Consider the following 223,953-nt stretch of genomic DNA (forward strand, 5'->3'; position numbering starts at 1 on the left):
ACCGAATTCGGCCAATCGGCTCCCGCCAGGTCTGCGTCGATCAGCTGCAGTCGGTCACCGAAACGCGTCGACGACTGGCGGGCGAGCTCCAGCAGCATCGGGTCGTAATCGATCCCCACAACGCTCGCATGCTCGAACTTTTCGAGAATCCGGGCGCTCAGTGAACCCGGCCCGCAGGCCAGGTCGACAACCGTGAACGGGGCGTGCGCGTGCTGCAATTCGAGGACGTCGAGAATCACGTCGAAGCGCTTCTCACGGTCGGCGATGTATGCCGCCTGCTGGTCGTCCCACCGACGCACCAGTTCACTGATCTGCGCGGACATCTAGACCACACCCAACTGGCGCAGCCCGTCGGAGAGCTGTTCGATGCCACCGACATTGCGGATCGAGGGATCCATCGTCGTTCCTTCGAGGATGATGTAACGCTTGTTCTTCACTGCGGTGAGCTTGCTGGCGACCGGGTCCGATTCGAGGAACGCGATCTTGTCTGCGGCACTGTCGCCGTCTCCACCGCGGTCGAGATCTGCGAGCACCAGCACGGTCGGGTCTCGATCGAGGACACTCTCCCAACCGATTTCGGGCCAGTACTGCTTGTTGTCGTCGAAGGCGTTCTTCGCACCCACCGCGTCGGTCATGATTCCCGGTGCACCGCAGCACCCGGCGAAGTACGGAGTCTTCGTGGCTGCGTACCACCACGCCAGCGTCACGTTCTCAGCTCCCAGTGCCGCCGTGGCGGTGGCTGCGCGATCCTTCAAACTCTCGGTGAGCTCGACACCTTTGTTCTTGACATCGAACAGTGTTGCCACGTCGTCGATTTCGTCGTACAAGTCGTCGAGCGTGAGGGCCTTGCTCTGCTCGGCATCCTGACCGGTGCACTCGCTGGGTGACTGATATGTCGCGACACCGAGGTCGGTGAACTTGATCCGGTCGGCGATTCCCTCCGAGGTGAACGTGTAGTTGAACGTCGTGTAGACCATGTCCGGTTCGCGTTCGAGGACACTTTCGAATGACGGGAACTCGGTGTCGAACGCCTGGACCTGACCACGCGCCTCGCGCAGTTCGGGGAGGACATCGTCATCGCTCATGGCGTACCCGGCCATCCGGTCCTGCACTCCCAGCGCGAACAGCATCTCTGCTGCAGGTTGATTTACCGCGATTGCCCGTTCGATCGGTCGCTCCACCGTGACGTCTCGGCCACAGTTCTGGACTGTCACGCGCGATTGTTCGGAAGAGTTGGATTGTCGGGCAGCACTGTCGTCGGAGGAGCAGGCAACCAACGACGCGCTCAACAGGGCAGCGACGGCGGCGGCGGGTAGGCGAAGTCTGGACAGACGCATGGAATCTCGTTCTCGCAGGGGCTCGTTCGCGGAGCCCGTTACCGTGTGAACAGGCGCCTGTTGACCCCTGCTGCCAGCCGGTATTCGGACTCGAGATCGCTCCACCCGAGCGCCTTCCCAGATTCTCATCCAGTGGCGTAAGCCCGGGCGGTCACCCTCACCGCTGCGCGTCAGTTCCGGATTCACACCGGATTCCCTGACCCCCTGTGTGGAGGTCCGCTGGCACAGAGGAACTTATCACCGCAGTGCACCGCCGGTCAGGTCGGCTGGTGTGAGGCAATCAGATCTCGATGGCCAGGTCGTCGATGTCGGTGAGGGTTCCGCCGTCGGCGAGGATGCGCTCGTAGTTCTCGCGTCGACGGAGGTCGATTTCGGTGTTGCTGACGCCCTCCTTCCAATATCCGAATATCGCGACGTCGTTTTTGTCGAGTCCGACGGTCGATCGAAAGTGCTTCCGGATTGCGCGCATCTCGTTGCGTTCACCGGCGCCCCACACGACGTAGCTCGCGGGATTGGCGAGCTCGCGTGCTCGTACCGCCAGTGGGCCGTCGGGCTCGGCCGGATCTGCGCTCACGCGGTGAAGCTCCAGGCCGGGGAGGGCGGGCAGTTCGGCGAAGGCGACCTCGTCATCTGTTGTGACCCAGCCGATTCCGACGACGTCGGTAGGTAACTGCTCGATGATCGAGTGCAATGCGGGTATTGCGGTGCCGTCCAGAAAAAGTGCGATACGTCGACCAGGAACATCAGGGATCAAGAAGTGTGGCCGCGGACCGGTGAGGCCGAAGGTGTCACCGACGGCCAACGCTGCTGCCCACCTCATCATCGGACTGGTCTGTCCGTGCAGGACCACATCGACGACGATCGATCCGCTCGCTGAATCGTAGGAACGCACCGTGTACACGCGCGAAGCGTCGTCGAAGGCCGGCCCGAGATTCATGCGTACGGTCACATTCGGGCGTGACCAGGTCGGATCGTCGGTCGACTCCGTCAAACGAGCCGTGATCCGCAGCAGGTGATCGCTCGGTCGCTCCAGTGCTTCGACGATCGCGAGAACGTCGTTGAGTCCGCGATTGTGGTCAGCGGTCCGTAGGACGGTCGTCGGGGGAGTTGTTGTGCGCGAGGCGTCTGCATGTGTCATCGACTGTGCTCCTGGATCGGGTTTTCGGGATGCCGCCAGGTTAGTGCTACCTAAGTCGAGCGAGTTGTCCAGAAGTGACATCTGATTACCTGAATGATTCGGGTCTCGAAACGACGCGGTTGAGCGAGTGGTGCCGGCGCTGCTACCGTGCCTGTGATGTCCATACGCCGCTGTTCTCTCGCTTCCGGCCGTGCACTGCGCACGGCCCGATTCGGCGTAGCGACTTTCCGACGTGGGCGTAAGGCGATCGACCGCCGCCCGTCCGGTCTTGTCTGGATCGAAAGAGCCTTGGCCGCACCGGCCGGATCCGTCTGACATTCGCCACTTCGGCGAGCATTGCCTCGCCGAGATTTCGCAGTGCCACACCTGTTGCAGTGCTGCGCATTTCCCGTACCTGAGATTTCTCGCGGGTGAGTTGTGAGTGTCGGCGCCACCGAGCCTGGAATGCCAGCCAACTCGTTTTCGTGAAAGGTACACAGCAATGAATCGTTTCGAAGGTCGTCGTATTCTCGTCACCGGCGCAGGATCTGGAATCGGGCAGGCCACCGCGCTGCGGTTGCTCGCCGAAGGTGGCCGCGTGGTCGCTGCCGACATCTCCGAGCAGGGTTTGGCGAACACCCGGAAATCGGCAGAACATGCTTCGACGGAGGATCGCCTCGACACCCTCGTCGTCGATATCGGTGACGAGGGTTCCGTCATCAGGGTTGTGGGTCAGGCGATTTCGTCCCTCGGGGGATTGGACGTACTGGTCAACGCCGCCGGGATACTGCGTGGTGGGCACACCCACGAGACCTCGCTGGACCTGTGGAATCAGGTGCTCTCCGTGAATTTGACGGGCACTTTCCTCGTTACCCGCCAGGCACTGCCGGCTCTCCTTGCCACCGGCAACGCAGTCGTGGTGAATTTCAGTTCCACCTCCGCTGCCTTCGCGCACCCGTACATGGCCGCGTATGCCGCAAGTAAGGGAGGAATCCAGTCCTTCACTCACGCACTGGCTCTCGAATACGGCAAGCAGGGTCTGCGTGCCGTCGCGGTGGCTCCGGGCAGTGTGAAGAGCGGGATCACCGACACTACGGCGTCGTACTTGCCGGAAGACACCGACTGGTCGCTCTTCGGCAAGTTGTCACCGATTCTGAGCACTGATCTGGAGTCCGGTGGTGCCCCCATGGCCGGGCCGGAAAGTGTTGCGGGAGTTATCGCGATGTTGGCATCCGACGATGGTGCCTTCATCACTGGCACGGAGATCCGGATCGACGGCGGCACGCACGCCTGATTCTGCGTCCGTCTGACGGCCCGCACAGGCAGGCCGTCAGACGCGAGCCGTCATTCTCGCGAGCGAGTGATGGCGGGGACGACGTAGGACTGATCGAGCACGGCGGGCGAAGGTTCGTACATTCTCAGTACCGGTCGGAAATCCCCGCGCGGTGCGGGCAGCCAGTTTGCCTTCGCCGTGGGATCTTTCGGCTCCTCGTAGCTGATCGTGATCGTCAACGCACCGTCGGCGTCGTGGACGATTCCTGGAGTGCGGTCGCCGATCGAGTATCGGTCGACGGGGTTCGCCACGAGGAAGAAGTCCGGCACCGAGTACATCGTCAGCGACCAGAAGGCGCTCACCGGCGGAGTGGGGTCGAGTCTTATTGTGTAGGTGTGAGTTCCGTTCAACTGCTCGCCCTGATCGTCGACGTAGGTCATTATGTACGCCGCTTCGTAAGGGTGGTTGCCCCACAGCCCGCCCTTGGCAGCCGCGGCGCGTTCGACGATGCGCAACTTGGGATCGGCGATCTTGAATTGTGGATCGTCGATTGTGCCGACCTCGAAGTAGTCGAGGTTGTAGTCGAAGGCGTGGAATGTGAGCTTCCATCCGTTGACTTCGGGGCTGGAGCCTTTCGTGAGGGCCTCGAGCAGGTTCTTCTCACCGATCGTCAATCCGTCAGCCAACGCGGCTGCCCCGTCGGCAGAGAGTGAAGCGGCAGAGCGTGAGCTATAGGGAGAGGCCCCGGGCTCGTCGATTCCGATCGGGGAGAAGGAATCCTGGAGTTCTCGATCGCGTGGGGCCGGCGGAAACGCCTGTGACCAGATGCGGAGTTTCTCGAGGAACAGGAGGTCCTGGCTTACCCCGGGTTCGGGCACTGGGAGACCCGCCGAGTTTCCGGTGGAGTCGACGACGGTCAGCGTGGTGGCGTCCTGCAAGGCGTGCACCGCAGGGAGGTCGTCGTCGCCACCGCATGCCCAGCGGCCCACGATCGACGCAATGTTCGTGGGAAATCTGATCACCGTGGTCTGGTCCGCCGGGGTTCCCGTCCAGGTGGGTGGGACGAGAAGGAAGTCTCCGCTCTTCGTGCCGGTGGCCCGATGCCCGACGTAAGCGAAATTGTTTGTCCAGGCGTCCACGAACTGGAGGACGTAGTAACGGCCATCGGTATCGGGGACGTGCAGCGCAACGGGGCCGACAGAGAGGTCGATCTGCGCCATGGAGTACACGGTGTCGTTGTTGATCGTGACGAAAGTGTCTGCCGGCCCGGCCAGTGTGCGGGCGTGGCTGAAGGTGTTGAAAGGTGCGGCGGGGTTCGCTCCGACACCGTTGTGAACATACCGATGGACCTGGTCGAGATTGAAAACGAGGGGAAATCCGTAGATATACGCCTGAGCTGCAAGCTCGGTGCGACTGGTGTCTGTCATCTCTGCCCTCTCGTCGTGCACGTCGGTTCGAAGTCCACCCTGCGGGAACCCTGCCGTCGGGGCATCACCCGCCGAGGGTGACGACGGTAGAGGGAGAAGACATGTCGGATCAGGAGAGTGCGGCATTGGTCGCTGTCGCAGACGAGTGGAACGTCGCGATGTGCTCGAACGACGCCGAACGGATCGGCGATTTCATGGCAGACGACTGGGTGATCGTCTCGGAATCCGGAGTGTCGACCAAAGCGGAGTTCCTGGGTTTCGTGGCCTCGGGCGACCTGACTCATTCGGCGATGGACCGCGTCGGGAGCGCTCGCGTGCGTTTCTTCGGTGACGTCGCACTGTTCACCACGCGGATCGTCAATACCGCGCACTACGGCGGCAGACAATACGACGCCGACGAGTGGACCACCGACGTGTTCGCGCGGCGAGACGGTCGTCGGTGCTGCGTGTTGAGCCACATCACGCCGGCGGTCGAGGCGAAGATCGAGGACGTGGAACTATGACGTAGAGATAAGAGAAAGGCTGATGTTTTAACGGTGACACTATTGGGTAGTAATACGAGTTTCGCATTTATGAATGTATTTATCGGATTTATCGATTGTGAAGTTTCTGTAGTAGCGTCAGTTGAGTAGATCATTTTGATACGCATACCGGATGAGGTTCTCACATGATTGTTCTCGGCATTATTCTGGCGTTGATCGGCTTTTTCACGGGGTTGAGCATTCTGACCACCGTCGGCATCATCTTGGTCGTCGTAGGTGCAGTTTTGTCCATCCTCGGTGCTACCGGGCGCGCAGTGGGCGGACGAAAAGTCTGGTATTGATCAATACTGCGCGAGTAGCTGAAAAAGCGGTACCCGATCTCTTCGGAGATCGGGTACCGCTTTTTGTGCTCCAACTGGTTTTCGGTCTCTCTACCCCAAATTATCGATCTGAGCGGCATCGGGTAAACATGAAGGATGCTTTCTCGAGACCATGACGAAGAGAAATCTGCCGAGCGATTCAGATTCCCTCGCAGATGGAATCAGGTTGACGAATCGCGCCGCGGTTTGGTGTTGGCGTGGGTGGCCTTCACGTTGACGTTCGGCGGAGCACGTCTGGTGACGTGGTTGATCCAGATCGACACCAGGGACGTCGGCGACATCAGCGCCGGTGGCACTCATCTGCATCACTATCTATGGGGAATTCTGCTGTTGGCCGGGGTGGCGATCTTCGGACTCGTAGACCGAAGCCCTCGCGCAAGAACATGGATGGGCATCGCGTTGGGCATCGCACTCGGGCTCATCGTCGACGAGGCTGCGTTACTGATCACTCTCGACGACGTCTACTGGCAGAGCGACGGTTGGCCCAGCATCGCCATCGCTGTGTCGATCATCGGAGTGGTAGGAACCGGTCTCGCGCTGACCCGAAGCGGAGCGGAGAAGCCTCGAGGTTGATCCGGCCGCGGCACGGGTACTCACTCCCGTGCCGGGAAGTCGCGCGGATCGTGAGGTGGCTTGAATGGATCCCAGTTCCGCGGACACCTCACCGGATTCCGACAGTGAAGTCAAAGCTGCAGATCCGATGGCGGAAGCCGAACGTGAAGCCGCAGCATTGGCGACGCCCGTCCGGCCGCTGGGCGAACCGGGGCCGAGGTTCGATCGTCGTTCACCGTTCTTCATCGGTCTGAGCGCGGCGGCCGGTGTTGCCGTGACGTACGCGGTGATCGAAGTGCTCCTGGCGGCGCGAGGCATGCTGATCCTGATCGTGGTCGCGCTGTTTCTCGCGGTGGGCATCGAACCGATGATCGTCTGGCTTGAGCGGAGACATTTCCGACGCTGGATCGCAGTCACCGTGGTACTCCTCGGAATTGCAGTGATGTTGGCGCTGTTTCTGGTTGCTGCGATCACCCCGCTGGTCGAGCAGGGACGTCAGTTCGCATCACACGCTCCCGAACTTCTGACACACATTCGTGACCGGTATCCGATCGTCAGCGACCTCGACGAGAAGTATCACCTCGAGGAGCACCTCACCACCCAACTGGACGGTTCGGGGTCTGCGCTCGCGACGGGTTTGCTCGGAGCGGGGCGGGCGGTGTTCAGCGCAGTCGCCGACGCTGGAATCGTTGCTGTACTGACGACGTACTTCTTGATCGACTACCCACGAATCCGCACGAATCTGTATCGGCTGGTGCCACATTCGCGGCGGCCACGAGCAATCGCCATCGGTGATCAGATACTGGCAGGTGTGGGTGGGTACGTCCTCGGCAATGTTCTGATCTCCGTGATCACCGCAGTGTGCACCTTCGCGTGGTTGTTGATCTTCGACGTGCCGTATCCGTTGATCCTGGCGCTGCTGGTCGCTCTGCTCGATCTGATCCCGATAGTCGGTTCCACGATCGCAGGGGTTGTCGTCGCCCTGGTCTCCCTGACAGTCTCTGTCCCAACGGCATTGGCGACAGTCGCGTTCTTCATTGCGTTACGACTGCTCGAGGACTACCTGCTCGTTCCGAAGATCATCGGGAAGACGGTGGCGGTCCCGGCACTGGTGACCGTTGTCGCGGTTCTGTTGGGTGGAGCGTTGCTCGGTATTGTCGGTGCGTTGCTGGCGATTCCGGTCGCTGCGGCCTTGCTGCTGCTTGCAAGGGAGACGCTCTTCCCGCGCCTCGACGCTTCTTGACCGGCTTCTATCGGACGCTTCGCGCGCGACGCCGAGAACCAGGATTCGGCTTGGGGCACATCCGAGTCGGGATGGTTTCTCCCTCGGCGGTGATACGGAATACCGAGACTTTCTCGCTACAACCGTGATTCAGATCGACCGCGTATGCGATTGCGGCGCGATCCGAGACGAAATCTTCCATCACCGTTGTACCGTCCGGTAGTTCGATTCTGTAGTTTTCCATGACTTACACAACCTTCTTTCGCTAAGACGATCCTACCCGGCTCGAGAAGTGGCAAACCCGTGGAACACAACGTGCGACAGTCGTCTTCGTGCCTTGCCGGTGCAATGTTTCGACACCTCGCCTGCTGGGTAGTGAGAGTCGGTCAGCCCGCTCATGCGGTACGTATCGAACCACGGAGGATCCGCGCAATGAGCGCAGTATCGAAAGCGATGTACAAGCCACTCTCACTGGCGACCAGCGTCCTGGGCGGCATCTTGGCCGGCGCTGTCTTCCAGCAGGTGTGGAAGCGCATCGGTGACGACAAGAATGCGCCCGAGCCCAAAGACTTGAGCAGGTCGAGCAAGGAAGTCCTGATCGCCGCAGCCCTGCAGGGAGCCATCTTCGCTGTTGTGCGAGCCGCAGTGGATCGTGCGGGGGCAAAGGGCTACCGGGCCCTTGCTCATGAAGATCCTCGGTAGGGACGCCCGGTTCGGTTCGAGTTCAGTCGACGACGGCCGCGATTGCCTCGATCTCGACCAGTTGATCGTCGTAACCGAGAACGGTCACACCCATCAGAGTGCTCGGGGCGTCGTGATCACCGAACGCGTCGCGGACTACCTCCCACGCCGCAACCAGGTCGGCTTGATTGCTCGACGCCACCAGGACGCGGGTGTTGATCACGTCGGTGATGGACGCGCCCGCGTCCGAGAGAGCTGTTCTCAGGTTGTCGACGGCCTTGGCTGCCTGTCCTGCGTAGTCACCGATGGCGGCAGTGGAGCCGTCCTCGTTCAACGGGCAGGATCCGGCCAGGAAGATCAGTCGTGCATCGGCGGGAGCCGTTGCTGCATAGGCATATTCAGCCACCGAAGAGAGTGACGTGGAACGGATCAGAGTTACCGACTTCGACATTATTTCCCCAAGGAATAGTAAAGTTTTGCAGCGAGTCTTTCACAGCACGCCAGGGGTTGCCAATTCATCGTCGGACCCATCCCTTCAGTCGGCAGCTACGAATGACTGCCAATGAGCCGAGAAGAAGAGCACACAGCACCTGTCGACGAGTGGCTGACGACCAAACAGGTTGCAGCACTGTTCCACGTCGACAGGACCACGGTGTCCAGATGGGCGAGGGAGGGCAAAGTCGGCACTCTGAGAACGCTTGGCGGGCATCGGAGGTACCGGCGATCGGAGATCGAGACGTTGCTGCGTAACCGCTCGACGACGCTCGATCACCAATAACCTTCGGCACGAAACAGACAGGTCGCCGAGCATGATGAGGGCTCGGCGACCTGTCTGGTCAGCAGGAAGTAATCAGGCCTTGGGGACGCGGACGATGAGTGCGTCGCCTTGTCCGCCGCCGCCGCAGAGTGCGGCTGCGCCGATGCCGCCGCCGCGGCGTTGCAGTTCGAGGGCGAGGTGCAGGGCGATGCGGGCGCCGGACATGCCGAGGGGGTGGCCGACGGCGATGGCGCCGCCGTTGACGTTGACCTTGGCGGGGTCGAGGCCGAGTTCGCGGGTGGAGGCGATCCCGACGGCGGCGAATGCTTCGTTGATTTCGACGAGGTCGAGGTCGGTGGGGTCGATGCCTTCCTTCGCGCAGGCCTTGGCGATGGCCCGGGCGGGTTGGGACTGGAGGGTGGAGTCGGGTCCGGCGACGACGCCGTGGGCGCCGATTTCCGCGATCCAGGTCAGGCCGAGTTCTTCGGCTTTGGTTTTGCTCATCACCACGACGGCGGCGGCGCCGTCGGAGATCGGGGAGGCGGAGCCGGCGGTGATGGTGCCGTCCTTGCTGAACGCGGGACGCAGTTTGCCGAGGGATTCGGTGGTGGTGTCGGCGCGGATGCCTTCGTCCTGGGCGAAGACGATGGGCTCGCCCTTGCGTTGGGGGATGGAGACGGGGACGACTTCGTTGTCGAAGAGGCCGTCTTTCCAGGCGCGGGCCGCGTTCTGGTGTGAGGCGGCGGCGAAGGCGTCCTGCTCGGCGCGGGTGATGTGGGCGGTTTCTTGTTGGTTGACTTGTTCGGTGAGCAGGCCCATGGCCTGGTCGGTGAAGATGTCGTGGAGGCCGTCGTAGGCCATGTGGTCGCGGAGGGTGACGTCGCCGTATTTGAAGCCTTCGCGGCTTTTTTCGAGCATGTGGGGTGCGCGGGACATCGATTCCTGCCCGCCGGCGACGACGATGTCGAATTCGCCGGCGCGGATGAGTTGGTCGGCGAGGGCGATGGCGTCGATGCCGGAGAGGCACACTTTGTTGATGCTCAGGGCGGGGACGTTCATGGGGATGCCGGCGGCGACGGCGGCTTGGCGGGCGGGCATCTGGCCGGCGCCGGCGGTGAGGACCTGTCCCATGATGACGTAGTCGACTTGTTCGGGTGCGACTGAGGACTTGTCGAGGGCGCCTTTGATGGCGATGCCGCCGAGGTCGGACCCGGAGAGGTCTTTCAACGATCCGAGGAGTCGACCCATCGGGGTACGAGCTCCCGCAACAATCACAGTGGTCGTGTCGGTCATGCCAGTTCAACTTTCAGTTCGGTGCCGGTTGCGGCGACTACGTCTTCGACGCTGACATCGGGGGCGAGTTCACGCAGGACGAGTGGACCTTCTTCGCTCACGTCGATGACGGCGAGGTTGGTGATGATCCGATTCACCACGCCCTGGCCGGTCAGGGGCAGGGTGCACGCGTCGACGATCTTGGGGTTGCCGTCGCGGTCGTTGTGCTCCATGACGACGATGACACGCCGGGCACCGTGGACGAGGTCCATTGCGCCGCCCATGCCCTTGACCATCTTGCCGGGGACCATCCAGTTTGCGAGGTCACCCGTCTTCGACACCTGCATACCGCCGAGGACTGCGGTGTCGATGTGGCCGCCGCGGATCATCCCGAACGAGAGGGCCGAATCAAAATATGCCGCACCGGGGTTGACGGTCACGGTCTCTTTGCCGGCGTTGATGAGGTCAGGATCGACGTTGTCCTCGGTGGGATACGGTCCGGTGCCGAGAATTCCGTTCTCCGAGTGCAGGACCACACGAACGTCCGAGCCCAGGTATCCGGGAATCAGTGTGGGAAGGCCGATTCCGAGATTGACGTACTCCCCGTCGATCATCTCTGCAGCCGCCCGCGCTGCCATCTGCTGGCGCGTCCAACCCGTCACTGTCACTGGTGCGGTCATCGTGAGGTTCCTTCCGAAGCGCTGACGGTTCGCTTTTCGATTCGCTTGTTCTGAGGGCCGGTGTGGACTACGCGCTGGACGAAGACCCCAGGTAGATGCACCGATGCCGGGTCGATTTCACCGGGCTCGACCAGACGTTCCACCTGCGCGATGGTGACCCGTCCCGCCATCGCGGCGAGCGGGTTGAAGTTCATCGCGGTCTTGTCGAACACGAGGTTGCCGTCGGTGTCTCCGAGAACAGCGTGCACGAGTGCGTAGTCGGCGTTGATCGCCTCTTCCATTACGTAACGCTTGGTTCCGAAGACACGAGTCTCCTTCGGAGGCGATGCAATAGCGATCGAGCCGTCGGCGTCGTAGCGCCATGGCATTCCGCCGTCGGAGATGGGGCTACCCACTCCGGCCGGTGTGAAGAATGCGGGGATTCCGGTTCCGCCGGCGCGCAGACGCTCGGCGAGCGTTCCCTGCGGCGTCAGTTCCACTTCGAGTTCGCCGGCCAGGTACTGCCGGGCGAACTCCTTGTTCTCGCCGACGTACGACGCGGTCACTCGTCGGATACGGCCGGCGCTCAGCAAGATTCCGAGACCGTGATCGTCGACGCCGCAGTTGTTGGAGAACACCTCGAGGTGGGTTGCACTCGTAGCTGCGATCGCGTCGATCAACACGTCGGGGATGCCGCACAAGCCGAATCCGCCGACGGCCAGCGTTGCGCCGTCGACGATGTCGGCGACCGCCTCCGCTGCGGACTCGTACACCTTTGCTGTCATGTTCTCTCCCTGCCAAGCGTTCATTGAGTAGACACTCACTCACTTCGATATCCAGTGAACTATCTCCAGTTCACAGGTTCAAGGAATCTCGAACATCAACCGAGAACTGATCGACTACTGATCGTCTGAAGGAATTTCGTTCATTGAATGGACGCTAGGATGGCTGCATGCCAACTCACGGGCAATCGCCGGCCGTGGTCGCGCGGGTGGCTGCACTTCTGCGAGCCCTCGGCGCGTCCGAACCAACGGGCACTTCCACCACGGAATTGGGCAAGGTCACCGGCCTCGCTCGGCCCACTGCGCACCGACTGCTCACGTCCCTGGCTGCCGAAGGACTGGTCGACCGTGACGCACGAACCGGTCGGTGGTCTCTCGGCCCGGAGTTGTACCTCCTGGGGGCGGCGGCCGGAAATCGGTACGACATCACCGACCGGGCTCGCGACGTCGTCGACGAACTTGCCCGGGTCACGGGGGAGAGCGCCTTCCTGTCGGCACGCCGAGGTGACGAGACCGTCTGCATCCTGAGTCAGGAAGGCAGTTTTCCACTGCGATCTCACGTGCTGCACGAGGGGAAGCGATTCCCGTTGGGGGTCGCGTCGGCGGGGCTTGCCATCTTGAGCCATCTACCGACGCGGGACGTCGACGACTATTTCGCCCGAGTGAATCTGGAATCGGAATGGGGTGAGATCCACAGTGAGGCATCACTCCGTGAGCGAATCGAGTCGACGCGTGTCACCGGGTACGCGGTCAATCCAGCCCTCATCGTCGAGGGAAGCTGGGGGATGGGTGCCGCGGTGTTCGATCGCAACGGTCGCCCGGCCTGGGCGCTGAGCCTGACCGGAGTGGAAACACGCTTCCGGCCCGCGCGTCATGCCGAGTTGGGAACGCTACTCCTCGAGTATGCTCATACGTTGTCGAACCGACTGAAAACACATGCAGTGAACTAGCTTTCGATAAACACGCTTTAGGCAGGAGCGTTCTTTACCTTCGTGCGCACGTGTGCCTTCTCGCCTTGCGGGCCGAACAGGTGCAAGATCTCCACCACCTGTTCATCGGCAGGCCCGAACCAATGGGGCTCGGCAGTGTCGAACTCCGCGACTTCCCCGGGGTGCAGGACAACCTCGTTCGCCCCCAGGATGAGACGCAGATCCCCGGCGAGGACGTAGAGCCATTCGTAGCCGGCGTGGGTGACGAGCTTCGGTGGACGCGGACCGATCACCTGCTTGAAGACCTGCACGCGGCCGGGATAGCGCGTCAACGGAACGACGGCACTGCCGTTCTTGCGTCGGCTCGGGGTGAGATGGACCCGAGGATCGCCCGTAGCGGGGGCGCCGACGAGTTGGTCCAGCGCGACCCGGTGCGCTCGGGCAAGCGGCAACAACAGATCGAGGGTGGGACGACGCTTACCCGATTCGAGGCGTGAGAGTGCGCTGACGGAGACGCCGGTGGCCTCGGACAGCGCCTCGAGAGTCAATCCGCGATCGCGTCGAAGCGTGCGCAGCCTCGGTCCGATATCGGTGATCAACTGCTCGAATTCAGCATCCATGCTGTCCATCTTTGCAGTTTCCGCAAAATTCTTACCGACTTCGGACTCTGGAGAGCAACGATCCTTTCGACAGTCGAGTACGGCAGAGCACTTCGAGAGATGGAGTCCGACCATGAAACCTTCGAGCGGGATCGAACCGCAAGTGATCGGACTTGATGCACGGCGGCGATGGGGCATCCTGGCGATCTGCTGCACGAGCCTGTTCGTCGTCGGGTTGGACACGACCATCGTCAACGTAGCCCTGCCGACGATCGGTGAGGGATTTCGCGTCGGAACCCGTGGTCTGGAATGGGTCGTCAACGCGTACACACTCGTCCTGGCCAGCTTGCTGATCTCGTCCGGAGCGGTGGCCGATCGATTCGGCAGGAGACGAGTCTTTCAGATCGGGCTTGTCGTTTTCGGGGTGGCGTCGATTGCCTGCGCACTCGCTCCGTCCGTGGAGGTGCTGATCGCGGCGCGGATCGTCCAAGGCGTCGGTGGGTCGATGCTCAGTCCGGTTGCCTTGGCGATCGTGGTCAACGTGATGACCGACCCGAAGGAGCGGGCCAAGGCGATCGGGGTGTGGGCCGCGGTCTTCGGCCTGAGTATGGCGGCAGGGCCGATCGTCGGCGGTGTGCTCATCGAAAGTTTCGGCTGGCGATCGGTTTTCTGGATCAACGTGCCGGTGATCTTGGCCGTGCTCGCCCTGACTGCTGTGTTTGTACCGGAGTCCCGAGCGCAGCAGTCGCGACGTCTCGACCTTCCCGGTCAGTTGCTACTGGTGATTCTTGTCGGCGGGGCGGTCGCCCTTCTGATCGAGGGTCCGCGAATCGGATGGTTCTCTGCCGCGGCGACGGCAGGGTATGTCGTTGTTGCTGCAGCGTTGGCCGCATTCATCCGCGTCGAATCACGCAAGCGCGAGCCACTGATGGATCTGGCACTCTTTCGCCGCAGAACGTTCTCGTCGGCTGTGGTCGGCGCTGTCGTGGTGTTCGTGGCGTTGAACGCGACGCTACTGCTCGGCACGTTCTACTTGCAGCACTCCCGCGGAATGAGTCCGGCACTGGCCGGCGCGATCACCCTTCCGATGGCTGTTGCGGCAACGGTCTGCGCGCCGTTGTCCGGAATACTCGTCGGACGCTTCGGCCCGCGGCGGCCGCTACTCATTGCTGGTAGCTTCACGACACTCGGCGGGCTGTGCCTGGTCTCGCTCGACAACAACACGGCGATTCCGATGCTCTTGGCCGCTTACCTGTTCCTCGGTATCGGATTCGGATTCTCGAATGCCCCGATCACCAACACCGCCGTCAACGGGTTGCCGAGATCGCAGGCGGGGCTTGCTGGTGGAATAACCTCCAGTGCACGCCAATTCGGTGCTGCTCTCGGTGTTGCGCTGGCCGGTGGCATCATCGGCGGCAGTGCATCGGTGGATGTCGCGCAGGCATCGAGGTCGGGATGGATCCTGGTTGCCGGATGTGGGATCGCGGTCCTGGTAATTGCACTCGCATCTCGGAATTCCGAGGAACTCCCCGGCTGATCACCTCGCGTGTTCGTGGGAGCTTCACCCTGCGCGGGTGATTCCAAGCGCGTGCCCAACCGATACAGATGATGGGGTATCAGATCGTCGTATCCGAGCGGGGAGTGCCATGTGCCAGACACCTAAGGACGCAACACCGGCCACAGTCACGGCGAATCGCGAGGCAGTCGCACGGTATGCCATGGACGACCGGCAGGATTTTGCCGACGCGGATCGAGGATTGATCGCTCCGTTGCCGGGCAAGGTTGTCGCCGATGACGGGCATACGGTCTTCGATCCCGATGCGATGGCATACCTCGGTGACGATGTTGCCGCGCCGGAGACAGTCAATCCGAGCCTGTGGCGTCAAGGACAACTGATGCGCCGAGGTGGTCTGTATCAGGTGACGGATCGCCTTTACCAGGTACGGAACAACGACCTGGCAAATTTGACGGTTGTCGAAGGTGGCGAGGGACTGATCGTCATCGACTGTATGGCGGGGGTCGAATCGGCGCGCCAGGGTATGAAGATGATTCGTGAGCACGTCAGCGATAAGCCAGTTTCGGCGATCATCTACACGCACACCCACATCGACCACTACGGCGGAGTCAAAGGGATCGTCGATCTGGACGACGTGACGTCCGGGCGAGTTCCGATCATCGCACCGGGCACGATCGCGTCGTTCGACAAGTTCGCGATCGGGGAAAACGTCGTCGCCGGAAATGCCATGGCGAGACGGTCCTTCTACGCCTTCGGTGGATTGCTCGATCTCGATGCCAAAGGGATGGTTACCTGCGGCATCGGCACGATCAGCACGAAAGGTCCACTTGTCTCGTATATTTCCCCCACTGACAGCATCACGGAGACCGGAACGAAGCGTGAGATAGCCGGTCTGGAATTCGAGTTCCTCTACGCGCCGGATACCGAGGCCCCGGAGGAAATGCACATCTGGATCCCCGAACTCGCCGCGCTGACCTGTGCGGAGAACGCCAATCATTCGCTCCACAACATCCAGACCTTAAGAGGTGCGCGCACTCGCGACGCTCGGAACTTCGCGCGGTATCTGGACGAGACTCTCGAACGGTGGGGAGACGACGCGACTGTTCACTACGGACCGCACACGTGGCCGGTGTGGGGTAACGAGAACCTGGTGCCGTTCATCGAATCGCAAAGGGACACTTACAAGTACATTCACGACCAGGCACTCCGTCTCGCGAACAAGGGGTACACGCCGCTCGAAGCTGCCGAGGTGATCGAACTACCGGACGAACTCGGGCGCAAGTGGTACAACCGCGGATATCACGGCACTTTGCACCACGACGTTCGCGCCGTGTACACCAAGGAACTGGGAATGTGGGACGGCGATCCGGTGTCGCTTCATCCGCATCCGCCGGTCGAATCGGCGAAGAGGTTCGTCGATCTCCTTGGCGCGCAGAAGATCCTGGACGAGGGCAAGCGCGCATTCGACGCCGCGGACTACCGATGGGCGGCAGAGATCCTGCACAAGTTGGTGTTCGCGCAACCGGAGAACACCGAAGCGAGGAATCTGCAAGCCGACGTCTACGAGCAGATGGGTTATCAAGCCGAGGGGCCGCAGTGGCGTGGGATCTATCTCTCGGCCGCCCTGGAGCTCCGTGAAGGCGCCCAGCCCGCCCCCTATGTCACCGCGAGCCAGGACAGTGTCCTCGCGATGCCCATCGACATCCTCTTCGACTTCGTTGCAATACATCTCATCGGCGACAAGGCCACCGACGCGGAACTGCGGATCGATTTCGTGTTCACCGATCGCGGCGACGAGGCATGGACTGCGTGGGTCAAGCGCGGCGTCCTCAATGCACGTAAGGGCGCGTCACCGAACACACAACTGACGGTCTCGGGCCCGAAGGCGGCACTCGTGGGAGCGCTTCTGCAACCGGGCGCGGCCGCCGAACTGGCCAAGGCCGGGAAGATTTCGCTCGACGGAGACGAATCAGCGCTCGAGACGCTGGGAGGGTTGCTCGATACCTTCGATCCCAGTTTCAATATCGTCACGCCGTAACGAAGGGATAGTTTTCGATGTGTACACGCTTGGTCTACTTGGGGCCCAACGACACTGTGATGACTGCTCGATCGATGGATTGGAAGGTCGATCTCGGAACAAACCTCTGGGCTTTCCCGCGCGGCATGACCAGAGGGGGCTGCGCAGGTCCGAACTCGATACAGTGGACGTCGAAATACGGAAGTGTTGTCGCGACGGCCTACGACATGTGCACGACCGACGGGGTCAACGAGGCTGGACTGTCTGCCAATCTCTTGTGGTTGGTCGAGTCCGAGTACCCGACGTATGACGGTTCGACCCCGGGATTGTCGATCGCGGCGTGGGCGCAATACGTCCTGGATCGCTTTGCGACAGTTCAGGAAGCGGTCGAAGTGCTCGCGTCGGAACCGTTCACGGTAGTGACCGCTGCCGTTCCCGGCGAAGACCGCCTCGCAACGCTGCACATGTCGCTCTCGGACGCCGGGGGAGACAGCGCGATCATCGAGTACGTCGGTGGACGCCCGACGATTCATCACAGCCGTGAGTACCAGGTGATGACCAATTCGCCGATCTTCGATCAGCAACTCGCCGTCAACGAGTACTGGAAGCAGATCAACGGAACCGTCATGCTGCCCGGAACCAACCGTGCCGCTGACAGATTCGCGCGGGCATCGTTCTATGTGGATGCGATACCGCAGACGGACGATCCGCGGGCGGCGTTGGCATCCACCTTCAGCGTTATTCGGAATGTGTCGGTGCCCCTCGGTATTTCGACTCCCGACGAGCCCAACATTTCATCGACCCGTTGGCGTACGGTCGTCGATCACAAACGCACGCTCTATTTCTTCGAGTCGGCAATGACGCCCAATACCTTCTGGGTGGACGTGGCGTCGATGGATCTCGCGGAAGGGACACCCGTCCGAAAGCTCGGACTCGGACCGAACGAGAGCACCGTCTATTCCGGTGACTCCACTGACCAGTTCGAACGGGCGGAGGCATTCACGTTCGCGGGAGCATAAGGCTTCGGGGCGTAGTAAAAATCCAATCGTGAAACTTCTTGACATTTCTACTCCGTTCAGATGAAACTTTGTTGCATATTCGGGTTTCGTCAACGGAGGACGGCATGGGCATCACAGTCCAGACACGGAATGATGGTGCGCAGCTCAAACGGCGCAGGGCGCTCGTCGCCGGCTCCGTCGGAAATTTCATCGAGTGGTACGAGTTCGGTGTGTACGGGTTCTTCGCGACGATCATCGCGTCGAACTTCTTCAGCGCCGACGGCTCCGGCGACCTCGAAAGCCTGATCAAGACCTACGCGTCGTTTGCGCTGGCCTTCTTCTTCCGCCCAGTGGGGGCCGCGCTGTTCGGTCGACTCGGTGACCGCATCGGCCGACGCCCCACCTTGGTGATCGTTCTTCTGCTGATGTCGGGTGCGACGACCCTGATCGGTGTGCTCCCCACCTACGAGAGCGTCGGAATTCTGGCACCGCTTCTCTTGACGGTCCTTCGAATTCTGCAGGGATTGTCGGCCGGTGGTGAGTTCGGCGGTGCAGTGTCGGTGATGACCGAGTTCGCTCCGCCCGGACGACGTGGGCTGTACGGCTCGTGGCAGTCGTTCACCGTCGCACTCGGACTGCTCGCCGGTGCGGGTATCGCAGCACTCCTCGCCACTGTCCTCGACCCGGGACAGCTCGGTGACTGGGGCTGGCGCATTCCGTTCCTCCTTGCACTTCCGATGGGTCTGGTTGCTCTATGGCTCAGGCTCCGCCTCGAAGAAACGCCGTCGTTCGAGCGTGCTCGATCAGTCCAGTCCGAACCGACAGCTGATGCGCCGGCGCCGGTAGTGCAGCCGACTGTCGGAGAGACAGCCAAGGCGATTCTGCTCGGAATCGGGCGGTTGATGGGGTGGTCTGCTGCCGGTTACACGTTCCTCGTCGTGATGCCGACTTATCTTCAGAGTTCACTCAACGCGACTTTCCATCAGGCACTTGTTGCTTCCGTGCTCGCCAATGCGGGCTTCGCGGTGACCATTCCGATCGCGGGTGGACTCAGCGATCGCATCGGACGACGCGCGGTCATGCTCACCGGCACCGTGATAATTCTGGTCTTGGCTCTGCCGCTGCTCAACGTCCTGCAGAACGAGCAGACGTCTTTGACAGCCAAGGGATTTGCAGTGTTTGCCGCCGGCGCCGCAGTGGGACTTGTTGCCGGACCCGGACCCGCCATGCTCTCCGAGATGTTCCCCACCTCGGTTCGGTACACCGGATTGGGACTCGCATACTCCCTGTCCAACGCGGTCTTTTCGGGCTGCGCCGGTTTGATCATCACGTGGCTGATCAAGGAAACTTCCAATCTCGATATTCCGGCCTACTTCGTGATGGCAACGTGCGCCGTCAGTGCGATCGCCTTGAGTACCTTGCGAGGAAATGCCCACAAGCGGGCACTCGTCGACTGACCGCAGCTTTTCCGAATGCCGAAACGATCCGAGTAAGGGATATTTCATGAGAGTCATCGGCCTGATGTCCGGTACTTCGTACGACGCTATCGATGCTGCCGCAGCAGACATCCGGATCGACGGGGACACTCTTGTGCTCACCCCACTGGGCATGGTCAGCGAACCGTATTCCGGTGAGTTGCGGGCTGCGGTGGCGGCTGCGGTACCGCCGGCGTCCACCACTGTCGGTCAGATCTGCCAACTCGACACCGAGATCGGACAGGCATTTGCGGCCGTGGCTGCGCGGGCGAACGAGGAACTGTGCGGTGGCAGTGCGGAATTGATCTCCTCACATGGTCAGACGATGTTCCACTGGGTCGAAGGAGCGCAAGTAAAGGGCACTCTTCAGCTCGGGCAGCCGGCCTGGATAGCCGAGAAGACCGGATGCACGGTCGTGTCGGACCTGCGCTCTCGCGACGTGGCGACGGGTGGTCAGGGTGCACCACTGGTCAGTGCGTTCGACGTATTGTGGCTCAACGGAAGAACTTCGGGTTCCGTCGCGCTCAATCTCGGTGGCATCGCGAACGTCACTGCTCCGGGAGGCGCTCCGACATCGACGGCAGATGGTGCCGCAGTACCGATTGCCTTCGACACCGGCCCCGCAAATGCGCTGATCGACGCTGCGGTAGGCGAATTCACTGCCGGGGAGCAGTGGTTCGATCTCGGTGGGGCTCTGGGCGCAGCGGGCACACCGAACGTCGATCTGCTGGCACAACTACTGAGCGAACCGTATTACGCGCGGCCCGCTCCCAAGAGCACGGGCAAGGAACTGTTCCATCGGGACTATCTACTCGCCGCTCTGCGTGGCTACGAGTCCTTGTCTCTGGCCGACATCGTCGCGACACTGACTGCACTGACCGCCCGGACCGTCGCCGATTCCGTCAAAGCGCTGGCGGCTACCGAAGTGGTGGTGTCAGGCGGTGGCACCAAGAACCCGACGTTGATGGCGATGCTTCGTGACGAACTGGGCGACATCGCGCTTGTCTCTTCGGACGAGCTCGGCGTCACCTCCGATATCAAGGAAGCATTGGCTTTCGCGGTTCTCGGCTATCTCACCGCACACGGATTGCCCGGCAGCATCGCTTCGTGCACCGGTGCGCGTCACGCCAGTGTGCTCGGATCTCTGACGCCAGGAAGCCGTGGGCTGCCTAGAATCACATCGGTGCCGTCAGCTCCGAAAACGATGCGAATCGAGGCGTTATGACTTTGGACCGGAGTGCTCCGGCGTCCGTCGACCTGCTTGCTCGTATTCGTGCATCACTGAGCAGCCTCTCGCCTGCCGAGCTGCGGATCGCCGAAATCATCGAAGCCGACCCCAGTCTGGCCTCCACCCTGACGGTCAACGACCTCGCCGAACGAGCGTCGACAAGCACGGCGACAGTGGTCCGCACAGCCAAACGACTCGGTTTCGAGGGTTATCCACAGCTTCGTCTCGCGCTGGCGGCGATCAGCGGGTCCGGTACAGAGAACACGATCCCGCTCGGTGTGGACATCGTTGCTGCCGACTCGGCCGGTGAGGTGATGGCCAAGCTCGCCGAGTTCGAATCCGAACAACTCAAGGGCACGGCGCAATTGACAGATCCTGCTGCGCTCGAAGAAGTTGTGTCCCGGATTCGATCCGCCCGCCGCGTCGAGGTCTACGGCATCGGCGCCTCTGGCATCGTCGCGCAAGACCTCACGTTGAAGCTCTCTCGCATCGACGTCAACTGCCGGGTTCATCTCGACCGAGACGCGGCCATGGTCAGCGCCAGCTTGCTCGGACCGGACGACATCGCAGTGGGGATCTCACATTCGGGTGAGACTTCGGATGTCGTGGAACCACTTGCCCTTGCCCGTCGAACCGGGGCGTCGACGGCTGCGATCACCGGAGGGGCACGATCGACGCTCGCCGTGCAGTCACATCACGTTCTGCTCACTGCCGGTAGAGAATTCGGTTTCCGATCGGCTGCGATGGCAAGCCGCACCGGTCAGCTGTTGGTAGTCGACACAATTTTTGCGATGGTGGCGCACTCGCTGCCCAGCGCACTCTCTGCTCTGCAACGAAGCCATGATGCCATTGCTTCGAAGCGGCACTGACGAGGAGTCGTCGCTGTGAGTACTGACGAGGAGTCGTCGCTGTGAATACTGACGAGGAGTCGTCGTAATGAATATCGATCGAGGAGGACTCGCCACAATGCAATTGGAAATGCTCTCCACCGAGAGACCCAACCCTCTGACCCGCGATCTCGATGTCATGTCGGTGTCGGGTCTGCTGACGGTGATGAATCAACAGGACGCAATCGTGGCCGGCGCGGTGGCAGCGGTACTACCCGCCATCGAAGCCGCAGTCGACTTGATCGTCGCGGCCCGAGCACAAGGTGGTCGACTGATCTACCTGGGAGCGGGGACAAGTGGGCGTCTGGGAGTTCTCGACGCGGTGGAATGCCCTCCGACGTTCGGGACCGATCCGGGCGAGGTGATCGGCATCATCGCCGGTGGCCCTGGAGCGTTTCTGAACGCCGTCGAGGGGGCAGAGGACGATCCGCGAGCGGCTGGGGTCGATCTCGACGCAATCTCGTTGAACGCCAACGACGTCGTGGTGGGTCTGGCTGCCAGCGGTCGTACCCCCTACGTCATCGGGGGACTCGATCACGCCCGCGAACTCGGCGCTGCAACAGTGGCAGTCTCGTGCAACCGGAACGCGGCAATGAGTTCTCACGCCGGCGTGGCCATCGAAGTGGAGACCGGCCCCGAAATCCTCACCGGATCGACGAGGCTCAAGGCCGGAACTGCGCAGAAGATGGTGTGCAACATGCTCTCCACGGCGAGTATGGTTCGCTCCGGGAAGGCATTCCACAATCTGATGGTCGATCTTCGGCCGACCAATGCCAAGCTTGTCGATCGTGCGAACCGGATCGTCGCGGCAGCCACCGGAGTCGATACCGAGATCGCTGCGGAGACCATCGACAATGCCGATGGTCATGTGAAGGCAGCGGTCGTCATGTTGTTGGCCGAATGCGACTTCGCCGAAGCAACCGAACTGTTGGACCGCGCTTCGGGTTCGGTACGTGAGGCCATCGTCGGAGCCGGCAAGAGCAGTGAGGAAGTCTGAATGGAAATCGTCATAGTTCCCAGTCCGGAGGACGGCGGGCGAATCGCTGCAGATATCGTTTGTGGCGCAATCGAAAACGGAGCGCGGACGCTCGGCCTCGCGACCGGATCGTCACCGCTGCACACGTATCGAGAGCTGATCAAGAGGCATCGAGAATCGGGAGTGTCGTTCGCGGCGATGAGCGCGTATCTTCTCGACGAGTATGTAGGTCTCACGTCCGATCAGCCGCAGTCCTACGCGCACACCATCCGCACGGAACTCGTGGATCACCTCGACATCGACAATGCGCGAGTGTTCAGCCCCGACGGCGGGGCCGCGGATCCCAGTGACGCTGCCCGGCGTTACGATGCTGCCATCGCCGAAAACGGTCCCATCGACGTGCAGATCCTCGGCATCGGCCTGAACGGACACATCGGTTTCAACGAGCCCTCCTCCTCGCTTGCATCGCGCACCCGAGTGAAGACCTTGACCGAGAGGACCCGCGCCGACAATGCACGGTTCTTCGCAGACCCAGCCGACGTACCGCATCATGTGATCACGCAAGGGCTCGGAACCATCAGTGATGCACGGCATCTCGTCCTGATCGCGGACGGCGCCCGCAAAGCGCCCGCCGTCCGGGCCGCGGTCGAAGGTCCGGTCTCGGCATTCTGCCCGGCGTCGGTGCTGCAGCTGCATCCACACGTGACCGTCATAGTCGACGAGGCAGCTGCCGGCGAACTCCAACTAGCGGACTTCTACCGCTACACAACCGAGCACAAGCCTGCAGAGCAGGGTTACTGAAAAGCGGGCTGCTGAAAGCGGACTTGATCTCCAGCGCAGTTGAGGTCCTAGCCTCGGGGGATGATCAACGCCAGAGGTCCAGCGGTATCCCCGCCTGCGGCGCCCCGATTCTTCTCACCACCGCTCAGTGTCGCGATCGTCGGAGCGGGGCCGGCGGGAATCCACGCCGCCGGCGCTCTCGCCGAACTTGCGCCCGGCACCAAGACAGACGTGTTCGAGCGTCTACCGACGCCGTACGGACTGGTGCGCTACGGTCTCGTACCAGGGCACCCCGAATCCGAAAAGTTCGCCCATTCTCTGCACACCACGCTGGTCGCCAGTGACTTCCGGCTGTTCTGCAACGTGGAGATCGGAAAGGACCTTTCAGTCGGTGACCTACGTTCTTCCTACGATGCTGTGATCATCGCAACCGGTGCGCCGCGGGATGCACCTCTCGACATTCCCGGCGTCGAGCTTCCAGGTTCTTTCGGTGGCGCCGAGTTTGTCGGTTGGTACAACGATCACCCGGACAGCTCGCCGCAGTGGCCGCTGAACGCGGAATCGGTCGCAGTGATCGGAGGTGGCAACGTCGCACTCGACGTCACCCGTATGCTCCTCGCCGAGGCGCAATCGCTGCAGGCCACGGACGTCTCCGACCAAGTTCGGGAAGGGATCGCCGGCAGTCGAGTTCGCGAAGTACACATCTTTGTCCGGCGCGGACCAGCCGACGCTCGCTTCTCCCCGAACGAGTTGCGCGCTCTCGGTGAACTGCCCGGAGTCGATGTTGTCGTCGATTCTGTCGATGTCGTACCGGACCGGCATGTCGAGCGGATGACCAAACAGTTGGCGCACACCCGACTGGCAGTCGAGACACTCCGTAGTTTCGCGGACACTGCGCCTGCCGACCGAACTGCCCAGCGTCGAGTTCACCTGCACTTCTACCGACAGCCGGCGCAGATTCTCGGCAGCGGGAAAGTCGAAGCACTCCGCGTCGAGCGGACAGACCCGGACGGATATGGTCACGTCACCGCTTCGGGTATCTGTACCGACTATCCGGTTCAAGCTGTGTACCGGGCAATCGGATTTCTCGGGACGCCACTTGCCGGGGTGCCTTTCGATCACCGACGCGGCAATGTTGCGCACCAGGGCGGCGCAGCGGTCGACGAGAGCGGCTCGCCGATCGCAGGTTTGTTCGTGACGGGCTGGATGAAGCGAGGTGCCGCCGGGCTGATCGGTGCGGCTCGGCCTGATGCACGCCAAACCGTCGAAACCTTGCTGCGACAGTTGGATTCGGCATACGAGCGTCGAGCCGGCCATGGCCGGCTCGCGGAGGTCCTCGGGGCCGGCAGAGTGGTGCCCGTCGATTGGGATGGATGGCTTCGCATCGATGCCGCCGAACGTGCCCTCGGTGTGAAGCATGGGCGTGATCGGATCAAAATCAAAGAGCGCGACGAACTCGTTCGCATCGGCACGGAGTCGGCAGTTCACGCCGAATAGATTCGCTGGGGTCTGGAGTACCACCGGGGTTACGCTGAAGTGAGTCACTCCGATTCATTGTGATCGAGGTGCGGAACAGAAGTGTCATGAATGAACGTGGTGCGCAGGCCAGTGACGCGACAATCGCGAGCGGGCCCCTGACCGAACGGGGCACCGTCACCGAGTTGCGCCTCTCAACGCTGCGGGTGGTGCGTGACGGCCAGAACGGTGCAGACGGTCTCGGCCGCCTTGTGGCGGATTGGGAGGAGGGGCGAACCCCGTCCGACCTGAGCGATTATCTGCCTGATCCAGTCAAGATTCGTCGGGCGGCGCTGATCGAACTGGTCGGAATCGACATGGAGTACCGCTGGCTGAAAAATGATTGCCCGAAACGGCTCACGGATTACTGTGCCGAGTATCCCGAATTACTCGAAGAACCATTACCGGCCGAGCTCCTGTACGAGGAGTTCCGGCTGCGGAAGCAGGGTGGGGAGGACGTCGCAGCAGCCGAGTACCTCAGCGAGTTTCCCTTGCAGGCAGAGAGTTTCGAGCAGATGTTCGACCGTGATTCGATGGCCGGTCGCGAAGACGTGATGATGTTGGGGCTCTCGGGTTTCGACGAGTTCGAAATCGGGCAGCACCTGGACGATTTCGAACTGGTGTTGGAACTCGGGCACGGCGCATTCGCCCGCGTGTTCCTCGCTCGGCAACTCTCGATGCAGCGGTGGGTTGCGTTGAAAATCTCGCGCAACGTCGGAGTCGAGCCACAGACTCTCGCCCAGCTCGACCATCCCAACATCGTCCGGGTCTTCGATCAACGGCTGCTCGAGGAACGCGCACTGCGAGTCCTTTTCATGGAATACGTGCCGGGTGGGACCCTGCTCGACGTGGTCAAACTTGTCCGCGTGACACCGCAGGCGCAGCGGTCCGGACAACTACTTCTCGACGCCATCGACAAGACCCTGGCGACGAAGGGAGAGATGAAGCCCAGCGAGACGAGCCTGAGGAGCGAGATCGCTGCGATGTCGTGGCCGGAGACCGTGGCCTGGATCGGGATGCGACTGGCCGATGCCCTCGAGTATGCGCGTGAGCACGGCGTATTACATCGGGACATCAAGCCGGCGAATGTCCTCCTCAGCGTCGAAGGCATCCCCAAGCTCGCCGACTTCAACGTCAGCTCGAGCGAGGAGGTCTCGACCGAGGACGCTGCATGTTTTGTCGGAGGCTCGCTTGCCTACATGTCTCCGGAGCAATTGGAGGCCTGTGCGGTGGGGGCGCCTGGCACACTCGACACCCGTAGCGACATCTATGCACTGGGCGTGATGTTGTGGGAACTCCTCACCGGGAGTAGGCCTTTCACGGACGACGGTACGGGGGAGAGCCCACCGTCGCCCAAGAAGGCGCTCGAGGCCCGCCGGCGCGGGGTGGATCCCGCAGCCGAGGCACGGCTACCAGACGACTGTCCGCCGGCGCTGCGCCGAGTTCTGGTCAAGTCTCTCTCGCCGGAGAGAGACGGAAGGTGGTCTGGCGGCCGAAAGCTGGCTCGTCAGTTCGCTCTGTGTCTGGACCGGTCTGCTCGCAATCTGGTGGACCCACCGGAAGGGAGTCCACGTTCGACGTTGTGGAAGTGGGCGCTGCCGATAGTGCTTGCCGCGATCGGAATTCCGAATCTTCTTGCGGCGGGCTACAACTACTACTACAACAAGATGCTGATCATCTCGGGTCTCTCGCCGCAGGCTCAGCAGCATCTCGAGCAGGTTCATCTGGTCATCGGGGTGGCTGCGTTCTCTCTCGGTGCCGCAGCGATCCTGTATTGGTGTCGGCTTGCACTCACCGTGCCTCACGGACTGCGCAACGGTCAGACGTACAGCGCGGAGGTCTTGAACAAAGCGCGTACCGCGACGCTGAATGTCGGACATCGCGCGGTGGTGATCGCATTCGGTCTGTGGGTTCTGGCCGGTATCGCATATCCGGTCGCATTGCAGATTGCCGCCGGCGGAATTCCGCAGCGAGCCTACGTGCACCTGATGTCGTCGCTGGCGGTGTGCGGCGCCGTCGCAGTCGCGTATCCGTTCTTCATCCTGACGTACTACTCGGTTCGATGTCTGTATCCGATCTTGTTGTCACACGGCGAGTTACGAAGCGACGACGGACGCGATATTCGCTCGTTGGGTCGGAGCAGCACGCGTTACCTCGCAGTCGCGGCGTCGGTTCCCCTGGTGGGAATCGCGGGGCTCAGTTTTGTCGGTTCGGGTGCCGGTGAGGAACTCAACGCAACAGTCCGTGCGCTGTGTTTGGGCGGTATCGCCGGATTCATCGTTGTGTATCAACTGTTTCGACGGATCGAAAGTGACCTCCGAGCACTGCTGCGCGTCGTGTCTCTCGAGGTGTCGGCGTCTCCGTAAGTGCCGAACAACCGTATTCGAGTCGGCCTATGTGGAAGTGCTCTTGCGTGGTCGGCTGCGACGAACTGCTTTGGTGCGAGGCGGAGACTTCTCTTCCGATTCTTCCTGAGGGTCGTCGCGCCAGTGAATCTCGATTTCTATCTCGACTTCGTTGCCGTCGACTTCGATCTCGAGTTCCCACCGAACCTGTTCCGGAACACTGATTTCGATCGAGTCCCCACCCGACCCCAGCTCCACTTCCGATCCACTGGCGAGGGCTTGGCCGAGGGCGATGAGTCGGTCGGCGACTTCCTGCCGTGAGAGTTCTGACTTCCTCTTGATCTCCAGTTTGGGCACGAGCACTCCTGACCTCGGCGGATTCTCCCTATCACGGTAGTTGGACGAAGGGGAGATTGTCGGAGTTTGTGGAACCACACAGCAGGACGCGTCGACGCGCAACAAACCTGAAGGCGGTGTGGGGACGCCAGAAACAGCGAGGAATCCGGCTCACTTCCAGCACGGACGAATCGGTCGGGAGGGCCCTGTCAGCGATGATTTTCGCGAAAGTCTGGGTTCAGTCCAGAAGATTGCGCAATAGTGGAAAGGTGCCTTCGACGCCGGATTATGCAGCCCAACTGCGTAACGCTGAGCTTCGCGTGACTCGTCCCAGAGTCACGGTGCTCGAGGTTGTGCATGCACGCCCACACGCAGCCACCGAGACTGTCTTCGATGCTGTGCGGGCTGTTCTGCCGGGGGTGTCGCGGCAGGCGGTCTACGACGTGTTGCACGCTCTCACCGACGCCGGGCTGATACGGCGGATCCAACCGTCCGGATCGGTGGCGCTGTACGAGTCACGCGTCGGCGACAACCATCATCACGTCGTCTGCCGGTCCTGTGGGGTCGTTGCAGATGTCGACTGCGCAGTCGGAGAGGCACCGTGTTTGACGCCGTCGGCGCACAACGGTTTCGTTCTCGACGAAGCCGAGGTCATTTACTGGGGCCTGTGTCCCGACTGCTCGACAACTCAGAGTTTGCGATCACAAACGTGATCGAAGTCCGTTCTACTCGCTCATGGAGGGATTACCGTGTCCGATAGTTGCCCGGTTGCTCACGACGGAAACACCGAGAGCACCAGCGAAAGTGAAAACCCCGCAATCCCGTCTCCGACGCCTACCGGGAATCGTCCGAGAACAAACAGCGACTGGTGGCCGAATCAGCCGGATCTCTCTGTCTTGCATTCACATTCGTCGAAGTCGAATCCGATGGGTGCCGACTTCGATTACGCCCAGGAATTCGCCAAGCTCGATGTCGAGGCGCTAAAGCGCGACGTCATCGCGTTGATGACGGCGTCGCAGGATTGGTGGCCGGCCGACTACGGGCACTACGGCGGACTCTTCGTGCGTATGAGCTGGCATGCTGCCGGCACCTATCGCATTGCAGACGGCCGCGGCGGTGGCGGCCAAGGTGCTCAGCGTTTCGCCCCGCTCAACAGTTGGCCGGACAACGCCAGCCTCGACAAGGCCCGGCGCCTGCTTTGGCCCGTGAAGCAGAAGTACGGAAAGCAGGTTTCCTGGGCCGACCTGCTGGTGTTCGCGGGCAACTGCGCCCTGGAGTCGATGGGGTTCAAGACCTTCGGCTTCGGATTCGGCCGAGAAGACATCTGGGAGCCCGAGGAGATCTACTGGGGTCCCGAGGACACCTGGCTCGGCGACGAGCGTTACAGCGGAGACCGTGAGCTGTCCGGACCGCTCGGAGCCGTGCAGATGGGCCTGATCTACGTCAATCCCGAAGGACCCAACGGGCAACCGGATCCGGTAGCGGCCGCCCGCGACATCCGAGAAACGTTCGCCCGCATGGCGATGAACGACGTGGAGACAGCTGCGCTGATCGCCGGCGGTCACACCTTCGGCAAGACGCACGGAGCCGGACCGGCCGACCTCGTCGGACCGGAACCGGAAGGTGCTCCCATCGAGCAGCAGGGACTGGGCTGGAAGAGTGCCTTCGGCACGGGTGTGGGTAAGGACGCGATCACCAGTGGTCTCGAAGTCGTGTGGACTCCCACTCCGACGAAGTGGGACAACACCTTCTTGGAGATTCTGTACGGCTACGACTGGGAGCTGACCAAGAGTCCGGCGGGTGCGTGGCAGTGGATTCCGAAGGACGGCGCGGGGGCGGGCACCATCCCGGATCCGTTCGATTCGTCGGCCGGACGCACCCCGACGATGCTGACGACCGACCTGTCCCTACGCCTGGATCCGACGTACGAGAAGATCACCCGGCGCTGGCTCGATCATCCGGAAGAATTCGCCGAAGAGTTCGCCAAGGCTTGGTACAAGCTCCTTCACCGTGACATGGGACCGGTCACGCGCTACCTGGGACCTTGGGTTCCCGAGCCGCAGCTGTGGCAGGACCCGGTTCCCTCGGCCGATGATCAACTGATCGGGGACGCAGACATCGCGATCCTCAAGAGTCGACTTCTCGACTCCGGGCTGTCCATTTCGCAGTTGGTATCGACGGCGTGGGCGTCTGCCGCGAGCTTCCGCAGCACGGACATGCGCGGCGGCGCCAACGGTGCGCGAATCCGACTGGAGCCGCAGAAGAATTGGGAAGTCAACGAGCCTGCAGCTCTCTCCGCGGTGCTTCAGACTCTCGAGCGTGTTCAGCAGGACTTCAACCAGGCTGGTGGAGCAAAGGTTTCTCTCGCCGACCTGATCGTTCTGGGTGGTACAGCGGCCGTCGAACAGGCTGCGAAGAACGCCGGACAGGACATCACGGTCTCGTTCACGCCGGGCCGAACGGATGCAACGCAGGAGCAGACAGACGTCGACTCGTTCGAGGTACTCGAACCCCGGGCCGACGGATTCCGGAACTACCTCAAGGGAGGCGAGAAGATTCCGGCAGAGATTCTGTTGGTCGACCGCGCGTACATGCTGTCGCTGACCCCGCCCGAGGTGACAGTGCTGGTCGGCGGACTTCGCGCGCTGAACGCGAACTTCGGCAATACCCGTCACGGCGTGTTCACCGATCGTCCCGAGACGTTGACCAACGATTTCTTCGTCAACCTTCTCGACATGGGTACCGAGTGGAAGCCGTCGAAGACGGACGAAAACGTATACGACGGCGTTGATCGCGTGACGGGCGATCCGAAGTACACGGCAACTGCGGTCGATCTCGTTTTCGGATCGAATTCGCAACTGCGTGCACTCGCCGAGGTGTACGCCAGCGCAGACGCCAAGCAGAAGTTCGCCGAAGACTTCGCCGCAGCCTGGACCAAGGTGATGGACCTCGACCGGTTCGACGTGAACTGATCCAGCAGATCGTCGACGACGCCCCGCGAGCTTGTTCTCGCGGGGCGCCGTCATTTCACGCGCACGATAGCGTGGTCGTGTGGCCGATCAATTTGCGCTGGTACCAGCGGTGTACGTGATGTTCTGTCGAAGCAACCCGGTACAACGGCGCGAGGTGCTGCTGCAATTGCGCGAGGGCACGGGATTCATGGACGGATACTGGGCTCACGCTGCTGCGGGCCACGTCGAACTGGGGGAGTCGGCGATCGACGCTGCCGTTCGGGAGGCTGCGGAAGAACTTGGTGTCGAGTTGCTTTCCTCGGAACTGAAGCCGCTGACCGTGTTGCATCGCCGCCACGCGGACGGGAGCGAACCGGTGGATCATCGAGTGGACTTCTTCTACGAATGCCGCACGTGGTCGGGTGAACCACGCCGGATGGAGCCGTTGAAATCTGCAGATCTGCGGTGGTGGCCGGTTGACGAACTCCCGGAGAAGTTGGTCGACCACGAGCGTTTCGTAATCGAAGCCCATCACTCCGGTCAGCTCGCACCCATCCACAGTTACGGCTTCTGACCGGGTGACGATCTGATTCAGGCTTCGCTGGCAACGATGACCGGGCAGTGTGCTTTTCGAATCATCGCACTGCTCGTGGTGCCGAGAGCGGTGTCGTCGAACGAGCCTCGCCCACGCCGACCCACGACGAGAAGCCGTGCCTCGGTGGAGAGTTGTTCAAGAATGGCAACCGAGGGGCCGTCGAACTCGATCTGACGGATCGCGACGCCAGGGTAGAGCGTGGCCCAACCCGACAGTTGCCACGTCAGCGGCGTCGAGTGCTGGGGCGAGTGCCCGGATGCGACGTCTCGACGCAGTTCGGCCTCTGGCGGCGCTGCGTGCACGACGACCAGTTCGGTGTTCGCTGCCTCTGCTTCCTTGAATGCGATGGCCAGAGCGCTTTCGCTGTAGGCGCTTCCGTCCAAACCGACGACAACCGGCAAGGCTGCCGCAGCGCTGCTTTCACGCGGTGTTCCGACTCTTGCGAACGAACATGTCGGTCCAGGTGCGGCGGGATCGTCCTGTGTTGCGACGATCAAGGCGGCCTCGGACGTCAACGCGGTGAGGATTGCGGTGTTCTCCCCGGAGATCAGATCGGTCCGGATCCGAAGATCTGGCGACACCGACTCGGCGATCTGAATGGCCTCCATGAACAGGCCGGTCGGCGATGCCGAGGTGTTCAGATCGGCGCTCGGAGCTACGAAAACGATTCGCATCCAGAGACCGTGGCGATGTGCGAACTCAGCCGCCCACGTGATCACGTCGGGGCGCACCGGGGATCCGTCGATGCACACGACCACCGCTCCGTCCGCGGACCACTCCGAGGTGATGAGATCAGTCGATAGTTCGGGCTTCATCGTGAACTCCTCGAGCTGTGTCTGTTGAATGCGAACTAGCTTGCAGGACAGTGCCGAACAGCAATCCTGCGACGATTATCGAGCACGCGGCAGTCGTCAGGGGCAACCACACGAGCGTCGTGACAGCGAACATGAGCACGAGCAACGGGGCGAGGAGATGGCCGGGTTTCGCTCGGCGTTCGTGGTGCTGCTTTTCTGCCCAGGCTCGGTGCTTCGTGCCGTCATTCATGTTGTTTCACCTCAGTTCTCACGTCGGAAACCGACTTGTGACCAAGCAGTCCGACATGCGCCTCGTCGCGCATTCTTTCGACCATGTGGGGGTAGTGCAGTTCGAATGCCGGCCGCTCACTGCGGATTCGGGGGAGTTCGGTGAAGTTGTGTCGCGGTGGTGGGCAGGACGTCGCCCATTCGAGCGAGTTTCCGAAGCCCCAAGGATCGTCGACGGTCACAATTCGGCCGTACCGGTAGCTCTTGAAAACGTTCCAGATGAACGGAATCGTCGAGGCTCCGAGCACAAACGCGCCGATGGTCGAGATCGTGTTGAGAAGAGTGAAATTGTCCGACGGCAGGTAGTCCGCGTACCGCCGAGGCATGCCCTGGGCGCCGAGCCAATGCTGGACGAGAAATGTTGCGTGAAAGCCGATCAGGGTCAACCAGAAATGGATCTTGGCGAGCTTCTCGTCCAACATCCGGCCGGTCATTTTCGGGAACCAGAAGTAGATTCCGGCGTATGTCGCGAACGCGATTGTCCCGAAGAGGACGTAATGGAAATGCGCGACAACAAAGTACGAGTCGGTGACATGAAAGTCCAAGGGCGGGCTGGCAAGGATGACGCCGGAGAGTCCGCCGAACAGGAATGTGACCAGGAAGCCGACGGAGAACAGCATGGGCGATTCGAAAGTCAACTGCCCCTTCCACATGGTGCCGATCCAGTTGAAGAACTTGACTCCGGTGGGAACTGCGATCAGGAAGGTCATGAACGAGAAGTAGGGGAGGAGAACGGCGCCGGTTGCGTACATGTGGTGAGCCCACACAGCGATCGACAGTGCAGCAATTCCCAATGTTGCATAGACCAATCCGGTGTATCCGAAGATCGGCTTGCGGCTGAAGACGGGGAAGATCTCCGAGACTATGCCGAAGAACGGCAGCGCCAGAATGTAGACCTCGGGATGTCCGAAGAACCAGAACAGGTGCTGCCACAACATGACTCCACCGGTGGCGGGGTCGAACAGGTGCGCTCCCAGGTGCCGGTCCACCCACAGTCCGATCAAGGCAGCAGCGAGCAGCGGAAAAACGAGGAGGATCAGCATGCTGGCGACCAGCGCATTCCACGTGAAGATCGGCATGCGGAACATCGTCATACCCGGGGCGCGCAGGCAGACGATCGTCGAAACGATGTTGACTGCGCCGAGGATGGTGCCGACCCCACCGAGAGCGAGACCGATGATCCACAGGTCGGCGCCCATGCCGGGGGAGTGGAGTTCGCTGGTGAGCGGTACGTAGGCGGTCCAGCCGAAATCTGCCGCACCACCAGGTGTTACGAATCCGGCGGACGCGATCAGGCCGCCGAAGAGATAGAGCCAGTAGCTGAAGGCGTTGAGTCGCGGGAAACACACGTCCGGCGACCCGATCTGCAGTGGCATGAGGTAGTTGGCGAATCCGAAGAACACCGGGGTCGCGTACAGCAGGAGCATGATCGTGCCGTGCATGGTGAACAACTGGTTGTACTGCTCGTTGGACAGGAATTGCATTCCCGGAACGGTCAATTCCATGCGCATGAGTAGTGCCATCAGTCCGCCGATCAAGAAGAAGGCAAACGATGTCACGATGTACATCAGACCGATCATCTTGTGATCGGTGGTCCTGAGGATCTCGACCAGTTTCGAACCCTTCGGAGCGGTTCGGGGAATTGCATCGGCGGGAGAATCGACCTCACCGACCGGCCGGGGCGCGAGATCAACCACGACGGCCGCCTACGCACATCGACGTGACGAAAGACCGAGAATGCCTGGGACTGTGGAACATAACGCAATGATCGTGGCGACCGGGAACTCGGACGAGGGGAAAAGGTCCCTAGGATCGGAACAGAGGCATGGCGTAGATCACGTGGTCCGGTACGGTCGAGAGAGTTGTCTTCACGAGCGGAAAGAAAGCGAGATGGTCATGGCATGTCGTATCAGTGAACTGGTGCTCGGTTGCCGGGAACCCGAGGTGCTGGGCCGGTTCTGGTGCGAGGTCCTGGACTTCGTCGTGCTCGATCGAATGGACGACGGTTCGTTGGAGATCGGCCCACGCGAAGGGTTCGGCGGTCCGCAGCCGACGATCATCCTCAGTCGCAGAGACGAACCGGAGAAGGGTAAGCCCCGCCTGCATATCGACGTCAACGCCACCGATCGCGATCAGGAGGCCGAACTGGAACGCCTGTTGAGTCTTGGTGCGCGGCCGGCCGACATCGGCCAGACAGGGCACGAACAATGGCATGTCCTGGCCGATCCGGAAGGTAACGAGTTCTGCCTGCTCAAGGCCCAACTGGATCCGCTCTGACGCTCAACGATGCTGGATCGGCAACGGACTTCGCCTGGGGCTCAGTGGAACACGCCACACCAGTTCGGTGACACCGTTCTCACTGGTGATGTTGCTCGAGCCTCCGCACTGACGAGCGCGGGTCGCCAGGTTGTCGAGACCGTGGATTCTGGTTGCCTGGTCGATTCCCACACCGTCGTCGACGATGCTGATGACAAGCTCCTCGGTGGCCCGGATGGTGACGTCGATGGCATCGGCATGTGCATGCCGCAGAGCGTTGCTCAAGCCCTCGCGCACAACGGCTTCGGCGTGCGGGGCAAGTCGAGACGGGACGGAACTGTCGATGGTTCCCTCGAAAGTGACGCTGGGAGTGATCGACGAGTGGCCGGACAGACCGTTGACGGCATCGAGTAGTCGCCGCCGCAGGCTTGTGGGAGTAGACATCTCGCTCGTATGGAGGTCGAAGACTGCGGTGCGGATTTCACGGACTGTTCGATCGAGTTGATCGACAGAGGTGTCCAATACGGTTCGAACGGTGTCCTCGTCGCCTGGACGTTGCAGCACCCCCTGCAAACTCAACCCGGTGGCGAACAGCTGTTGGATGACGTGGTCATGGAGATCCCGCGCGATTCGGTCGCGATCTTCGAGGACGTCGACCAGTCTTTCTTTCCGTTGCTGTTCTGCGAATTCGACAGTGACAGAAGCGATGTCTGCCATCGCCGTCAGTTGCTCGATCTCGTCCACTCCCCACGGGCGGTTGCTGCGGCGTGACGCGAAGAGAACACCGCCGCCGAACGAGGTCCCGGAGAGGGGGAGTGCGACCACTGATTCGTCGCCGGAAACGTTCAGTGCCGGAACGGAACTGCCATGTGGTGCAGAGATCGGCCGCCGGCTCCGCGCAGCGTCGTCGATCACGGTCCCGGACAGATCGACGGCTGATCCGGTCGCGGGGACAGGCTGGGAATCAGCAGCATCGGCGACGTGGACTACCGGCTCTCTGCCGAGGTCGTAGCGAACGACGCACACAAGATTTCCATCCGTGAGGTGCCGCGTCGTCCGAACCAGTTCCGCCAGCGTCTCGTCGCGGGATCCGCCGCTGAGCAGACGTGCATTGACGGCTGCGACGGCCTTGAGCCAGGCTTCTCGCGTCCGGGATTCCTCGAACAGACGCGCATTGTCGATGGCGATGCTCGCAGCATTTGCCAGAATCTGGAGTACAGCCTCGTCGCGGTCGTCGAATGCAGTCCGTTCCGAGCTGTCCGCGAGGTAGATGCTGCCGAACACCTCGCCCCTGACGAAGATCGGAACACCGAGAAACGTGTCCATCGGCGGGTGATTGGTCGGAAACCCTGTCGAGCACGGATGCGAGGAGATTCGGTCGGTTCGAACCGGGCACGGTTCTCGAACGACCAGGCCCAGCAGGCCGTGTCCTTCGGGAAGATGCCCGATCTTGGCAACCTGCCCTTGAGTCAAACCGGAGTGGATGAATCGGGACAAGCGTCCGTCGGGGGATTTCACGCCGAGCGCGCCGTAGTCCGCTTCGAGGAGATGTCGCGCGACGTCGACTATCTGTTGCAGGGTTTCGTCGAGCTGGAGTGTGGACCCGACGGTCAACACGGCACTGAGCAGTTTGGGAATTGCAGTCGGGTTTAGAGCAGTCAGCTCCGCGCTTCCGGCGATGTCGCCGAAAAGGCTGAGCATGAGCGCGTCGCGGCTACCTGGCATGGTGCGTGCCCGTGGTGGCGGAAAAGGGCGAGCCGGACGGCGTCAGCAGGTGAGTGGTCGCCTGGCCCGAAGGATCCGGGTGCGAAGTGCCCGCACGAAGCTTTGTCGCCAGAACTGCGGCCTGCGTTCGACGTTCGAGACCCAGTTTCTCGAGGATGCGTGAGACGTAGTTCTTGACTGTTTTCTCCGAGAGTTCTGCGTGCGAGCTGATCTCTCGATTGCTCAGTCCCTTGCCGATCAACTCGAAGATCAAGAGCTCCTGATCGGTCAACAGGGCTGCCGCAGTACCCGACTCCTGTTCGGACCGGATGCGCCGGACCAAACCGATCACCGCCTGGGTGTTCAACAGCGACTTGCCGGTAGCAACCGTGCGGATCGCCGACACCAGGTCGTGGCCGCGGATGTTCTTGAGGACGAATCCTCGTGCGCCGGCGATCAGGGCGTCGAGTAGTGCGTCGTCGTCGGAGTACGACGTGAGCATCAAAGTGGCGGCGCTCGGGTAGGTCGACGCCAGTTCTCGGCACAGTTCCACACCGTTACCGTCGGGAAGTCTGACGTCCATGACAACCACGTCGGGTCGGCATTCGGGTATTCCGGCCGAGGCTTCGCGAACACACGACGCCTCGCCAACAACGTTGAATCCCGATACCTGGTTCAACAGGTCTGCCAATCCACGACGGACGATCTCGTGGTCGTCGACCAGATAGATGCCGATCGTCACGGTGGTCACCTCTTCCAGCTCACGCCTGCCGTCGATGTTACCGGACGGTAATGTCCCGACAGGATCGGGTTGTCCGACCGATGGTCGACAAAAAACCCGCGTCGAAGGGTGCGAGACCGAGTCTCGATTGCACAGAGTCAAAGGTCCCGACCGTCACGAGATCTGAATCACCCAGATCTCGTGAGGCGGTGGGTGTGAGCTGAATGTGATTGCACCGGTGGCTGTTCGATCCGCTCAGTCGACGGGAGCGAGTTCGACGGAGACGTAGACACCCTTGCCTTTTCGGTGTGCGAGTGCCTCGCCGGGGCGATCGATACCGTCCAGTTGGAGAACGATCGGACCTTGTTCCGGGTAGAAATTGCGCCACCAACTCTTCTTGTCTGGCATGGCAACGCCGATCGTCACATGGTCGCCTTTTCGTTTGTAGGACACGGGCGCGCTGAAGGTGCGACCGGACTTGCGTCCGACGTAGGTGATGACGGTCATGGAACGGCCCAGTAGTTTGCCTACGATCGGAGCGCCGATCAGTGGTTGGACCACTACGTTCACGGCGGCGGATACACGTTGGAAAGTGTTCACGAGAAGCCCTTTCACGACGAATGCTGCACGAATTCGAATCCTGCACGGAAATGGTGCGTGCAGTAGTTCTATCCTGCTCGACCGGGAATGTCGCGTGGGCAGAAATTGGTACAAACCGGTGTGCCGAAGCGAGTAGCGTGGGGTACGTCGAGGGTCATTCGAATATGCGCGGTCAAGCCATGTCGTCCTCGACGCCAACCCGGTCTGTGGTCGAACGGCCGAGAACTGGAGCGCCTGTATGGCGTCGAACCCGTCCGATGTGTCGAATGCACGAGGGCAATCCGAGTCGACTGACGAGGATCAGAAAACACCGTCGATCTGCCCGGCGTGTCAGCACAGTATGGAATCCCATGATCCGCTCGGGGTTCGCTTCTGCGCAGTGACTGCCGACCGCGGTCTCGATCGAAAGTGCATCTGCGCTGCCGATCGTGAGGAAATTCAGCACTACTCGCGATACTGATCCGCCTGGGCATCACGTCAATTCATACGCCAAGATTCGACTGTCACCTCGACGACACTGCCCGCGCCACTGAACGCGCCGCGGGTGAACCGCACTGAGTGACAGATTCACCCTCGTTGCGACCACTTGCCGCGCAGAAGCATCAGTGCGGTAAGGGTGAGGCCCCATCCGATCGTGGACAGTGCGACGCCCACGCCTGCCTGTCCGGTGACATCAGTACTGGCGTCGATGCTGAATGCTGTGGTGAATCCTGCAGCAGTGCCGGCAGCGGCCGTCATACCGCCCGCCTTCATCCATCGCGAGCAATGGGCGGAACCGAAACACGCCAGAATCACTGTCAGTCCACAGGCGACGACCTGCCAGGTGGGGAACTGTGTCGGGGCAGGCAGGCCGGGGCCGCGGAATCCGCCTTTGTAGTCGGCTGACCAGCTGAGCCAGCCCACGCAAGACAGAAAGCCCAGTGCAAAGGCCAACAGGCCGGTGCTCCACAGTCCGAGTGAGCCCGATCCCGTGTGCCCGCCGCCGAGGGCGGTCGTGGAGTGCTCCAGGCCAGTTCGTTCCGAACGCCAGATTGTCCAGATGATGCTCGCGCCGATAGTTGCGGGCACGCCGACGAAGATGAATGCAATCCAGAGAAACTGCGGCCAGGAGAACTCGAGATCGACAGTCATGGTCGGAGTATGCGCGTACTTCGAATCATGTGCGCCCATCTGTCAATCTGGCGAGTTGCGGGTCAACCTTCCTCGACCTTCTCCACATGTGTACTTGTAGGGTCCAGGTCGATATTCCGTGTGTTGATCAGTCGAAGCCTGGGAACCGGATCGCCCGTGGTGTCGTCGATCAAGATCGAGTGTGGCTCACCGTCATCGAAGGCGTGGCGCTCTCCCCACTGTCGCAGGCTAATGATCACGATGAACAGATCCATACCGCGTTCGGTCAGGATGTACTCGTTGCGGGTACCTTGCGCGTTCGGTTGGACTTCGAAGATTCCCTGCTCGACAAGGACTTTGAGCCTGTCTGTGAGAATGTTCTTTGCGATGCCCAGGTTTCGTTGAAACTGACTGAATCTCGATGACCCGTCGAAGGCGTCACGCACGATCAGCAGCGACCATCTGTCGCCGATGATGTCGGCCGCTCGGGCCGTCGGGCAGTGCGGGTCTGTCCATTGTGCGCGATCCGGCATCGAGTTCCTCATTGGTTGCGTTTTGAAACTGTATTGACGTAACCTCCAAATGGTATCAAAACGCAACCAAGTTGAGGTGGAAGTGACTGCACGTCATGCTGTCGAGAACGCGCGGGGCAAGTTGAAAATGTCTCGCGGACTTCGCCTGTTGCTCGCAGTGCTCTGCGGGGTCTCGGTAGCCAACATCTACTACGCACAGCCGCTCCTCGGGCAAATAGGCTCGGATCTTTCCATTCCTCCGGCCGGCCTCGGTTTCGTAGTCGCACTCGCCCAACTCGGTTATGTGGTGGGGTTGATCGTGTTGGTGCCATTGAGCGATCTCGTGAATCGAAAGAAATTGATCGCAATCCAGATCGTCGCTGCTGCAACGGGAACGATGTTTGTTGCTCTGGCCACCACGAATCTGCAGCTGTTGATCGGGATGGCGGTCGCAGGCACGTTCTCGGTAGTTGTTCAAGTCATAGTTGCCTATGCTGCGGCAATCAGTGACCCGGACGAGCGGGGCGCAAACATCGGTGTCATCACCAGCGGCGTTGTCGTCGGCATCATCCTCGCTCGGACTGTCGCCGGCGCAGTTGCGGATCTGGCAGGCTGGCGGGCGGTCTACGCGGGATCCACTTTCATTTCGGTACTGGTCGCGGCCGTCGCGCTGACGATGCTGCCGAAAGATCCTCGTTTGCAACACGATAGGCGTTCGTACGTGCGTGCAATGGGGTCTGTCGTGACGTTGACGCTTACGAACCGACTGTTTCGCACCCGGGCCCTGATCGCCTTGTTCCTTTTCGCGTCCTTTGGTGCTTTGTGGAGCGGAATGGCCCTGCCGTTGAGTGAGGAACCATGGCGGTTGTCGACCACACAGATCGGGCTCTTCGGAATCGCAGGATTGGTTGGAGCATTGGGCGCGGTCGGTGCCGGTCGGTGGGCCGATCAAGGCAAAGCGCAACGCGTCACCGGGGCGTCGTTGGTCGTTCTCTTGCTGTCGTGGGTATTCAACGCGCAGGCGACGCACTCGCTGGTGTTACTCGTAGTCGGTGTTGTTGCGTTGGACTTCGCCGTGCAGGCTGTTCATGTCACGAGCCAGAATCTGATCGTCGCGAACACACCGGAATCGTCGGGGCAGATCATCGGTAGTTACATGGTGTTCTATTCGTTGGGCAGCGCGGCTGGGGCGGTTTCCACCACTATGGTTTTCGACGCGGCAGGGTGGGGCGCTGCAAGTATTCTCGGCGGCGCCTACGCGTTTGCAGCCTTGATCGCATGGACGATCGATCGATTGCGGACCCGCAACACTCTAGGGAGTTGGGAGCCACGTCCTGGCCGCGACGACCAAGGCGTTCACACCGATGGTCAGGGTCGGCTCGATCACGGGAGCGTAGTGCGGAGAGTGGTTCGACGGCACGGTTCGCAAAGCCGGATCAGTCATGTCACCTGTCGTGAACAGTGAAGGGTCGGTACCGCCCAACAGCCAGTACGACAGTGGCGCACCGGCACTGGTCGCGAGAATGCCGACGTCTTCACTACCTGCTCCCGCTCCGGGATCGAGAATCTTGTTCGTCCCCAACCATTCGGCAAACGCATCGAGTGTCTTGTCCAGCGCTGCCGGATCATTGACGACGATCGGAAAGTGCTCCGTCTCGGTGATGGTCGGTGAGGTGGGTGCACCGGCGGTGGCCGCTTCGCCCCGGACGATGCGGTCGACGCTGTCCAGGATGCGCTGACGCACACCTGCGTCGTAGCTGCGGATGTTGAGTTGCAGTTCTGCTTCGCCGGGAATGACGTTGGCGGCATCTCCAGCATGGATGGAGCCGACGGTGAGGACAGCTGTGGCAGTACTCGGGACCTCGCGTGAGATGACAGTTTGCAAACGCAACACGGTTTCGGCTGCCATGACCACGGGATCGACCGAGTTCTCCGGCATAGATCCGTGGGCGCCCTTTCCGACCAGTCTCACACGAAGTGAGTCCGATCCCGCATACGAGGGGCCGGCGTGCCCGGCGATCGTGCCTGCCGGTAGCGGCGATACATGTTGTCCGAGAACGATGTCGGGCCTCGGGAATCGCTCGAACAGTCCGTCGTCGACCATGGCTTGCGCACCCGCGCCAAGTTCCTCAGCCGGTTGGAAGACGAGGACAAGAGTGCCAGACCAGGTCGTCGTATCCTGAGAGAGGATCCGGGCCGCACCGAGTAAGCAGGTCGTATGCAGGTCATGGCCGCACGCGTGGCTGACCGAGACGGTCTTTCCCTGATCGTCGGTCGTTGTTACGGTACTGGCGTAGTCCAATCCGGTTTCTTCCCGAACCGGGAGGGCGTCCATATCCGCACGCAGCAGCGCTGTGGGGCCCACTCCGTTCTTCAGGACTCCGACGACTCCGGTAGTCCCGACATCGGTGGTGGTGTCGAATCCAAGTGCTGTTAAATGTCTTTCCACCAGACTGGATGTTCGTTGCTCGTGAAACCCCAGTTCCGGATGGCTGTGGAGGTCCTTGTACAGGTCGATCAAATCCAGATCCACGGCGATCGTTTCGTGCACTGACGAGGTCATGAGTGTCCTCTCGGTAGCGTCTTTTCAGGCTAACCGGGATGACGGGTCGGTAAACAGGACCTTAGGTCCAACGGTGCCGGTGATGCGGAGTCTGGTGCTACGGCACGTAGAACGATGTGACACCTGGGGTGATGATGGATCCGGCCACGGACAGCACGGCAACAGCGACTTGACCGGTCCCGGTCTGCACGATCGCCTCTGCTGGGACTCCGTTGAGACCGTCCGAGAGCCGAGCCGAGCCGGAGGCCCCGGTCGAAAGGTTCAGCCAGCGCACTTCGGACGAGAGCAGGCATCCCCACCGGCCTTCCTTGCCTCCGGTGATCGTCACCGTGCCGGGTTGTTCACCGACGACAGCTACGCAGCGGACGGCCGGCGCGTCGAAGCTGCCGTTCGGGTTGCCGTACGGCGCAGGGTTGACCTGGAATGGAATGGTCACCGCGGCGGATGCGAGCGCTACCGACGTCAGAGTAGAAGCGATCACGACGGATGTGCAGACGCTCAGTCGGCGAACGAGATTCATCACGGAGGCCTCCAGCCATGTCCAGGTGATTTGCTTGTCTTCCCCGACGTAACGTTTTGGTCGTAGCTTCCCTTCTTGCATCGCCGCATTGAAGACGACAGCCTCACCGTATCCGGTTGCACAGGAGAATTCAGGTACTCGTCGCTATTCGCTACATGTGGCGGCCTCAGATGCCGTCCGTCGAACCGCCTCTGCCGTCGTCGAAGCACGTACTACGGCAACCGGTGTTCCGGCTGCGGGATCGAAACTCCAGTCCTGCCGATAGGACTGGAGTAGATCTGGATCTGTGATCATCGCACCTGGCGACAATCGCTGGGCGAGCGTGTTCAAAGCGTCGACACTACCATGATCTGGTTTCAGCCTTCCGCTCCGAGATGTGAAACTCATTGTGTCCAAGGCATGTCCGTGGACCCGAGAGTTGAAAGTCAGTATCTCGAGTGCGGTTGAGATCCACCGAATATGGCGTACGTCATATGTTGCTGAGGTCGGTCAGTACCTGATCGAAGGCGCCGGTACGTCCAGGTGTCACTACCTTCTGAAACAGTGTCAGGACACATTCGTCAAGGGCGTCCGTTGCCGTGAGGGTTCTTCTGGCGACGGTGCTTCTACCGGACCATCGGCCACGTTCCATGTGTGCCAATGCGATTCCGTCACGCCGGGCTGTTGCCTTTCGGCCCGATGAATGAACGAAGAGGTATGTTCTGCCCGCGATATCGACTTCGCACAGCTTGTTCTTGCGGCGCATGGCCTTGGGCTTCTGGTCGATCAGGGTCCCGATCGTTCCGTCGGACAATCGAAGTGATGCAGGTCGGCCTTTACGGAATGTGAGCCTGGATCGATCCTGCTCGGCTGTTGACGATTTCCTCTTCCGCCCGCCGGCAACGCTCTCCGATCCGTCGTCGGATGCGGGAATCAGTTCGCCTTGAACGTTCCCCGACGGATCGAATATCGATACGGCCGAACCACCTTCGGCGAGGTTGACGAACCAGCCGGTCTCTGTAGGGGTGTTCCATTTCATGTAGATGATTATTCTTCATCAGTGCCGAGGAACATCAGCCGACAGCCCGAGACGAGGATCGCGGTCAGGATTCGACAGTCACCTCGACGACGCCATCGTCGCCGTTGAAACGAACCGCCGGCCAGTACCCGTCCATGAAATGCAAACCGCACGAGTCTGTCAGACGTTGACAATCGCTTCGACGGCCAGACGGTGAAGAGCCTGGTGCTGCTCGAAGACGTGGCGTAGGCGGGGAAGCATGCCGCGTGCAAGGGTGCCGAGCGTTTCGTCGACGATGCCGAAGCTGGGATTTGTCCTCACGTGAGCAGCGCAGACATCGAAGAAGGCAAGCCGCGATTCTGCTGGGGCGGGCACAACGCCCGAACCGTGGCAGGAGCCGTTCTTCGCCAATCCACTCGCAATGTCCCGCTGACTGGGCATCCGGAACCTTCTGCGCCGCGACTGCCTTAGCGTTCTACGTCGATAACCACGTGAAGGGATTTGTTCAATGGCGAAGAATCAGGCACCCCCCGCGACACAAGCCAAGGACATCGTTGTCGATCTACTGGTGATCGGGTCCGGTACCGGCATGGCTGCCGCCCTCACCGCGAACGAGCTCGGCTTGTCCACGCTGATCGTGGAGAAGACGCAGTACGTTGGCGGTTCGACGGCGCGGTCCGGTGGAGCGTTCTGGATGCCTGCCAACCCGATCTTGGCGAAAGCCGGTGCGGGCGACACCGTTGAGCGCGCGAAGACATACGTGCGTTCGGTGGTCGGTGATACTGCCCCTGCCCAACGTGGGGAGGCATTCGTCGACAACGGTGCGGCCACCGTCGACATGCTTTACCGCACGACGCCCATGAAGTTCTTCTGGGCCAAGGAATACTCCGATTACCACCCCGAACTGCCGGGAGGTAGCGCCGCCGGACGTACCTGCGAGTGCCTGCCGTTCGACGCGTCGGTACTCGGCGCGGAACGCGGTCGCCTGCGGCCCGGTTTGATGGAAGCCGGACTGCCGATGCCGGTGACAGGTGCGGACTACAAGTGGATGAACCTGATGGTGAAGAAGCCGAGCAAGGCTTTCCCTCGCATCATCCGCCGCCTGGCGCAGGGCGTTTACGGCAAGTACGTACTCAAGCGTGAATACATCGCAGGCGGTCAGGCGCTCGCCGCCGGCCTGTTCGCAGGTGTGGTCCAGGCCGGTATCCCGGTGTGGACGGAAACGTCGTTGGTTCGGCTCATCACCGAAGATGGCCGCGTAACGGGTGCAGTTGTGGTGCAAGACGGACGTGAAGTGACGGTGACGGCTCGGCGTGGTGTCGTTCTGGCAGCCGGCGGGTTCGACCACAACATGGAGTGGCGCCACAAGTACCAGTCGGAGAGCCTCGGTGAGCACGAGAGCCTGGGCGCAGAGGGCAACACCGGCGAAGCGATCGAGGCAGCACAAGAGCTCGGCGCAGGTATCGGATCGATGGATCAGTCGTGGTGGTTCCCGGCGGTGGCAAGCATCAAGGGCCGCCCGCCGATGGTGATGCTCGCAGAGCGTGCGCTGCCAGGCTCGTTCATCGTCGACCAGACCGGTCGTCGATTCGTGAACGAGGCGACGGACTACATGTCGTTCGGCCAGCGCGTGCTCGAACGGGAAAAGGCCGGAGATCCGGCCGAGTCGATGTGGTTTGTTTTCGACCAGGAGTACCGCAACAGCTACGTGTTCGCAGGCGGTATCTTCCCTCGTCAGCCGCTTCCGCAGGCATTCTTCGACTCCGGCATCGCGCACAAGGCGAGCAGTCCGGTCGAGCTTGCCCGCAAGGTCGGTCTTCCCGAGGAGGCTTTTGCCGAGTCCTTCGAGAAGTTCAACGAGGCCGCTGCTGCCGGTAGCGATGCGGAATTTGGTCGCGGCGGAAGTGCATACGATCGGTACTACGGCGACCCGACAGTGTCCCCGAACCCGAATCTGAGGAAGCTCGACACGAGTGCCCTCTACGCGGTGAAGATGACGCTCAGCGACCTCGGCACCTGCGGCGGTGTGCAGGCAGACGAGCATGCACGCGTGCTTCGTGAGGACGGCAGCGTGATCGACGGCCTGTACGCGATCGGCAATACTGCGGCCAACGCATTCGGTCACACCTACCCGGGCGCCGGTGCAACGATCGGCCAGGGGCTGGTTTACGGATACATTGCCGCTCACCACGCAGCCGAGAAAGTAGCTTCGACTCAGCAGTAGATCCACTAGGCAACAGATCGCCGAACGGGAGATCAGCACGCGTTTCCGATGCCGGGAACGTGCACTGGTCTCCCGTTCGGCTTGTAGGAGCAATGCCGCCTGTATGTCCCATCTCGGTAACGCTGACGCGCCGGGTGACCAAGACGCGGTATCGTCTCCAGAAGTGACATGGGGCACTGGCGATTGTGCGACCAGATGCCATCTACCGAAGGCGCGCCTGATATCGACCGGTCGGGTCGAATGCGCAAAAACAGGTATGTACCCAGGTAATTCAACCGTGGTGTGGAGCGTCGTGAAGCGACAGCGTATGAGGTGATTCCTCATCCGCAACGCAAGGATCTCCATGTTCCACCCCCTTTCCGACCATCCGGGTAGACACCCACCCTGTCGATCTTCGAATGAGAAGCCTTCGGTTTGTTCCGGCATTCGTAGTCCTCGATCAACGATCGATTCAGGCACTGCCTCGATGTAGAACCCGTATCTCCTGTGCTGTCACCAGGAGATACAGACCTGCGGGTCTATGCGCGCGCTCGCGTTCGAGAGCGGTCACCGTACCTCTCTCCATGGCGCGATCCGAACATTTCACTCCAACGGAGTCTTGGTGCGATACACCAAGTAGCTCAGCACGTATTGAGTGCTGTCTGCGGGTAGAGCCTGCACCTGCTCCGAGCACATCAGTCAAGGAAAACATGAGTAAGCACAGAAAACACAAGCCTTCCAGCACAAAACGATTCATCGCCGTAACTGCGGGACTGGGCGCCCTTGTGGGGGCCGGAGCAGTAGCCAATGCAGGTACCGCCGGTGCGCAGGGCTGGTCGGCGAGTTGCAATTGGGAGTGGCCGGTAAGCGGATCACTTTCGCAGGGTTACCACGCGGGACATGACGGAGTCGACTTTGCTGTCAACGTCGGCACCGCGCTCCACGCGCCCACATCGGGCACGATTTCTGTTGCCGGACCCAATGATCCGGGTGGATATGGAACGTACATCCAGTTGGAAGCGGACAGTGGCGAGCAGATTCAGATGGGCCACCTCTCCGAAACATGGGTCGGTGTGGGGCAACACGTCGAGGTAGGCGACGAGATCGGGGCAACGGGTAACACCGGTAGCTCCACCGGCCCACATCTGCATCTCCGCATTCACAGTGGAGGCGCCGTCGATCCCATGTCCTTCCTGAGTTCGATCGGGGCGTGCGATACCGGGTCGAGTATTGCTCCCGCGCCCGCGCCCGCGCCCGCGCCGGCACAGGACGTAGCACCCGAATTTGCACCGGAACCGGCGCCTGCTCCCGTTGTCTACTCTGAGACATCCGAATCTGCACCGGTAGAAAGCATTCCGGAGTCGGAGACTCCAGCGCCCGGCTCAGAGGTAGTCGTTGCAGCCGGTGATACATTGTTCGACCTCGCGACAGAACGAGGTCTCACCTGGCAGCAGGTGTGGGACATGAATCCGCAGATCGTCAATCCCGATCAGATCCTTGTGGGCGACGTGATCAACTTGTGAGAGTTGATAATTCGATACTGATCCGGAGATGAGTCAACGGCTCGTACACGACCGGTTTCAGTACCCCAGTTGACTCCGAGTTCCACTTCGTGCGCGTGAGCGCTGCAGCCGGGCCGTGCATTTCACGGTCCGGCTGTTTTGCGCGCTCCGAGAAGTGATTCCTACCGAAGTACTGATGTGTGGTGGTTCGCTTCTCGGGCAGCCACGGCCAATCAATGGGGATCTTGCCGATACTATTGAGCCCGTGAACCGGTCCGCGATCACCTCCCTACGTCGACGTTGGTCAGATGAGGGCGTCGATAATTTACGGGCGCAGCTGCTCGATCAGTCGCGGATCGTCAAGCCGCCCCACACTCTCGTCTCCCCATGGGCGGAGACCGATGACGGGCTGATCGATGTGCGTGGCCTGACAGCGGGTAGCGCTGGATTGGACATCCGGTATCTCACGTTGGAACGGATTGATCTGAGTTTCGCTCGGGGTCCGATCTCCGTCTTCGAATCCGAATTATTCGACTGCCGTTTCGATTTCGTGGCACTGACCGGACAGCCCCGTTTCAATCGCCGATTCGAACGGTGCAGTTTCCGGGGTGCGACGCTCTCTCGTCTGGCGCTCGGACCGAGGGTCGTCGATTGCGATTTCACTGGAGCCAAAGCACGCGGGCTCCGCTCCGTGCCCAATACTGTGTTCGAACGATGCGCATTCGACGACACAGACCTGACTGGTGCGCAGTTCGCCGATACCTCATTCGTGGAGTGCACTTTCGGCGGCGCACGATTCTCGGCGGCCACGAGTTTTGTGCGGTGTTCCTTCACCCGGACCGCTGTCGAGTTCTCCGAGGCGCAAGTGTCGCGAACAACGTGTGACGGCACCGCGATTCCGGATCAATGGGAAGGTGAGGCCGATTCAGCAGTCGCACTGGAGCGGTATGCCGGTCGATATGCCCGAGCACTTGGCGTGGGGGACACAGAGGGTATGGCCCTCGATCCTGAAATGGATGATTCGTAAAGGGGGCAGATCGATGACTCGCGAGGTCACGTTCAGGACAGTATTCGGTGGACCGTCGGTGCCGCTTGACTTCATCGAGGAGTTGACTCGGCTCAGACACCGGCTGAGGGGCATCGCGATGCAGTACGACTTCGATCTGTTTGTTGTCGTTGGTGGCGACATCTCCGTGGTGACCGATCCGACCGGGATCCGGCTTCCGCGTGTGTTTCTGGGCAGGCGTACCGCTACGGCGCAGGTACAGATGAACACTGACGACGTGATGGGGGTGCCCGACCCGCGTGCATTTCTGTACACGACGATCCATGCGGCACTGACGGAACTGATCACGCGTGTCTCAGACCGCGACAACGACTTCGATGCGGACGGGGAGCGAGCGAAGATCGAGTTCTTGATCCTCGATGACATTGGCGAGCGCGAATCAAAGCTGTGATGGCAAATGACAAATGCTGCGCTCCCGAATTCGTCAGGCTGTTGTCACTCTCTGGCATCAAACACTGCGGTGACCACTTCACAGAAAATCGCCGGGTGCCGGCAATGGACGAACCTCACTATGAGTTCTGCGGTGCGCGGTAGCGGTGACAAGTAGGTAGCGTTCAGCTGCGGCGTAGTCGGTGATCGATGTTCCGTCGGGCCCGGGGTTTGAGTGATCAGGTCGAGGTATCGGCGGCGATAGAGGTATGCGTCGGGCTGGGTCAACAGGTACTCCGCGGCAGCGACGACGTCCAGGCTCGGTGCGGCTCGTCTGAGCCGGGTGCGCGCCGGCTGGTACGCAGCTCTGGCGTGTTTGGTCGGCCCGGTGGCGGTGTAGTGCCCGTCGCTGTGGTCGTCGTCTCGGGCATTGTCATTCATATCGTCGCCTTGGTGTGAATGAGCTCGACGTTGCCGTTGTAGTAGCCGAGGACACGGTGATCCATCATCCGCCGCCACAGTGGTGGTACGGCAGCGCAGACGATCATCACCGCGTATCCGGCAGGGAGTTGCGGAGCGGTTGGAGCGCTGCGCAGAGATTGGTAGCGCAGACGCGGATTCGCGTGATGGTCACTGTGTCGTTGTAATTGGTACAGGAACAAATTGGACAAGAGATGATCACTGTTCCAACTGTCTTCGGGCCGGGCTTTGACAAAGCTGCCGTCTTGTCTTCGCGCACGGAGCAATCCGTAGTGTTCGAGGTAGTTTGCGGCCTCGAGGAACGTGATCCCGGCCAAGGCTTGCAGGAGCAGCCAGGGCAGTATCTGCCACCCGAATAAGGTGATCAACGTCCCGAACAGTGCGGCGCTCAGCGACCATGCCTGCACGATGTTGTTTCGAGGTGACAGTGCGGGTGAACCCTGCCGGCGCAGGCGTGCTGATTCGATCCGCCAGCCCGATTTCAGACCTCCGAATATGCTGCGGGGCAAGAATATCCAGAACGATTCCCCGAAACGAGCACTGGCGGGATCGCGCGGCGTCGCAACGTTGACGTGGTGACCGTGATTGTGCTCGATGTAGAAGTGCCCGTAGAACGATTGAGCGAGCACAATTTTCGCCAACCGCCGCTCGAGGCGGCTGCTCTTGTGGCCTAGTTCGTGTGCGGCATTGATACCGACGCCCGCAACGACGCCGACGGTCATCGCCAGTGCGATCTTCTCTCCGGTTGCCATCGGGGCGTGCGCCCAACACCATGCGGCGAAGACGAGGCCAGCGTATTGAAGTGGCACGAACAGGTAGGTACACCATCGGTAGTAGCGGTCGTCCTGCAATGCCGCGATCACGTTGTCGGGTGGGCTGCGGCCATCTGCGCCGACTGCGACGTCGACGATCGGGATGACGAGAATCAGGATCCAGGCACCGGTCGCCCAGAACAGGCCGAGGTGCAAATATTCGACCAGCAGCCAGGACAGGAAGGGACTCAGCGGGATCAGCAATCCCAACGGCCACCAGTAACGCTTCCGATCCCGCCATGCAGGAGCGTCGACACCTGCTTCGGCGCTCGCTCGAATGTCGTCGGTGTCTGTCATCGAAACTTCTCGAGCACGGGAAAGTGGAATACGGTCATTGCTCTCCAACGGTTCGTGCGGACTTTCGAAGTGGTGTGCTGCGGCGTCTCAGGCGGTTAGGCCAGGTCGGCGAATGCGATGATGTTGTCGTTGTAACTGCGTGCGGTTTCGTCGAAGGATCCACCGCACGTGATGATCCGGAGTCCGGGGTGGTCGATGTCGCCGTATACGACGTCGGTGGGAAAGTCCTCTTTGGGGAAGTGTTCGACACTGGTAGCGGTGAACACTGCGCGACTTCCGTCTTCGCGGGTGACGATGATGTCGGCTCCTGTTTCGAGATTCCGCAGATCGAAGAAGACCCCGTCGGTGCCTTGCCAGTCGACGTGGCCGGCGATGATTGCCGGTCCGACCTCACCGGGGGCGGGAGCGCCGGTGTACCACCCTGCGTCCTTCCCATCCGGTGGGACCTCGAGTGCTCCATCGGTATCGAGTCCGAGATCGATGATGTCGGTGTCGACGCCGATGGACGGGATTTCGAGGCGCGCGGGGCGGTGGTCAGCAGTTACCGGCGCCCTTTCGGGCAGTGCAGAGTCAGTGGCGCGCGGCGCGGATGTGGTGTCTTGTCGAGGCGACGAGATTGGTTGTGAATTTCCGCTGTCGGATTGTCCACCGGCGCATCCGACCACCGTTACGAGTACTGAAACAGTAAGGGCGAGAGCCGTGATGGCTCGGCGAGTTCGCGGAGCCATCACGGAGTTTTCGTCTTTCATCTATCGACTTGTCCGACGGATGACGAGGGCCGACATAGCCACGACGCTGAAGAAGCCGACGAGCAGGGCGATCCACCCTCCACTGGACTGTCCGCCGCGTTGGGATTGTGTGCTTCCGTCACCGGTGTCGACCGACCCTCGTGGTACCTGCTGCACCTGAGGGGCTCGAACATTCGGGGATTCCGGGCCTACCGGTTGAGTGGTCGGGGTACCCGTTCGAGAAGCTGACGTCGTCGGCACCCGAGACGGGACGGTTACCGTCCCGGGAACGGTGGGAGGTATTCCCGGCAGTGGTGGGAGACCGGGAATCTCGGGTATGGACGGAATGTTTCGGCTGGTCGTGATGATCGGCGGTACGTCCACAGTGGTTGTAGTCGTGCCGTTCGGCCCTGGTGTGGTGGTCGTCGCTTCCACCGGTGTACCAGTCGTGGTTGTAGTCACCTCCGGCGGGACGACCGTCGTGGTTGTAGTCACCTCCGGCGGGACGACCGTCGTGGTTGTAGTCACCTCCGGCGGGACCACAGTCGTGGTGGTAGTTGTCGCGGTGTCAGGCGGGACCGTAGTCGTCGTAGTGGTCGGGGTCGTAGTCGTGACAGGAGGCGCACAGGTCGGGATCGTAACGGTGTTCGTATCGAGAGTGACCGCGCCATTGATCGCCAACAGTCGACCCTCGACGGTTGCCTCGGTTGTGGCAGTAATGTCTGTCAGCGCCAACAGGTTTCCTCGGAAGACGGAGTTGGTGCCCAGGGTGGCGGAACTTCCAACCTGCCAGAAAACATTGCACGCCTGCGTTCCGTTGATCAGTGCAACGGTGCTGGACGACGATGTGATCAGCGTTGATCCCGCTTGGAAGACGAAGACTGCATCGGGGTCACCTTGCGCGTCGAGGGTGACGGTTCCCGACAGTGCGATCGACGAACCGGAGTTGTAGACACCCGAAACCAGTGTCCGACCGGTCAAGTCGGCTCCCGTCGGTTGTGTGGGTCCCTGACCGGCAAGAGTGTTGTAGGCAGTCAACACGTCGGGTTTCGCTCCCTGCGATACCGCGTCGCCACCATGATTGGTGCCGGTAATCGTCAGGTCCGATACACCGGTGATGGTTGGAGTCGGATACGTGCCGATATCGCCGCCGAGGGTTGTCGGTCCGGTGTTGGTGATTCCTGCTCCGGCAAGGACTGCAAAGGGCTCAGCGGTGCCGAGTCCGACAGCAGTCGCTTCCGCGCCGGCAGTGCCGGCCGGCAAGACGAGAATGCCGACGGAGAAAACGGAAATCGTTGCAATACCCGAGAATTGAAAGAACCGCGAGCGTCGTGTTGCGGTGGGTGCTGTCATGTTCTGTTCATCTTCGATCCTTTGAAGAAGGGACTCATGCGACGAAAGTGAGTCCGTACGTCCGCGCCGACTCCGGCGCCGGGACGTATCGATGAGCGCCCACGTAAATCCGGACATTCCGGGTATACGATGTGTGTATACGTTGTATGCATAGGGCGTATCCGAACAGTAAACCAGCCGTACTGTTCTGTCAACGCGTAGGCATACGATGTATGTTTTGTGAATGACCGGACACTCGCCAGATCGCACTAAGGGTTTGATTCCCGTCGCGGACCGCGAGGAGCCCCTCACCAGGGCGCTCGTACTCTCGACGGCGTTGGCGATCATCGACGAGGAAGGTGCCGACGGCCTCTCCATGCGCCGACTGGGCAAAGCGCTCGACAGAAATCCGATGACTCTCTACAGGTACGCGGCCAACAAGGCGGCCCTGCTGGACGGGGTCGTCGAGACCGTGCTCGAACAACTGGTCGTCGACCCGTCCGATCGCGACTGGAGGGGGCAGCTGCACGCAGTTGCGTACGGGTATCGCCGCCTCGCGCTCGCGCACCCCAACGTGGTTCCTTTGCTGGTCACTCGGCCGCTGTCCACCCCGCTCGGATTGCGTCCTCCCGGGACGTTGCGCTACGTCGAAGCGATTCTCGAACTGCTGATACGGGCCGGTTTCACTCCTGAAGACGCATTACACATCTACCGAGCAGTGTTCGGCTTCCTCAACGGGCACATTCTCAACGAGCTTCAGGAAATAGTCGAAAATCCCGAGGAGACGGACGATCTCTTGCGGCTCGGTCTGCATCGGCTTGCGCTTGCCGAGTTTCCGAGACTGCGGTCGATGGCTACGATCATGGCTCACTACGACGGGCAGGACGAACTCGAGCGCGGTCTGGCAATCCTTCTGGAGGGTCTGGCGACGGCATCTCCTCCGACGAGGGTTGAGGGCTGACCACTTTCAGTTTGGGTATAGACATGAGACGACCTCGACGGCCACACAATTCAGGGGACCGACGAGGTCGGTAAGCGTCAGCGCAGTCACTGACGTCTACATTTCAACCGTACGAGTCACGGTTGGCAGGTGGCGGCGAGCTTCGTCCTTGTTGTGTGAGTGTTTCGTCCTGCTTCGCCCATTTCGGGCGGTTCCTGACCTGCTGCAGGTGATGGCTCTTCGGTTCGGCCGGAATGCTTCATCGAGCTGAACGTGTGTAGAGCGCCTGTAAATGCCGTCCGTCCGCCTCGGTGGACGGACGGAAGGCATCAATTCATTTGTGGGTGACCGTATTCGGCGAACACGGTCTGGTTTTGTCAGGGTTGAAATTCTTCGTTGGTGGGGTTCTCGGGCGGGGTGGCCGCGAGGATGCGCTTCCACCAGCCTTGCCGCTGCGGGTCTTCGTTCCAGACGACCGGTTCAGCCAGAGCTGCGGCGGGGGCCATGATTGGCGCGAGCATAGTGGACCTCCTGGATGAAAGGCTCTCGTACAGTCGATTTCGTGCCAAGCCGTTCAGGTCAGGCTTCGATCTGTCCTTGGGTTTTCACCTCGGAGTTTGCGGTGCGGGACGGCGGCCCCGACGAGATTTCGATCCGCCGCGGTTTCGCCTTCTCTGCGATCGGTAAGGTCACGGTCAACACGCCGTTGTCGTATGAGGCGACGATCCGTTCGGAATCGATGTCCTCACTGATGGACAGCTGCCTTCTGTATGTTCCTGTGAAACGCTCACCGGCCAGCCACGTCACTCCCTCTTCGGAAATGGCGCTGCGGTGCGCGGTCAGGGTGAGGGTCGAGCCGTCTACCTGTACGTCCACTGATCCTGGGTCGACGCCGGGAAGATCGGCGTGAAGGACGTAGTGGTCATCGATCTTGTAGAGGTCCATCGGCATGAAGCGTGGACTTCGGCTGCTGCCGGTTCCGGTGGCAAGCAGGGACTTGGTGATCGCGTCGATGTCGGTGAAAGGATCGAAACGAAGCACAGCAACACACCTCCCGTATCGTCTAAGAAAGGTCACCGTCACCTCGACGGCGACCGAACTTACTGTGCGAGAACATGATAACCAGCCAAACTGGCACTCTGCAACCTCGAGTGCCAGATTTTTTCGGTGAACTTCGGTCCGATTTTCGGAAGTATCCGAAATGGCGCGATCAGTTCGCCAGGGATGTCAGAGGGTCCGGCGAAACACCTTGTCTTCGTCGACTGTGACGGCACCGGATGCGATGAGTCGTTCGAGGTGTAGCTGAGCTGTCCGTCGTTCGACGGCGTCGACGTACGGGGCCGATACGTGGGGGCGGTAGACGAGTCGATGAGCGACTATGTCTTCCAAGAGTTTTGGTTCGCCGAGGAATTGGATGAGACGGTCTTCGCGGCTCAGTAATTTGTCGCGGTATGCGGACAACCGGCGACGGAACTCGTCGCTGCCCTCGACCACGCCCTTCTGATGGAATGTTCCGTACCAGCGTGCGTCGATCGTTGCGACGTGGTCGATGGAGTCGAGGAAGTCGTTGACGCTGCTACCCAGGTCGCCGTACATCGGGCCGAAGGAGGTGAGGTCGATGTCGGCGACGTAGAAGAAGCCGTCGGGTTCGACGAGGACCCCGCAGTGTCCGCGGGTGTGCCCTGGCAAATGAATGACTGTCGCAGTGCGGTCGCCGAGGTCGAAGACGTGGCCGCCCGCGATCCCCGACACGTTCTCGTGGGTCGGGGGTATGCCGTATTGCGTAGCGATCGACTGCTGGACCTCGACTCGTTCGTTCGGAGGAAGGCCGTAATTGGTGAGCATCGTGTCGAGGGATGCGACTGCGGGTGCGTCGAGATGGTGCGCATAGGCCGGGGTGTCGAAATGGCGTAGTCCGGCGATGTGGTCCTCGTGCCCGTGGCTGACGAATACGAGGTCTGCGCCGACGGGATCGCGGTCGAGGGAGAGCGAAGGGTCGATCACGAGCGTGCTTTCAGATCCGTGCACTACCACGGTGTTCCCGTAGGGGACGGCACCACCGTTCTCAGGAACCAGTACCGAGACCTTGCCGAATTCTGCAGGTGTGAACATCTTTCGCCTTCCTCGTGACGATCGTGTCGTGACGACACCGGCTTGCAGGCTCGAATCAGTGGAGATGTTGTCGAGACGTCTCGACAGTATCCGTTGCCCAAGCGGCGAGGTGCATCGGATAGTGGCAGTAGATCCAGTCAGTGTGCAGTGCCGGCTATTTCGTCGAGAGTCCGTTCGACGGCTCGGGCGATCTTGCTTGCAGGTGGGAGATGCTCGGCATCGGCCTGGATTCCGATCCAGAATGTGTCGTTGTAGGACGCTGCGGTGAAGCCGACGCGGACATTGCCCGCCAACGGGCCCAGAGGCCAGAGTTCGACTAGCGCTGCCCCGTCGAGCGTGAGCGGGCCGCGCGGTCCATGGACGTTGGACACGACTGCACCGATCATGTGCTGCCGCTTTGCGAGCTTGTCGAAAACGCCGGCGATACGCGGTGACCGAAAGGTTGTTCCCGCAGCGCGTGCGGAAGGTTTGGCCGCAGCGGTTTGCTTCGCGACGATCGCGACTGTGCGTTGTGGGTCGGTTTCACGAAGTGGAAGGTCGATGATCATGAACCCGACGGCATTGCGTGCGCTACCGATCGCTGTGACTGCGACGGGTACCGATACCGCAATCGACTTGGGGATGGGCTCGCCGCATTCTTGGAGGATGAATCGTAGTCCGCCGCCCACCGCAACGAGATAGGCATCGTTCAAAGTGCCTCCCGCTTGCTGCGCGGCATGCTCGATCAGAGAGGTGCGGACGTTGACGGACGAGATCGATCTCGTGGGACCAATGGCGCCCAGTAACACCCGTGATCGGATTGGCCGGTGCAGGAAAGTACCGATTCGAAATCGGAGGAGGTCGAGGGAACCGGCGGCCTTCGGAGGGATGTTCGGCACGGGAGCGCCCGGGTCGGTACTTTTCGAATCAGGTGAGGCGAACAAGCGCTCGAAAAGGTCGCTGGCTCTGGCGCCGTCGAGAACCGCGTGATGCACTCGGATCACAATGCCGCACAGACCCGGTCGAGCTGCAGGAACGAAGGCGATGTGCCACAACGGTCGGGTGGTGTCGAGGGGTTGCATCACGAGTCGACCACAGACGGATTCGAAGTCGGGTTCTGTAGGCCCGCGTTCGTCAAGCGAGAGATGGAGGTCGAAGTCGATGTCGTTTTCCGTCCACCACCATGACCCGTTCCGCATGATCGGTCGCTGCCGCAGTAACGGCTCCTGCGCGATGTGAGCGGCGAGAGTGCGGTGAAGTCGCACTAGATCAGGTCGACCGTCTCGATCGACGAAGCCACCAGGAGCGAGCAGTCCGGCAATAGTGACCAGGTAGGGCTGGACGTGCACACCGAGCTGGAGGCTCGCAGCGTCGACGGGTGATATCGGCACGTCGGGTGTGGTGTCGACCATCTGCTGAGCCTAATCGAGGCGACACGGTGGACGGCGCTGGTTTCGGCTAGCGGATCACCAAGTCGTGGTCGGTGGCGCTGAGCGTGATCGCGGCAATGGGGTTTCCGCGCATCCAGTCCTGCACGAACGCGTCCAGAGCGGGGTTCGATGCCCGATCCGCGTACGCGTCCGACGGGATCTCGATTGCCCCGACGAGGTGGCGCGGATCGGCATCGAGGCCGGATGCGCGGGGAGCCATCCGTAGTCCGTCGGCGGTGTGCAGGACGACCGGAAGAACCGTGCCATCCGGTGCAGTCACGGTCGCGGTCCGCGTGGTGGCGACCGGGTCGAAATGGTCCACGCCCAGTCGGTATCCGGACGGTTGTGCGTGCTGGCCGATCGCGTCGAGCATGCGCGGATCCACCACAGAGTACGGAAACCCGATGTCGATCAGAGTCTGACCGTCGATGGCACCGTCGCGGGCGGGCAGGGTCGTGGACAAGTGCCAGGGGGCAGCGGGGGACAGGGTATCCGTCGACCGGTCTGTCGGCGCGTTTTCGATCAGTGTGCCGAGGAGGGACGCGCCGGTCGGCGTGAACTCCCAGGCATCCCCGACGAGATCCTTGTGCCAGAAGCCGGATTCGGCGCCGCGGAGACCCTCGACGCGCAACTCCCGCCGGTTCGGGCCGGGACCGAGTGAGTGCACACTGATCGCGGATGTGACTTCACCGGGAATTTTGGGCTGGTGCACCCAGTCTGGGGCCGGAAGTCGGATCGCGGCGGTGCTGCGGTCGAGTGTTTCGGCCACGAGGTTGGGTGCCGACGGCTTGTCCGACTGATCTTCCCAGCTGTAGCGGAAGAAGATCGAGTCCGATCCCGAAGAATCGAAATCAAATGTGCGGGTGTATATGTCGCCGTACTTGTTCATCACGAAAGTGGTTGATCCGGCCGCCGACAGCGAGTCCGCCTGGAATCGCCCGCCGAGCGGGCCGCCGATCTCGTAGCTGTCGTCGTTGGGCAGCCACGGGTCCGCGTAGGTTATCCGGCTGCCGTCCCCGGTCAACGTGGGGATCATCGTCATCTTGGCGAGTCCGACGAAGTGAATCCGTCCTGCGACGTCGGTGAAAGTTTGGTTGTCCCAAGGCGACGAGACGCTCAGTGCCCACCCGTTCGGGTGGTCTCCGGGGAGTTGTCGGCCGGGACCGCTCCACAGCGGTGCGCCCCATGCCGAGGTCCAATTCCACACCAGCGGATCCTGGGATGCGTTGTCCATCGTGTAGATCCAGCCGTTGTCGTCGACCGCGACGAGTTCGTCGTCGTCCAGTGATATCCCGACCAGTCGTCCACGCAGGCACTCGGGCATCGGCACGAAACGCCACGGTTGAGCCGTTGATGCGCCTGTCTCTCGCGGCCGAGCGAGTAAGTCGTGGTCGACTAGCGCGAAGTCCCAGAAACGATTGAATTGCGTAGTTGGCGTGCGGATCTGGACCGAGCTGGGGGCGGTCGAACCGGTGAATGTCGGTAGGTTTGCCAACCCGACTCGACCTCCACCGGAGGGCGCACCTGGTGGCAGTTGGGCGGTTCCGAATGATATGCAACTGGCCGGCCCAGGTTCGGTGGGCGCGGCAGCGGCGAGGGGAGTGGACCACAGGAGGGCGGCGGAGAGTAGGACGCCGACGCTCAGCAGTCGCGGTCGGTGCGGGTGCGAAACTCCACTCGCGGTCTCGTTCACCGTCCGATTGTCGCATGATCGGCACGTTGAATCTGAGAATTGTGAGGTTTGTCCATCTGTGTCGGTTGCGGCGAGAGTGCCGATCGCTGCGTTGGTTGTTGTGAGTGGAACGAGAGTGATTGTACTGCAAAGGGATTCGCCGTGTAGCTGAGTTTGCCATGACCTGCAGATACGGTGGGGTGATGAGAAGGCCGAAGTCGCTGGGTGAATGGTTGGTAGCTGACCCTCCGGAGTCGTCCAAGCCACCGGGGCCGATTCTTTTGGCATTCACCGTTGTTCCGCTCATTGCGTTGGTCTGCCGGCATTACGGTTGGTGGCCTTCGCCGTTCGGGGAGTACAGATGGTTGGATCCCTTCCTCGTCAGCGCCGCGGCTCTGCTCATCTTGATCGTGGTCGGTCTGGTGTGGGCGATCCGCACCCTCTATGTCCTTGGCCAGGACCGGCGGTGGTCGTGGTGGATTCTGTCCTCCCCGATCGCCGTCATCGCTGCAGTAGCTCTGGTGTTGTTGATGCCGCCGGCAACTTTCCTCGACAAGAGCGGAGAGTTCGAGACCATCGCGATTGGTCTTTTGGAGCAGCCTGAATCGACCGTGGAAGAGCTCGAGATCGGCCAGTTCGATATCAGTAGTGCCCATGTCGTGCGGCCGGATGAGGTCTACTTCATCGACAACGACAGCATGTTCATCACCTCGAGTGGGTGGGTGTACTCGCCCAGCGGCCCACCATCGGGGTTCGATGATTTCTCCGCAACTCACCTCGGCGGACCTTGGTACGAGTTCACGGCGGTATGGCGTGACTGACAAATCGAGTGGCCTGTAACGCAGGCCTGTAGCTACCATCGCGGTGTGGATACGTACACGGTGACGCCCCATGGGCGTGAGGGGGTTGTCGGCGTCGTCTTCGCCGGCGACAGATAGCGCATTTCGGACCCGACAGCACTTGGTGCTGATCGGGCCATGAGCTGTACCCACCTTCACCGAGCCACGATTGGTATACACCCATGATCATTTTGACCGATACATCTATTCGTTCCAGCCTCGTCAACGCGAGTCGTAAGGAGAAGTCCGATCTCACCCTGCCGGACGGCTTCGGCACCATCGACTTCGACGCTCTCGACTACCTGGGCTGGCGAGATCCGAAAATGGGCCGACGCGCCTACGCGATCGTCCCGACACTCGACGGGGAGACCATCGGAGTCTTGCTCGTTCAAGCCGAGGCCACTCCGCGATCGCGCGCCCAGTGCTCCTGGTGCCGCGACACGCGACTCCCCAACGAGGTCGTCTTCTACGGCGCCAAGTTGGCCGGGCCCGCCGGTCGACGTGGCAGCACGGTCGGAACACTGATCTGCCGAGACTTCCAGTGCTCGTCCAATGTTCGTAACGACCCCCCGCTCCCGTATGCCGGCTACGATGCCGCCGCTGCGCGCCAGAACCGGAAAGATGAACTGGTGCTGCGGGCTTCGAGTTTTGTCGAGCGGGTGGCTCGGCAGTAGAGCGGACCAAATCGGGGACGAGGTAGCACCCTGTTGCGACGTTCGTCCCCCTTCCTGACTCAGGGAGGGGGACGAGCTGTCTAGACGGGTTTGATCCGACGAGCACTTCGAAACGACGCGACATGTGGCGTCGCACATGATTGCGCGGTCACGGCGTTGCTCGACGCAACGTCGCCCAGGCTCCGGCGATGCACGCGATGGCAAGGGCCAGAGGGAGTAGCGCCATCGGTACCACTCGGGGAGTATCGACAAACCACGAACCGATCGCCGGCCACCACCCAGCCCAGGTGATCGCGATCGCTGACAAGCCGAGCAAGCCGAAAAGCCCGGTGAGGGAGGCGAGTAGACCGGTGATCCTCCACCGCTGGTAGATAGCACCTGCCAGCATTGCGATCGAACTGGTCAGCAGCAGCGTCGCGAACAGTGCGAGCAACTGTACGGCGGTGTTGTCGGTGAAATAGCGTGCGATGCCGAACATGCGCATGTGCACACCCCAGCCGTTGGTGGCGGACTCCAGCACGGACAGCAGTTGCAGCGCGATTGCGAAGACTGCGGACTGTGCCAGCGCCATAACCGTGGTGGCAGTGAAGAACTCGCGGCGGGTCACGCTCAGTCCGAGCGCGAATGGGAACGTCTGCGTCATCGACTGGAGGTAGAACGCCAGCACGAAACCGTAGACCGAGAACACACTGCCGGTGAATCCTTCACCCTCCTCGTTCCCGACGATCGCGTAGATAGTGAAGCTGATCAGGAACGAGATCAACAGGATGCCCACCGGCCAGGCGATCAGCAACGGCCACGCGACCGTGTGCAGTTGTAGGACGGCACCGATCCTGGACCGAGCGGGCGTCTTCGGGACCGTCCGTGGCTCTGTCGTTGCGATACTCATACGGTGATCTCCTTGCGCTGCGTCGAAGTCGCGATGACAAGTTCCTGCAAAGATGCCGGTTCCACTTGGACTCCAGCCTCCCGCAGTCGGTTTCGCTCGGTCTCTGTCACATCGGCCTGCAACATGATTCGGCTGTGGGCGCCCAGTGTCTCCCGGCGCAGGACCCTGCCGGACGCAGCAACGGCATCCACCGCATCAATGGGACCGGATACCACCACGGCGCGGCTACGCAGTGCATCCGCGTCTGCGTCGACGACAATCCGGCCGCCGTCGACGACAATCACGTGCTCGAGTAGATTGGCTACCTCGTCGATCAGATGAGTCGAAAGCACCACAGTGCGAGGATGTTCGGCGTAGTCCGCAAGCAGGCGATCGTAGAACAGTTGGCGTGCAACGGCATCGAGACCGAGATACGGCTCGTCGAAAAGCGTCAGGGGCGCGCGGGAGGCGAGTCCGATGATCACCCCCAATGCCGACCGCATGCCGCGTGAAAGCTTCTTCACCTTGCGACAGAGGGGAAGTTGGAAGTCGTCGAGCAGTGTCTCGGCGAACGCGTGGTCCCAATTCGGGAGTAGATGGCCGGCGGCGACGAGTACGTGCTTGACCTTGAGGTCTTCGGGGTACGTCTGGCTTTCCTTGACGAAGCACACGTTCGCCAGGACGTCGGCATTTTCGAAAGGGGCAGCGCCGAATACCTCGACGTCGCCGCGGGTGTGCAGGTCCTGCCCGGTCAGTATCTGCATGATCGTCGTCTTGCCTGCGCCGTTACGGCCGAGTAGGCCGTAGATCTTGTTGCGGCTGATCTCGAACGAGACGTCCGCGAGCGCGTCGACATCCCCGTACTTTCTGTCCACGGAGCGCATCGAGGCGACAAGTTCAGTTTCGTCGAAACGCCTGACGTGCGACTCGGTCGTTGTCGTGCTTGCGTTCATCGGTCCGCCTTCCTGTCGTCCAGCATGGATTTGAGTTCGCCGAGGGAAATCTGGAGCCGGTCGGCCTCCGCGACCAGCGGCTCGATGTACTGGCGCGCGAACGCTTCTCGGCGTCTGAACCTGAGTGCGTCGCGGGCACCGACCGTGACGAACATTCCGATTCCCCGTTTCTTGTAGAGGATCCCCTCGCCTACGAGCTGATTGAGGCCCTTGGCTGCCGTCGCCGGATTGATTCGGTGGAACGCCGCCAGTTCGTTGGTTGAGGGCACCTGCCCGTCTTCCGGCAGGGAGCCGTCGATGATCGAGCCTTCGATCTGCTCGGCGATCTGCTGGAACAGTGGTCGTCCGTCGTCGATCACGATGATCGACGCCCGATGTTCACTGGTTCATTACTCATGTAATGAACCATAGAACGTCGTGGGGCATGTTGGCAATGAGATCGCGGAATCTGGCACCGATGACTTGGGTCTCCGAGCGCTGCCTATCGGGACATTCATCGCAGAGGCTGATGGAACAGCTTGGATGCAGACCGGCTACGACTTCCAGATCCCGGGGCGTTGCGCACAGGCATTGAGCTTCTTCGGAACCATGGAACCGCCGATCTAGGTGGTCGACCACGGGACGGGGCACCTTCGGGTGGCCGGCAGATATCGCCTCAATGAATTCGGCCACCTCGTCGAAGGCGGCAACTATGTAGCGGGGGACATTCTGCATGGACGTTGTAGATGGGAGTTCGCTATGCGTTGACGCAAACGCCAGTAAGCATCGGCAGTTCGCCACCCAACGTGAAGCCGGAGAAACCAGAAGCCTCGGCTTCCGGTCGCAACCCGCAGTCGTAGAACAGAAGCCGGACCGCACGCCGCGGTCGGGCCCCTTTTCGTCAACCCAAAGACGGAGTCGTATCCACCGCAAGTAGGGACTTAGCGCCCCGTTTTGGTGTTTCTGTACTGATTTGCAATCCCGATACGTACGCTTCCGGCCAGGGAATCGGACACTCGACCAGCAGGGGTATCTATGCCGAATGTGACAGTGAAATTCGGGGGTTCAGACCCGGAAACAGCAGACCTCGCACGCCGGGCACTGCAACCAGTACTAGACAGCATCTACCGCACGTACCGCAGGAAACCGCTCCCATTCGTCGAAGCCGCACTTAGACGCGCAGGTCGAGGAAGCTTCTCACAAGCAGGAATTGAACGATTCGCCGACTACATTTCAAGAGGAGACCGACCAATTCTCACCACATAGCGGCCGCTCGTGATCAGGCCGAAGACCGAAGCGCTTCCACCGGCTACCTGTTCGACGACCTAAATTGGTCAGTGCCAACTAGGTACAGGTCCATCGTGGTCAACATCAACATCAAGAGACAGCGCCCGCCCGCGTCCGAGATTGGTAGCTTGCCTCACCGTGGCAAGGGCACTCGAGCCAGCAGACGTATTCGATCAAACGGAGCTGAGAAGGCTGATTCAGCAGATGCACATTAATCGACCTCTGTGTGAATTCTGCTCACGGTGCACACTCGCGTGATCAAACCAGTCGGCGCTGTGACATTCGGTTGCTGATCCTATTCGGGGCGGCCTCGACCGACTATTTGAGACCTGTCAAACATAAGCTCCCCTTCCTGGCCAGGTAGGGGAGCTTATGTTTGTGACCACCGCACGATCCACGCATCTTCTGATATGCAGGTTTCAGGCAGAGCTGAAAATGTCATCCACATGCGGTCGGCCGATCTTCTCTACAAGTCGGGAGCGGTTAGTGGCCCTGCGCCTTCTAATGAGAAGGGGATCGTGGAACCGTTCGCCATCGCCACGATCATGTTGACGATAGCAAAGAGGACGTTATCCATTTGAATTCACCTCCTCGCTCCGTCTAGGGCCCGGCAAGATTCGCTACTGCATACAGGGCAGATGTCCTGCTATCGAAATTGGGACCTGCAATGTAAGCGGGCGAGCCTGGACCGAATGAGGTGACTGTCCTGATATATCCGAGGCGATTCGAGGAGTTGTAGTCCACCAACCAAGGTCCACCAGAAGCACCTGCGCCAAAGTTGCCCGGTTTGGGAGTTGCGTGAGAAGCCGTAGCTCCGAACGTCATAACCAGGGAAGGCGCTGCGATGCTTGCGGGGAATAAGGTTTCGACTCTGGACACCTACGGCCTTCTATCCAATTGGGGCCAATCTGCCGGTTTCTAAAGATTGTCGGGAAGGTAGCACGACGCTAATGTGACATTCCTCGAAACTGGGGTATTTCTTCGAGCTTTATCCGGCTCTCCGGATCCGTGCAGAGCGATGGTCTTACATTGGCACTTACGGTTAGGGCGTCCGATACTTAGGAAGAATACGTACTTGATTCTTTTCGAAGGTGATTTTTGACGCACTTGGGTCCTTTCACAGTTGTGATTGTGAGAAGACCTGCATTCGTGCGTGAGTTGTGGTCCTCGGCGTATGGGTGCGCTACGGCAGATCGTTTTTGCAATATTCAACTGACAAGCTGCGCGGAGTCCGAGCGGAGACAGTTTCCAAACCCATTTGTTGGTAGTCGCGCTCGAATCACTGATGGACGGCAAACGAACCGAGGTACCGGCGACCATCGGCTTCGAGGTCGACAGCACTCTCCTGACAGTGCGCGCAATGGACACCGATTCAGGCCGGGGCACGACCAGTCGGACGGCATCGATGAACTGCAGAATTCCGAGACGCGGTCCTCTAGCACCCCCATTTTCGTTGGATTCACATTGACTGATCACTGAATGGAGGGGGTTGTGTACCTGCCGTGTACCTGTCACAGGATTGGGACCCAAACAAGCGAAGTTCGACTGCCCCAAAAGGGCTCTGAACTGCGGAAAATCTGTGGAGCCGATGACGGGAATCGAACCCGCGTATTCAGCTTGGGAAGCTGATGTTCTACCATTGAACTACATCGGCGTCGCAGCCGACCGGACGTGTTTTCACCGCCGATCAACGTGCTTTCCGAACATTATCAGACGAGCTTTCAAGCAGCGGTGTCCCCGGCCGTCATTGATCAACACAGGCGTGTGGAAGTCGGCGCCATCGGTAAATGATTTGCCCACAAGTTCTGCGCGGGAAAGCCTTTCGGCATGGAGAACTTGAGACAGGTGGGGCTGGGCTCTCCCGTGGGAGTCCAGAACCCGCGCATCGTGTTCGGTAACCACAGTGTGATCGCCCCGGCGATGGGCCGGCACTGCCCGCAGAACCGGTAACCTCTACCTGTGCTGCTCTCCGATCGTGACATCCGTGCCGAAATCTCCGTTGGACGTCTGGGTATCGACCCTTTCGACGATTCCATGGTGCAACCGTCGAGCGTCGACGTGCGCCTCGACGGTCTTTTTCGGGTTTTCAACAACACGCGGTACACGCACATCGACCCGGCACTGCGCCAGGACGAGCTGACCAGCCTGGTCGAACCGGCAGAGGGCGAGCCGTTTGTGCTTCATCCCGGCGAGTTCGTTCTCGGTTCGACTCTCGAAGTGTGCTCACTGCCGAACGACCTCGCCGGCCGCCTCGAAGGTAAGTCGAGCCTCGGGCGCCTGGGCCTTTTGACGCACTCCACCGCCGGCTTCATCGACCCGGGTTTCAGCGGCCACATCACACTGGAGCTGTCCAATGTCGCAAACCTGCCGATCACGCTCTGGCCGGGAATGAAGATCGGACAGCTCTGCCTGCTCAAGCTCTCGAGCGCTGCAGAGTTCCCCTACGGAAGCTCCGAGGCCGGATCCAAATACCAGGGCCAGCGCGGCCCGACACCGTCGAAGGCGTACCTGAACTTCAACCGCGGCTGAACGAACGAACTTCGGGGGGAGTCGCATGATCGGAATTTTCTACGGTCTGGTTTTCATGAACTTGTTGTTCGTGACCAGCACCGTGTGTTTGATGAAGCCGTCCAAAGCCAGTGTTGTTGCGACCGTCTGTGCAGGGGTGGCGTGGCTGTTCTTCAATGGACCGCTGGAAGGTCAGGTCTTGTGGTCGTTGAACAGAGAACACGGTCTGACGGTCTCGGATCTGATGTCGCTTGTTGCCTTCGGCATCGCCGCTCGTGGTTGGAATCAGGTTCGCAAAGCCCGTGAAACCGTCGACGCAGATCGTTTCTGACCTGCGCGCTCACCTGGATTGACCGCCACGATTCGGACAGATGTTTCGACCTGGAGCACAACAGTCGTCGAATCGGGCACAATTACTGGTTATGTGGTGGATTGTCGGAGGCGTACTACTCGTATGGGTCGTGTGTTCCATTCCGATTGCCATCCTGGTGGGGCGGGGTATCGCGCGTCGGGACCGCGCGGAATTCGACGGGCGAAATCAACAGTGGGCCGACGAGGTTGTCAGGTCGATCGAGAAGCAATCGGAGCAGGACAATTCCGATCGGCGTAAGCCACCACTGATAAGCTGACCAGCTGGACTTTTCCGGAGGTGAGTGGGCATGGAACTTCCATCCGATACTCCCGACGACGTCGTGGCCGCGGCCGCCGGCAGACCAAGGGTTCCGCAGTTCGATCCCACAGTGGGGATTCCGGTAGTTCCGCCAGGGGGAGATGCTCCCCACCGGTTGGTGGTCATCGGCGATTCGCTGTCGCAGGGATTCCAGAGCGGGGCGATCTTCAATACCGATCTGTCGTATCCGGCGATCATTGCTCACCAGCTGGGCCGGCTCGACCAGTTCCGCTTTCCCCGTTACGGCGGCCCGGGCGGGCTTCCGCTCAACATCGAACTGTTGCTCCGCACCCTCGAGGAGCGCTTCGGCCCACGGCTCGACCTCTGGGAGGTTCCGCTCGCACTCTTTGCTGCACGTGCGTTCATGGATCAGGTAGAGGACTACTGGGAACGCGGACCGGGCAGCGAAGCGCCGACGTTCTCGGCAATCACCCACAACCTCTCGGTGTACGGGTGGGATCTTCGTGACGCTCTGACCAAGACGGCGCAGGGCTGTGAGGACGCTCTTCACCAACCGCACGACGATTTGATCAGCCAGATCGTCGAGAACAACGGTGAGCGCGCCGCACTGCGAGTTCTGCCGCGAGGCTCCGACGCCGAGAAGCGTATGACCGCGTTCGACGCAGCAGCGGAGTTGGGCAAGGAAGGCATCGAAACTCTGATCGTCTTCCTCGGTGCCAACAACGCGCTCCGCACCGTCACCGAACTTCGAGTCGAGTGGAGCGGCAACAACTTCCGTGATCCGGGCGGCAAGCGCGACTACACGGTGTGGCGGCCTGAGCACTTCGCGTCGGAGTACGCCGAGGTGCTGGCCGCGATCCGCAAGATCAACGCCCAGCACGTCATCCTCTGCACCGTCCCACACGTGACCATCGCACCGATCGCCCACGGGCTCGGGGGGAAGATCGAAATCGGATCCCGCTACTTCCCGTACTACGCACGACCGTGGGTGCGCGACACCGACTTCGACCCACAACGCGATCAGCACATCACCGGCGCGCAGGCGTGGGCCGTCGACACCGCAATCGACATGTACAACGACGGAATCGAGCAAGCCGTCGCGAATGCCCGTCGGGTGGGGAAGGACTGGTACCTCTGCGATATTGCCGGGTTGCTCGAGCGCGTGGCCTCACGGCGCTACGTCACCGACGTCAATGCGCGGCCGTCATGGTGGACGCCGTACCCCCTTCCCAAGGCGCTGACCGACTTGCAACCCGTGCCGGACTCGCTGTTCCTCTCCGCCGACGGTCGCGGCGGCCGCGCTTCGGGCGGCCTCTTCTCGCTCGACGGCGTTCATCCCACGACAGTCGCGTACGGGGTGATGGCGCAAGAACTGGCGAACATCATGGTCACGGCAGGGGTCCAGTTCGACCGCGCTCAGATCGATTTCGACCGACTCGTCCGACGCGACACCTTGGTGCGCACTCCGCCGCAGAATCTCGATTCCACGCTCGGCGTCATCGGCTGGGCCGACGAGCATCTCGGCTTTGCCAAACGTGTGTTCGGCCTCTGACTTTCAGCTTGCCTTCGACATCGTCGGTGCAACGATGCGTTCCGCGTACTCCCGCAGCAGTGCCACCAGGTCTGCGTCGTCGACGGAAAGTCTGCCGGTCGGACCTATCGCAGCCAAGGCACCGACGACACACCTTTCCGCGTCGTGGATCGGGACGGCGACGGCGGAGCGTCCGACACGAATCTCGTCGACCTCACGGGCGGCCTCACCGCGCCGGATCCGCGAGAGCTCGAGTTCCAACGCGTCGCCGTCAGTGATGGTGTGTGCGGTGACCTTTCGCAGTGGGGCCTCGGCCAATTCGGGTCGGTTGGCGAGGAGCAGCTTCCCGATAGCCGACGCGTGAACGGCTGTGACCAGTGTCCGTTCACCACTGAGTTCGTGGTCGGGATCGCGATCGACGAGCCGAATTCTGTTTTCTACAAACGACGCGAGGTAGACGCCGAACCGTAGCTGTTCGCGGAGTTCTTCGAGGAGCACCGAATTGTCGATGGGTGTGGGTTCGGCGGCAGCCCCGGCTAATTCACGGGTGCGTCGGCCTAGTGCGAAGCCGGAGAGGTCGGCGATCCGAACCAGGTAACCGTCGGCGACAAGGATGTTGAGTAACCGATACGCAGTGGCAGGTGGGATGTCGGCCAGGGCGGCAATGTCCTTGGCGGTGGCTCCCGATCCGAGCCTGGCCGCCGACTCGAGGAGGGCAAGGGCGCGCTGAACCGCTCGGGGTTCGTGCCCACCGAGGTCGCGTGGTCGGCCCACCATCAGCGGGCGCCGGCAGTCGGCTCGCCCACCAGCACGATGTTTCCGGCTGCGTCGGTGGCGAACACCCCAGCTCCTGGTAGTACGTCCTCGGTTTCGGGACTGTCGAAAGCTCCGACGTGCAGCAGACTTTTGGGGCTTCGGCGTCGCAGGTAGAACTGCCAGAGTGTGCCCGAAGTCAGGATCACGAGCACGGCGATCGGTGCAACGTACGCGTGGTCGATCGTGTTGGCATAAACCAGGTAACCGAGGACTATCGCTCCGGCACCACTGCCACACGACGCGGCCGCGAGAACTCCGGGAGTGTGCTCGCCGATCCGTGTCAGGAAGACAACGGATGCGATAGCCGTCAGTGCATAGGCCACGATGACGGCGCCGCGAACAGTCAGTCGAACGTCGTCGAAGATTTCTCCGCGCCCGAGAACGGCAAAGGTTCCGCCGCCCAGCAGGACGGTGCAGACCACGGTAGTCAATGCGAAGTAGGGCGTACGGAAGGCACTGTGAACCGAGGCGAACCGGCGGGGGAGTAGGCGCTCGACACCGAACGAATAGACCAGGCGTGACGCAGCATTGGACGACGCCATCGAGGACGCCAGCCACGAGCACCCCAGACCGACGTTGAGCGCGATCACGACACCGGGGCTCACGCCCGTCGCCGTTCCGTGGAGATAGGCGTTGACGAGGGTGTCACTGCGCCCGGACCAAGCGGCCCAGCCCGCGAAGATGAAGAGCGATCCACAGATGACCGGAGTGAGAAGGACTGTGCGGGTGACGGTTACCAGCGGACGACGGGCCTCGGGGCCGAAGAAGGCCGCGCTCTCGAATCCGGCGAGAGCGAACACGGCAGCCAGGGCGGTGAGTAACAACCCGTGGCCGGAGGTGGGTGGAACGATCTGTGCTTGTTGACTTCCGGAACCGCCCAGGATCATGAGCCCGACGATGAACAGAAGTGAACAGCTTTCGACGACGAGGATCGCGAGCGCGGCAAATCTGACACTTCGCACGAGAGCGCCGAGAATCAGCAAGGCTATCCCCAGATAGAGCGCGATGACGTGAAAAGTCTTGTCCACGTGCACACCCGCGAAGCCGAGCAATGCGATTGCGGCCTGTCCGCCGTGATAGAGCGTCATCACCGCGCTGCCGACGTACTTGACCAGCATGGCGATGCCGGTGGTCAATGCTGCCCGGGTGCCCAGGCCACGAAAGACGAAGCTGTGCAATCCGCCCGACGCAGCCATTCGGCGAGTGAACTGCGAAACGCAGAAGGCTATGAGCGTCACCAGCACGGTGGCCGCGATGATGGTGATCATCCCGCTCAACAATCGGCCGTGTGTCAGCATGGTGACGGGCAGAACGACCATCGACACAGCAGGGGCAGTGGTTGCCACCGACTGGGCCAGCACTTCGGCGCCCGAGAGTTGCCGACGGCCCAACGCCCGCAGCGGTGATCGCGCCGGGGGCTGCTTCTCGCGCGTGGTGAAGGACCGCGCGATGGCTTCGGTGAGAGCGGACATGTCGCGTCACGCTAGTCCGGTTCTGTAACGCCGATATTGCGGGCATGCTTCCGCTGATCGCACTCGGGTGAGAGAGCAAGATGCGAACGCTCGCACGTTTCTCACTCGGTCCCCACCGACTGTTTCCTGCGCGTCAAGTTCCGGACCCAACGCTCCTGAAGTCTGTGTTCAACACCAACCACCCGGGTCACCGGGAGCACACTGGGGAGCTCGAATGCCATACACACGTAGATCTTTCATGCGCAGCCTGGGAATCACCGGCGGCGCCGGCCTGGCACTCGGTGCTATGTCGTCCATCGGCCTGGCGCCGGCAGTGGCGTCGACGCCGAGGCGATTTCAGGCACCTGCTGCGGGTGACCTGATCGGAAAGGTCAAGGGAAATCACTCCGTCGTGATCCTCGGCGGCGGACCGTCCGGGCTGTGCTCTGCCTACGAACTGCAGAAGGCCGGATACAAGGTCACCGTCCTCGAAGCACGCAACCGCCCGGGTGGTCGGGTGTGGTCGATCCGCAACGGCACCGAAGAAACCGACCTGAACGGTGAGACACAGACCTGTACGTTCTCGGAAGGGCACTTCTACAACCTCGGTGCGACGCGTATTCCGCAAAATCACAACACCATCGACTACTGCCGCGAACTGGGCGTCGAACTGCAGATGTTCGGAAACCAGAACGCGAACACCTTCGTCAACTACACCGGCAACAAGCCGCTGGCGAATCAGTCGATCACCTACCGAGCAGCCAAAGCCGACACCTACGGATACATGTCCGAGCTGCTGCAGAAGGCCACCAATCAGGGCGCTCTCGACCAGGTCTTGAGCAAGGAAGACAAAGAAGCACTCTCGTCCTTCCTCACCGACTTCGGCGATCTCTCCAGCGACGGCCGCTACGTCGGATCCTCGCGTCGAGGGCACTCCGCGGAGCCGGGCGCCGGCCTCAACTTCGGAACCGAGATCGAACCATTCGGGATGAGCGATGTCATCCAGGGCGGCATCGGGCGTGCATTCTCCTTCGAGTTCGGTTACGACCAGGCCATGACGATGATGACCCCCGTCGGTGGCATGGACCGGATCTACTACAAGTTCCAGGACGCGATCGGGATGGACAACATCGAGTTCGGCGCCGAGGTCAGCGGCATGAAGAACGTGCCGGAAGGCGTCACCGTCGACTACGTCGTCGACGGCAAATCCAAGTCGATCACCGCCGACTACGCAATCTGCACGATCCCGCCGCACTTGATCAAGCGGCTGAACAACAATCTGCCCTCCGACATCCTGCTCGCGTTGGATGCAGCCAAGCCGTCGTCGTCGGGCAAGCTCGGTATCGAATACTCGCGTCGGTGGTGGGAGACCGAGGACCGCATCTACGGTGGCGCGTCCAACACCGACCGCGACATCTCCCAGATCATGTTCCCCTACGATCACTACAACTCCGACCGCGGCGTCGTCGTCGCGTACTACAGCTCGGGTAAGCGTCAACAGGCTTTCGAATCGCTCACCCACCGTCAGCGGCTGGCAAAGGCCATCGCCGAAGGCGCAGAAATCCACGGCGACAAATACACTCGCGACATCTCGTCGTCCTTCTCCGGAAGCTGGCGTCGCACCAAGTATTCGGAATCCGCCTGGGCATCATGGGCCGGCGCGGGAGATTCCCACGGCGGCATGGCAACTCCCGAGTACACCAAGCTGCTCGAACCCGTCGACCGGATCTACTTCGCCGGCGATCACCTCTCCAATGCCATCGCCTGGCAGCACGGGGCCTTCACGTCCGCGCAGGACGTCGTGACCCACCTGCATCAGCGTGTTGCGCAAACTGCCTGACGTGCTTCGTTTTCCATCACTTTCTCTGGAGGTCACATCATGAAATCTCGCAGAACCAAGGTCCTTGCAGCGGCATTCGCCGCCACTACGCTACTGGGCTTCGCCACTGCCTGCTCGTCTGACGAGGCGGACGCCGAGACCACATCGAGTTCGTTCGCCTCGAAATCGATTCTCGAAGCGGGGCAGGCAAACCCGATGATCGCTCAGGGCGTCGCGATCGGCGGCGACACCGCAATCTACAAGACCAGCGGCATCGGTCCGTCGGCAGGAAACAAGGCGGCGCCGGAAGGTTCGCCGGAGTCGTACATCGACGGTCAGTTCTCCGGCGGTGTTCTGCCGGCCGGTGTCACCGTCACCGAGGCGCAGGGCATCAACGTACTCAAGAAGATCCGCGACAACCTCGAAGCACAGGGATTGAGTCTCGAAGACGTCGTGACGATGCGCGTCTTCCTCGACAACGCGCCGGGATCGGACAAGGCCGACTACACAGGATGGAATCGCGCGTACCGGCAGTTCTTCGCCAACACCAATCTCGACACGGGTGACACCGAGTTGGTGCCGATGGGCACGGCCGAGCCGATCGCTCCGATCGAGCGAAACAGCGCCCGGCCCACCCGCTTCGCCCTCGAGGTTGCCGGACTGCCCGTTGCCGGTTGGCTCGTCGAGGTAGAGGTCGATGCGGTGTACCCCGACGGCAAGGAACCCGCCTGATGGGCGCGCTCAGCCCGACTCACTGGGCGATCGTCGCAGTAGTGCTCGTGGTGCTGTTCGGTTCGAAGAAGCTGCCCGACGCGGCCCGGGGCCTCGGCAGGTCGATGCGGATCCTGAAGTCCGAAGTCGGTGAACTGCAGTCGGATACGGACCTCGCGTTGGAGCAGCGAGACTGACCCCCGTGCGCGGTTGAGGAGTCCCCACACTCCTCAACCGCGCACAGGTCTACTAGATCAGACCTTCGGAACGAGCTACCGACGGTGGTGACGGCGGACCCTTCACGAAGACATCGATCAGCACGTCCTCGTCCTGGTACGACGCGAACTGCGCCAACCCCGGCGTCTGGCGCACAGCCGAATGAACGGCGTCACCGTTTTGCGGATACTCCGGTACGACGTGACGCCAATGGGCGCACAGCAGCGTTCCGCCAGGCTCGAGATGCTCGACGACCTGCAGCATTGCCTCGATGAGCTTTTCGAAGGTCAGGTAGTAGCCGACTTCGCTGATGACGACGAGGTCGAACGTCTCGTCGGGCCAGTCGTCACCCAACGCCCAGAGCCGAAATTCTGCGTCATGTCCGGTAAGCCGCGCACGAGCGCTCTCGAGTGCGGTCGGGACGATGTCGGTGGCGAGAACGCTGTCGCAGCGCTCGGACAACTTCTCGGTGAGAATCCCGATCGAGCACCCCGGTTCGAATGCGTGACGGTATCGAGGTTTCGGGAGCATAGCGACACTGAGTGCGTACTTCCGCTGCTCGTACCAGCGGGATTCGAAATCCCATGGGTCGGACTGTGCGGCATACATCTTGGCGAAGTATTCCGCGGGGAGTTCACGATCGCTCATACGAACACCGTCTCGTACGGCCTCAGTAATCGTTCCATCGCGTGGCGGGGGAGGATGGGTGCATCCGCGGGATGATCGGAAAGCGGAGCGATCTGTGAAGTGAACTCATTGGTGGCAGCAGATTTCGCAGCCTGAACGTCGGAGGGCAAGGTCACCTTTCGTGCTCTTTCCCACGGGACTGCCGCATGATCCGGCGCGGCCCAATGCCACGCCCAGATGGGATACTCGATCAAGCGCGATCCAGTGTCCGCGCACGCCCTCGCCGCCGCGTCTCCGGTGGCTTCGTGGTCCGGGTGGCCGTCCCCGCGCCACGTGGAGGCGCACCAGGTATCCGCCGAGGAATCACCGAGAATCGAGCTGAGGCGGTCGGTCAACTCCTGTCGGTTCTCGCCGATCTTTCCGTCCGGGATGCTCAATCGAACCGGTGTGGGAATTCCGAGGACACGCGCTGCCCGATCCGACTCGGACCGTCGACGGCGTTCCATCTCGGGCTGAGTCACGGTCGGTGAATCGGGATGCGAAGCTCCGCCGTCGGTGACAGATACGACCTGAACACTGATGCCGGAAAGTATTGCCAGAAGAGCGGTTCCGCCCAGACCGAGTATTTCGTCGTCGGGATGGGGAGCGACGATGATCAATCGTGAGCATCCGGTGAGATCCAGTTCCGGAAAACTTCTTCCCCACTCTCGCCATGTCGATTCGGGAGTACCGCCGTCGTCGACAGGCTTCTGCGCGAACAGTTTCGAGTTCACCACGGCCGTTTCCCCTTGGCTGCAATCCGGCCCAGCTCGGCGAGATCCTTCTCGGCGTGACTCTGCCGCAAGTAGACGGTGAGATCGGCTACCCGTGCGGCGTGCGCGGCGTCCATGCAGAGCGGTGCGGCGCCGAGAGCGCGTCCCACCCGATCCAGGGTCTCGGTAGCGGCGCGCTCGACAATTGCGCGCACACGGAGTGCCCGCTGCATGGCCTCGGCATTTTCGTCGAAGGGATCCGCATCGACCTCGGCCGCCGCGACTGCGAGCGCGTTGCGCGCTGCGGCGAGCGCTGCATCGACCGCACCGAGGTGTGCGAGTACGTAGGGGTCTTCGCTGCTTGCAGCCTTGTCGTACAACGGATCAGCGACGCCGCAGGCGCCGCCGTACCAGCATGCAGCCACGCCGATCGCGCCGTGCCAGAACCCCGGGCGGCTCAGATAGTCGCCTGCCGTCCCGACCGGTATGGCCGGAACCATGTCGAAGTCGACCGCGCTGGAGTCGCTTTCGGCCATACCGACGGCCTTCCACGAATCGGGAACGGGATGCACCCCAGGTAGTCCGAGCTCGACCGCGAAGAGGGAGGGGACACCGTCGACCAAGGCGGTGATCAGTGCATGCGTGCAGGTGTTGGCGCCGGAACACCACAACTTGCGACCGGTGAGCGTCCAGATCCCCACGTGCTCAGACGCATTCACCACAGGTTGGGGTGGCTCGGCCGCCCACACTCCCCACAGCTGCCCGGGTTCGGGATCCGGTCCGTCGAGTTCGGTGAGTATCGCGACGGCATCGGTGTGAGCCTCAGCCATCCGGCCGAGAACCACATTCTCCCGTGTGAGCTCTGCCAGGGAGGTCCACCGTGCGGCCGTCGCGCCGCCGCCGGGCAGCGGCAAGTACAGTCCACCTGCGTCCAGGAGTGTGTGTAGTCGTTTCATCGTGCCAGCTCCGCTTCTTCGTTATCGGCGGTCGTACCACCCAGGTTACGGATATGTCCGGCAAAGCCGCCCGGAGTTCGGCCGTCGAGACGCGCAGACGTGGTGACCGCAATGTCCTCTGCCCACGCGATACAGGCACCGGCCTCGCTCAACCGCCGGACGAGATCGACATCCTCGTCTTCTTCGAGATCGCAGAATCCTCCGACGTCCCAGTACATATCGGCGCGGACACCGAGGTTGGCACCGTGGACGTGACCGTGTCGACCATAGGGATGTGCGTGGTACATACGTTCGTACCGTTCGCGAACGGAGTGCGGATGGCCTTCCCAGTCCGCGATGCGAACGGTGCCCGCGACGACGTCCGCAGTACGCGCATACTCCAATTGGCGCGCAATCCAGGTGGGGCCGACCACCGAATCGGCATCGGTCGTGGCGAACCACGCTGAGGCCCCCAAATCCGAGCCGAACGCAGAGAAACCCGTCGCTCGCGAACGGCCGACGTTCTGATGCTCGACGCGGAGTACTTCCACCCCGTCGGGGATGACCCCCGCGGTTCCGTCCGAACAGTTGTCGAGGACGGCAACCACTCGGACGGGGACAACGCAAGCAGACGCCGCTGTTGCGAGTGCACGAAGGCAATTGGGGAGGTCTTCGGCTTCGTTGTGGGCGGGAACTACGACAAGAACCTGGTCGATTGGCACAGTGACGATCCTTTCCTCACCCTGGTACGGTCGGGTCTTCTTTCGTCCCGGTTCTCAACAGATAACCACATTTCGGACGGGGGCCGCCGCGCGACCGCCAGCAGCCGTGCAGGTCGAAAACTGTTTCGGTGAAACATCTCTGGATACGTTTGAGAGATGTGCCGGCGGGGTACAAGACGGGGTTTTGGGTGCAAAACGGGGTTTCGCACCGAAGAATCTTCAGAACCGGCGGTGGCGCACCGAATCGACGAGCATCCGGGCCACCTCGTGCAGTTTCACGTTGGTGTGCTGCGATTGCTGAACGAGCCGGCTGAATGCTTCGTCGGCGTCGATGCCGTGGATGGCGATCAGCACGCCCTTGGCTTGTTCGATCTCGGCACGAGATTCCATGGCGCAGTGCAACTGTTCGATGTGCTCGTGTGCCTGACGCCAGCGTCGTGAATCTGCGATCGCCGCGCCCGCACCGGCGGTGAACAATTTCATCAACTCTTCGTCGAAGGGCTTGAACTCTGTCGAGGCGAATCCGTAGACGTTGAACGCGCCGAGAAGTTCGGTGCTTCCTTCGCCCATGGTGAGCGGCACGGACAAGTAGGACCGGACACCTTGTTTCCGGGCCTCGGCGGTGAATTCCGGCCATTTGTCGTCGTGATCACCCACCTTCGACCGAACCGACGACATGGTGCGCGCGGCGTCAACGCACGGACCACGATCGGCGGAATGCTGGGCATCGTCTATCGCGGAAAGGTAGTCCGCGGTAGATGCAGCAGTTCGTGGGCCATCGGCGGACAGCACCGTCACGCTGACAGCATCGGCATCCGGCAGCGCTTTGACCGCCGTCTCGGCCAGACGTTGGAGCATGGAGTCGAGATGCGCGTCCGTGTTCAGAGTGGACCGGAGTCCGGCAATCGCTTCGGCGAGGGTGTCGAGCGAATCTGCTGCGGAAGCAAACGCCGCGGCTCCCTGTGGGGTGTCCGCATTGCCTGTCATGATTCAGGTCTACTCCGCAAATTGCGGCGATGTAACCGTTCCAGGCGGTCTTTGCTTCGATGTTGCATGAAATCCGAGGTTCCTGGGTAGCCGCACGCAGCGATGTGCGATGTCGCCTGAAAAAGAGGAGCCGATGATGATCCTGCGTTTACCTGGTGTGTATCCACCGCAACACGACACGTCGTTACTGGCGGATGCGCTGCTGTTCGAGCGCCTCACCGCTCGCAGTCGGGTGCTGGATCTCTGCACGGGGACCGGCGCCCTCGCTGTCGCGGCATCCGCGGCAGGCGCGGGCCACGTCGTCGCGGTCGACATATCTCGCCGAGCGTGTGCCAATGCTCGTCTCAACGGGATCCTCAACGGAACCTCGATCGACTCCCGTCGTGGCGACCTCACCGAGGCGGTGCACGGCGAACTCTTCGATCTGGTGATCTCCAACCCGCCGTACGTCCCTGCTCTTGCAGATGATCTCCCTACCGCTGGAATCGAACGTGCTTGGGACGCAGGCAAGGACGGACGCGCCCTCATCGACAGGATCGCAGCCACCGTTCACGAGGTGCTCGTCCCGGGCGGCACACTGCTTCTCCTGCAATCGGTGCTGTGTGGGGTCGACAAGACCGAGGCGATACTCGAAGAACACGGTATGGCCGTAGAGATTTCAGCCCGGAAGTACGTTCCCTTCGGGCCCGTGATGCGCGAGAGGCGCACCATGCTCGAGGCACGAGGGTTGATCACCACCGGTCAGGAAATCGAACAACTCGTGATCATTCGCGCAACGAAGTCTTGCCCTTCTCCCAACTCGATGTGAGGTGATCGCCGAGAAGATCGTCGAACGCCAGGCACGCTGCGGCGCCGAACAAGATGTCATCAGTGCGGTGCGGCTGCGAAGAAGCGAGACCGCCGGCAAGGTCCCGAACGGCGATCTGTTCGTGAACGGAATCCGCTTCCACGTGCTCGTCGTAGAACAGTGTCGCGCCCGAACCGAATCCGAGTCGGCGCAGTCCTGCGCTGTACCGTTTGCTCGGCAGCGCAGACGTGGTCTCGACAGCGCACAGGTGCCCGACCAGCGTTCCGAGATGGCGGCGATGAAAACCGAAGAGCGAGAGAGCATTCAACGACGCCAACGTTACCGCGGGAACAGAATCGATGTAGTGGCCGTAGCGGTCCGAAAGACCTACAGCCCGCATGGTGTCGGCAAAAAGACGCGAATGCATTCGCTCTGCGCGGCCGCCTCCGTACTCGTCGCTCTGCACTTCGACGAGGGCGGCCTTGACGGCACCGGAGAGGCGCGAAATTCCGAGGGTGTGCACATCCGCCTCGCGGAGCTGATTGAGCGAACGGTGAATCAGCACCTCCGAGAACTGATCGATCGTTGCATCCTTCGCCATGAAGGACGCAAGACCTGGGCCTGCGCTGGGGGCGGTCATCGACCAGAGGTCGGCCACGACGTCGCCAGACGACTCCACTGTCCCCACGAGTTGCGCGATGGCGGACTCGAAACGCTCTTCGAGCCGAGACCGCACCGCGAGCAGGTCCGGATTCCACTCCCACTTGTCCGAGACGTTCTCGATTCCCTGCAAATGAAGCTCGTAGAGGAGCGTCAGGGTCAGCTGAGCGTCGTCGTCACGAAGAATGTCGTAGGTGAGGTCGGTGGACTGTGCATCCTCGTACGCGTCAGCGGCAGCCGTAATCTCCCTCGGATCGGCCGAGGAGCGCAGAATGGAAACGAGAGTGGCGCTCAGTGGGCCGCGGGCCTGTGGAACAGGCATGGAAGTGGGCACGCCAGTGGCCGAATCGAGAACTGAAGAGGACATATGACCGCGTTTCCCGAATCGTCATCTGCCGAAACACCGAGTGTTCCCGGTAACAACACCACCATAACCGCCTGCACGGACGGCCCGCTGCTGGTGCGTGGTGACTTCGAGTTGCTCCGTGACGACGGCACTCCGATAGAGAACAAGCGCTCTACGGTTGCATTGTGTCGATGTGGGCGGACCGGCATCGCGCCGTTCTGCGACAGCTCCCACAAGAAGAAGCGGGCGCGAGCGACGTAACCGGTGCCAATATTCGGAACAAGCCCGACCCGTGAACCGAGACGACCCGGAAACCAAGAAAAGGCTGGATGCCGGCACCATGCGGTGCAGCGTCCAGCCTTTTCAGTCTGAAGTCAGACTGGGATCGAACTCAGATGGCGCGAACATTCTGAGCCTGGGGGCCCTTCTGGCCCTGTCCGATCTCGAACTCGACCTTCTGGCCCTCGTCGAGGGACTTGTAGCCGCTGCCCTGGATCTCCGAGTAGTGAACGAACACATCCGGTCCGCCACCTTCCTGCTCGATGAATCCGAAGCCCTTTTCACCGTTGAACCACTTGACACTGCCCTGAGCCATAACCAAATTCTCCTGGATCCATCGAGCCGAGCCCTCCCATCGAGAGTCCGGTCTCACACCTGATCCTGCCATGCTCTTCTTTTTCTGTCTCCAATTAGATGCATGGCGAGTTGCAGTATTTGACGGCTTTGTCCCGTTCCGGGACCACGTCGGAAGCAGGTGATTGTTCAACTATGCGCGTTTACCTGCTGTGATGTATTCGTCCCTTCGATGCAGCGCGAAATGACAACACCTGTGTTAAATCTGGATTCGCGGCGCAGAATGCCACCCCGATACCGAGGAGGGGACCAAATACCCAACTCGATCGGGGTCGAGATCAGTCCGAATCGTCGGGTTTGGTGTGCCCGTCGAACGTCACATGGATGTTCTCGTGGGGAACCGCGCGTTGTGCTTTTGCTTGATCGGCGAAGGTGCGCCGATCGCCTTCGATGAGTTCGGTGTTGTCGGTGAACGGAGCCAACAACGCCCGCGGATGGAGTTTGTCGACTCGCACGACGTTGATTTCCGCGCACATGACGATCGAGGCTGCAGCGAGGAACAAGAAGGCCAACAAACCCAGAACGATGGCAAAGACGCCATTGGTGGTGGAGGCACCCCGCACCACAGAGGTCACATAGAGGGCACCGAAGGACTGAAGTGCTTGCCAGAGAACAGCAGCGGCGATCGCTCCAGGTGCCACATCGGCTACCGAGAGCGGGCGGGCGCAGGTGAGCCGGAAAGCGACGATGAAGATGCCCGCATTCAAGACGACTACCGCAAGGGTCAGCAGGAAGCTGAACGAACCGCCCAGATGAAGCGCACCGCCGATGTTGGAGACAGCGGTGGTCCCCAAGATCGCGAGACCGATCGTGCCGAGGAGTAGTAGCCCTTGGAGACGCCCGCGGATGGGATCCGGTCGCATGTTTCGGGGCACCGACCACACCGTGTTCATCGCGTTCTGGCAAGCCAGAGCGACACCGAGGCCACCGTAGAGACCACCGACGATTCCGATCACCAGACCCGTGACACCGCCGCCGATCTGTTGCGCATTGCCCAGGTCGTCACCGATCACCGGAAACTGATGCAGCGCGGAGTCCAAGATCTGTTGCTGAAGCTCAGGGTTGCCCGACAGCACGAAGCCGAGAATGGTCGAGAGCAACAGAAGAAGAGGAAAGAGCGAGACGAAGCCGTAGTAAGCGATCAGCGCGGCTAGATAAACACCTTGATCGTCGAGGAACTTGTAGAGGACCGCTATCGGGAACCCCAGGGCCGGATGCTTCTGTTGCAAGGCATCGAGGCGCTTGGCGATTGTCATTCTCGGTCTCTCTCAGCTCGTCGGACAGCCCGACGAACCTTAGTCGCTGCGAGCGCCCGGCGCTCGACGCCGGTGCAGCCGTCGCGTCAGGAGGCTTCGAGTGACTTCTCTGCTTCGTCGAGCGCGCGCATTGCTCCCTCGACAGAGTTGGTGACCGGGAATTCCTCTTCCGCCCGCGCCGCGCGAAGCAAGCGTCGAAGCGGGTGTGACCCGATCGCGGCCCACTGGAAGTCGTTGGCTCGCGAACGGGAGTTCAGCTCGGCGAACAGTTCGAGGCAGACCGCACCGACGAACAGTGAGTTGGACAAGTCCAGAATGACGCGAGACCACTCCGCAGCGTACGAGTTGAGAAGTTCTCGTAGTGCTGGGGCGGAGAGTTTGTCGAGGTCGACCTCGACCTGGATCAGGACTGTCGAGGGCGCTATCCGCCAGGCCGCGAAACCATGCGTTTCCACGATCGGCCCCAATTGTGTTGAGGGATCGATGGAATCGATCGGTGTGTGGTCGAGTTCATTCAGATTCATGGCAGATCCGGTCTGTGTGCTTTCATCGAAAGGCTGACGACCGATCTGGCGGCGCGGAAAGTTAATGCGTCCAGGCGTGGAAAGCTTTAGAGCTCAATGGAAATGAACAGTACAGATGTGCGCAGGAAATGCTCACCTGATCCAGAGCCTTGATGCGAACCGAGCGCCAGTGGCTTCAACCCCGGCTGTATTCTCAACCTCGGTACCGTTCAGTGTAGCTCGAGGGCGTGAATCGGTCCAGGTGAGAGGTCGAATATTAAGCGGTGCAATGTTTTTGGCTCGACGCTTCGGTATGGTGGAAGATCAGCGTCACCGGACGAAGGGAATCAGATGAACGACCGCGATGCACTCACGGCCATCTCGACCAAGCTCGACACACTGATCGGCGCGGAGACCAACGGTTTGCGGGACGAGGTTCCGCCCGGTTCCAGTGTGCAGCGCACCGAGCAGGACGGCGAGCACGGCCGGTGGGGGCACGATTACCGCCTCGCCAACAAGTATCTCGAGGCCCTCGACATCGGCCAGCCCGGTCTCATCGATCGAGACGAGCTGGAACGTCTTGCACAGGAATACATCTGATCCTCGAGACGTACCTTCAGAAGATTTCACCCATCTCGGTGCGTAGCTGCTTCAGTGACTGAGTGAGGATTCTGGATACATGCATCTGAGAGATGCCGACCTTTTCGGCAATCTGGGATTGGGTGAGATGGCCGAAGAATCTGAGAACGACGATCGTGCGCTCGCGCTCCGGTAGTGCCAGGAGCGCGGGCCGCAGGGTTTCGTGATTGTCGATCCGACTGATCGCTTCGTCGTACTGTCCCAAAGTGTCTATCAGAGTCAGACCACTCCCGTCGCCGGCGGACGCGGTGTCGAGCGGTGTGGTTCGGTACGAATTACCGGCGGTCAAACCTTGTTCGACCTCGTCCGGTTCGATGTCGAGTTCCTTGGCGAGTTCCGCGACTGTCGGTGCACGGCCGAGCGTCTGGGACAAAGTCGTGAGCGCCCGGTTGAGGGCAAGGTGCCGTTCCTGAAGGCTACGAGGCACTCGCACGGACCAGCCGTGATCGCGAAAATGCTTGCGAACCTCACCCATGACGGTCGGGACGGCGAACGACAGGAAATCCGATCCTTTGTCGACGTCGAATCGCTGCACGGCCTGTATGAGCCCGACGCGAGCAACTTGCTCCAAGTCCTCGAAAGGCTGGCCACGCCCCTGGTACCGGCGAGCGACGTGTGTGGCCAGGGGTAGGCACAGTTCGATGATCGAGGTGGTGATCTTTTCTCGGCTGGGATCATTCGGCGGAAGCGAGGCCATCGAGACGAACAGTTCGACAGCTGTTTCGTACTGGTCCTTCTTGTCCGGTGGGACAGCGGTCACGCACGCTCCTGGGGCAAGCCCTTTTCAAGCGTCATCGTCAGGGTGATGTGACCGTCCGCGTCGATTTCCGACTGTTCCAAGCGGACGGAATCGACCAGCGCTTCGAGAACGAACCATCCGAAGCTGTGCGACTTGTCGGGTATCTCGGAGTGCGCGATCACGGACACGACGGTCCGAAGTGTGCGGCCGACGGTGTCGAATCGGCAGGTCAAGTCGCTGGACGGTATCGCGTGGCCGATGAGGATGCTCGCGACTTCGTCCATCGCCAGAGCAAGGTCGGCTGTTCCGTCGACATCGAGTCCGGTGTTGTTGGCAACCGTTCGGGTGATTCCGCGCAGAGTGGGAAGTTGAGAGTACGACGCGCGGACGCGGAGCGAGGCGATGGAGTCGTGAGTTAGTTCGGTTTCGGTCGGACTCGACAGAGGGATCAAGGGGCTTCCTGTAGGTAGATGTGGCGTAATTCCGGCGGACCGAGGCAAGGACCGGTACCGGCCGTGCGTGCCAGCCATCTCTACCCCGGAAGTATTCATGGCCTTGGATTACCCTTCGCCCGGCGAACTAACCCTCTTTACCCGAACTAGAGGATGAATTGTGAGACACATCACCTGTGGTGCGGACGTACCGAATCCTCATCTTTCATTTTCGCGTCGTTCGGGTACAGCCGCTTCATGGACACCCATTCGGACAGACAGATCCCCGTACACATACGACCGGAAGGTGTCACTGATGGCGAGGTGAAGGCGGCAGGAGTGCTGTCGAACGCCCTTGAAACGGTGGAACGGGCACGCGGTGCTCTGTACGACTTCCATCAGCTGATAGGGCATGCCGATCTGATGCTCGACGAGGTCGTCGAGCTACTGCGATCCAGCGGCAACGACGACCTGGCCGATCAGGTCGAGGGCGAGTTGATGGGCCGGAACGTGGTCGAGGGGCGCTGGACTTTCCAGTTGGTCGAAGAGTTCGACGAGAACTACTGGTCGTTTTTTCGTGAATGCGAGAAAGTGGTGCGCGACAAGCTGGCAGGCGGAGTGCCGCACCTCTTCGAAGCCGAGATGAAGGAGCGACGCCGCACGCACGGTTTGCGGCACCACGAGGCCAGGCCCTGAGGTTCCTGTCTACTCTCGTGAGCTCGTCGCGGCACTGATCAGTGGTTCAGTTCGAGCTTTGCGCAACGATTCTCGCTCGGTCGCCGTCATGCCGCCCCAGATACCGTGGGGTTCCCCGGTCTGGATGGCGTGCACCAGGCATCTCTGCACGACAGGGCATCTGGCGCACACCAGCTTCGCCGAACTCTCGCGCTTCGCTCGCCTGGAGCCGCGCTCGTTCGTGTCGTCGTAGAACAGAGCGGGGTCGGTGTCGCGGCAGGTGCCGGACAGTTGCCAATCCCACTCGTCGGCAAGGGGCCTGGGAGATGTGTAGGAGCGCATGAACATGGACGTTCCCTTCGCTGCGTGACGAACTCGACTCGGATCGCGGATCCAGGTCGGGTGTTAAGGCAAAGCTCGGTCCCGCCGGCCTGAACCGGCGGGACCTTCGAGGCTCCTCCCTCGAGGGGGAAGATTTCGGGGGTACCTCTGGTCGGTCATTACCCAGCCGTACAACTTTTGAATCCCGGTCGTCAGGAATTCTTTTGATCCACGGCACGTCGTTCTGCTGCGGCGACAAGACCACCGGCGATGTCGCGCACCTTGACGTTCCATTCCTGCGACATCTGGACCAGAAAGTCGAAGGCTTGGTCGGCCGAGCACTCACGCTCGGCCATCAGTAATCCCTTGGCCTGCTCGATCAAGGGCCGAGAATCCAAAGCTCTTCTCAGTTCGTCATTTTCCGCGCGAAGGCGGGTGAGGACGTCTGACGCCGAACTGGACTGCTGAGCCAGCGGTCGTTGAACCTCGTATACACGATGAAGCACACCGATGACTCTGCCGTCATCATCGGTGACGGCGGAATTCACCGTATTCCAATATCGGGTGACAAACATCCCGCTCCCGCGCTCGTCGCGCACGTCGTAACGCTGAGTCGGCAGTGTGTCCCGAGTTCGGGACCGCATCGTGCGCTCGAATGACGCTGTCAACGAGAAGATTCCATCGGCAAACGAGTCGTCGGGATTGTCGGGGAAGGCTTCGAACACTTCCACTCGGTGCAATTGATCGAGGCTGCGACCGGATACGGCAAGGTATTCGTCGTTTGCGCCCTGGATACGAAAATCGCTGTCCACGAGCAGAAGAGAAGAACTGCTTGCCGCAAATCGATCGCTACGAACGATCGAGCGGAGAGTGCTCGAACTCATGATTGTGTCGTTTCTGTCCTGTCTTCGACGGTTGCGGCCCCTGATATTTCAGAAGTAGGTGATCGCGAGAACTCCAAGGGCGGTGCCTGCCAGGATCGATCCGAACAACAAACGCTGCTGCAACACGAACATCTGATACTCGCGACGTGTTTGTGTCGAGGTGCCGCGCGAGTCCGCAGACATGCTCTTGCCCTTTCCTGTTGTGGGGAGTGCGGTTTCGGCCGACCCCCGATCGGCCGAAACCGCGGACGGTGCATCAGTTCTGACGCGCCTCATTTGCGGCATCCTGCTCGGTGGACGCGCCTTCGTGTACGAGGCTGCCACCCGAGTTCTCGAGGTGAGCACGAACGAACCACTGGAACTTTTCCAACTGCGCCGTCTGGCCGATCAACATGTCCTCGGTGATCGGATCGATCTTGCCGACACTGTCGATTGCGGTGCGACTGTCGGTGATGATCCCGGTGTAGACGAGGTCGAGCGCAGCGAGGTGCGCACGAGCGTCGTCGCGGCCGACGGAGTAGTCGTCCCACGTTCGATCGCGCTCGATTGCTCCCGCGGTGCCCTTGGGTGAGTTACCCAGTGCCGCGATACGTTCGGCCACATCGTCGGCGTAGCCGCGAACCAACTCCACCTGGGGGTCGATCATCTCGTGCACGCCGATGAAGTTGGGGCCCACGACGTTCCAGTGAACGTGCTTGAGCGTGAGGTGAAGATCGTTGTAGGCGCTGAGGCGTTCCTGCAGAATATCGGCGACGGACGAACCGTCTGCGCTGCTCAGTCCCGGTACGGTGAACTCGGACATATGTTTTCCTCTCGTCTTGATGGGGATCGCCCTCCAGTGGGGCGGTCTCGCGCCATCGTCAATCGGATCGCGTGTCGGTCAGGTTCAGTGCGCGAGTGCTACTGGCTCCTCTGTCACCGGGTCGCCGTACATCATCGCGATTCGGCGCTTGACCTCTTCGGTTGTCAAAGTCGCACTTGCGACAGTGATTCCGATGCCGGTGGTGCTCTCGCCCTGTGTGGGCGGGATGTCGATCGTCGTCATCTTGCTCCCGGTGAAGAGTGTGCCGTGAGGGAGTCGGCTGAACCACCGACTCCGACGTCTGGGTGTTCTGCGCCTTCGAGCTCCAGTTATGGCGCTTTCAGGTGCTACAAAATCTATATCAGCCGATGTAGATAATTGGCAAGGCTACTTCGATTCGCGGGCGAAGGAAAGCGCATTGTGCAATCTTGTCGAAATCGGCTTTGATCTGCCATTTCACGCCTTTTCTGCTCGACGATTCGTGTTGTCAGTGGTCCTGGACACGCTTGAATCTATGTCCTGGGCGTCAGATTCACTGCGTGATGGTGCTAAGGTCGGGTGACGCCGATTGAGACAGCCCACACCGAACTAGGAGGTTCCAGTGACGTCGGAATCCCAGACCCGGGCGCTGCGCGGCGTGTACGGGATCTCAGTGATGTCTGAACTGTCCGGGGTAGGACCTCAGACGCTGCGCCTTTACGAGCGAAGGGGCTTGCTCACACCAACCCGCACCGATGGCGGTACGCGCCGGTACAGCGAGGCCGACCTGGATACGCTCGGACGAATCACCGCGCTGATCGACGACGGAGTCAATCTCGTCGGTATTCGCCTGATTCTGTCCCTCGAAGCCGAGAATGCGGTCTTAGCGGCTCGAATCAGCCAGTTGACCGCCGAGGGTGACTAGTGGTGCTGCTCGAGACGATGCCGTTCAGGATGGAGTTTCGGTGCGGGTAGGGTCGCCGAAGTCCGCGTCGGCGGAGATCTTGTTCCCTGCCGCTGCGATCTGTTCGAGCGCGGCGTCCAACGCATCGACCAACCATTGATGCGACGCCTCCGCGAGGAGGCGATCCGGAGTGTCGGTGTTCTCGGATTGGAAGAACCGCACCAGCCATGATTCTCCGTTGTCGGGTCGATCGGAGAGTCCAGCCGCGGTATTGGTCGCCAGAAGGAACCGGTTGTATTCGAGGTCAACACGAATGGCGTACTCGCCGAACAGGTTCACCACGTTGGCCGGCCGATGAGTAGCGGCAGCGAGCGCAATGAGAGCGTCGTTGTAGGTTTCGGAGTACTTCATCGTGAGGGGCATGGTCGGCCTGTCTTTCTGGGCCGATGCAGCATTGCACGGCTATGTCGAGGAGATCAGTTCGCAGCCGCTGCTTGACGATGAACTGAAACCAATCCTAGCTCGAGTCTCCGAGCGCACTGACGCAAGCCCGTGAGGGTCAGTTGTTGCGCGCAAAGTTCGACTCACGCTCCATGACGAACTGATCGTCCGGAAGCGGTCCGGGTGGGGCAAGCGCAGTCAGGAACGACTCGGCCCACTGATGCACATCGTGTGTCATGACCTGTCGATGCAGCGCAGCCATACGGCGACGGCCTTCCTTCGGATCCTGATGAACCGCGGTCAGGATCGTATTCTTCACGCCGTCCAAATCGTGCGGGTTGACCAGGTATGACTGTCGTAATTCCATTGCGGCACCGGTGAACTCGCTGAGAACGAGAGCACCTCCGAGGTCGCCACGACAGGCCACGTACTCCTTGGCCACCAGATTCATCCCGTCGCGCATCGGCGTCACGAGCATGACGTCGGCAGCGACGAACAGTGCGATCAGTTCTTCACGGTCGACCGGCTGATACAGGTAGTGAACGACGGGGCGGCCGATCTGACTGTGGTCACCGTTGATGCGGCCCACCTGCTCTTCGATGACGCTACGCAGGTCGATATAGTGCTGCACGCGTTCACGACTGGGCGTCGCGAGCTGCACCATCGTGTACTTCTCCGGATCCAGACGATCCTCGTCGAGGAGTTCCTTCAAGGCTTGAAGCCGCAGGTCGATACCCTTGGTGTAGTCCAGCCGGTCGACTCCCAGCAAGATTTTCTCGGGATTTCCCAGCTCTTCCTTCAATTCGCGCGCGCGACGCAGGACCGAATCGCTTTTCGACTGGCGCTCGAGTTCGGCAGAATCGACGGAGATGGGAAAGGCGCCCACCTTGACGACGCGAGAATCGAAATCCACATGCCCGAGCGCACTTCGAACACCGACGCCCGCGGTCGTCGTCTTGAGGCCGAGAAGTTTGCGGGCCAAGAACAGGAAATTGTTTGCGCCACCAGGTAAGTGGAAGCCGATCAGATCGGCGCCCAGCATTCCCCTGACGATCTCCTTGCGCCACGGAAGCTGCATGAAGAGCTCGACCGGAGGGAACGGGATATGAAGAAAGAACCCGATCGTCAGATCTGGCCGCAGCTCGCGCAGCATCGCCGGCACAAGTTGCAACTGATAGTCCTGCACCCAGACAGTCGCTCCGTCCGCGGCGCAACGCGCGGTTTCCTCGGCGAACCGCTGGTTGACTGCGACGTAGGTGTGCCACCACGACCGCTCGAACGTCGGAGCCACCAGAACGTCGTGGTAGAGCGGCCACAACGTGTCGTTGGAGAACCCCTCGTAGTACTCGGCGAGGTCCTGAGAGGTCAGCTCGACGGGAAACAGACGAAGGCCGTCAACCACTATCGGATCGACCTTCTCGTCCGCGACCCCCGGCCAGCCGACCCAGGCGCCATCCCGCTGTCGGAGGATGGGTTCGAGCGCAGTGACGAGCCCACCCGGACTTCGCTTCCAGTTCTTGCTTCCGTCTTCGTCGGTTTCGAGATCGACCGGCAGTCGGTTTGCGACGACGACGAATTCGGAGAGCTTTTCGAGATCGGTACTCACGCCGACATCGGCTCCGCCAGGGTCTCGTCCAGGACGGAGGTCGAGGACAGGTACGCGACTGCATCGGCTGTCGAGTCGGTGTACACGATGTCGGTGTCCATCTTCAGAAGAGACAGCGGACGCCTGACAGGGTGCGCTGCGACGAGCGTCCACGGCACGCCGAGCCTCCGTGCCTTGGCCGACAGAGTCTCGATGATGGAAAGACCTCCGACGGAGATGAACTGGACGTCCGAGCAGTCGAGTACGAACGGGTGTCGCTCACCGATCAGGTCGTCGACGCAGGCAGCGAAATCAGCTCGGGACCGGACGTCGATCTCGCCGCTGACCACGAGCGACTGAATGTTTTCGGCACAGGTCGTCGTGAAGGTGGGGGGACTGTCCGTACGCTCATCTGTAGTTCTCGAAAACTCGTTCATCGAAACTCCTGACGGATTGCTCGAAACGGTTCGTTCGAACGGTCTGGTTCGAAACGGTTTCGTTCGAAACCGGGAAACGGCACGGGAAGCAACGCACGAACCGTGCTCGTCTTCAACGGCTGGGTACTCAACCGTGCTGAGTGCCTACCTTACCGCATCGCGAAAACCCAGGTGAAAAGCGTTAGATCCGTACGGATTTCAAGGTCCCGTGAGCGTCGGCCCACGGGACCTTGGTCCCGATGGTTCAGACCTTCCGGGATCAGTCGGTGTCAGTCGCCGGGCCGGTGCTCGAGGCTCCGCCCTCGTCGGCCCACGTACGTTCGCCCGACGGATCGGTCTGAACGTCCTTGGGTGCGGTGTCGGAGCCGGTTCCCGGACCGTGGTCGGTGCCGGTGGTCTGCGGCTCGTCCGTCTGATCCGTGCGGTCGGTGGAATTCTGTTCACTCATGGTGTGCGTTTCCTTCGGGAAGTCGTTGTTCATGTACTTGTCGTTTCCTGCTCACCCGCGAGGGGTACTCAGTAGGGGTAGTGCGTCACGTCGAGCCAGTACGTCACGTCGAGTCCATACCGGCAAAGTCAGCTGTCACCGAAGCAGGAGATTTCACGTGAACCATATGACCGTGACGACCGAACACCTGCGTGCACTGCTGGGCAGTGGCCCCCATTCGGAACTGGTAGCGGTCGGGGGCGAGATCGAGATCTACGTCCCCGATGAAGAAGGGTTCGGTCTCGAGGGTATCTCGCTTGTCACTCGCGAGCAGTTGGCCGAACGTCTACCGTCCTCACCCGACAATCCCGACGAAGGTGAACTACGTATCGCCGCAGAATCGTTGAGCGAGATGATCGCCGAACTCGGCGGTTGAACTCCGAAGTTCGGGGCAGCCGACGTCAGATCTGCGGGATCGGATCCGGAGGGTACGGGTTCGGTGGCGTCGGAGTCGGTGGCACGGGCGGCGGATTCATCGGATCGGGTGGTGTCGGCGCCGGTGGTGTCGGCGGCCCCGGGTCGGGGGCGGGGCCCGGATCCGGTGGTGGGGGAGTGGTCATGAGTGCCGGGTTCCCAAACACTTGCCGAACAAACACCTAGTGTTCGGAGTGGCTTTTGGTGTTCGCTTCGGCAGGTAGATCATCGACGATGTCGACTACGGCGACGTGGATGCTCTCTGCAGAGACCGGTGGGTCCGTGTCGCCGAGGATCAGGTGAACGACGTCCACGACGGTGAACCGAACCCGGTCCGACAGTTCGGCCAGATCCACTCCGTATGGCGCTGCCAGTTCGATACGTAGTGAACGTATTTCGTGGCCGTCGACGAAGAACTCGATGCTGCTCGGCGAGCAGTGGTGCCGAGAACGTATCTCGGCGGCCAAGTGGGTGCGGAGTACGTGATCGCTCACCGACACAGTGCCTAGACGTGGACCTTCCGACGCGTGTGCGTCGAGCGGCCAACCGGACGCCGAGGTCGACCGTAGCGCCCGGATCACCTTGTCGCTGATTCGATCCCAGCCCGGCTCGGGAGCGTTCCGCAGGACGTCGGATGCGTGCGCCATCAATGCGTCGGTTCGTGATTCAGTCATCGCCACCTCGTCATTCGTTCACTCAGGTTAGCCCGTGCACGATGGTGATGCCCGCGCACCGCATCCGGGGTGAGTCTTAGAATCTTGCCGATTTGAACGAACGTGAGCATCTCCACCTCTCGCAGCGTCCATGCCGCACGCTGGCGATAAGGCAGTTCACCCAACGCTTCTTCCAGTGCCTCGAGGAACGCGGAGTTCGAGGTCGTGTCGAACGGGCCGGCCTCGGGAGACGGCACGAGAGGATCGAGCAATCTGTCGTCGATCGGTTGAGCTCTCTTGATTCGATAGCTGTCCACGATCTTTCGGGAACAGATCGCGAAAAGCCATGTTCGCATCGACGATTCGCCACGAAACGAATCGAGTCGACGCCAGGCGGCCACGAAGGTGTCCTGGACTACCTCGAGAATGTCACCTTCGTCTGCGAGCATGCGACGCGCATAGCGGTGAAGTGCAGGTCCGTAGTAGTGCACCAGTGACTCGAATGCTTCTCGGTCGCCGAGTATCGCAGCGTTCACTGTCGCGGTGTCCAAACCGTCAGGTGCTTCGGTGAGCCCCTGTGTATGCGGTAACGCCACAGTCGCTCCTCTCGCGGAAATGCGGAAAACTCGGCTGCGTTCGAAGATTGTTCGCCCGGCCGGGGCGTTGAATGTTACGGACAGTAACTAACAAGTGTCAGTGATGCACGTCACCTGACTGGGGCATTCGGTTTTGCCTTCGAGTGACGACTACACAGGTAGATCGATCAACAGGAGGAGATGACAATGGTCAGCACGCAGGTTGCGACAGCATCTACGAAGGATGTTGCATCATCGAACGACTCGGCTCTCGTGAGTTCGCAAGGAAAGACGTCGATCGCCGACACCGTTGTCTCGAAGATTGCCGGCATCGCTACGCGAGAGGTGAGCGGCGTGTACGACGTCGGCGGCGGAGCGTCGCGGGTTGTCGGGGCACTGCGCGAGCGGATCCCCGGCGCGAGTGTCAACCACTCCCAGGGAGTATCGGTCGAGGTCGGCGAAAAGCAGGCAGCGGTCGACATCGACATCGTGGCCGAGTACGGCGTATCGCTCGCCGATCTGGCCACCGGCATTCGCCGCAACGTCATTGCGGCGCTCGAACGGATGACGGGTCTCGAAGTGACCGAGGTGAACATCACGGTTCACGACGTTCACCTCGACGAGGGCAGTGACGACGAAACCGGCGAGCCCAAGACTGCACGGGTGCAGTGAGTTCCGAAATCGCCGACACCATCGCGGCGGCTGTGACGGGGATACCTGGGGTCGCCTCGCTTCATGCCGGAATGTTCGGCGAGGTTGGCACGTACCTCCCCGGTCGCCGCGTCGTCGGCGTGCGGGTGACGGAGTCGTCGACAGACATCCATGTGTGCATCTTCGCCGACGCCGCCGTTCGAGATACGGCTTTACGTATCCGCCAAGCGGTTTCAGGACTCGTTACAGGCCCCGTGAACGTGACAGTGGAAGACGTAGTCGGTCGTGCGCACGATGCCTGAGCACTCTCGTGGTCCAGTTCCTGATCGCCGATCCGCACGCCGAGAGGCGATCAGGAGCTACCACCCCGACGTGGGCGGATCTGCCGACGCACTCAATCGAGCGCTCGAACGCGTCGACCGGGACTTCGCGTCCCCGATCGGTGTGGGTGTGCGCAGGACACTGCGCGGCACGATGCGGCAGATAGCGAAACCCGCTCGGACCCAGTACACGCGTTTGCGCGCTCGGTTTCCGGGTGCCAAGACCTACACCGAGATCTGACTCGCACCAACGAACATCATCCACAACGGAGGATTCACATGACCACCTCGACTGTCGGCCTACTGGCAGGACTACTTCTCGGAGTCGCAGCTGCTGCAGGCGGTTTCACCGGATTCCTCATCGCTCTGGTTCTCGGTGTGATCGGATACCTCGTCGGTGGTCAGCGTGACGGCGAGTTCGATCTCGGTGTGATGCTGAAGGGTCGCGGACGTGGCTGAGACAGCTCGACCGGAGTCGTCTGTGCTTGGTGAGCCGGGCGATCGCGGAACGCTGACGATTCGAGACAGAGTCGCGCAGAAGTTGGTTCTCGAGGCGACGCGCGGAACCCCGGGGGTGCGCCATCACGCCGCCGGCATGGACAAACTGACCGGGCGCGAATTGCCGAGGGCGCGAGTGCTGGTATCCGGCAAGCGGGTACGGGCCAAGGTGGACATCGCGATCGAGTGGCCCGGATCCTTGTCGGTCATCGGTACCGCGGTGCGAGAGAACGTGACAACCCAGTTGCAGTCTGTATCGGGCCTGGACGTAGACGGCGTGGACGTGGCGATCGTGAGCGTTCTCCCGGCATCGACCAAGCGTGACGCGGGAAGGAAAGTGCGATGACCGCCGACAAGGTCGCACCACCCAATGCCTCGAGGGCTGCTGCTCCTGTTCCCCTTGCGGCGCCCGGATCGGCCGTCACGGGATTCCTCATCGCCGCGGCGCTACTTGCGCTCGGCGTGGTCGGCGTCCGCGACGCGCTGGTGGATACCGGCGTGATCACCGGGTCGCAGTGGATACCAAGTGCTGCCGCATATGTGGACGGGCTCGCGTACCAGGGTTGGATGTTGCCGGCGGGGATCGCAGCCGTCGTTCTCGGCCTGTGGTTCGTCATCCTCGGACTCAAACCGCGACGAAAGACTGCCAATGCCTTGGTCGGAGTCGCGAATACGTGGATCGATCCCGCCGATGTAGCGGCGATAGCGTCTGTTCGCGTCGAGTCACTGGCCCAGGTTCGATCCGCTTCGTCACACGCGACCCGGCGCAAGCTGGAAGTGAAGGCCTCGGTCACGCCCGATGGAGCCGCCACCGCTGAATCGGAAATCCGTGCGGTGCTGGGGGACTTGGCCGGGTCGCTGTCACCATCGCCGCGAATCAAGGTTCGTATCCAGACGGGATCGCTGTCATGACTCGGACGGCGACGGCGATGGATCGCGTGGCGACATGCGTCGTGGGGATGCTCGCGATAGCGCTGGGAGTTGCAGCGATCCTGTGGAATCGCGACGTGATCAAGGATTTCCCGGCGCGTATCGAGATCCCGTGGGCTGAAGATCTTGTCGATCACTCGTGGTGGCCATGGGCTGTCGGAGCTGGGGGAGTACTGCTAGTCCTCCTCGCGTTGCGGTGGTTGATCGCGCATGTGCCGCTGCGTCGGGTGAAGGAGATCGCCGTCCATGGGTCGAACTCACACAATTCCATCACCGCGGATCTGGGTGCGGTGGCGGAAGGGGCGAGCGCATCACTGGAGGACTTCGACGAAGTGTCGCGTGTCCGAGGAAAAGCGTTGCTCGATCGTGGAGTTCGCACGATCGATTTGCGAGTGACATTGAGACGTAGCGTCGTATCCGGATCGGAAACGTTGTCCGAGCTGATTTCTCGCGTCACCGACACGGGGGATCAAGTCGCTGCGGTGGTCGGTGATCCATCCGTCGCGACCAGAACTCACATCGCCGTGGAAAGCGCGAAACACGATGAGCCGAGAACTCTCTGATCAATCGAGGTTTGAGCCTCCCGACGGCCGGGTATTGGTAGACCTCCCGATCGTGCACAGAGTCATGGATGTTGCTGTGGCACTGTGCGTCACGGTGCTCCTGGCGACCGTCACTTCGATGGCGATCGCGATCGTAGTGACGCTGATCATGTGCGCGTCGGTGAGTGTCGTTTCTCGTATGTGGTGAATCGCCAGTCATTTTGGTTCTGTCGTGAACACCTGATAGAAAGGTAAGCAGACAATGTGGCTGCTACTGAGTGCACGATCCCCCGCGTCGTGCGGCGGAGAGTCCGGTTGTGTGCAAACACAACCCGCGATCACGGTCTAGTTGCGCGGGCCGATCGCTCGGAACTCTCCCTTCACCGGCAGTCTCTCATTGCGCCGTCCCTTACCTCAAGGAGTCACAATGCTCTCACTCGGAATCATCGCCTGGATCATCATCGGTGGACTAGCGGGTTGGATCGGCAGCAAGATCATGAAAACCGATGCGCAGCAGGGGATCTTCCTCAACATCGTTGTCGGTGTGATCGGCGGCCTGATCGGTGGTTTCCTGCTTCGAGTCTTCGGCGTCGATGTCGAGGGCGCGGGCTGGATCTTCAGCTTCCTCACTTGCCTCCTCGGCGCTGTCATCTTGCTGTTCCTGGTCAAGGCAGTCACCGGAAAACGCTGACACATTTGTCCACGCAGTTCGAGTTCGACTGAATCCACGGCCGAATCCCACGGCCGAACGCACGACCGAATCCACACCGAATTCAAGAAGGAGAAATACATGTCTGACTTCATCGACAAGGCAAAGCACCGCGCTGAGGATCTCATCGGCGAAGCGAAGGAAAAGTTCGGAAACGCCACGGGCAACGATGATCTGGCTGCCGAGGGTGTTGCCGATCAGGGCGAGGCGAAGGTCAAGAAGGCCGGAGACACTGTCAGTGACAAGGTCTCGGATATCAAGGACAAGTTCACAAGCTGAGTGAGCTTCGGCGCGGTTGATCGGCAAGTCCGGTCAACCGCGCTTTTGTGTGTCTCCTCGGCCGTTGCGGCTACCGCGATACGCGAACTTGCGCGTTTCTGCGAGCCACTCCGGAAGCATGCGCATGTGGGCCGGCCTGTTCAGAATCGGATCGAAGGACGGCTGGAGGCAATCCGGGTGGTCCTCGACCTCGTCGAGACAGAGATGCCCGATCGGTATCAACTGAAGTTGAATTCTCGCGAGGTACACGGAGAAGTGCAGCGGGGAATGATCGACCGCAGCTTTCAATGCAGACAAAGAAGTGCCGGCCGGATGGACACCGCGCGGTGTCACGATCAGCCACGCCGCGGCACCGCCCGCGCGTGAGTAAGGAACCAGTGTGCTGTATCTCGCGCCGTTCCACGAGAAAGCCGGAGCTGGAAACATTTTCGAGAAGGTAGAAAGTCCTGATGTTGCGAGAAGAATGTCCCACGGGTTTTCATCTGCGCCGACATCGTGCAACCGAAGCGCCAGGCCGAGTACGTCGGGTAGGTCTCCGGGTGTTCCGAGGGCTTTCGACATTCGAGCGGTGACGGTAATCGTCGACGACTCCGATACCGGCCACCATGGGGTGGCCGGCTTCAATGTTCCCTTCAGTTCGATCCCGTGAGGGTGAAAAACCCTGGCCATGCGCAGCGATGATGCGAAGTGGAACGGCGCACCGACTAGCTTTCCGATCGCACTCTTGCCGGCGGGGATGATCGAATTGATCGTCACAGCTTCCTTTATCTGAGAATTCTCCGCCCGTGAAGCGCCCGGACTGGACGGACGTTCAGGCGTATTGACGGGCTTTTCAGTGGCGTCTTTCGACTTCCCGGTGGTGGTGATTGCTAATCATGTGACATGCCGTAACAAAAGTCTCGCCCGCCGGGATAATTAGCCAAACGCATAAATTGGTCGTTATGGTTTGTTTGTCCGTAACGGTGCGATCGGACCTGCGACCGTCGCGAACTGGCGAGATTGCTACTCGTGATTTGTGTTTGGTGATTGCGCGGAAACAAGAAATGTCGAGGAGACACGCTGATGGGCCACTCTCGAACCTGGCTGACGCGCGCGCTGGCAATGCCGGTGGCTGTCGCGGTCACTTTGTTGCTTCCGCTCGGCAGTGTCGCCTCCGCCCAGGATTTCGAGGACGACGCAGATACTTCGGTGGCCGCCGCAGCCACAACTCCGATCTCCTTCACCGAACTCGGACGAGGAACAGACATCGTGTTCTCCTCCGATGACGCACCCGTCTTGGTGACCGTGCCGGTGCCGGACGGACTCACCGCAACAGCCGTGACCGGAATCCTGACCGCCCCGACCGACTTCAGTAGGGGTTGGCTCGAAGTGACTGCGGACGGCAGATTGGTGAGCCGCGTCGACTTCGACGCCGGGCAGGCCGGAACCGGCCTACCGATTTCGGTTCCGTTGCAAGGTCTCGAAGTGGTCGACCGGAGCGTGACCGTGTCGATGATCGCTCACCTCGTTCCCGTCGACGACCGCTGCTACGACCGAACGAGATACCAGCCCCTTGCGCTCCGGGATGCCTTTGTCGCCTACGACGGTGCCGAGCAGCAGCCCACGACTGTTGCAACCTTCTTTCCGCCGATTTTGAGGAAGGCAACCATCTACGTCACGGATGGTTCGTCACGGTCACAGCAGAGTGCGGCTCTGCAGCTGAGTGCAGCGATTGTCAACAAGTACGGAAGTCAGCCTGACGCCGTGGTGGTGGAGCAACTGCCGAACGGCCAGAGTCTGCCGTCCGCTGAGCCGGGACTTTTCGAGAGAGCTGTAGTGCTCGGCAACAGTGGGGACGCCGGCATCGATCTCGCGGCTGCTCCGAGTGCTGCACCAGTGCTGCGAATTTCAGGGGACGACAAGACCCTCGTTCCTCAGGTCAGTCTGTTGGCGGCGAACTTCGACGGTTACTGGGCGGCGAGCAGGGCGCTCGCGTCACCGGACAACACAGTTGCCCAGATTTCCCAGGACGCCATCACCGTCGGTGAGCTGAAGCTCGGAACGTTGACGGCTTCCGGTCTCAATCACATCGAGGTCGACGTCCCGTTCAGCCAGTCGCAACTGGGGCGTCCGATGAAGGACGTGTCGATCCGAATGATCGGTTCCTATGTACCGCTGCCGAATTCACGCAACGGAGAACTGTCGATTTCGCTGGGGGACTCACGGCTTGCTTCGCAGACGGTGAACGAGACAGGGCGCTTCGACATCGGCGTCGATGTTCCGAACGAACTCCTGCGTCGTGACCTGACCTTCGAGGTCTCGATGGATGTGACCGGCGACTTCCAATGCGGCACCAGTAGCCCGTCTTCGCTCACTGTCGATCCGGCAAGCACCATTACGTCCACTACCGGATTCCCGCCGACGCCTGGAGGATTCCAGGCATTACCGCAGTCGATGCTGCCCACACTCGATGTCGGTTTGAGTCACGGTGATTTCGCAGATCTCGTTCGCGCGCAGCGCCTCGTTGTCGCGATGCAGCGGTTGAGCTATCTGCCGCTGCAACCGCGTGTGCTCCCGTTCGGCGACGCGGCGACCAGTTCGCTGCCGGCGTTGTTGATCGCGGCGGACGGGACGCTTCCCACTCCGGTGGCTCTACCCATGGACACAGCAGATCAAGGGCTCCTGCGCTTGCAGGGTCTGGAATTCGGTGGACAATACGGTGCCTTGCAGGTGGTTTCGGGTTCGCACAACGAAGTGGTGGCGCTGACCTCTGAGGGTGATGCGGCCGATGCCGACGGTCTGCTCGACTGGTTGGAAGGTGGGAAGGACCGGTTCGCAGAACTGACCGGCGATCTCCTGGTCGCGCCTCGGGGAGGTGAGCCCTTCGATGTCGGAGTCAACGTCGCCCCGTTGGGCACCGCGACCTCGGCCGAAGAGGAGACCGGACTGAGCGCGGTCACGATCGGCTGGATCGGATTCGGGACCGTGGTTCTGATTGCTGTTGCCGTCGGTGGTGTGCTCGTGGCTCGGCGTCGCGGACAGTGACCGTCACCGATCGCCCGGCCCTGTCCGTCGCGGTCCACGATCTACCGGGCCGCAAGCCATGGCGGATGTTCGTCGCGCTCTTCGCGATCTACACCGCGTTGGGCGTGTGGATGAACGCGGGTATCGGGTTCATCTTCACCGATTCGCTCAGCCGCGTCGCCGCGGTGTCGGCGATGCTGCTCAGCCGTGATCCGCACTTCGCGGCGATCGGGTTCGTGTTCACCCCGTTGACGGCGGCAGTCCAGATTCCGTTGGGCCTGATGGGTCATTGGTGGCCGGATCTGCTGCGGTGGAACATCACTGCGGTCGTGATGTCCGCGGCCTTCATGGCCGGTGCTGTGATTCAGGTACGTGGGATCAGCCGCGACCGTGGGTGTGCGCGATGGGTCACCGTCGTCCTGACCGTGCTGTTCGCTGTCAACCCGATGATCGTCATGTACGCGGCGAGCGGAATGAGCGAAGCTCCGTTCCTCTTCTTCGTTCTGTGGGCGACACGTCGGTTGATTCGGTGGATGCGAAGCGACGACGTACACGACCTCATCGGTGCCGGCCTCGCGTTCGCTCTGGCGTACCTCACCAGATACGACGCATTGGCCCCGCTGTTCGTCGCGGTGGTGCTGGTGACCGTGGTGAGTTGGCTTCGTTTCCGCCCGACTGCTGAGGAGCGCGGCGAGGGCGCGGGGCCTGGCTTGCGGCTCTGGGCAGCAGCCCTCGACGGTGCCGTAGTGCTGATGCCGGGATTCCTTGCCTTCGCCTTGTGGTCGTTTGCCAGTTGGCTCATCACAGGTCAAGCGTTCCAACAGTTCTCGTCGGTCTACGGGAACAGTTCCATCCTGGAGCAGGCTGGTGCCGGAACCGACTCACCGATCGCCCGTCTCGCGTTCTCGATTACCGAAATGGCCGTACTCGGCCCGGCGCTCCCGGTGCTCGCGGTCCTTGCAATCATCTACGCACTTCGGCGGCGCGACACCGAAGTGGTCGTGCCTCTTGTGTTGTTCGGCGCCATCCTCGGTGCCCAAACCTTGCTCTACGTGATGGGATCGACGTTTCCCCTTCTGCGCTTCTACATTTCGATCATTCCGCTGTGTTTCGTGTTGGTCGTCCTGATCGCACCTCGCGGTGCGCCGGTCGTCACGCGTCGACCGGGGGCTGCTGCGTCACGCTCGGTATCGACGTACCCCGAGCAGTCGGGGCCCTCTCTGCCCCTTGTGATCTCTCTGTGCTTGCTGGTCGGGTCGACGCTGGTCACGTTTGTCGCGATGGGTAATGCGCGGATCGCAGTGCTCGAGCATTCCATTGCCAGTGCGATCATTCCGGGCCGGCAGAACCTGGAGGAGCAGACGAATCTGCGCACGTTTGCGGCCGAGCGTCGCATCGCCAGATACCTGGACGACTTGGCTCTGCCGGAGGGGTCGGTTCTGCTCGACACCGTGCAGAGCTATGCCGTCGTGGCGTCGTCGAACAACCCTCGGCAATTCGTCGTGCCTTCCGATGCGGACTTCGTGCGCGTACTGAACAACCCCGCCGAACATCACGTCGAATACATCCTGTCGGTGCCGAACACCGGTCGCGGTGTGTCGGACGCGGTCAATCGGCGCTATCCGACGATGTACGACACCGGGGCCGGCGGTGTGGGAGCGCTGGTACTCGAGGTTCCCAACGACGGCGGCATGGACCCTTCGGCCTGGCGTTTGTATCGCGTCACCGGTGAACGGCAAACGGGTCGATGAGGCAATTCGTGTGGGAGGATTGTCCGTATGACGTGGATGGTTGTAGATGTCTTCTGAAGAAGTGCGTCCGCGTGTGCCTGGCACAGTGCGTCGCCGTATCGCTGCCGCTGTAGTCAGCTTTGCAACCGTCGCGGTGGTGACAGGAATGTTCACGACGCCGGTGGTTGCCGATTCGCCCAAGACGGTTCGGGTGGGAGCGTCGTCGAGCGGACTGACGCTCGACGGACAGCCATGGTGGCCTACCGGGCTGAATGCTTATCAACTGGCCACTGATTGGTCGGTGAACTTCGGCTGTGGCGCCATGGTCGATCTCGATGCCTACTTCGGTTCTCTGCCACCGAACTCCGTCACGCGTTTCAACGCGTTCCAGGCGCTCGCGGTGAACAAGGTGTCCGGGGATATGGATTTCGGCCCGATGGACGCGGTGTTCGACGCTGCGGCGCGACACAATCAGTTCACGATTCCGGTGCTCTCACCCCAGGACAGCGGGTGTGATGACGGGCTGTTCAAATCCAGGGACTGGTACACCGACGAGTGGAAGGTCGCGAACCTGATCCCAGGTCGAGCCACCATGAGCTTCCAGGACTGGATGCACACCGCCGTCGACCGTTGGAAGAACGAGCCTTCCGTCGCGGCGTGGGAATTGGTGGGGGAGCCGGAACCGAGCCTGTGTACCGATGCCGCCTGCAATTGGTGGACAAGAACGTGCCCGTCTGATTCCGCGCAGGTGTTGCGGGAGTTCTTCGACACGGCAGGCGCCGAACTTCGGGCGATCGATCCGAACACCCTGATCACGGCCGGATACGTCGGGGGCGGTCAGTGCGGCACTGCGGGTGACGACTACCAGTACGTGAGCGAGTCCGACTTCGTCGACGTTCTGCAGTATCACGACTACGGAGCAGACGGGGTTCCGCTTCCGGGCGACCAGTGGAACGGACTGGCGCGTCGCATCGAACAGGCCGCGAACGTCGGTAAGCCGTTGTTGGTCGCCGAGACAGGCGAATTGGCAGGCAGTTGTGAATCACTGGCGACCAGAGCCACGAATATCGAGACGAAGCTGACGGGGCAGAAGGTGGCCGGTACGGCCGGAGCTCTCCTGTGGGCATTCGTGCCGGATCCACGGCCGAACGAATGCACGATGGATATCGGGCCTGACGATCCACTCTTCGACGTGATTGCTTCACTGGCAAGTTAGGACACTGCGAGTAGTCCACTGGGAGTTCCGCCCAGTGGGAGTATGGTCACGATTTGATAACAACCTGAACCTGGTGTTGCGGCGTGATGATCGTATTTCGTTCGTATTCAATGGTATTCAGTGGCATTCACCTGTGGATAACCGAACTTGAAGGCTGGTGAAGTCGCACGGGACCATCGATGCGACGCCTCCAGGACCTACGTCCGGGTCGGCTGGGGACGGTCCGGTTGAGGCGCTGAGTTCGGAAGTTGTGTCGTACCTGTCTCTTTGGTCAGTTGCTACGTCCCGCCGTGGTCAACGTCGAAATACGATCACAACCGTTCGCCGCGGTAACGGGTAGTGCGCGGAGTGCGGCGCGCCCCTCGTGGAAGTGACATCGAGGGGTGGTGTGTAGCTCTCGCGCGCAACGAATTCCGAGTTCGAGTCAACTTGCGGCGGCATCGGCCGCCCGGTAGACCTTGTGCGCAGGCTGTACATGCGGTGTGAGCTTCGGTCGTCGAAATGAGGGGACGACCGCTGCATGCGCGTAACGGTAAGTGTGTGAAACATCGCGTGAGCGGAGAGGTGAACGATGACTGGGTGCGCTGAACGGCCTTTCAAGACTGCTGTGGTTCCGGCTGCCGGAATGGGGACTCGTTTCCTCCCGGCCACCAAGACGGTTCCGAAAGAGTTGCTCCCCGTGGTCGATACACCCGGGATCGAGCTGGTCGCCAGCGAAGCGGCGCAAGCAGGCGCGGAACGTCTGGTGATCGTCACTGCGCCGGGCAAGGCATCGGTCGTAGGGCATTTCGTCGAGGACCTGGTGCTCGAGGGCAAGCTCGCCGCCAGCGGGAAGCACCATCTACTCGAACGTGTGCGTCGGGCTCCGGGCCTGATCTCGGTGGAGCCGGTTGTGCAAGAGTCTCCGCTGGGATTGGGACACGCTGTCGGTCTGGTCGAATCGGTGCTGGATGCGGACGAGGACTCGTTCGCGGTGCTGCTTCCCGACGATCTGGTCCACCCCTGCGGCATTCTCGACGCGATGGCGAAGGTACGTGCCGAGCGTGGTGGTTCTGTGCTGTGCGCGTTCGACGTCGCGCCCGATCGTGTTGGGGCCTACGGAGTATTCGACGTCCAAACACCTGTGGAGGGCAGCGATCCCGATGTACTTGCCGTCATCGGCATGGTTGAGAAGCCGGCTCCTGAGGATGCTCCGTCCACTCTCGCCGCGGCCGGACGATACCTTCTCGATCGCGCCGTGTTCGACGCGCTCAGACGAATCTCACCCGGGCAGGGTGGCGAACTACAACTGACGGATGCGATAGCGCTGTTGATCGCGGAGGGGCATCCGGTTCACGTCGTCGTCCATCACGGAACCCGCCACGATCTTGGTAACCCGGGAGGCTTTCTGCGAGCATCTCTCGACCATGCGCTCAGTCGCACCGAGTACGGACCGGAGTTGCGAGTCTGGCTCAAGGAACGATTGGATCAGCCGGATCCGCAGCTGACCTACTGACTTGCAAGGCTATGCGACGCGGAGCGTCTCGCCAGCTCATCGAGGAGATCTTGCGTGCTGAGCGACGACAGCGAAATCGGCTTGTCGTCCAGACCCGACTCGTCAGGTGTCATGTAGCCCGCCGCGACAAGAATTTCCTGGACGTGGACGTCGAAGACGCGGCAAGCAGTTCTGATCGTGTCCTGCGTGGGAGGGCGTTTCGCGGACAGCCACCGACCGAGCTCGGAGGGGCGTATTCCCAGCGCACGCGCAGCATCGGCTACGTCAGTTTCTTGGCGAAGTTCCAGTTGATGCTTCACCCATTCCGAAAAACCGCTCATACCGGTCATAGTGCCTGAGTGCTGCGCGGTAAGCCAGCGCCGTCTCGACACGTAAGGCGCTCGACGGCTGATCTGTGATCATTCGGCAACCAATCACCGCAGTTCTCGCGTACCGGTAGTTAAGTTTTGTGACTGGATTGTGTGTTTACCGCAACCATCTAGCTGTGCGTTTTCCGGTGAAACCCGAAATCGGGTGAAATTGTGGGTGAGGCGGATCAGTAGACATAACTCACACCTGTGTAGAACGTGAGGGTTGCGTTGTCACGTGTTCAGACCGTGGAAGGTTTTTTCCCAGTAGGACGGGTTGCGAATCAATTGGTAGGTCCCCTTGATCGCCGCGATGCTCATCAGCACCCAATACAACGGAGCAGTCAGACAGGCGAGGAGGAGCATCGCGTTTCGCGTTTCTCGGCACGCCACGAGGTTCATGTAGAGAACAGCGGCATTACCGAATGCCAGAGAGATCAACGCGGGGAAATAGACATAGTTGGGGAAGACCTGGTGGATCACTTCAGGTTGTCCGAGAATCCAGTCCAGACTGATGAGCCAGAACACCATGTTCAAAGTGGCGACCAAAGGTGTGCCGGCCATGAGAATCGTGAATCGGAGAAAGCCGATCGGACCCAATCCTCGCCATAATTTGACGGGTTGGCGCATGTGGACGAGCCACGTCTGCAAATAGCCCTTGTACCAACGCGAGCGCTGTCTGATCCAGTTGATCGTGTCACTGTTGGCTTCTTCGAGCGTGGTGGAATTCAAGACCGCGGTGCGATATCCGCTCTCTGCAATCCGCACGCCGAGGTCCGCATCCTCCGTGACATTGAAAGGATCCCACGCCCCGATCTCGTCGAGGACGCTACGGCGTAGGTGATTCGAAGTGCCGCCGAGAGGAATCGGTGAATTGCTCCGCATCAATCCAGGAAGGATGAAGCTGAACCACAGCGCGTAATCGGCGGTGAACCACGCGGTCAACAGGTTCTGAGTTCCGTTGTGGAATGCAAGTTTGGCCTGAACACAAGCAGTGTTCTCGGGAAGTTTCGCGAAAGTTGCGACTACTCGACGTAATTGGAGTGGGTCGGGGGAATCCTCGGCGTCGTAGATCGTGACGATCTCGCCCGTCGAGAAATGCAGACCGTAGTTGCATGCTTTCGGTTTGGTTCGTGGATCGGCCGCGGGCACCTTCAGAATGCTGACGACCTCGTCCACACCGGCGGCAAGTGCAGCTTCGATAGTGACGGCGTCGTCTTCCTCCAGTAGGAGAAGGACTTGCATCTTGTCTGCCGGATACTCGATCGCTCGCATGGCTGCGATGAGGTCGCCGACGACTTCAGGCTCGTTGTATGCGGGGACCAGAATGGTATAGGTGGGAAGGTCGTCGTATGAAAGAGCAAGTGCCTCTTCGTCACTGATCGTCATGATCGAGGACGCATCGAGACCCCTCGTGAACAAGATCAGACGGTCGACCATCGCCCAGATGTATCCAATGGTGCAGATCAATGTCAGCGCGATGAGAGTCGGGACGAGGAAGAACACGAGGCTGACGACGACCAGCACAAAGCCTGCCAACAACGTATTTCGCTGCCACGGATAGAAGGCCACGGAGGCGGATGAGATCGGATGGCGCTCGCGTAGACCGTTCACTGCATCGTGCAGGGCGGCCTCGCGGTACTCCGCTGTATCCGGGTCACCGCTGACCACGACACTGTTGGACTGGCTTCGGTTTTCGTTCACCACGTCTGAGCCTCCACGAGTAGTCGAGCGAGTGCTTCGAGCATGTCCAGGTCCTTGTACTCGGATTCGGTGTCTTCGGTCGAGGTTTCACCACGCAGTAGAACGGCGAGGGTATTGCTACCGTTGGACGCCATCGACGGCTTCGGTTCGGGGAAGTAGGCGTCGGGTTCGTGATTGTCGACGCTGATCAGGCTGACTCGTTGCGCGGCTCCGTCGCCCCGCGTCCAGACGAAATTGAGATTGCTCCATGTGAGAAGGAGAGCGTCGTCGACGATCGTGTACATCTCGGCGACGATCCCGTGCGGCAGCTCCAGCGTGACCGTCGGGCTGACTCTCGCGTTCTCCAGGTCGTAGGTGGTCTTGCTGGGATACACGGCGAGCGTGGAGGGTCGACGGACCTGGACGACGTCAATCTGTACCGTGCGAGGCCGCATCTGTGAGTCCCAAGCGGGATTCGGAGTGTCGGCCCGAATGGTCTGACGACTCAGCTCGGAGGTGCTGCCGAAGTAGCGACGGGGCCAGTCGTATTCGGATGCTCCAATCTGATGCCAGCCCAGTGGAACGACAAGTCGAGGATCCGCAGTAGCCGGGGGCGGACCGACGTTGACTGTCAAACTTGTCGATGGCAGCGGCGTGAAGAACATCAGCACTGCGGCGGCAAACACCGCGAGGATGGTCCAGTTGCTTGTGGCTGTCGAGGGCTTTCGGAGTGGTCGGTCGAACGGTTTGAGCGACTTACCCCGGCGTTCGTACAGATAGAAGGCGCCGCCGACGACGATTGCGGTTCCGAGTGCCGGAAACAACTGCACGGCGAAAAGCGGAGCAGTGGGATACTTCTGAATCGTGAAGTAGAGAATCACCACACCGAGCACCGTTGCGGCGACGAAGGCGATCGCCCCTCGCCTCCACGTTCTACTGACGGCGATCGTGGTCGCGGCAGACGCGACAAGCACCATGAGGACGCTGTAGTCGAAACGAGTCCCGCCCATTTCGGTCGCGATGGCGCGGTAATGCAGCGGCGCCAAGATGATCGGGACCACCCAGATTGCCCAGTACCGATTGACCGGACGGAGGCCGAACATCAGAACCGCTGCGCTCCAGACGAATACCCAGGCTGCGATGACGTCGATATGCATCAGTTCGTAGGTCTCTGCGAAACGCGGTAGCAGGAGCGCTTGAAGTCCCAACGCGACGAAGAGACCGATGCAGCCGACTATCTTGTCGGTCTCACGATCGTGAATCGGAAGCTCCGGGCCGCGCCTCAAGTCTGTTCCGACGGCTGCAACCAGGCACAAGAGCGGTAGAGCGAAGACGTAGCCGATGGCAGTTCCGCTGGCCGTGCTCTGCCAAAGCTTGGTCCAGGTGGGCCAAAATGCAAAGATCGTGGCGAGCGCGATCATCAACCACCGCACTGCGAGTCCAAAGTCCGTCAGCGAGCGAGCTGTGGCCGGGGGAGATGCTGGGATAGCCGCTCGTGCATCACAGGGTGAGGGGCATGTTGCCTTGTTCGGTCTGCCCGGCAACGTTCAGCGCAGGTGAGTCGCGCACGCACCTGTTCTCCTGGCCGCGGCTCTGGCGGTCAAGCTCTCGAGCCCGGGCCCGGTGTTGTATCGAGCGGAGATGGCCATGGCCATGGCCATGGCCATGGCCATAGACATAGACATAGACATCGGTAGCGGTCGCCTCGCTTTGCAGCCGAGCGGCTGCGCAACTCGCATGTCCCTAATTGGGCTGTGCTGCAACTATTTCAGGACATCACCGGCGATCGCTGGCGGTCTACACTCCTCCTTTTGCATGTCTGAATTCTCGGTGTCGCCCGATCGTAGGTTCGCGCATTGCCGGCTAGGAGTAGGTAAGACGCCCAGAGGCGAAGTGCCGAACAATCGTCCAAGGCTGAGTGGATGCTGAGCGCATCAAAGTACGGATTGCAGAGTGTTTACCAACCGCGTGCTGGTTTCCGTCCAAACGCGGAGCCCAAATGGGCTAGGCGATGAAAACTATAGGTACGCAATGGTAATGGTGAGCAATGTTCACTCCTTCTTGTCGGAGGGTGAATAACTGACGTCAATGCTGGCGTCGGGAAGAACTTCGGAAAGCGCTATTGCCACGCTGTCCGGAATGTGGCAAACTCCTCACTGGTACTGACCAGCTAGCCGAAGAGTTGCCAAGATGTGAGTCCTGGCAATATCGAGGCCGGCGACGTCAGCGGGCGAGGAGAAATCGCCGATCGTCCTGTGTTTGGGTTGTTAGTGGACTCTGCTTCAATCACGGGGTGTGAGCTGCGGCAATGCCGCAATAATCGACAGTTGGGCCGAGGCCTGACAATAGTCGCCGGGTTAACTGCAAGGCGCACGTAATGCAACCATACGCACTGAACGCAGCAATGCGGAGCAGTTGCTTCGCTGTCGAAGTTTCGGGAATCGGCAAGGCGGTCCGATGGACCTCGGCCGGTGAACATCTTCAGGCCGAATTCTGTGCATGGGGAAAGGTTTCTGAACACATGACGGTTCTCGAGATGGCCGCGCCCACGAAAGAGCGGCCACAACAACACCGACGAGTAACGCCGGAGAGGGCCGGTGGAGTTTCCGCACGCAGGAAATGGCAATCTGCGTATCTTCGTCGTCTGGCGATCACCGACACGATCATCGTTGCGGCAGTTGTGTTTCTGGCTCAATGGTGGCGATTCGGTAGCGACGCGGATGTCGTCGACGGTGAAGCATTCGGCCATTTCAGCTACACCGCACTGTCTTTCGCCCTGATTATCGGCTGGTTTGCCGTACTGAGGGTATTTCGTACCAGATCTCCTCGCGTGATCGGAAGCGGCCCTGAAGAGTACCGATTGATCGCTGTCGGAACGCTCCGCCTGTTCGGACTGATTGCGATCGCCAGCCTTCTCCTTCACCTGGAGATCGCGCGCCTGTACCTTGCCGTGGCGTTTCCGATGGGATTGACCGCCTTGATCGCGAGTCGTTGGATCTGGCGACGGGTGATTGCTCGTGAGCGAGCCCGAGGTGAATTTCGAACTGCCGTACTTGTGGTCGGTGTGCGAGGGGCGGTTGTCGATCTTGCACGCAACCTCGAGCGCGACGATGCCCATGGATACCGAGTTGTCGGAGTCTGCGTACCCGGCTACGGAGGAGACGTGGGCGAAGTTGTCACAGTGAACGGTCGGGACATTCCGGTGCTCGGAGACGAGCACAGTGTCACCGACGCGATCGAACAGGTCGGTGCCGACACGGTGGCAGTGACGGCGTCGGAGCGGTTCGGACCGGAAAGGCTGCGCACGTTGGCCTGGGATCTCGAGCGCGATCATGTGGACCTTGTTGTTGCACCAGGGATTCTGGATGTGTCCGGGCCGAGGCTCTCGATGCGCCCGGTCGCTGGATTTCCGCTGATCCATGTCGAGCGTCCGCGTTATCACGGCGCGCAGAAGTTCACGAAGACGACCTTCGACATCGTCTTCTCAACCGTGGTACTCGCCGTGATCAGTCCGGTGCTACTGGCGGCTGCGATCGCCGTCAAGCTCACGAGCAAGGGGCCGGTTCTGTACAAGTCCGAGCGGATGGGGTTGGACGGTCAGCCGTTCCCCATGCTCAAGTTCCGCTCGATGGTCCAGAATGCGGATTCACAGGTCACGGCGCTGATGAAGGAGAACGAAGGCGCCGGAGTGCTTTTCAAGATGCGAGACGATCCGCGTGTGACGACGGTCGGTCGATTCATGCGCCGATACTCGATCGACGAGTTGCCCCAGTTCGTCAATGTCCTCCGGCGTGAGATGAGCGTTGTAGGCCCGCGGCCACCGCTTCGGCGCGAGGTCGAGATGTACGACGGTGCGGTCAGTCGTCGGCTACTGGTCAAGCCCGGTGTCACCGGCCTGTGGCAGGTCAGCGGACGTTCTGATCTTTCGTGGGAAGACACTGTCCGCCTGGATCTTTCCTACGTCGACAACTGGTCGATGATGGGTGACGTCATGATCGTCGCGAAGACGCTCAAGGCGGTGGTGGGAAGTGATGGCGCCTACTGACAAGAAGGCGGTACCGGCGCCTTGCGAAAATGAGGCACCGAACAATCCGCTGATCTTGCGAACGGCATTGGTGATCGCGGTCATCGGCGCGAGCGGAGCCTTTCAGGCGTACACGCAGAGGACAGCGCTCGGATCGTTGCTCGTACACGGTTCGGCCGTTCTTTCGGCGACACTTGCGTTGGTCTACTTCCTCGACCGGCGATACTCACGCAATACGACGTGGCCTGTCTTCACGCTTATGATCTCGGCCGGCGTCCCGGCAACCAGCTGGTACTGGTCTACACTGCCCCGGAACTCCGCCGTCGCCGGCATCGTCGTCGTGTGCCTGGCGATCACGGGAATCATCGTCGCCCGTGAGTTGACCTTCGCGGTGCGAGTGCGGACTGTTGCCCTCACCTTGCTGGTACTTCTCGTGCTGTCGCTGATGGTCGTGTTCCTCCATCCTTCGACTGGCATCGACGTGGACACCCGCGCCGTTGCTTATCGCGGAATCTTCACGCACAAGAACACTTTGGGACGAATGGCTGCCATCGAAGTTGTACTTGTCGGTGTCATGCTCATGCTTCCCGACGGCAAGCGTATTCCGTGGGTGGCGGCGCTGGCTGTCGCCGGCATCGTGTTGTTCGAGGCCCGGAGCCAGACCGGTCTCGTCGCTGCGGGGATTGCGCTGGCGACAATGCTTGCTCTGAGGTGCTTTCGACGGACACCGAACGCTCACCTCGCCTCGACTGTGATCATCGGCCTGTACCTCGGGGTGTCCGGCGCGATGAAGGTGCTCGGACCCGATGTCGCGGCGCTACTCTCGCGAGATGTCACGCTGACCGGCCGGTTACATCTCTGGACGGTATCCGACTACTACGCCGAACAGCGGCCTCTGCTCGGATGGGGCTTCGGCTCGGTGTGGGCGCCGGACAGTGCAGTGGGGCAGATGATTCGGTCAAAGCTGTCCTTTCCGGCGACCAGCGCACACAACGGAATGCTCGACATTCGGCTGCAGATCGGTTGGATCGGATTCCTGCTGCTGTTGGCCGGCTATTACCTGCTTCTGAGCACGGCGCTCGGGCGAGCCCGCAGCAGAACGGAGTACATCGCCGTCGTCGCGATCATGGCTCTCGTCTTCTCGATGGACTTGACGGAGTCGACGCTCTTCTTCGGCGCCATGTGGCTGATCGCATGGGTCTTCCTGGCGCCGTACGGACCCTCGACCCACCGCTCCCACAATGCGGGCAACGCCGAGTTGTCGATCCGTGGGGTTCGTGCCGACAAGAACGACGCGTACAGGTTCGCTCCGGAGCGAAGAGGAGGTCACTGAGATGTACAAGTCGTTCGATGTAGCGCGTTCGAAGCCTGAAGTGAACCCGACGTCCGCCGGTGGATTCACGCCGCCGAAAGCCTTGATGTTCCATGCGATCTATCGGAATCCGGGTGGTGAGGAGCAGAGCTTCGCCAACGAATCCAAGCTCCTGAAATCGATCGGATACGAGACGGTTCAGTGCACCACCGAGAATTCCAAGATCTCCCGGGGACCGTGGGCGGCAGTCACCGCAGTGTTCAGTCCTCGCGTACTCGTCGATGCGTTGCGCATCATCCGTTCGGAGCGCCCCGACGTCATCTACGTGAACAATCTCTGGCCGGCGTTCTCGGCTTCGTTGCTCGTGGCCGCAAGAGCCGCCGCAATTCCTACGTTGCAGGCGGTTCGGAACTATCGCCTCGCCACACCGTCAGCCAAGTTGCGCGCAGATGGCACGTGCACCGAATGCGGTTCCACCAAATACTTCACGAGTTGTGTCCGCAACGGATGCTACGGAAACAGCCGACTACAGAGCCTTGTCTGCTACCTGAGCGCCACGGCGGTCAAGCTGAGCGTCTTTGGGTGGAAGCAGCACAGGTTCGTCGCAACGAGCGCGATGACAGCACGTCTGGTCGAAGGACGACTGATCAGTTCTGGCCGCGTCGTGGTTCGTCCGAACTTCGGATTCGAAGAAAATGAACCCGAGTTTCGGGGCACTGATTCGGTTGTGTGCGTCAGCCGACTGACACCGGAGAAGGGCGTCCTGGATTTGGTGCGCAACTGGCCGCAGGGCGCTGGAAGTCCCTCGCTCACAGTTCTCGGTGACGGACCGCAGTACGGCGAGATCTCCAGCATAAGCGCAGCTCTCGACAACGTCACGCTGGCCGGATTCACTTCGCACGAAGATGTGATCGAGATACTTCGCGACAGTGCGGCGTCCGTGGTGCCGTCTCAATGGGCAGAACCGTTCGGACGCGTTGCGATCGAATCGATGTCGGTTGGCACCCCGGTCATCTACGCAACCAACGGTGCACTCGCGGACATCGTCGGACCGGGCGGAACGCCTCTCAATACCTTGGAAGAGTCGTCGATACGCGAGGCCCTCGATCGAATCTTCGGAGCGGACGATCGATCGGCGATACGCAGATCCGCTTATCGTCACTACTCGAATCGCTTCACATCGCGCAAAGCGGCGACGTCGATGCGTGAGCTCATCGACGAGGTGAGATCGTGAAAGATCGCACTCGGCATGTGACATTCATGGCCGATCAAGGGCTTTCGAGCGTCCTCACTTTTGTCGTTCTCACCTCGGTGGCACGACTCGGTGGTCCGATCGAAGTCGGCCAGGTTGCCGTGATTCAATCGGCGGGTCTGTTGGCACTGGCACTGGGGAGAGCGATCGGCGTCGACGTCTGGCTGTCGCGAGGGGCGGGGTCCGACGAGCGTGGACCGGCGTTGGCGCCCACGATCGTGCTGGCGGCGGTATCGGTGACATCGGTGTGGGCACTGTTCGTGATCGCCGGCTCGGACTCGATGAATCTCACGGTATACGCCTTGGCTGCAGCTGGTTTCGTGGTGTTGGACGTGATACGCACGATGCTGATGCACGACGGTGCGAGTTGGATCTCTGTGTCGATACAGATCGTGACACTCTCGTTCGTCCTTATTGCAGCTTTCCTGGTCGAGAATCTGACACTTGCACTCGTGACCTATACGGTCGGTGTCTTCGTCGCGCTCGCTCTCGGTCACGCATCCATGCGTCTGGTACCGCCGGTACCGTCGATCAGGTACTCGTGCACTCACCGATATAGATCCGTGCCGTTTGCGATCGAGATATTGATGGGATCAGCTGCTCAGCAGGCGATGTTCTTGATACTCACTGTGGTGGCGTCGATCTCGATGATCGGTGAGATCAGAACTGCCCAGACACTGCTCGGTCCGCTGTCCTTGATGTTCGCGGGCATCTCGCCAATTCTGATGCGTAAGTTCGGCGGTGGTGTCGAAGCGATGAGCCCGAGCGAGTGCATGGCACTCGGCCGCCGAGTGGGCTTGCAGATCTTCTGGGTTTCGATCATCTGCGTTTCGCTGATCTGTCTCACGCTCGAGATTCGACTCTCGGGAGTGCGATTGATGGATCATCTGGTCGGGCCGCACTTTCCGAACTTGATACCGGTCATTCTGCTGTGCGGGTTGGCGGTGGCGTTCAACGGGATTCTTCTGGGCGTCGGTACCTCGATCCGCGTCGTGGACAAGACCGCAAACCTCAACACATTTCGCGCCATGCTGTTGCCTCTACAGTTTCTGATCGTTCTCGGGGCGGGACTGACCGACAGCGCCGTATACGTCGCAGGAGCATTGGCCGTGTCGGCGTGCGCCAGCGCGAGCGTCGCACTTCTGGTTTCGATGAACCGTGACGCCCGACCGAAAGTTGACCTCTCATGAAGAATCCCAACGGCGTCGTAGTGGCGATTCTGACCTTCCGTCGTGAATCGGAACTGGCTGTCTGCATCGACAGCGTCCGGGCATCGATCCAGGCTTCCGGTGCCTCCGCCCAGGTCGTAGTAGGCGACAACGATCCGGAATCCACCACGCCGACGTATGTTGCCGACGGGATCGAACGACTGCATCTCGGATTCGGCGGGGTATCTCCGGCGCGACGTGCGCTGGTCGATCTCGCCCGTGCACGAGATCGTCGTTACATCGTCTTCGTCGACGACGACGAGTACGTCGATGTCGACTGGCTGTCGAATCTCCTCACCTGCGCAGCAGATTTCGACGCAGGTGCTGTGGCCGGTCCTGTGATTCCGGTGGGTCTGCCTGCCTCGGAACTTCCATTGCACACTCGCGTTCGCCATTCGACCGGCACCCCGGTTGCGTCTGCAGGCGCTGGAAATCTGTTGTTGGACCTGAAGGCTTTGAACGGCTTGAACTTCAGTGACGACTGGGATCTACCTGGCGGCGAGGACACCGAGTTCACGCTCAGGATGAGCGCCGGCGGTGTCCGGTTGTTGTGGTGCGACGAGGCGCTTGCGTACGAACCCGTCGGCGAGGATCGGCGTCGGGATTCCTGGCTCTTCGCCCGGTATGTCAACAACGGACGAATCCTCGCGGTCTGTCAGGGACAGCTCGAGCTGCCACTGTTGGCGGCTCAGAGTGCCAAACGCGCTCTGCTCGTACTCGCGTCGGCGGCGTTGATCCCCGTTGCCTTGATCAGTCCACGGATCAAGCGCGTGGTTCTCGACAACGGTGCACGCAACATCGGTTGGTTCTCAGAGCGATTCAGCCGCAGCGATTCTCGGACGCCGCGCGCACAGAGGCTGGTGGTAACGCGATGACACGGTTGTTGATGACGGCATACGCCTGCGATCCGAATCAGGGGAGTGAATCCGGTGCGGGTTGGGCGCTTCTCTCGGCGGCTTCCGAACTGTGTGAGTCGATCACGGTGGTGACTCGGTCCGGTGAGGCTCCCGCATTGGAATCAGAGTGTGAACAGCTCGGTTGCGAAGTTCGTGTCGTGCGAATAGCGACTTTGCCCGCGGAAGAAGCCGGATCGTACGGCCGATACCTCCGATGGCTCTGGCACACTTCACTGTTCGTTCGGCGTGAAGCGGCAAACTTCGACGTCCTGCACCATGCAACTTTCGCCTCTGACTGGCTGCCCCCACCGGTGCTGTTCGGTGGAGCCGGCGGCGCACGACTCGTATGGGGGCCTGCCGGGGGCAACACCTACCCGCCGATGCCGCTCGCCAAGCGCATCGGCATGCGGTATCTGGCAACCACGGCAGTTCGAACCTGCTCGACGAAAGCCGTTCGGTCACTGACGCACATCTTCATGGCTGGACGAGTTGACACTTTCATCGCGATGAATTCCGACAGCGGACGCGGCGCACCGCGGGCAAGAAACGTCGTCGTCCAACCCAATTGTGTTCTGGACTACGACGGAATCGAGAAGCAAGCGGTACCCCGGCCGAAACGAAGGCTCTTGTTCGTAGGAAGACTGTTGCAATACAAAGGAATCGACCTGATTCTGGATGCGCTCGAGCAGCTGGGTACCGAGTGGTCCATGACCTTTGTCGGGGAGGGACCCGCCCGCGGGCGGATCGAGAAGTCGCTTCCGTATCGGCGCGGTCAGATCACGCTTCGCGGATGGCGCGACAGATCGGAAGTGGTGGGCGAGATGGGGGCCTCCTCCGCTCTGCTCTTCCCGAGCATGCACGATTCGGGCGGCTGGGTGGCGGCCGAAGCGGCTGCGGTGGGCCTGCCGGTGGTCTGTTTGGATCTCGGCGGTGTGCCGACACTGGCAGGTAGGAACGCCGTGACGATCCCGGTTGCTCCGGCGTCGACTCTCGCCTCTCGTATCGCTCGATCGATTGTCGAGACCGAGCTTTCTCTCTTTGAACCGCAACGTGATTGGACTCGGTCCCGGTTGACATCGGTCTTGTCGCGCAGCTACGGCCAGTGCAATGAACGTCGACAAACGAACTCGGAAAAGTGTTGAGACAGATGAGCAGTCCGTTCGAGGTCATCGAGGTGGGTGGCATTCCGTTTGCCGCGACCAATCTCGAGAGAGCTACCGATTGGGTGGTCAACGACAGACGAGAGGGAGCCGGAACCGGAGTCTCCGTGAGGTTGTCGAATTCCTACTGCGTGTCGGCGGCGCACAGTGATCGCGACTACTCCGCGGTTTTGAAGGGTCCCGGTGTGAACTTCGCAGACGGAACCCCGGTCAGCTGGGTGATGCGCCTGATCGGCGGCACCGCCGATCACGTCGGTGTTCGACCAGTCCGGGGTCCGTCGTTCTTCGAGGCCACCCTGGACAAGGGACGCCGCTACAGCCTTCGTCACCATTTTGTCGGCACGACAGAAGAGACGTTGAATCTCTTGACGGATCGAGTCGAGGAGTTATACCCGGGAATCAAGGTGGCCGGCACATATGCCCCGCCGTTTGCCGCGTTCAGCAAGGAGTTCGTCGACGACATCATCACGAAGATCGATCCGACGTCACCGGACATCGTGTGGGTCGGTCTGGGTGCGCCGAAGCAGGACTTTGTCACGAAGGCGATAGCGGATCGAACCGACTACGTGGCCGTCGGTGTCGGCGCGGCCTTCGACTTCTTGGCCGGAACTGTCTCGGAGGCACCATCTTTCGTCCAGAACTCGGGTTTCGAGTGGTTGTATCGACTTGTATCCGAACCCAAACGTCTGTGGCGGCGCTACCTGTTCGGTAACTCGACATTCGTACGGCTGGCATCACGTGACATACGAAAAGTCTTCGGCCGTTTGGGGGGACGCGCATGAGCGAGATCAAGACTGCCGAGCGATTCGGAGGACTACGGACCACAACCGTGGTTTCGCAACTATCAGGCGGGCTGTCCCGCAACGGAAGGAACGCAGGATGAAACGCGCACTGATTACCGGAATCACGGGGCAGGACGGCTCTTACCTTGCCGAGTTGCTGCTCTCCAAAGGCTACGAGGTTCACGGACTGATCCGTCGATCCTCGACGTTCAACACTTCGAGGATCAACCACATCTACGTTGACCCGCACGATGCGGATGCTCGACTTTTTCTTCACTACGGTGACCTCAGTGACGGAGCGCGCCTGGTGACACTACTCGCGCAGATCAAGCCGGACGAGGTGTACAACCTCGCTGCGCAGTCTCACGTCAGGGTCAGCTTCGACGAACCCGAACACACCGGGAACACCACTGGCGTCGGGTCGATCCGACTACTCGAAGCGGTTCGGATGGCCGGACTCGACTGCCGGTTCTACCAGGCGTCGAGTTCCGAGATGTTCGGTGCCACACCGCCACCGCAGAACGAGGAGACACCGTTCTACCCACGTTCGCCCTACGGTGCGGCGAAGGTGTACTCGTACTGGATCACCAAGAACTATCGTGAGGCATACGGGATCTTCGCTGTGAACGGAATTCTGTTCAATCACGAATCCCCTAGGCGTGGTGAGACATTCGTGACGCGGAAGATCACGCGCGCGGTCGCACGCATCCAGGCAGGTATCGAGGATCATCTGTACATGGGCAATCTCGATGCGATTCGCGACTGGGGATATGCGCCGGAGTACGTGGAGGGAATGTGGCGCATGCTGCAGGTCGACGAGCCTGAGGATTTTGTGCTCGCCACCGGTGGCAACTACTCGGTGCGCGACTTCCTGACCGTCGCGTTCGAACATGCAGGTCTGAACTGGGAAAACCACGTTCGATTCGACGAACGGTATCTTCGGCCGACCGAGGTGGACGCACTGATCGGGGATCCGAGTCATGCCGAGCGCAAACTCGGTTGGAAGGCCGGCGTGCACACACCCGAACTGGCCCGGATCATGGTCGAGGCAGACATCGAAGCGCTCGAACACGAAGGGCGACCGTGGATCGACACTCCGGCACTTCCCGACTGGTCGGCGACGCGATGAGTGATTCATTCGCAGCGCGACCACTCGATCGAGGCGCACCGTTCTACGTGGCCGGCCACCGAGGTCTGGTCGGCTCTTCGGTGTGGCGACACCTGGAATCTGCGGGCTTCACCAGGTTGCTCGGAAAGACGTCGGCCGAACTCGATCTACGTGACCGGGAAGCTGCTTTCGATTTCTTCGCCCGCGAAAAGCCGACCAACGTGATCCTTGCAGCAGCAAAAGTTGGGGGGATTGCGGCGAACAGCACTTTCCTCGTCGACTTCCTGTCGGAGAATCTGCGCATCCAGGTGAACGTGCTCGACGCTGCCCTCGCACACGGCGTCGAGCGTCTCCTGTTCCTCGGATCATCGTGCATCTACCCGAAATTGGCACCGCAACCGATCAAGGAGGAATACCTGCTCACCGGGCATCTCGAGCCGACCAACGACGCCTATGCAATAGCAAAGATCGCGGGAATACTCCATGTTCAAGCTGCCAGGCGGCAGCATGGTCGCCCCTGGATCTCAGCTATGCCCACCAACCTGTACGGCCCGGGAGACAATTTTTCGCCGCACGGATCGCACGTACTTCCCGCCCTCGTTCGGCGTTACGACGAGGCGCAGTCGTCGGCAGTCCAGTCGGTTGTCAACTGGGGGAGTGGCAATCCGCGACGTGAATTCCTGCATGTCGACGACTTGGCGTCGGCGTGTCTGCATCTGCTCGACAACTACGACGGTGCATCGCATGTCAACGTCGGAACCGGCGAAGACCACACAATTCGCGAGATCGCTTCGATGGTCGCCGACGAGGTCGGATACACCGGCGAGACGCAGTGGGACACCTCGAAGCTTGACGGAACGATGCAGAAACTGCTGGACGTGAGCATGATTCGTGAACTCGGATGGCGGCCGACAATCGGATTGCGCGAAGGAATCGCGTCGACGATCTCGTGGTACCGCGACAACATCGGTGCCGTACGCACCTGAATCACTTTTCCCATCAACACACTTCGCACACTCTCGAGAAAGCAGATCGAGCAACATGAGCACTCGCATAGCAGTATTCGGCACGGGATACCTGGGCGCGACACACGCGGCCTGTATGGCCGAACTCGGTCACGAGGTCCTCGGAGTGGATGTCGATGCGGCAAAGCTGGAGAAACTGGCAGCAGGTGAAGTTCCGTTCTACGAGCCAGGGTTGGGCGAGGTCCTACGAAACAACATCGATCGAGGGCGACTGAAGTTCACGTCGTCGTACGAGGAAGCCGCAGAATTTGCGGTCGTGTTCTTCCTCGGGGTCGGTACGCCGCAGAAGAAGGGTGAGTTCGCCGCGGACATGGTCTACGTGGATGCCGTGATCGAGACTTTGGCGCCGCTGCTCACCAAGCCCTCGGTCATCTTCGGCAAGTCCACAGTACCGGTGGGCACCGCGGAACGGCTCGGCAAACGCGCGCGGGAACTGGCACCGATCGGTGACGGCGTCGAAGTCGCGTGGAATCCCGAGTTTCTCCGTGAAGGATTTGCCGTCCAGGACACGTTGCACCCGGACCGACTTGTGCTCGGAGTCGATCGAAATGTCCGCGGTCGAGCGGAATCTGTTGCGCGCGAAGTTTATGCAGAGCTCCTCGATGAGGAGATTCCGTTTCTCGTCACGGACCTTGCGACGGCGGAGTTGGTGAAAGCGTCAGCGAACGCTTTCCTGGCCACCAAGATCTCGTTCATCAACGCCATCTCCGAAGTGTGCGAGGCCGCGGGCGCCGACGTCACAGTGCTCGCCGACGCGATCGGGCACGACGTTCGGATCGGACGTCGATTCCTCAACGCGGGAATTGGTTTCGGCGGAGGGTGTTTGCCGAAGGACATCCGCGCCTTCATGGCTCGCGCCGGTGAACTCGGTGCCGACCAAGCACTGACGTTCCTGCGCGAAGTCGACAACATCAATATGCGCAGACGTACACGCATGGTCGAACTGGCGCGGGAGGCATGCGGATCGCTTCTCGGTGCGAGAGTCGCAGTTCTGGGTGCCGCGTTCAAACCGGACTCGGACGACGTTCGTGATTCGCCGGCGCTCAACGTCGCGGGTCAGATTCAGCTCCAAGGTGCTGCAGTGAACGTGTACGACCCAAAGGCCATGGACAATTCGCGCGCGCTGTTCCCGACGCTGACCTACTCGGCAAATGCATTGGAGGCCTGCGAAGGTGCCGACGTCGTCCTGGTATTGACCGAGTGGCTCGAATTCTTGAAGTTGCAGCCGTCCGATCTCGATTCGGTGGTTCGCAACAAAGTGATCGTCGACGGGCGCAATTGCCTTTCCCCCGACGACTGGCGAGGCGCAGGTTGGAACTACCGCGGACTGGGACGCCCGTGAGCACAGGACGTCTCGTCCGTCGCAGCTGATCTATATCGAAATTGATAAAGCCCGGTTCGCCCTCGCGGTCCGACCGGCAAAGACCGCTCAGACCCGCAGTGGACATGCGTGAGCCGAAGGAGACATCAAGATGGAAATTGTCGACTACCTGAAGATATTGCAAGCCAGATGGCGAATCGTCGCTGCTGTAACCGTGCTCGGAATCCTCGGAGCCCTTGGCGCTTCTCTTCTTTCGACGCCCGTTTACCAGGCCTCGACGAGGCTGTTCGTTTCGACGTCGGCGGGTACCTCGGTCAACGAGGCACTGCAGGGCAGTCAACTTTCACAGCAGCGAGTTCTGTCCTATACAAAACTCCTGACCGGCCGAACACTCGCACAGCGGACGATCGACGAACTGGGACCGAGGGTGGTCGGCGGGATGTCGGCTGACGAGTTGGCCTCCAAGGTCACTGCGACGTCGGCGCCCGACACTGTGTTGATCGACCTCGCAGTCAAGGACGCGTCACCGGAACTCGCACGCGAGATCGCGAACACTCTCTCATCCGAATTCGTGGCATTGGCAAAGGAACTGGAGACACCCGAGAACGGCGGAACACCGCCTGCACGTGTGGTCGTCGAACAGCAGGCTCAACAGCCGACTGTTCCGGTGTCACCCAAGACTTCGCGCAACCTCGCGCTCGGCGCAGTGGCGGGACTGGTTGTGGGGATCGCGCTTGCGTTGATTCGTGATCGACTCGACAACACGGTGAAAGATCGTCGAACTGTAGAAGAGATCGCGGGTTCGGCGATGGTGGGCACGATCCCGTTCGACAAGGACGTCGAAGTCAATCACGCGATCGCTTTCAGTGACGGAAGTTCCGTGAGTGCCGAAGCCTTCCGTGAGTTGCGCACCAACCTTCAGTTCCTCGAGGTGGACCATCCACCGCGTGTCATCGTCGTCACGAGTTCGCTTCCCTCCGAAGGTAAGACGACCACGGCCGTGAACATCGCTCTCGTCTTGGCGGAGGCCGGCAAATCAGTGTGCCTGATGGAAGGCGACCTCCGGAAGCCGCGAGTATCGAAGTATTTGGGATTGCTCGGAAGTGTCGGCGTCAGTTCGGTGCTCTCCGGTCAAGCGACGCTGGACGATGTGCTTCAGCCGACCGAGTTCGACGGGCTGACAGTGCTCGCCTCCGGACCGATCCCGCCGAACCCGAGCGAACTACTCGGCACGGACACGGCCAAACATGTTCTCGAGGAACTGCGGGCGCGATACGACTACGTCATCATCGACGCCTCGCCGTTGCTACCCGTCACGGATGCCGCGGTCCTGGCCGCGATGTCGGACGGTGCCCTGGTGATCGCCCGACACGGCTCCACGAAGTGCGATCAACTGGCGCGCGCGGTCGGAAACCTACAGAGTGTGGGTGCGCACGTCCTGGGCACTGTCATCACGATGACGCCGTCTCGCGGACGCAATGCGTACGAGTACAGCTACTACTATGAGTCGGACAAGTCGCTACCGCAGTTGACCGCGGTGCCCGCGCTCAACGCTCACCGAAGCGAAGTCGGCTGAGCAGCGGGCCGAGGAGATCGGCGATCTCAAGTCCGATCTCGTGAAACACGTTCTCTTCCTTACCCATCGGATCCATGACGTCCTCGGGTTCGGTGGCACGAAATCGGGGTCTGGCGGCGGCGAGGTCCTCGACAGTTCCTGCATCTGCGAGCGAGCCCAACCGTGCGGCTTCTCGAAGTGTGAACGTGCGCTTGAGCCGCGCCGGAGCCATCGCCAGGACCTTGTCTCGCTGACTTTCGGTCATCGTGAGAATGAGGTCGGCGTCCGAGGCCAGCGCTGTTGTCATGCGTCGGGCTTGAAACTCCGTGGGGTCGCCGCCGAGCCCCGCGAGAACCCTCGCAGCAGTTGGCTCGATCGGGTGTCCGACCATCGCCCGGGTTCCGGCACTCGAGGCGGTGAATCCGGTGACCCCGGCTTCGGCGGCATAAGCACGTGCAAGGCGTTCGCCCGTGGGTGATCGGCAGATGTTTCCCGTACAAACGAAGAGAACGTGCATGGCAGAAGCATAGGTTGCACACGCGACGCACTCGTCGTACGCCCGATGTTGGTTTCGCGCCCACCTGGCGTACGCGTTTCGGAAAGTTCGGACGCATACCAACAACACATGAAGATGACCGTGTTCGGAACGGGATACCTGGGGGCGACCCACGCAGTGTGTATGGCCGAACTTGGCCACGACGTGCTGGGAGTCGACATCGACCAGTCCAAGGTCGACAAGTTGTCTCGTGGGGAGGTCCCGTTCTTCGAGCCGGGTCTGACCGACATGCTGGAGAAGAATCTGGCGTCGGGTCGGCTGCAGTTCACGACTTCCTACTCCGATGCCGCGGATTTTGCGGACATCCATTTCGTCGGTGTGGGGACGCCTCAGAAGAAGGGGGAGTACGCCGCAGATCTGAGTCATGTTCATTCGGTGATCGACATGTTGGCGCCGTTGTTGCGAAAGCCTTCGCTGATAGTCGGGAAGTCGACGGTGCCGGTAGGCACGGCAGCGGCTCTCGGCGAGCGGCTCCGAGCGACTGCGCCGGCGGGTGGCTCGGTAGAGGTGGCCTGGAATCCGGAGTTCCTGCGTGAAGGACACGCGATCGCGGACACCTTGAGCCCTGACCGGTTGGTTCTGGGGATCGATCGTGACCGGCCGGGAAACGCCGAAGGCGTTCTTCGCGAGGTGTATGCCGAGATACTGGACGCGGGGGTGCCCTTCCTCGTGACCGATCTGGCGACGTCCGAGTTGGTCAAAGGATCTGCGAATGCGTTTCTCGCGACCAAGGTGTCCTTCATCAATGCGATTGCGGAGGTGTGCGAGGCGACCGGCGCCGACGTCACGATGTTGGCCGACGCTCTCGGGTACGACGCTCGGATCGGTAGACGATTCCTCAATGCGGGCTTGGGGTTCGGCGGTGGTTGCCTGCCGAAGGACATTCGGGCGTTCATGGCACGCGCCGGGGAGTTGGGTGTCGACCAGGCGCTGTACTTCCTCCGCGAGGTCGACAGCATCAACATGCGACGACGGACAAAAGCTGTGGAACTGGTGACGGCAGCCTGCGATGGCAGTTTGCTGGGAGCTAACGTGTCGGTGCTGGGAGCCGCGTTCAAGCCCGAATCCGACGATGTACGCGATTCGCCTGCGCTCAACGTTGCAGGAATGATGCAGTTGCACGGGGCGGCGGTCACCGTTTTCGATCCGAAGGCAATGGATAATTCTCGCCGACTGTTTCCCACCCTTCACTACGCAACCTCCACGTCAGAAGCTTGCAGGAATGCTGATGTGGTCTTGATCGCCACTGAATGGGACGAGTTCGCCTCATTGATGCCCGCCGATTTGGAACCACTCGTTCGGCGGCGGGTGATCGTTGACGCCAGAAATTGCCTCGATCCGGACCTGTGGCGCGCCGCCGGTTGGAACTATCGCGGATTGGGGCGGTAGGTCGAACGTCCAGGTAGCGAGAAAATAGCTGCGAGAAGGCCTTAGGTGAGATGCGCGAACCTCGCAGACCATGCCCAGTGGGTAGACTTCCGGCCGGGGAATGACGGGGTCTGGTGACGGAACCCGTCGACGGTCGACGAAGGTGGATCATGAACTTGGTTTTGGGTGTGACGGTGGGAGCCAGCGCTGTGCGTTTGGCGCGCCCGGGGACGCCCGACCACAGTGGTCCGGTGTTCCGATCCAGAGCGGTCGATCGAGGCCGCGAGATTCCCGAGGAAGTCGCAGCGGAGGCAACCGGCGTGGCCTTGACCGAGAATGCCGACCTCGGCAGCAATACGGTCGTCGCTTACCGGGATCAAGCGCAGGCCGGAGCACTCCAAACAGCGTTCGAACAGAAGGGCATCGACAACTTCGAGCTGGTTCCCGAAGTAGTCGCGACGCTTCGAATGCTCGAGGAGTCCGGTGCGTTGACCGACCAGAGCACACTCGTCGTCGTCGACATCGGTAGTTCTGGATCGACGATCAGCATTGTGGACAGGCAGATGCGGTCTACCGTCGTCACCGCCCGGTCGACGCGGGTCAGTGGAGATCACTTCGACGAGCTCGTCTACTCGGATCAGACCGTGCGTCGCCGTATAGCTACGCCGGCCGACCCGGGCGGCGATGCCGAACTGCAGGCGCGATGCCGACTCGCGAAGGAACAGCTGTCCTCACGAAGTGCGGTGTGCCTGCCCGGCCCCGGCGGGCTTCTCCTGCTGTCGCGGGAAGTTTTCGATTCGTTGGTCGTCGCGTCGGTGGAGGCCTTCGCACGCGAGATACGAGAGGTCATCGCAACGTCCGGCCGTAACCCCGACGCGATTCTCCTGATCGGTGGCGGTGCACGCATTCCGATCGTGCGGGCGACCCTCGCCGCGTGGCTGGAGTGCCCCCTCATCGCGCCCGAGCAGCCGGAACTCGTGACTGCGCAAGGCGCTGCGCTGATCGCGGAATCGTCGATGACGCCATCGGCGCGCGCGGTATCGGCCCCGGTTCAGGTTCCGGCTGTAGCGCCGATCTTTGCGCCGTATCCGATCCACACCCCGGCGGAGGTACCCGTTCCGGTTCAGGCGTTCAGCCACGGAGGGGTCGCAACGCTCGCGGAATCGGAGCGGCCGAATGCCTTGTCCGAAGTCACTTCCGGCACGAAGTCCGTTCCGCAAGAACAGGTGCCGAGCCCTTACGCGGCGGAACTGCCTCAGCCGCGACCGAACCGACACGAGCAACGATTCGATCCGGCCGCAGATCTCGTGGTCGCCGACAGCGACCAGGCCACGGACGGATTCAGCACAGAACGTGACGCAGACACCGAGGCCGTGATGGTTGACGCCCAGGCGTACTCGGCGATGTACGAAGGCGAGGCACCCGGGGCAGGGGCCGCACACCCGTCCTGGCTCGCCGGGACACAACCCGTTGAATCGACATCCAAAGAGCCGAGAAACCCGCTACGGTTCGCGGGCCTCGGCGCCGGTGTGATCGCGGCGATCGTGATCGTGGGGCTGGGATTGGGCTACGGAGGAAAGGTCTTTGATTCCGAGGACGCCGGACCCGTGGCAACCGAGGTGACCACGACGGCACCGACGACCACGACTACTCCGCCGCCTACGACCACAACGACCCCGCCCCCGACGACGACGGAGGAAGCCCCTCCGGTCGTCGAGGCTCCGCCAGTCGTGCAGGACACTTACGTGCCTCCCGCGCCCGCGCCCGCGCCGCCACCGCCGGCGATCTACATCCCGGGGCTTCCGCCGATTCTGTTGCCGGTCCTCCCACCGATTCCCGGACTCTGAGGCTCGCTTTCAGCGTTTGGAGTGTCGGCCACCTGACATGGGGCCGGCCTTGACCGCGCTACCGGGCGGACGGGCGAGAATCACGGCGATGGCAGTGGTGAGTGGAACCGAAAGCGCCAGGGCTATTCCGCCGACAGCGGACCTTACGATCTCGATTGCGACGGCGTCACCGACCAGGACGTCCTGAAGTGGGCGCCCGCTGACGCTGAAGAGCAGTAGCAGCGGCAGCGCCCCACCCGCGTACGCGAGAACCAAGGTGTAGACCGTGCTGGCGATGTGATCACGTCCGACCCGCATCGCACCGCCGAAGACTTTTCGACGGGACGCATGCTTGTCGAGTTCGGCCAACTCGAATGCCGAGGATGCCTGGGTGATGGTGACGTCGTTGAGAACGCCGAGCGAGCCGATGATGAAGCCCGCCAGCAGCAGGCCGGTGATGTCTATGTGCTCGATATAGGTCTGAACATTGGTGTTCTGCTCTTCAGACAAACCGGTGAGGTGTGTCAGTTCAATGCAGAGGTAGGAGAGAACCGCGGCGAGCACCATGGCGGCAAGGGTGCCAAGCAAAGCAGAACTGGTCTTGAGTGAGACCCCGTGCGCCAGATAGAGAACCGCGTACAAGATCACCGCCCCGGCGACCAGCGCAACCGGTATCGCAGGCTTGCCGTCGAGCAGAGCGGGTAGGAGAAACCCGACGACTACGCCGAAGGCGATCACCAGGCCGACGAGTGCGCGCAGCCCTCTCCACCGTGCGACTGCGATGATGACGACGGCGAACGCGATGACGATCAACGCCAGCGGGAGCCCACGCGAATAGTCTTCGAAGGAGTACTGCGTGTTTCCGTTCGGGTCGGTCTGACGCACCAGGCGAATGTGGTCACCCACGCGAAGGTCCGGCTGACCGGCGCCCGGAATGACCTCGAGCAATGTCTTCGTTCCGGCATTCGGCCCGGATTCGATATCGACGATACTTCGCTGGCACTGGTAGGCGGAGGTAGGCGGCGGTTGCGGGGCACCGACGAATACCCTTCCGGCGGAGGAACTTCCGCAGTCGCCGAGATCCTGCATCGTGACGGTGCCCGCCTCGGTTTCCACCGAGCTGCCGTCGGCATTCTGGAAGGGGAGTGGGACGGGAATGGTGTTCTTGTCCGGCCACAGTGCGACAGCTGCCGCGACGACGACCATGCCGATGACGACGAGCAACCCGATGACGACGCGTGATGCGGTGGGGCCGATCTGAATGGGGCCACCGTGGCCATGGCCGTGACTCATCGGAAACTGAGTGTCGGACTGGGGATTTGCACCGGTGCAATGTTATCGGCTCCGAAGCGAATGGTCAGCTTCTGACGGCAGTGTCGGTGAAAGGCAGTGTCGCTGCAAGGCAGAGTCGGCGAAAACCGGTGCTACCGATGAGGGGTTGTGAAACTGGGATTGGTCGAGCTGGGTGGCGGGGAACAGGGGGGGTTGTCCCCGCCACCAACCTGGTATCCACAGGGGGGGGAGGGATACCAGGTGCTCGCGGCACCGAAGTGCTGCTAACTAATGTACCCAATTTCAAACCGATTTGGCGCGTTGTCCAACTACCAATTTCACAACGAATCACGTACCGGTTGGACCGTTTTCACATCGGGGCAGGTCACTAAATAGTTAAAGAGTCAATCAAACCGCATGGTTTGCGAAAAATGTGACCAAGGTCGCACAAATGCCCCGCAGTTTTACGTTTACGGGGCATTTGTACAACGAATTGTTTACTCGATTTCAGCCGGATTCAGCGTGAGAATCTACTGTTTGTAACTGGTGAGGAAGTTGCCGAATCGCTCGATGGCCACGGCGAGATCTCGGGCCCACGGAAGGGTGACGATCCGAAGGTGATCGTGATTCGGCCAATTGAACCCGGTGCCTTGAACCATCAGGATCTTCTCCTGGAGAAGCAGGTCCTGAACCAACTTCTCGTCGTCGTGGATCTCGTAGACGTTCGGATCCAGACGAGGGAACGCGTAGAGCGCGCCGCGAGGCTTCACACACGAAACGCCCGGAATCATGTTCAATCGCTCCCAAGCGACGTCGCGCTGCTCGAGCAGGCGGCCGCCGGGCAGGATCAGGTCTTCGATGCTCTGGTGACCGCCGAGGGCGACCTGAATGGCGTGCTGTCCGGGGACGTTGGGGCACAGACGGGTCGACGCCAAGAGATCGAGTCCCTCGAGGAAGCCGGCCGCGTGATCCTTCGGGCCCGTGATCGCCACCCAGCCGGAGCGGTAGCCGGCGACGCGGTAGGCCTTCGAGAGGCCGTTGAACGTCAGGCACAGCAGATCAGGGGCAAGTGTTGCCAGCGAGATGTGCTTGGCGTCGTCGTAGAGGATCTTGTCGTAGATCTCGTCGGCGAGCAGCAGAAGCTGATGCTTGCGTGCCAGATCGACCAACTGCTGCAGAACCTCCATCGAGTACACCGCACCCGTGGGGTTGTTCGGGTTGATGACGAGGAGAGCCTTGGTCTTGTCGGTGATCTTGGATTCGATATCGGCGATATCGGGATTCCAGTCGTTGGCCTCGTCGCAGAGATAGTGGACGGGCGTGCCTCCGGACAAGCTCGTCATCGCAGTCCACAGGGGGTAGTCCGGTGCTGGGATCAGAACCTCGTCGCCGTTGTTGAGGAGGGCCTGCATGGTCATCGTGATCAGTTCGGAAACACCGTTGCCGAGGTAGATGTCGTCGACGTCGAGCTCGGGGAAGCCGGGAACCAGCTCGTAACGCGTCACGATTGCGCGCCGCGCCGACAGAATGCCCTTCGACTCCGAATAGCCCTGTGCATAGGGCAGGGCGGCGATCATGTCCCGCATGATCACATCGGGGGCGTCGAATCCGAACGGTGCCGGGTTGCCGATGTTGAGCTTGAGGATCCGGTGTCCTTCCGCCTCCAACCGGGCGGCATGCGCGTGCACCGGTCCACGGATTTCGTACAGGACGTTCTGGAGCTTCGACGACTGCTCCAGCTCGCGCTGCGGCTGACGGTGGCGGACGGGTTCTGGTGTGCTCACGAGTTACATGATTCCACCACTGTGCAAGTGCATTGTCGGGGACCGTGTCGCACGCCCCGTTGGCTATTGTCGAGCGATGACCCCCAGCGAGCAGATTGCAGCCCCGTACGGATCGTGGACTTCTCCGATCGGAGCAGCTGATCTGGCTGCAGGTGGGCATCCTGTCGAGGGTGGACGATACGTCGGTGACGAGATCTGGTGGGCTGAACTTCGTCCGACCGAGGGTGGTCGGACCTCGATCCGTCGATCTGGTCTCGACAACCAACCCGTCGACATCCTCCCCGCGCCGTGGAACGCGCGAACCAGGGTTCACGAGTACGGCGGTGGCGCCTGGACGGTCACCGAGTCCGGAAAACTGGTCTTCAGTGAATTCTCCGATCAACGGGTGTACATCCTCGAAGGAGTCACTCCACGGGCTCTGACGCCCGAACCGGCGTCGCCGGCCGCGTGGCGATACGCAGACCTGCAAATCGTGAACGGCGAGGTGTGGGCGGTTCGGGAAGCGCACGCGGAGGACGGGGCGATCACTCGCGATATCTGCGCGATTCCGCTGGACGGTTCCGGCAACATCCGCTCGATCGTCGGCGGCTCGGACTTCCTCTCGTCACCGAGGCTTTCGCCGAGTGGAACCAAGATCGCCTGGATCGCATGGAACCATCCGCAAATGCCCTGGGACGGTACCGAACTGCGGGTAGCTCCACTCGTCGACGGCGTCGCTCAGGCGTATTCCGTGCTGATCGGCGGACTTGAAGAGTCCGTCCTGCAGCCGGAGTGGATCACCGACGACGAACTCTACGCAATCAGCGATCGCAGCGGCTGGTGGAACATCTATCGCGTCGGCGGCAGGATCAGCCCGATTTGCCCGGTGAACGCGGATTTCGGTGGCCCGCAGTGGCGCTTCGGTGGGCGCTGGTTCGTCGAACTCGGCAACGGGCACCTTCTCACCGCACGCACCGTCGGAACCGACACGCTGGCGGTACTCGACCCGGCGTCGGGGGAACTGCGCGACATCGCGACCCCGGGTGTCACCAGCATCGGCCTCATGCAAGTTCGCGGCGATCGGTTACTGCTCATCTCGGGAGGCGCGAAACTGGCGGGCGCGCTACGTGAACTGGACCTCGGTACCGGCGAACTCACCGAAATCCGTTCGTCGGTCGAAGAATTGCCCGAGTCTGCCTACCTTCCGGAAGCGCGAGCCGTCGTGGCTCACGGACACGGGCGAGAAGTTCACGCCGTTGCGTATCCGCCGCGCAGTCCGCGATACACAGGGCTCGACGATGAACGACCGCCGTATGTCGCGTTTGTTCACGGTGGGCCGACGGCGCACGTCGCACCGGCCCTCAACCTCGTCTACGCCTTCTTCACCAGCCGCGGAATCGGCGTCGTCGACGTGAACTACGGCGGGTCGACCGGTTACGGACGTGAGTACCGTAATCGATTGCGTGGTCAGTGGGGTGTCGTCGACGTGCAGGACGTCGTCACCGCCGTCAACGGGTTGGCCGAGCAGGGGCTTGCCGATCCGGCCCGCCTTGCCATCGAAGGCGGATCCGCCGGTGGTTGGACCGTTCTGGCCGCACTGACGACGTCCGACGTGTTCGCTTGTGGTGCTTCCTATTTCGGCGTGGCCGAACTGGACCTGTTCGTGCAGGAAACTCACGATTTCGAATCGCGTTACGTCGACGGTTTGATCGGCCCGCTGCCGGAATCTGCCGACCTGTACGCGGAACGTGCTCCACTCAACAACGTCGACGGGTTGAACTGCCCGGTGTTGCTTCTCCAGGGTCTCGACGATCCGATCGTGCCACCCTCGCAGGCGGAGCGATTCCGGGATGCTCTGGTGGCCAAGGGCATTCCGCACGCGTACCTGGCCTACGAGGGTGAATCTCACGGATTCCGCAAGCAGTCGACCATCATCAGCTCACGCAACGCCGAGCTGTCCTTCTACGGGCAGGTGCTCGGATTCACTCCACCCGGCATTCCGACGCTCGAGCTGTGGAAGCCTGCGATCAGTAGCTGACGGCCCCGTGGCTGCGCGCGAAGGCCGCCAGGATCCGACTTGCCACCAGTGACGGGGTCGACAGGTCGGCCCACGTCCACCTCGCGACCTCCCACCCTGCGTCACGGAGTCGGTCTTCGCGGAGCTTCTCGTTCCAGAGCGCGTCCTCGGGGCTGCGACCGGCGGGCACCAGTCGGCCGTACTTGATGCGGCCGTCGAACTCTCCGATGGTGCGCTGCTCACGCCACAGGAAGTCGACGCGGCCGGCGAACCCTCGAGCGTCGTGGATGTCGACCTGGGGTTCGGGGAGCGGTAAGTGTTCGTGCAGGAACAATGCGAGGCTCCGTGATTCACCGACGCTTTCGATACGGGAGTCCATCGCGGTGAGCGCGTGGAGCGCATGTCGATGGCGCGGATCGTTCGGGCTGAGTGCCAGCGATGCTGCAACCGCGTCCTTGGGCAACCTTGAACGGTGCAACGCTGAATTGCCCACGACGAGAGCCTGTTCGAAAGTGAGTGTCCTCGCGAGATCCGCAACAGTTCGTGCCGGAGTCGTGACGCGCAGCCCATCGACTTCGGTGCTCTCGTTGTCCGCCAGCCATGTCGAGTGCACGTGACGTCGAGCGGACTTTCGGCCACCACCTCGCCGGTTCCGGGACAGGTGAACGACCTCGAGCGGAGTGTTCCAGAGTTCGAAACCGTGCAGAACCGCAGCCGAGACGTGGCTGACAGTGGCACCGGGTGAAGCGGCGCAGGCCACGGCCTCTGCCCGTAATCGATGTCGTCCGTATGCGTCGAGGCGGGACAGGTGGCCGCTGTCCACGTACGCACCACGATGGATTCTGGCCCAGGTTCCACTAGCGCAGGCCTGTCGGATCTCGGCATCGGTGCGACCGATCGACAGTTGGTCCGGCCTGCGGATGATATGTGTCTGTTCCCCCATGTCGATCGATCTTGCTGTGCGCGGCGCTGGAAAGGAAGCCGTGACCCCGGGGGTGTGGATAGCCGTGAGTGAACACCACTTGTCCACAGTTCGAACCGGTTTCGCGTCGCTGGAGAGGGTGTTCGGTATGGGGAAACGGTGGCAGGTTCCCGGTGTCGCGCTCTAGGAAACCCTTGCGTCCGGAGCGTTCGCGTGCCAGGCTGTTCAGCTATGACTACAGGAAAGGCGGACACCGCCACCGTCTCGTGAGCGCCGCACCGATTCGCTCGTCGGCATCACATCGAGCGACATTGCCCGAGAACTTCAATCTCTTCGATGAAGACAGTCTGGCCCTGGAAAAGATCCGCGACGTGTGGCTCGAACGCGGATTGTGTACTCGTCCTGCTGATCGAAACACCGCAGAAGCCTCTGTCGCGCAACTGTATCGACGCTCCGGGCTCCCGAAACCGGAGTTCGTCTGGGTCCCGTCGCCGTCTGCTGGTTCGGACCTGATCGTCACCGAAGGACTGTCGACCAAGATGTCATTGGACGGCACCGGCCTCGACTGCGCTTCCGGGTATATCGCGAGCATGTTTGCGGCTTCGCGCCGACGCATGGACGCGCGAATCGAATGTCGGAGAACTGGCTGGCAGATGGAACGCCGGCAGGGGGAGCGCCTGATCAGGGCGTCCATTTGGGAATCGTTGCACACCACGCTGTTCGACGGCGTCGCAGCTGCGATACGAACGATGTCGACTCCGGTGGCCGGGGAAGTGACCTGGTACGGGCAGCAGGACGCACATCGAATCGCGTACTACGACACATGTCATCGATTCGGTCTTGCGACTTTCCGCTCGGAAGACCGTGAACTCCTCGACGTGCAGACCGCACTGGCCGACTCGACCGGGTGGTGGTGGGCGTTCGACGACGTGTGCATCATGGCGGAACGACCCACCGCCTTACATGCCGAACCGATTCCGGGCAGCGCGCAGGGAGCACGGCGCTTGCATCATTCTGATTCCCCCGCAATCGAATTCGTAGACGGTACAACGGCGTTCGTTCTACACGGAGCGATCGTTCCAGAGTGGGTAGTGCTCGACCCCACCGCCGAACGCATCGCGCACGAGCGCAACGTCGAGATCCGTCGATGTGCAATCGAGCGGATCGGCTGGGATTCCTACATCGAGCTGGCGGGCCTGACACTGGTCGACCAAACCGACGATCCCGGTAACGCCGGTTGCCTGCTGCAGCTCTACGCGTCGCCGGAGGGCTGGGGTCGAAGTGGACGGATTCTCCTCGCGGTCAACGGTTCTCTCGAACGCGACGGGCATCGGCGTCGATACGGCATCACCGGTACCGACTATTCCCGTCTCGTTCGTCGAACCTGAATCCCGAACCCTCAATCCTCGAACCCTCAACCCTCAATCCTCGAACCCTCAATCCTCAAACCCTGGGTGATACTTATGAACTCGAACATGACCTTGTCCGCTCTCACCACCCTCACCGGCCTGGATGTCTTCGACTACCTGGACCAGGAAGTGTCCATTCCTGTGATCGACGGACTTCAGGCGCAAGGCGATCTCATCGTGGTCCCGTTTTCGCTGCTCGCAAATATCGTGGCGCCTCTGCCATAGACACGCTCTGTGAGAGTGCCGCTCTCCGGCGTGGAACTGCTGCGAAGTGCGGCGGGAGGGAACCCCCACAGTCTGGTTGCAGACGAAGGGGAGTGCACGTGGTCGACGCCGGTGAAAGATGCTCGGGGCCTTGCACTCGGCATGCTCGACACCCGAGTGACCGCGTACCTCATCCACCCGGAGCACGGCGCGACCGGCATCGCTCCGGGACGATACGTCATCGGCCGGCAGCAGGAAAGGGGCGTCGGGCGTGCGCGCGGTGCGGTGATGCTTGTCGCCGATTGACACGCCGGCCTCGAGTTGGCGGGGGAGTGAGCACCACTTGCACAGGGCGAGCACCGGTTTCCGTGTGCTGGACGGTGTGTCGGGTCGAGGGAAAGGGTGCTCGGTCGGCAAAGGCTCCCGCACAAACACGAATGCCCTCACCGTGACGGTGAGGGCATTCGCGTGTGGTGCGCTTACTTCTTGCGGCCAGGAGCCTTCGCGCCGGCCTTGAATCCGAGTCCGCCTGCCTTGGGGGCGGGCGGCGCGGCAGCAGGCGCCGGAGCTTCCGCGGGTGCGGACGCCTCAGCAGGCGCTTCAGCGGGTTCTGCCTTCACAGGTTCGGCCTCGGGAGCCGGGGCCTCTGCAGCCGGCGCCGGGGCCGCAGCGGGAGCTGCCTTCCGGGCACCGGGAGCCTTTGCGCCCGACTTGAATCCGAGTCCGCCGGCCTTGGCAGCAGGCGGAGCCTTCGGGGCTTCCGCCTCGGCGGCCGGAGCCTCTGCCGGTGCAGCCGGAGCCTCTGCCGGAGCAGCAGCAGGTGCTTCAGAAGCAGGAGCAGCCTTTGCACCAGGAGCCTTGGCCCCACCCTTCATCTGCAGTCCCTTGCCGCCGGGTGCCTTGGCGCCGGACGCCAGGCCCAGACCCTTCGGCTTGGCGACGGGTGCAGCAGCTTCGGGTGCAGCAGCCTCAGCAGTCGGAGCTTCCGCTGCCGGCGCGGCAGCGGCCTTTGCTCCGGGTGCCTTGGCGGCGCCCTTCATCTGCAGTCCCTTGCCGCCGGGAGCCTTGGCCCCGCCTGCCAAGCCGAGACCCTTGGGCTTTGCGACAGGTGCTGCCGGTGCAGCAGCTTCGTCAGCGGGAGCTTCCGCGCTTGCGGCGGGAGCCGCTTTCTTGGCGCCGGGAGCCTTTGCCCCGCCGGCCATTCCGAGCCCCTTGCCGGGTGCCTTGGCACCGGGAGCTTTTGCACCTGGTGCTTTGGCGAGGCCCTTCATGGCCAGACCCTTGCCTGCCGGTGCAGCCTTGGCTTCCGGAGTCGCGGCAGCTTCCTCGACTTCGGCGACCCGATCCTGCTCGACGGTCTCAGCCTTTGCCTCAGCAGCGACCGGTGCCTTCTCGCGTGGGATCACCTTGATGTTCTCGCCGAGCTGGGCGGGATCGAGACGAGTGACGGAGTTCAGCATCAGCTGCGCGACGTCGACGACCTCGACGCCTTCGCCCTGGCCTTGCTCCTGGCGGGCAGTGACGCCGTCGGTGAGCATGACGCGGCAGAACGGGCAACCCGTGGCGATCTTCTTGGGGTTGGTGGAGAGCGCTTCGTCGACGCGGTCGACGTTGATGCGCTTGCCGATGTTCTCTTCCATCCACATGCGAGCACCACCGGCACCACAGCACATGGAACGTTCGCCGTGACGCGGCATTTCGACGAGCTTGGAGCCTGAGGCTTCCATGAGTTCACGGGGAGCGTCGTAAACCTTGTTGTGGCGTCCGAGGAAGCACGGGTCGTGGTAGGTGACGTCTTCGCTCACGGACGCAACCGGGATCAGCTTCTTCTGGCGCACCAGACGGTTGAGCAGCTGAGTGTGGTGCACGACCTCGTAGTCGCCGCCCACCTCCGGGTACTCGTTGCCGAGGGCGTTGAAGCAGTGCGCACAGGTGACGACGATCTTGCGCTTCTTCTGCTCGATACCGTCGAAGACCGAATTGAGCATCTCGATGTTCTGCATCGCGAGCTGCTGGAACAAGAACTCGTTGCCGGCACGACGTGCGGAGTCGCCGGTGCAGGTTTCGTCGGCGCCGAGGACCATGAACTTCACTCCCGCGGTGGCGAGGAGTTCGGCGACAGCCTTGGTGGTCTTCTTGGCACGGTCTTCGTAGGCGCCGGCGCAGCCGACCCAGAAGAGGTACTCGTAGTCCTCGAAGCTGTCGGCGTCCTTGCCGAAGACAGGGATCTCGAAGTCCATCTCGTTGATCCAGTTGAGACGGTCCTTGGAGTTCTGACCCCAGGGGTTGCCCTTGTTCTCGAGGTTCTTGAACAGGCCGGCGAGCTCGGAGGGGAACTCCGATTCGATCAGGACCTGGTAGCGACGCATGTCGATGATGTGGTCGACGTGTTCGATGTCGACGGGGCACTGTTCGACGCAGGCGCCGCAGTTGGTGCAGCTCCACAAGGTTTCGGCGTCGATGACCGGGGCCATCTCGCCTTCGACGGTTTCACCGACGAGCTTGCGGTCGGCCTCGAGGCGTGCCGCCTCGGGGATGGCTGCGAGGGCGCCTTCCTTGACATTGCCTTCGCTGTCGACGAGACCGATCTCGTCGCCGCCCATGTCCTTGCGTCCACCAGCGAGCAGGTACGGGGCCTTGGCGTAGCCGTGGTCACGCAGCGACATGATGAGCAGCTTGGGAGAGAGCGGCTTTCCGGTGTTCCACGCGGGGCACTGGGACTGGCAACGACCGCACTCGGTGCAGGTGGTGAAGTCGAGCCAGCCCTTCCAGGAGAAGTCTTCGATGTTTCCGGCGCCGAGAGTGTCGGTGTCGGGGTCGACGTTCTCCATCGTCAGGACTTTGCCCTTGGACATCATGGGCTTTGCCGCGCCGAGGGCGACGGTGCCGTCGTCTTCACGCTTGAAGTAGATGTTGAAGAACGCCGAGAAGCGGTGCCACGCGACGCCCCAGGTGATGTTGCGGCCCACGATCGCGAGCCAGATCATGCCGGTCATCAGCTTCACGAATGCGAACACCGAGATCATGACGGGGCTGGCGGGAAGCAGTTTCGCGACCTGCATGGTGAAGAAGTCGGTCCACGGGTTGGCGTGACCGTAGGTCGCGATCTTGCCTGCCTTGACCATGATCATGCCCAGGCCCTCGAGCAGGACGATGCCTTCGATGACGTAGGCAGCCTTGAAGTTGGAGCCGCCGAAACGGGACAGGCGCGCGGGCAGACGCGGGTGGTTGAGCTGACGGATCACGATCAGCGTGGTGATACCGATGACGGTGCCCAGGCCGAGGATCTCGTCCCACAGGTGCCACGCCCACGTGTTACCGAAGATGGGCCAGTGGAATTCGGGGTTGAACGTCTGGCCGTAGGCCTCGAACCACAGCAGGAACCCACCGAGGAAGCCGACCATGACGAGCCAGTGGGCCCAGCCGACGCTGCGGAACTTGTTCATGCGCGTGTGCGCGATGAACTCGATGATCATCTGCTTGAAGCGAGGGAAGAACGGGCGCCATCGATCGGGTGCCGACTGGCCGATGCGCACGGTGTTGAACATCCTCAGCGCGCCTGAGAGGAAGATGTACCAACACACCAAGCTCAGCAGAGCACCAATCGTGCCCAACGTAATCGTCAGGGCATTCATGTCGCGGCCTTTCGTTTCAGGGCGACGCGTCGGCCACCTCGGGACAGCCCACTGATACTAACCTGCGTTATGTTACCCGCCAGTAACTAGCATTACCAGCCTGTAGGTACCGGCTGGTAACCGCTCGTGGCCTGGAGAGATCGATCTTCTGCGTCGGACGGGCTGGGCCAGACGCAGACATGTCTGGTCGTCACGTTAGGCGGTGCCCGTCAGGTGTCCATCTGTCAGGCAGCCCTAAGTCGGGTTCCGAGCAGGTGAGAACAACCGACCGGCTGTTATCGTTACGCCCGTCACGCACAGGGGAAACGGGTGGTGTGAGTCATCGACTGACGCCCGCCCGATCCCGGGGAGGATCAAAAATGTTCATTCGAAAAGCTGCGGCCGTCGCAGCGATGACCATTGCCGCTACGGGCATCGCTGCAGGTACTTCTTACGCAGCTCCGGAGACGTCACCCGACGTTTCGTACACCGCCGAGGTCGTCGACCAGGCCGTTGTCACCACCATCGACGCCGGAGCATTCCGGGTCTCGGGCGACGGAACTCACGTCGACTTGCAGAACAGCCAGGGCGCAACTCTCGTGAGCCTTCCGCTCGCGTTCAACCTCGGCGACGTTCAGTTCCCGTTCGACGAGACCGTCAGTGAGGACGGCAAGACCCTCACCCTCAAGCCGAACCTGGACCAGGCCAGCTCCAAGCCGAAGCCGGTCGCTGCCGAGTTCACCCCGGTTGCTTCGCCTGACGAGGATCAGAAGGCAATCGAGAAGTTCCAGTCACAGCTCGGGCTTGCCACGCAGATCGGTAGCCTCACCGGCACGATCGTCGGGGCGGTCATCGGTTGCATCGTGGGTCTGCCCGGCCTGGTCGTCGGCTGCCTGCCCGGCATGGTCACAGGGGCCGGTATCGGTGGAGTCGCCGGTACCATCCTCGCCGGCGGCGGAACTGCCGTCGTCGCGGGCTTGGACCTGATCAAGGTTCTGAACGCTCCGGCTGGAACAACTCTCTTCCAGTAGAACGTCACGAACGCCGAAACGGGCGCCACACCTTCAGAAGGTGTGGCGCCCGTTTTGCTGTCTCGAGTAATGCGTGTGATCAGTAGTCGCGAACCTTCAGGCCTGGGTTGGCGGCGAGGATGTCGTTGATCGGCGTCGCGTACTGGGTCGGGGCTTCTTGCCCGAACAGTGTCTCTGCCTGAGCGATCTCGCACAGGGGAGAGGTGGCGACGTTGGACGCACTCGTGATGCCCACTGCCAACGTTCCGGAGACGATCGGGCCACCGCTGTCACCCTGCAGGACGCAGATGTTGGTGGTGAAGCCGTTGTCGAGGGTGTGATCCAAAACCTTTGCGACGCGGTTGACGCCGGTGACGACGCCGCAGCTGAAGCCTGTGGTCGATCCTGCCTTGCAGACCGGGGCGCCCACGACAGGATCGGCGGTACCGGTGATGTTGACCGAGCGGTTGAACGGGACCCGCACGCTGTTGTTCTCGAAGCGGTACTTCGCGTTGTCGTCGATGTTGATGATCGAGTAGTCGCGCCCGTCGAAGCTGCTCTTGGCGAAGTACCCGACGCGGGGCCCGGTCTGGTTGTTCACCATTGGGAAGACCTGGCTGGAGTTCGAGGTGCCGGCAGCGGCGCGATTGGGATCGCAGTGACCGGCGCTGATGTTGACTGTGCGTCCTGAACCGTCGGTGCCGTTGAAGCCGAATGAACAACGCAGTCCTGTGTTACCGGAGGTTGCGCCGAAGGCGTCTCCGCCCAGTGCTGCGTCGCCGGTTGCGGATCCGGTTGCGGGGATGAGGTCCGCGACGATCGGGGGAACCAGTAGCGGAGCAGCGGTATGGACGACGGTCCGCTTCAGGAATTCAGGCAATTCGATGCCGGCGGCAGGATCGGCCGTGAGGGCGACTCCGTTGCCGACGACGTCGACGGCGATGCCACGCACGAGGTCTGCGACCTCGGCAGGCTGCGAATCGAGCCAGGTGTTGAGTGCCGAGAGTTGACCTTGCAGAGCCTGCTCGCTCTGCGCGACGTCCTTGACCTCGAAACCGGCCTTCTCGGCGGCCTCGCGGGCAGCATCCTTGTCGCGACCGTCAGCGAGAGCGACGATGCCCTTGCCGAGGTCGTCGAGCCACACTCCGGCAAAAGAGTCGGGAAACTGGACGCGCGCGATGGCGGCGAACTCCGCGAGCTTCTGCGCGAGTTCGGAACGCGAGACGAACTGGTCGGGCGTCAGCGCCAAGTCGTGCTGTAGGGCTTCGGCGAGTTCGACGGGCAGATGGGCTGCCTGATCGGATACCCCGGATTCGTTCGGTTCTGCGTTCGCGACCGCGGTGATCGGTCCGAGGAGCAGCAGCGCGGCCGAACCGAACACTGCGGCGCGACGTGCGATGGAGCTTCGCATGTGGGCCTTTCCACTTCGTTGACCGCGTACCACCCCCCTGGGAGCACACGGATACGGCTCACGGACTTGTGGTGAGCCGATCACAGTCGACCATGACTATATGGGTTCGAACGCGCTATTCCCACCCGTTACATGAGCAGACAGCGCTGACCCCGACCGACAACAGCACTGTGCCCGCCGATCGCGAAACGGATCGGCGGGCACAGTGTGTGAATCAGTGGTTGGTCAACCTGCAGTGCGGACGCGGATTCCGGCACCGACACCGCCACCGGAAGCGCGATCTGCCGCGTCGAGGATGTCTCCGACCGGAATACCCAGATTCGAGGTTCCACCGGAGGTCGCCAGTACCAGGTTCGCTTCGTTGCAACTGGGTGCTCCGCTGCTGTTGGAGCCGCTGGTGATGCCCAGAGCCAAGGTTCCGGAGACGATGGCGCCGCCACTGTCCCCGGCGAGGGTGCACGCGGTGCCGGCGAATCCGCGAACGGTTCGTGAATCACCGTCCGCCATGACCAGTTGAGTTTCGACGCGATCGGCTGCCACGACACCACAGGTGAAGGACGACGTCTGGCCGGACTTGCAGATGGGAGCGCCGATCACGGGACGTGCTGTTCCGGTGATCGCGAGGGTGGTCCCGTTGGCACCGCGGACGGCAGCACGGTCGAGGCCCGCGTCGATGCCGGACTGGTCGAACTTGATGACCGAGTAATCGAGATCGCCGGCGTTGTTGCCGACGGAAGACTGTGAGAATGCTCCGATCAACTGACTGTCGTCGACGTTCGCGTGATTCGGCAGGTAGACGGGCGACTTCGAACCCTCGGCCGGATTGCAGTGTCCGGCACTGATATTGAGAGCATTGTTCTGATCGTCGACGGCGTTGAACCCGAACGAGCAGACCGAGATGTTCTCGGTCGGTGTCTCGCGAATGGGGCCTGTCGACGTGATGTAGGTGTCGCCGCCGAGTGCTCCGGGATCAACCGATCCGCCACCGTCCGGGCTGAGAACGATCTTGGTGTTCTCGAGCAGGGTCGGAAGATTGAGCGCCTGCCCGACGGGGCTGTTCGCGACGTCGATGACGACCTGGTTGTTCAGGACGTCGATAGTCGCCGAATTGACTGCGCGTGAGATTTCCTTGGGCAGCCCGGCAATCCATCCGTTGACGTCGGCCAGCGTCTTCTCGAGGGTGTCGGCGGAGACGGGGGCGACGTGCGTGCGGTAACCGTCGTCGGCCGCGATGCGTGCAGCTTCGGTGGTGGTGACGGCTACGACGGGTTGACCGTCGAGTCCCATCCACGAGCCGGCGTAGTCGCCAGGGCGCTCGGACTTGAATTCCTGGGCGTATGCACCGAGTTCCTGAGCTTTGGCAGCGCGGTCCAGATACTCCTGTGGGGAGATCTTCAGATCGCGTGTGATCGCCTCGATCAGCTCAGCCGGAAGCTGATCTGCCCCGAGCTGTTCGACATGCGTGTCGGAGGCGGGCTCTGCCGATGCCGTCGTGGTGAATGGAGCTGCGAGCAGTAGTGCCGAGGCGCCGACCACAGCGGTGCGGATCGCCAACGAGTTACGCATGAAATCCCTTCAAGTCCCCGGCACCGAGCCGGTAGGTACCGCACCCACCATAGGGGAAAAGTTTCGACGAGGAATATGTGCCTGTTGTCGGCAAGTCGAATTATTCTGTCTAACTTGGCATTCCGGGTCTCGGGGCCGATGGCATGACGGGCATGTCGGGATTCGGAACCACCGGATCGGTTGTGTCGGTCGGGTTGGACGGCTGCGTCGGCGTTGTCTGTGCATCAGTGGGGGCGGTCACGGCGGGAGTGTCCGGGGTATCCGGATCGACCGGATCCAGCGGTCCGACGACCGGCGGCAGGTTCTCGATCCGAAGGGGATCGATCTGGATGGTGATCGGCGATCCCTGTTGCGCGGGGACGTTCGCCGTAGTGGATTTCTCTGTACCGGTGCCCGGACTCACCGGAATGGGCTGGGATTCGGATGAGGTCGATTCCGCTTCGGATGCCCACGACTGCGCCGTCGGCTGCGCGCCGAGAGCGGGTACTTCCGGTGGGGGTGAGGTCGCTGATTGCGTGCCTGTCCCGGATGAACTCGTCGGGGTGGCAGCTGTGTCCGTCCCGGGGGACAGGGAAGATTGTGCGTCGAGAATCCTGGGTGCTGAAATGGTCGGAGTGTGTCCGATGATGACCGCTGCCGCGCAACCCGACACCGTCAGAAAGACTGCGGCGGCTGCTGCGGCGATGATCGGTCGGCGCTCCGACCGCCACTGGCGATTCAGCCAACCGTCGATGCTCGGTTCTTTCGTGACCGGTGCCTCCACGCCGGATTCCGGCTCCGGTTCGATCAGAACGAACGGCGGAAACTCTTCGGGGGTGTCCTCTGGCTCGGCAAAATCGGTTGGCTGGGGTTCGGGACAGGTAGAGGTGATCGAGAAGGGTGCGGCCAACGCTGCGGCTCCGCGAGCAGCACGGTCGTCGGCGTCAGGATCCGCGAGCCAAGCCGCAGAGGCTTCATCTTCTGAAATCAGTTCGACGCCGTCGAGATTCATGCTGTCGAGTGCGCCGCGCAGTACGTCGACGGAATCGCTCGACCAACCCGCGGGGATCACCGCAGAGATGTTCAGGTTCTGATCGGTGAGTGTTCGGACTTCCTTGACCAGGCAATACATTGCTGTCGCTACCAGTTCCTCCCCTCGCGTCATGTGCTCGGAGAAGTTGTCGGTATCGTCGGTGCCGACCCTGTCGAGGAACCCGCGCAACCCGGTGGACCCCGCCGCGGTTCCGCCTAGCTGCACGGTGCCGTCGGGGGCGTGGTGCAGAACCGATTCGCGTTCGAGGGTCACCAGCTCCGAGTCAGGTCTCGCGATCGCAGCAATGCTTCGTTTGTTGCCGACGGCGAGTCCGACTCCCCACTTCATAGCGATCCCCGTTTCACAGTTACCGAACTTTGCTCGGCAGGCATGTCCTGATTCCTGTGAAAACTATCATTTAAACGGATATACGCAACCCTATGGACAATATGCAGCTAACTACTTGTTCGGCGGTGTCATGCTGCGAAGGATGGTGAGCAGTTCCGAACGAGACTGCGCCCCGACGCGCCGCTTGATGCGTGCGACATGGTGCTCGACGGTTTTAGCGGAGATGTAGAGGCGTTCGCCGATTTCCCGATACGTCAGTCCGACGACGACGAGTTCGGCAACTTCTTGTTCGCGCTCGGTCAACACCGACGGTGGCGCCGCACTTGTGGCGGTATCGGTTGCACTTGTCTCGGCCGTCGACGTTGTGCGTAGCGAGCGCGCAACGTGGAGCAGTGCCGTGGCCGATTTGGTGTCCGGGGTGCGCAGCGCTGCTTCGCCGGCGAGGCGAGCGGCGTCCCACGGGAGTCCGATCCGACTGAGCGTTCGTGCGGCGGCTTCGACACCGTCTGCGTCGACGTTGCCTTGCATGAGTAGGAGCCACTGGCGTCCGGCGATCGCCAAACCGGCTGCGTAAGTGTGAGTTTTGGCTGATTCGGCGAGTGTATGGGCGTGTGGGAGGAGATCGGCCGGCGACTGCGAGAGGATCGACGCCTGGACGCCGTACCAATGCAGCGGCGACGACCACAGCGGCGGCTCGCCGAGCGCGCGGAGGAGTGAGCGCGCGTCGTCGACGAGATGCTCGACCTGCTCGGTCTCCTCGAGCCGTACTGCCGCGAGCCACAGTTCGCCGATGGGAAGCAGATTGAACAGATCAACGCTGCAGGACGAGAGGGTGCCTGCCGCGCCCGACCAAGCTCGACGCAGCTGGGCGAGATCGCCGGAACGCCGAGCGAGACCCACGATCAGAGCATGCAGAAACAGTGCGTCACGCTCACGGAGGGGGCCGCGGACTACCTCCTGCGGTAGGTCTTCGAGAATCGCGTCCTGCCCGCGGACCATCGCGATCCAGGCGCCGAGAAGGTGAAGTCGCGCCCACGTGTGGCTGCTTGCGTCGTCGGCGGCGATCGCGGCCGTGACGACAGCGGCGGCCCGTTCATGGGCGCCGTTGTGCAGGAGTGCGAGAGCTACCAGCGCCGGGGCGGAATCAGGCTGGAATTCAGATGTGTCGGCTCCGCCGGGGAGCGAGAGTGCGCGCGACATCGTGTTGAGCGCACTCGGCGCGCTCCCGGTGACCGATTGCATCAGTCCGTTGGCCAGTGTGGTAGCGCCGACCGTCGAGCTCGACGGTGATCCTGTGTGTCCGGTGAGCGCGGCGTTCGCGTCATCGACCTTGCCGATGCCGAGGAAAGTGATTGCGGCGAAGGGGGATTCGTTTCCGGTGCGCCCTGGCCCCAGCCAGGTGTAGAGATCTGCAGCGGCGCCGAGTTGGCCGCATGCTGCGGACGAAGCTGCGCGGATTCGCACCGCCGCAGCCAATCTCGCGTCGTCGAGATCGGGTGCGGCGATGACGGAATCGGCCAGACGGCAGGCAGTGTCGAGGTCACCACTGCGAGCCGAGACCTGGGCGTACAGCAGCGTGTCGGCCACGCCGAGAGGCTCGATCGAATTCACGCGGCGAAAGAGATCTGCCGCGACCGCCGGCGTGCTCGCCTCGACGGCGTCTCGTAGTACACCCGTGAGATCGCGGTGGCGGATTCCGGAGTCGAAAAGTCTTCGTGCTGTGTCGATATCGAGGGTTCTCGTGTGTGCGCGTGATTCGACGATTCTGATCAGCTCGCTGCGGATACGCCCGGTGCTCGTCGACTCGGCGAGCACGCTCGCGACGAGTGGTGATCGCGAACCGAACAGTCCGGTCGCCAGTGCCCGGTCGAATGCAGCTGTGAGGCTGAACTTCTCCTGTCCCAGATCGAGCTCGAAGGCGTCGATGTCCGGGACGGCGAGTGAAACTTCGAGGATCTCGCGCTCGATCGGATGCAGAGCGGTGACCTGGTGGAGGATGTGTGTGCGTATGGCGTTCGGCATTTCCAGGCGGCCTGCCGAGGCGGCGGCGAAGTACGCTTCGATCGCCCCGAAGGAACCACCGGACAGATGCTCGAGCGCCACCACGGCGCGGTCGTCGAGCGGGACTCTTCGCTCGGCCGCGATCTTCCGAATATCGTTTCGGTTCAACGGGTTCAGATGCAACACGGTGCCGAAACTCGAGATGTTCGAGTAGATCGGTGCGAGTGGTGGATCGATCCGATCGGAGGCTACGACAACTCCGAGGTCGTCACGTTGGACAAGCTCTTTCAGGGCACGGATTTCATCGGAGGTCAGAGCTTGCGCGTCCGCGATCACCACAATCGCGTCGGCGGGGACGTCATGCGTGACTGCGGTGACCACGGGCTTGTCACCCGATTCGATTCGCTTCCGTACAACCCTCGTCACTTGGGGCCGAGCGCTGGCATCGGTCCCGGTGACGAATAGGCGCAGTGGCGATGCAGTCAGGTCGACGTCGCGCAAAAGTCCTGCGATGAAAGACGATTCGGTGCCGTTGTCACGGTTCATCGAAAGACCGCCGGTCAGCGGATCGGTGCGGTGACGCCGCCGACGACACCACCGACCACGTTTCCGACACCACCGACGACGTTACCGAGACCTCCGACCACGCCGCCGACTCCGTTGCCGACACCGTCGACCAGACCGCCGACTCCGTTTCCGATGCCGGTCGCAGCGTCACCGACACCGGTCCCGACGCCGGCTCCAGGCGCGGGTGCGGGTGCGGGTGCCGGGGCGGGAGCAGGTGCGGGCGCCGGGGCGCCGGGTGCGGCAGGCGCAGGCGCCGACGGAGCGGTCTCGCCCGGTGCGGGCGAGGATCCCGCCGGCGCGCCGGCAACCGGAACTGCCCCCGGCGCCGTCGTCGAGCCGCCTGCGGCAGCAGGAGAACCGGGCTGATTGCTTTGAGTGCCGTTGTTCGCAGTCGTGGATCCGGTGCCTGCCGCTTCCGCTGCCGTGGTGCTGCCGGGAGTAGAGCCCGCGGTGGTCGAAGCGGTCGAGGAGGTGGACTCGCTGGTGGTGTTCGCCGAACTGGACGGAACGTTGATCTTGTCCATGGCAGTTCCGATTCCGAGCCCGCCTGCGGCGAGCACGATGAATGCTCCCACCACTGCAGCAACGACGCCGACCCTCGACGAGCGTCGAGTCGCCGTGTTCTCTTCTTCGGTCGGCTCGGCAAGCAACGGAGTGGAGAAGGCGGGAACTGGTGCGGGCTTGCGAGACGGCTCGGCGGGAATCACTGCAGTGGCGGCGGCCGGTACTTGCGAGTCTCTGGCGTCGAGTGCGAGGGCCGCGGCGCCGGACGCCGCGCACGACGCTGGATCGGCGTCGGCGATCACCGGGACACGAAGCTCCGCGGACAGTAGTTCGGCGACAAGGGGAATGGACGAGCTTCCGCCGGCCAGGACAACCTGATTGACGTCACTGGACTCGACGCCGGCAGATCGCAGGCTTTCGCGAACCAATGCCACCGATTCGGTGAGGGCGGGCCGGATCAGATCTTCGAGTTCGGAACGAACGAGTCGAACGTCGCTGACGGCACCGGGAAGCGCCACGCGGGCAACGGTTTCCGTCTCGGTGGAAAGTTCCTCCTTGGCTGCGCGGGCATGCTCGCGCAGAGTTTCCAGCGCTGCAATCGTCTCGGGTGCAAAGGGATCAAGGGTTGCGAACTGGTCGGAAACCGCATCGAGCAGGTGAACGGTGACGAGGTGATCGAATTCGTCGCCGCCGATGTCCTCGCTGCGCAGCGGCTTACCGAAGATCTCGCTTCGTCCGTCGGTCGTGGACATCATCGTGACGTCGAGCGAGCGAGCACCGAGGTCGTAGACGACGGTCAGACCGTCGCTGACGACAGTTCCGGAAGCGGCGAGCCACGCCATGACGGCTGCGGGTTCGGCGACGAGAGTCGCCCCGTGAATTCCGACGTCGTCCAGAGCGGACTCCATGGTGCGTGCCGTGTGGCGGTTCCACCCCACCGGGTGAGCCAGGACGACAGTTGGCCCTTCGTTACCGCCTGCCTGGTCTACCAGTGCGCCGACCGCTGTCGCCGCGAGAGCCTCGCCGCGGTACTCGGTACCGTCGGCGGCAAGTATCGGAATCGGGTCTCCGACGCGCTCGACAAATCCGGTGATGACGGATCCGTCGTCCAATTGCAGCGCACTGGGTAAGCGGACCTGTTGCGTTTCACCGGTCGAGCCGTCGGTGACAGCTACGAGAGTGGCCGAACCGATGCTGATGCCGAGCCCTGCCGCCATGAACGAACTCCCCTGGTCGTGGGCGACAGAAGGACTGTCGCGGTTGTCTGCGATGTCGGTTTCAGGACCTAGATCGTTACCGGATCGGAGGCGTCGCGACGAAGTAGGGGACCGATCCCCTAATCGGGGCAAATCCCCTATTCCGACCGGGCGTAGCCCAATGGGGGGCTTCCCCACCTGTCCCTGGAGAAGAGGGGGGTGCTCCCCGTTGGCCCCAGTCGCAAAAGTTCTTAGCGTTGATTCCACTCGCTACCTCTGGCAGCGCACCAGTTTCCGGACCACCGGCAACTACCCACCGGCAACAACCCGGTCAACGAACTTCAGGAGAACCCGCCATGGCAACGAACGCCGTACTCGAATTCATCCTCGGGCTACTTCGTGACGACGAGGCAGCTGCCAACTACTGCGCCAACCCGACCGCGGCACTCGATGCTGCCGGTCTGTGCGACGTCAGCCCCGCCGACATCGTCGCGGTCGCTCCGCTGGTCGCCGAGTCCGGACTCTTTGCCGGTGGCGGCGCCGACCTGTCCGCGATCGTCAACGCCGGTGCGTCCGCTGCCGGTGCAATCGGCGGCGGTCTCGGACTCGGCGGTGGTCTCGGTGGTGGACTCACCGGTGGTCTCGGTGGTGGCCTCGGCGGCAGCCTGGGTCTCGGCGCCGGTGCAGGAATCGGAGTCGGAGGCGCCCTCGGCGGCCAGTTCGACCTGGTCGGCGACTTCGCAGCAGCCCTCAGCGCTGCGCTTGCCATCGGTGGCGAGATCAGTGCCGAACTCGGCGCAGCCTTCGGCGCTGTGATCGAAGCCGGTCTCGGTTTGGGCGGCGCACTCGATCTCGAAGGAGCTCTCGATCTGGGCGCACAGCTCAGCGCGGCTCTGGGCGGCGCCCTCGGTGTGACCGGCGGTCTGACTGCGGAGCTGGGAGCAGCCCTCGACGCCGCGATCGGCGCAGTCGGCGGACTCGACCTGACGGCAGGGCTCAGCGGAGCTCTCGCACCCGTATTCGCCATCGGTGGTGACCTCGGAGCCGATCTCGGCCTGGCTCTCGGTGGACTCCTCGGCGGCGCAGCAGACCTCAGCGGTCTCCTTGACATCGGCGGCGAACTGGGTGCGAGCCTGACCGGCGCACTGGAATCCGCTCTTGCACTCGGCGGCGGCCTGGATCTTGCCGGCGCTCTGACAGGCGACCTCAGCACGGCATTGTCCGGCGCGCTCTCGGGCGTCCTGGGAGCCGGCGGCACGATCGGCGCCGATCTGGGTGCATCGCTCGGTGGCGTCCTCGGCGCGATCACGGATGTCAGCGTTCTCACCGATATCGCGGGCGGCCTCGATCTCGGTGCTGCCCTGAGTGGCGCCCTCGGCGGAGCACTCGGCGTCGGCGGCGGTCTGGAAACTGCATTGGGCGGCGCACTCGACGCAGCACTGGGTCTCGGCGGCGGACTCGACCTCGACGCCGTACTCGGCGGCGGCGCAGACCTCGGCGCGCAGCTCAGCGCGGCACTCTCCGGCGCCCTCGGTGCCGGCGGAACGGTCGGAGCCGACCTGGGTGGCGCACTCGGTGGACTGCTCGGGGGAGCACTCGACCTCGAAGGTGGTCTCGGCGCAGACCTCGCAGCAGCTCTGGGCGGAGGCGCGAATCTGTCGACGGCCCTCGAGGGTGTTCTCGGTTCGGCACTCGGCGTCGATGCCGGGCTCGCGGGCGGTCTCGGCGGCGCTCTCGACGCAGCGCTGGGCGCAGGCGGACTTACCGGAATCGACCTCGGTGGTGCACTCGGTCTGGGCGGTGAAGCAGGCTTGGCAGCCGGTGTCGCTGCGGCTCTCGACACCGCTCTCGCAGGTGCAGGCGGCTTGGGTGCTGTCGGTTCCGTGGGCACGGACCTGACCGGCGCGCTGGACGGTGTGCTGGGCGCAGGCCTCGGGCTGGGGGGCTCTCTCGACAGCGTTCTCGGTGCCGAAGGTGCACTCGGTGGAGCGCTGGACACGGCACTGAACCTCGGCGGAATCGACACCGGTTCGATCGGTGCCGACTTGCCCTCCGTCGACCTCGGCGCTGTGAACCTCGGCCCGATCTCCGCTGAACTGCCTTCCGTCGACCTCGGAAGCATCGCGGCAGAAGGCCTGAACCTCGGCGGTGTGACCGGCGACCTCGGAGCAACTGTGGGCGGCGCGCTGGACGCAACCGCAGGTCTCGACGCAACAGCAGGTCTCGACGCGGCCACGAACGCTGCGGCTGGCTTGAGCGGATCGCTCGGCGGCGCACTGAACGGCGTCACCGATCTCGGTGGATCGCTCGGCGGGGCTGTCGGAGCAGTCACCGACGTGACGGGTTCGATCGGTGCCGACGCAGCCGCAGCTGCCGGTGGCACAGTCGACGGCGGCGGTACCGTTGGCGGCGGCGGAGTCGCTGACCTGGGCGGATCCCTCGGTGGAGCAGTGAGCGGAGTGTCCGACCTGACGAGTTCGTTGACCGGTGCGCTGAACCCGTGGTCGTCGATCGATGCGACCGATGCTTTCGGTTCGGGTTCCACTTCGGGTCTGAGCGCCGATACCGAACACTCGCTCTTCGCCGAGGATTCGGTTGCAGCGCCGGTCGATCACATCGACCCGGTTGCGGTTGTCGATCACCTGCATCCCTGATCTGCTGACGCAGGAACTGAAATCGGTCAAAATGACCTGATGTAACAAATCCGGCCCTGCGTGCGCTATGCGTTCGCAGGGCCGGATATTCGAGTCGGGAAGAATTGCGGGTCAACGTAGCTCATGAGTGATTCAGCGAGTCAGGTAAGCAGCCGGAAGGCGCGCGTCGCGTCGTCGACGGCGTCGTTGCTCGAACGAACAGCCGTCGTGGCGAAGGATTTCGGGCGCACGGATCTGGTGCGCCGACTCGAGAACGCTCAGGTGAGAGTCAACGACCCGCGTATTCGCATCGTGGTGGTCGGACCCCTCAAGCAAGGCAAGAGCCAGTTCGTCAATTCTCTGCTCGGCATCGATGTGTGCTCGGTCGGTGACGACGAGACCACTGCCGTGGCGACGGTAGTTCAGTACGCGGAGACCGCGGTCGCCGAACTGATTCTCGCCGATCCGGGTGCGGCGCCCATTCGGGTGCCCCTCCCGCTCGAGGAACTGATGGGGATCACCCCGGCCACGCCTCGCGCCGAAGGGCGTGAGGTTCTGCGTGTGGAAGTGGGTGTTCCCAGTCCGCTGTTGGCCGACGGTTTGGTTCTGATCGACACTCCCGGTGTCGGCGGTCACGGAAATCCTCATGCTGCAGGAACATTGGGATTGATCACTGCGGCCGATGCAGTGTTGGTGCTGTCGGACTCCAGCCAGGAGTTCACCGAACCGGAGCTGGGATTCATCCGCCAGGTCGTCAATCTGTGTCCTGCGGTAGCCGGGCTGATCAGCAAGACCGATCTGTACCCGCACTGGCGGCAGATCCTCGACGCCGATCGCGGACATCTCCAGCGTGCCGGGTTGGATCTGCCGCTCATTCCGATCTCCTCGGTACTGCGCTCGCACGCGCTGAGGCTGGGGGACAAGGAACTCGAAGCGGAATCCGGATTCTTGGACCTCTATCAGTTCTTGCGGGACAACGTCGTTGCGCGTGCCGAATCGAATACTCGACGCGCAGTTGCGATGGATGTGCGTTCTGCGGCAGCGCATCTGACGTTGGAGATGGGCAGTGAGCTTGCGGCGCTGAAGGATCCGTCGACCGCTCAGGCAGCGGTCGCGGGACTGCAGCGTGCCCGGGCAGCGGCCGAGGAACTGCACAAGAAGACCTCACTGTGGCAGCAGAGCCTCGGTGACGGCATCGCAGACCTCGCCGCCGACATCGATCACGACCTCCGGGACCGGTTGCGCCGGGTGACCCGCCAGGCCGAGGAGACGGTCGACGAAGGCGATCCCGGTAAGGACTGGGACGTCGTGGGGGAGTGGCTCGAACAGGAGATCGCCACCGCGATCGGTGACAACTTCGTGTGGGCGCATGATCGCGCACAGTGGCTGGCAGAAGTTGTGGCGCAGCACTTTGCGGAGACCGGTGACGTCGCGCTCCCGCATCTCGACGTCGCCGACACCGACGGTTTCCTGGAACCGGTCGGTGCATTGGCGGACCTCGAATCCGGCCGAATCGGCATCACTCAGAAAGTCCTGGTCGGCATGCGCGGCTCGTACGGCGGCGTGCTCATGTTCGGCTTGATCACCACGATGATGGGCATGGCTCTGGTCAACCCGATCTCCATCGGCGCCGGGGTTCTGCTGGGCACCAAGGCTTATCGTGAAGACAAGCAGGCTCAGGTGCTCAAGCGTCGCGCTGAGGCGAAAGCGGCCATCCGACGGTTTGCCGACGACGTCAGCTTCCAGGTGGGCAAGGAGTCGAAGGACCGCCTGCGCCTGGTGCAGCGACTCCTGCGGGATCACTTCACCGACATCGCCGAGCAGGCGCTGCGCTCGATCAACGAATCCCTCCGCGCCACTCAGGAAGCCGCGCAGTTGGAATCGAGTGAACATGCCGCTCGGATCAAGCGTCTGGAGACCGACATGCGCGTCGTCGCGGAGCTCGACGCCGTTGCCGAAACGCTGATCGGCGAAACTCCCGCTCCTGCCTCGGCAAAGGTGACCAACGCATGAATGCCACGACCACCGTGACCGCAGTGGAGTCGGCACACGCCCTGATCGACCACGCCAGACGTGCCTACGCCGATCAGCCGCAGACGCGCGCCCAGTTGGAAGAATGTGCGGCCAGGCTCGACGAGCCACTCCGGGTGGCGCTCGCCGGCTCCCTCAAAGCGGGTAAGTCGACGCTGCTCAATTCGCTTGTCGGACAGGATATAGCGCCTACCGACGCGACGGAATGCACACGCGTCGTCACCTGGTATCGGAACGGGACGACGCCGCAGGTGACCGCGACGGCCGAGAACGGTGCCGAGTTCAACGTGCCGGTGACGCGCCGCGACGGCAGGCTCACGTTCGATCTGGGCGAGTACACCGCAGACTCGGTGGACCGCATCGACGTCGACTGGCCGTCTTCGGCATTGGCTCGTACGACGATCATCGACACACCGGGCACCTCGTCGCTCTCGACCGAGGTCTCGGCCCGCACCTGGGACATGCTCGTTCCCGACGGTGAGGCACCGGGCGCGGATGCAGTGGTCTACCTCTTGCGGGCTCTCAACGCCAGTGACATGCAGTTCCTCGGGAAGATCGCGGATCACGTGGGCGGAGAATCCGGGCCACTCGGAGTGATCGGAGTGCTCTCGCGTGCCGATGAGGTCGGCGCAGGCAGGCTCGACGCGTTGTCTTCGGCGAAGGACGTCGCGGCGCGATTCGCCGAGGAGTTGGAGCGAACCGGCCTGTGCCAGTCGGTGGTTCCGGTGGCAGGTCTACTCGCGCTCGCTGCTCGGACGATGAGGCAGAGCGAGTTCGCGGCCTTCTCGGCGCTCGCGCAGGTTCCGGCCGAGGATCTGAGCCTTGCACTGCTCTCCGCGGATCGCTTTGCCAGGCAGGACAGTCCGCTGCCGGTCGATGCGGCGATGCGGGCGCAATTGGCCGATCGGTTCGGGCTCTTCGGAATTCGCCTCGCCGTGACGTCGATCAAGTTGGGGGCGACCGATTCACCGTCCCTGGCGGCCGAATTGTTGGAGCGCAGCGGCCTGGACGAACTGCGTCAGGTGATCGACGTTCAATTCGGGCAGCGGGCAGATCAGCTCAAATCGCACACGGCGCTGGTGACGCTGGGAAGAATCCTCGAAGCCGATCCGAGCGAGGAAGGCGATCAGATCGCGGCGGAGGCGCAACGGTTGCTTGCCGATGTTCACGGCTTTCACGAACTTCGCCTGCTCGGGCGTCTTCGTTCGGTACACACGGATCTGCCACCCGACGACCTGGCACAACTGCAAAGACTGATCGGCGGCTACGGAATCCGGGCAAGTGACCGGTTGGGCTGCGAACCGGAAGAATCGCCGGAGGTGCAGCGTGCGCGGGCCACGGCGGCTGTCCGCAGATGGCGCGAGTTGTCCAGACATCCGCTCTTCGACAGGTTCACCTCGCGCGCCTGCCTGGTCGCCGCCCGCAGCGCCGAGGGCGTCCTGGCTGAAATTGTGCCCGAATAGGGACCCGTTCACTATGCGAGCGCCGGACGAGGGTTCTATCTTGAGTTCGGGATGATCCGGACATAACTACCAGGTTCGGGTCCCACCTCGATGGGAGCACGCGCATGGCGAGTGACATCAAGTCCGCTTCACCGGATCGAGCCACCCTCGTCCTGGGGACGCTCATCCTGGTCGCTGCGGTCGCGAACCTCAATCTCTCGGTCGCGAATGTCGCTTTGCCCGATATCGGGCGGGCTTTCGACGCCAGTCAGACGCAACTGAACCTGATCGCGGTCGGCTACTCGCTGGGCCTGGCCGGAACGGTGCTCTACCTGGGGGCCTTGGGAGACCGATACGGCCGCAAGATGTTGCTGGTCACCGGCATGGCGCTGTCCATTCCGGCGTCGATCGTGGCGGGATTCGCCGGGAACTTCGAAGTGCTGTTCCTCGCTCGGATAGTCGGAGGCGTCTCGGCAGGTCTGGCGTTCCCGACCACGCTGGCAATCATCACGGCGTTGTGGGCCGGACCGGCACGAACCAAGGCGATTGCCATGTGGTCGGCAATCGGTGGCGCGATTTCAGCACTCGGTCCGATCGTCTCGGGGGCGCTGCTCGAGCAGTTTCACTGGGGTTCGGTCTTCTTTGTCACCCTTCCCTTGGCCCTTGTGGCACTGATCTGTTCCCTGGTGTTGGTTCCCGCTCACGTCAACGAGACGACCGAGCGAGTCGATCACCTCGGCGGCATAGTGTCGATCGTCTTCATCGGGGCGCTGGTGTTGTCCATCAACTTTGCGCCGGTGAAGGGTTCGGGCACGTTGGCTCTGGTGCTCGGGGCGATAGCAGTTGTCGCGGGTATCGGGTTCTTCCTGCAACAGCGACGCGCGGCCAATCCGCTGTTCGATCTTCACGTAGCTGCGCGCCCGACCTTCTGGGTCGCGGCGGTGGGTGGGTTGGTCGTGTTCGGTTCGCTCATGGGCGCGATGTTCATCGGCCAGCAGTTCCTGCAGAACGTCCTCGGGTACTCGACGCTGGCAGCCGGTGCGGCGATCATTCCGGCTGCGCTGGCGATGGTGATCGTTGCGCCGCGCTCGGCGACCATGATCGAAAGGTACGGCGCCCGCGTCACGCTGCTCGCCGGCTACCTGTTCGTGGTTCTCGGTTTGTTCGTCGCGCTGTTCCTGTGGAACGAAAGCACACAGTATTGGCAGGTCGCGCTGGCCTATGCGCTTGTCGGCATCGGCGTCGGTCTGGCCGGCACACCGGCATCGCGTTCGCTGACCGGATCCGTTCCCGTGCACCGCGCTGGTATGGCGTCGGGAACCTCGGACCTGCAACGCGACCTGGGCGGCGCCATCATGCAGTCGATTCTCGGCGGAATACTCACGGCCGGGTACGCAAAATCGTTGGGAAATGCGATCTCGTCCTCGCCGAACGCATCCGAAGTGACTCCCGAAACTCAGGCCGCGCTCACCAAATCCTTCTCCAGCGCCGAAGTTCTCGCGGAACGCTACCCGCAATACGCGGACCAAATCATGACCGCCGCCAAAAACGCCTTCCTGGACGGGGATACAAACGCCTACATCGCGGCGATCATCATCGTGTGTGCCGGTGCCGCGGTGGTGACGTTCTTCTATCCGCGTCGCGAGCGCGAACGAGTCCTGCTGGCGCAGTACGCGGCGGAATCCGATCTAGCCGCGGAGAAGAGTTGAGCGCGCTCTGGTAGTGATGAGGGATGCCACAGCTACTTCACATCGATTCGTCCGCCGAACTCCACCACTCGACCTCACGTGATCTGACCGCACTGTTCGCTCAGCAGTGGTCGAAGAACAGTCCGGATCACACGACGGTGACGTTGGACCTGCACCGGGATCCCTTGCCGCACCTCGCGGACGCGGCCCTGCACTATGCACCACGCTTGCGAGTCGAGGGCGAGATTCCGGATCCCGCCGCGGAAGCACTCCAGGCTCAGGTCATCGAGCAACTTACCGCTGCAGACGTCGTCGTGATCGGTGCGCCGATGTACAACTGGTCGATCCCGTCCACGTTGAAGGCGTGGATCGACTACGTACACGTCCTGGGGACTACGGTGCCTTTCGACACGCGTACTCAGCCTCTGGCAGGTAAGCCGGTGGTGATCGTCTCCAGCCGCGGAAACACCTATGCGCCGGGCTCGGGAAACGAGGCCAACGATCACACCGTCCCGCCACTCGTTCAGGTGCTCGGGGTGTCGATGGGAATGGATGTCTCCGTCATCACCGCGGAACTGACTTTGGCGCAACGTATTCCGGCGATGGCACCTCTGATCGAGCAGGGTGACGCGAGCCTGCGTGCTGCCCGGGAGTCGTTGACCGAGCTGGCCCGTACCTTGGGGGCCTGATCAAGAAGTTCGACCGGGTTCAGGTGAGAGACGAGATCATCGACGCCACGTCTGACGGTTCTACGTCGTAACCGGGGAAATAGCAGCACACTTCGTCGGCATGTTCGCCGAACCGCCGCCGAATCTCGGTGGCGCACTCTTCGGGAGTGCCGACGACGGCGAGTGTGGTCAGCATCGGATCGGTGATCAGCGACGCCATCTCGGTGTAGCCACCTCGCTTCGACAGGGCATTGAGTTCCGGTTGGACCTCGCCCCACCCTTCGACGTCGAGCACCGGACGGTATGCGGGCGTCGAACCGTAGAACGAGAGCAGGGCTCGGACGCCTCTGGCGGCCGCGGCAAGTTGATCGTCGCCGCGGCCGACGCCGACGATGACCTGCGGGATGATCGTGAATTCGTCTCGGGTGCGGCCGGATTCGCGAAGACCGGCATCGACGGCCGGAAGTGTTCGTTCGAGGAAATGACGTTGCGTGTGGAACGGCATGACCAGTAGTCCGTCGGCCACCTCGGCAGCCGTCCTGGTCATCACCGGTCCGAGCGCACCCATCAGGATGGGCGGCGGCCCATAGGGGTTGGGGCCGGGATCGAACGTCGGAGGCATCAACGTGTGGGTGAAGAACTCGCCGCGGAAGTTCAGCGTCGAGGTGTTCTCCCACGCAGTGAAGATCGCCTTGACCGCTGCGACCGTCTCCTTCATGCGGGCCGCCGGACGCGACCATGTTGCGCTGTAGCGTTTTTCGATGTGCGGTTTGATCTGCGATCCGAGACCCAGTCGAAAGTGGCCGCGACTGAGCAACTGCAGGTCGTTGGCCGAATGCGCCAGATGCATGGGACTGCGGGGGAATGCGATGGCGACGTTGGTCATCAGGTCGAGGTCGACGGCCGATGCTGCTTCGACGAGCGGGAAGAACACGTCGTGTGGTCCCTCGAACGTGAACAGGCCACCGGCGCCGGTCTCCGCGAGTTCACGGCTACGAGCAGCGCCCGCGCCCGGCGCGGAGTCCAGTTGTACGTGAACCTTCATCGGCGTCCCCGCAGCCAGGTGCTGACACCGGGAGCGAACGGAGCGATCGCCGCCACCGCGACCAGGGCGCAGTAGAGAATCGGACCCCATCTCAGAACTCCGGCGCCGATGTCTGCTGCGCCGTCGACCAGAGACATGAAGCCGAGTCCGGCCGCGATGCTCACGACTCCCACGATCGCCGTCATCACCCGCCCGGCGTTCTTGCGTGCGCGGAGGAGTTGAAGGCTCATGAGTGCGAGCAGGACCAGGACGAGAGCGCCGCCGCCGCTGCCGGCGAGTACGACGGTCACGGCATCGGAGATGTCGGTGGACGAGTATCCGGGATTGTCGCGCGCAGTCGATTCTTCGAGAGCTGACCGGACGTCGTCGAGGCTGGTGACTACCACTCCGGCGATTCCGGCCAGGACGACGAACGAGCCGATCCAGGCAGAGGTGGACAATGTCACGGCTTTGGGTGTCTCGTCGCTCGCTGCAGGTCGGAGCGGCCGAACCGAGACGTCGGGTCGCTCGGGTGCCGGGCGTGGAGGTGACGGGCGAGGAGGTCGCGCGGGAGAATTGTCGGGATCGGTCACCGGCCGATCGTAGCCATTCGGAGAGATACGGAAGTGATGTGGCGCACTTTTCCGGCTTTTCGGGGAAGGCGGGAACAAATCTACGTGGGCTGTAGTTGACCATTTCGACAAGCTTGAGCGCCCTCGGCTCAACTTCAAGTTGACTCCCGGCCACGGTCGGAGGCAAACTTGAGCGGAGGACGCTCACCAAGCGAAAAACTCGCGGTCATGTTCGAGATCAACCACTCGGGCAGAGAACCGCAGAACGAAAGGTAGGAACACTATGGCTCGTGCAGTCGGTATCGATCTCGGTACGACCAACTCGGTAGTTGCAGTGCTGGAGGGCGGCGAGCCCGTAGTGGTCGCCAACGCCGAAGGCTCACGTACCACCCCCTCGGTGGTCGCATTTGCCAAGAACGGCGAGGTTCTCGTCGGTCAGCCCGCGAAGAACCAGGCAGTCACGAACGTCGACCGCACCCTCCGCTCCGTCAAGCGCCACATCGGCACTGACTGGAACGTGGAAATCGACGGCAAGAAGTACACGCCGCAGGAAATCAGCGCCCGCACGCTCATGAAGCTCAAGCGTGACGCGGAGGCTTACCTCGGCGAAGACATCACCGACGCCGTCATCACCGTCCCCGCGTACTTCGAGGACGCACAGCGTCAGGCAACCAAGGAAGCCGGCCAGATCGCCGGCCTCAACGTCCTTCGTATCGTCAACGAGCCCACCGCGGCTGCACTGGCATACGGACTCGACAAGGGTGACACCGAGCAGACCATTCTGGTCTTCGACCTCGGTGGCGGCACCTTCGACGTCTCCCTGCTCGAAATCGGCGACGGTGTCGTCGAGGTTCGCGCAACCTCCGGTGACAACCACCTCGGTGGCGACGACTGGGACGAGCGCGTCGTCGCTTGGCTGGTCGACAAGTTCAAGGCTCAGAACGGCATCGATCTGACCAAGGACAAGATGGCCCTGCAGCGTCTGCGTGAGGCTGCGGAGAAGGCGAAGATCGAGCTCTCCAGCTCGCAGAGCACCTCCATCAACCTCCCGTACATCACGGTCGACGCGGACAAGAACCCGCTCTTCCTGGACGAGCAGCTCACCCGCAGCGAGTTCCAGAAGATCACCTCGGACCTGCTCGATCGCACTCGTGCGCCGTTCCAGGCAGTGATCAAGGACAGCGGAATCGCCGTCAAGGACATCGACCATGTCGTGCTCGTCGGTGGCTCCACCCGTATGCCGGCCGTCTCCGATCTGGTTCGTGAACTGACCGGTGGCCGTGAGCCCAACAAGGGCGTCAACCCGGACGAGGTCGTCGCCGTCGGCGCCGCACTCCAGGCCGGTGTGCTCAAGGGTGAGGTCAAGGACGTTCTGCTCCTCGACGTCACGCCGCTTTCCCTCGGCATCGAAACCAAGGGTGGCGTGATGACCAAGCTCATCGAGCGCAACACCACGATCCCCACGAAGCGTTCCGAGACCTTCACGACCGCTGACGACAACCAGCCTTCGGTGCAGATCCAGGTCTTCCAGGGTGAGCGCGAAATCGCTTCGCACAACAAGCTGCTCGGCTCCTTCGAGCTCACCGATCTGCCGCCCGCCCCGCGTGGCGTTCCGCAGATCGAGGTCACCTTCGACATCGACGCCAACGGCATCGTGCACGTGACGGCGAAGGACAAGGGCACCGGCAAGGAAAACACGATCAAGATCCAGGACGGCTCCGGTCTGTCCAAGGAAGAGATCGAGCGCATGGTCAAGGATGCCGAGGCTCACGCCGAGGAAGACAAGGCCCGTCGCGAAGAGGCAGAGGTTCGCAACCAGGCCGAGTCGCTGGTCCACCAGACGGAGAAGTTCGTCAAGGAGCAGCGTGAAGGTGAGAACGCGGGCAAGGTCTCCGAGGAGATCCTGACCAAGGTCGAGGCAGCGGTCAAGGACGTCAACGACGCCCTGGCAGGCACCGACATCGCTGCAGTGAAGACCGCAGTGGAGAAGCTGGGCACCGAGTCGCAGGCTCTGGGCCAGGCCATCTACGAGGCTTCCGCTGCAAACGAGGCCGGAAACACCGACGGCGCAGGCAATGACGACGACGTCGTCGACGCCGAGGTTGTCGACGAGCCCACCGACTCGGACAAGAAGTGACCTCGGACAACCCCGAGAACAACCCGGTCGACCCCGAGACCGGTGCACAGGGAGAGGCGGCGGGGGAATCCCTGCCGCCGCTCGACTCGGAAGACACAGGGGTAGTTCAGGAAGCAGAGTCGATCGTGGAGGAAGCATCCGCCACCGATCAGCTCGCCGAACGGACTGCGGATCTGCAGCGACTTCAGGCGGAGTTCACCAACTACCGTCGTCGCGTCGAGCGTGACAAGCAGGTCATCAAGGAAACCGCGCGGGCTTCGGTCATCACCGAGCTCATCGGAATTCTCGACGACCTGGATCGCGCTCGGGCACACGGTGACCTCGAATCGGGTCCACTGCGTGCACTCGCAGACAAACTCAACACGACTCTGACGGGTCTGGGTTTGACCGACTTCGGTAGCGAGGGTGACGATTTCGATCCCGCACTCCACGAAGCGGTGCAACATGAAGGCGAAGGCCACGACCCGGTACTCGGGACGGTCATGCGCAAGGGATACAAGCTCGGCGACCGGGTCCTTCGGACCGCAATGGTGGCCGTGACGGACCGGGTAGGCGACAAGCCTGCAGACGGTTCAGAACAAGAAGCGAAGTAAGAGTGAGAGGAGGAGACGCCCAGTGAGTCAACGGGAGTGGATCGAGAAGGACTTCTACAAGGAGCTGGGCGTCTCGTCCACCGCGACGGCCGACGAAATCAAGAAGGCGTATCGCAAGCTGGCTCGGGATCTTCATCCCGACGCCAACCCTGACGATGCGAAGGCCGAAGAGCGTTTCAAGTCCGTCAGTGAAGCTCATGCCGTTCTGTCTGATCCGGACAAGCGCAAGGAGTACGACGAGGCTCGGCGCCTCTTTGCCAGCGGCGGCTTCGGCCCCCGCGCGCAGGGCGGCGGCGGATTCAACCCCGGCGCTGGTGGTTTCGACATCAACGACCTGTTCGGCGGCGGGGCCGGTGGGCAGGACTCGGGTCTCGGAGACATCTTCGGCGGATTGTTCAACCGCGGGGGAGCGGGCCAGCGAACAGCTGCGCCCAACCGCCCGCGTCGAGGCAAGGATCTCGAGACCGAGACGACGCTCGCCTTTCGTGAAGCAGCGCTCGGTGTCACCGTCCCTCTTCGTCTGACCAGCCCTACGTCGTGCACCACGTGTCACGGCAGCGGCGCAAAGCCAGGCACCAGCCCGCGAGTGTGCCCACATTGCAACGGAACCGGCGTGGTCAGCCGGAACCAGGGCGCCTTCGGATTCAGTGAGCCGTGTGACGATTGCCGGGGAACCGGCTCGATCATCGACTCGCCGTGTGAAGACTGCCACGGTAGCGGCGTCACCAATCGCACACGGACCATCACGGTTCGCGTGCCTGCCGGTGTGAGCGACGGTCAGAAGATCAGACTCAAGGGCAAGGGCGAAGCGGGACTCCGCGGCGCTCCGGCCGGCGACCTGTTCGTCAACATCCGCGTCAAGCCGGACAGTGTCTTCGGACGCAACGGCGACGACCTGACACTGACGGTTCCGGTGAGCTACGGCGAGCTGGTGCTGGGAACGACACTGTCCGTGCCGACTTTGGAAGGCCGTGTCGGAGTGAAGGTTCCGGCTGGAACGGTGGACGGACGCATTCTGCGAGTTCGCGGACGCGGTATCCCCAAGCGGCCGGACGGTGCCGGTGACCTTCTGGTCACGGTCAAGGTATCCGTTCCGCAGAAGTTGGACGACCCGGCGATCGAAGCGCTGAAAACCTATCTCGAAGCCGAGAAGGCGAGCGGGTTCGATCCACGGGCCGGGTGGGCCGGTGCATGATGACAGAGCGACCGCAGAATCAATGGGATGCGACGGTCGATCCTGACGCTCAGATCTTCGTGATCTCGGTGGCAGCCGAGTTGGCCGGAATGCACGCGCAGACTTTGCGTAACTACGACCGACTCGGGTTGGTCACCCCGCATCGAACCACCGGTGGCGGACGACGCTACTCCCCGCGCGATGTTGCGCTTCTTCGTGAAGTACAACGGCTTTCGCAGGACGAGGGAGTCAACCTTGCCGGAATCAAACGAATCATCGAACTGACCAACCAGGTCGAGGCTCTGCAGCATCGCGTCCGCGAATTGGCCGAGGAGATCGCGAAAGTCCATGCGGGCTATCGCCGGGATCTCGTGCCGATTCCGCGCAACAACGCGTTGGTGGTCTGGAAGCCCCGCAACCAGCGATAGTCGGACCTTTACACAAACGGCTCCACGCCCTGTCGGATTCATTTCGTCGAATCCGCCAGGGCGTGGAGCCGTTTCGGCGTTTCCACCCAGCGGGAAGAGATCTGTCGACGCCGCCTCAATGTGCATAGCGTCCGCTTCCATGACTCCACTTTTCAGCGTTTGACGTTATCCAGATCACATTCTATGCTCCATCCCAAGCAACTGCTTGCTAGATCATCAAGCGGGTGCTTGGTTGGCTGGTGCTCGAAATCAGGCACGTCCACCGGCCGATCATTCTTTCGTCAGGTATTCGCCTGACGTTCGGTGCATACATGTGTTCTAGGAGTGCAGACATGAATCGTCGGCCCATTCTTGTTGCGGCAGTTGCCGTGACGGCTCTGGCTCTTGCAGGGTGCAGTGGTTCTTCGGAGTCCGACGGAGGTGCGGACTCGCCCTACCGTGTGCTGCTGACCGGCGGGATCAGTGCACAGGGAGTCCTCGCGGCTAATTCGCAGACCTCGCTGCTCGCCACCAAGGCGGGCGTTCAGGTCCAGAACGAAGCCGGGGGGATCGGTGGCCGTCAGATCGAGCTCACTACGGTGGACGACGCGGGTGACGCAACCATCGCCGTCACCAAGCTGCGCGAAGCCATCAATTCGGGGAACAAGCCTGACCTCTACCTGAACTCGGGTCCGTCGTCGATCGCGGCTGCGGTTCTGCCGATCCTCAAGCAGAACAACATTCTCTCGATGAGCATGGCTCCCTCGCCCGATTCGACGGACCCCTCGAAGTTCCCGCTCAACTTCGATCTGGCTCCGGGTGCGACCGATACCGCTCGCGGAATTTCCGAGTACGCGAAGTCCAAGGGTTACAGCAGCGTCGGAGTCTTGCACGGCAGCACCGCTTACGGTGAGCTGTTCGGCGAAGAAATGACCAGTGCTTTGCAATCCGCAGGTCTGAAGGCCGCCGGTAACGAGGAGTACGACGCCGCCGCTTTGGACATGACGGCGCAGTTGCAGTCGCTCAAGAATTCGGGTGCCGCGGCAATCGCCTTGGATGCGTACGGCGCTCCTCTCGGATACGTGTTGCAAAGCCTCGAGCGACTCGGCTGGGACGTGCCGCTGGTCGGAAACACCTCGGTGTCTGCCACCAACCTGATCGCGAATGATCCGCCGGCCGGTGTGCTCGGCACCCCGCAGGTGAAGAACCTGGTGACGCAGGTGTTCAGCAGCACGGTGTTCGATCCGAACAACGCACTCGTCAACACGATGGTGGACACGATGGCTTCGCTGGGCTCCATCCCGTCGACGCTGATCCTCGCAGACAACTACGACGCTTTCCCCCTCGTCGCGGCGGCAGCGGAGAAGGTCGGCAGTTCGACCGATCCGAAGAAGCTCGCCGAAGCACTGGAAACCACTGAGGTCCAGGAGAATGCCAAGACCGCATTCCTCTCGCGCTACAACTTCAGCTCCGACAACCACGGCCCGAACCCGGACACCAGCGAGCTGAAGTTCATCAGTCCGACGAAGATCCTCAACGGTCAGTTCGGAAACCCGGCTGCGTCATGACCATTCTGTGGTCCGGGTTGGCGCTCGGCGCGGTCTACGTGCTGGTTGCCATCGGGTACAACATCGTTTTCGTTTCCTCCAACACATTCAACTTCGCTCAAGCTCAGCTGATGATGGTGGGCACCTTTGTCGCCTACACGGGTCTGGTGACCCTGAAACTCCCCGTTCTCGTGGTGGCCGTCATGGCTACCGTGACCGTGATGCTCCTCGCCTCGGTCGAGGAGATCGTCGCGATCAGACCGGTGGCCGATCACCAGAACCAGTTGGTCACGACGTTGGGTGTCGCAACTCTGCTCAACGGCGCCACTCAATTGATCTGGGGTAGTGAACCTCTCACGGTTCCGTTCTTCGGATCGAACGAACCGATCACCCTGCTCGGCGGCCGTACCTACCCGGTCGAGATCGCTCTGCTGGTTGCGGCGATCGCACTGGTCGTCGGGTTGAGTTACGTCTCGAAGAAAACGATGACGGGTCTGGCTCTGATCGGCATCTCCGAGGATCGTGAAGCGGCGATGCTGCGAGGAGTCAACGTACGACGGTTGGCACTGGGAGCGTTTGCCTTCTCGGGTGCCTTGGCCGGTGTCCTCGGACTCTTCGTCGGCCCCAAGACGTTTGCAGTTGCGACGTTGGGTGCAGCGTTGGCCCTCAAGGGATTCGTGGCGTTGGCGATCGGCGGGTTCGGCTCTCTGCCTGGCGCTTTGATCGGCGGTCTGACCGTCGGCCTGGTGGAATCGTTCACCGCTCTGTGGGCGGGAAGTCAGTACAGCAATATCGCCGTCTTCACGGTGCTGATCGTCATCTTGATGGTCAAACCGGCTGGACTGTTCGGCAATGTCCGAGAACGGGTGGTGTGAGATGGTAAGTGCGTGGCGGACTTTCCGTTCCCTACCGAGCTGGATCATCCCACTCGTCCTGGCCGTGGTGATCCTGCTGCTGCCCGTGATGGGACTCGACCTGTCGACATCACGTCAGATTCAATTGGCCTGCATCCTGGCACTTGTGGTCAGTGGCCTGAACTTGAGCCTCGGCTTTGCCGGTGAACTGGCACTCGGCCAGGCAGCGATGTACGCGGCCGGTGCCTACACCGCGGGTCTGATGTCCCAGGCAGGTCACACCGACATTCTGCTTCAGCTTGCTGCCTCCGGAGCAGTGGCACTGGCGGTCGGAATCCTGACCGGTGTTCCCGGTCTGCGCCTGGGCAACTGGTCCCTGGCGATGACGTCGTTCTTCCTGGTTCTGCTGGTACCTGACGTACTGGCGATCTTCGGTGGCAAGACCGGCGGCCGAAACGGCCTCACCGGTATGGAGCCGCCGACGTTCTTCGGTTCCGAACTCGACACCCAGCAGTACTACATGGTGGTCGTCGTCGTGACCGTGCTCTGGTTCGCGGTGATGCGTAACCTGGTGGTCTCGCGGCACGGCATCGCGTTCCGCACGCTCAAGCAGTCGCCGGTTCTGGCGTCGTCGCAGGGTGTATCGGTGTACCGGATGAAGCTGCTCGGTTATGCCATCGGTGCGTTCCCCGCCGGTCTGGCGGGTGCGCTGTTCGCCAACACCGACCTGTTCATCTCGCCGGAAGCCTTCGGGTTCACCTTTGCCACAGCAGTTCTGGCGGCGTCGATCCTCGGCGGTGCGGCAAGTGTGTACGGCGCCGTGGTCGGTGCCGCGATCATGCAGCTCGGTCCCAACCAGTCGACGGCGTTCCAGGAGTATTCGCTGATCTTCTACGGCGGCTTCCTGATCATCGGCGGTGTGCTTCTCTCCGGGGGTTTGACCAAGGTCGGGCGAGCGATCGTCTCGAAACTCGATCGCAAGGCCGGCCTGGGCGTAGTCACCGCAAAGGAAAACAGCGGTGGGACACCGGAACTGGCGCCGATCAACGGAGCACGGTTGGTGGTCGACGGAGTGTCCAAAGCGTTCGGTGGCAACCAGGCGCTCAATGCGGCAACCCTGACCGCAGAGGCCGGTAAGGTCACCGCGTTGATCGGGCCCAACGGTTCGGGTAAGACGACCATGCTCAACATGATCTGCGGCTTCTACACCGCAGATGCGGGCGTGATCACGATCGGTGACACGGTGGTCTCGCAGTCGTCGCCGCACAAGGTGGCGCGCGTGGGTGTGGCGCGCACGTTCCAAACTCCGACGATTCCGGAAAACATCACGGTTCTGGAAGCTGTTGCATCCGGACGTTATTCGGTGCACCGAGCGTCGATGGCGTCGGCTGTGCTTCGCCTGCCCAGCTTCCGCAGGATCGCGAAGGCCGACATCGTCGAGGCCGAGCGTGTCCTCGAACTCGTGGGGATGTCGCACTTGCGCAACGAGATCGCGACGTCGCTGCCCCTGGGGATGCGTCGCATGCTCGAGGTTGCTCGCGCCGTCATCGCCGAACCGAGGGTCGTCCTCTTCGACGAGGTGGCATCCGGACTCGACGAGGACGAACTCGAACGCCTGGCAGATCTGATCCGGGTACTGCGAGATGCCGGGGCGACAGTGGTGTTGGTGGAGCACAACTTCCGCCTCGTCCTCTCGCTGGCCGACGAGATAGTCGTGCTGGCGCAAGGGCAGGTGATCGCCACCGGCGATGCGGCAACCATCGAACATCACCCACGCGTGTTGAGCGAGTACCTCGGAGTCAAGTCCGGCGACGAAGAAGCACTTCTCGAAGAAATCGGCGCGGTAGACCATCAGACCAGTGAGGTGAAGTGATGGAACCGATTCTGAAGGTCCGAAACTTGCAGACCGGGTACGGCGATCTGCGCGTCGTCTGGGATGTCTCGTTCGACGTCTATCCCGGTCAGGTGACCGCCCTGCTCGGACGCAACGGCGCAGGCAAGACGAGCACGCTCCGTGCCCTGTCCGGCCTCAACAAGGTGGCCTCCGGAACCGTCGAGATGGACGGCGCCGACATCACCGGAGTCCCCGCGCACAAACGGGTACGACAGGGGATGGCGTACGTGCAGGAGGGCAAGCGGGTCTTCCACAAGCAGACCGTCGAGCAGAACCTCCTGCTGGGCGGGTACACCCGCAAGGCAAAGCGCGGCGAGCTTATGGAATCCGTCGAATCGATGTACGAGATGTTTCCGATCCTGGGGGAGAAGCGTTCGCTTCCCGCCGGTTCCATGTCGGGCGGTCAGCAGCAGATGCTCGCGATCGGCGCAGCGCTGATGGCGCAGCCGAGGTTGCTCCTTCTCGACGAACCTTCGGGCGGTCTCGCTCCCGTGATCGTCGGTGAGGTGATGGACCGCGTCCAACAACTCAAGGAAACCGGCCTGGCTGTTCTGCTGGTCGAGCAGGCAGTCGAGGCCGCGATGAGCGTCGCCGATCATGTGACGGTCCTCGACATCGGCAAGGTGGTTCTCGACGCCGATGCCAAGGACATCGACGACCTGGCAGTGCTCAAGGATGCGTATTTCGGACGCGTCTGAACGGCAATGACGGCTTCAGCCCGGCCTCCTCGGCCGGGCTGAAGCCGTTTCCCGCTCCGTGGCACGGGCCCTAGCCGGCTCGGGGCCATCGATCTACCGTCCTGCAAACAACTCCCGCGAGAGGCAAACTCGATGACCACTGCTCCCGACGTGCTCGCCCCGGCGAAGCTCGGCCCGGTGACCCTTCGAAATCGAATCATCAAGTCCGCGACATTCGAAGGCAAAACTCCCGACGCCCTGGTCACCGACGAGCTGATCGAGTTCCATCGTCGCCCAGCCGCCGGCGGAGTCGGGATGTCCACCGTCGCGTATTGCGCCGTCGCACCGGAAGGGCGCACCGAATACGGCCAGCTCTGGATGCGGCCCGATGCCCTCCCCGGGCTTCGGCGGCTCACCGATGCCATTCACGCCGAAGGTGCTGCTGCGTCGGCGCAGCTCGGCCATGCCGGTCCCGTGGCGAATCAGAAGTCGACCGGACTGCCCGCGCTGGCACCGTCGAGTTCGTTCAATCCGTTGAGCATGAGGATGATTCGCACTGCCACGACAGCGGACATCACCAGAATTGCGGCGGCGCACGGGAGCGCTGCGCGACTTGCCGTCGAGGCAGGATTCGACGCCGTCGAGATCCACTTCGGTCACAACTATTTCGCGAGCTCGTTCCTGAGCCCGAAACTCAACCGTCGTAAGGACTCCTACGGCGGATCGCTGGAGAACCGGGCTCGCGTCGTACTCGAAACTGCACGCAGTGTGCGCGATGCCGTCGGTGACAAGATCGCGATCTTGGCCAAGCTGAACATGGACGACGGTGTGCCAGGCGGATTCTGGGTGGACGAAGCAATCCAGGTGGCGCAGTGGCTCGAAGCATCCGGAAGCGTCGACGCGCTCGAGTTGACGATGGGCAGTTCACTGCTCAACCCGATGTACCTGTTCAAGGGCGATGCGCCGATCCGCGAGTTCGCCGCCGCGATGCCGCAACCTGTTCGACTCGGTGTGCAGTTGGTGGGTAAGAGCATGTTGCATACCTATCCGTACAAGCCGTTGTTCATGCTGGAAGAGGCTCGGCAGATTCGTGCTGCGGTGAAGTTGCCGCTCGTGCTGCTTGGGGGTGTCACGGACAAAGCGGGCATGGATACCGCAATGGCGGAAGGGTTCGAGTTCGTCGCCATGGCACGGGCGCTGCTCAGAGAACCGGATCTGATCAATCGGATCGCGGCCGAATCCGATACCCAATCACTGTGCATCCACTGCAACAAGTGCATGCCCACGATCTTCAGTGGCGCCCGCTGCGTGTTGGTCGAACGCGTCTGAGCTGGTCAGCGCACACCACGTCCCGACATCCATGCGGATACCGGGTCGTGGGCCGTATCGGATGAAGTTCGTGGTCGCATCAACGCTTGGTTCAGTTCTGCGTGAAGACGTCGTAGGAGGCGTTCATCGTGGGGTAGCCGGTGGCCATGTAGTCGGTGAGGATGACGTGCGTCGGGTCGCCGATGATGCGAGTCCCGTCGAGGGTGGGGTTGCCGACGTAGTTGTTGGCAGCCATGACCGTCTGGACGCCGTCGGCGACGTTGTAGGTGACGTCGACACCGATACCGCGGGGATCGTTGCTGTAGGCGGTGACGATTTCGGTGGTGTGCGGGGCCAGGTAGGAGCGGGGGCCGTTGATCCACTGTCCGTAGGGGTTGGACGCGCTGTCCAGCAGCATCGGGTTGTCGGTGTTGTTGGTGATGGTCATGGCAACCGTCGGGCCGTCGGTGGGCATGGTGCCGGCGTTGGCGATCGCTGCGGTTCCCAGTGCGGTTCCGCCGACAGCGAGGGCGATTGCGGTGACTGCTACGAAGCGAGTGGTGTTGGTACGCATGATGTCTGCTCCTGGGATGGTGTGTGGTTGCCGTTCTCGGCGATGAATCAATCTTGTCGCGAATGAGTGCTGCAGTATGTCCGCCGACGGGGCCGTGGCGGGGTTGAATCTCTTGTCCCCCGATCGGGGGAGGCGTAAGTGCTCGCATTGCTGGTACGGGCGTGAGAAAGTGAGCAATGCGCGAAGGCACGAAGCCGCTGGCCGGCAAGGTTTCCGTGGTGGTCGGCGACGACCACCCACTGTTCCGTGAGGGCGTGGTTCGGGCTCTGACCGGCAGTGACGGCATCGACGTCCTGGGCGAGGCCGACGACGGCGCAGCAGCGCTCGCAATGATCCGCGAACTACGCCCGCAGGTCGCGCTGCTCGACTTCCGGATGCCGCACCTGGATGGAACTCAGGTCGCCGCCGCAGTCGTTCGAGACGAGCTTCCGACGCGTGTGCTTCTGCTCAGCGCTCACGACGAATCGTCTGTCGTGTACCAGGCCCTGCAAGCCGGTGCTGCCGGATTCCTGCCGAAGGAATCCACTCGCGCCGAGATCGTGAGTGCCGTGCTCGACTGTGCTGCGGGACGAGATGTGTTGCCGCCCAGTATCGCCGCCGGATTGGTAGGAGAGGTTCGGCGTCGTAGTGAACCGTCCGGTCCGACGCTCAGCGCCCGCGAACGTGAGGTTCTCGGATTGATCGCGCAGGGCGCCAGCATCCCGGTCATCGCCTCACAACTCTTTCTTGCGCCCTCCACCGTCAAAACTCACGTGCAGCGCCTCTACGAGAAACTCGGAGTCAACGATCGAGGCGCCGCCGTCGCCGCTGCAATGCGGCAGGGATTGTTGGAGTGAGCAAGCGTCACCGAAGCACGTACGTGACGTTCATGGCCGGGTAACCCGAGGTCATCGTCACCGTGACGTCGTGGCTGTCGGGGGCGTACGTACCTCCGGCATCCGCCCTGGTCTTCGAGTTGGTAGCACTGAAGACAAACACCCCACCGTCGTCGGAGCGGTACGTGAGCACGATGGGGAAGTCGTTCTGGTTCTTGCTCGTGGCCACAACGTTCACGTTCATGTTGGGGAGGATGTAGTCCGCCGGCGGGACGACCCAGTCGCCGTTCGGGTTGGATGCGTCGACCAGATACAGGGCCCCGCGACCCGAATTGCTGATCATCGCCGTCGTGACGGATGTGTCGGTCATCGACTTCACCGTGTTCGCACCGGCGGAGCGGGCAACCAGAGCTGCCATGCTGAGGCCGGAGAAGGAAAGTGCTTCAGGTCGAATTGTGTTGGTGCTCATCATGTTCTCCTCGATTTGTCGGTCTTGGTGACCGTGTGTTTCTGTGATGAGACAACTATGGCCCCGAAATCCCTTCGGGTCTGTCCACCTACGGGTCCGAGTGCTGGACGACATCGCTGTCCCCCGATCGGTGGACACAGCGCTCTCCGCCCACCCAGTGTCATGGGGTGGAGGCTTCGCCCACCCAGTGTCATGGGGTGGAGGCTTCGCCCACCCAGCGTCATGGGGTGGAGGCTCCGCCCACCCAGCGGGAGAACCTGTTCCTCTACCATTCAACCCACTCGTAGCGTGGCCACCATGACCGATCCTGACTTCTCCACCGCACCACTCGACGTCGTAGTCATCGGCGCCGGCGTCGCCGGCATGTACGCCATGCACCGACTTCGCGAGCAGGGGCTGCGTGTCCACGGCTTCGAGGCGGGCTCCGGAGTGGGCGGCACGTGGTACTTCAACCGCTACCCGGGCGCACGCTGCGATGTCGAGAGTTTCGACTACTCCTACTCGTTCTCCGAAGAGTTGCAACAGGATTGGGACTGGAGCGAGAAGTACGCCGCGCAGCCGGAGATCCTGTCCTACCTCGATCACGTCGCCGATCGCTTCGACCTACGCAGTGGGTTCACTTTCGATACCCGTGTCCTGAGCGCACAGTTCGACGAGGACTCGTCGACGTGGCGAGTGCACACCGACGGTGGTCATGACGTCACCTCGCGGTTCGTGGTGTGCGCCACGGGCAGCCTCTCGACCGCGAACGTTCCGAACATTGCAGGTCGCGAGACTTTCGGCGGTGAGGTCTTCCACACCGGCTTCTGGCCGCACGAGGGCGTCGATTTCACCGGCAAGCGAGTGGGAGTGATCGGCACCGGATCGTCGGGCATCCAGTCCGTTCCGTTGATCGCCGAGCAGGCCGATCACCTCTTCGTGTTCCAGCGGTCCGCGAATTACAGTGTGCCGGCGGGAAACACGCCTCTCGATGACAAACGACGCGCAGAGATCAAGGCCGACTACGCCGAGCGTCGAGCGCTGTCCAAGCGCAGTGGCGGTGGATCTCCGTTCGTTTCGGATCCTCGCAGCGCGCTCGAGGTGTCCGAGGCCGAGAGGAACGCGGCCTACGAGGAGCGGTGGAAGCTCGGCGGTGTTCTGTTCGCCAAAACCTTCGCAGACCAGACCAGCAACATCGACGCCAACGCGACGGCGGCCGCATTTGCCGAGGCCAAGATCAGATCGGTGGTCGAAGATCAGGCCATCGCCGACCTGCTGATCCCGAACGACCACCCCATCGGGACCAAGCGGATCGTGACGGACACCGACTACTACCAGAGCTACAACCGTGACAACGTGAGCCTGGTCGATCTCAAGAGCGCACCGATCGAGGCAATCGACGAGGCTGGGATCAAGACGACCGACTCGCACTACGAACTCGACGCATTGGTGTTCGCCACCGGCTTCGATGCGATGACCGGGGCACTCGATCGCATCGAGATCCGTGGCCGCAACGGCGAGACCTTGCGAGAGAACTGGCATGCGGGTCCGAGAACCTATCTTGGTTTGGGAGTTCACGGCTTCCCGAACTTGTTCATCGTCACCGGGCCGGGTAGCCCGAGTGTGCTGTCCAACATGATTCTCGCTGCCGAACAGCACGTCGACTGGATCGCCGACGCGATCAACCACCTCGATTCGGCGGGGATCGACACCATCGAGCCGAGTGCCGAAGCCGTGGACAACTGGCTCGAGGAGTGCTCACGCCGGGCGTCGGCAACATTGTTCCCATCCGCGAACTCCTGGTACATGGGAGCCAACATCCCGGGAAAGCCGAGGATATTCATGCCCTTCATCGGAGGCTTCGGTGTCTACTCCGACATCTGTGCAGACGTGGCAGCAGCGGGATACCGAGGCTTCGAACTGAACAGCGCGGTGCACGCATGAGCCGGCTGGAGGGCAAGCGGGTACTCGTGACGGGTGCTGCCGGAGGAATGGGACGCTCACACTGTGAGCGGCTCGCCGAGGAAGGCGCGTCCGTGATCGCGTTGGATGTCGAACAGGCACAATCGGGGTTGGCGGAAACCGCTCAGGCAGTGCGTGATCGAGGCGGTATCGCGGTCACCGGTGTGGCGGATATTCGGGACTTCGACGGTCTGGCCGCCGTCGTGGCCGAGTGCGTTACCGAACTCGGCGGGTTGGACGTCGTGGTCGCGAATGCAGGCGTCTACGACACGCCGGGACCGTCGTGGACCATCGATCCTGCAGTGTGGAACCGCTCGCTGGACGTCAATCTGACCGGCGCGTGGCACACCGTCAAGGCCTGCGTTCCGCACTTCGGCGACGGTGGATCCGTCGTTCTGGTCAGCTCGACAGCGGGAATCAAAGGTATTGCCGGCGCAAGTCATTACAGCGCAGCCAAGCATGCCGTGGTGGGCCTGGCCAGAACGCTGGCCAACGAGTTGGGGGCGCAGAGTATCCGCGTCAACTCCGTGCATCCGGGTTCGGTACGTACCCCGATGATCATCAACGAGCGAGTGTTCGCGAACCTGTGCCCGGACATCGAGAATCCCACCGAAGCAGACGCTGCTGCAGTGCTCAGCGCTCGCAACTTGCTGCCCGTTCCCTGGGTCGATCCGGTGGACGTCGGTAATGCGGTCCTGTTTCTCGCATCCGCGGAGTCCCGCTACATGACCGGCTGTCAGTTGGTTGTCGACGCCGGCCTGACCCAGAAAGTGTGAATTGATGACTTCTCGATTGGAAGGCAAGATCGCGCTGATCACGGGTGCGGCACGAGGAATCGGGCGGGCTCAGGCCGTGCGTTTTGCCGAAGAGGGCGCGGACATCATCGCGGTCGACGTGTGCACTTCGGTGGAAACCACAGTCACGCCGCCCGCGACGGAGGCCGATCTCGATGAGACAGTGGCGCAGATCCGGGCGCTGGGGCGAAAGGTCGAATCTGCGGTAGTGGACGTTCGGGATCTCGAGGCACTACGCAGTGCCGTGGACTCGGCCGTCGGAATGCTCGGTGGTCTCGACATCGTCTGCGCTACAGCTGGTATCACGTCCTCCGACGGGGCCCTGACCATGTCGGAAACGATGTGGCAGACCATGCTGGACGTCAATCTGACCGGCGTGTGGCACACCACGACCGTCGCGGCTCCGCACTTGATCGCGCGGGGCGGGGGATCGATGACACTCACAAGCTCCATCGCCGGACTTCGGGGGCTGGTCGGAGTCGCGCACTACACCGCAGCCAAGCATGGAGTCGTTGGTCTGATGCGTTCGCTGGCAAAGGAACTGGCTCCGCACAACGTACGCGTCAATACGGTCCATCCCACCAACGTCGACACCCTCATGATTCAAAACCCGTTGGTGCGCGGCAAGTTCTGCCCCGATCTCGAGAACCCGACGCGCGAAGAATTTGCTGCCGCAGCGATGACGATGAACATGCTCGCCATTCCGTGGATCGAACCGGTGGACGTAGCGAACGCTGCTCTGTTCCTGTCTTCCGACGAGGCTCGCTACATCACGTCGGTCGCCCTGCCGGTGGATGCAGGAAGTTCGTCCCGCTGAGGTTTCGAACAGCTGAAATCTTGAACAGCTGAGGTTTTGACACGCTGAGTTCCGCCACGGTGTGTAGCGTCGGTTTCACCTAACCGAAAGGCGTACACCGTGGCGGAACGGCGCTATCTGGAAGTCACCGTCGGGATCAACATCGTGATGGTCCTCGACCACCGCACGGTGGAGGTCTTCGACCGCACCGCCGCGAGCACGAGCGAAGTGGCTCGTTGGCATGTCGAACACATTGCGGTGAAGGCGAAACCGTCGAAGTCGGGACTGAAACTCACCATCGGGAACAGGCTCGCCGACGACTCGATCGCGGTAGCGGGTCCACGGGCATCGCTGACTGTTCCGCCGGAGAACGAGGCAGCCGTCATCGCGTTCTTCGACGAGGTCAAGGCTGCTCGGGTGTGAATCGGCAGAAGACCTTCGGCGCGGATGATTCGGGTTCTCTAGTCGAGCACGTCGTGCGCTGCCACGATAGCGTCCCGGTACGAATCCCGGTTTCATCCGGCGCAGAGGATTCATCTGCGTGACGATCGACCACAACTGACCAGCCACGTAATCGTGCGTGGCTAGTCAGTCGAAAGGCCGGCGATATCAAGCTTTACGCGCGGCGGCATGGGCCCCGGCGACACGGCCGAATGCGAAGGCGTCGGCAATGTGGAATCCGCCGTCCTTCGCCGCGCTGTAGGTGGAACTGACCGCGCCCGCGGCGTAGAGGCCAGGAATTGGATTGCGGGCAGTATCGAGTACGCGGGAATGACCGTCGCGGCGCGGCCCACCGCTACTCCATCCCAGCAGTGGCGACCCGGAGACGGCGTAGAACGGAGCGGTAGCCACCGGGGCCAAAGTTTCGGGATTGCGGCCGAACGAATGGTCGATGCCGTCCGCGCACGCCTCGTTGTAGCGTCGCACGCTCGTTTCCACGACTGTTGGGTCCAGTCCGAGTTTCTCGGCGAGTTCGGCGAGCGTGTCCGCCTTGAGGATCCATCCCTTGTCGATCTCGGCTTGATTGTCCGAGCTCCACTCGTACCCTTCGTCGAGAACCCTGTGGCCGACGGGCAGTGCGTCGCGGCCGGGGCTCAGCTGTCCGGCCAACCTCATCGTCTCGTCGAAGACGACGTTCATCGGTTGCACCGGAAAGTGTTGGTAGGAACCCTCTCTGAACACATGACCATGCCGCATTTCGGCTGACTCGTCGGTGAAGCGTCTACCTTCCCGGCTGAGGAACACATAGTTGTGCGCGTTCCACAGTGCGAGGAAGAATCCAGTCGGATTTTCGAGGTCGCCGGGAATTCCCGTAATGGTCATCATGTTGTTCATGTGCCACAGATCGGCGCCCACGGCCTGTGCCATGCGGTGACCGTCGCCGGTTGCCGATGGTGAGCCCCAGATCTTCGGATTCTCCAGACGCAAGTAGTCGCGCACCATCGTCGGATTTGCTTCGAATCCTCCGGTGGCAAGGATGACGCCCCGGCGTGCCTGGATCTGCGAAGTCTTTTCACCCGAACGGATCTCGACTCCGGTCACCGCTCCGGATTCATCCGTCAGCAGTCCGGTGGCTTCGGTGTCGAATAGTGTTGTGACGCCGCGTTCAGCGAGAGCGGAGACGAGGAACCGGTAGAGAAGTTCATTGCCCATCTTCCCTTCGACGGTGTCCATCCCTGCGTAACAAAAACTTCCGTCAAGTTCGGCGAACTCTGCCGCGGAATGGAAATCGCCGGTCATCGCTACAGTTGCACCCAGACTGCGGATCCAGTCGGACAGTCCGTGAGTGTTCTCGGCCCAGGCATCGATGACGTCCTCGGCAACGGGGAACTCCCCGTTCAACGAACGCAGGAAGGTTCGGGCGGCAGCGGGGTCCTGGTTGACGAACCATCCACTGCCGGACAGTCGAGTGTTGCCCCCCGCGGAATCAGGTCCGCTCTTTTCCAGAATCACGACCGATGCGCCGTCGGCGTGCGCTTGGAGCGCTGCGGCCGATCCGGCAGCGCCCGATCCGATGACGAGTACGTCGACAATGTTATCCATGTCACAGAAGGTATTGCGGAATGGTGGTGCGGCGAACCCACCTTCCCGATGAGCGAGAAAGCCAGTGGTCGGCGCCGCAGAGACGTCGCCCCGCAGGCACGTCGGGGGCCAGGCGAGGTAGCGGTTCAGTGCGTCGGGGGTGGCGCCAAAAGTGCGATATCGCGCTGTGACGTTTTCGAGACCCTAGCGTTATAGATGTGGTTGTGTCGGCGAAACCTGCCGGTGGCAGAGTTCGTCTGGAACGCAGTGACCGACACGGTTGGTTATCCGACGCACAGTGATTCATCGCTGATTCGGGCGGTGGGGCACGCCGAGTCCAGACAAGAGGCTTTCATGACTACGATCAACGAACGTTCTTCAGCTGCAAATGTTCTCGATCTCTTTGACAGCGCCGGCCGAGAAGGGCATCGGTACAGTATCGACGTGGAAAGCTACACCCCTTCGTATGCGGTACTGAGACTTGCCGGAGAATTGGACATGGGTCAGCGGGTGGAATTGGTGCACGCGCTCGACCGACTTCTCCTGGTCGGAACCGATATTCACGTCGATCTCTCCGGCGTGACCTTCATGTCGTCCGGAGTGGCGAATGCCGTTGTCGATGCTGCGGGGCGTGGCAACAACCGCATTCGCTTGTTTGCCCCGACGCGAGCGGTCTCCATGATCTTTCAGGCTCTCGGCGCCTCCGAACTCATTTCGGGCGTTGCCACGTCGACCGCTGATGCTCTCGGTGCTTGAGCCGGAAACAACTCCCACGAACGATGTGAAGTGAGCAGTGCTCGATACGCGTTGACTTGGTTTCTGGTCTGATCTGCGTGTCGATGTGCACTTTGCGGCGCGGGGTCAGGTTGTCGTCACCGGGTTGCGCCGAGATTTGCGGTAGTCTCGTTCGGTGTCGAGCAGCCGGCGCTGCCATCGACGCGTCCGGCCGCATGAACGCTTGGTGGTCCCGACTCGTAGTGAAGAGCCACACCATGGCGTATGACACCAGCAACGGTTCGACATCGTTGAATTCTCCGATCACCCAGTTCTCCGATGTGATTGGTCTGGAAGTAAGCATGCAGTTCGCACCGATACGCCGCCTCGACGACCACGCACTTGCAGGCGCCGAGTTGCAATTGCGTGGGCCTGACAATTCCTCTCTGTGTTCGGCGCATGCCCTTCGTCGCGCCTCGCAATTGATGCAGCAACGCTCGGAATTCGACAGTCACAAACTGGCCATGTCCCGTACTGCACTCGCATGCACCGTCGCGGATCGCCTGCCGTTGCTGGTGGCAGTCGACTCGGCTTCCCGAGCAGCTCTGAACGCTCCTGGTGTCGAAGGAGCGACGAGAAATCTGCAACGGATCGTCATCACGGTTGACAGCGCATCGGTGCTTACCGATCCCCACAACTCTCTGGCAGTGATCAGAGAAGCCCGCGCGGGCGGGCGTCTGATTGCACTCGACGGCGTCGGCATCGACAGGCACTCGGCGACACTTCTGTCTTTGGTCGAACCCGACATCATTATCACTTCCGCTGAATTACTTTCCAAGGCAGCATATTTCGAAGTCGGAACGACGGTGCACGCGCTCGGCGCCTACGTCGAGCGATCGAACGCGATTATCCTTGCCGAGGGTGTCGACTCGGAATCGTCCCGTCTTGCCGCAATCACCATCGGAGCCACATACGGAACGGGTGAGTTGTATCCCGCAGTCGACGATCCGAGTTCACTGTTGTCCGAACCGGTCGTCGCGATGCCCGACAGTCCGGTGTGGAGTGATCCCATCCCCGAGGTGGGCACTCCCTACTCGATCGTGTCTGCTCACAGCCGGATCCGGCGCGGTACCAAGCGTCTGTTGATCCAACTGAGCAAGTCCCTCGAAGCGCAAGCCGCCACATCGGGTTCCTCGATGCTTGTTCTGGGCACCTTTCAACAAGCCGAGCATTTCACCGCATCCACAACAGCACGGTGGCGTCACCTCGCCAACACCGTAGGGTTTGCCGGTGTCTACGGTGTCGGACTGTCCGTGATGCTCGACGGTAAAGTTCAACACGCACCGCTCGACCCGGGTGATGATCTCGTCAACGAGTGGACGGTCGTCACTCTGGGACCACACCATGCGGCGATGCTGTCGGCGCGAGATCTTCATGACAACGGTCCAGACCTCGAGCGGACCTTCGACTTCGTGCAAACCTACGATCGCACCACCGTCACCCAGGCAGCGCACTCTATTCTTCGTCGTTACCCCACGACGAATTCGTGAACCCCGTACCGATGTTCTCGACGTTCGCCGCGAGCGCTGCCCGACCGGCGATCGTGGCTAAGGAGTGGCCGGGCGCCGCGCAGCACGTCTCTTTGCTGCAGAGTTGAGTAGATACCTTTCGGCCACCGTGTAGTCCGTGACGGTTGCGCCATCCGGCGCTGTGGTGTGGGTGAGCAGTTCGAGATAGCGGCGACGGAAGACATGGGCGTCGGATTCTGCGAGTAGGAACTCCGCCGCTGCGACGACCTCTGGTTTCGGAGCAGCGCGTGCATGCCGGTTTCGGGCGGGCCGAGTGCTCATGTTTTCCTCTGGATTTCGAAAGCGTCTGTGCCGGTAGTCATGTGCGGGTTGATCTTGACGTCGGTTCGGTCGCTACCGGTCATGAGAAGTCGTGAGTGGTTTCAGATCGATCGGCTGTCCGTCGGAGGGGAACGGCAAGGACATGTAGTTGAGAGGGGCGGTGTAGCCGGGCGCGACCTGCCAATCGAAGCGTGTGAGCAGGTGGTGCATGATCGCTTTGATTTCGACGCCGGCGAAGTGCATGCCGAGGCATTTGTGCACGCCTCCACCGAACGGTTCCCAGGCATACCGGTGCACCTTGTCTTCACGTCGGTGGTCCGCGAAACGTTCGGGATCGAAATGTTCGGGGTCGGGCCAGTACTGCGGCATGTGGTGAGTGAAATGTGGCACCACTGACACGTAGGTCCCAGCGGGTACGAAGTGGTCCTGAATCTGGGTGTCACACACCGCTCGGCGAGCCATGACCGGCACGGGAGCGACGAGTCGGAGGCATTCTTTCATCACCAGGTCCAAGCCTGCGAGTTGGTCGAGTTCGGCATAGCTCGGCGTCGACGTACTCAGTGCGAGTGATTCCGCCCGACATCTGTTCTGCCACTGAGGATTCTGGCCGAGATATTGCATCATTGTCGAGATGGTGATGGTGGAGGTGTCATGTGCGGCCATCAGCAGGAAGATCATGTGGTCGATCACCTCGCCGTCGCTGAAGCGCTGTCCGGTGTCTGATTCGATGTGACAGAGAACGGAAAACAGGTCGTCGGTTTCGCGTGAACGGCGCGCAGGTAGGTAGCGGCGGAAGAAGTTTTCGAGGGTTCGGCGCCCGTCGAGGCCGCGCTTCCATCTGGTGCCGGGAACTCGATAACGGATCACCGAGGTTGCAGCTTGCACGCAATCGACGAAAGCTTTTTTCACAGAGTCGATTTCGTTGTCAGTGGTCCCTTCCGCGCCGCCCATGAAGATGTCGGTCGCGAGGTTGAGTGTGAGAGCTTTGAGAGCGGTGTAGGCGCGGAAGCCATCGGACGGAGTCCAGGCGTCGAGCGCGGAGGCGATCGCGGGATTCAGCACGTCCACGGTCTTTTCGAGACGCGATCTCGTGAAGGCTTGTTGCATGATGCGTCGTTGTCGTAGGTGCTCTTCGGAGTCGAGAAGCATCAGACCCCCGTGGAAGAAGGGGCCGATGAGCACTGACCAACCGTCGCTGTTGACAAAAGCGCGGTCCTTGTTCTGGAGAACTTCTTGGCATGCGTCGGGTCCGAGGGCTGCGACCCACCGTCTACCGGCCATCGAGAACCACGAGACCTCGCCGTAACGATCCCAGCGTTTTTGCATCAGAGCGAGAGGGTCGCGGATGTATTCGAAAGTTTGCCCTATTCCGGGTAGTCCCGAATTGCCTGAGATGGGACGCAACTGCGACCGGATGGGTGGAGCGGCCAGGATTTTCGACATCACGTACCTGCCTTCCGTTTGCATCTGACAGTGGCGCCTGTCAGATGGGGGTAGTCTGCGTCACAGTCGCGTTGTCTGTCAAGATCGACTCATGGCTTCTCCCACACCCCGTCGATATGCCGGTCTGAGTGGTGAGCAGCGGGCCGCGCTTCGGCGTGAAAGCTTGCTCGCAGCAGGACTGGACGTGTTTGCAGCCGCGGGCAGGCAGGGTGCCACCATGACCGCCATCTGTGCGCATGCCAAGCTGACAGAGCGATATTTCTACGAGAGTTTCACCAGCAGGGACGAACTCCTCCAGCAGGTTTTCGACGGAATCGTCGACGAGGTGCGCGTGGCCGGAATGGCTGCACTCCGAACGACCGATGGGACACGGGAGGAGCGCGTGCGGAGCGCCATTGCTTCGTTCGTCAACATCCTGACGGACGATCCTCGAAAAGGGCGTGTCGCGATGGTCGAGTCGGTGGCTTACGAGCCGCTGCGCACTCACAGGCGGGGAGCGCTGCGTGGGTTCGCGCAGATGGTGGCCGACGAGGCTGCGCTCTTGTACGGCGATCGAGCTTGGCCTCCCCATCAGGGTGAGATCAACGGATTACTGTTCGTGGGCGGCCTGGCCGAATTGGTGACGGCCTGGCTCAACGGCGAAATCGACATCACGCCCGCTGAGATCGTGGATGCCGCAACCTTCCAATTCACATCCACAGCGCACCGATGAAACGCGGGGCCGGCGATGCGGACTGCCAACTCCAGTGGGCGGCATGTGTCGTGATTCGAGGCAGTTTCGGGTCTGAATTGTCGATGACACTGTCCGCGCGGGTCCAGGGCTCTGCAGCCGCGAAGTACAGACGTTGGCCGCCGACATAACGGTTCATCGACGGGTGTTCCGGATCCGCGTTCGTTCCGTCGCGAAGGTTCATTCGCTCGGCGGTGATCTCGAAGGGCACGTCGAGAAAGATCGAATAGTCCCATCGGGAAGCAAATTCGTCCCGATGCAGAAAGAGTCCCTCGACGAGGACCACGGCTCCGTCGGCTGCATGCAAGTACGCGTCGCTGTCCCGTCGTGGTCGGTACTCGCGGTCACCTCCCGGTCTCAGAGGGGCGAGAACATGACGCTCGAGGGCGTCGTAGTCGTAGCTGTCGAGCCAGAAGCCTTCCGGTGACAGCCGACCTCTGCGATGGCGAATCTCCGGCGGATTGAGGAAGTCGTCGACGTGAATCACAATGGCGGGGCGTTCATTCAGCTGTGCTGCAAGACTTTTCGTGAATGTCGTCTTGCCGCTCCCGTCGACGCCGTCGATCGCGACGACGGGAGAGCCGCGCAGCGCGTTTATTTCGGCGGCCAAGGTCTCGAAGACCGTCTTGGTGCTCATCGAGCAGTTCTTCCCGCGCTCGTAGCGACGCGAAGAGGCCCGGTGTCGTACAGGATTCGGTGGCCGTCTTCGAGGACGCGTCGAGTGCCCGCGTCGAGCGGAAGGTCGGCCCAGCTCTCGCTCGCGAAATTCAGTTCGACGAGAAGACCGGACCGTAGGCGGAAGCGTCGTTCTCGGACTGGCCCCCAGTTGGCGGCTCTGATGAATCGCGCGTCGGGGCGGAGCCGGTCGAACCAGTCTTCATTTGCGAGCGCGTTCGCGTCGTCGGCCAGGATCATCAGATCAAGATCACTCGCCATACGCTCCGCGCCGCGCGCGTAGGACCCGACCAGCGCTACAGCTTTGACGTCATCGTGCTCAGCGGCCCATCGTTCGACGTCGACGAGCAGCGCGTTCACCGCACGTCTTCGTCCCTTCAACCTTGCTGACATACCGGCATCATTCCCCATCGCCACCCTTCTCCGTAGCTTCGCCGGGGCCTCTATCCTGGAACTGTCGGTGACAAGCCAGGGGAGGGATGCGTATGTCCAAGGAAGTATCGGCGGGTCTGGCTGTTGGTGCGATGGTTCTTGTTGCAGGCTTGATCTGGACTGGATTTCCCCTCGACACGTATTCGATTGTCGCCGTGATCTTTGCAATGTGCGGTGGATTCATCACTTGGATCTACGTACGCGCAAATGAAGAGAGCACCGGAGACGCTGCGACGAAAGAAAGAAATCAATGAAGACGATCATCGTGTGTACCTCTGTCTCCCATGGCAATACGAAGCTGATCGCCGACGTCATCGGAGAAGTTCTCGATGCTCGCGTGGTCGAGCCCGGTGACATCGACGCCGCGCAGCTCGCCGACTACGACCTGGTGGGGTTCGGCTCCGGCATCTACCTACGCTCGTACCACGCAGATTTACGCTCGTTCGTCGAGGCACTCCCCGAAGAACGGCGATCCAAGGCTTTTGTCTTCGCCACCAGTGGTTTTCCTGACAAGGGGATTCATCGCTTCTCGCGTCCACTGGTTCAGTTGCTCGAACAGAAGGGCTTCGATGTGGTCGCAGCCTTCTCGTCCCGTGCGTGGGATACCTATCTCCCGTTCAAGCCGTTCGGCGGTATCCGGAAGGGGCGGCCGAACGCCGACGACTTGGAATCGGCGCGCATGTTCGCCGAAATGCTACGCGGAAGCGTTCAGGACAGCTTGCCCGGCACCGGGTAGCTGCGCAGGCTCATCTCCAGCTCACCGGCGTCGGCAAGGTCGTTGATCGTCTGGCGCAGAGCGCCACACGTCCGTTGAGCGTTGGCACGGCTGTTCACGCGACCCAACTCCGGGCACACTTCCTGCGACTCTTCGAGCCATTGGACGCTGGTGTGCGCTTCGCTGTACTTCTCGACGAGGACGCGATTTCCGCAGTTGCGGCAACTGACCTGACGCATCAGCGTGCAATCAGATCGGCCGGTGACCAGAAGGCGCGCATGCTCGTGATCTTGGCGTCCTCGTCGAAAGTCATGACGTCGATCGGTTCGACCTCGTAGACCTGATCGCCCACCGGTGTGACGACGCGGAAGTGGAAGGCCGCGCTGGATCCGCTCACCCGCAAGGTAAGCAGTTCCGTCTCTTGCGAACCTCCCTCGAGAGCGCCGTAGAACTCGGTGATCGCGGCCTTGCCGACGCGGGGTTCGCTGCCGACCGGGTCTTCGAGCGTCGCGTTCTCGGCGTAGAGGGCGGCGATGTCCGCTGACGATCCGCGAGCCACGGCGTCGAGGTAGGTGGTAACCGTCGCCGTGATCGCGGCCGTGGTGTCTGGTTCGAGAGTGGTCATCGAGTTAGTCCGATCAGTCGAGAAGTTCAGGGTCTGACAACTACTTCGGACGCTATCGGTGCGGGCTCGATTCGGCGCCGGCATCTCCCACGCAGCGGGACAGCCTGAGCACTCAGGCGTCGAAGCGTCCGAACCCGCCGCGATAGAACAGAAGCGGACCGTCGTGGCGCAGCACGTTCAGATCGGTGATGCGTGCGACGACGATGGTGTGATCACCGGCGTCGTGCTCCTGCTCGACCGTTGCTTCGATGCGGGCGAGCGCGCCGCTCAGCGCCGGAGCACCGTTGCCGGCGGCATCCCACTCGACGCCGAGGAACTTGTCCGTCCCGCCGCGCGCGAACGCCGAACACATGTCCTGCTGATCGTGGGCGAGAACATTGATGCAGAGAGTTCCCGTTTCGCGAAGCTTCGGCCAACTTGTCGACGTCTTCGCCGGGCAGAACGAGAGCAACGGGGGATCAAGCGATACCGAGACCAGGGACTGGCAGGTGAAGCCGAGGGGTGAACTTCCATCGTGAGCGGTGATGACGGTGACGCCGGTGCAGAAATTGCTCATCACGTTGCGAAGTGTGCGTCCGTCCAGAACTGGCGGCTCGGCGTTTTCCACGGTCATGTCGTCTCCTTGTTCAAATCTTTTGTCCAAAACTCTGCAAACAGCCTTCGGAAGCAACGATGTGTGGCGCCGCGGCCGTAATCCAGCGGCAGTCCCACTCAATGGCAGCAATGGCTTCTCGGCACGGGTCAGGACCGACCGAGTGTCAGGTGGAGGGGTCTCGGGCAAATTTGATCCCGCTCAGCGGTCCGTTCGGATTCTACGAAACCAGCAAATGACCAGTGATTGTTAGACTTCGGGCATGTCCGAACCTGATGACGTGTCCCGAGGACTTCCCGCTACCAGCTGGGCAGTGCTCGGGATGCTGACGTTCGGGGAGGAATTGACCGGAAACGATTTGAAGAAGTGGGCTGACTGGAGCGTCGGCTTCTTCTACTGGAGCCCGTCCATCAGCCAGGTGTACGCAGAACTGAAGAAGCTCGAAAGCATCGGGTTCGTGGAGTCCCGGGTCGTCTCCGAACCAGGGGTGCGAGGCAAGCGCCTTTACTCCATTACGCAGTCAGGAACCGACGCCGTCCGGACGTGGTCACGGGAGGCACCGGTGGAAGTTCCGGTGCTCAAGCACGGTGTGATGTTGCGTCTGTGGATGGGACACCTCAACGAGCCCGAGCGACTGAAGGCGCTGGTGGAAGCCCACATCGCCAATGTCGAAGAGCAGATTCGACGCGCGAAACTCCACGCAGATCATGCCGAGAACGAGCCGGCCTGGTCGTTCCCGGTCATGACGTTGCGATGGTCGGAACGGTACTTCCGAGCCGAGATCGAACTTGCTCGCGAACTGCTCGACGACATCGATCGTGCGACCGCCGAGTTCGCGAACGTCGCCGAGCACGACCGACTGGGATCACCGTTGCCCTCGACGCCTGGCAGATGGAAGAACGTCGAGGAGTACGTGTTGGCGCTCGAGCAAGCCGGGCTCACCGGCAACGGTTCGAGTATCTGAGTCAGGCCCCGGCTGCGGTCGGCATGTTGCGCAGCAGATGACGACGTTGCAAAGTCGGAGTGACGCTCAGCGATCCGCCGTCGATGCCTCGCCAAATGGCAGCGGCCGCCATACGGACCGGCGCTGCGCTGACGTGGTCGAGGCGGAGGGCCTTCGACGGCGCGCAGATGGATACCGCGGCGACGGCGCGGCCGATGGGGCCGATCGGTGCCGCAAGACAGCTGAATCCCGGTAGGCCGTTTCCGGATTCGAAGGCCACCCCGGACTCGCGGATTCTGGCGAGGTGGGGCAGTGCGTAGCCCGAGGACTTCGGCGAACCGAACGCGAGTAGTGCCTGACCGATCGCAGTGGTCTCGGCGCGGCGTCGACCACCGACACGCGTCGGCACTGCGGCGGCGAGGCGTCCGCCGATCTTCTCCATGTAGACCACATCGGGCCCGTCGAGGATGCCGAGGTGAACCACGAATCCGGTGACGCGGTAGAGCTCGTGGAGAAGAGGCATGGCTGCAGCGTGGAGGCGGTCCTGATGAACCGCGAGCGATCCCAGTTCGACGAGGCGCATACCGAGTTCGTAATCGCGGCCGTCGCGACGCAGCCAACGCATCGAGACGAGACGTTCGAGCATGCGGTGGGCAGACGAGCGGGGAAGGCCCGTGCTCCGAACGACTTGAGCGAGCGTCAACCTGCCGGGACCGTCGAAGGCGTCGAGAACCAGCGAGACGCGATCGAGAATTGCTGTCGGGGCCGAATCGGCGCCTAAAGCATCCACAGCCTGCAGTGTCATCGTGTACCTCACTTCTCTTAGAGCTCCACAACCAGTGAACTGGCTATTTCAATTAGAAATAGTGTCATAGAGTTGCGGATTTGTGAAGTGGATCACCGGTCTGTTTTCGGGCGCGTCACAGTGGAAACGACGAGGGGGCTTGCGCGAATGCTCGCGCAAGCCCCCTCGTCGGTTTACTACTGGCAGGTATTGCATCGCCACCGGCAGGTACTGCATCGCCACCGGCAGGTATTGCATCGCCACCGGCAGGTATTGCATCGCCATCGGCGGGTACTACATAGCTGCCAGTGGTTCGCTTCCGGACCAGTCGTGGCCCCAGTAGCTGTCAGCGGTGATCTCCTCGGAGGAGTACGAGTCCTGATCCACCCTCGCGCCCTCGGTGCCGAACTCGATGTCCCAGCCGCCGGGTGCGCGGACGTAGAAGGAGATCATCTTGTCGTTGGTGTGACGACCCAGGGTCGACGACACGGAGAATCCGTCCTTCATCACGCGGTCGAGTGCCTGGCCGACGGCGTCGAGGGTGTCCACCTCGACCATGATGTGAATCAGGCCGGGTGCGCCGCCGTGCGGTGCCGGGCACAGGGCCAAGCTGTGGTGACGCTCGTTGACGCCCATGAAACGGATTCGCAGCGGCCCGAATTCAGGCGGGGCCGGCAGGCGGAAGGCGCCGCGCGGGTAGAAGCCGAGCACCTCGGTGTAGAAGTCGAAGCTCGCAGCACTGTCCATGACGGGGAGTACGACGTGGCCGAGACCCTGTGCGCCGGTGACGAATCGAGCGCCGAAGGGCGTCACCACGGGGCTGTGGTCGAGGATCGCTCCGTGGAAGACCTCGATGGCTGCTCCGCCGGGATCGGTGAAGGCGATGACCTCTTCGACCCGTCGAGCATCTGCTTCGGCGAGCGAAAGCTGCTCGACCTCGGTGCCGTTCTTTTCGAGTGCTTCCTGAACGCGGCGCAGTGCGGCGTGGTCGGCGACCTCCCAACCGATGTTGACGATCTCGTCGCGCTCACCCTCGACGACGACGATGCGAGCAGCACGCTCGTCGAGTCGTAGGTAGAGGGCGTTCTCGTCCGGCCCACTGCCCTTGGCGAAGCCGAGAACATCGAAAGCGAAAGTGCGCCAACGTGCCATGTCGTTGGTCGAGATCTTGACGTAGCCAAGTCCCTTGATGTCGGTGTGTGTCATCGTGTTCTGTTCCTGTCGATTTCTTGTGTCGAAGTCTGATCAGATCATCGCCCGCAGCGGACCCTGCGGGTCTGCGCCGAGACGGCTCAGTGATGCGGCGTGGAAAACGGTGCCCGGCACGTGAATTGCGTGATGCTGTCCAGCGTGAGCATCGCGCCAGAATCGCTGAAGCGGCTTGTCCATCCGCAGTGCGTTGCCACCGCAGCGTGGGTAGACCTGATCGATTGCGTTGATGGCGCGCCAGGCGGCCTGCACCTGAGTCTGACGTCCTTCCGCGCGCTGCTCGAAGGTCACTTCCTTGCCTGCGTCCACGCGATCCCACATGCGGTCGACGTTGGCAAGCAGGGTGTCGCGCGCAGCCCGGATGTCGGCGGTTGCCTGACCGATGGCGAACAAGGTGTACGGGTCGTCCTTGACCGCCGTACCCTGCGCGTTGATGCGATCGGCTTGGTACTCGTTAGCGTGGAAGAGCATTCCCTCGCAGATGCCGATCGTGGCGGCGGTGATTCCGAGGGGGAACATGTTCGACCACGGCATGAGGTACAGCGTCTCGGTGCGCCCGTACTTGCGCACTGCCGTGCCGTCGATGACCTCGTCGCAGTCCATGACGCGGTAATCGGGGACATACGCATCCTTGACTACGAGATCCTTGGAGCCGGTGCCGCGAAGTCCCATGACATCCCACGAGTCTTCGATGATCTCGTAGTCGGTGCGCGGAATGATCACATGGAGCATGCGCGGCGGCATCTCCATGTTGCCGTCCTTGTCACACGCCATCGCGCCGAGGAATGCCCAGTCGCAATGGTCGGTACCGGAGGAGAACTGCCAGCGACCGGAGAACTTGTAGCCGCCGTCGGTGGGGATGCACATACCGCCGGGCATGTACGGCGATGCCATCCAGGTGTCGGGATCGGATCCCCAGATCTCCTGCTGCACCTTGGGATCTGCGAAAGCGAGTTGCCACGGGTGAACTCCGACGATCCCGTGGACCCAGCCGGCCGACGGGTTCAGTGAAGCCATGCGCATGACGGTTTCGGCGAATTCGCGCGGATGCGCCTCCATGCCGCCATGCTCCTTGGGTTGCAGCATGCGGATGGAACCGATTGCCTTCATCTTCTTGGCGGTGTCGTCGGCCACCCGGCCGATCCGCTCGGCCTCGATGCCTTCGGCGAAGATGTCGTCGGCCATCGCGTTGATCTGTTCGAGCACTTCGTACGTCATGTTGTTCCTTGCATCCAGTCTGGTTGTCTCAGCAGTGTTTTCGACTGCAGATCAGGAGGTTGTCTCGAGTGCCTGGGCGTCGCGTGCGGCAACGTTTTCGGCGACTTCCCGCTTCCAGCTCTCCACTGCGCGGGTGGTGTCGATCTCGAATTCGAAGCGCTTCGTCATGTCTTCCGTGACATTCTCGACGTCGGTGTAGAACTGGTTGTACCAGCGACGCAACTGGTAAACCGGGCCGTCCTCCTCGGAGAGCAGCGGGTTGTCGATCGGGGCCTTGTTCTTCCAGATCTCCACGTCCTGAAGGAATCCCATCTCGACGCCCTCGGTGAACTGCGCGGCCATCGCGGCAGTGGACTCGTCGTCCATACCGGGAAGCTTCTTGACCATCGCGCCGTACTGCAACACGAAGGCATTGTTCGAGATGGGGTAGTGGCAGTTGATCAATACAGTTTCGATGATCTGCCCGTTGGCTTCGCTCTTGATCCAGTCGATCATGTACGACGGTCCGAAATATGAAGCATCCGAACGGAGCACAGCGTTGGGATCGCCGTAGTTGGTGCCGCTGATGACGTCCTCGCGTCCCACCGATTCCATGTACTGGCTCGCGACGTGACCTTCGAAGATGTTCTTGAAGTACTTGGGGAACGAGTAGTGAACGTAGAAGAAGTGGGCCATGTCCACGACGTTGTCCACGATCTCGCGGCAATGAGAGCCTTCGATGGTGAGCGTGTTCCAGCTCCAGTCGCTCCACTCATCGCTTCCGAAGCCCTCGATGTCGGGAATCGTGACCTCGGCGGGCGGGGGATTTCCCTGGGGATCGTGCCAGACGAACAGCTGACCGTTCTTCTCGAGTGTGGTCCACGCCCGCGTCTTGGCCAGCGGCGGAACGCGTCGTGCGTAGGGGATCGCCGTACATTTTCCGTTACCGCCCCAACGCCAGTCGTGGAACGGGCAGGCGATCGAATCGCCCTTGACGGTTCCGTGAGCGAGGTTGCCACCCATGTGGCGGCAGTAGGCGTCGAGAATCTTGATGTCGCCCTTGCTGTCAGCGAAGACGACAAGGCTGGTGCCGAATGCCTCGATCTGGTGGGGCTGACCGTCGCGATAGGTATTGCTCAGTCCGAGGCAGTGCCATCCACGCGCGAACCGCGCCGGGGGCGCTGCCGCTTCGATTTCTCGAATTTCCTCGCCGGCGCCCGACTGCGTCGAGGCGTCCGTAGTGGTGAGTGGGCCGGTTCCGAGTGCCATGTCTTCCTCCGAGCCGCGTCTTGCGACGCTCCAGTGATGTGATCCGTCTCATACAACGACGAAGCGTCCGCTGGAGATACGGCAGTTCCCGCTGGATGGAACGCCTACTCGGTGACCTGCAGAGATTCAGCTCGCGAGTGTCGCCACATCGTCGATCGCGTAAGTCGCCCAAGCGCGGGCGGTGACGACCCCAGCGGGATCGGTGGCGACCAGAGCTACGTCGGCCACGCTCTCGTGGTCCTTCTCGTACGTCGCGAGCACTGTCACGGAGCAGTGCAGATCTGTTCCCGTGGAAGTCGCGGTGCAACGTCCGCGGAAGCGTCGTAGTGACGCCGAGCCGTAACGACGAGCAGCGAAATCAGCAAGGGCGGCAACGGAATCGGTTCCGGTACCCGCTGTCGGGGCTTCCCGGACGAAGACCTCGGCCACCAGATGCCCGGTCTGGTCGTGGTATTCGGTGATCCGCTCGAGTGTCGAACTCAGCGCCCTCACGGATCCGGTGAGCAGTGCGCCGGGATCGGGGCGTCCGAAGAACACGACGTCCTGCTCGACGACGGCCCCGTCGGGTGCCGAGCGCACGGTGCCGTACAACGAGTCGAAATCGGAGAGGAGCGTGGTGGCAGTACGCGGAGCAGTTGCCGTGAAGTGGGCGGTACCGAGGTTGGTAGTCATGACACTCTCCGTTGGACGCGACCGAGACGCTGTCGTCTCGGTGGGTACATCGACGCTAACCACCGCTCTCGCGGGTGACGACGGGCTTCCCGCTGATCGGGAGCATTCTCGGATTCGATCGAAGAGGTGGAACCTGTTCCAGTTTTGTGCAATTCTGGATATCGTATCCGTGACCGGGAGCACATCTCGATGACTGCACGCGCCGAGCAGAAGGAAGACCAGATGACAGACGAGTTCGCTGACCTGCACCGACCGGTATACGGTCCGGACCTGCTCATCACCGCTCTGGAACGCAATCACGACAAGCCCGCGCTGTACCTCGGCGACGTGATCCTCACCGGCGGTCAGATGCGCGATCAGATCAGCTGCTTCGCCCAGGCGCTCGCGTCTTTGGGAATCACTCAGGGCACCAGCACCGCGATGCTGTCGAAGAATCGCCCCGAGGTTCTGATCAGTATGGGCGCGACCATGATCACCGGCTGCCGGGCGAGCGCCTTGAACCCGATGGGATCGCTCGACGACCACAAGTACATCGTCGACGACGCCGAGATCGAGACGCTGATCTTCGATCCCAATGCCTTCGAAGAGCGTGCCGCCGAGTTGAAGGCGTCGTCACCCTCGTTGACCAACGTGCTCTCGATGGGGCCGTCCGAGGTGGGAATCGACATCCTCGCGCTGGCTGCCACGTTCGAGCCCGCGCCGCTGAAGGCAGCGCACGTCGACGCCGAAGACGCCAGCAGCATGGTGTACACCGGTGGAACGACCGGCAAGCCCAAAGGTGTTGTCGGATCCTTCCGTTCGGGTGCTGCGCTCAATCAGATCCAGATGTCGGAGTGGCAGTGGCCCGAGGACAACCGCTTCCTCATCTGCACGCCACTCTCACACGCAGGTGCAGCGTTCTTCATCCCGACCTTGCTGCGCGGCGGTGCGTTGATCGTCCTGCCTGCCTTCGAGCCAGGTGCTGTGCTCGAAGCGATCGAGAAGCACAAGATCACGGCAACCATGTTGGTGCCCACCATGATCTACATGCTCATGGACCACCCCGATCTGCCCAAGCGGGACGTCTCGAGTTTGCAGACGCTGTTTTACGGAGCGTCCGCGATGTCTCCCGCCAGACTGCAGGAGGGCATCAAGAAGTTCGGTCAGATCTTCTTCCAGTTCTACGGTCAGACCGAGTGCGGCATGACTATCTCGGTGCTGCGCAAGGAAGAACACCTCGCCGACGATCCGGCCCGCCTCGCCACGTGTGGGCGTCCGGTGCCGTGGCTCGACGTCCGGTTGCTCGACGACGACCTCAACGAGGTGCCGCAGGGAGAACTCGGTGAGATCTGCGTCCGTGGCCCGCTGATCATGAAGGGCTACTGGAAGAAGCCGGCCGAAACCGCCGAGGCGTTCCGGGGTGGTTGGCTGCACACCGGCGACATCGCGCGCAAGGACAAGGACGGGTTCATGTCCATCGTCGATCGCAAGAAGGACATGATCGTGACCGGTGGTTTCAACGTGTTCCCCCGCGAAATCGAAGACGTGATCTCGGCGCATCCGTCCGTCGCGTCGGTGGCGGTAGTCGGTGTGCCGGACGACAAGTGGGGCGAAGCCGTCAAGGCCTGTGTCGTACTTCGTGCCGGACTGACCGTCGACACCGAGGAACTGGTCGACAAGGTGAAGGCAGCCAAGGGTTCGGTTCACGCTCCCAAGAGCATCGACTTCGTGGAATCACTCCCGCTGACACCGCTGGGCAAGCTGGACAAGAAGGCGCTGCGCGCGCGGTACTGGGAGACCAGCGCCCGCGCGGTCTAGGAACCAGCGTCGTGTAGCGAAGGGTCAGCGTTTCCAGACGTAACGACGTTCCGGGCGGCCCACCACTCCGTATTTCAGCGAAGTGGTGGACCGCCCGGTTTCGTAGAGGTATTCGAGGTAGCGCCTCGCGCTCGCGCGTGAGATGCCGACCCTCTCGGAAATGTCTGTGGCCGAGGCGGGTTCGGTTTCGTCTCGTAGTGCTGCCTCGACCAGCTGAAGGGTCTCAGGGCTGAGTCCTTTCGGTAGACCCTTGAGGGACGACGCCGTTGTCGCGCCACCTGCCACGCCGAAAGCCTCGTCCACCGCCTCCTGTTCTGCTTCGCCGGAGCTGTCGAGATTCGCATATGTCGATCGGTAACGCTCGAGACGCTCACGGAGAACCTCGAACGTGAAGGGCTTCATCAGGTAATGCACGACGCCGCTGCGCAGCGCTTTCTTGACCGAGCCGGCCTCGCGCTCACTAGTGATGACAAGAACATCCAGCTCCGGTGCCAGCTCGCGAAACGGGGCGATCAGATCGAGTCCGGTGGTGCCGGGCAGGTGGACGTCGAGAAGCACCAGGTCGGGTTGCAACTCACCGACTGCGGCCAGTGCGGTCTCGGCCGAATGGGCAACGCCGCACACTTCGAAACCGTCTATCCGTGAGACGAATCCGCTGTGCACCTTCGCCACCATGAAGTCGTCGTCGACCACCAGTACCCGGATCATGCGCCCTCTCCGTCGTGTAGGACTGCGCTGAAGACAGTCCACTCGATGTCCTCTGCCGAACGAGTGCTCACGGTGACGTCGCCGCCCCGCCGACGACACGTCAGGCGCACCAGCGCCAAACCGAAACCGTGTCCGTCACTCGATTGTCCCTTGGTGCTCCAACCCTGGCCGAACACCCTGTCGCGATTCTCCGGCGCGATACCGGGGCCGGCGTCCTCGACCCGCACTTCGACCGCGGTGCCACGGCCCCGAATCGACAACCGAACCTTGCGGCGCGCGGCTTCCGGCATCTCACCGACGGCGTCGACGGCATTGTCGACGAGGTTTCCGACCACTGTCACGAGATCTCGTCCGAGTCTGCGGTCCACCGTCTCCAGATGTGTGTCCGCCGCCAGCTCGACCGTGACCAACCCCTGTGCAGCAGCACCTATCTTGGCGATCACGAGTGCGGCGGTGCCGACGTCGGCGATCTTCTCGGTCACGGTCGCGCTGACCTGCGCGCGCTCCATGGTCAGACCCTCGACGTAGCCGACCACCTCGTCGTATTCGCCGAGCTGGATGAGGCCGGAGATGGTGTGCAGTTGATTGTCGAACTCGTGGATGTGGGCGCGTAGTGCGTCGGTGCTGGTTTTGGTCACGTCGAGTTCTTCTTCCACGGAGCGCAATTCGGTGCGGTCGCGGAAAGTGGTGACCGACCCGATGGTGCGGCCTTTCGATTCGATCAAGACGGTGTTGAGGACGAGCAGGCGATCGCCGACAAGAACCAACTGATCGGATTCGGTTGTGCCGGAGGTCAGTACACTCTGGAGGCGGTCGTCGAGACCGAGGTCCCGCACCGATCTACCGGCGCTGCCGCGTGGGATGTCGAGGAGTTGGTGGGCACTGTCGCTCATCAGCACCACCTTTCCCTGCGCGTCGAATGCGATGACACCTTCCTTGAGGCCACGCAGCATCGCCTCACGTTGGCGAACCAGATCCAGGATCTCGCCGGCTTCCATGCCGAGGGTTTGCCGTTTTACCCTGCGGGCCAACAGGATCGACCCGACGCCGCCGAGAAGGGATGCCACCGCGAGGTATACCAGGAGATTCGGTGCAGACTGCAGCAGCCGTGTCCAGATCGAGGGGTACTCGATGCCGACGATCGCGGTTCCGGTAATCGCTCCTTCGCTGCCGAGAATCGGAACGTGCGCCTCCACGGCCTTGCCGGAGGGCGTGTCGACCAAACCCGTCCACGACCGATCCTCCGTCTGACGTGCGTCGATGCCGACATCACCGGGACGCGTCGAAATGACGACACTGCCGTCGGCGTCGGCAAGCGAGACGTAGGTGACGCCCGAGATGGCGCGTACCGAGTCGACCGAACCTTGTAGTCCGGAGCGGAGACGGGTCTGCGCCTGGGGGAGTAGCTCGCGTACTGCCGGATTGGCTGCGAGCGATTCCGCTGCCGAGAGTGCGCGACGTCCCTCCTCGCGTTGGAAACTCGCGGACGACTGCGCGAGGGAGAGGGCGGTGACGCACACGAGAACTGCAACGACGATCAGAAGTTGCAGTTCGAGAAGTTGTGTCGCCAGAGTGTGCCGGCGGCGAAACAGCCGGGCAAACAGAGACGACTTGCTCTCTCGCTCCGCCTGCTCGTTTCCTGAGGACACCAGCCAGACCCTAGCCTTCAGTTCGATGCCGGGAAAGCGGCCGTTCGTGAGCACAATGAGCACAAATCAATTTGCTTTCCCAATGGTGACCCCAGTCACAAAGTGCGTCAGTATGAAACCTGTTCACACATCGGTACCGGCAGACAAGGACGAAGCCATGAGCACATCGAAGCGGCTGAGCAGGCATATCGCCCTGCTCGGTGCCTGCGCGATGACTCTCGTGCTCTCGACCGGATGCACTCCGGTCGAGTCCTTCGTCGCCGGTGGCCGAGCGGGTGAGAGTTCCGAAGAACTGCGCGTGCTGGTGCCCTCGGTGGCCGGTGGTGGTTACGACCTGACCGCCCGGACCATGGTGCAAGCACTGGCCGACGAAGGGACCGTCGACGCCGACGTCGTTGTGCTGCCCGGATCGGGTGGCATCGTCGGACTCAACCGGTTGGCTCTCGAAAGCGGGAATCCCGACCTACTCATGGTCATGGGGCTCGGAGTTCTCGGTTCGCTCGAGATACTGCCGTCCGAGCACACACTTGCCGACGTGACACCGATTGCGAGACTCGTCGAAGAACCGGAAGCGTTACTGGTTGCAGCAGATTCACCGTACAAAACTCTCGCCGATCTGACGCAGGCCTGGGTGGCGGATCCGTCGTCGATCTCGATCGGCGGTGGTTCGAGTGAAGGTGGACCGGACGGGTTGTTCCGCCTTCTGTTCGCACGGGCGGTCGGCGTCGATCCGTCGCGCTCCCCGTACCGCATCTACGACGGCGGCGGCGAACTGCTTCCCGCACTGCTCACGAGGCAGGTCGACGTAGCCGCCACCGGTATCGGTGAATACCTCGATCAGATTGCGGCAGGCACGGTTCGGGTCCTTGCGGTCAGTTCGCCGGCCCGTACCCCGGCGGTGGATGCGCCCACGATGGCGGAGTCTGGCGTCGACGTCACGTTCACCAATTGGCGGGGTCTCATGGCGCCGCCGGGCCTGACGGACGATCAGCGTCAGCACTTGCAGAATTTGGTGCGGGATCTGGCGGCAAGCCCGCGCTGGAACGAGCTGTCTCGCCGAAACGGTTGGAACAGTGCAGTTCTCACCGAACCCGAGTTCTCCGCATTCCTCACCGATCAATCCCGGTTCGTCGACGCAACACTCGATCCGCCCGGCATCAACTGAGCACTACCGAAGTTTCGTTTCACCTCCACGAAGGTCACCGGCTCGATTTGCCGTGCCGTTTTTCTCGGCAATTCAGCACTAAAGGAGTTCATCATGCTCGTCACACTCGGCTTCCTCATGGTTGCGGTGTTCATGTTCCTGATTCTCACCAAACGCGCGACCCCGGTGGTGGGACTGACTCTGGTTCCGGTGGCCTTCGGACTACTTGCCGGGGCCGGCCTCGGAATCGGCGACATGATCACCGACGGCATCAAGTCGCTCGCACCCACCGCGGCGCTGTTGTTCTTCGCGATCATCTTCTTCGGAATCATGATCGACGTCGGCCTCTTCGATCCGCTGGTCAAGCTCATCCTGCGGATGGTGCGAGACGATCCGATGAGGCTCGTGGTCGGAACCGCAGTGCTCGCGATGGTGGTCTCGCTGGACGGAGACGGTTCGACGACCTTCATCATCGTGACCTCGGCGCTGCTTCCGCTCTACCTCAAACTCGGTGTCAGTCCCGTCGTTCTGACGGTGATCGCCGGCCTGTCCAACGCGACGATGAACATCATTCCGTGGGGCGGCCCGACCGTCCGGGCCGCGAGCGCGCTGGGACTCTCACCCTCCGACGTGTTCGTGCCGATGGTGCCGTCGTTGATCGTCGGCCTGATCATGGTGCTCGGATTCGCGATTCACCTCGGGATCATGGAGCGCCGCAGGATCGGGACTTTGGTCCTGACTTCTGAGCGCATCCTCGAAAAGGTCGGAAACGGTGGAAGTTCCAGCACCGGTAGCGCCGGCACCGGCGGCTCGAACGACTCCGAGGGCGACGGCGGCGACACCGGACGATTCATCGACGGCCTCGACCCCAAGCGAGACACCTTGCGGCCGAAATTGCTCTGGTTCAACGCTGCGCTGACGACGATCCTTCTCGTCGTACTCGTGATGGACATCCTGCCCATCCCGGTGCTGTTCATGATCGCGTCGTCGATCGCCCTCGCGGTGAACTTCCCGGCGGTCAAGGATCAGGGTGAAGCAATCGCACGCCATTCGTCGAGCATCGTCTCGGTGGTCGCGATGGTGCTGGCAGCAGCGGTGCTGACCGGCGTTTTCCAGGGAACCGGCATGGTCGAGGCGATGGCAGAGTGGCTGCTTCAGGTCATCCCCGACGCGATGGGCCCGCACCTCGCCGTCATCACGGGCGTCCTGAGTATCCCGCTCACGTTCTTCATGACCAACGACGCGTTCTACTTCGGTGTGCTGCCGGTGCTGTCCGAGACTGCAGCGCAGTACGGCATCGAGCCGGTGGAGATGGCGCGCGCCTCGATCACCGGGCAGGCCGTGCACATGCAGAGCCCGCTGGTCCCGGCGATCCTGCTACTGGTCACACTCGCCGGTGTTTCTCTGGCGGATCACCACAAGAAGGTTCTGTGGCGAGCGGGCCTGATCTCGATCACGATGCTCGTGGTCGGCGTCGGATTGGGGCAGATCCCCTTCTGAGCGCGATCAGTTGTGGAAGGGGCACCGGCCTTGGTCGGTGCCCTTCTTCTTTTTTGTCACGAAATTGGGCCGGATGTCGAGATCGGGCTCGTCGTACAAGCGGTGGAACGTCGGCGTGAGCGAGCTGGACATGGGCGGGTTCACCCATGACCAGTCGGTCGGGCACTTGCGCCCGGCCTTGTCCTCACGCGCGATGTGATCGATGAATTGCTTTGCGACAGTGTGATGGTCGACCATGATGACGCCGGCCTTGCGGTAGCTGTGGATAACTGCACGGTTCAGTTCGACCAGTGCGCGGTCCTTCCAGAGCGTGCGGTCGTGGCTCATGTCGAGCTCCATCATCGCTCCGATGGTGGGTAACATGTTGTAGCGATCGGTGTCGCTGAAGTTGCGTGCGCCTACCTCGGTGCTGACGTACCAACCGCTGAACGGCGTGCAGGGGTAGACGATTCCGCCGATGTCGAGGTTCATGTCCGAGACCGCAGGGACGGCATGCCATTTAAGCCCCAGATCAGCGAACCAGCTGTATTCGGGGTGCTCGATCTCGACCTCGAGAACCAGGTCGGTCGGGACGTCGAAGTATTGCAGGGGTTCGTCGGGAACCGAAATCAGTACGGGGAGAACGTCGAACGGCGTACCGGCGCCCTTCCACCCCATCGCGGTGACCTGAGCAGTCAGATCGACGTGCCACGGGTCGCCCAGGATGGTGCCGTCAGGCTGCCGGTAGCCGGCGTAGCGGATCAGTTGCGGGCTGAGGATTCGGTACTCCTGACCGTCCTCGCGGGGGAGTGGTCCGACCGTCACGACCGACTGCAGAGCGCCGCCGTTGGTCGACAGTCGCAGGTGCTCCCAGCATGCTTCGGCGAGAGCGGAAGCCGTGACGGCATCGCGCGCGTCGATGAGTTTGAGGGTCCGCCAATGCGCGCGACCGACGCACCTGGCGTGGTTTCGCCACGCGAGTTTGGCGCCGACGAGCAATTCCTCCGCTGTGTGCGTGTAGGTGCCGGTCCGATGAAGTTCACGCAAGGCCTCACGCCGCCGAGACGTCGGGAGGTGTCCCAGTTCCGGAGAGTCGAAAAATTCGACGCACTCGAGTTCCCGACGTTGAAGCTCGGTCAGCGTCGGGGTAGTGGAGGCGATCTGGGACGTAAGCCCGCTATCGGTGGGCAATTCGTCCTGTCGAACAAAATCCACGGCACGACTCCTGTTTGGCTGGTTGAGATTTCGCTGAACGTTAGCTCGGCGATCGAGAGTGTCGAAGCTCTTGTTTATCTTGCACGCAAGAATAAGAAAGGGACGGTCACACCGCGAAATGGGGTCGCATTGTGACACTTGTCCAGAATGATTTACGAGTCAGACATTTGTGACATAAGCTGCAGACGAAATTCCGCGGCGGGTCTTGCCGCGTCTAGTCGGGACGAGGATGAGCGTGGATTCGCAAGCAATCTCTCTGGTCCGGTCGAGCTTCAAATCCGTCGCTGCGGTAGAAGATGGTCCGGAACGGCTCGCCCGTACCTTCTATTCGATCCTGTTCGCTCGATCGCCCGAAACCCGGGAGTTCTTTCCGGCAGCGATGGATGTGCAGCGTGACCGGCTTGTCAGCGCTATCGCTCACGTCGTCGAACGCCTCGACGAGTCCGACGCGATACTCGAGTACCTCGCACAGCTCGGCCGCGATCACCGTAAGTACGGCGTCACCGACGAGCACTACACGGCAGTCGGCAATGCCTTGATCGAAGCACTCGAGACCTTCGGTGGCGCCGAAATGTGGACCGACGAGGTCGACAGCGCGTGGCGTAACGCGCTCGCGATCATCTCGGCGGCGATGATGGATGCCGCCAACGCGGAAGACGGTCCGCCCGCGTGGAGTGCCACGGTCATCGAATGCCGCCCGGTCATCAAGGGCGTCGCCGTCGTGCGGCTGCAACTCGACCAGACGATGGAGTACCGCGCCGGTCAGTACGTCAGCGTGCAGGTCGCCGCGAGGCCACGGATGTGGCGCTACCTCTCTCCGGCCACGCCGTACGACGGGACCGGAATCCTCGAGTTCCACATCCGCCAGGTCACCGGCGGGTGGGTCAGCCCGGTCATGGTGAACCAGACCGCTGTCGGTGACACCTGGGTGGTCGGTTCGCCCATCGGCGCCTTGGGGATTCCGGAGAACTCCAAGGACCTTTTGATGATCGCGTCGGGAACCGGAGTGGCTCCGCTGCGCGCTCAGATACTCGAGCTGATCCGACGCGGCAACACCCGCAAGGTCCAACTGTTCTACTCCGGACAGCATCCGTGCGATCTCTACGACCTTCCGCATCTGTGGAAGCTGGCAGAGAAGTACCCGTGGCTCACGATCATCCCGGTCTCCGAAGAAGACGAGAATCCGTGGTGGCACACCGAAGCGGAGCCACTGCCGCCGATCGGCATGAAGCGGCGCATCGTCGGCAAGGTCGGTAAGGTCGTGACCTCGTTCGGGGACTGGGCGGGCTACGACATCCAGGTCGTCGGCAGCGAATCCATGGTCAACAGCACCAAATTCAGGCTTCGCGCAGTGGGCATCGACGTCGACACCGTTCGCAACGACCCGACGTACTGACCGTCAGTACGGATCGAACTGAATGACCTCGGCCGGCGTTCCGGCCTCGATCAATCGATCACGCGTCGACCGAACCATGGCCGCCGATCCGCACACCAGGACCTGATGTTCGGTGAACGCACCGTACGACGCGACGACGTCGGCGAGCGTGCCTTCGATGAGATGATCGTCGCCGAATCCGATGTCGACGTTCAACCGGTCGAACCATCCGTCGGGCGGGCCGCCGTCGGAGAGATCTTCGACGACAGGAATGGGCTGCAACCACGGAAACTGGTCGGCGAGCAGCCACAGCATGTCCGCAGCGTAGAGATCACGAAGCGTTCGGCCACCGAAGAAGAGGTACACCTGCGGCGGGTTCGGGGTCTGAGCCAGATCGAGAATGATCGACCGGAGTGGGGCCAAACCGGTTCCGCCCGCGACCATGATGACGGTGGGGCCGTTCTCGTCGACGGACAGGTTGCCGCGCGGGTCGAGGATCTGCCAGACGTCACCAGGCTGGGTGTCCTTGACTATCGAACCGCTGACCCAACCGCCGGGAACCGTCTTGACGTGAAACTCCAACTTCCCGTCGTGTGAGGGAGGCAGTGCGGGGGAGAGTCGACGGAGCAACCGCGAATTCTGCGGGACGCTGACGTCGACGTACTGGCCGGGTCGGAACGGGACGACGTCGCCGACAAGACGAACAACCGCCAGATCCTCACGGAGACGGTGATGTTCGACGACTGTGCTCGACCAGGTTCGCTGGGCCATGAAAGTTCTCCTGTAGTCAGTAGAGCGGGTCGTGCCGGATCTGGTCGAGCGGAGTTCCGCCGGCACGCAAGGCGTAGACGGTTGTCTTGATCATCGACGGTGACCCCGAGATCTGCACCTGACGGTCGGCCCACGAACCGAACTGCGCGACCACTTTTCCGATCGGTCCGATCAGCCGGCTGTGCATTCCGAACGGTGGTTCGAGCACCGGTCCGTTGTGCCACCAAGGGTTTTCGGGTTCTTCGGAAACCGGCACGACGGTCAACCACGGGTTGCTGAGCGAGATGTGCCAGAGGGTTTCGAGGTCGTAGAGATCGCACGGATAGCGGCCGCCGACGAACAGGTGCACGCGCGGGTTGTGCGCGCGTTGAGACATTTCCATCACCTGTGCCCGCAGTGGAGCGATACCGGTGCCGGACCCGATCATGAGAACGTCACGGTCGCTTGTGAAGTCGACCTCGAGACCGCCGAGGGGAGTGGACATGACCCAGCGGTCACCGACGTTGGTCTCGCTGACGATCGCGGGGCTGACCCATCCTCCCGACACCTTGCGGATGTGGAACTCGAGCTGACCGAAAGGGTTGGTCGGAATCGCCGGTGAGTAATACCTCCACATTTTCGGGCGCTGGGGAATCTGAACACCTACGTATTGCCCCGCCCCGTACGGAATGGGTGGGTCGGCTTCGAGGCGCACAATCGCCAGATCGTCGAGGACTCGTTCGTGGCTGACCACGGTTGCGCCCCAGAGCGCCGGGGTCGTATCGGATTCGGCGCCGTCGGCCATCGTGCTGACGACGAGGTCGGTGAACTGAGACCAGGCCTCGTCCAGCTCCGGCGTCCACTTGTAGCGGCTGTGCGCGCTCGTGCCGTACATCGACCGAACCGCACGCTTCAGAGCGACGCCGGCGGCCTCGTAGTGCTCACGCTCGACGCCGTAGCGACGGTGGTCGCGGCCGAGTTGGGTGAGGAACTTCCGGATTCGGCGATGCTGGGGCAGATTCTTCACGACGAACTCGATGGCTCTGAAGAAACGGTGGCCCTGCGATTCCATCCCGGCGGGGAACAATGAGCGGTACAGAGGATGTTCCGCAAAGAGGCCGGTGTAGAACACTGCCGAGAAGTGCGCACGGCTCTCTTCGTCGTCGGTCAGAGAATCGAGGCTGGATTGCAGACGGGCGATCACTGTCGGATCCAATCCATCCCCCTTTCGCACCAGCTGCAACTCTCGCCACAATTCTAGTACGGCTGAAAATGTGACCTACGAAACCAACTCGGCCTGGCGAAAACAAACTTGAGCGGAATAGACTCAAGTTTGTCCGCGTTGAGCATATTGACACAGTCGCAATACCAACCGGTCGCGGCTCTTCCCGTTCGACTTCGCCAGAAAGGTGACAAGTGGACTCGTTCACACCAACAACCAAGACCCAGGCTGCGATGACGGCTGCACTGCAGTCGGCGTCGTCGGCGGGTAACCCCGATATCCGGCCTGCCCATCTGCTGGTCGCATTGCTCGACCAGACCGACGGCATCGCTGCCCCACTACTCAAAGCTGTAGGCGTCGACCCCACGGTCGTACACCGTGAAGCACAGGCAATCGTCGATCGCCTACCCAAGACAACCGGCGCAAGCTCCACCCCGCAACTCGGGCGTGAGGCACTCGCGGCACTTACTGCTGCTCAGCACCTCGCCACCGAGATGGACGACGAATACGTCTCCACCGAGCACGTCCTCTACGGACTGGCCGGCGGCGACTCCGACGTCGCACAGTTGCTCGTACGGCACGGCGCCACCCAGGACGCATTGCGTGAAGCCTTCACCACCGTCCGCGGTAGCGCTCGCGTCACCAGCCCGGAGCCCGAAGGCACCTACCAAGCGCTGGAAAAGTACTCCACCGACCTCACCGAAGCTGCACGTAGCGGCAAGCTCGACCCGGTGATCGGTCGCGACACCGAGATTCGCCGTGTCGTGCAGGTGCTCTCGCGTCGTACCAAGAACAACCCGGTACTCATCGGTGAGCCCGGCGTCGGCAAGACCGCGATCGTGGAGGGCCTTGCCCAACGCATCGTCGCGGGTGACGTCCCGGAATCGCTGCGAGGCAAGACCGTCGTGTCCCTGGATCTCGGGTCCATGGTCGCCGGTGCCAAGTTCCGCGGTGAATTCGAAGAACGCCTCAAGGCTGTCCTCGACGACATCAAGAACAGTGCCGGACAGGTCATCACCTTCATCGACGAGTTGCACACCATCGTCGGCGCCGGAGCCACCGGTGAATCCGCGATGGACGCAGGCAACATGATCAAGCCGATGCTCGCCCGTGGTGAGCTGCGGCTGGTCGGTGCGACCACACTCGAGGAGTACCGCAAGTACATCGAGAAGGACGCAGCACTCGAGCGTCGTTTCCAGCAGGTGCTCGTCGGTGAGCCCTCGGTCGAGGACACCATCGGTATCCTGCGCGGCCTCAAGGAGCGCTACGAGGTGCACCACGGCGTGCGCATCACCGACTCCGCGTTGGTGGCGGCTGCCGCGCTGTCGGACCGCTACATCACGTCGCGGTTCCTGCCGGACAAGGCCATCGACCTCGTGGACGAAGCCGCATCGCGACTTCGTATGGAGATCGACTCGCGTCCCGTCGAGATCGACGAGGTGGAACGCACGGTTCGCCGACTCGAAATCGAAGAAGTGGCACTCGAGAAGGAAACCGACGACGCGTCCAAGGCTCGGCTCGAGAAGCTGCGTCAGGAACTCGCGGACGACCGCGAAAAGCTCAATCAGCTCAGCACCCGCTGGCAGAACGAAAAGCAGGCCATCGACTCGGTGCGCGTGCTGAAGGAACAGCTCGAAACCCTGCGAGGAGAGTCCGAACGCGCTGAGCGTGACGGCGATCTGGGCAAGGCAGCCGAGTTGCGCTACGGCCGTATCCCGGCGCTCGAGAAGGAACTGGAAGAGGCAGCAGCCGCTTCCGGAGCTGCCTCCGACGGTGACGTGATGCTCAAGGAAGAGGTCGGGCCCGACGACGTCGCAGACGTGGTCGCAGCCTGGACCGGAATCCCCGCCGGCCGGATGATGGAAGGCGAAACCGAGAAGCTGCTCCGCATGGAGTCCGAACTCGGCAAGCGTGTCGTCGGCCAGACCGACGCCGTCGTCGCCGTCTCGGATGCGGTTCGCCGCGCCCGAGCAGGTGTCGCCGACCCCAATCGGCCCACCGGTTCGTTCCTGTTCCTCGGCCCGACCGGCGTCGGCAAGACGGAGCTCGCCAAAGCCTTGGCGGACTTCCTCTTCGACGACGAGCGCGCGATGATCCGCATCGACATGAGCGAATACGGTGAGAAGCACTCGGTGGCCCGACTCGTCGGTGCTCCTCCGGGATACGTCGGCTACGAAGCCGGTGGCCAGCTCACCGAAGCAGTTCGACGACGCCCGTACTCGGTGGTCCTCTTCGACGAGGTCGAGAAGGCACACCCCGACGTGTTCGACGTCTTGCTCGCAGTACTCGACGAAGGCCGACTGACCGACGGTCAAGGCCGCACGGTGGACTTCCGCAACACCATCTTGATCCTGACCTCCAACCTGGGATCCGGTGGCACGCGGGAGCAGGTCATGGATGCGGTACGCCACGCGTTCAAGCCGGAGTTCATCAACCGTCTCGACGACGTGGTCATCTTCGACTCGCTCTCCGAGGAGCAGTTGGAGCACATCGTGGACATCCAGCTCGAGCAGTTGCAGAAGCGTCTGGCTGCGCGTCGTCTCACCCTCGAGGTGAACGGTGCGGCTCGGATGTGGCTCGCAGTGCGCGGCTACGACCCGCTGTACGGCGCTCGGCCATTGCGTCGACTCGTTCAGCAGTCGATCGGCGACCAGCTCGCCAAGCTGCTCCTGGCCGGCAAGGTCCAGGACGGCGACACCGTGCACGTCGGTGTCAGCGAGGACGCGGATCAGTTGGTTCTCTCCTGATTCCGTAAGCGGAATGCCCCGTCGATCCACTTGGATCGGCGGGGCATTCGCATTTTGTTCTACCCTGGATGGCTGGATGCTCGAACCGGGGACGAGTGCACCCGCGCCTCTCCGAACGACTTCGACGCTCTTTCGTCCCAACCGAAGGTGAGCCAGGCATGACCGATCAGAACGATCCGCGTAACTCGGGTGGGCCGCGCCGTGAGGATCCCGAGGCGACCGAGGTGTGGGGGCGTACGCCCGACCAGCCGACGGAGCAGTACGGGACGGTGTCCGGCCAGAATCCGAACCAGCCGACGGAGTTTTTCGGTCAGCAGCCGGGGGCACAGCAGTATCCGGGGGCACAGCAGTATCCCTACGGCGGACCGGATCAGAACACGGAGTACTTGGGGCAGCAGGGGCAGCAGCCGAATCCCACTCAGGCGTTCCCTGCCTACAACCCGCAGTTCGATCCGCAGGCGCCGCCGCCTGGTGCGACGCAGGCCTATCCGCCATACACCGCTCAGCAGTACGGGAACCCGGATCAGTACGGGAACACGCAGCAGTACGGAAATACACAGCAGTATCCGGTTGCCGGTGGTGGCGGTGGAGTTCCGCCGGAACAGCCGTTCATCGACGATGGATCGTCGGGCGGCGGTAAGAAGCGCAAGCTCGCGACGTGGGTGGCCGCCGGTGTGGTCGGGATCCTGGTCGCCGTGATCGCGATCATCGCGTTCTCGGCGTTCGGCTCGAACGACAAGGGCACCCAGACCGCTTTCGTTCCCCCGACCACCACGACGCAGGCGCCGACCACGACACCGCCGAAGGCCAGCACCACGGCGCCGACTCCGACGACGGATTCTCCGCTCAGCCAGCTTCCAGGCGGGCTCGGCGAAGTCATCGGTGACGCCGGGGGAGCCGTCGGCACCGTGAAGTCGAACGACGGCGGCACGTTGGTCATCGATTCGATCGGGGGTTCGCAGGTGACGATTCTGACCACCGCGGACACCACGCTCATCGCGCTCAACCGCGCCACCATCGCCGATCTGCAACCGGGAGACAACATCGTCGTGGACGGAACGCCGGTGGAGAACGGCACGATGACCGCCAACACGATTCTGAGTACGTCGCTGCCGAAGTTCGGCAACTGAGTCGTTCACGACACATCGGGCGAGTCCACCAGGGTGTCGCGGGAGGTTGAGGCCGCGAGTCGCTACCCTGGAGGGTGATGACTGGAATGTGGTTCGGACTGGCAGCAATTGCACTCGCAGGCGCGGGTGCGCTTCTGTACGTCGACAGGACGAGGCGAGATCAATCCGGGCGAGTGCGTCAGATCTGGGCCAAGGCGCAGGGTTACACGTACACGGCCACTGACGATCAGCTGGCAGGCGAATGGCACCGCGCGGTCATGGCCAAGCAGGACTACCTCACTGCTACCGACGTCGTCCGCGGCCGCCGTCGCGGAGAGCAGTTCGTGCTGTTCGACCTGGAGGAGACCGCAACCATCGTGGCTGTTCGCCGCGAGATCGGGTCGGACGTCGACATCGATCTTCGGTTGAAGTCGACGGCTCCGCCCAAGGACGGCGACCTGAACCTGTTGGGTGCGATCGGTTCACGAGTCGTCTTCGCGACCGATCTCGAGATCGCACGTCGTGTCTGTGATCAGCGCATGGTGGCGTTCACCGAATCGGTTCCGCCGTCGATCAGCATGCTGTGGAGCGAAGGGCAGTGGACGCTCGGTTCGCTTCCGGTGACCAGTAACGGCCGGGACTGGGACGCGGCAATCGAGTCGGTTGCGCGCCTGTCCGGCATTCTGCATGTCCTGCCTCCCGTCACCGATCCCAACGAACTCGAGGTCGATCACGATCCGAGCCGCCCGCGGCCGGGCGCCGAGAAGTCTCGCCCAACTCCGGATCCGGTAGAACAGCCCCGTTCGCGTCAAGAGCAGCCGCCCCGTGACGCTCCGCCGCGTGAATTTGCCCCGCGTGAGTCCGCACCGCGTGAGCCCGCACCGCGGGAATCTGCGCCACGTCCGGATCAATCGCTGCGCAAGCCCGAGGCGGCTGACAAGCCGGCTCAGCGCCCGGCGTCGCAGCGCTCGGGCACAATTCGCCCGGTCGACTGACCTTTAAGGTTCCCGTCCAGGCGCGATAACCACTAGCGTGGCCGGTATGTCGACTTCCCACTCGGATCGCCCTGTGCGTCCCGTTGCCCTGGTGACCGGACCCACCTCTGGTCTCGGCGCCGGTTTCGCCAAGAAATACGCCTCCCTCGGATACGACCTGGTTCTCGTCGCACGTGACGAGGTCAGATTGCACGACCTCGCGTCCGAGTTGAAGACGATGTTCGGCACCGAGTCGGAGATTCTGGTTGCCGATCTCGCATCGGAGGCCGGACGCGACACGGTCGCGCTTCGTTTGGAGAAGGGCGTCGAGGTGTTGGTGAACAACGCCGGATTCGGTACCTCCGGCGAGTTCTGGACCGCCGATCCGGCGCTTCTTCAGTCTCAACTCGACGTCAACGTCACCGCCGTGATGCGGCTGACCCGTGCGGCGCTGCCCAGCATGATCGCGTCGGCGCACGGAACGATTGTCAACGTGGCGAGCGTCGCGGGCCTGCTGTCCGGGCGGGGTTCGACGTATTCGGCAAGCAAGGCCTATGTCATCTCGTTCACCGAAGGGCTGTCCGGCGGGTTGGCCGGGACGGGAGTGCGCGTGCAGGCGCTGTGCCCGGGCTTCATTCGCACCGAGTTCCACGAGCGCGCGGGCATCGAGATGTCCACGATCCCCAAGCCGATGTGGCTGAGCGTCGACCAGGTGGTTGCGGCGTCGATGAAGGATCTCGGTGACGACAAGGTCATCAGTATTCCGGGATTCCAGTACAAGGTCCTCACGACGGCCGGGCGTCTCGTTCCCAAGGGGCTGGTTCGCCGGCTGACCAACATCGTCGGACGAGGCCGCGGGCGGACGTAGCCCAGAGGCGGAAGCCGGACGTAGCCCAGAGGCGGAAGCCGGACGTAGCCCAGAGGCAGAAGCCGAACACAAGGCAGTGGTCGGTAGGCTGAGCACTCATGAGCGATCGTGAGGATTTGGCTGCGCTGGTGCGCGAATTGGCTGTTGTACACGGAAAGGTGACGTTGTCCTCGGGCAAGGAAGCCGATTACTACGTCGACCTTCGCCGCGCGACACTTCACCACAAGGCAGCGCCGCTGATCGGCTCGCTGCTGCGTGAACTGGTCGCGGACTGGGATTTCGACGCCGTCGGCGGTTTGACGATGGGCGCCGACCCGGTTGCCATGGCGGTGATGCACGCTCCCGGCCGACCGATCGATGCGTTTGTCGTCCGCAAGGCCGCGAAGGCCCACGGGATGCAGCGCCAGATCGAGGGCCCGGACATCGTCGGCAAGCGTGTCCTGGTTGTCGAGGACACGACCACGACGGGCAATTCGCCGTTGACAGCAGTGAAGGCCCTGCGCGAGGCAGGGGCCACCGTGGTCGGAGTCGCTACGGTCGTCGATCGCGCGACGGGTGCGGATGCGGTGATCGGTGCCGAGGGCGTCGAGTACCGCTCGCTGCTGGGCCTGGAAGATCTGAACCTGAGCTGACGCCCCGTGAGTGGTTGAGGAGTCCCTGCACTCCTCAACCACTCACAGGGGTCAGTCGCCTACGGTGACGGCGAGTGCTTCGTCGACGCTGTGCGGCGCGGGATCGTGGTCGTCGACGTGAGCGAGAACCTTACGTCCGCTCGACAGGACGAATACGGCGGCGAGGGTGAGCACCGCGCCGACCCAGAACGGCATGTGGACGTTGGATTCGCCGAGCTTGCCGGCTACCCACGGAGCAGCGGCGCCGCCGACGAATCGGACGAAGCTGTAAGCAGCCGAGGCGGTCGACCGCTCCACGGGAGCTGAGATCATGACGGTTTCGGTGATGAGTGTGTTGTTCACGCCGAGGAACAAACCGGCGAGGACGACACCGACGATCAAGACGATCTTGTTCTCGGTGAAGAGCGCCATCATGCCCAGGTCGAGTGCGAACAGGGTCAGTGCCAGCATCATCATCGGCAGGGTGCCGAAGCGTCGTTGCAGGCGAGGGGCGAGGAAAACCGACGAGATCGCCAGCATCAGGCCCCAACCGAAGAAGATGAATCCGATCGGGTACGCCCCCATGTCGAGGGGGAACGGCGTGTACGCGAGCAGCGTGAAGAATCCGTAGTTGTAGAGCAGCGCGGTGATGGCAACGGTGAGTAGCCCGCGGTGCCGCAACGCCTGGAAGGGCGCAGCGATGGACGTGTGGTGTTCGGGCTTGGGTGCGCTCGGAAGCATCACCACGATGAGAATGAAGGCGACCGCCATCAGGGCTGCGACGCCGAAGAACGGTGCGCGCCAGCTGATGTCACCGAGAACTCCGCCGACCAGCGGTCCGACTGCGATACCGATGCCCAATGCAGCCTCGTACAGGATGATCGCCCGTGCCACGCCGCCGCTGGCCGCGCCGACGATTGCCGCGAGCGCCGTTGCGATGAACAGTGCATTGCCGAGTCCCCAGCCCGCACGGAATCCGACGATCTGGCCGATGGTGCTGGAAGCGCCTGCCAGAGAAGCGAACACGATGATGATGGCAAGGCCTGCAAGAAGTGTTTTCTTGGCGCCGATGCGGCTGGACACCACACCGGTGATGAGCATGGCCACGCCGGTGACGAGCATGTAGCTGGTGAACAGCAGCGAAACCTGCGACGGTGTGGCGTCGAGTTGTTCGCCGATCGGTTTGAGGATCGGATCGACCAATCCGATGCCCATGAAGGCGATGACGCTGGCAAAGGCTACCGCCCACACCGCTTTCGGTTGTTTCAGGAGGCTCGGCGGAGCCTCGTTCTGGTGCGTTGATGTCGCGGTCGTGTTGCTCACGGCCACCTCCTTTTTCAGTGGTGGGTGTTTCAGCTGGGATCGGAAGTCTTGATGATGGACCGCAATTCGGCCAATCCGTCGGCCAGTTTCTTGATCTGCTCGGGCCCGAGTTCGACGAAGTGGGGGACTAGAGCGTCGGCGATCTCGTTTCGACCGTCGTTCAAGATCTTTCGGCCCTTGTCCGTCATGGCCACTCGAACTGCCCGGGCGTCTTCGGGGTCGGCGCGGCGTTCGACGTAACCGTTCTCGCCGAGTTTGCGCAGTAGTGCAGTGGCAGAGGGCTGCGAGCTTCTGTCGAGTCGAGCGAAGTCGCTGATCCGCATTTCGCCGTATTCCTCGAGTAACGAGAGTGCGCGCAGCCAGGCGCGTGGGTACTGATCGGACGCGAAGGAGCCTGCCAGCTTCGCGAAGCGGTGCGTATTGCTCACGAGGTCGACGAGTAGTTCGTGCAGTTGCTGTTCTTCGTCTGTCACGAAGAATATTATTGCATAGGTTAACTATGTAAATCAACGAGTCCGTGGAAGGTGGTCCGTCACGGCGGTGGCTACCAGCGACGGCACATCGAGGTCGGGTGCGACGAGTGTGAGGCTTCGATTTGCCGCCAGCACTGCGATGCCGTGGGTTCCGGTCCAGATGTTCAACGCAGATGTGGTGGGATCGGAGGCGTCGGCCTCTTCGGTCAGGGATTGCAGGGCGGCGAAGAGTGGGAGAGAAGACTCTCGGAGGTTGCTGCCTGCGCCCTCGAGGAGGTCGTGGCGAAACATCAACTCGAACATCGCCGGTCGCTCCTGGGCGAACGACACGTATTCGATTGCTGCCGAGATCAATCGGCTACGAGCGGGTTGTTTGCCGGCGAGGACGGGATCGAGTCTGTCGGCGAGATCGCGCAGGCCGTGTGAGGCAATTGCGGCTAGCAGGCTGTTGTGGGTCGGAAAGTATCTCCGCGGGGCGCCGTGCGACACGCCCGCCCGACGCGCTATCTCCCGTAGCGTCAGTTCTGTGGCGCCGTCGGCATCGAGAATCTCGACGCCGGTGGCGACGAGTGTTTCGCGAAGGCTGCTGACAGTCATGGAAGACAGTGTCTACTATTCTCGTCGTAGACACTGTCTACTAGACGGAAAAGGTGATGCCCTGTGCTCTATTGGCTGTTCAAATACGTCCTGATCGGCCCGGTCCTCTGGCTGTTCGGGCGGCCGACGATCGAGGGTCAGCACCACATCCCCAAGAAGGGGCCGGTGATTCTCGCCGGCAACCATCGGGCAGTCGTCGACTCGTTCTTCCTGGTTCTCATGGTGCGCCGACGCATCACCTTCGTCGCGAAGAGTGAATATTTCACCGGGACCGGTGTGAAGGGCGCGATGCAGCGCTGGTTCTTCGGTGGGGCCGGTCAGGTGCCGATCGACCGTAGCGGCGCCGACGCCTCCCGTGCGGCGTTGGACACGGCCATCGGGATTCTAGACAAGGGTGGTGTCTGGGGGATCTACCCCGAGGGAACACGATCACCCGACGGTTGCCTGTACAAGGGAAAGACCGGAGCGATTCGAGTTGCCTTGGAAACCGGGGCGCCGGTCATTCCCGTCGTCGTACACGGCGGCGACGCAGTCAACCCGCCGGGTACGCGGATGTGGCGCTTCAGCAAGGTCCGGATCACGGTAGGGGAGCCGATCGACTTCTCTCGGTACCGCGAACTTCGTGGCTACCAGGCCGTCGTGCGTGCGGCGACGGACGAATTGATGGCAGTGCTCTGTGACCAGTCGGGGCAGGAATACGTCGATGTCTACGGCGCGGACGTCAAATCCGGCGATGCCGCCTGAGTGACCCAGTACGGTCGCTGTTGGACGTGTAACCAACAGGAGGATTGTGATGGCGGGCAAGTGGGGCATCGAGCACGCAGTTTTTGCGGCGGCGACGGCAGCGACAGTGGTCGGGGCAGTAGTCGGTAACGAGCGGGTTCAGCAGATCGCGAAGCCGTTGATCGCACCCGCTCTGGCCGCCCGAGTGCTGCGCAAGCGCTCGGAGACGGAAACTGCCGATACCGCACTGCTTCTGGCCGGTCTCGCCGCTGCAACTGTCGGCGACGTGTTCATGATCGACCCGGACAACGATGCTCGTCTGATCAAGGGCGCGTCCTCGTTCGCGGTGATGCAGGCCAGTTACTCGGCGCTCCTGCTGCGCCGCGGCGCTCGGCCGACCCGCGCTGCCCTGCGGCCCCGCATCAGCGGTTGGTCGACGGCGTCCGGACTGCTCCGTGCCAAGGCCCCGAGCGTGTCGACGCCGCTCACCGGATATGGATTGATGTTGGGAACCACCTCGACGTTGTCGGCGGACCCCGCTCTGGCACCGCAGTCCAACGCCGTGCTCGACGTGGTCGTCCCGAACAAGGATCGACGCTCCTGGCTAGGATTGGGCGGAGTGCTCTTCACCGCATCGGACGGACTGATCGTGGTGCGTCGTCTGTTCATCCGCGGGACTGCCGGCCGCGCTGCTGCCGAGGGAGTGATCCTGGCGTCGTACGCGGGAGCGCAGCTGATGCTGGTGGAGGGCATGTTGGCGCTGGGACGCAAGAAGAGCGTCTAGTCCTTCACGGGCACAGCATGATTCGGTCTCGGTTCTTCGGGTCCACCATGACGGTGACCGTGGATCCGGGAGTGATCTTGTCTTTGTACTCGGGTCGGATCTCGTACTCGATCCGGCCCGAGTACGAATCGGAACCTGGAACCGTGAGGTGGAGTGCGAGCTTGGCCAATTCGCCGTCGACGGTTCGGCGCAGGGGTGTGACGGTGTCGATTCGTGCCCACCCTGCGAGGCCGTGCTTTTCGAGTTTGCGCTCGGCGCGGGTCGGGCGGTTGGCCCATGCCATTCCGAATCCGAGAACCGAGCCGAAAGCGGCGAGCAACCCGCCGATCTGATAGGGCAGCGTGCCAGGTGGGGTGTGCTCGACCAGCCATCCGAGCCACACGGCGAGCACGATCAGATACCCCACCGCGATGAAACACACGGTGTGTACGACGCGACGGTGATTCATCAGATTTCCTCCACATCCAGGATAGCCTGACCGGATGAGCGAACCGAACGTCTTCATCACCGGTGCTGCGGCTGGAATCGGGCGGGAGACGTCGCTGTTGTTCGCGCGCAACGGATACCGCGTCGGCGCGTTCGACATCGACGACGCCGGCCTTGCCTCCTTGAAGGCCGAGATCGACGGTTTCGGTGGGAGCGTCGTGACGGATGTCCTGGACGTCACCGATCCGGCCGGATGGGCGCAGTGTCTGGCCGATTTTGCCGGGGAGTCCGGGCGTCTGGACATCCTGATCAACAATGCGGGCGTGCTCTCCTCGGGACGGTTCGAGGATATTTCTCTTGCGGCGCATCGCCGAATGGTCGACATCAACATCACCGGCACCCTCAACGGCACGCACACGGCTTTCCCGTACCTCCGCGATACCGTCGGCGCCCAGGTGGTCAATCTGTGCTCCGCTTCGGCGATCTACGGCCAGCCCGAACTGGCGACGTACGGTGCAACCAAATTCGCGATCCGCGGCCTGACCGAGGCGCTCGATCTGGAATGGGCACAGCACGACATCCGTGTTCTCGCGCTCTGGCCGTTGTTCGTCCAGACCGCGATGGTCACTGGAATGGACACCGGAGCCACCAGATCGTTGGGTATCAAGCTGACTGCAACCGACGTCGCGCAGGAACTGTGGGCGGCCACACGCGGCGCCGGACGGATGCACAAGGTTCACTACCCGGTCGGAACTCAGGCGAAGCTCTTCCTCAGCGCGTCGCGGTTCTCGCCCGCGTGGCTCTCACGGCTGATGAACAAGCGCGTCACCAGCACTTAGTCGACCACACGATAGAGTGCACTGTCGGCTGTTGCTGGGCCAAGATGACGTGTGTGGAGGTAGTCGGGTGGTTCGTGTTCGGGTGGGGTTCGTCTTGTTGGGCGTCGGGTCGGCGCTAGTGCTCGCAGGGTGCGGCGGGGAGGCGGATTCAGCGCCGACCGTAGCGGCGCAGCCCAGTTCGTCCACCACTACCGCAGTGCCGACGACAACCACCACCGTCGCGCCCGTCGTCCCCACGACCACCGAACCACCGACCACGACGCTGCCACCGACGACGACACTCACGGACGTGCAGTTCGAGCGCAACGAGTCGTACTACTTCACCACTCCCGACGGAAACTTCCAGTGCGGCATCATCAAGTTGCCCACCAGAATCGAAGCCGGGTGCGAGGGAACGACCACTCCCGTTCCGCCGCGGCCGGAGAGCTGCATGGTCAACTGGGGCAACGGTATTCGCGTCACCGACGAGGGTGAGGGTGCTTTCATGTGTTCGGGCGGAGAGGTGTACACCTCTGGCGGCCCCGACGCCGATCCGGTGTTGGCGGCCGGTCAACCGCTGAGCAAACTGGGTTTCACCTGTACGACCACCGCGACAGACGTCTCGTGTGTCAACGATCAGACCACGCACGGCTTCACCGTGGCTGCAGATTCCAACGAGGTGTTCTGATGTCCGAAGTCGCAGCCGACGACGTGTCCGGCGGAGCCGGTGAACCGGGACCCACCGAGTGGGGCGAGAATCCCAACGGCGTCGGACCCTGGGCCGAGGAGCACGACACGGAACCGCCGACCGACGAGCGCTACGACCCGGTACTTCTGGCCGAGGGTGATCGTCGAAACGTCTTGGACGAGTATCGGTACTGGACGCGGGAAGCGATCGTCGAGGACATCGACTCGCGCCGTCACACGATGCATGTCGCCATCGAGAACTTCGCGCACGACGCCAACATCGGCACGGTGGTCCGCACGGCCAACGCGTTTGCCGCGGCCGCGGTCCACATCGTGGGGCGTCGGCGCTGGAATCGGCGGGGCGCCATGGTGACCGATCGATACCAACACATCGTTCACCATGCAGACATCGGCGAACTCGTCGAGTACGCCCGTGAGAATTCACTCACGATCGTGGCCGTCGACAACACCCCGGGGTCGGTGCCGCTGGAAACGGCAAGCCTGCCGCGGGAGTGCATCCTGCTGTTCGGTCAAGAAGGCCCCGGAGTGACCGATCATGCGAAAGAGGTTGCGTCCATGACGGTCTCGATCGCACAATTCGGTTCGACTCGCAGCATCAACGCCGGTGTCGCGGCCGGCATCGCGATGCACGCGTGGGTACGTGAGCATGCCGATCTCGCCGATTCCCGCTGATCTCGCTCGCGAATTCCGGCTAGCGTGTAGCGCCTCGACCAGACAGGATAGGTAGTTATGCAGGAAGTGTGGGCAGAGCGGGCCGATGCGGCTGAGGGCGCGATAGTCAGTCGTCACCTTCGGCGCCTGTGGGGAATGCCCCGGACAGCACTCGGCGTGGTTGCCTGGCCTGCTGTTCGACGCGAGCGGATGTTCAAGCCGTGGCACTACTGGTGGCAAGCGCACCTGCTCGATACTGCGATCGACGCACTCGAACGTGACCCGACCCCCAAGCGTCGTCGCCGGGTCGCGAAGGTTGCCCGCAGTGTGCGGGTCCGCAACGTCTCGGCGTGGACCAACAACTACTACGACGACATGGCGTGGCTGGGCCTCTCGCTCGAACGTGCGCAACGCATGTTCTCGGTCGATCACCGAACCGCGGTTCAGGCGCTCGAATCGCAACTCTTCGATTCGTGGTCCCCGGCCGACGGCGGCGGTATTCCGTGGTGCAAAGGCTCCGATTTCTACAACACACCGGCAAACGGACCCGCCGGAATCATGCTGGCGCGCACCGGAAAACTCTGGCGTGCGCAGGCAACGGCCGACTGGATCGACGAGACACTGCGGGATCCGGACTCCGGACTGATCTTCGACGGTATCCGCCGCGACGGCACCCTCGAGCGCGCGATCTATTCGTACTGTCAGGGCGTCACGCTGGGGTTGGAAACCGAGTTGTCGACACGATTGGGCGAACCGCGTCACCGCGAGCGAGTCCACAAACTCGTCGACGCCGTGTACGACGGCATGACCGAGTACGGAGTCATCACGGGCGGTGGCGGAGGCGACGGCGGACTGTTCAACGCAATCCTGGCTCGCTACCTCGCGTTCGTGGTGGTGAACCTGTCCTGGGAGACTCACGAGGACCTGCGAGCGCGCGAACTCGCAGCGCAGATCGTTCTGTCCTCCGCGGAAGCGGCCTGGAACAACAGACTGCAGATCGAAGGTCTGCCGCTGTTCGGGCACGACTGGACCAAGGATGCTCAGTTGCCGAGTCTGTCCGGCGACATCGCCACCTTCGCCGCCGGAACCGTGCGCTCGTCGAGCGTGCCCGAGCGAGACCTCTCGGTGCAGGTAGGTGGGTGGATGCTCATGGAGGCGGCATTTGTCGTCTCGGCGGCTGGATACCCGCGTAAGCGTTAGGCTTTTTCCTCATGGAATCCCGGCACGTGGTCGACACGGACGGCGTACGTCTTCACGTCGATGTCTGTGGGGCAGGGGCGGACGTTCTGGTTCTCTCCGGCGGCCCGGGATGCGTTCACTATCTTGCTCACGACGAGCTGGTTCCGGAAGGAATGCGCGCGTGGTGCCCTGAGCCACGCGGAGTCGGCCGGTCCGGTGGCGGCGCTCATACGATGGCGCAGGCCGTTGCGGACCTCGAACTCGTCCGCCGCACGTTCGAGATCGACAGCTGGGTCGTGCTGGGGCACTCGTGGGGATCCGACTTGGCGGTGCGGTACGCACTCGACTGTCCGGAATCGGTGTCCGGCGTCGTCGGCATCGCGGGGCACGGCCTCCACAAGGACCGGACATGGTCGAAGCAGTACGAAGCGGGAATCGAGCCGGACCCGCAGATACCTTGGGAACCTGTTGTCTGGCAATCGCTTCAAGAATCGTTCATCGAATGGATCCATGAACCACAGCTGTTTCGGCAGTTGGCCGACTCACCGGTGCCCATGACATTTCTCGCGGCGGCCGACGACATTCGCCCGTCGTGGCCGTTGCAGCAACTGGCCGAGCTCGTGCCTAACGGTAGTTTCGAGGTAGTCGACGGTGTCGCGCACAACTTCTGGCAGTCTCACCCGCTCCTGTGGAGGAAGATCGTCACCGAGGCTTGTGCGGCGCACTCTCGGCTCTCCTGATTTCCACCAGGATCCGCTCCGCGACGGTCTGGTATCCGAGGCTCCGATTGACGGTCAGCATCGGGTGATTCTCCGCGTTCACCGTTGTGTAAATCTTTCGCAGGGAGGGAAATTCAGCTGCCAATACAGTCGCTTGTTGCTCCTTGACCCACTGAGCGAGACCGTGCCCGCGGTGCTGGGGAAGTACCACGGTGTCGTGCTGCGATGCGTGGGTGCTGTCATGTTCGTCCACCGTCACCACTGTTGCTGCGGCTACTTCGCCGACGCTGTCGTCGACCGCGCAGCACACCAGGAGTACTTGAGAGCCACCCGTCATCTTCTGTTCCCACGATCTGACCTCGTCGGCTCCCCAATTACGTTCGGGTATCTGCAGTTCGGCGCCCGGCGCGTCGAGGAGTCGGTTCAATGCCTCCGAGAAGGAGTGGACCAGCTCGTCCGGGGTTCGGTTGCGCCAACTGACGATTCGATAGCCGGGGCGGGTGCTGTGTGCGGTGGGAGCACTGAGGTGCTGAACCTGGTTGGCCAACCGAAGCAACACGCGGTGACCGTCGAACGATCGCAGGAAATGCTCGGCTGCGCTTCCGACGAGCGCCGTCACTCTGATTCTTCGCACGCCGAACCCGGCGATGGCGACTTCGACGAGTTCGGCAAGCGCTCGTCCTACCCCTCGTCGCTGCGCGTGGGGTGTCACGTACATCCGAAACTCTGCGAGATCGGCTTCGGCCGAGTTGCGTCGTGCCTGGGCGATGCCGAGGACCTCGTCGGTGCCGGCGTCGCGTGCAATCCAACGCCGTACATCGGCCGAATTGTCTTCGGCCTCGATCATTTCCATCAGCGCAGTCGCTGTCGGCGCAGTCCCGGACAGGTGACGTTGGCCTTCGGCGAACACCTCACACCACTGATGAAGAACAGTTGCTGTCGCTCCGGACGGTACGAACTCGGCTACAACTACGCGGCTCACCCATGTGACGATACCGACCTGCCCACCCTGAGTTGGAATCACGCGAACCCTAACCCTGTCGGACTGCGGCGGCAGTTGCCAGCATTCAGGCATGTCTGATTCTCCGCGCCAACTGAGCCTCAACGCGTTCATCCACCCCGCCGGTCATCACGAAGCGGCGTGGCGTCATCCGTGGACAACCCCGGAACGTCTGTTCGACGTCACGTATTTCCAGGAGATCGCTCGCACTGCTGAGGCGGCGAAGTTCGACGGAATCTTCTTCGCCGACGGTCCCGCGTTGCGCAGCGACGTCGAGCACGGTCCCGCAGGGACATTGGAGCCGATCACCTTGTTGACGGCCATTGCAGTGGCGACCGAGCGAATCGGATTGATCGCGACGGCGTCGACCACGTACTACGAGCCGTACAACCTGGCTCGGCTGTTCGCCTCGCTCGACCACATCTCGAACGGACGCGCGGGGTGGAACATCGTCACCACGGGTACGGATCTGGCGGCAGCCAACTTCGGGCTGGCCAAGCACCCGGATCACGGGGACCGGTATTCGCGCGCACGGGAATTCGTCGACGCGGTGGTGCGGTTGTGGGACAGCTGGGAGGACGACGCGATCAGTCTGGACCGGGAGAACGGAATCTACGCGGACAGAAACAAGATTCACGAGATCAACTACGTCGGCCGGCATCTGCGGGTGCGGGGACCGTTCAACGCACCGCGAACGCCGCAGGGATACCCGGTGCTGGTGCAGGCCGGGGCGTCCAACGACGGTCGCGCGTTTGCCGGTCAGTATGCGGAGGCGATTTTCACAGCGCACCAGAGACTTTCCGATGCGCAGGCGTTCTACACCGACATCAAGTCGAGGGCTGCTCAGTTCGGGCGCAACCCCGATCATGTCAAGATCCTGCCCGGAATCAGCCCGTTCATCGGTGACACCGAGGAACAAGCCAAGGCGCTCGAGCGAGAATTCAACGAGTTGACTTCGCCGGAGTACGGGCTCGCGCAACTCGGTGCACTCACCGGGACCGATGTTCGGAATCTGGAACTGGATGCACCGGTTCCTGTCGAATTGTTCGCGGCGGCAGGTGATGTCACCGACAACAAGCAAAGCAGATTGCAGGTGATCGCCGGCATAGTCGAGCGTGAGCGTCCGACGGTTCGGGGACTGCTTCATCGTTTGGCGGGTGCGCGCGGGCACCGGGTGTTTGCCGGAACCGCCGAGCAGGTGGCTGACACGATCGAGGAATGGTTCACCAGCGGTGCTGCTGACGGCTTCAACGTCATGCCGCCGTACTACCCGGGTGGGCTCGAGATCTTCACCGAGCGTGTGGTCCCGATCCTGCAGGATCGCGGTCTTTTCCGGACTGAATACACGGGTACGACCCTTCGTGATCATTTCGGTTTGCCGAGGCCCGAGAGCCAGTTCTCGGGTAGTGCCTCTGCAGTGCAGTAGGCCCGCCCGCTGTTGTCGATAATGACAATGGTTACCATTAAGGAATGAAGCAGCTACCGGTAACCGTGCTGTCCGGATTTCTGGGCGCAGGCAAGACCACACTCCTCAACCACATTCTCGCCAATCGCGATGGCCGGAGGGTCGCCGTCATCGTCAACGACATGAGCGAGATCAACATCGACGCGGCCCTCGTCGCGGGCCAGGGTCATCTCGACCGCACGGAAGAGAAGTTGGTCGAGCTGACCAACGGATGCATCTGCTGCACGCTGCGTGAGGATCTGATCGACGCCGTCGGCGCCCTGGCCCGAGAGGGGCGATTCGATCAGTTGGTGATCGAGTCCACCGGCATCTCCGAACCGATGCCGGTGGCGGCCACCTTCGACTGGGAATTCGAGGACGGTTTCAGCCTCGGCTCGCTCGCGAAGCTCGACACCATGGTGACCGTGGTGGACGCGTCGACCTTCCTCGGCGAGCTGGCAAAAGGCGAACGACTGGACGAACGCAACCTCGAAGCAGGGGAGGGGGACGGACGCAGCATCTCCGATCTCCTGGTCGATCAGGTGGAGTTCGCCGACGTCATCTTGCTGAACAAAACCGACCTGGTGAGCCCGCGGGCGGCAGGAACCGTCGAGGCGACGCTTCGTAGGCTCAACCCCACCGCTCAACTGATTCGAACAGATCACGGCAAAGTCACCCTCGACCGTGTCCTCGAAACCGGTCTCTACAACCCGGAACTTGCTGCGCAGGTATCCGGTTGGGACGAGGAACTGGCCGGTGGGCACACCCCGGAAACCGAGGAATACGGAATACGCAGCGTCACATACCGCGCCTCGCGACCCTTTCATCCGGCGCGACTCGAGGCCGCGCTCGGTCAGTTCGCCGGACTCCTGCGGAGCAAGGGATTCTGCTGGATCGCCAGTCGGCCCGAGTTCGCCGCGATCTGGTCGCAGGCAGGCCCCAACCTCGTCATCGAACCGGCTCAACTGTGGGCGTCGGCGGCGGAGGTGCCAGGGCAGGAGATCGTGTTCATCGGAGTGAAACTGGACCCGGCGGCGCCGTCACGAATCCTCGATCCGGCTCTGCTGACCGATGACGAACTACGCGAAGGACCGCGGGCATGGACTCGCTACGAAGACCCGCTGCCGGCGTGGGACCAGAGCCACCTGCACTGAGCAGTCAGCTTCTAGTCGAGGACTTCTTCGACCTCGACGTCTTCGGCCGGTCGGGCCATCTCCTTGCGGTACTGCCAGATTCCCAGCGCAGTACCGATGACCAAGCTGACCATCATCACGATCAGCACGGCGGGCAGCAACCACGGCACGCGATCGAGGAACGAGCCACCGTAGAAACCGAGTAGCAGGAGCACGGGCGCCCAGATGATCGCGCCGATGGTGCTCGCAATGGTGTAGCGCGTGTGGTTCATCTTGGCTGCGCCCGCGACCATCGGGCACAGGGTGCGCACCCACGGAACCCAGCGAGCAATCAGGACCGCCCAGAACCCGTGTTTTTCCAACAGGATGTTCACGCGGTGCAGGTTCTTCTCGGTGAAGTACTTGCCGCCCTTACGGGCTTTGATGTGATTGCCGGTCCGGTGGCCGATGACGTACCCGACCTGGTTGCCGGCAATGGCCGCGATCATCGCACCGACAGACAACGCCCACACGTGGCCCGCGCCGGATTCGTGGCCGGCAAGAACGATTCCGGCTGTGATCAGAAGCGAATCACCGGGGAGAAACAACCCGAGGATGATCGCGCACTCGATGAAGACGAACGTGACGACGATGATCCAGACCAACAGAGGCCCGGCAGTCTCGAGCGGGGAGAAACTGCCGGATGCGAGCGTCATCGTCGTCAGTTCTTCGCCTCGTTCTGCAATCAGGGGGTGGGGTCTTCGGGGACTGTCACCGTCGAATTGTCCGTAGTGGAAGTATTCGCCGTTTCACTGCGTCTCGACGACAAAAGTCGCTTTCCGATTTCGAAGATGATCGGCAGAACCGACACCAGAACGATGCCGATGAAGATGATGTCGATGTTGTCACGGATGAAGCCGATCTGCCCCAGCCAGTAGCCGAGGAGCGTGACGCCTGCACCCCACACGATGCCGCCGACGATGTTGTACGTCAGGAAGACCGAGTACTTCATGCGTGAGGCACCCGCGACCAGCGGAGCGTACGTGCGCACGATCGGGACGAAGCGCGCCAGGAAGATCGTGATCGGACCGTGCTTCTCGAAGAACGCATGCGACTCGTCGATGTACTTCTTCTTGAAGATGCGTGCGTCGTTGCTCTTGAAGAGAGCAGTTCCGCCTTTGATGCCGATGTAGTAGCCCACCTGGTCGCCGAGAATCGCGGCGATCGGAATGGTGAGCAGCAGCAGCCACAGCGGTGCGAAGCCTTCGACCTCACTGGCTCCGGCGCCTGCCGCGGCGACCAGACCGGCAGTGAACAGGAGCGAATCGCCGGGCAAGAGCGGAAACAGCAGGCCTGATTCGATGAAGACGACCAGGAGTAGGCCCAGCAAGAACCAGGTCCCGAACGAGTTCAGAAGATGGACAGGGTCGAGGAAGTCCGGCAGCAAGGCCAGGTTCGTCACGGATTCAGTTGCTGCCTGCACATTCACGGTGGCCAGAGTACCGGCCGAATCTGAGTGTTTCCCACCACCGCAGGTCATCGCGTCGGTGGCGGCGGGCCGAGACCGCAAAGAGACGTGACGAGTCGGACTTGCCATACTGCTAGGACCACACGAAGCGCTTTCACATCGCCGAGCGCTCCGAACGACACGTATATGGAGGACTCCCGCCGTGCCTATCGCAACTCCCGAGGTCTATGCCGAGATGCTTGGTCGGGCCAAGGAGCATTCCTTTGCCTTCCCCGCCATCAACTGTGTCGGCTCCGAATCCATCAACGCAGCCATCAAGGGCTTCGCGGACGCCGGCAGTGACGGCATCATCCAGTTCTCGACGGGCGGCGCCGAGTTCGGTTCCGGTTTGGGCGTCAAGGACATGGTCACCGGCGCTGTTGCGCTCGCCGAGTTCGCACACGTGATCGCGGCAAAGTACGACGTCACCATCGCGCTGCACACCGATCACTGCCCGAAGGACAAGCTGGACACCTACGTGCGTCCGCTGCTCGCGATCTCGCAGGAGCGCGTCGACGCCGGTCGTAACCCGCTGTTCCAGTCGCACATGTGGGACGGCTCGGCTATCCCGATCGACGAGAACCTGGCCATCGCCAAGGAACTGCTCGCCCTCTCGAAGGCTGCACGCATCATCCTCGAGGTCGAGATCGGTGTCGTCGGCGGTGAAGAAGACGGCGTCGAAGCCGAGATCAACGACAAGCTCTACACCTCGAGCGAAGACTTCGAGAAGACGGTCGATGCTCTGGGCATCGGCGAACAGGGCAAGTACCTCCTTGCCGCCACCTTCGGCAACGTCCACGGCGTCTACAAGCCGGGCAACGTCAAGCTCAAGCCCGAGGTTCTCGAAGAGGGCCAGAAGGTCGCCGCTGCCAAGCTCGGCCTGGCTTCCGGTTCGCAGCCCTTCGACTTCGTCTTCCACGGTGGATCGGGATCGTTGAAGTCGGAGATCGAGGACTCGCTGAACTTCGGCGTCGTCAAGATGAACGTCGACACCGACACCCAGTACGCGTTCTCCCGTCCGATCGCCGGACACTTCTTCACCAACTACGACGGCGTCCTCAAGGTCGACGGCGAGGTCGGAAACAAGAAGGCATACGACCCGCGCAGCTACCTCAAGAAGGCCGAAGCCGGCATGACGGCTCGCGTCGTCGAGGCGTGCAACGACCTGAAGTCGGCCGGACGCTCGGTGTCGGCAGGCTGATCGGTTTCACAACTGCGCTTCACAGAACAAAATGCGCGCCGGCGAAATTCTCGCCGGCGCGCATTTTCTGTTCAGGTACCTACTTGCTGGGATCGCAGACCTTCCACGTGCCGTCCTGGCGCTCGAGGTCGAACGTGCGCCACGACTGCTCGCCCGTGCTCGGCAAACTCGCCTGGACCTGAGCGATCGCGGTGTCGTCGGTGATGCGCACCGCGTCGACGGCTCCGACCTGCGGGATCGTCTTCTGCGCGACGGCATTGTCGTGGACCTGCGCGAACGCTGCGTCGGGAATGGTGCGGTAGTACTCGCCCAACGCCCCACAGGTCGACGTTCGCAGCGTTGCCAGATCGCCGGTCTGCAGAGCGTCGACGTACGTCGAGATGGCGGTCTGGACCTGAGCTTCGGGTGAGCTTTCACCGCTACCGCTGTTGGACGAGACGAATACGGCGACGCCGATCGCCGCGAGGACGGCGACGCCGGCCGCTGCTGCCGCGATGTACCAGCCCTTGCCGCTGCGCTTGGTCTTCTCCGGCGCGGCGGGCTCGATGCGAGTCGGCATCGGCTGAGCCGGCGGTGGGGTCGCTGCGACACCCACACGTTGAGGCGCGGCGCGCTGCTGCGGTTGAGGCGCAGCGCGCTGCGGTGGTGGTGGGGTTGGAGCCTGCCGGGGTGGTGGTGTCGGCTGCGCGGCTTTCGGAATCGCGACGGTGGCGGGCTCCGGCTTGGGCTGGGGTGTCGGTGCTGCTGTGGGTGCCTGAGTTGCCTTGGGGATCGCGACGGTTGGTGCGCTGGCAGCTTTGGCGTCGCCGTCCGTTTTCGAGGCCTTGTCTGTCTTCTGGATCGCCACAGTCGCAGGTTCGGTCGGGGCCGACTTCTCGGGCGCACCCTTCGGTGCTGCGCTCTTTTTCGAGTTGTCGTCTTTCGAGTCCGGCACGGGTAACCCTTCGGTCTTATGCAGCAATGACCATGTCAGGGTAACGACCGGTATGTAGCCTGCATAACTCCGACCGTCGGCGAGGCGGTCCTGTGGCAGAAAGGCGTAGCGGGCACAATGAGCGCATGACCCAATTCGGTGACCTGCTCGGACCCAAGCCCACTCTGCTTCCCGGCGACGACGACGCGGAATCGGCACTGCTCAACCACGCTGATCCGGCCCAGGTGGCGGCCGACCACCCCACTGCCTCCATTGCGTGGGCCTACCTGGCCGAGGCTGCACTGGACAAGGGCGAAACCATCACGGCCTACGCCTACGCGCGTACCGGATACCACCGCGGACTCGACCAACTGCGTCGCAACGGTTGGAAGGGTTTCGGTCCCGTGCCCTACAGCCATGAACCGAACCGTGGTTTCCTGCGTTGCGTCGCAGTCCTGGCCAAGGCCGCGAAGACGATCGGTGAAGCCGACGAGTACGCGCGTTGCCTCGATCTGCTCGAAGACTGCGATCCCAACGCCGCCGAAGCGCTTGGCCTCGGTTAGCAGTTTCCGTCCGAGCCGGGCCGGCATCAAGGACCGGGCTCGCAAATCGGTGCGTCGGCTTCAGACGTCGGCGCTACCGATCATTCAATGTGCCTTGGCGGCCGGATTGGCGTGGTGGGTTGCCACCACGGTGATCGGGCACCACGCGCCGTTCTTCGCGCCGATTGCCGCTGTGGTCTCGCTCGGTCTGTCGTTGGGTGCACGACTACGACGCTCGTTCGAGTTGGTTGCGGGAGTCACGGTCGGTATCGGAATCGGTGATCTGATCATCTCCGGTATCGGGAGCGGACCGTGGCAGATCAGTTTGGTTGTCGTGCTGGCGATGTCCGTCGCGGTGCTTCTCAACAGCGGGCCGATCTTCTCCATGCAGGCGGGAAACTCGGCTGTGCTGGTGGCGACGCTGATCCCGCCGGGCGGCAGCGGCGGTCCCGATCGCATGATCGATGCCCTTGTCGGTGGTCTGGTGGGTATCGCGGTGGTCGCGATCATCCCCACCCACCCGGTACGACGCGCGCGCAAGGATGCCGCATCGATCCTCGGAACCGCTTCCGAGGTACTGCAATTGGTGGCAGACGGCCTCGTCGCGAATGACCCGGACCCGATCGTGAAGGCACTGCAGAAGGCGCGCGCAACTCAGGGTGCCATCGACGGGTTGCGCAGTAACCTTCTCGGCGGGCGCGAGATCAGCCGAATCTCCCCGCTGTACTGGAACAGTCGGCCTCGCCTCGAAAGGCTCATGGCGACAGCCGATCCCATCGACAACGCGATGCGCAACATTCGAGTGCTCGCGCGTCGTTCGTTGACGTTGGTCAGGGACGACGAGATCCTCGATCCGCGTCTGGTGGCTCAGGTCGAGCGCTTGTCGAAAGCCGTCGAAGTTCTCGAGGACATGATCCTGGCGGAGCCGGGGGAGCAGCCTGATCAGGCCGAAGCAGCGCGCGTCCTGCGCTCGGTCGCGAAGGAACTGAAACCGGCGATAGTGGAGAACGCGGGCCTGTCCTCGACGGTGGTGTTCGCCCAGATTCGATCGCTGGTCGTCGACCTGTTGCAGGTCGCGGGCATGAAGCGAATCTCGTCGATCGCCACTCTGCCGCCCACCGTGCCTCATCCCGCCTACGAGCCGGATCACTGACCTCTGCCGTTTCCCGCTCACTGAGCAACTCGTTGTATGTATGCGAATGTATGCATATGCTCTGAGAAGGACTTGGGAGGGAACAGGACAAATGGGAGCAGGGCACGGTCATTCACATGGCCACTCGGCAGCAGATTCGGTCGGCGTAGGACCGTCACCGCAACGCATCAGAAAAATGGCGATCGCGCTTGCGATCCTCGTTGCGTTCCTCGTACTCGAGGCCACGGTCGGCATCCTGATCAACTCGTTGGCTCTGCTTGCCGACGCCGGTCACATGCTCACAGACGTGGTGGGTATGGCCATGGGACTGACGGCGCTGCTGCTCGCGAAGAGGGGCAGCACCACCGCGGCCAGGACCTTCGGTTGGCACCGCGCCGAAGTGCTGACCGCCATGGCCAATGCGGTGATGCTGCTGGCCGTCGCCGCCTGGGTCTTCTACGAGGCAATCGGCCGCATCGGTAACGAACCCGAGATCCCGGGCGGCGCCCTGATCATCACGGCGGCCGCCGGCCTGGCCGCGAACATCGTCGTGATGCTGATGCTGCGCGGCGATTCCAAGGACAGCCTGGCCGTGCGTGGTGCCTACCTCGAAGTGCTTGCCGACGCCGTCGGTAGCGTCGGCGTTCTGATCGCCGGTGGCCTTGTCCTGCTGTTCAACTGGACGTGGGCAGACGTCGTCGTCGGTGTTCTCATCTCGCTGTGGGTGGTGCCGCGTGCGATCAAACTGGCCGCAGCATCGCTGCGCATTCTGACGCAGGCGTCGCCGGCCGACGTCGACGTCGAAGCGGTCGAGGCCGACCTGGCGGCGCTGCCGAGCGTGATGGGTGTTCACGACCTACACGTCTGGACGCTCACCACCGGCATGGATGTCGCGACGGTCCACCTGACCAGTGACGCGAATTCGTCGAACATTCTGGAATCCGCGCGCACCGTCCTCGAGAGTCACGGTCTTTCCCACGCCACCGTTCAGGTGGAATCGTGTGCCAACGGCGAGCATTGCGAGAAGAACGTCACTTGGTGAAGCGGGTGATCTCCTTGCCCGGCTTCCAGAGGTCGACATACATGTGTTCGTCGTCGACAGTCGTGTGCACCACCTCGTCGATGTCGAGGACAAAGAGGTGCAGAGGTTTCGGAACCTCGTAGGTGTAGCTTGCGAGCACGGCTTCGAACTCGTCGCGGGTCACCTCGCGTGCGAGTCCGGCGATCTTCGCATCGCCGCCCTCCATGGTGTGCTCACCGGGATTGCTGTGTAGGGCGTAGCGCCCGTCACGGATGAGATCCTTCGCCTTGAGTGCGCCGAACATCGAACCGAGCACCAGACGCCCGTCGAGGATTTCGACTTCGGTGCCGCTGACCCGTGGTGAGCCGTCCTTGCGCAGCGTTGCGAGGACGTGATGCTTGTGGGCTTTGAATCGCGCTTGGACCGCGTCGGCAAGAGCGGGTACTTCTTCGGAGAACTGCTTCCAAGTGACCATGACGGTCATTGTGCACCCCTATTCCTGACAACTTCTGTCAGTAATTCTCGGTAATGTTCGGTCCATGAGATCCGCGCGGTTGCTCCAACTCATGCTGCGTTTGCAGGGGAGTCGCGGCGTTATCGCCGAGCAGTTGGCCGAAGAGTTCGGCGTTTCGGTGCGGACGATCTACCGCGACGTGGCCTCGTTGTCGGCTGCCGGCGTGCCGATCTGGACCGAGAGCGGCCCCGGTGGTGGCATCCGTCTGCTCGACGGATGGCAGTCCAAGTTGTCCGGCATGACGGACGACGAGACGTCCGCACTCATGCTGTTGGGTGTGCCGTCCATCGCTGCAGATCTCGGACGATCAGACGCCGTCGGTTCGGCGGGGGCCAAACTGCTCCGCTCCCTGCCCGGTCCCCTGCGCGAGAGTGCACGACTGTGGCAGGACCGCATTCTCGTGGACGTTCCGGGTTGGTTCGGCGGCGTCGACGACATCTCTGCGCTTCCGATCGTCACATCCGCTGTGCTGGACTCGCGTCGACTGCGCTTCGCCTATCGCGATCGCGAGCGGACGGTCGATCCGCTGGGTCTGGTCATCAAAGCCGGTGTTTGGTATCTGGTGGCGGGGATGAACGGTCGAACGCTGTCGTTTCGAGTCGGGCGCATCAAAAATGCCGTGGTAGAAGATGATTCGTTCACTCGGCCGGTGGATTTCGACCTGCCGTCGTGGTGGGCGGCGTCGATGGCCGAGTTCGACCGGTCGCTGCTTCGCTTCGAGTGTCGCGTGCGATTGACACCAGAGGGCAGGCGCCGGCTCCCCGATGTGGTGGGCGAGCTTGCCGCTGCAGTCGAAGTAGGGCCAGAGGACAACGACGGATGGGTGAGTGCCGAGCTGAAACTCGAGAGCGAAGCTGTCGCGCTCTCGCAGTTGATCGGTTTGGGAGCGGACGTCGAAGTGCTCGAGCCACGGTCGTTGCGTGAAGGACTGCGGGCTGTGGCGGAGCAGATGGTGCTCCGCCACACTCGCAGTGACTAGGCCGTTGCAGAACGCTTTGCGAGCAGGCGAGTGATACCCAGTTGAGCTGCGACGATGATGGCGCCGACCACCAGACCCAGTGCCGCCGACGCAAGTGTGTTGACGATCCACGCCAACACGCCACCGACTCCGGCGATGTCTCTGACTGCTTCTTCGCCGTGATGAACGGCGTCGTAGAGCGGGTGGAAGCCCAGTTCGTCGATGCCGACCAACAGGATGTGGCCACCGACCCACAGCATCGCGGCGGTACCCACCACCGAGAGCACTGACATCACGTGAGGCATGCCGCGAACGAGGCCTCGGCCGACCTTGTGGGTGAAGCCAGACGACGTCTCGGCGATCTTCAATCCGATGTCGTCCATCTTCACGATCAGTCCGACGACTCCGTAGACGACCACGGTGATGACGACCGCCACGACGGCAAGGATCACCAATCGGCTCCAGAAGCCTTCGCCTGCGATGGTGTTGAGTGCGATCACCATGAT

Annotated in this window: 226 protein-coding genes, 1 tRNA gene, 2 pseudogenes and 1 riboswitch (2 of these 230 cut by a window edge); of the genes and pseudogenes, 123 read left to right on the forward strand and 106 right to left on the reverse strand. The window is 62.0% G+C overall.

Translation table 11 applies throughout. The features are described 5' to 3' along the window. The 3 genes from ACBG85_RS05935 to ACBG85_RS05945 all read right to left on the reverse strand — a co-directional run. A protein-coding gene (locus tag ACBG85_RS05935; RefSeq protein ID WP_333837851.1) for a class I SAM-dependent methyltransferase crosses the window boundary here: on the reverse strand, positions 1 to 323 show its 5' portion. Its footprint begins 430 nt before the window's first position; 323 of the gene's 753 nt are visible here — the first part of the coding sequence; it begins with the start codon at positions 321 to 323; its stop codon lies off the left edge, out of view. Next, positions 324 to 1,337, reverse strand: a complete 1,014-nt coding sequence (locus ACBG85_RS05940; RefSeq protein ID WP_047269298.1) for an ABC transporter substrate-binding protein — start codon at positions 1,335 to 1,337, stop codon at positions 324 to 326. A 57-nt stretch (positions 1,338 to 1,394) separates the two neighbouring features. Further along, positions 1,395 to 1,576, reverse strand: a riboswitch (cobalamin riboswitch). Between the two features lie 41 nt (positions 1,577 to 1,617). Continuing rightward, on the reverse strand, positions 1,618 to 2,475 hold the full coding sequence (locus tag ACBG85_RS05945) for a siderophore-interacting protein (RefSeq protein WP_217018460.1): 858 nt from the start codon (positions 2,473 to 2,475) through the stop codon (positions 1,618 to 1,620). Between the two features lie 156 nt (positions 2,476 to 2,631). On the opposite strand from ACBG85_RS05945, the gene ACBG85_RS05950 reads away from it, so the two are divergent. Further along, complete coding sequence (locus tag ACBG85_RS05950) at positions 2,632 to 2,790, forward strand: hypothetical protein (protein ID WP_155419158.1); 159 nt, start codon at positions 2,632 to 2,634, stop codon at positions 2,788 to 2,790. Between the two features lie 166 nt (positions 2,791 to 2,956). Further along, positions 2,957 to 3,748: an SDR family NAD(P)-dependent oxidoreductase gene (locus ACBG85_RS05955; RefSeq protein WP_007734701.1), complete on the forward strand. Its 792-nt coding sequence runs from the start codon at positions 2,957 to 2,959 to the stop codon at positions 3,746 to 3,748. A 50-nt stretch (positions 3,749 to 3,798) separates the two neighbouring features. Here the strand turns inward: ACBG85_RS05955 and ACBG85_RS05960 are convergent, their stop codons facing one another. Next, on the reverse strand, positions 3,799 to 5,154 hold the full coding sequence (locus tag ACBG85_RS05960; RefSeq protein WP_165639145.1) for a DUF1254 domain-containing protein: 1,356 nt from the start codon (positions 5,152 to 5,154) through the stop codon (positions 3,799 to 3,801). Between the two features lie 101 nt (positions 5,155 to 5,255). Between ACBG85_RS05960 and ACBG85_RS05965 the strand changes: the two genes are divergently transcribed. The 4 genes from ACBG85_RS05965 (at position 5,256) to ACBG85_RS05980 (ending at position 7,811) form a co-directional block, all read left to right on the forward strand. Further along, positions 5,256 to 5,657, forward strand: coding sequence for a nuclear transport factor 2 family protein (locus tag ACBG85_RS05965; protein WP_165639146.1), 402 nt, complete (start codon positions 5,256 to 5,258; stop codon positions 5,655 to 5,657). A 164-nt stretch (positions 5,658 to 5,821) separates the two neighbouring features. Beyond that, positions 5,822 to 5,977 (forward strand): DUF6131 family protein, encoded by a 156-nt coding sequence (locus tag ACBG85_RS05970; protein WP_003945564.1) that lies wholly within the window; start codon positions 5,822 to 5,824, stop codon positions 5,975 to 5,977. 135 nt (positions 5,978 to 6,112) lie between these two features. Beyond that, positions 6,113 to 6,589: a hypothetical protein gene (locus ACBG85_RS05975; RefSeq protein WP_003945539.1), complete on the forward strand. Its 477-nt coding sequence runs from the start codon at positions 6,113 to 6,115 to the stop codon at positions 6,587 to 6,589. 64 nt (positions 6,590 to 6,653) lie between these two features. Beyond that, positions 6,654 to 7,811: an AI-2E family transporter gene (locus ACBG85_RS05980; protein WP_042453495.1), complete on the forward strand. Its 1,158-nt coding sequence runs from the start codon at positions 6,654 to 6,656 to the stop codon at positions 7,809 to 7,811. Positions 7,812 to 7,818: 7 nt separating this feature from the next. On the opposite strand, the gene ACBG85_RS05985 is transcribed toward ACBG85_RS05980, so the two are convergent. Next, the gene (locus ACBG85_RS05985) at positions 7,819 to 8,034 is read right to left on the reverse strand and encodes a hypothetical protein (protein WP_003945874.1); all 216 of its coding nucleotides are present in this window, start codon (positions 8,032 to 8,034) and stop codon (positions 7,819 to 7,821) included. Positions 8,035 to 8,222: 188 nt separating this feature from the next. Here ACBG85_RS05985 and ACBG85_RS05990 point away from each other — a divergent pair, with 188 nt between their 5' ends. Next, positions 8,223 to 8,492 carry a DUF4235 domain-containing protein gene (locus ACBG85_RS05990; RefSeq protein WP_003945929.1) on the forward strand — a complete coding sequence of 90 codons (270 nt, stop codon included), beginning with the start codon at positions 8,223 to 8,225 and terminating at the stop codon, positions 8,490 to 8,492. A 22-nt stretch (positions 8,493 to 8,514) separates the two neighbouring features. Here ACBG85_RS05990 and ACBG85_RS05995 read toward each other — a convergent pair whose 3' ends face one another. After that, on the reverse strand, positions 8,515 to 8,922 hold the full coding sequence (locus tag ACBG85_RS05995) for a RidA family protein (RefSeq protein ID WP_007734708.1): 408 nt from the start codon (positions 8,920 to 8,922) through the stop codon (positions 8,515 to 8,517). 111 nt (positions 8,923 to 9,033) lie between these two features. Between ACBG85_RS05995 and ACBG85_RS06000 the strand changes: the two genes are divergently transcribed. Beyond that, positions 9,034 to 9,249, forward strand: a complete 216-nt coding sequence (locus tag ACBG85_RS06000) for a BldC family transcriptional regulator (RefSeq protein ID WP_003945782.1) — start codon at positions 9,034 to 9,036, stop codon at positions 9,247 to 9,249. Positions 9,250 to 9,321: 72 nt separating this feature from the next. On the opposite strand, the gene ACBG85_RS06005 is transcribed toward ACBG85_RS06000, so the two are convergent. Genes ACBG85_RS06005 through ACBG85_RS06015 form a run of 3 tightly spaced genes read right to left on the reverse strand, consistent with a single transcriptional unit; the run spans position 9,322 to position 11,968 of the window. Continuing rightward, positions 9,322 to 10,521 carry an acetyl-CoA C-acetyltransferase gene (locus ACBG85_RS06005; RefSeq protein WP_070160309.1) on the reverse strand — a complete coding sequence of 400 codons (1,200 nt, stop codon included), beginning with the start codon at positions 10,519 to 10,521 and terminating at the stop codon, positions 9,322 to 9,324. Beyond that, positions 10,518 to 11,180, reverse strand: a complete 663-nt coding sequence (locus tag ACBG85_RS06010) for a 3-oxoacid CoA-transferase subunit B (protein ID WP_007726396.1) — start codon at positions 11,178 to 11,180, stop codon at positions 10,518 to 10,520. Before ACBG85_RS06010 ends, ACBG85_RS06005 begins: the two co-directional genes overlap by 4 nt. Further along, a complete protein-coding gene (locus tag ACBG85_RS06015; RefSeq protein ID WP_257216406.1) occupies positions 11,177 to 11,968 on the reverse strand; it encodes a CoA transferase subunit A in 792 nt (263 codons plus the stop codon). The genes ACBG85_RS06010 and ACBG85_RS06015 overlap by 4 nt, the downstream gene beginning before the upstream one ends. A gap of 143 nt (positions 11,969 to 12,111) precedes the next feature. Between ACBG85_RS06015 and ACBG85_RS06020 the strand changes: the two genes are divergently transcribed. After that, a complete protein-coding gene (locus ACBG85_RS06020; RefSeq protein ID WP_042452404.1) occupies positions 12,112 to 12,891 on the forward strand; it encodes an IclR family transcriptional regulator in 780 nt (259 codons plus the stop codon). 17 nt (positions 12,892 to 12,908) lie between these two features. Here ACBG85_RS06020 and ACBG85_RS06025 read toward each other — a convergent pair whose 3' ends face one another. Further along, the gene (locus ACBG85_RS06025; RefSeq protein WP_372027828.1) at positions 12,909 to 13,490 is read right to left on the reverse strand and encodes a helix-turn-helix domain-containing protein; all 582 of its coding nucleotides are present in this window, start codon (positions 13,488 to 13,490) and stop codon (positions 12,909 to 12,911) included. 112 nt (positions 13,491 to 13,602) lie between these two features. On the opposite strand from ACBG85_RS06025, the gene ACBG85_RS06030 reads away from it, so the two are divergent. The 10 genes from ACBG85_RS06030 (at position 13,603) to ACBG85_RS06075 (ending at position 27,227) form a co-directional block, all read left to right on the forward strand. After that, positions 13,603 to 15,006: an MFS transporter gene (locus ACBG85_RS06030; RefSeq protein WP_064443210.1), complete on the forward strand. Its 1,404-nt coding sequence runs from the start codon at positions 13,603 to 13,605 to the stop codon at positions 15,004 to 15,006. A 109-nt stretch (positions 15,007 to 15,115) separates the two neighbouring features. Further along, positions 15,116 to 17,023 carry an alkyl/aryl-sulfatase gene (locus ACBG85_RS06035; RefSeq protein ID WP_063314908.1) on the forward strand — a complete coding sequence of 636 codons (1,908 nt, stop codon included), beginning with the start codon at positions 15,116 to 15,118 and terminating at the stop codon, positions 17,021 to 17,023. A gap of 17 nt (positions 17,024 to 17,040) precedes the next feature. Next, entirely contained in the window at positions 17,041 to 18,021 is a 981-nt protein-coding gene (locus ACBG85_RS06040) for a linear amide C-N hydrolase (RefSeq protein WP_099698708.1), read from the forward strand. A gap of 104 nt (positions 18,022 to 18,125) precedes the next feature. Next, positions 18,126 to 19,457, forward strand: a complete 1,332-nt coding sequence (locus ACBG85_RS06045) for an MFS transporter (protein WP_058038904.1) — start codon at positions 18,126 to 18,128, stop codon at positions 19,455 to 19,457. Positions 19,458 to 19,503: 46 nt separating this feature from the next. After that, positions 19,504 to 20,700 (forward strand): anhydro-N-acetylmuramic acid kinase, encoded by a 1,197-nt coding sequence (locus tag ACBG85_RS06050; RefSeq protein WP_209448389.1) that lies wholly within the window; start codon positions 19,504 to 19,506, stop codon positions 20,698 to 20,700. Then, positions 20,697 to 21,572, forward strand: a complete 876-nt coding sequence (locus ACBG85_RS06055; RefSeq protein ID WP_003941452.1) for a MurR/RpiR family transcriptional regulator — start codon at positions 20,697 to 20,699, stop codon at positions 21,570 to 21,572. The genes ACBG85_RS06050 and ACBG85_RS06055 overlap by 4 nt, the downstream gene beginning before the upstream one ends. Positions 21,573 to 21,669: 97 nt before the next feature. Next, the gene (murQ, locus tag ACBG85_RS06060) at positions 21,670 to 22,587 is read left to right on the forward strand and encodes an N-acetylmuramic acid 6-phosphate etherase (protein ID WP_039972677.1); all 918 of its coding nucleotides are present in this window, start codon (positions 21,670 to 21,672) and stop codon (positions 22,585 to 22,587) included. After that, on the forward strand, positions 22,588 to 23,367 hold the full coding sequence (nagB, locus tag ACBG85_RS06065; RefSeq protein WP_003941456.1) for a glucosamine-6-phosphate deaminase: 780 nt from the start codon (positions 22,588 to 22,590) through the stop codon (positions 23,365 to 23,367). Between the two features lie 60 nt (positions 23,368 to 23,427). Further along, positions 23,428 to 24,843 carry an FAD-dependent oxidoreductase gene (locus ACBG85_RS06070; RefSeq protein ID WP_209448390.1) on the forward strand — a complete coding sequence of 472 codons (1,416 nt, stop codon included), beginning with the start codon at positions 23,428 to 23,430 and terminating at the stop codon, positions 24,841 to 24,843. Between the two features lie 86 nt (positions 24,844 to 24,929). Then, positions 24,930 to 27,227 carry a serine/threonine-protein kinase gene (locus ACBG85_RS06075; protein ID WP_372026557.1) on the forward strand — a complete coding sequence of 766 codons (2,298 nt, stop codon included), beginning with the start codon at positions 24,930 to 24,932 and terminating at the stop codon, positions 27,225 to 27,227. 27 nt (positions 27,228 to 27,254) lie between these two features. Here the strand turns inward: ACBG85_RS06075 and ACBG85_RS06080 are convergent, their stop codons facing one another. Further along, entirely contained in the window at positions 27,255 to 27,563 is a 309-nt protein-coding gene (locus ACBG85_RS06080) for an amphi-Trp domain-containing protein (protein WP_037129603.1), read from the reverse strand. A gap of 248 nt (positions 27,564 to 27,811) precedes the next feature. Here ACBG85_RS06080 and ACBG85_RS06085 point away from each other — a divergent pair, with 248 nt between their 5' ends. From ACBG85_RS06085 to ACBG85_RS06095, 3 genes are all read left to right on the forward strand, one after another. After that, positions 27,812 to 28,255 carry a Fur family transcriptional regulator gene (locus tag ACBG85_RS06085; protein ID WP_037129600.1) on the forward strand — a complete coding sequence of 148 codons (444 nt, stop codon included), beginning with the start codon at positions 27,812 to 27,814 and terminating at the stop codon, positions 28,253 to 28,255. Positions 28,256 to 28,291: 36 nt separating this feature from the next. Then, positions 28,292 to 30,514, forward strand: coding sequence for a catalase/peroxidase HPI (gene katG, locus ACBG85_RS06090; protein WP_003941458.1), 2,223 nt, complete (start codon positions 28,292 to 28,294; stop codon positions 30,512 to 30,514). Between the two features lie 79 nt (positions 30,515 to 30,593). Continuing rightward, positions 30,594 to 31,067, forward strand: coding sequence for an NUDIX domain-containing protein (locus tag ACBG85_RS06095; protein ID WP_003941446.1), 474 nt, complete (start codon positions 30,594 to 30,596; stop codon positions 31,065 to 31,067). Positions 31,068 to 31,084: 17 nt separating this feature from the next. On the opposite strand, the gene ACBG85_RS06100 is transcribed toward ACBG85_RS06095, so the two are convergent. Continuing rightward, complete coding sequence (locus tag ACBG85_RS06100) at positions 31,085 to 31,903, reverse strand: universal stress protein (protein WP_058038910.1); 819 nt, start codon at positions 31,901 to 31,903, stop codon at positions 31,085 to 31,087. A 221-nt stretch (positions 31,904 to 32,124) separates the two neighbouring features. Beyond that, positions 32,125 to 33,867 (reverse strand): cytochrome c oxidase subunit I, encoded by a 1,743-nt coding sequence (ctaD, locus tag ACBG85_RS06105; protein ID WP_007726434.1) that lies wholly within the window; start codon positions 33,865 to 33,867, stop codon positions 32,125 to 32,127. A gap of 199 nt (positions 33,868 to 34,066) precedes the next feature. On the opposite strand from ctaD, the gene ACBG85_RS06110 reads away from it, so the two are divergent. Further along, a complete protein-coding gene (locus ACBG85_RS06110; RefSeq protein WP_007726436.1) occupies positions 34,067 to 34,447 on the forward strand; it encodes a VOC family protein in 381 nt (126 codons plus the stop codon). A gap of 3 nt (positions 34,448 to 34,450) precedes the next feature. Here the strand turns inward: ACBG85_RS06110 and ACBG85_RS06115 are convergent, their stop codons facing one another. From ACBG85_RS06115 to ACBG85_RS06125, 3 genes are all read right to left on the reverse strand, one after another. Beyond that, the gene (locus ACBG85_RS06115; RefSeq protein ID WP_209448392.1) at positions 34,451 to 36,151 is read right to left on the reverse strand and encodes a GAF domain-containing protein; all 1,701 of its coding nucleotides are present in this window, start codon (positions 36,149 to 36,151) and stop codon (positions 34,451 to 34,453) included. Then, a complete protein-coding gene (locus ACBG85_RS06120) occupies positions 36,141 to 36,872 on the reverse strand; it encodes a response regulator transcription factor (protein ID WP_039972719.1) in 732 nt (243 codons plus the stop codon). The genes ACBG85_RS06115 and ACBG85_RS06120 overlap by 11 nt, the downstream gene beginning before the upstream one ends. Positions 36,873 to 37,106: 234 nt before the next feature. Beyond that, the gene (locus ACBG85_RS06125) at positions 37,107 to 37,451 is read right to left on the reverse strand and encodes a nitroreductase/quinone reductase family protein (RefSeq protein ID WP_037129595.1); all 345 of its coding nucleotides are present in this window, start codon (positions 37,449 to 37,451) and stop codon (positions 37,107 to 37,109) included. A gap of 238 nt (positions 37,452 to 37,689) precedes the next feature. On the opposite strand from ACBG85_RS06125, the gene ACBG85_RS06130 reads away from it, so the two are divergent. Next, on the forward strand, positions 37,690 to 37,911 hold the full coding sequence (locus tag ACBG85_RS06130; RefSeq protein WP_075832430.1) for an RGCVC family protein: 222 nt from the start codon (positions 37,690 to 37,692) through the stop codon (positions 37,909 to 37,911). Positions 37,912 to 38,018: 107 nt separating this feature from the next. Here ACBG85_RS06130 and ACBG85_RS06135 read toward each other — a convergent pair whose 3' ends face one another. Then, on the reverse strand, positions 38,019 to 38,621 hold the full coding sequence (locus ACBG85_RS06135; protein WP_136472424.1) for a hypothetical protein: 603 nt from the start codon (positions 38,619 to 38,621) through the stop codon (positions 38,019 to 38,021). 23 nt (positions 38,622 to 38,644) lie between these two features. After that, complete coding sequence (locus ACBG85_RS06140) at positions 38,645 to 39,094, reverse strand: helix-turn-helix domain-containing protein (RefSeq protein ID WP_007726458.1); 450 nt, start codon at positions 39,092 to 39,094, stop codon at positions 38,645 to 38,647. Positions 39,095 to 39,221: 127 nt separating this feature from the next. On the opposite strand from ACBG85_RS06140, the pseudogene ACBG85_RS06145 reads away from it, so the two are divergent. Continuing rightward, positions 39,222 to 40,319 (forward strand): annotated as a pseudogene (locus ACBG85_RS06145) (MFS transporter); the annotation flags it as partial. Positions 40,320 to 40,385: 66 nt separating this feature from the next. Here the strand turns inward: ACBG85_RS06145 and ACBG85_RS06150 are convergent. The 4 genes from ACBG85_RS06150 to ACBG85_RS06165 form a co-directional block, all read right to left on the reverse strand. Then, positions 40,386 to 41,636, reverse strand: a complete 1,251-nt coding sequence (locus tag ACBG85_RS06150; RefSeq protein WP_064114285.1) for an amidohydrolase — start codon at positions 41,634 to 41,636, stop codon at positions 40,386 to 40,388. A 97-nt stretch (positions 41,637 to 41,733) separates the two neighbouring features. Further along, positions 41,734 to 42,156 (reverse strand): hypothetical protein, encoded by a 423-nt coding sequence (locus tag ACBG85_RS06155; protein WP_007726468.1) that lies wholly within the window; start codon positions 42,154 to 42,156, stop codon positions 41,734 to 41,736. A 469-nt stretch (positions 42,157 to 42,625) separates the two neighbouring features. Continuing rightward, complete coding sequence (locus tag ACBG85_RS06160) at positions 42,626 to 43,174, reverse strand: hypothetical protein (RefSeq protein WP_003943619.1); 549 nt, start codon at positions 43,172 to 43,174, stop codon at positions 42,626 to 42,628. Between the two features lie 159 nt (positions 43,175 to 43,333). Next, complete coding sequence (locus ACBG85_RS06165; RefSeq protein WP_221741492.1) at positions 43,334 to 43,594, reverse strand: hypothetical protein; 261 nt, start codon at positions 43,592 to 43,594, stop codon at positions 43,334 to 43,336. A 67-nt stretch (positions 43,595 to 43,661) separates the two neighbouring features. Between ACBG85_RS06165 and ACBG85_RS06170 the strand changes: the two genes are divergently transcribed. The 4 genes from ACBG85_RS06170 (at position 43,662) to ACBG85_RS06185 (ending at position 48,315) form a co-directional block, all read left to right on the forward strand. Continuing rightward, the gene (locus ACBG85_RS06170) at positions 43,662 to 45,377 is read left to right on the forward strand and encodes a 3-ketosteroid-delta-1-dehydrogenase (protein ID WP_003943733.1); all 1,716 of its coding nucleotides are present in this window, start codon (positions 43,662 to 43,664) and stop codon (positions 45,375 to 45,377) included. A 689-nt stretch (positions 45,378 to 46,066) separates the two neighbouring features. Beyond that, positions 46,067 to 46,879, forward strand: a complete 813-nt coding sequence (locus ACBG85_RS06175; RefSeq protein ID WP_230691571.1) for a peptidoglycan DD-metalloendopeptidase family protein — start codon at positions 46,067 to 46,069, stop codon at positions 46,877 to 46,879. Between the two features lie 244 nt (positions 46,880 to 47,123). Next, entirely contained in the window at positions 47,124 to 47,885 is a 762-nt protein-coding gene (locus tag ACBG85_RS06180; protein ID WP_064443221.1) for a pentapeptide repeat-containing protein, read from the forward strand. 58 nt (positions 47,886 to 47,943) lie between these two features. Then, on the forward strand, positions 47,944 to 48,315 hold the full coding sequence (locus ACBG85_RS06185) for a hypothetical protein (protein ID WP_250718746.1): 372 nt from the start codon (positions 47,944 to 47,946) through the stop codon (positions 48,313 to 48,315). A 44-nt stretch (positions 48,316 to 48,359) separates the two neighbouring features. Here ACBG85_RS06185 and ACBG85_RS06190 read toward each other — a convergent pair whose 3' ends face one another. The 4 genes from ACBG85_RS06190 to ACBG85_RS06205 form a co-directional block, all read right to left on the reverse strand. After that, on the reverse strand, positions 48,360 to 48,734 hold the full coding sequence (locus ACBG85_RS06190) for a hypothetical protein (protein WP_372026570.1): 375 nt from the start codon (positions 48,732 to 48,734) through the stop codon (positions 48,360 to 48,362). After that, a complete protein-coding gene (locus ACBG85_RS06195) occupies positions 48,731 to 49,882 on the reverse strand; it encodes an alkane 1-monooxygenase (RefSeq protein ID WP_063315140.1) in 1,152 nt (383 codons plus the stop codon). Before ACBG85_RS06195 ends, ACBG85_RS06190 begins: the two co-directional genes overlap by 4 nt. Positions 49,883 to 49,977: 95 nt before the next feature. Beyond that, positions 49,978 to 50,631 carry a class F sortase gene (locus tag ACBG85_RS06200; RefSeq protein ID WP_007726493.1) on the reverse strand — a complete coding sequence of 218 codons (654 nt, stop codon included), beginning with the start codon at positions 50,629 to 50,631 and terminating at the stop codon, positions 49,978 to 49,980. Beyond that, positions 50,632 to 51,963, reverse strand: coding sequence for an ice-binding family protein (locus tag ACBG85_RS06205; RefSeq protein WP_065456033.1), 1,332 nt, complete (start codon positions 51,961 to 51,963; stop codon positions 50,632 to 50,634). A 223-nt stretch (positions 51,964 to 52,186) separates the two neighbouring features. Between ACBG85_RS06205 and ACBG85_RS06210 the strand changes: the two genes are divergently transcribed. After that, a complete protein-coding gene (locus ACBG85_RS06210) occupies positions 52,187 to 52,903 on the forward strand; it encodes a TetR/AcrR family transcriptional regulator C-terminal domain-containing protein (RefSeq protein ID WP_064443223.1) in 717 nt (238 codons plus the stop codon). Positions 52,904 to 53,259: 356 nt separating this feature from the next. Here ACBG85_RS06210 and ACBG85_RS06215 read toward each other — a convergent pair whose 3' ends face one another. From ACBG85_RS06215 to ACBG85_RS06235, 5 genes are all read right to left on the reverse strand, one after another. Beyond that, on the reverse strand, positions 53,260 to 53,403 hold the full coding sequence (locus ACBG85_RS06215) for a hypothetical protein (protein ID WP_193595562.1): 144 nt from the start codon (positions 53,401 to 53,403) through the stop codon (positions 53,260 to 53,262). Between the two features lie 58 nt (positions 53,404 to 53,461). Then, a complete protein-coding gene (locus tag ACBG85_RS06220) occupies positions 53,462 to 53,923 on the reverse strand; it encodes an Hsp20/alpha crystallin family protein (protein WP_007726499.1) in 462 nt (153 codons plus the stop codon). A gap of 186 nt (positions 53,924 to 54,109) precedes the next feature. After that, positions 54,110 to 54,994 carry an MBL fold metallo-hydrolase gene (locus ACBG85_RS06225; protein ID WP_042452347.1) on the reverse strand — a complete coding sequence of 295 codons (885 nt, stop codon included), beginning with the start codon at positions 54,992 to 54,994 and terminating at the stop codon, positions 54,110 to 54,112. Between the two features lie 137 nt (positions 54,995 to 55,131). Further along, a complete protein-coding gene (locus ACBG85_RS06230) occupies positions 55,132 to 56,385 on the reverse strand; it encodes a wax ester/triacylglycerol synthase domain-containing protein (RefSeq protein ID WP_007726506.1) in 1,254 nt (417 codons plus the stop codon). Between the two features lie 46 nt (positions 56,386 to 56,431). Then, the gene (locus ACBG85_RS06235; protein ID WP_193777159.1) at positions 56,432 to 57,727 is read right to left on the reverse strand and encodes a hypothetical protein; all 1,296 of its coding nucleotides are present in this window, start codon (positions 57,725 to 57,727) and stop codon (positions 56,432 to 56,434) included. Between the two features lie 551 nt (positions 57,728 to 58,278). Here ACBG85_RS06235 and ACBG85_RS06240 point away from each other — a divergent pair. Together ACBG85_RS06240 and ACBG85_RS06245 are read left to right on the forward strand one after the other, a co-directional pair. After that, on the forward strand, positions 58,279 to 58,896 hold the full coding sequence (locus tag ACBG85_RS06240; RefSeq protein ID WP_042452341.1) for a DUF1109 domain-containing protein: 618 nt from the start codon (positions 58,279 to 58,281) through the stop codon (positions 58,894 to 58,896). Between the two features lie 200 nt (positions 58,897 to 59,096). Beyond that, positions 59,097 to 59,588: an FBP domain-containing protein gene (locus tag ACBG85_RS06245; protein ID WP_007726512.1), complete on the forward strand. Its 492-nt coding sequence runs from the start codon at positions 59,097 to 59,099 to the stop codon at positions 59,586 to 59,588. Positions 59,589 to 59,736: 148 nt separating this feature from the next. On the opposite strand, the gene ACBG85_RS06250 is transcribed toward ACBG85_RS06245, so the two are convergent. From ACBG85_RS06250 to ACBG85_RS06265, 4 genes are all read right to left on the reverse strand, one after another. Beyond that, positions 59,737 to 60,477 (reverse strand): hypothetical protein, encoded by a 741-nt coding sequence (locus ACBG85_RS06250; RefSeq protein WP_007726514.1) that lies wholly within the window; start codon positions 60,475 to 60,477, stop codon positions 59,737 to 59,739. Next, a complete protein-coding gene (locus ACBG85_RS06255; RefSeq protein ID WP_007726516.1) occupies positions 60,474 to 61,409 on the reverse strand; it encodes an ABC transporter ATP-binding protein in 936 nt (311 codons plus the stop codon). The genes ACBG85_RS06250 and ACBG85_RS06255 overlap by 4 nt, the downstream gene beginning before the upstream one ends. Then, positions 61,406 to 61,768, reverse strand: coding sequence for a GntR family transcriptional regulator (locus ACBG85_RS06260; protein WP_007726518.1), 363 nt, complete (start codon positions 61,766 to 61,768; stop codon positions 61,406 to 61,408). Before ACBG85_RS06260 ends, ACBG85_RS06255 begins: the two co-directional genes overlap by 4 nt. A 2,487-nt stretch (positions 61,769 to 64,255) precedes the next feature. Continuing rightward, positions 64,256 to 64,329 (reverse strand) — tRNA-Gly (locus ACBG85_RS06265). Between the two features lie 305 nt (positions 64,330 to 64,634). Here ACBG85_RS06265 and dcd point away from each other — a divergent pair. From dcd to ACBG85_RS06280, 3 genes are all read left to right on the forward strand, one after another. Then, a complete protein-coding gene (gene dcd / locus ACBG85_RS06270) occupies positions 64,635 to 65,204 on the forward strand; it encodes a dCTP deaminase (protein ID WP_003943702.1) in 570 nt (189 codons plus the stop codon). A gap of 25 nt (positions 65,205 to 65,229) precedes the next feature. Beyond that, a complete protein-coding gene (locus tag ACBG85_RS06275) occupies positions 65,230 to 65,514 on the forward strand; it encodes a hypothetical protein (RefSeq protein WP_058038931.1) in 285 nt (94 codons plus the stop codon). A gap of 328 nt (positions 65,515 to 65,842) precedes the next feature. Continuing rightward, the gene (locus ACBG85_RS06280) at positions 65,843 to 67,366 is read left to right on the forward strand and encodes a hypothetical protein (protein WP_372026578.1); all 1,524 of its coding nucleotides are present in this window, start codon (positions 65,843 to 65,845) and stop codon (positions 67,364 to 67,366) included. A 3-nt stretch (positions 67,367 to 67,369) separates the two neighbouring features. On the opposite strand, the gene ACBG85_RS06285 is transcribed toward ACBG85_RS06280, so the two are convergent. Together ACBG85_RS06285 and ACBG85_RS06290 are read right to left on the reverse strand one after the other, a co-directional pair. Then, complete coding sequence (locus ACBG85_RS06285) at positions 67,370 to 68,122, reverse strand: IclR family transcriptional regulator (protein WP_158170320.1); 753 nt, start codon at positions 68,120 to 68,122, stop codon at positions 67,370 to 67,372. Further along, a complete protein-coding gene (locus ACBG85_RS06290) occupies positions 68,122 to 69,633 on the reverse strand; it encodes an APC family permease (RefSeq protein ID WP_158170319.1) in 1,512 nt (503 codons plus the stop codon). Before ACBG85_RS06290 ends, ACBG85_RS06285 begins: the two co-directional genes overlap by 1 nt. 238 nt (positions 69,634 to 69,871) lie before the next feature. Between ACBG85_RS06290 and ACBG85_RS06295 the strand changes: the two genes are divergently transcribed. Genes ACBG85_RS06295 through tatA form a run of 3 tightly spaced genes read left to right on the forward strand, consistent with a single transcriptional unit; the run spans position 69,872 to position 72,339 of the window. Then, complete coding sequence (locus ACBG85_RS06295; protein ID WP_003943721.1) at positions 69,872 to 71,452, forward strand: FAD-dependent oxidoreductase; 1,581 nt, start codon at positions 69,872 to 69,874, stop codon at positions 71,450 to 71,452. Between the two features lie 39 nt (positions 71,453 to 71,491). Then, complete coding sequence (locus tag ACBG85_RS06300) at positions 71,492 to 72,163, forward strand: Rid family hydrolase (protein ID WP_058038935.1); 672 nt, start codon at positions 71,492 to 71,494, stop codon at positions 72,161 to 72,163. Further along, the gene (tatA, locus tag ACBG85_RS06305; RefSeq protein ID WP_003943732.1) at positions 72,163 to 72,339 is read left to right on the forward strand and encodes a Sec-independent protein translocase subunit TatA; all 177 of its coding nucleotides are present in this window, start codon (positions 72,163 to 72,165) and stop codon (positions 72,337 to 72,339) included. Before ACBG85_RS06300 ends, tatA begins: the two co-directional genes overlap by 1 nt. A 52-nt stretch (positions 72,340 to 72,391) precedes the next feature. Here the strand turns inward: tatA and ACBG85_RS06310 are convergent, their stop codons facing one another. The 5 genes from ACBG85_RS06310 to ACBG85_RS06330 form a co-directional block, all read right to left on the reverse strand. Beyond that, complete coding sequence (locus tag ACBG85_RS06310) at positions 72,392 to 73,006, reverse strand: class I SAM-dependent methyltransferase (RefSeq protein WP_372026582.1); 615 nt, start codon at positions 73,004 to 73,006, stop codon at positions 72,392 to 72,394. After that, positions 73,003 to 73,761 carry a PIG-L deacetylase family protein gene (locus tag ACBG85_RS06315; protein ID WP_003943643.1) on the reverse strand — a complete coding sequence of 253 codons (759 nt, stop codon included), beginning with the start codon at positions 73,759 to 73,761 and terminating at the stop codon, positions 73,003 to 73,005. The genes ACBG85_RS06310 and ACBG85_RS06315 overlap by 4 nt, the downstream gene beginning before the upstream one ends. Further along, a complete protein-coding gene (locus tag ACBG85_RS06320; protein WP_054826873.1) occupies positions 73,755 to 74,693 on the reverse strand; it encodes an acyl-CoA dehydrogenase in 939 nt (312 codons plus the stop codon). The genes ACBG85_RS06315 and ACBG85_RS06320 overlap by 7 nt, the downstream gene beginning before the upstream one ends. Then, positions 74,690 to 75,394, reverse strand: coding sequence for a glycosyltransferase family 2 protein (locus tag ACBG85_RS06325; RefSeq protein ID WP_042452319.1), 705 nt, complete (start codon positions 75,392 to 75,394; stop codon positions 74,690 to 74,692). The genes ACBG85_RS06320 and ACBG85_RS06325 overlap by 4 nt, the downstream gene beginning before the upstream one ends. A 219-nt stretch (positions 75,395 to 75,613) precedes the next feature. Then, the gene (locus tag ACBG85_RS06330; RefSeq protein WP_003943624.1) at positions 75,614 to 76,381 is read right to left on the reverse strand and encodes a GAF and ANTAR domain-containing protein; all 768 of its coding nucleotides are present in this window, start codon (positions 76,379 to 76,381) and stop codon (positions 75,614 to 75,616) included. A gap of 136 nt (positions 76,382 to 76,517) precedes the next feature. Between ACBG85_RS06330 and ACBG85_RS06335 the strand changes: the two genes are divergently transcribed. Then, positions 76,518 to 77,189 carry a HemK2/MTQ2 family protein methyltransferase gene (locus ACBG85_RS06335; RefSeq protein ID WP_257216421.1) on the forward strand — a complete coding sequence of 224 codons (672 nt, stop codon included), beginning with the start codon at positions 76,518 to 76,520 and terminating at the stop codon, positions 77,187 to 77,189. Here ACBG85_RS06335 and ACBG85_RS06340 read toward each other — a convergent pair. Further along, complete coding sequence (locus ACBG85_RS06340; protein WP_007726547.1) at positions 77,146 to 78,195, reverse strand: iron-containing redox enzyme family protein; 1,050 nt, start codon at positions 78,193 to 78,195, stop codon at positions 77,146 to 77,148. The two genes, ACBG85_RS06335 and ACBG85_RS06340, sit on opposite strands and share 44 nt — an antisense overlap. Between ACBG85_RS06340 and ACBG85_RS06345 the strand changes: the two genes are divergently transcribed. Then, entirely contained in the window at positions 78,196 to 78,435 is a 240-nt protein-coding gene (locus ACBG85_RS06345) for a CDGSH iron-sulfur domain-containing protein (protein WP_003943717.1), read from the forward strand. It begins immediately after the preceding gene. 130 nt (positions 78,436 to 78,565) lie between these two features. Here ACBG85_RS06345 and ACBG85_RS06350 read toward each other — a convergent pair whose 3' ends face one another. The 3 genes from ACBG85_RS06350 to ACBG85_RS06360 all read right to left on the reverse strand — a co-directional run bounded on the left by ACBG85_RS06350 (position 78,566) and on the right by ACBG85_RS06360 (position 80,587). Next, the gene (locus tag ACBG85_RS06350; RefSeq protein ID WP_003943666.1) at positions 78,566 to 78,769 is read right to left on the reverse strand and encodes a cold-shock protein; all 204 of its coding nucleotides are present in this window, start codon (positions 78,767 to 78,769) and stop codon (positions 78,566 to 78,568) included. 316 nt (positions 78,770 to 79,085) lie between these two features. Next, complete coding sequence (locus tag ACBG85_RS06355) at positions 79,086 to 80,063, reverse strand: YihY/virulence factor BrkB family protein (protein ID WP_003943713.1); 978 nt, start codon at positions 80,061 to 80,063, stop codon at positions 79,086 to 79,088. Positions 80,064 to 80,149: 86 nt separating this feature from the next. Then, on the reverse strand, positions 80,150 to 80,587 hold the full coding sequence (locus tag ACBG85_RS06360) for an STAS domain-containing protein (RefSeq protein WP_054187566.1): 438 nt from the start codon (positions 80,585 to 80,587) through the stop codon (positions 80,150 to 80,152). 330 nt (positions 80,588 to 80,917) lie between these two features. Between ACBG85_RS06360 and ACBG85_RS06365 the strand changes: the two genes are divergently transcribed. Then, positions 80,918 to 81,166 (forward strand): hypothetical protein, encoded by a 249-nt coding sequence (locus ACBG85_RS06365; protein WP_003943680.1) that lies wholly within the window; start codon positions 80,918 to 80,920, stop codon positions 81,164 to 81,166. A 16-nt stretch (positions 81,167 to 81,182) separates the two neighbouring features. Here the strand turns inward: ACBG85_RS06365 and ACBG85_RS06370 are convergent, their stop codons facing one another. Continuing rightward, positions 81,183 to 81,965, reverse strand: coding sequence for a SigB/SigF/SigG family RNA polymerase sigma factor (locus tag ACBG85_RS06370; protein ID WP_003943639.1), 783 nt, complete (start codon positions 81,963 to 81,965; stop codon positions 81,183 to 81,185). Beyond that, positions 81,962 to 82,396 carry an anti-sigma factor gene (locus tag ACBG85_RS06375; protein WP_003943620.1) on the reverse strand — a complete coding sequence of 145 codons (435 nt, stop codon included), beginning with the start codon at positions 82,394 to 82,396 and terminating at the stop codon, positions 81,962 to 81,964. The genes ACBG85_RS06370 and ACBG85_RS06375 overlap by 4 nt, the downstream gene beginning before the upstream one ends. 237 nt (positions 82,397 to 82,633) lie before the next feature. Here ACBG85_RS06375 and ACBG85_RS06380 point away from each other — a divergent pair, with 237 nt between their 5' ends. Beyond that, positions 82,634 to 83,071, forward strand: a complete 438-nt coding sequence (locus tag ACBG85_RS06380) for a hypothetical protein (RefSeq protein ID WP_199267500.1) — start codon at positions 82,634 to 82,636, stop codon at positions 83,069 to 83,071. Positions 83,072 to 83,080: 9 nt separating this feature from the next. On the opposite strand, the gene ACBG85_RS06385 is transcribed toward ACBG85_RS06380, so the two are convergent. The 5 genes from ACBG85_RS06385 to ACBG85_RS06405 form a co-directional block, all read right to left on the reverse strand. Then, positions 83,081 to 83,398, reverse strand: coding sequence for a WhiB family transcriptional regulator (locus ACBG85_RS06385; protein WP_003943622.1), 318 nt, complete (start codon positions 83,396 to 83,398; stop codon positions 83,081 to 83,083). 185 nt (positions 83,399 to 83,583) lie between these two features. After that, positions 83,584 to 84,255: an ANTAR domain-containing protein gene (locus ACBG85_RS06390; protein WP_007726556.1), complete on the reverse strand. Its 672-nt coding sequence runs from the start codon at positions 84,253 to 84,255 to the stop codon at positions 83,584 to 83,586. 48 nt (positions 84,256 to 84,303) lie between these two features. Continuing rightward, positions 84,304 to 84,438: a hypothetical protein gene (locus ACBG85_RS06395; protein WP_256261806.1), complete on the reverse strand. Its 135-nt coding sequence runs from the start codon at positions 84,436 to 84,438 to the stop codon at positions 84,304 to 84,306. A 73-nt stretch (positions 84,439 to 84,511) separates the two neighbouring features. Continuing rightward, on the reverse strand, positions 84,512 to 85,057 hold the full coding sequence (locus tag ACBG85_RS06400) for a Dps family protein (RefSeq protein WP_003943731.1): 546 nt from the start codon (positions 85,055 to 85,057) through the stop codon (positions 84,512 to 84,514). An 84-nt stretch (positions 85,058 to 85,141) separates the two neighbouring features. Beyond that, positions 85,142 to 85,300: a hypothetical protein gene (locus ACBG85_RS06405; RefSeq protein ID WP_003943664.1), complete on the reverse strand. Its 159-nt coding sequence runs from the start codon at positions 85,298 to 85,300 to the stop codon at positions 85,142 to 85,144. 358 nt (positions 85,301 to 85,658) lie between these two features. Here ACBG85_RS06405 and ACBG85_RS06410 point away from each other — a divergent pair, with 358 nt between their 5' ends. Continuing rightward, the gene (locus tag ACBG85_RS06410) at positions 85,659 to 85,961 is read left to right on the forward strand and encodes a MerR family transcriptional regulator (protein WP_003943719.1); all 303 of its coding nucleotides are present in this window, start codon (positions 85,659 to 85,661) and stop codon (positions 85,959 to 85,961) included. A 24-nt stretch (positions 85,962 to 85,985) separates the two neighbouring features. Here the strand turns inward: ACBG85_RS06410 and ACBG85_RS06415 are convergent, their stop codons facing one another. The 4 genes from ACBG85_RS06415 to ACBG85_RS06430 form a co-directional block, all read right to left on the reverse strand. Beyond that, complete coding sequence (locus tag ACBG85_RS06415; RefSeq protein ID WP_007726560.1) at positions 85,986 to 86,363, reverse strand: hypothetical protein; 378 nt, start codon at positions 86,361 to 86,363, stop codon at positions 85,986 to 85,988. Positions 86,364 to 86,499: 136 nt separating this feature from the next. After that, a complete protein-coding gene (locus ACBG85_RS06420) occupies positions 86,500 to 87,987 on the reverse strand; it encodes a trehalose-6-phosphate synthase (RefSeq protein WP_158170314.1) in 1,488 nt (495 codons plus the stop codon). Then, positions 87,984 to 88,403, reverse strand: coding sequence for an STAS domain-containing protein (locus ACBG85_RS06425; RefSeq protein WP_007726563.1), 420 nt, complete (start codon positions 88,401 to 88,403; stop codon positions 87,984 to 87,986). The genes ACBG85_RS06420 and ACBG85_RS06425 overlap by 4 nt, the downstream gene beginning before the upstream one ends. Positions 88,404 to 88,662: 259 nt before the next feature. Next, on the reverse strand, positions 88,663 to 88,851 hold the full coding sequence (locus tag ACBG85_RS06430; protein WP_136472457.1) for a PI-type proteinase: 189 nt from the start codon (positions 88,849 to 88,851) through the stop codon (positions 88,663 to 88,665). Between the two features lie 166 nt (positions 88,852 to 89,017). Here ACBG85_RS06430 and ACBG85_RS06435 point away from each other — a divergent pair, with 166 nt between their 5' ends. After that, complete coding sequence (locus tag ACBG85_RS06435; RefSeq protein WP_007726566.1) at positions 89,018 to 89,266, forward strand: hypothetical protein; 249 nt, start codon at positions 89,018 to 89,020, stop codon at positions 89,264 to 89,266. 220 nt (positions 89,267 to 89,486) lie between these two features. Here the strand turns inward: ACBG85_RS06435 and ACBG85_RS06440 are convergent, their stop codons facing one another. Together ACBG85_RS06440 and ACBG85_RS06445 are read right to left on the reverse strand one after the other, a co-directional pair. After that, positions 89,487 to 89,978 (reverse strand): hypothetical protein, encoded by a 492-nt coding sequence (locus ACBG85_RS06440; RefSeq protein ID WP_207624484.1) that lies wholly within the window; start codon positions 89,976 to 89,978, stop codon positions 89,487 to 89,489. Next, positions 89,975 to 90,553, reverse strand: coding sequence for an RNA polymerase sigma factor (locus tag ACBG85_RS06445; RefSeq protein ID WP_007726571.1), 579 nt, complete (start codon positions 90,551 to 90,553; stop codon positions 89,975 to 89,977). The genes ACBG85_RS06440 and ACBG85_RS06445 overlap by 4 nt, the downstream gene beginning before the upstream one ends. 186 nt (positions 90,554 to 90,739) lie before the next feature. Between ACBG85_RS06445 and ACBG85_RS06450 the strand changes: the two genes are divergently transcribed. The 10 genes from ACBG85_RS06450 (at position 90,740) to ACBG85_RS06495 (ending at position 94,461) form a co-directional block, all read left to right on the forward strand. Continuing rightward, positions 90,740 to 91,204: an Asp23/Gls24 family envelope stress response protein gene (locus ACBG85_RS06450; protein ID WP_003943699.1), complete on the forward strand. Its 465-nt coding sequence runs from the start codon at positions 90,740 to 90,742 to the stop codon at positions 91,202 to 91,204. Then, a complete protein-coding gene (locus ACBG85_RS06455; protein WP_042452304.1) occupies positions 91,201 to 91,485 on the forward strand; it encodes a hypothetical protein in 285 nt (94 codons plus the stop codon). Before ACBG85_RS06450 ends, ACBG85_RS06455 begins: the two co-directional genes overlap by 4 nt. Before the next feature lie 70 nt (positions 91,486 to 91,555). Continuing rightward, positions 91,556 to 91,744 carry a hypothetical protein gene (locus tag ACBG85_RS06460; RefSeq protein WP_007726577.1) on the forward strand — a complete coding sequence of 63 codons (189 nt, stop codon included), beginning with the start codon at positions 91,556 to 91,558 and terminating at the stop codon, positions 91,742 to 91,744. A gap of 38 nt (positions 91,745 to 91,782) precedes the next feature. Further along, entirely contained in the window at positions 91,783 to 91,962 is a 180-nt protein-coding gene (locus ACBG85_RS06465) for a hypothetical protein (RefSeq protein ID WP_003943629.1), read from the forward strand. Further along, positions 91,955 to 92,347 carry an Asp23/Gls24 family envelope stress response protein gene (locus tag ACBG85_RS06470; RefSeq protein WP_019747452.1) on the forward strand — a complete coding sequence of 131 codons (393 nt, stop codon included), beginning with the start codon at positions 91,955 to 91,957 and terminating at the stop codon, positions 92,345 to 92,347. Before ACBG85_RS06465 ends, ACBG85_RS06470 begins: the two co-directional genes overlap by 8 nt. Beyond that, a complete protein-coding gene (locus ACBG85_RS06475) occupies positions 92,344 to 92,913 on the forward strand; it encodes a DUF6286 domain-containing protein (RefSeq protein WP_065456024.1) in 570 nt (189 codons plus the stop codon). The genes ACBG85_RS06470 and ACBG85_RS06475 overlap by 4 nt, the downstream gene beginning before the upstream one ends. Then, positions 92,910 to 93,494 (forward strand): hypothetical protein, encoded by a 585-nt coding sequence (locus ACBG85_RS06480; RefSeq protein ID WP_165639179.1) that lies wholly within the window; start codon positions 92,910 to 92,912, stop codon positions 93,492 to 93,494. Before ACBG85_RS06475 ends, ACBG85_RS06480 begins: the two co-directional genes overlap by 4 nt. 64 nt (positions 93,495 to 93,558) lie before the next feature. Next, positions 93,559 to 93,681, forward strand: coding sequence for a hypothetical protein (locus ACBG85_RS06485; RefSeq protein ID WP_003943707.1), 123 nt, complete (start codon positions 93,559 to 93,561; stop codon positions 93,679 to 93,681). A gap of 219 nt (positions 93,682 to 93,900) precedes the next feature. Next, positions 93,901 to 94,164, forward strand: a complete 264-nt coding sequence (locus ACBG85_RS06490) for a GlsB/YeaQ/YmgE family stress response membrane protein (RefSeq protein WP_047890188.1) — start codon at positions 93,901 to 93,903, stop codon at positions 94,162 to 94,164. A gap of 99 nt (positions 94,165 to 94,263) precedes the next feature. Continuing rightward, on the forward strand, positions 94,264 to 94,461 hold the full coding sequence (locus tag ACBG85_RS06495) for a CsbD family protein (protein WP_007726588.1): 198 nt from the start codon (positions 94,264 to 94,266) through the stop codon (positions 94,459 to 94,461). 33 nt (positions 94,462 to 94,494) lie between these two features. Here the strand turns inward: ACBG85_RS06495 and ACBG85_RS06500 are convergent, their stop codons facing one another. Beyond that, a complete protein-coding gene (locus tag ACBG85_RS06500; protein WP_063314882.1) occupies positions 94,495 to 95,217 on the reverse strand; it encodes a hypothetical protein in 723 nt (240 codons plus the stop codon). Positions 95,218 to 95,523: 306 nt separating this feature from the next. Between ACBG85_RS06500 and ACBG85_RS06505 the strand changes: the two genes are divergently transcribed. From ACBG85_RS06505 to ACBG85_RS06520, 4 genes are all read left to right on the forward strand, one after another. Then, entirely contained in the window at positions 95,524 to 97,485 is a 1,962-nt protein-coding gene (locus ACBG85_RS06505) for a cellulose biosynthesis cyclic di-GMP-binding regulatory protein BcsB (RefSeq protein WP_165639180.1), read from the forward strand. Next, a complete protein-coding gene (locus ACBG85_RS06510; RefSeq protein WP_064689397.1) occupies positions 97,482 to 99,215 on the forward strand; it encodes a glycosyltransferase family 39 protein in 1,734 nt (577 codons plus the stop codon). Before ACBG85_RS06505 ends, ACBG85_RS06510 begins: the two co-directional genes overlap by 4 nt. Positions 99,216 to 99,261: 46 nt before the next feature. After that, entirely contained in the window at positions 99,262 to 100,410 is a 1,149-nt protein-coding gene (locus ACBG85_RS06515) for a cellulase family glycosylhydrolase (protein ID WP_058038946.1), read from the forward strand. 571 nt (positions 100,411 to 100,981) lie between these two features. Further along, positions 100,982 to 101,905, forward strand: coding sequence for a UTP--glucose-1-phosphate uridylyltransferase (locus ACBG85_RS06520; RefSeq protein WP_007726597.1), 924 nt, complete (start codon positions 100,982 to 100,984; stop codon positions 101,903 to 101,905). Here the strand turns inward: ACBG85_RS06520 and ACBG85_RS06525 are convergent. From ACBG85_RS06525 to ACBG85_RS06535, 3 genes are all read right to left on the reverse strand, one after another. Beyond that, complete coding sequence (locus ACBG85_RS06525) at positions 101,899 to 102,225, reverse strand: helix-turn-helix transcriptional regulator (protein WP_228232489.1); 327 nt, start codon at positions 102,223 to 102,225, stop codon at positions 101,899 to 101,901. The two genes, ACBG85_RS06520 and ACBG85_RS06525, sit on opposite strands and share 7 nt — an antisense overlap. A 261-nt stretch (positions 102,226 to 102,486) precedes the next feature. Further along, positions 102,487 to 103,959 carry a glycosyltransferase gene (locus ACBG85_RS06530; protein ID WP_165639181.1) on the reverse strand — a complete coding sequence of 491 codons (1,473 nt, stop codon included), beginning with the start codon at positions 103,957 to 103,959 and terminating at the stop codon, positions 102,487 to 102,489. Next, complete coding sequence (locus tag ACBG85_RS06535; RefSeq protein ID WP_372026606.1) at positions 103,953 to 105,368, reverse strand: hypothetical protein; 1,416 nt, start codon at positions 105,366 to 105,368, stop codon at positions 103,953 to 103,955. The genes ACBG85_RS06530 and ACBG85_RS06535 overlap by 7 nt, the downstream gene beginning before the upstream one ends. A gap of 1,088 nt (positions 105,369 to 106,456) precedes the next feature. Between ACBG85_RS06535 and ACBG85_RS06540 the strand changes: the two genes are divergently transcribed. The 11 genes from ACBG85_RS06540 (at position 106,457) to ACBG85_RS06590 (ending at position 119,599) form a co-directional block, all read left to right on the forward strand. Next, the gene (locus ACBG85_RS06540; protein ID WP_054781086.1) at positions 106,457 to 107,980 is read left to right on the forward strand and encodes a sugar transferase; all 1,524 of its coding nucleotides are present in this window, start codon (positions 106,457 to 106,459) and stop codon (positions 107,978 to 107,980) included. After that, the gene (locus ACBG85_RS06545) at positions 107,967 to 109,292 is read left to right on the forward strand and encodes an O-antigen ligase family protein (protein WP_372026609.1); all 1,326 of its coding nucleotides are present in this window, start codon (positions 107,967 to 107,969) and stop codon (positions 109,290 to 109,292) included. Before ACBG85_RS06540 ends, ACBG85_RS06545 begins: the two co-directional genes overlap by 14 nt. 1 nt (position 109,293) lies before the next feature. Beyond that, complete coding sequence (locus tag ACBG85_RS06550) at positions 109,294 to 110,505, forward strand: glycosyltransferase family 4 protein (RefSeq protein WP_165639185.1); 1,212 nt, start codon at positions 109,294 to 109,296, stop codon at positions 110,503 to 110,505. Continuing rightward, the gene (locus ACBG85_RS06555; RefSeq protein ID WP_372026613.1) at positions 110,502 to 111,713 is read left to right on the forward strand and encodes a hypothetical protein; all 1,212 of its coding nucleotides are present in this window, start codon (positions 110,502 to 110,504) and stop codon (positions 111,711 to 111,713) included. Before ACBG85_RS06550 ends, ACBG85_RS06555 begins: the two co-directional genes overlap by 4 nt. After that, a complete protein-coding gene (locus tag ACBG85_RS06560; RefSeq protein ID WP_075832475.1) occupies positions 111,710 to 112,606 on the forward strand; it encodes a glycosyltransferase family 2 protein in 897 nt (298 codons plus the stop codon). Before ACBG85_RS06555 ends, ACBG85_RS06560 begins: the two co-directional genes overlap by 4 nt. After that, on the forward strand, positions 112,603 to 113,769 hold the full coding sequence (locus ACBG85_RS06565) for a glycosyltransferase family 4 protein (protein ID WP_165639187.1): 1,167 nt from the start codon (positions 112,603 to 112,605) through the stop codon (positions 113,767 to 113,769). Before ACBG85_RS06560 ends, ACBG85_RS06565 begins: the two co-directional genes overlap by 4 nt. A gap of 5 nt (positions 113,770 to 113,774) precedes the next feature. Further along, positions 113,775 to 114,569, forward strand: a complete 795-nt coding sequence (locus ACBG85_RS06570) for a WecB/TagA/CpsF family glycosyltransferase (RefSeq protein ID WP_165639188.1) — start codon at positions 113,775 to 113,777, stop codon at positions 114,567 to 114,569. A gap of 97 nt (positions 114,570 to 114,666) precedes the next feature. Continuing rightward, positions 114,667 to 115,698, forward strand: coding sequence for a GDP-mannose 4,6-dehydratase (gene gmd, locus ACBG85_RS06575; protein ID WP_007726640.1), 1,032 nt, complete (start codon positions 114,667 to 114,669; stop codon positions 115,696 to 115,698). Continuing rightward, entirely contained in the window at positions 115,695 to 116,663 is a 969-nt protein-coding gene (locus ACBG85_RS06580) for a GDP-L-fucose synthase (protein WP_081558758.1), read from the forward strand. The genes gmd and ACBG85_RS06580 overlap by 4 nt, the downstream gene beginning before the upstream one ends. Positions 116,664 to 116,718: 55 nt before the next feature. Further along, entirely contained in the window at positions 116,719 to 118,044 is a 1,326-nt protein-coding gene (locus ACBG85_RS06585) for a UDP-glucose/GDP-mannose dehydrogenase family protein (RefSeq protein WP_165639189.1), read from the forward strand. A 130-nt stretch (positions 118,045 to 118,174) separates the two neighbouring features. After that, the gene (locus tag ACBG85_RS06590; protein WP_064074620.1) at positions 118,175 to 119,599 is read left to right on the forward strand and encodes a polysaccharide biosynthesis tyrosine autokinase; all 1,425 of its coding nucleotides are present in this window, start codon (positions 118,175 to 118,177) and stop codon (positions 119,597 to 119,599) included. Here ACBG85_RS06590 and ACBG85_RS06595 read toward each other — a convergent pair. Beyond that, entirely contained in the window at positions 119,571 to 120,095 is a 525-nt protein-coding gene (locus ACBG85_RS06595) for a protein-tyrosine-phosphatase (protein WP_058038968.1), read from the reverse strand. The two genes, ACBG85_RS06590 and ACBG85_RS06595, sit on opposite strands and share 29 nt — an antisense overlap. Before the next feature lie 108 nt (positions 120,096 to 120,203). Between ACBG85_RS06595 and ACBG85_RS06600 the strand changes: the two genes are divergently transcribed. Both ACBG85_RS06600 and ACBG85_RS06605 read left to right on the forward strand, forming a co-directional pair. After that, positions 120,204 to 121,523, forward strand: a complete 1,320-nt coding sequence (locus tag ACBG85_RS06600; protein ID WP_054187546.1) for a UDP-glucose/GDP-mannose dehydrogenase family protein — start codon at positions 120,204 to 120,206, stop codon at positions 121,521 to 121,523. Positions 121,524 to 121,672: 149 nt separating this feature from the next. Continuing rightward, positions 121,673 to 123,349 (forward strand): Hsp70 family protein, encoded by a 1,677-nt coding sequence (locus ACBG85_RS06605; protein ID WP_207624485.1) that lies wholly within the window; start codon positions 121,673 to 121,675, stop codon positions 123,347 to 123,349. A 9-nt stretch (positions 123,350 to 123,358) separates the two neighbouring features. Here the strand turns inward: ACBG85_RS06605 and ACBG85_RS06610 are convergent, their stop codons facing one another. Both ACBG85_RS06610 and ACBG85_RS06615 read right to left on the reverse strand, forming a co-directional pair. Further along, positions 123,359 to 124,621, reverse strand: coding sequence for a YibE/F family protein (locus ACBG85_RS06610; RefSeq protein WP_065456010.1), 1,263 nt, complete (start codon positions 124,619 to 124,621; stop codon positions 123,359 to 123,361). 509 nt (positions 124,622 to 125,130) lie between these two features. Further along, entirely contained in the window at positions 125,131 to 126,384 is a 1,254-nt protein-coding gene (locus ACBG85_RS06615) for a pyridoxal phosphate-dependent aminotransferase (protein WP_003943683.1), read from the reverse strand. Between the two features lie 76 nt (positions 126,385 to 126,460). Between ACBG85_RS06615 and ACBG85_RS06620 the strand changes: the two genes are divergently transcribed. Then, positions 126,461 to 128,401: a prolyl oligopeptidase family serine peptidase gene (locus tag ACBG85_RS06620; protein WP_372026622.1), complete on the forward strand. Its 1,941-nt coding sequence runs from the start codon at positions 126,461 to 126,463 to the stop codon at positions 128,399 to 128,401. Here the strand turns inward: ACBG85_RS06620 and ACBG85_RS06625 are convergent. Then, complete coding sequence (locus ACBG85_RS06625) at positions 128,391 to 129,323, reverse strand: hypothetical protein (protein ID WP_372026624.1); 933 nt, start codon at positions 129,321 to 129,323, stop codon at positions 128,391 to 128,393. The two genes, ACBG85_RS06620 and ACBG85_RS06625, sit on opposite strands and share 11 nt — an antisense overlap. A gap of 245 nt (positions 129,324 to 129,568) precedes the next feature. Between ACBG85_RS06625 and ACBG85_RS06630 the strand changes: the two genes are divergently transcribed. Next, the gene (locus ACBG85_RS06630; protein WP_372026626.1) at positions 129,569 to 130,690 is read left to right on the forward strand and encodes a DUF6745 domain-containing protein; all 1,122 of its coding nucleotides are present in this window, start codon (positions 129,569 to 129,571) and stop codon (positions 130,688 to 130,690) included. A gap of 75 nt (positions 130,691 to 130,765) precedes the next feature. After that, a pseudogene (locus ACBG85_RS06635) lies at positions 130,766 to 131,221 on the forward strand (hypothetical protein). 173 nt (positions 131,222 to 131,394) lie between these two features. Here ACBG85_RS06635 and ACBG85_RS06640 read toward each other — a convergent pair. Then, entirely contained in the window at positions 131,395 to 134,550 is a 3,156-nt protein-coding gene (locus ACBG85_RS06640; RefSeq protein WP_372026629.1) for a heterodisulfide reductase-related iron-sulfur binding cluster, read from the reverse strand. A 359-nt stretch (positions 134,551 to 134,909) separates the two neighbouring features. On the opposite strand from ACBG85_RS06640, the gene ACBG85_RS06645 reads away from it, so the two are divergent. Continuing rightward, entirely contained in the window at positions 134,910 to 135,560 is a 651-nt protein-coding gene (locus tag ACBG85_RS06645) for an ammonium transporter (RefSeq protein ID WP_372026631.1), read from the forward strand. A gap of 79 nt (positions 135,561 to 135,639) precedes the next feature. On the opposite strand, the gene ACBG85_RS06650 is transcribed toward ACBG85_RS06645, so the two are convergent. The 5 genes from ACBG85_RS06650 to ACBG85_RS06670 form a co-directional block, all read right to left on the reverse strand. Beyond that, positions 135,640 to 136,950 carry a S1 family peptidase gene (locus ACBG85_RS06650; RefSeq protein ID WP_054187117.1) on the reverse strand — a complete coding sequence of 437 codons (1,311 nt, stop codon included), beginning with the start codon at positions 136,948 to 136,950 and terminating at the stop codon, positions 135,640 to 135,642. A 225-nt stretch (positions 136,951 to 137,175) separates the two neighbouring features. Beyond that, positions 137,176 to 138,516, reverse strand: coding sequence for a S1 family peptidase (locus ACBG85_RS06655; protein WP_054187118.1), 1,341 nt, complete (start codon positions 138,514 to 138,516; stop codon positions 137,176 to 137,178). A gap of 109 nt (positions 138,517 to 138,625) precedes the next feature. Beyond that, positions 138,626 to 139,876 carry a hypothetical protein gene (locus tag ACBG85_RS06660; RefSeq protein ID WP_372026634.1) on the reverse strand — a complete coding sequence of 417 codons (1,251 nt, stop codon included), beginning with the start codon at positions 139,874 to 139,876 and terminating at the stop codon, positions 138,626 to 138,628. A gap of 111 nt (positions 139,877 to 139,987) precedes the next feature. Further along, entirely contained in the window at positions 139,988 to 142,423 is a 2,436-nt protein-coding gene (locus ACBG85_RS06665) for a LuxR C-terminal-related transcriptional regulator (RefSeq protein ID WP_052959798.1), read from the reverse strand. A gap of 14 nt (positions 142,424 to 142,437) precedes the next feature. After that, the gene (locus tag ACBG85_RS06670) at positions 142,438 to 144,165 is read right to left on the reverse strand and encodes an Hsp70 family protein (RefSeq protein ID WP_261258095.1); all 1,728 of its coding nucleotides are present in this window, start codon (positions 144,163 to 144,165) and stop codon (positions 142,438 to 142,440) included. Positions 144,166 to 144,500: 335 nt separating this feature from the next. Here ACBG85_RS06670 and ACBG85_RS06675 point away from each other — a divergent pair, with 335 nt between their 5' ends. The 5 genes from ACBG85_RS06675 to ACBG85_RS06695 all read left to right on the forward strand — a co-directional run bounded on the left by ACBG85_RS06675 (position 144,501) and on the right by ACBG85_RS06695 (position 152,627). Then, a complete protein-coding gene (locus tag ACBG85_RS06675; protein ID WP_372026637.1) occupies positions 144,501 to 146,798 on the forward strand; it encodes an IniB N-terminal domain-containing protein in 2,298 nt (765 codons plus the stop codon). 123 nt (positions 146,799 to 146,921) lie between these two features. Further along, a complete protein-coding gene (locus ACBG85_RS06680; RefSeq protein WP_210378134.1) occupies positions 146,922 to 148,790 on the forward strand; it encodes a dynamin family protein in 1,869 nt (622 codons plus the stop codon). Then, positions 148,787 to 150,271 (forward strand): dynamin family protein, encoded by a 1,485-nt coding sequence (locus tag ACBG85_RS06685; RefSeq protein ID WP_042452229.1) that lies wholly within the window; start codon positions 148,787 to 148,789, stop codon positions 150,269 to 150,271. Before ACBG85_RS06680 ends, ACBG85_RS06685 begins: the two co-directional genes overlap by 4 nt. A gap of 104 nt (positions 150,272 to 150,375) precedes the next feature. Continuing rightward, a complete protein-coding gene (locus ACBG85_RS06690; RefSeq protein WP_007726692.1) occupies positions 150,376 to 151,959 on the forward strand; it encodes an MFS transporter in 1,584 nt (527 codons plus the stop codon). Between the two features lie 23 nt (positions 151,960 to 151,982). After that, complete coding sequence (locus tag ACBG85_RS06695) at positions 151,983 to 152,627, forward strand: FMN-dependent NADH-azoreductase (protein WP_372026642.1); 645 nt, start codon at positions 151,983 to 151,985, stop codon at positions 152,625 to 152,627. 19 nt (positions 152,628 to 152,646) lie between these two features. Here the strand turns inward: ACBG85_RS06695 and ACBG85_RS06700 are convergent, their stop codons facing one another. Beyond that, positions 152,647 to 153,651 (reverse strand): TIGR03617 family F420-dependent LLM class oxidoreductase, encoded by a 1,005-nt coding sequence (locus tag ACBG85_RS06700; RefSeq protein WP_042452226.1) that lies wholly within the window; start codon positions 153,649 to 153,651, stop codon positions 152,647 to 152,649. Continuing rightward, the gene (locus tag ACBG85_RS06705) at positions 153,648 to 154,223 is read right to left on the reverse strand and encodes a hypothetical protein (protein ID WP_039972689.1); all 576 of its coding nucleotides are present in this window, start codon (positions 154,221 to 154,223) and stop codon (positions 153,648 to 153,650) included. Before ACBG85_RS06705 ends, ACBG85_RS06700 begins: the two co-directional genes overlap by 4 nt. Positions 154,224 to 154,485: 262 nt before the next feature. Here ACBG85_RS06705 and dnaK point away from each other — a divergent pair, with 262 nt between their 5' ends. The 9 genes from dnaK to ACBG85_RS06750 all read left to right on the forward strand — a co-directional run bounded on the left by dnaK (position 154,486) and on the right by ACBG85_RS06750 (position 164,814). Then, positions 154,486 to 156,339 carry a molecular chaperone DnaK gene (gene dnaK / locus ACBG85_RS06710; RefSeq protein ID WP_003944365.1) on the forward strand — a complete coding sequence of 618 codons (1,854 nt, stop codon included), beginning with the start codon at positions 154,486 to 154,488 and terminating at the stop codon, positions 156,337 to 156,339. After that, positions 156,336 to 156,932, forward strand: coding sequence for a nucleotide exchange factor GrpE (grpE, locus tag ACBG85_RS06715; RefSeq protein WP_003944430.1), 597 nt, complete (start codon positions 156,336 to 156,338; stop codon positions 156,930 to 156,932). The genes dnaK and grpE overlap by 4 nt, the downstream gene beginning before the upstream one ends. A gap of 22 nt (positions 156,933 to 156,954) precedes the next feature. Next, positions 156,955 to 158,127, forward strand: a complete 1,173-nt coding sequence (gene dnaJ, locus ACBG85_RS06720) for a molecular chaperone DnaJ (RefSeq protein ID WP_003944329.1) — start codon at positions 156,955 to 156,957, stop codon at positions 158,125 to 158,127. Next, a complete protein-coding gene (locus tag ACBG85_RS06725) occupies positions 158,124 to 158,534 on the forward strand; it encodes a heat shock protein transcriptional repressor HspR (RefSeq protein WP_003944355.1) in 411 nt (136 codons plus the stop codon). The genes dnaJ and ACBG85_RS06725 overlap by 4 nt, the downstream gene beginning before the upstream one ends. A 332-nt stretch (positions 158,535 to 158,866) precedes the next feature. Further along, positions 158,867 to 160,081, forward strand: coding sequence for an ABC transporter substrate-binding protein (locus ACBG85_RS06730; protein ID WP_007726702.1), 1,215 nt, complete (start codon positions 158,867 to 158,869; stop codon positions 160,079 to 160,081). After that, on the forward strand, positions 160,078 to 160,935 hold the full coding sequence (locus ACBG85_RS06735; protein ID WP_007726703.1) for a branched-chain amino acid ABC transporter permease: 858 nt from the start codon (positions 160,078 to 160,080) through the stop codon (positions 160,933 to 160,935). Before ACBG85_RS06730 ends, ACBG85_RS06735 begins: the two co-directional genes overlap by 4 nt. Position 160,936: 1 nt before the next feature. Further along, on the forward strand, positions 160,937 to 162,787 hold the full coding sequence (locus ACBG85_RS06740; RefSeq protein WP_054781170.1) for an ATP-binding cassette domain-containing protein: 1,851 nt from the start codon (positions 160,937 to 160,939) through the stop codon (positions 162,785 to 162,787). Continuing rightward, entirely contained in the window at positions 162,787 to 163,506 is a 720-nt protein-coding gene (locus ACBG85_RS06745; protein WP_003944438.1) for an ABC transporter ATP-binding protein, read from the forward strand. Before ACBG85_RS06740 ends, ACBG85_RS06745 begins: the two co-directional genes overlap by 1 nt. 132 nt (positions 163,507 to 163,638) lie before the next feature. Then, complete coding sequence (locus ACBG85_RS06750) at positions 163,639 to 164,814, forward strand: NADH:flavin oxidoreductase (RefSeq protein WP_042452220.1); 1,176 nt, start codon at positions 163,639 to 163,641, stop codon at positions 164,812 to 164,814. A 91-nt stretch (positions 164,815 to 164,905) separates the two neighbouring features. On the opposite strand, the gene ACBG85_RS06755 is transcribed toward ACBG85_RS06750, so the two are convergent. Then, on the reverse strand, positions 164,906 to 165,367 hold the full coding sequence (locus ACBG85_RS06755; protein ID WP_372026649.1) for a hypothetical protein: 462 nt from the start codon (positions 165,365 to 165,367) through the stop codon (positions 164,906 to 164,908). A gap of 176 nt (positions 165,368 to 165,543) precedes the next feature. Between ACBG85_RS06755 and ACBG85_RS06760 the strand changes: the two genes are divergently transcribed. Next, positions 165,544 to 166,203: a response regulator transcription factor gene (locus ACBG85_RS06760; protein WP_063314849.1), complete on the forward strand. Its 660-nt coding sequence runs from the start codon at positions 165,544 to 165,546 to the stop codon at positions 166,201 to 166,203. A gap of 7 nt (positions 166,204 to 166,210) precedes the next feature. On the opposite strand, the gene ACBG85_RS06765 is transcribed toward ACBG85_RS06760, so the two are convergent. Beyond that, positions 166,211 to 166,651, reverse strand: coding sequence for a hypothetical protein (locus ACBG85_RS06765; RefSeq protein WP_047269511.1), 441 nt, complete (start codon positions 166,649 to 166,651; stop codon positions 166,211 to 166,213). Between the two features lie 297 nt (positions 166,652 to 166,948). Between ACBG85_RS06765 and ACBG85_RS06770 the strand changes: the two genes are divergently transcribed. The 4 genes from ACBG85_RS06770 to ACBG85_RS06785 all read left to right on the forward strand — a co-directional run bounded on the left by ACBG85_RS06770 (position 166,949) and on the right by ACBG85_RS06785 (position 170,605). Next, positions 166,949 to 168,574, forward strand: coding sequence for an NAD(P)/FAD-dependent oxidoreductase (locus tag ACBG85_RS06770; protein ID WP_007726712.1), 1,626 nt, complete (start codon positions 166,949 to 166,951; stop codon positions 168,572 to 168,574). After that, entirely contained in the window at positions 168,571 to 169,368 is a 798-nt protein-coding gene (locus ACBG85_RS06775) for a mycofactocin-coupled SDR family oxidoreductase (protein WP_372026653.1), read from the forward strand. Before ACBG85_RS06770 ends, ACBG85_RS06775 begins: the two co-directional genes overlap by 4 nt. A gap of 4 nt (positions 169,369 to 169,372) precedes the next feature. After that, entirely contained in the window at positions 169,373 to 170,203 is an 831-nt protein-coding gene (locus ACBG85_RS06780; protein WP_372026655.1) for a mycofactocin-coupled SDR family oxidoreductase, read from the forward strand. A 99-nt stretch (positions 170,204 to 170,302) separates the two neighbouring features. Beyond that, positions 170,303 to 170,605: a hypothetical protein gene (locus ACBG85_RS06785; RefSeq protein WP_042452216.1), complete on the forward strand. Its 303-nt coding sequence runs from the start codon at positions 170,303 to 170,305 to the stop codon at positions 170,603 to 170,605. A 186-nt stretch (positions 170,606 to 170,791) separates the two neighbouring features. Here ACBG85_RS06785 and ACBG85_RS06790 read toward each other — a convergent pair whose 3' ends face one another. Then, the gene (locus ACBG85_RS06790) at positions 170,792 to 172,225 is read right to left on the reverse strand and encodes an FAD-dependent oxidoreductase (RefSeq protein ID WP_372026657.1); all 1,434 of its coding nucleotides are present in this window, start codon (positions 172,223 to 172,225) and stop codon (positions 170,792 to 170,794) included. 423 nt (positions 172,226 to 172,648) lie between these two features. Between ACBG85_RS06790 and ACBG85_RS06795 the strand changes: the two genes are divergently transcribed. Further along, positions 172,649 to 172,960, forward strand: a complete 312-nt coding sequence (locus ACBG85_RS06795) for an STAS domain-containing protein (protein WP_231917223.1) — start codon at positions 172,649 to 172,651, stop codon at positions 172,958 to 172,960. 320 nt (positions 172,961 to 173,280) lie between these two features. Further along, positions 173,281 to 174,468: a DICT sensory domain-containing protein gene (locus tag ACBG85_RS06800; protein WP_372026660.1), complete on the forward strand. Its 1,188-nt coding sequence runs from the start codon at positions 173,281 to 173,283 to the stop codon at positions 174,466 to 174,468. A 57-nt stretch (positions 174,469 to 174,525) separates the two neighbouring features. On the opposite strand, the gene ACBG85_RS06805 is transcribed toward ACBG85_RS06800, so the two are convergent. Next, positions 174,526 to 174,768, reverse strand: coding sequence for a hypothetical protein (locus tag ACBG85_RS06805; RefSeq protein WP_042452212.1), 243 nt, complete (start codon positions 174,766 to 174,768; stop codon positions 174,526 to 174,528). 72 nt (positions 174,769 to 174,840) lie between these two features. Next, positions 174,841 to 176,211: a cytochrome P450 gene (locus ACBG85_RS06810; protein ID WP_007726721.1), complete on the reverse strand. Its 1,371-nt coding sequence runs from the start codon at positions 176,209 to 176,211 to the stop codon at positions 174,841 to 174,843. Positions 176,212 to 176,302: 91 nt separating this feature from the next. Between ACBG85_RS06810 and ACBG85_RS06815 the strand changes: the two genes are divergently transcribed. Further along, a complete protein-coding gene (locus ACBG85_RS06815; protein ID WP_039972697.1) occupies positions 176,303 to 176,923 on the forward strand; it encodes a TetR/AcrR family transcriptional regulator in 621 nt (206 codons plus the stop codon). Here ACBG85_RS06815 and ACBG85_RS06820 read toward each other — a convergent pair. Together ACBG85_RS06820 and ACBG85_RS06825 are read right to left on the reverse strand one after the other, a co-directional pair. Then, entirely contained in the window at positions 176,901 to 177,578 is a 678-nt protein-coding gene (locus ACBG85_RS06820; protein WP_075832510.1) for an AAA family ATPase, read from the reverse strand. The genes ACBG85_RS06815 and ACBG85_RS06820 overlap by 23 nt on opposite strands. Further along, positions 177,575 to 178,009, reverse strand: a complete 435-nt coding sequence (locus tag ACBG85_RS06825; protein WP_037131485.1) for a nucleotidyltransferase domain-containing protein — start codon at positions 178,007 to 178,009, stop codon at positions 177,575 to 177,577. Before ACBG85_RS06825 ends, ACBG85_RS06820 begins: the two co-directional genes overlap by 4 nt. Before the next feature lie 92 nt (positions 178,010 to 178,101). Here ACBG85_RS06825 and ACBG85_RS06830 point away from each other — a divergent pair, with 92 nt between their 5' ends. Both ACBG85_RS06830 and ACBG85_RS06835 read left to right on the forward strand, forming a co-directional pair. Next, the gene (locus ACBG85_RS06830) at positions 178,102 to 178,302 is read left to right on the forward strand and encodes a hypothetical protein (RefSeq protein ID WP_054825584.1); all 201 of its coding nucleotides are present in this window, start codon (positions 178,102 to 178,104) and stop codon (positions 178,300 to 178,302) included. After that, positions 178,299 to 178,784 carry a flavodoxin family protein gene (locus ACBG85_RS06835; RefSeq protein WP_007726729.1) on the forward strand — a complete coding sequence of 162 codons (486 nt, stop codon included), beginning with the start codon at positions 178,299 to 178,301 and terminating at the stop codon, positions 178,782 to 178,784. Before ACBG85_RS06830 ends, ACBG85_RS06835 begins: the two co-directional genes overlap by 4 nt. Here ACBG85_RS06835 and ACBG85_RS06840 read toward each other — a convergent pair. The 3 genes from ACBG85_RS06840 to ACBG85_RS06850 form a co-directional block, all read right to left on the reverse strand. Further along, positions 178,757 to 179,002 carry a hypothetical protein gene (locus ACBG85_RS06840; protein WP_003944366.1) on the reverse strand — a complete coding sequence of 82 codons (246 nt, stop codon included), beginning with the start codon at positions 179,000 to 179,002 and terminating at the stop codon, positions 178,757 to 178,759. The genes ACBG85_RS06835 and ACBG85_RS06840 overlap by 28 nt on opposite strands. Further along, on the reverse strand, positions 179,002 to 179,388 hold the full coding sequence (locus tag ACBG85_RS06845) for a nuclear transport factor 2 family protein (RefSeq protein WP_003944423.1): 387 nt from the start codon (positions 179,386 to 179,388) through the stop codon (positions 179,002 to 179,004). Before ACBG85_RS06845 ends, ACBG85_RS06840 begins: the two co-directional genes overlap by 1 nt. A gap of 112 nt (positions 179,389 to 179,500) precedes the next feature. Continuing rightward, positions 179,501 to 180,001, reverse strand: coding sequence for a flavin reductase family protein (locus ACBG85_RS06850; protein ID WP_276117142.1), 501 nt, complete (start codon positions 179,999 to 180,001; stop codon positions 179,501 to 179,503). A gap of 241 nt (positions 180,002 to 180,242) precedes the next feature. Between ACBG85_RS06850 and ACBG85_RS06855 the strand changes: the two genes are divergently transcribed. Further along, on the forward strand, positions 180,243 to 180,944 hold the full coding sequence (locus tag ACBG85_RS06855; RefSeq protein WP_081557518.1) for a PadR family transcriptional regulator: 702 nt from the start codon (positions 180,243 to 180,245) through the stop codon (positions 180,942 to 180,944). Position 180,945: 1 nt separating this feature from the next. On the opposite strand, the gene ACBG85_RS06860 is transcribed toward ACBG85_RS06855, so the two are convergent. From ACBG85_RS06860 to ACBG85_RS06885, 6 genes are all read right to left on the reverse strand, one after another. Then, a complete protein-coding gene (locus ACBG85_RS06860) occupies positions 180,946 to 181,728 on the reverse strand; it encodes an IclR family transcriptional regulator (protein WP_007726735.1) in 783 nt (260 codons plus the stop codon). Between the two features lie 48 nt (positions 181,729 to 181,776). Further along, positions 181,777 to 181,992, reverse strand: coding sequence for a hypothetical protein (locus ACBG85_RS06865; protein WP_372026674.1), 216 nt, complete (start codon positions 181,990 to 181,992; stop codon positions 181,777 to 181,779). Positions 181,993 to 182,001: 9 nt separating this feature from the next. Continuing rightward, complete coding sequence (gene bphC, locus ACBG85_RS06870; protein ID WP_314676582.1) at positions 182,002 to 182,913, reverse strand: biphenyl-2,3-diol 1,2-dioxygenase; 912 nt, start codon at positions 182,911 to 182,913, stop codon at positions 182,002 to 182,004. A 39-nt stretch (positions 182,914 to 182,952) separates the two neighbouring features. After that, positions 182,953 to 184,134, reverse strand: coding sequence for an acyl-CoA dehydrogenase family protein (locus tag ACBG85_RS06875; RefSeq protein WP_019749417.1), 1,182 nt, complete (start codon positions 184,132 to 184,134; stop codon positions 182,953 to 182,955). Between the two features lie 51 nt (positions 184,135 to 184,185). Beyond that, positions 184,186 to 185,382, reverse strand: coding sequence for a Rieske 2Fe-2S domain-containing protein (locus ACBG85_RS06880; RefSeq protein ID WP_372026679.1), 1,197 nt, complete (start codon positions 185,380 to 185,382; stop codon positions 184,186 to 184,188). 126 nt (positions 185,383 to 185,508) lie between these two features. Continuing rightward, positions 185,509 to 186,054, reverse strand: a complete 546-nt coding sequence (locus tag ACBG85_RS06885; RefSeq protein ID WP_003944299.1) for a hypothetical protein — start codon at positions 186,052 to 186,054, stop codon at positions 185,509 to 185,511. Positions 186,055 to 186,276: 222 nt separating this feature from the next. Here ACBG85_RS06885 and ACBG85_RS06890 point away from each other — a divergent pair, with 222 nt between their 5' ends. Beyond that, complete coding sequence (locus ACBG85_RS06890; RefSeq protein ID WP_039972740.1) at positions 186,277 to 187,851, forward strand: AMP-binding protein; 1,575 nt, start codon at positions 186,277 to 186,279, stop codon at positions 187,849 to 187,851. 24 nt (positions 187,852 to 187,875) lie between these two features. Here the strand turns inward: ACBG85_RS06890 and ACBG85_RS06895 are convergent, their stop codons facing one another. Both ACBG85_RS06895 and ACBG85_RS06900 read right to left on the reverse strand, forming a co-directional pair. Then, positions 187,876 to 188,559, reverse strand: a complete 684-nt coding sequence (locus tag ACBG85_RS06895) for a response regulator (protein WP_003944308.1) — start codon at positions 188,557 to 188,559, stop codon at positions 187,876 to 187,878. Next, positions 188,556 to 190,208, reverse strand: a complete 1,653-nt coding sequence (locus ACBG85_RS06900; protein ID WP_228401992.1) for an ATP-binding protein — start codon at positions 190,206 to 190,208, stop codon at positions 188,556 to 188,558. The genes ACBG85_RS06895 and ACBG85_RS06900 overlap by 4 nt, the downstream gene beginning before the upstream one ends. Before the next feature lie 157 nt (positions 190,209 to 190,365). On the opposite strand from ACBG85_RS06900, the gene ACBG85_RS06905 reads away from it, so the two are divergent. Together ACBG85_RS06905 and ACBG85_RS06910 are read left to right on the forward strand one after the other, a co-directional pair. Further along, positions 190,366 to 191,373 carry a tripartite tricarboxylate transporter substrate-binding protein gene (locus ACBG85_RS06905; RefSeq protein ID WP_242692640.1) on the forward strand — a complete coding sequence of 336 codons (1,008 nt, stop codon included), beginning with the start codon at positions 190,366 to 190,368 and terminating at the stop codon, positions 191,371 to 191,373. Positions 191,374 to 191,466: 93 nt separating this feature from the next. Continuing rightward, a complete protein-coding gene (locus tag ACBG85_RS06910; RefSeq protein WP_165639201.1) occupies positions 191,467 to 192,852 on the forward strand; it encodes a citrate:proton symporter in 1,386 nt (461 codons plus the stop codon). 6 nt (positions 192,853 to 192,858) lie between these two features. Here the strand turns inward: ACBG85_RS06910 and ACBG85_RS06915 are convergent, their stop codons facing one another. Further along, entirely contained in the window at positions 192,859 to 194,046 is a 1,188-nt protein-coding gene (locus ACBG85_RS06915) for a nitric oxide synthase oxygenase (protein WP_042924169.1), read from the reverse strand. Positions 194,047 to 194,281: 235 nt separating this feature from the next. On the opposite strand from ACBG85_RS06915, the gene ACBG85_RS06920 reads away from it, so the two are divergent. After that, positions 194,282 to 195,442: a globin domain-containing protein gene (locus tag ACBG85_RS06920; RefSeq protein WP_003944359.1), complete on the forward strand. Its 1,161-nt coding sequence runs from the start codon at positions 194,282 to 194,284 to the stop codon at positions 195,440 to 195,442. A 3-nt stretch (positions 195,443 to 195,445) separates the two neighbouring features. Here ACBG85_RS06920 and ACBG85_RS06925 read toward each other — a convergent pair whose 3' ends face one another. Both ACBG85_RS06925 and ACBG85_RS06930 read right to left on the reverse strand, forming a co-directional pair. Next, positions 195,446 to 196,192 (reverse strand): FAD-binding oxidoreductase, encoded by a 747-nt coding sequence (locus ACBG85_RS06925; RefSeq protein ID WP_003944435.1) that lies wholly within the window; start codon positions 196,190 to 196,192, stop codon positions 195,446 to 195,448. 16 nt (positions 196,193 to 196,208) lie between these two features. Next, a complete protein-coding gene (locus tag ACBG85_RS06930) occupies positions 196,209 to 197,405 on the reverse strand; it encodes an FAD-binding oxidoreductase (protein ID WP_070160640.1) in 1,197 nt (398 codons plus the stop codon). 182 nt (positions 197,406 to 197,587) lie between these two features. On the opposite strand from ACBG85_RS06930, the gene clpB reads away from it, so the two are divergent. The 5 genes from clpB (at position 197,588) to pyrE (ending at position 203,723) form a co-directional block, all read left to right on the forward strand. Next, a complete protein-coding gene (gene clpB, locus ACBG85_RS06935) occupies positions 197,588 to 200,140 on the forward strand; it encodes an ATP-dependent chaperone ClpB (RefSeq protein WP_007726750.1) in 2,553 nt (850 codons plus the stop codon). A gap of 158 nt (positions 200,141 to 200,298) precedes the next feature. Further along, positions 200,299 to 201,270 (forward strand): hypothetical protein, encoded by a 972-nt coding sequence (locus ACBG85_RS06940; protein WP_165639202.1) that lies wholly within the window; start codon positions 200,299 to 200,301, stop codon positions 201,268 to 201,270. A gap of 86 nt (positions 201,271 to 201,356) precedes the next feature. Further along, a complete protein-coding gene (locus ACBG85_RS06945; protein ID WP_003944407.1) occupies positions 201,357 to 202,244 on the forward strand; it encodes a hypothetical protein in 888 nt (295 codons plus the stop codon). 46 nt (positions 202,245 to 202,290) lie between these two features. Then, a complete protein-coding gene (locus ACBG85_RS06950; RefSeq protein ID WP_037131478.1) occupies positions 202,291 to 203,091 on the forward strand; it encodes an SDR family oxidoreductase in 801 nt (266 codons plus the stop codon). A gap of 98 nt (positions 203,092 to 203,189) precedes the next feature. Beyond that, a complete protein-coding gene (pyrE, locus tag ACBG85_RS06955) occupies positions 203,190 to 203,723 on the forward strand; it encodes an orotate phosphoribosyltransferase (RefSeq protein ID WP_003944385.1) in 534 nt (177 codons plus the stop codon). A gap of 51 nt (positions 203,724 to 203,774) precedes the next feature. Here pyrE and ACBG85_RS06960 read toward each other — a convergent pair whose 3' ends face one another. From ACBG85_RS06960 to ACBG85_RS06970, 3 genes are read right to left on the reverse strand one after another with little or no spacing between them, the layout of a single operon-like run. Further along, complete coding sequence (locus tag ACBG85_RS06960) at positions 203,775 to 205,031, reverse strand: MFS transporter (protein ID WP_003944384.1); 1,257 nt, start codon at positions 205,029 to 205,031, stop codon at positions 203,775 to 203,777. A 23-nt stretch (positions 205,032 to 205,054) separates the two neighbouring features. Continuing rightward, complete coding sequence (locus ACBG85_RS06965; RefSeq protein WP_003944339.1) at positions 205,055 to 205,498, reverse strand: MarR family winged helix-turn-helix transcriptional regulator; 444 nt, start codon at positions 205,496 to 205,498, stop codon at positions 205,055 to 205,057. Between the two features lie 33 nt (positions 205,499 to 205,531). Beyond that, positions 205,532 to 206,095 carry a TetR/AcrR family transcriptional regulator gene (locus ACBG85_RS06970; protein WP_047269489.1) on the reverse strand — a complete coding sequence of 188 codons (564 nt, stop codon included), beginning with the start codon at positions 206,093 to 206,095 and terminating at the stop codon, positions 205,532 to 205,534. 63 nt (positions 206,096 to 206,158) lie between these two features. On the opposite strand from ACBG85_RS06970, the gene ACBG85_RS06975 reads away from it, so the two are divergent. Continuing rightward, a complete protein-coding gene (locus ACBG85_RS06975; RefSeq protein WP_003944312.1) occupies positions 206,159 to 206,839 on the forward strand; it encodes a 1-acyl-sn-glycerol-3-phosphate acyltransferase in 681 nt (226 codons plus the stop codon). 49 nt (positions 206,840 to 206,888) lie between these two features. Then, complete coding sequence (locus ACBG85_RS06980) at positions 206,889 to 207,602, forward strand: lysoplasmalogenase (RefSeq protein WP_003944391.1); 714 nt, start codon at positions 206,889 to 206,891, stop codon at positions 207,600 to 207,602. A 4-nt stretch (positions 207,603 to 207,606) separates the two neighbouring features. Here ACBG85_RS06980 and ACBG85_RS06985 read toward each other — a convergent pair whose 3' ends face one another. Continuing rightward, positions 207,607 to 208,050, reverse strand: a complete 444-nt coding sequence (locus ACBG85_RS06985; protein WP_165639203.1) for a hypothetical protein — start codon at positions 208,048 to 208,050, stop codon at positions 207,607 to 207,609. A 34-nt stretch (positions 208,051 to 208,084) separates the two neighbouring features. Here ACBG85_RS06985 and ACBG85_RS06990 point away from each other — a divergent pair, with 34 nt between their 5' ends. The 5 genes from ACBG85_RS06990 to ACBG85_RS07010 all read left to right on the forward strand — a co-directional run bounded on the left by ACBG85_RS06990 (position 208,085) and on the right by ACBG85_RS07010 (position 212,124). Continuing rightward, on the forward strand, positions 208,085 to 208,867 hold the full coding sequence (locus tag ACBG85_RS06990; RefSeq protein WP_165639204.1) for an SDR family oxidoreductase: 783 nt from the start codon (positions 208,085 to 208,087) through the stop codon (positions 208,865 to 208,867). 67 nt (positions 208,868 to 208,934) lie between these two features. Further along, the gene (locus tag ACBG85_RS06995) at positions 208,935 to 209,534 is read left to right on the forward strand and encodes a DUF6636 domain-containing protein (protein WP_064074646.1); all 600 of its coding nucleotides are present in this window, start codon (positions 208,935 to 208,937) and stop codon (positions 209,532 to 209,534) included. Then, on the forward strand, positions 209,534 to 210,226 hold the full coding sequence (locus ACBG85_RS07000; protein ID WP_165639205.1) for an RNA methyltransferase: 693 nt from the start codon (positions 209,534 to 209,536) through the stop codon (positions 210,224 to 210,226). Before ACBG85_RS06995 ends, ACBG85_RS07000 begins: the two co-directional genes overlap by 1 nt. A 57-nt stretch (positions 210,227 to 210,283) precedes the next feature. Continuing rightward, complete coding sequence (locus ACBG85_RS07005; RefSeq protein WP_003944321.1) at positions 210,284 to 211,405, forward strand: glycoside hydrolase family 76 protein; 1,122 nt, start codon at positions 210,284 to 210,286, stop codon at positions 211,403 to 211,405. Between the two features lie 11 nt (positions 211,406 to 211,416). Continuing rightward, positions 211,417 to 212,124: an alpha/beta fold hydrolase gene (locus ACBG85_RS07010; protein WP_165639206.1), complete on the forward strand. Its 708-nt coding sequence runs from the start codon at positions 211,417 to 211,419 to the stop codon at positions 212,122 to 212,124. Here the strand turns inward: ACBG85_RS07010 and ACBG85_RS07015 are convergent. Then, positions 212,087 to 213,085, reverse strand: coding sequence for a GNAT family N-acetyltransferase (locus tag ACBG85_RS07015; protein ID WP_372026692.1), 999 nt, complete (start codon positions 213,083 to 213,085; stop codon positions 212,087 to 212,089). The genes ACBG85_RS07010 and ACBG85_RS07015 overlap by 38 nt on opposite strands. 91 nt (positions 213,086 to 213,176) lie before the next feature. Between ACBG85_RS07015 and ACBG85_RS07020 the strand changes: the two genes are divergently transcribed. After that, complete coding sequence (locus ACBG85_RS07020) at positions 213,177 to 214,529, forward strand: LLM class flavin-dependent oxidoreductase (protein ID WP_007726771.1); 1,353 nt, start codon at positions 213,177 to 213,179, stop codon at positions 214,527 to 214,529. A gap of 44 nt (positions 214,530 to 214,573) precedes the next feature. Further along, a complete protein-coding gene (locus ACBG85_RS07025; RefSeq protein WP_277376722.1) occupies positions 214,574 to 215,701 on the forward strand; it encodes a GTP-binding protein in 1,128 nt (375 codons plus the stop codon). Between the two features lie 11 nt (positions 215,702 to 215,712). Here ACBG85_RS07025 and ACBG85_RS07030 read toward each other — a convergent pair whose 3' ends face one another. Together ACBG85_RS07030 and ACBG85_RS07035 are read right to left on the reverse strand one after the other, a co-directional pair. Continuing rightward, positions 215,713 to 216,375: a DedA family protein gene (locus ACBG85_RS07030; protein WP_003944306.1), complete on the reverse strand. Its 663-nt coding sequence runs from the start codon at positions 216,373 to 216,375 to the stop codon at positions 215,713 to 215,715. 29 nt (positions 216,376 to 216,404) lie between these two features. Continuing rightward, positions 216,405 to 217,199, reverse strand: coding sequence for a DedA family protein (locus tag ACBG85_RS07035; protein WP_065455973.1), 795 nt, complete (start codon positions 217,197 to 217,199; stop codon positions 216,405 to 216,407). Between the two features lie 130 nt (positions 217,200 to 217,329). Between ACBG85_RS07035 and fbaA the strand changes: the two genes are divergently transcribed. Continuing rightward, positions 217,330 to 218,367, forward strand: coding sequence for a class II fructose-bisphosphate aldolase (fbaA, locus tag ACBG85_RS07040; RefSeq protein WP_007726777.1), 1,038 nt, complete (start codon positions 217,330 to 217,332; stop codon positions 218,365 to 218,367). A gap of 79 nt (positions 218,368 to 218,446) precedes the next feature. On the opposite strand, the gene ACBG85_RS07045 is transcribed toward fbaA, so the two are convergent. Further along, positions 218,447 to 219,301, reverse strand: coding sequence for a nuclear transport factor 2 family protein (locus tag ACBG85_RS07045; protein WP_047269483.1), 855 nt, complete (start codon positions 219,299 to 219,301; stop codon positions 218,447 to 218,449). Positions 219,302 to 219,426: 125 nt separating this feature from the next. On the opposite strand from ACBG85_RS07045, the gene ACBG85_RS07050 reads away from it, so the two are divergent. The 3 genes from ACBG85_RS07050 to ACBG85_RS07060 all read left to right on the forward strand — a co-directional run bounded on the left by ACBG85_RS07050 (position 219,427) and on the right by ACBG85_RS07060 (position 221,996). After that, the gene (locus tag ACBG85_RS07050) at positions 219,427 to 219,843 is read left to right on the forward strand and encodes a DUF3151 domain-containing protein (protein ID WP_042452165.1); all 417 of its coding nucleotides are present in this window, start codon (positions 219,427 to 219,429) and stop codon (positions 219,841 to 219,843) included. Beyond that, positions 219,830 to 220,975 (forward strand): aromatic acid exporter family protein, encoded by a 1,146-nt coding sequence (locus ACBG85_RS07055; protein WP_003944297.1) that lies wholly within the window; start codon positions 219,830 to 219,832, stop codon positions 220,973 to 220,975. Before ACBG85_RS07050 ends, ACBG85_RS07055 begins: the two co-directional genes overlap by 14 nt. Before the next feature lie 91 nt (positions 220,976 to 221,066). Beyond that, on the forward strand, positions 221,067 to 221,996 hold the full coding sequence (locus ACBG85_RS07060) for a cation diffusion facilitator family transporter (RefSeq protein ID WP_063314832.1): 930 nt from the start codon (positions 221,067 to 221,069) through the stop codon (positions 221,994 to 221,996). Here ACBG85_RS07060 and ACBG85_RS07065 read toward each other — a convergent pair. Continuing rightward, entirely contained in the window at positions 221,986 to 222,450 is a 465-nt protein-coding gene (locus ACBG85_RS07065; protein WP_054828425.1) for a pyridoxamine 5'-phosphate oxidase family protein, read from the reverse strand. The two genes, ACBG85_RS07060 and ACBG85_RS07065, sit on opposite strands and share 11 nt — an antisense overlap. A 64-nt stretch (positions 222,451 to 222,514) precedes the next feature. Here ACBG85_RS07065 and ACBG85_RS07070 point away from each other — a divergent pair, with 64 nt between their 5' ends. Beyond that, positions 222,515 to 223,468, forward strand: coding sequence for a YafY family protein (locus ACBG85_RS07070; RefSeq protein WP_192712072.1), 954 nt, complete (start codon positions 222,515 to 222,517; stop codon positions 223,466 to 223,468). Here the strand turns inward: ACBG85_RS07070 and ACBG85_RS07075 are convergent. Continuing rightward, on the reverse strand, positions 223,465 to 223,953 hold the 3' portion of the coding sequence (locus ACBG85_RS07075; protein ID WP_030535980.1) for a DUF808 domain-containing protein. Its footprint extends 453 nt past the window's final position; the window shows 489 of its 942 coding nt (coding positions 454-942); its start codon lies off the right edge, out of view; it ends in the stop codon at positions 223,465 to 223,467. The genes ACBG85_RS07070 and ACBG85_RS07075 overlap by 4 nt on opposite strands.

The organism is Rhodococcus sp. NyZ502 (assembly GCF_041464245.1).
Classification (GTDB): Bacteria; Actinomycetota; Actinomycetes; order Mycobacteriales; family Mycobacteriaceae; genus Rhodococcus_F; species Rhodococcus_F qingshengii.

Excerpts from the sequence above, each read along its gene's own strand:
- ACBG85_RS05940 (WP_047269298.1), bottom strand. The coding sequence starts at position 1,337 with ATGCGTCTGTCCAGACTTCGCCTACCCGCCGCCGCCGTCGCTGCCCTG.
- ACBG85_RS05945 (WP_217018460.1), bottom strand. The coding sequence starts at position 2,475 with ATGACACATGCAGACGCCTCGCGCACAACAACTCCCCCGACGACCGTC.
- ACBG85_RS05950 (WP_155419158.1), top strand. The coding sequence starts at position 2,632 with ATGTCCATACGCCGCTGTTCTCTCGCTTCCGGCCGTGCACTGCGCACG.
- ACBG85_RS05955 (WP_007734701.1), top strand. The coding sequence starts at position 2,957 with ATGAATCGTTTCGAAGGTCGTCGTATTCTCGTCACCGGCGCAGGATCT.
- ACBG85_RS05960 (WP_165639145.1), bottom strand. The coding sequence starts at position 5,154 with ATGACAGACACCAGTCGCACCGAGCTTGCAGCTCAGGCGTATATCTAC.
- ACBG85_RS05965 (WP_165639146.1), top strand. The coding sequence starts at position 5,256 with ATGTCGGATCAGGAGAGTGCGGCATTGGTCGCTGTCGCAGACGAGTGG.
- ACBG85_RS05970 (WP_003945564.1), top strand. The coding sequence starts at position 5,822 with ATGATTGTTCTCGGCATTATTCTGGCGTTGATCGGCTTTTTCACGGGG.
- ACBG85_RS05975 (WP_003945539.1), top strand. The coding sequence starts at position 6,113 with ATGCTTTCTCGAGACCATGACGAAGAGAAATCTGCCGAGCGATTCAGA.
- ACBG85_RS05980 (WP_042453495.1), top strand. The coding sequence starts at position 6,654 with ATGGATCCCAGTTCCGCGGACACCTCACCGGATTCCGACAGTGAAGTC.
- ACBG85_RS05985 (WP_003945874.1), bottom strand. The coding sequence starts at position 8,034 with ATGGAAAACTACAGAATCGAACTACCGGACGGTACAACGGTGATGGAA.
- ACBG85_RS05990 (WP_003945929.1), top strand. The coding sequence starts at position 8,223 with ATGAGCGCAGTATCGAAAGCGATGTACAAGCCACTCTCACTGGCGACC.
- ACBG85_RS05995 (WP_007734708.1), bottom strand. The coding sequence starts at position 8,922 with ATGTCGAAGTCGGTAACTCTGATCCGTTCCACGTCACTCTCTTCGGTG.
- ACBG85_RS06000 (WP_003945782.1), top strand. The coding sequence starts at position 9,034 with ATGAGCCGAGAAGAAGAGCACACAGCACCTGTCGACGAGTGGCTGACG.
- ACBG85_RS06005 (WP_070160309.1), bottom strand. The coding sequence starts at position 10,521 with ATGACCGACACGACCACTGTGATTGTTGCGGGAGCTCGTACCCCGATG.
- ACBG85_RS06010 (WP_007726396.1), bottom strand. The coding sequence starts at position 11,180 with ATGACCGCACCAGTGACAGTGACGGGTTGGACGCGCCAGCAGATGGCA.
- ACBG85_RS06015 (WP_257216406.1), bottom strand. The coding sequence starts at position 11,968 with ATGAACGCTTGGCAGGGAGAGAACATGACAGCAAAGGTGTACGAGTCC.
- ACBG85_RS06020 (WP_042452404.1), top strand. The coding sequence starts at position 12,112 with ATGCCAACTCACGGGCAATCGCCGGCCGTGGTCGCGCGGGTGGCTGCA.
- ACBG85_RS06025 (WP_372027828.1), bottom strand. The coding sequence starts at position 13,490 with ATGGATGCTGAATTCGAGCAGTTGATCACCGATATCGGACCGAGGCTG.
- ACBG85_RS06030 (WP_064443210.1), top strand. The coding sequence starts at position 13,603 with ATGAAACCTTCGAGCGGGATCGAACCGCAAGTGATCGGACTTGATGCA.
- ACBG85_RS06035 (WP_063314908.1), top strand. The coding sequence starts at position 15,116 with ATGTGCCAGACACCTAAGGACGCAACACCGGCCACAGTCACGGCGAAT.
- ACBG85_RS06040 (WP_099698708.1), top strand. The coding sequence starts at position 17,041 with ATGTGTACACGCTTGGTCTACTTGGGGCCCAACGACACTGTGATGACT.
- ACBG85_RS06045 (WP_058038904.1), top strand. The coding sequence starts at position 18,126 with ATGGGCATCACAGTCCAGACACGGAATGATGGTGCGCAGCTCAAACGG.
- ACBG85_RS06050 (WP_209448389.1), top strand. The coding sequence starts at position 19,504 with ATGAGAGTCATCGGCCTGATGTCCGGTACTTCGTACGACGCTATCGAT.
- ACBG85_RS06055 (WP_003941452.1), top strand. The coding sequence starts at position 20,697 with ATGACTTTGGACCGGAGTGCTCCGGCGTCCGTCGACCTGCTTGCTCGT.
- murQ (WP_039972677.1), top strand. The coding sequence starts at position 21,670 with ATGCAATTGGAAATGCTCTCCACCGAGAGACCCAACCCTCTGACCCGC.
- nagB (WP_003941456.1), top strand. The coding sequence starts at position 22,588 with ATGGAAATCGTCATAGTTCCCAGTCCGGAGGACGGCGGGCGAATCGCT.
- ACBG85_RS06070 (WP_209448390.1), top strand. The coding sequence starts at position 23,428 with ATGATCAACGCCAGAGGTCCAGCGGTATCCCCGCCTGCGGCGCCCCGA.
- ACBG85_RS06075 (WP_372026557.1), top strand. The coding sequence starts at position 24,930 with ATGAATGAACGTGGTGCGCAGGCCAGTGACGCGACAATCGCGAGCGGG.
- ACBG85_RS06100 (WP_058038910.1), bottom strand. The coding sequence starts at position 31,903 with ATGAAGCCCGAACTATCGACTGATCTCATCACCTCGGAGTGGTCCGCG.
- ACBG85_RS06110 (WP_007726436.1), top strand. The coding sequence starts at position 34,067 with ATGGCATGTCGTATCAGTGAACTGGTGCTCGGTTGCCGGGAACCCGAG.
- ACBG85_RS06115 (WP_209448392.1), bottom strand. The coding sequence starts at position 36,151 with ATGCCAGGTAGCCGCGACGCGCTCATGCTCAGCCTTTTCGGCGACATC.
- ACBG85_RS06130 (WP_075832430.1), top strand. The coding sequence starts at position 37,690 with ATGGCGTCGAACCCGTCCGATGTGTCGAATGCACGAGGGCAATCCGAG.
- ACBG85_RS06135 (WP_136472424.1), bottom strand. The coding sequence starts at position 38,621 with ATGGGCGCACATGATTCGAAGTACGCGCATACTCCGACCATGACTGTC.
- ACBG85_RS06140 (WP_007726458.1), bottom strand. The coding sequence starts at position 39,094 with ATGCCGGATCGCGCACAATGGACAGACCCGCACTGCCCGACGGCCCGA.
- ACBG85_RS06150 (WP_064114285.1), bottom strand. The coding sequence starts at position 41,636 with ATGACCTCGTCAGTGCACGAAACGATCGCCGTGGATCTGGATTTGATC.
- ACBG85_RS06155 (WP_007726468.1), bottom strand. The coding sequence starts at position 42,156 with ATGAATCTCGTTCGCCGACTGAGCGTCTGCACATCCGTCGTGATCGCT.
- ACBG85_RS06160 (WP_003943619.1), bottom strand. The coding sequence starts at position 43,174 with ATGAAATGGAACACCCCTACAGAGACCGGCTGGTTCGTCAACCTCGCC.
- ACBG85_RS06165 (WP_221741492.1), bottom strand. The coding sequence starts at position 43,594 with ATGCCCAGTCAGCGGGACATTGCGAGTGGATTGGCGAAGAACGGCTCC.
- ACBG85_RS06170 (WP_003943733.1), top strand. The coding sequence starts at position 43,662 with ATGGCGAAGAATCAGGCACCCCCCGCGACACAAGCCAAGGACATCGTT.
- ACBG85_RS06175 (WP_230691571.1), top strand. The coding sequence starts at position 46,067 with ATGAGTAAGCACAGAAAACACAAGCCTTCCAGCACAAAACGATTCATC.
- ACBG85_RS06190 (WP_372026570.1), bottom strand. The coding sequence starts at position 48,734 with ATGAATGACAATGCCCGAGACGACGACCACAGCGACGGGCACTACACC.
- ACBG85_RS06195 (WP_063315140.1), bottom strand. The coding sequence starts at position 49,882 with ATGACAGACACCGACGACATTCGAGCGAGCGCCGAAGCAGGTGTCGAC.
- ACBG85_RS06200 (WP_007726493.1), bottom strand. The coding sequence starts at position 50,631 with ATGAAAGACGAAAACTCCGTGATGGCTCCGCGAACTCGCCGAGCCATC.
- ACBG85_RS06205 (WP_065456033.1), bottom strand. The coding sequence starts at position 51,963 with ATGACAGCACCCACCGCAACACGACGCTCGCGGTTCTTTCAATTCTCG.
- ACBG85_RS06210 (WP_064443223.1), top strand. The coding sequence starts at position 52,187 with ATGACCGGACACTCGCCAGATCGCACTAAGGGTTTGATTCCCGTCGCG.
- ACBG85_RS06215 (WP_193595562.1), bottom strand. The coding sequence starts at position 53,403 with ATGCTCGCGCCAATCATGGCCCCCGCCGCAGCTCTGGCTGAACCGGTC.
- ACBG85_RS06225 (WP_042452347.1), bottom strand. The coding sequence starts at position 54,994 with ATGTTCACACCTGCAGAATTCGGCAAGGTCTCGGTACTGGTTCCTGAG.
- ACBG85_RS06230 (WP_007726506.1), bottom strand. The coding sequence starts at position 56,385 with ATGGTCGACACCACACCCGACGTGCCGATATCACCCGTCGACGCTGCG.
- ACBG85_RS06235 (WP_193777159.1), bottom strand. The coding sequence starts at position 57,727 with ATGCCCGAGTGCCTGCGTGGACGACTGGTCGGGATATCACTGGACGAC.
- ACBG85_RS06240 (WP_042452341.1), top strand. The coding sequence starts at position 58,279 with ATGAGAAGGCCGAAGTCGCTGGGTGAATGGTTGGTAGCTGACCCTCCG.
- ACBG85_RS06245 (WP_007726512.1), top strand. The coding sequence starts at position 59,097 with ATGATCATTTTGACCGATACATCTATTCGTTCCAGCCTCGTCAACGCG.
- ACBG85_RS06250 (WP_007726514.1), bottom strand. The coding sequence starts at position 60,477 with ATGAGTATCGCAACGACAGAGCCACGGACGGTCCCGAAGACGCCCGCT.
- ACBG85_RS06255 (WP_007726516.1), bottom strand. The coding sequence starts at position 61,409 with ATGAACGCAAGCACGACAACGACCGAGTCGCACGTCAGGCGTTTCGAC.
- ACBG85_RS06275 (WP_058038931.1), top strand. The coding sequence starts at position 65,230 with ATGATCGGAATTTTCTACGGTCTGGTTTTCATGAACTTGTTGTTCGTG.
- ACBG85_RS06280 (WP_372026578.1), top strand. The coding sequence starts at position 65,843 with ATGGAACTTCCATCCGATACTCCCGACGACGTCGTGGCCGCGGCCGCC.
- ACBG85_RS06285 (WP_158170320.1), bottom strand. The coding sequence starts at position 68,122 with ATGGTGGGCCGACCACGCGACCTCGGTGGGCACGAACCCCGAGCGGTT.
- ACBG85_RS06290 (WP_158170319.1), bottom strand. The coding sequence starts at position 69,633 with ATGTCCGCTCTCACCGAAGCCATCGCGCGGTCCTTCACCACGCGCGAG.
- ACBG85_RS06295 (WP_003943721.1), top strand. The coding sequence starts at position 69,872 with ATGCGCAGCCTGGGAATCACCGGCGGCGCCGGCCTGGCACTCGGTGCT.
- ACBG85_RS06300 (WP_058038935.1), top strand. The coding sequence starts at position 71,492 with ATGAAATCTCGCAGAACCAAGGTCCTTGCAGCGGCATTCGCCGCCACT.
- tatA (WP_003943732.1), top strand. The coding sequence starts at position 72,163 with ATGGGCGCGCTCAGCCCGACTCACTGGGCGATCGTCGCAGTAGTGCTC.
- ACBG85_RS06310 (WP_372026582.1), bottom strand. The coding sequence starts at position 73,006 with ATGAGCGATCGTGAACTCCCCGCGGAATACTTCGCCAAGATGTATGCC.
- ACBG85_RS06320 (WP_054826873.1), bottom strand. The coding sequence starts at position 74,693 with ATGAAACGACTACACACACTCCTGGACGCAGGTGGACTGTACTTGCCG.
- ACBG85_RS06330 (WP_003943624.1), bottom strand. The coding sequence starts at position 76,381 with ATGACAGGCAATGCGGACACCCCACAGGGAGCCGCGGCGTTTGCTTCC.
- ACBG85_RS06335 (WP_257216421.1), top strand. The coding sequence starts at position 76,518 with ATGATCCTGCGTTTACCTGGTGTGTATCCACCGCAACACGACACGTCG.
- ACBG85_RS06340 (WP_007726547.1), bottom strand. The coding sequence starts at position 78,195 with ATGTCCTCTTCAGTTCTCGATTCGGCCACTGGCGTGCCCACTTCCATG.
- ACBG85_RS06345 (WP_003943717.1), top strand. The coding sequence starts at position 78,196 with ATGACCGCGTTTCCCGAATCGTCATCTGCCGAAACACCGAGTGTTCCC.
- ACBG85_RS06350 (WP_003943666.1), bottom strand. The coding sequence starts at position 78,769 with ATGGCTCAGGGCAGTGTCAAGTGGTTCAACGGTGAAAAGGGCTTCGGA.
- ACBG85_RS06355 (WP_003943713.1), bottom strand. The coding sequence starts at position 80,063 with ATGACAATCGCCAAGCGCCTCGATGCCTTGCAACAGAAGCATCCGGCC.
- ACBG85_RS06360 (WP_054187566.1), bottom strand. The coding sequence starts at position 80,587 with ATGAATCTGAATGAACTCGACCACACACCGATCGATTCCATCGATCCC.
- ACBG85_RS06365 (WP_003943680.1), top strand. The coding sequence starts at position 80,918 with ATGAACGACCGCGATGCACTCACGGCCATCTCGACCAAGCTCGACACA.
- ACBG85_RS06380 (WP_199267500.1), top strand. The coding sequence starts at position 82,634 with ATGGACACCCATTCGGACAGACAGATCCCCGTACACATACGACCGGAA.
- ACBG85_RS06385 (WP_003943622.1), bottom strand. The coding sequence starts at position 83,398 with ATGTTCATGCGCTCCTACACATCTCCCAGGCCCCTTGCCGACGAGTGG.
- ACBG85_RS06390 (WP_007726556.1), bottom strand. The coding sequence starts at position 84,255 with ATGAGTTCGAGCACTCTCCGCTCGATCGTTCGTAGCGATCGATTTGCG.
- ACBG85_RS06395 (WP_256261806.1), bottom strand. The coding sequence starts at position 84,438 with ATGTCTGCGGACTCGCGCGGCACCTCGACACAAACACGTCGCGAGTAT.
- ACBG85_RS06400 (WP_003943731.1), bottom strand. The coding sequence starts at position 85,057 with ATGTCCGAGTTCACCGTACCGGGACTGAGCAGCGCAGACGGTTCGTCC.
- ACBG85_RS06405 (WP_003943664.1), bottom strand. The coding sequence starts at position 85,300 with ATGACGACGATCGACATCCCGCCCACACAGGGCGAGAGCACCACCGGC.
- ACBG85_RS06415 (WP_007726560.1), bottom strand. The coding sequence starts at position 86,363 with ATGCCCCTCACGATGAAGTACTCCGAAACCTACAACGACGCTCTCATT.
- ACBG85_RS06425 (WP_007726563.1), bottom strand. The coding sequence starts at position 88,403 with ATGAACGAGTTTTCGAGAACTACAGATGAGCGTACGGACAGTCCCCCC.
- ACBG85_RS06430 (WP_136472457.1), bottom strand. The coding sequence starts at position 88,851 with ATGAGTGAACAGAATTCCACCGACCGCACGGATCAGACGGACGAGCCG.
- ACBG85_RS06435 (WP_007726566.1), top strand. The coding sequence starts at position 89,018 with ATGACCGTGACGACCGAACACCTGCGTGCACTGCTGGGCAGTGGCCCC.
- ACBG85_RS06440 (WP_207624484.1), bottom strand. The coding sequence starts at position 89,978 with ATGACTGAATCACGAACCGACGCATTGATGGCGCACGCATCCGACGTC.
- ACBG85_RS06450 (WP_003943699.1), top strand. The coding sequence starts at position 90,740 with ATGGTCAGCACGCAGGTTGCGACAGCATCTACGAAGGATGTTGCATCA.
- ACBG85_RS06465 (WP_003943629.1), top strand. The coding sequence starts at position 91,783 with ATGACCACCTCGACTGTCGGCCTACTGGCAGGACTACTTCTCGGAGTC.
- ACBG85_RS06475 (WP_065456024.1), top strand. The coding sequence starts at position 92,344 with ATGACCGCCGACAAGGTCGCACCACCCAATGCCTCGAGGGCTGCTGCT.
- ACBG85_RS06480 (WP_165639179.1), top strand. The coding sequence starts at position 92,910 with ATGACTCGGACGGCGACGGCGATGGATCGCGTGGCGACATGCGTCGTG.
- ACBG85_RS06485 (WP_003943707.1), top strand. The coding sequence starts at position 93,559 with ATGGATGTTGCTGTGGCACTGTGCGTCACGGTGCTCCTGGCGACCGTC.
- ACBG85_RS06490 (WP_047890188.1), top strand. The coding sequence starts at position 93,901 with ATGCTCTCACTCGGAATCATCGCCTGGATCATCATCGGTGGACTAGCG.
- ACBG85_RS06495 (WP_007726588.1), top strand. The coding sequence starts at position 94,264 with ATGTCTGACTTCATCGACAAGGCAAAGCACCGCGCTGAGGATCTCATC.
- ACBG85_RS06505 (WP_165639180.1), top strand. The coding sequence starts at position 95,524 with ATGGGCCACTCTCGAACCTGGCTGACGCGCGCGCTGGCAATGCCGGTG.
- ACBG85_RS06515 (WP_058038946.1), top strand. The coding sequence starts at position 99,262 with ATGTCTTCTGAAGAAGTGCGTCCGCGTGTGCCTGGCACAGTGCGTCGC.
- ACBG85_RS06520 (WP_007726597.1), top strand. The coding sequence starts at position 100,982 with ATGACTGGGTGCGCTGAACGGCCTTTCAAGACTGCTGTGGTTCCGGCT.
- ACBG85_RS06525 (WP_228232489.1), bottom strand. The coding sequence starts at position 102,225 with ATGAGCGGTTTTTCGGAATGGGTGAAGCATCAACTGGAACTTCGCCAA.
- ACBG85_RS06540 (WP_054781086.1), top strand. The coding sequence starts at position 106,457 with ATGACGGTTCTCGAGATGGCCGCGCCCACGAAAGAGCGGCCACAACAA.
- ACBG85_RS06545 (WP_372026609.1), top strand. The coding sequence starts at position 107,967 with ATGGCGCCTACTGACAAGAAGGCGGTACCGGCGCCTTGCGAAAATGAG.
- ACBG85_RS06550 (WP_165639185.1), top strand. The coding sequence starts at position 109,294 with ATGTACAAGTCGTTCGATGTAGCGCGTTCGAAGCCTGAAGTGAACCCG.
- ACBG85_RS06560 (WP_075832475.1), top strand. The coding sequence starts at position 111,710 with ATGAAGAATCCCAACGGCGTCGTAGTGGCGATTCTGACCTTCCGTCGT.
- ACBG85_RS06565 (WP_165639187.1), top strand. The coding sequence starts at position 112,603 with ATGACACGGTTGTTGATGACGGCATACGCCTGCGATCCGAATCAGGGG.
- ACBG85_RS06570 (WP_165639188.1), top strand. The coding sequence starts at position 113,775 with ATGAGCAGTCCGTTCGAGGTCATCGAGGTGGGTGGCATTCCGTTTGCC.
- gmd (WP_007726640.1), top strand. The coding sequence starts at position 114,667 with ATGAAACGCGCACTGATTACCGGAATCACGGGGCAGGACGGCTCTTAC.
- ACBG85_RS06580 (WP_081558758.1), top strand. The coding sequence starts at position 115,695 with ATGAGTGATTCATTCGCAGCGCGACCACTCGATCGAGGCGCACCGTTC.
- ACBG85_RS06585 (WP_165639189.1), top strand. The coding sequence starts at position 116,719 with ATGAGCACTCGCATAGCAGTATTCGGCACGGGATACCTGGGCGCGACA.
- ACBG85_RS06590 (WP_064074620.1), top strand. The coding sequence starts at position 118,175 with ATGGAAATTGTCGACTACCTGAAGATATTGCAAGCCAGATGGCGAATC.
- ACBG85_RS06595 (WP_058038968.1), bottom strand. The coding sequence starts at position 120,095 with ATGCACGTTCTCTTCGTTTGTACGGGAAACATCTGCCGATCACCCACG.
- ACBG85_RS06600 (WP_054187546.1), top strand. The coding sequence starts at position 120,204 with ATGAAGATGACCGTGTTCGGAACGGGATACCTGGGGGCGACCCACGCA.
- ACBG85_RS06605 (WP_207624485.1), top strand. The coding sequence starts at position 121,673 with ATGAACTTGGTTTTGGGTGTGACGGTGGGAGCCAGCGCTGTGCGTTTG.
- ACBG85_RS06610 (WP_065456010.1), bottom strand. The coding sequence starts at position 124,621 with ATGAGTCACGGCCATGGCCACGGTGGCCCCATTCAGATCGGCCCCACC.
- ACBG85_RS06620 (WP_372026622.1), top strand. The coding sequence starts at position 126,461 with ATGACCCCCAGCGAGCAGATTGCAGCCCCGTACGGATCGTGGACTTCT.
- ACBG85_RS06625 (WP_372026624.1), bottom strand. The coding sequence starts at position 129,323 with ATGGGGGAACAGACACATATCATCCGCAGGCCGGACCAACTGTCGATC.
- ACBG85_RS06640 (WP_372026629.1), bottom strand. The coding sequence starts at position 134,550 with ATGAATGCCCTGACGATTACGTTGGGCACGATTGGTGCTCTGCTGAGC.
- ACBG85_RS06645 (WP_372026631.1), top strand. The coding sequence starts at position 134,910 with ATGTTCATTCGAAAAGCTGCGGCCGTCGCAGCGATGACCATTGCCGCT.
- ACBG85_RS06650 (WP_054187117.1), bottom strand. The coding sequence starts at position 136,950 with ATGCGAAGCTCCATCGCACGTCGCGCCGCAGTGTTCGGTTCGGCCGCG.
- ACBG85_RS06655 (WP_054187118.1), bottom strand. The coding sequence starts at position 138,516 with ATGCGTAACTCGTTGGCGATCCGCACCGCTGTGGTCGGCGCCTCGGCA.
- ACBG85_RS06660 (WP_372026634.1), bottom strand. The coding sequence starts at position 139,876 with ATGAAGTGGGGAGTCGGACTCGCCGTCGGCAACAAACGAAGCATTGCT.
- ACBG85_RS06665 (WP_052959798.1), bottom strand. The coding sequence starts at position 142,423 with ATGAACCGTGACAACGGCACCGAATCGTCTTTCATCGCAGGACTTTTG.
- ACBG85_RS06670 (WP_261258095.1), bottom strand. The coding sequence starts at position 144,165 with ATGGCGGCAGGGCTCGGCATCAGCATCGGTTCGGCCACTCTCGTAGCT.
- ACBG85_RS06675 (WP_372026637.1), top strand. The coding sequence starts at position 144,501 with ATGGCAACGAACGCCGTACTCGAATTCATCCTCGGGCTACTTCGTGAC.
- ACBG85_RS06680 (WP_210378134.1), top strand. The coding sequence starts at position 146,922 with ATGAGTGATTCAGCGAGTCAGGTAAGCAGCCGGAAGGCGCGCGTCGCG.
- ACBG85_RS06685 (WP_042452229.1), top strand. The coding sequence starts at position 148,787 with ATGAATGCCACGACCACCGTGACCGCAGTGGAGTCGGCACACGCCCTG.
- ACBG85_RS06690 (WP_007726692.1), top strand. The coding sequence starts at position 150,376 with ATGGCGAGTGACATCAAGTCCGCTTCACCGGATCGAGCCACCCTCGTC.
- ACBG85_RS06695 (WP_372026642.1), top strand. The coding sequence starts at position 151,983 with ATGCCACAGCTACTTCACATCGATTCGTCCGCCGAACTCCACCACTCG.
- ACBG85_RS06700 (WP_042452226.1), bottom strand. The coding sequence starts at position 153,651 with ATGAAGGTTCACGTACAACTGGACTCCGCGCCGGGCGCGGGCGCTGCT.
- dnaK (WP_003944365.1), top strand. The coding sequence starts at position 154,486 with ATGGCTCGTGCAGTCGGTATCGATCTCGGTACGACCAACTCGGTAGTT.
- ACBG85_RS06725 (WP_003944355.1), top strand. The coding sequence starts at position 158,124 with ATGATGACAGAGCGACCGCAGAATCAATGGGATGCGACGGTCGATCCT.
- ACBG85_RS06730 (WP_007726702.1), top strand. The coding sequence starts at position 158,867 with ATGAATCGTCGGCCCATTCTTGTTGCGGCAGTTGCCGTGACGGCTCTG.
- ACBG85_RS06735 (WP_007726703.1), top strand. The coding sequence starts at position 160,078 with ATGACCATTCTGTGGTCCGGGTTGGCGCTCGGCGCGGTCTACGTGCTG.
- ACBG85_RS06740 (WP_054781170.1), top strand. The coding sequence starts at position 160,937 with ATGGTAAGTGCGTGGCGGACTTTCCGTTCCCTACCGAGCTGGATCATC.
- ACBG85_RS06745 (WP_003944438.1), top strand. The coding sequence starts at position 162,787 with ATGGAACCGATTCTGAAGGTCCGAAACTTGCAGACCGGGTACGGCGAT.
- ACBG85_RS06750 (WP_042452220.1), top strand. The coding sequence starts at position 163,639 with ATGACCACTGCTCCCGACGTGCTCGCCCCGGCGAAGCTCGGCCCGGTG.
- ACBG85_RS06755 (WP_372026649.1), bottom strand. The coding sequence starts at position 165,367 with ATGCGTACCAACACCACTCGCTTCGTAGCAGTCACCGCAATCGCCCTC.
- ACBG85_RS06760 (WP_063314849.1), top strand. The coding sequence starts at position 165,544 with ATGCGCGAAGGCACGAAGCCGCTGGCCGGCAAGGTTTCCGTGGTGGTC.
- ACBG85_RS06765 (WP_047269511.1), bottom strand. The coding sequence starts at position 166,651 with ATGAGCACCAACACAATTCGACCTGAAGCACTTTCCTTCTCCGGCCTC.
- ACBG85_RS06770 (WP_007726712.1), top strand. The coding sequence starts at position 166,949 with ATGACCGATCCTGACTTCTCCACCGCACCACTCGACGTCGTAGTCATC.
- ACBG85_RS06775 (WP_372026653.1), top strand. The coding sequence starts at position 168,571 with ATGAGCCGGCTGGAGGGCAAGCGGGTACTCGTGACGGGTGCTGCCGGA.
- ACBG85_RS06780 (WP_372026655.1), top strand. The coding sequence starts at position 169,373 with ATGACTTCTCGATTGGAAGGCAAGATCGCGCTGATCACGGGTGCGGCA.
- ACBG85_RS06790 (WP_372026657.1), bottom strand. The coding sequence starts at position 172,225 with ATGGATAACATTGTCGACGTACTCGTCATCGGATCGGGCGCTGCCGGA.
- ACBG85_RS06800 (WP_372026660.1), top strand. The coding sequence starts at position 173,281 with ATGCAGTTCGCACCGATACGCCGCCTCGACGACCACGCACTTGCAGGC.
- ACBG85_RS06805 (WP_042452212.1), bottom strand. The coding sequence starts at position 174,768 with ATGAGCACTCGGCCCGCCCGAAACCGGCATGCACGCGCTGCTCCGAAA.
- ACBG85_RS06810 (WP_007726721.1), bottom strand. The coding sequence starts at position 176,211 with ATGTCGAAAATCCTGGCCGCTCCACCCATCCGGTCGCAGTTGCGTCCC.
- ACBG85_RS06815 (WP_039972697.1), top strand. The coding sequence starts at position 176,303 with ATGGCTTCTCCCACACCCCGTCGATATGCCGGTCTGAGTGGTGAGCAG.
- ACBG85_RS06820 (WP_075832510.1), bottom strand. The coding sequence starts at position 177,578 with ATGAGCACCAAGACGGTCTTCGAGACCTTGGCCGCCGAAATAAACGCG.
- ACBG85_RS06825 (WP_037131485.1), bottom strand. The coding sequence starts at position 178,009 with ATGTCAGCAAGGTTGAAGGGACGAAGACGTGCGGTGAACGCGCTGCTC.
- ACBG85_RS06830 (WP_054825584.1), top strand. The coding sequence starts at position 178,102 with ATGTCCAAGGAAGTATCGGCGGGTCTGGCTGTTGGTGCGATGGTTCTT.
- ACBG85_RS06835 (WP_007726729.1), top strand. The coding sequence starts at position 178,299 with ATGAAGACGATCATCGTGTGTACCTCTGTCTCCCATGGCAATACGAAG.
- ACBG85_RS06840 (WP_003944366.1), bottom strand. The coding sequence starts at position 179,002 with ATGCGTCAGGTCAGTTGCCGCAACTGCGGAAATCGCGTCCTCGTCGAG.
- ACBG85_RS06845 (WP_003944423.1), bottom strand. The coding sequence starts at position 179,388 with ATGACCACTCTCGAACCAGACACCACGGCCGCGATCACGGCGACGGTT.
- ACBG85_RS06850 (WP_276117142.1), bottom strand. The coding sequence starts at position 180,001 with ATGACCGTGGAAAACGCCGAGCCGCCAGTTCTGGACGGACGCACACTT.
- ACBG85_RS06855 (WP_081557518.1), top strand. The coding sequence starts at position 180,243 with ATGTCCGAACCTGATGACGTGTCCCGAGGACTTCCCGCTACCAGCTGG.
- ACBG85_RS06860 (WP_007726735.1), bottom strand. The coding sequence starts at position 181,728 with ATGACACTGCAGGCTGTGGATGCTTTAGGCGCCGATTCGGCCCCGACA.
- ACBG85_RS06865 (WP_372026674.1), bottom strand. The coding sequence starts at position 181,992 with ATGGCGATGCAATACCTGCCGGTGGCGATGCAATACCTGCCGGTGGCG.
- bphC (WP_314676582.1), bottom strand. The coding sequence starts at position 182,913 with ATGACACACACCGACATCAAGGGACTTGGCTACGTCAAGATCTCGACC.
- ACBG85_RS06875 (WP_019749417.1), bottom strand. The coding sequence starts at position 184,134 with ATGACGTACGAAGTGCTCGAACAGATCAACGCGATGGCCGACGACATC.
- ACBG85_RS06880 (WP_372026679.1), bottom strand. The coding sequence starts at position 185,382 with ATGGCACTCGGAACCGGCCCACTCACCACTACGGACGCCTCGACGCAG.
- ACBG85_RS06885 (WP_003944299.1), bottom strand. The coding sequence starts at position 186,054 with ATGACTACCAACCTCGGTACCGCCCACTTCACGGCAACTGCTCCGCGT.
- ACBG85_RS06890 (WP_039972740.1), top strand. The coding sequence starts at position 186,277 with ATGACAGACGAGTTCGCTGACCTGCACCGACCGGTATACGGTCCGGAC.
- ACBG85_RS06895 (WP_003944308.1), bottom strand. The coding sequence starts at position 188,559 with ATGATCCGGGTACTGGTGGTCGACGACGACTTCATGGTGGCGAAGGTG.
- ACBG85_RS06905 (WP_242692640.1), top strand. The coding sequence starts at position 190,366 with ATGAGCACATCGAAGCGGCTGAGCAGGCATATCGCCCTGCTCGGTGCC.
- ACBG85_RS06910 (WP_165639201.1), top strand. The coding sequence starts at position 191,467 with ATGCTCGTCACACTCGGCTTCCTCATGGTTGCGGTGTTCATGTTCCTG.
- ACBG85_RS06925 (WP_003944435.1), bottom strand. The coding sequence starts at position 196,192 with ATGGCCCAGCGAACCTGGTCGAGCACAGTCGTCGAACATCACCGTCTC.
- ACBG85_RS06940 (WP_165639202.1), top strand. The coding sequence starts at position 200,299 with ATGACCGATCAGAACGATCCGCGTAACTCGGGTGGGCCGCGCCGTGAG.
- ACBG85_RS06945 (WP_003944407.1), top strand. The coding sequence starts at position 201,357 with ATGTGGTTCGGACTGGCAGCAATTGCACTCGCAGGCGCGGGTGCGCTT.
- ACBG85_RS06950 (WP_037131478.1), top strand. The coding sequence starts at position 202,291 with ATGTCGACTTCCCACTCGGATCGCCCTGTGCGTCCCGTTGCCCTGGTG.
- pyrE (WP_003944385.1), top strand. The coding sequence starts at position 203,190 with ATGAGCGATCGTGAGGATTTGGCTGCGCTGGTGCGCGAATTGGCTGTT.
- ACBG85_RS06970 (WP_047269489.1), bottom strand. The coding sequence starts at position 206,095 with ATGACTGTCAGCAGCCTTCGCGAAACACTCGTCGCCACCGGCGTCGAG.
- ACBG85_RS06980 (WP_003944391.1), top strand. The coding sequence starts at position 206,889 with ATGGCGGGCAAGTGGGGCATCGAGCACGCAGTTTTTGCGGCGGCGACG.
- ACBG85_RS06985 (WP_165639203.1), bottom strand. The coding sequence starts at position 208,050 with ATGAATCACCGTCGCGTCGTACACACCGTGTGTTTCATCGCGGTGGGG.
- ACBG85_RS06990 (WP_165639204.1), top strand. The coding sequence starts at position 208,085 with ATGAGCGAACCGAACGTCTTCATCACCGGTGCTGCGGCTGGAATCGGG.
- ACBG85_RS07000 (WP_165639205.1), top strand. The coding sequence starts at position 209,534 with ATGTCCGAAGTCGCAGCCGACGACGTGTCCGGCGGAGCCGGTGAACCG.
- ACBG85_RS07005 (WP_003944321.1), top strand. The coding sequence starts at position 210,284 with ATGCAGGAAGTGTGGGCAGAGCGGGCCGATGCGGCTGAGGGCGCGATA.
- ACBG85_RS07010 (WP_165639206.1), top strand. The coding sequence starts at position 211,417 with ATGGAATCCCGGCACGTGGTCGACACGGACGGCGTACGTCTTCACGTC.
- ACBG85_RS07020 (WP_007726771.1), top strand. The coding sequence starts at position 213,177 with ATGTCTGATTCTCCGCGCCAACTGAGCCTCAACGCGTTCATCCACCCC.
- ACBG85_RS07025 (WP_277376722.1), top strand. The coding sequence starts at position 214,574 with ATGAAGCAGCTACCGGTAACCGTGCTGTCCGGATTTCTGGGCGCAGGC.
- ACBG85_RS07030 (WP_003944306.1), bottom strand. The coding sequence starts at position 216,375 with ATGACGCTCGCATCCGGCAGTTTCTCCCCGCTCGAGACTGCCGGGCCT.
- ACBG85_RS07035 (WP_065455973.1), bottom strand. The coding sequence starts at position 217,199 with ATGACCTGCGGTGGTGGGAAACACTCAGATTCGGCCGGTACTCTGGCC.
- ACBG85_RS07050 (WP_042452165.1), top strand. The coding sequence starts at position 219,427 with ATGACCCAATTCGGTGACCTGCTCGGACCCAAGCCCACTCTGCTTCCC.
- ACBG85_RS07060 (WP_063314832.1), top strand. The coding sequence starts at position 221,067 with ATGGGAGCAGGGCACGGTCATTCACATGGCCACTCGGCAGCAGATTCG.
- ACBG85_RS07065 (WP_054828425.1), bottom strand. The coding sequence starts at position 222,450 with ATGGTCACTTGGAAGCAGTTCTCCGAAGAAGTACCCGCTCTTGCCGAC.
- ACBG85_RS07070 (WP_192712072.1), top strand. The coding sequence starts at position 222,515 with ATGAGATCCGCGCGGTTGCTCCAACTCATGCTGCGTTTGCAGGGGAGT.